Genomic DNA, 230,686 nt, shown 5'->3' with positions numbered 1-230,686 from the left:
ATAACAGGTCGTCATTTAATAGATTTTAATTCAGGATATTTTACCAATGCACCAACTACTAGAAATACGTTTTCTAACTCAAGAGAAAATAATAATGTGGTTTTAGGTTTACAAAACGAAAAAACACTTTCTACGGATATTAGTTACGTTTTTAGAAGTCCGATAATTACATCAAAAATAACTGCTTATTATACATCTATAAAAGATGCAACCGAGATTTCTTTTTATTTTGCAGATGGTGTTGGTGGAGATAATACTGCTTTTGTACAAGAAATTTTAAGCAAGATTAATAAAACTCATTTAGGGTTAGAGTTGGGGATTGAAGCGCAAATTACACCCACATTAAAATTAAAAGGAGCTGCATCAATTGGTCAGTTTACCTATGGCAATAACCCTAATTTATATTTAACAACAGAAGCAGATACAGAGTCTTTAGTTGCTGGTTTTGTAGATGGATTTAAAGATTTTGGTACAACAAATCTTAAAAATTACAAATTAGCTTCGGGACCACAAAATGCATATTCTGTTGGTTTTGAATATAGAGATCCTGATTATTGGTGGTTTGGAGCAACACTTAACTTTTTTGCAAACACATTTATAGATGTTTCTCCTTTAAATAGATCTCAAAATTTTTATACAGACGATGATGGATTGCCATTTTTAGAATATGATACAGATATTGCTAAAGAACTTTTAGTACAAGAAAAATTCAATAATTATTCTGTTGTAAATCTTGTTGGAGGAAAATCTTTTATAGTTAATAAACATTATATAAGTGTTTTTGCAACCGTAAATAACTTATTGAATAAAGAGTATAAATCTGGTGGGTTTGAGCAAGGGAGAAATGCTAATTACAGACAGTTGTTAGAAGATAAATCTTTAGATAAACCAGTTTTTGGTAATAAATATTGGTATGGTAGAGGTGCAACTTATTTTTTAAATGTAAGTATCTCTCTTTAATAAAAACGGAAAAAGAAAATGAAAAAGAATAGAATAATAAGTTTAACACTTGCTTTTATAACAAGTATTTTGTGCATTACATGTGTTGATGATGCAGATTTTGCAGTGCCAGAAGGTTTAGGGAATGAAGAAAATGAGGCTGTAAATAAAATTTTAGATAGTATTTCTGCCGGAACTCTTCAATTAAAAACAATACAACAAATAAAAGAATTATATATTATTGGCAACGATCCGTTAGAAGTTACGTCTAATATTGTTGTAAAAGGTTATGTTATTTCTTCGGATAAAACGGGTAATTTTTATAAAGAATTTTACATGCAAGATACTCCAGAAAATCCAAATTCAGGGATAAGAGTTTCTTTAAATCTAACCAATAGTTACAATAAATATAATCTTGGTAGAGAGATTTACGTTCGTCTTAAAGGCTTGTATGTTGGGGAAACAAATTCTGGAGATGGTATTGTTACAATAGGCGGAAAAGTTAGTGCTACAAACCTTTCGGAAATTGAAAATATAACTACAAATCAAATTCCGAATCATATTTTTAGAACAACTACAACAGAAGTTATTGTGCCAAAATTAATTGATTTTGCTGGGATTAATGACACACATATAGGAACTTTTATTTCCTTAGAAAATGTGTTTTTTGATGCTCAGCTAACGGGGAAATCATTTGTAGATCCAATAGAAGATTTTGATACACAACGTAAAATACAAACTTGTTTAGGTTTGGGGTATGATGAGTTGTTATTAGAAACAAGTTCTTTTTCTAGCTTCTCTAACGAGACTTTGCCTGAAAAAGCAGGAACCATAAATGCCATTGTTTCTAAAGATTTTACAGGAAGTTTTATGGTGTTGCAACTTAACGATAGTAAAGATATGGTTATGAATGATGCTAGGTGTGTGCCTTTACCGATAGAAGATTATACAACTATTTTATTAGAAGAAAATTTTGATAATGAATCTGGAGACATAGATGTTTTAAATTGGATAAATTATAGAGATATTGGTACAAAATCTTGGAGGTCTTACACAGATAGTTATTCGCAAAGTAAAGCGGCAAGAATTAATTCTATAAGTTCTGGTGATGACATTACGGTTACTTGGTTGATTACAAAAGAAATTGATCTAACAACCACATCGCAAGAGTTTTTGTCTTTTGAAACGTCTAATAGTTTTGCAAACGGAAGTAATTTAGAAGTTTTAATATCCACAGATTTTGATGGGAATGAAAACAACATAAATTCTGCAAGTTGGAATGTTTTACCTGCAAAAATTGTTTCTGACGGACAAGATTTTAGAGATTGGATTCATTCTACTTATATAGATTTATCAAATTATTCGAATACAGCTTACATCGCTTTTAAGTATACAGGTAACGGTGATGGTAATTTTGATGGAACTTATGAGTTAGATAATGTTATTATAAATGCAAAATAAAAATTATTGGAAATGTATATTTAAAAGAAAAAAGTTATGGAGGAAATTGTTTTAGAAAAAGAAATTGAGAGTGTAAGCAGTTTTATTTTAGAAGTAGAATTAAAAGAGCTATCTACTAATGGAGTTGTAAGGTTTGGTTCTAAAGAGGGGGGTTTTTGGAACGGGAAACAATTAACAATACCAGTTTCTGGTGTATATAAAATAGAGTGGGGTTTTTACAAAAATTCGGTAAGTACTTTTTATCAAAACTCTAAGACAGAATTGGTTTTGGTGTTAAATAATAGATTACATGCCCAAAAAGCCAAAATAACAAAAGGCACAAACTGCCCAAAAACATCAAATATTTGTAGTCAAAAACTTATGTTGACTTTAAATAAAAATGATAGATTATCTCTACATGCAGAAATCTTTAATGCTAAAAGTTTAAACATGAAAGATGTTTATTTAAAAGTATCTAAATCAGGTGTATAAGATAAAATAGATTTTAATTGTTAAGAATAGTATGTTGTTTGATTAAGATGTTATTTTTACTTTATGGATAAAATAGAACATATTGGTATTGCTGTAAAAGATTTAGAACAGTCTAATAAATTATTTGCTTCACTTTTAGGTAAAGAACATTATAAAATTGAAAAAGTAGCTTCAGAAAGTGTAAGAACATCTTTTTTTAAGACTGATTCGAGCAAGATAGAATTGTTAGAAGCTACAAGTGCAGAAAGTGTGATTGCGAAATTTATACAAAAAAAAAGATAAGGAGTTCATCATATTGCTTTTGCTGTAGCAGATATTAAATCAGAAGTAAAAAGACTTAAAAAAGAGGGTTTTACAGTTTTAAATAAAACCCCTAAAAAAGGTGCAGATAATAAGTTAGTTGTTTTTTTACATCCAAAAACGACTAATGGAGTTTTAATTGAATTATGTCAAGAAATAGAATAGTTAAAATACTGCTAACAGATACTGTTAACTGCAGACTAATTATTATCTTGCATGCTTTAAAACAATGCTAAATAATGGCAACTAAATTTGATTCTTATCAAAAACGAAGATTACTGTCTTCTTATTTTTCTGTAGTAATAAGTATTGCTATCGTTTTATTTATGGTAGGTTCTTTAGGATTAGTTTTATTAAAATCAACTTTAGTTGCTAATCGTGTAAAGGAAAAAGTGGCAATAACTTTGTTCTTAAAAGACAAAATTTCTAATAAAAATCGAAAAGATTTAGTAGCTTCTCTCCAAGAAGAAGAATTTACTAAAAAGGTTATTTACACAAGCAAAGAACAGGCAGCTAAAATATATAGTGAAGAAATTGGTGAAGATTTTTTAAGTTTTTTAGGTGAAAATCCATTAAAAAACGGAATAGATCTTTATTTAAAATCTGATTATGTTACTCCAGAAAAAATGGAAGAATTAGAAGCACGGTTTTTAAAAAATGCTTTTATTTCTGATGTTTCTTATGATAAACCTTTAATTAATTTACTAACCAAAAACATTAAAAAAATTAGCTTTTGGATGTTAATAATTAGCAGTTTTTTTGGCTTAGTATCTATGTTTTTAATTAATAGTTCTATAAGGTTGTCTATTTATTCTAAACGATTTAACATTAAAACCATGCAAATGGTTGGCGCTACAAAAGGCTTTATTAGAAGACCTTTTATATTGCAAAGTATTAAGTTAGGCTTTATCGGTGCTTTATTAGCGCTTATTGCTTTAGGTGCAGTTATTTATTATGTAGATAAATTTGCTCCTTCTTTATTACTTTTAGAAGATTATACTACATTAGCATATTTAGTGGGCGGAATCATAATTTCTGCTTTTGTGATAACATGGATAAGTACTTTTTTTGCTACCCAACGTTTCTTAAATTTACAAACAGAAGAACTTTATTATTAATATTATGGAAAAGGAAAACATACAACAGCCAACATTTTTATTTGGTAAAAGAAATTACATTATAATGATTGTAGGCCTTATTTTTATTACCCTAGGTTTTGTTTTTATGTCAGGTGGAGGTAGTGATAATCCAGAGGTTTTTAATAATGAAATTTACAATTGGCAACGTATTCGTTTAGCACCAACATTGGTAATTATAGGTTTAGGAATTGAAATTTATGCTATTTTAGCAAATCCAAAAAAATAATAATGGATATTTTAGAAGCAATAATATTAGGAATTATACAAGGGTTAACAGAGTTTTTACCAGTATCATCTAGTGGTCATTTAGAGTTAACAAAAGCTATTTTAGGAGACACTTCTGTACCAGAAGAAAGTTTAACTTTTACAGTAGTTCTACACTTTGCAACAGCATTAAGTACATTGGTTATTTTTAGAAAAGAAGTTGCAGAAATATTTAAAGGTTTGTTTCAGTTTAAATGGAATGACCAATTAAAGTTTTCTTTAAAAATTATACTTTCTATGATTCCAGCAGTTGCTGTTGGTTTACTTTTTGAAAAAGAATTAGAATCTTTTTTTGGAGGTAAAATATTATTAGTAGGTGTAATGTTATTGGTTACAGCAGCACTTTTATTATTAGCTGATAAAGCAAAAAATACAGATAAAGAAGTTTCTTTTTCTAACTCGATAATTATCGGGATTTCTCAAGCAATTGCAATGTTACCAGGTATTTCTAGATCAGGTGCAACAATTTCTACTTCTGTTTTATTAGGTATTGATAGAACAAGAGCTGCACGTTTTTCTTTTTTAATGGTTGTTCCGTTAATATTTGGTAAAATAGGAAAAGATTTATTAGGAGGAGATATTAGTTTTGAGTCTTCAGAAATTATACCAATTTCAGCTGGTTTTGTAGCTGCTTTTTTAGCTGGTTTATTAGCTTGTAAATGGATGATTGCTTTAGTTAAAAAAAGTAAATTATCTTACTTTTCTTTATATTGTGCAGTTGTAGGTCTTATTGCAATTGGGTATTCACTTTTAAGTTAATACCAGATTTATTCGCATACATATATGACAGAAGAAGACTTTAAAAATGGTCAAGTTTTATTGATTGATAAACCTCTAGAATGGACTTCTTTCCAGGCGGTTAATAAATTACGTTGGGAAATTAAACAACGTTTTAAAATAAAAAAGATTAAAGTAGGTCATGCAGGTACTTTAGACCCTTTAGCTACAGGTTTATTAATTATTTGTACAGGAAAACAGACTAAGAATATTAATGAATATCAAGGTCAAATAAAAGAATATACAGGCACATTTATTGTTGGCGCAACAACACCAAGTTACGATTTAGAAACAGAAATAGATAAAACGTTCCCTGTAGATCATATTACTGATAAATTACTTTATGAAACTACAAAGCAGTTTATTGGAGAAATTCAGCAAAAACCGCCTATTTTTTCAGCGATTAAAAAAGACGGAAAACGTTTGTATGAATTGGCTAGAAAAGGAGAAACTACAGAAATAAAGGCAAGAACAGTTACTGTTTCTACATTTGAAATAACTAAAATCAATCTACCAGAAGTAGAGTTTAGAATTGTTTGTAGTAAAGGAACTTATATCCGTTCTTTAGCTTATGATTATGGTTTAGCTTTAAATTCTGGAGCACATTTGTCTGTTTTAAGAAGAACTAAAATTGGTGATTTTTCAGTAGATAGTGCAGACTCAATAGATGGTTTTATCAAAAACTTAAAAGAAGAATAATCATTTTTTAAAAATCAGGAGCAACAGTAAAACTCATTAATTTATTGGTTGTTGGATGATTAAATTCGATAAATTCTGCATGTAAGTGTAATCGTTTTTCTTTTTCTCCATACAAATCATCGCCAATAATAGGTGAATTTAATCCATCTTTATGGGCAGCATGTACTCTTAATTGATGAGTCCTTCCTGTAATAGGATAAAAATGAACCCTTGTTTTTCCGTTTTCCTTTTTAATTACTTCCCAATGTGTTTCAGCGTTTTTTCCATAAACAAAATCGACCAATTGTTTAGGTCTATCATCTAAATCTACGCGTAAAGGAAGTTTTATTTCTCCGCTATTTTCAGATAGTTTTCCGTCTAATAAAGCAACATAGCGTTTTTTTATAGTTCTGTTTATAAACTGACTTTGTAAAACCTTATTTGCTTCTTTTGTTTTTGTAAGTAATAAAATTCCAGAAGTGGACATATCTAAACGATGTACAATTAAAGGTCCAGTTGCATTTGGGTATTTTTCTTTAATTCTAGTATAAACAGAGTCTGTAATATCCTTTCCAGGAACCGATAAAAATTCAGCGGGTTTGTTGATAGCAATTAAAACATCATCTTCATAAATAATCTCTAAATCTTGAATCTCTGCTAAATTTTCTAACAACAAATTTTCATCCATTTTAATGCCATCTAACATATGGCCTAAAATAGGCTTACATCTACTTTGACAAGCAGGATAAAAGTTTTTGTGTTTTCTAATTGCAGAGTTTGGCGAAATTCCCCACCAAAATTCTGCCATACAAATAGGTGTTAAATCATTTTTAAAGGCGTATTGTAGTAATTTAGGAGCAGAACATTCACCAGAACCCGCAGGCGGTTTTATTGCAGGATTATTAAAAATATCTAATAGGTTTTTACTTTCTTTTTTCTGATTTAAAAAAGCATAACTTTTAAATAGTGTTTCTTGTAGATAATTAGATTTTTCCTTTCGCCTTTTTTCTAAAGTAGCAATTTTAGTTTCAAAAAATTCTAATTCTTTTTTCTTTTTCGCAAGCTTATCATTATAATAAGCTACAAGTTCTTTGTAGAAAAACTGATTATTGAAACTTTCTTGTATTAATTCTTGATTTAAAAGATTAAATTCTTCTTTATTTAGAGTTGATAAACCAATTTTTTTTCTGTTTTTTCTATCAATTTTTTTAAGTTTTAATCGTTGTTTTTCTATGGCTAAATCTGCTTTTATTTCTTTTGAAATTTGTTGAAAGCATTTGTTTAGAGTTAAATATTTCTCATCTTTTTTTAAAGAGAATAATTCTTTATTTATTTGATTTATTTCATTTTCTCCATCTAAAAAAAAACTACCATTTTTTCTCATATTAAAAATTGGTGGAACAAATTTATTTGGTAAGCTATTGTCTGATAGTTTACCAGAAAATGAAGCTAAAAAACCAATCTTATTTTCCTGATTTTTAACAACTAATACTCCAAACATTTTTCCGATGGATAATTTTTCTTCATTTTTTAAAAGTCCAAAATTATGTAAAAAATCAGTTTGGTTTTCTAAGTATTCTTGCAGCTCTTTTACGGCTATATTTGCCAAAATATGTGGTTGGTAATAAAAAGGAAATGTAAACTTTTTTGGAAGTTCAATTCCAGAAATATCCGTTTTAAAATTTTGGAAATAATTCAAACTGAAAAATTTAGATATTAGAGACTAAAAGTAGCTCGTTGTAAACGGTCGTTAATAGATTTTCCTAAGCCATTATCAGGAAATCTTTCTGCAATAATTACATCTAAATCTAAATGATCTAATTCGTGTAAAGAATCATATAATTTTGATGCAGCTTCATGCATAGAGCCTTTTTCTGATAAAATAATTTCTGTTAAAGAATTATCGTTTAAAGAATTTGAAAAAGATAGTACTCCAATTTTTTTACCAAGATGGTGCTTAATTTCTATTGAAATATCATCAACCAAAAGAGTTTTTGTAGCAGGTGCATAATGTCTTGCCAACATTCCTGGAGCATCCGGGCTTTGTTCTTTCTTGTTTTTTATTAGAACTTTACCAATAACGGCTTCAATGTCCTCTAAAGCTAAAGCACCCAATCTGTAAATTATAGGTTCGTCATTTTCAAACCCAATTATGGTAGATTCAATTCCGTTTGTGCAAGAACCACCATCTAAAACCATTTCAATATCATTTTTAAAATAACGTTCTACATGTTCTGGTTTAGTTGGACTTATGCTACCAAATGGGTTTGCACTAGGTGCAGCTAAAGGAAAAGGCAACTGTTTTAATAATTCTAAAGTAAGAGGATGATTTGGCACACGGACAGCAACGGTGTCTTTACCTGCTGTAATTAAATCAGGAATTTTATCACTCTTTTTTAGAACCATTGTCATAGATCCTGGCCAAAATGCATTTGCTAAAAGTTTTGCCTTTTCAGGAATATGAATTACAATTTCTTCTAAAGAAGTAATAGAAGGTACATGTACAATCAAAGGATTGAAAAAAGGTCTTTTTTTTGTGGAAAAAATACTTTTTATAGCTTTTTCGCTAAAAATATTACCCGCTAAACCGTAAACTGTTTCAGTTGGTATTGCAACCAATTTTTCATCGGTTAATAGCGTTATTGCTTTTTGTATGTCTTTAGATATAATGCTCATAATTAGAGAGCAAAATTACACATAAAAATGAAGCTTTAACAAGCTATTTTATTTTTTTAAAATAGCTTGTTGTTAGTGTATTTTAAATCAAAATATTTTACGACTTATTTTTTCTATTAATATCAAACCAATAGTTGATTTTTAAGAAAATGCCTTTTTGAACAGGATCTATTGGAGATGTTGTTTTTACATCGGTATATGTTAAGAAGATGTCTGAAAGAGGCGCATATCTCCATTGTAATCTAGAAACTAATAAAAAACTTTCTGCCTGAGAACTGTATTGCATATCTGTATTAAAGAAAATGTTTTTGCTGAATGTAAAATTAAAAGTAGGACCCAAATACCACAATTTTCCTGAAGAATAAGGTTGTGGTAATTGAATATCATCATATTGTGCTTGTAATGAAACAGTAAAATAGGGTTGGTATCTATATTGAAATGTAACATCTGATGTAAATTTACTACCCAAGTAAAAATCTCCATATTTCATAGACCCCTCAGTCCAAAAATCTCTTCTTTTATCAGATCTAAAACTTGCTTTTAATTCGTTGGTATCATAATTACCAATAGGTAATGGTGTAGCCTCGTCTGATGTGCGAACAGGATCAAAAGGTTTTGTTAAATGTATATGGCTATTGGTACCAGAAATACCTAAAAGGGTTCCGTTGGTGAAATTAATGGTTCCTTCTGCCGTGTTATATGATTCCGTAAGTAGCATATTTTTTGAAGCTTTCCAGTAAGAATTATGGCTTAAACTTAATATAATAGTGTTTATAGCACTTGAACTAGGATACATTTTAAAATCACCATAAGGGTTGGCTCTTACCACATCGGTACGTTTTAAATATCCTAAATCAGCTTTAAATCCTTCATTTAAATACTGGCTATTAAAATTTAAGGTGTATTTACGTTTTTCTAACGTTATATCTGTACCAGCAGAAATAGCATTACTACTAATGCCAGGGGTAAATGATTTATGTAAAAATACCTGAGCATCAAAACTATTGTCTTTAGAATAAAATTTTAAATCGGTACCTACAATACGGTTGTATTTTGTTTTGGTCTGTGTTTCTTTGTAGTTGGTAGCTTGTCTATTTACAAAAAAGAAACCTATAGTAGATTTGTTAAAAATTCGTTGCTCTGCAGCTACAACTAGATTGTTGTTAGCAGAAATTTCTTCCTCTTCATCTCCGCCTGTTTGTACATTTAAGACACCTACTCTTAATTTGTTATTTACTTTACCTGTAAATTTTGCCCCAGCGTTAACAGGTACAATAATGGTATTACCATCTTTATCGGTATCTACACCCACACGTCTAGAGTAAAAAGGAAGTGCGTTACCAGAAAGCCCAAAACGGTTAAATAAATCGCCATTATCAATAAAAAACTGCCTAGTTTCGTCTTGTATTATTTCAAACTGAGTAACATTGTTTTGACTAGAAACAACATCTTCACTAGAAAAATCTGGATTTATAGTTAAGTCTAACATAAAACTATTTTGTACTGGAATTTTAGCATCAAAACCTGTTTTAAAATTAAAAGAATCTTCGTTGTTTACGTAATCTTTACTAAAGGAAGGTGTAATATAAGGTATTACAGAAATAGGACTTTTTGTTTGCTTTAAAGGTTTTTCAAAAATCATGTCACCAAAATAGCCCAAGTTTAGTTGGTCTTGATTTTGAGGTACCTTAAACCAAGAACTTTTGGTGTTAGATTGTGTGTCTGATCTCATAGTAGAAAATTTCCACTTTTTAACTCCTTCTGTAAATTTAAAGGCAGACATAGGAATTCTTATTTCAGAAATAAAATAATTATCGTGTATGGTAGATTCTCCAACCCATTTGGCGCTCCAATTTAAATCGAGTCCGCCAGAAATACCACCACCATAAATAATACCCTCTCGCAATACCCCAAATGGATTGATACCAAAAAGAAAAGCATTGGCACGATCGCTATAAGTATCAAACATTAAATTGATAACATCTGCGCCACTAATACTAAAATCTCTTTCAAAAGAAGGTGTTTTATAATCTTTGCCTGGTGCATAGGCTTTAATACCAATGTATAAGAACTCTTCGTTGTAAAGCATTCTTAGTTCTGTTTGATGTTCCGCTAGTTTATTGTCTGTAGGAAAGTATTCATTAAAATTACTAGAAGTAATGGCATTTTGCCACATAATCTCATCTAATACCCCATCAATTTTAAACTTGTCATTATCGACATATTTTACAGAAATACTTTTTTGAGCATATGAATATTTGCATGAAAAAGAGATAAGAAATAATACTGTTAGTCTAAAAAAGACAGCGGGTGAAACGAGGTTTTTTTTCACTTTTTTTTGAGTTTTTTAGCGAATGTAAACTGTAAATATTGCTTGAAAATAATTTGAAATGTTAAAGTTTTGTAAAAAAAAACGTATAACAATTTGCCTTAAATTAAGGGTTATTTTAGCATTTATTTGTGGTAATTTACTATAGTTTTAACTTGCTTTTTTTGATTAAATTCCAGCGGTTAGCAGTTTTTTACAAGCAGCATTTTTATTTTCTATTTTCCAAAAAATCTTAAATATTTTCTCTTGATTTTGTGGAGATGGATAAAATGATAATAGAATTTATAAAAATGATTCTTATAAAAGTGGGTAAAAAAATGATAAAGAAGAACTTGTTGGTTTTTTAAATTTCATCCATCAACAAAAACAATATTTTTTTGTCTTTTTCAGTTAATTGGTGTGATACTTCTTTTGAGTTAAAACGAAGTTTAAAAGAGTAAATGGCATTTTTTAAATTACTAGTATTATAACCAATATATTTTAATGCAAAAACAGGGTTGAAGTCTAAAGGTAGTTTTAAGTCTATTAATTTTTGCTCATCATACCAAATGCCATAACCACTTTTTGCGATGGCTTGCCAAGGGAATAAGGCGCTAGGATCTGTTTTTCTACCAGGAGCAATATCAGAATGTCCAACAATATTCTCTGCTGGTATTTTATATTTAGTCGTTAGTTTTTCTAGTAAAGAAACTAAACTATTAATCTGGGCATAGGAAAAAGGTTCTTTACCATCGTTGTCTAATTCAATACCAATAGAAGCACTGTTTATATCGGTGTTTTTACCCCAGCTTCCTCCACCAGCATGCCAACCGCGTACTAAGTCGTTTAACATTTGGGTAATGGTTCCGTCATCACAAATTACGTAATGAGAACTTACTTGTGTACGTTCTAGGGCAAAAGTTTTATAAGTTTGCTGACAACTATCTTGTGCTGTATGATGTATAACAATTAAATTTGGCTTTCTTAAATTAAAATTTTGGGATTTTATAACATCAGATATTTGGTAGTTAATAGTATCTGGTTCAATTGAAACAAGAGATTTACCTAATTTTTTAGCTTTCTTATTGTATTTTTTTTCAGAAATTTTATAAATATTTTTAGAACAAGAAATAAAAATAAAAAGGAGAATTAAAAGCTTAAAGTTTTTCATGTTATAAAGTTGAGAGGAGTACTTGGTGTTATATTTTATAATTTTTAATTCGCTAAAAATAACAAATCCATGTTAAACAGCATTTTTTTTAACTTTTATGATAAGAGTTAAAGTAAGTTTTATTTGAGTTAAGATGCATTTTTAGATTCTTCTAGTTTTGTAGTGAACATAAAAAAACAAAAAAATGAAAATTACAAAAATGAATTTATTGAAAAAGGTAGCCATTACCTTAACCGTTTTTAGTTTTGTTTTAATTTCTTGTAACAAAGGAAAAAAGGAAGTTACTGAAATAAAAGAAGAAATTGCAGAATTGGTTGATATTGATACTAGCGATATAGATGAGGTTAAAACCAGAACTTATAAAATGAAAGATGGTAGAACTATTATTTATGATATAAACGCAAGAGGTATTGTAGGTTTTGATGATTGGTCTAATTATGCAGCTTTACATTCTGATTTAGAAGTTTTAAAAAAGCAAAATTTTACTACTACAGAAGATGATATTAAAAACCTAAATTATAGAATTGCAAATTTGGCTAACACCATACCAGATTGGTTGAAAACTGAAGAAGTTATGGAAGATGTTGCCGATATTCAAAAGGAATATGGTGAGTTGATTGCTGAAGGAAATGCATCAGAAGATGAAATAAAAGAAAATTTAGAAGAGGTTTCAGAAAAATTTGACGATTTAAAAGAAGAATTAGGAGAAACTGTAGAAGAGTACACAGAAATGAATGCTGATGAAATTGAAGAATTTAAGGAAGATGTAAAAGAGTTTAATGAAGAGCTTGAAGAAGAGAAATAATTTTCAATTTATTGAGAGGAAAAAAAAGAGGTAGATTTAAAATCTACCTCTTTTTTTTATACCATGTGTTATTATAATTCGCTTTCAAAATTAGCAGAAGGACAAAATAATAAATCAGTAGGGTTGTCTATTTCATATAAATATTGATATCCTCTAGATTCTTTCCTACAAAAAGGTTCTATTAACCTTGCCATGTTTGTAAAACCTTCTAAAGTTAAAACACAGAAAAAAGTCTCGTTGTCTTTTGTTAAAATTCCTTCATCAGTTTTAAACAAACCTAAAATTAAATTGCAATTTCTAGGTTCTATAAAATCTACTTTAGATAAATCTAATTTTTGTTTTTTTAAAATAACAGTGTCAACTATTAAATCTCTAAACAGAATTGCTTCTGCTTTGTTAAAATTGTACAAACGAACAATATTTTGGTCGTGTCCGTCTATGTTTTCTATATAATCTAATTCCATACTTGTTTTTAATGTGCTTGTAACCAGTTTTCTCCAATTCCCATTTCTACATCCAACGGAACACTCATTTTAAAAGCATTTTCCATTTCGTGTTTAATAATTGGTTTAATAATTTCTAACTCATCTTTATGTGCGTCAAAAACCAATTCATCATGCACTTGCAATAACATTTTAGATTTAAAACCTTCTTTTACAAACCTGTTGTAAATGTTAATCATGGCTAATTTAATAATATCTGCGGCAGAACCTTGTATGGGCGCATTTACAGCATTTCGTTCTGCACCAGATCTTACCATCGCGTTTCTAGAATCTATATCTTTTAAATACCTACGTCTGTTTAAAACAGTTTCTACATAACCGTGTTCTCTAGCAAAATCTACTTGTGCAGACATGTATGCTTTTAATTTTGGATAGGTTTCGTAATAGGTATCAATTAGTTCTTTTGCTTCACCTCTAGATAAATCTGTTTGATTACTTAAACCAAAAGCAGAAACTCCATAAATAATTCCGAAGTTTACTGTTTTTGCATTACTTCTTTGTTCTCGAGTTACTTCATTCAAAGGAACATTAAACACTTTTGCAGCGGTAGAAGCATGAATATCTTCTCCGTTTTTAAAAGCATCAATCATGGTTTCTTCTTCGCTTAATGCAGCAATAATTCGCAATTCAATTTGACTATAATCCGCAGCTAATAAAACGTAATTTTCATCTCTTGGTACAAAAGACTTTCTTACTTCTCGTCCGCGTTCTGTTCTAATTGGTATGTTTTGTAAATTAGGGTTGTTAGAGCTTAAACGACCGGTTGCCGCAACAGCTTGCATATATTCTGTATGAATTCTTCCTGTTTTAGGATTCACTTCATTTGGCAAAGCATCAACATAGGTACTTTGTAATTTTTTATATTGACGATATTCTTGAATATCTCTAATAATTTTATGGTCTTTCGCTAAGAATGATAAAATATCTTCTCCGGTTTTATACTGACCCGTTTTTGTCTTTTTAGGTTTGTCTACCAACTTCATTTTTTCAAACAAAACAATACCTAATTGTTTTGGAGAAGCAATATTAAATTCTTCTCCAGCTTGTTCGTAAATGTTTTTTTCTAGTTGATTGATGTCATTCGTTAAGGCAACAGATAACTCTTTTAAGAAATCGATGTTTACGTTAATTCCTTCAATTTCCATAGCGGTTAAAACCGAAACCAAAGGCAATTCAATATCATTAAAAAGTTTGGTAACATTACCCGTTTCTAGTTCTTTGGTAAAATGTTCTTTTAACTGAAACGTAATATCTGCATCTTCTACTGCATATTCTGTTTGATCAGTAATTGGTACAACTCGCATAGAAAGTTGATTTTTTCCTTTTTTACCAATCAATTCTACAATAGAAACCGGTTGATAATTTAAATACGTTTCTGCCAATACATCCATATTATGACGCATATCTGGATTGATTAAATAATGCGCAATCATCGTATCAAACAATTTTCCTTTTACAGGCATGTTATAGTTTGATAAAACTTTGATATCGTATTTTAAATTATGCCCAATTTTTTCGATTTCACTTTCAAAAAAAGGTCTAAATTCTTCTAAAATTATAGTCGTTTCTTCTTGATTTTCTGGAAAAGAAACGTAATACCCTTTCCCTGCTTCAAAAGAAAATGCAATTCCTATTAACTCAACTTCTAAAGCTCTTAAACCTGTTGTTTCTGTATCAAAACAAACCGAACTTTGTTGCATCAACTTCTTTAATAATAGTTTTCTTGATAAAGGAGAATCTATGTGTTGATAAAAATGATCGGTATTTTTAATGCTTTTAAATCCTGATAAAATTTCTTCTTCAGAAACACTTCCGGTTCCTGGTGCTGCAAACAAATCAAACTGACCTTCTGTTTTTGGAGCCGCTTTTTTAGTTTCAACTTTTGTTTCTGTTTTAGCTTCAGCAGTTGTTGTTTCTGCTGTAGTAAAAGTGCGTAAAAAGTTGGTTAATAAATTTCTGAATTCTAAATCGTTAAAAATTTCCGATACTTTTTCTTTATCTGGCTGATCTAAAGTAAAATCTTCTGCATCAAAAGTTACAGGCACATCTAACATAATTGTTGCCAATTGTTTAGAAAGTAAGCCTAACTCTCTGTTTGCTTCAATTTTTTCTTTCATTTTACCTTTTAGCTCGTGTGTATTTGCTAAAAGGTTTTCCATAGAACCGTAAGCAGCTAAGAATTTTTTGGCTGTTTTTTCTCCAACGCCAGGTAAACCAGGAATATTATCTGCAGAATCTCCCATCATTCCAAGAAAATCAATTACTTGTTCTGGGTTTTCTACTCCAAATTTTTCTTTAACTTCATCAACTCCCCAAATATCATAACCACCGCCAAAACGAGGTTTATACATAAAAATATTTTCAGAAACCAATTGTGCAAAATCCTTATCTGGTGTTACCATATAAGTTTTATAACCTTCTTTTTCTGCTTGTTTAGAAAGTGTGCCAATAACATCATCTGCCTCAAACCCCTCTTTTACCATAATTGGTATGTGCATGGCTTTTAAAATCTCATAAATATAAGGCACAGCTAATTTAATAGCTTCTGGTGTTACATCTCTATTGGCTTTATAAGCTTCAAACATTTCTACTCTGTCTACACTTCCACCTTTATCAAAACAAACGGCTAAATGATCTGGTCTTTCACGTTTTATTACGTCTAAAAGAGAATTCATAAAACCCATTATTGCAGAAGTATCTAATCCTTTAGAATTGATTCTTGGGTTTTTTATAAAAGCGTAATATCCACGGAAAATTAATGCATAAGCATCAACTAAAAAAAGTCTTTTTTGATCTGCCATTTTATGGGTTTGATTATTAAAAAATGATGACAAATATAAGTCTAAAATTGGTTTTTTGTCTACTGAGTAAGGTACAAAACTTTAACAGCGTATTAAAATTCCATCAATATTTAAACAATTATCTTTGCCGATAAATTAAATCTATCTTATGCCACGTTGGTTGTTTCCGTTAATTATTTTAACGATTGTTGTTGTTTCAGTAGAGGTATATTCTTTTCAGGCTTTTAAAACAATTTCTAAAAGTAAAATTGTTCGTTATTTCTTTCTATTGATAAGTATTGCGGTCTACATTAATTTTTTTATAACGCTTTTAACCTATTCTAGAAGTGATGGGCAAACACCACAATTTCAAATGGCAGTTGGTTTATTACTTACCATTTCTATACCTAAATTGGTAATTATTATGTTGCTTTTTGGAGAAGATATTTATAGATGGATTCTAAAACTAATTTCTGCAATTTCCAGTGGAGAAACAAAACCACTTGTTGGTAGACGTAAATTTATATCGCAATTGGCTTTAGGCTTAGCTGCAATTCCGTTTGCATCTTTTATTTACGGAATTATACAAGGAAAGTATAATTATAAAGTGATAAAATATCAATTAAGTTTTAAAGATTTACCAGATGCTTTTGATGGTTATACAATTACGCAAATTTCTGATATTCATTCTGGAAGTTTTACCAATAAAGAAAAAATACAATATGGTGTTGATTTAATTAATCAGCAAAAATCTGACTTAATGTTATTTACTGGTGATATTGTAAATAATCAAGCATCGGAAATGGATAATTGGATTGATGTTTTTGATAAGTTAGAAGCCAAAGAAGGTAAATATTCTATTCTTGGAAATCATGATTATGGAGATTATATGGATTGGGAACATCCGCAAGATAAAATAGATAATTTTCAAAAAGTTAAAGACATTCATAAAAAAATTGGTTTCGATTTATTATGTAATGAAAACCGTTATTTAGAAAAAGACGGACAAAAAATTGCGTTGGTAGGGGTAGAAAATTGGGGAAAAGGATTTAACCAAGCAGGTGATTTGCAAAAAGCGTCCAAAGGTATAAAGCAAGATGATTTTAAAATCTTAATGTCTCACGATCCAAGTCATTGGGAACTGAAAGTAAAACAAGACGATTTTAATTATCATTTAACGTTAAGCGGCCACACACATGGCTTACAAATGGGAATCGAAATTCCGGGTTGGATTAAATGGAGTCCTTCTAAATTTGTGTATAAACAATGGGCAGGTTTGTACGAAGAATTTGGTAGATATGTAAATGTAAACAGAGGTTTTGGATATCATGCTTTTCCTGGTCGTGTTGGTATTTGGCCAGAAATTACGGTGATAGAATTGAAAAAAGGCTGATAATCAGTGTCTTTAAATGATTTTTATTATATTTGGTTATCAACAACAAATATTTTAAAAGTTCCTTTATTTAAAGATTTAATTTTATGGCAAAATTTGGAGAATTAATTGGTGTAGAAAAACCGGTCTTAATTGAGTTTTGTGCAAATTCTAATGCTGCCCAAAACAAAATTAATACATTAAGTAGTGTTGCTGCAACTTTAGGAAAAAACGCTAAGGTAATTAAGATAAATGTTAACGAGAATAAGGCTTTAATAGACGCTTTAGATGTGCAAAAAACTCCAACTTTTATGATTTATAAAAAAGGAGAAATGCAATGGAGACAAACAGGTTTACAGGATCATAAAACGTTAATAGGTTTGGTTTTAAATTATGTTTAATTTTAGAAGCTATTTCCTGCTTTCAGTTATATCTTTTTTATGAAAAATAAAAAAGGATGCCACTTCAATCAGGGCTAAATTTTTTTACAAACGATTTGTCTTCATAAGAATCAATCAATCTTTTTAAATTGCTTTAAAGACAAAACCTTTTTCAGAAAACTCTTTTAATACTTTAGGTAAAGCATATTTCATTCTTTCAGCAGCTTTAACGCTGTCATGAAAAACAACAATACTTCCGTTTTCTGTATTTTGTAAAACATTATCTAAGCATTTTTCTTTAGATATTTTAATGTCAAAATCTGCAGATAAAACATCCCACATAATAATTTTGTATCCTTTTTGTATGAGTTCTTTTGCTTGACTTTTTTTAATTCTTCCGTAAGGAGGTCTAAATAATTTTTGGTTGTTTTTAAATGCGTAACCAAACTGATTTATTGTTTTTTCACACATAAAAACATTGTCTATGTAGTTTGTGTTTTCTGTTTTCCAACCTTTTAAATGGTTATTTGTGTGGTTTCCTATAGCATGTCCATCAGAAATAATTTCTTTAAACAATTCTGGATGATTTTTTATGTTTTTTCCGATGCAAAAAAAAGTAGCTTTTGCGTTGTGTTTGTTTAATTCGGCTAAAATAAATTTGGTTATTTCTGGAGTTGGTCCATCATCAAAAGTTAAAAAAATCTCTTTTTTATCAGAAAAAAAATGCCACGTATAATCCGAGAAAAATCTCATAATTATACGTGGCATTTTAGCTAAATATGCTTTCATTTATAACAAACTATTCTTCGTCTGGCATTAAATGGTTAAATAATTTTACAACCTCTACAAAATCGTTTTGTAAAGTTTCTAAATATTCTTGATCAACTTCGCCTTGTTCTGCCTGACTTACAATATTTCTGTACATATATAAATTATTGTCTATTTCATTAAAAACAAGCTCTGTGTCTTCCATAGAAAATGTGCTTAACCAGATTAATTTTTCTTTAAATAGTTTAATTAATGTTGCAGACACTTCTCTAGCTTTTTTAGAATCTTTTAAGCGGTAATAAGCCTCTGGGTAACCAATAGATAAACTATAATGATCAAAATCTGCAATAGGCATTTTCTCTAAAGATAAATCTAAGTATTTTAAAGCTTTTGTAGTATCTCCTTCTTTGGCAAAGGCTTCAGATAAACGAAGTAAACTGTTACGCATAGAAATTGCATTTCTTTTTGTTTGTTCATCTAAATAAATTTTACCATCATTAATATTTCTCCAGTTCCATTTTGCAATATTAGCTGCCATTTTTTCTGGATCAATTCTACCCATATCAAATAGGTTCTTATCTCTCATAGAGGTTCTAATTGGTACAAACTTGTATGCCAAACCATCTAATTGTAAATATTCTTTTAACCAAATATATTCTTCATCGGCATTAGCTCCACCTGTAAAATAGATTGGTTTTTTCCAATTATTGTTAGCAATAATGTCTAACATTAAAATTCTATTTTTAAATAAAGCTCTATCATCAATAGTAATATCTATATAAGGTAAAATTTTATCAGCATCTTTTTGAGCTACAATTCCGTTTCTTAATACTGCTTCTTTATCAACCGGAATTCTAATTTTGTTTGTTGGATAAAATTTTTCTTTTAAACCATTTTCTGTTTCTACATATGTAGCATCGTTATCAGAAGCAATCCAACGCATAAAGTTGTCAATGGTTATAATAGAATCTTTAAAACGAGGATGATCCATAGAATAGGCAACGTCTAAAGTTCCGTATCTGTATTGATCGTGTTCTAGTTGAGATGGAATAGGGTCGGCATCATAGGTTTTTCTTTTCATTTGATCTATGTACCAATCTGTAGCAAATAAAGAAGTGTTTATTAATTTAACATCGGTTCTAATACCTTCTACTTCTTGCATGTACCAAAGCGGAAAAGTATCATTATCTCCAATGGTAAACATAATAGCATTTGGGTCGCAAGATTCTAGATAAGCTTGTGCATTTAAATGAGTTGTGTACCTGTTAGAACGATCGTGATCATCCCAGTTTTCTGAAGCCATTAAAGCAGGAACCGCAATTAATGAAATTGCAGAAACTACAAAAGCAATAATTTTCTTTTGACCAAAACGCTTTAAAAATTCATATAAAGCCAATACACCAAAACCAATCCAAATAGCAAAAATGTAAAAACTACCAACCACAGCATAGTCTCTTTCTCTTGGTTCAAAAGGTTTTGGGTTTGTATAAAAGATAATAGCAAAACCTGTAAATGCAAAGAATAAAAACAATGTAAAGAAGTTCTTTTTATCCCATTTAATTTGGTACAATAAGCCAAGAACTCCTAAAATTAAAGGTAAAAAGTAATATTTATTTCTTCCTTTATTTTCTAATACTTGGGTAGGTAATTCTTTTTGAGAACCCAATCTAGCTTCGTCAATTACAGTAATTCCACTTAACCAATTACCGTTTAAAATATCTAAATTACCTTGAATATCATTCTGTCTGCCAACAAAGTTCCACATAAAATAACGTCCGTACATATAGCCAAACTGATAGCTTAGCATAAACTTTATGTTTTCTGCAAACGTTGGTCTACGTTTACTGTTTTGTGGAATACCAGCAATGGATTTATACATTTGTTCTTTAGAAGGATCTACCATTCTAGGTATAAAACCTTTGTGCTTATCAGAATAATTAGGTACAACTCCTTCGTAATTATTTACAATTTCGTATTTACCATTTCTTTTTTCATACTTAGGTTTATCATCTTTATAAGGATTGCTAGCATCTTGTTCTCTAGAGTATGAGTTAGAGTAATAGGTGTCATAAAAAACATTAGCGTCTCCGTATTGTTCACGGTCATAATAAGCTAATAGTTCTCTTGCACTAGATGGGTCATTTTCGTTAATTGTTGTATTTGCATTGGCTCTAATTGGTAACATCATCCAAGAAGAAAAACCAATCATAATAAATAATACAGATAAGATTAAAGTATTTGTGTTTACTTTATTCTTTTTACGTGTATAATTTAAGCCAAAATAGAACAAGCCTATTAATATTAATGCAGCAATAATAGATCCTGAATTATAAGGCATACCAATAGAATTGATGAAAAATAATTCTGAAATACTAAAGAATGTTAGTGTATAAGGGAATAAAAATTTAAAAACAAATGCTAAAACCAATATAGAAATAACAGTTGCAATTGCTGTAGTTTTTATATTAATTGTTTTGTAAGTTTTAAAGAAGTATAACATTACAATTGCAGGAATTACTAATAAAGATAAAATATGCACACCAAAAGATAAACCAACTACAAAACTGATTAAAATTAGCCATTTGTTACCTCTAGCTGTATGTATTTCGCTTTCCCATTTTAAACCTAACCAAAATAAAATAGCCATTAAAAATGATGACATTGCATATACCTCTCCTTCTACAGCACTAAACCAAAAACTATCAGAAAAAGTGTAGGCTAAAGAACCTACAATAGAACTTCCTAAAATAGCAATATATTTGCCTTCGGATAATTCTCCTGTTTTTAAAGCTAACTTTTTTGCTAAATTAGTAATTGTCCAAAACATAAATAAAATAGTAAAAGCACTTGCTAAAGCAGACATAAAGTTAACCATTTTAGCAATCTGATCTAAATTAGACGTAAACATGGCAAAAAATGCACCTAACATTTGAAATAATGGTGCTCCTGGTGGATGACCAACTTCTAATTTAACAGATGTAGAAATATATTCTCCACAATCCCAAGCACTCACAGTTGGCTCTAATGTTAAAGAATAAGTTATTAAAGCAATTACAAAAGTAGTCCATCCTAAGATGATGTTCCATTTTTTAAAATTTTCAGACTTCATAGTTAGTTGATAATGTGTGGGCGAATTTACTAATAAATATGATTAAAAATTGTTGTTACTTGTTTTTATAGAAGATAAAATGCTCTTAAAACTTTGTTAAATAAAAAAAATATTAAAAAATGTTTGCAAGTTTAAAAGAATATATTAAATTTGCACCCGCATTAAAGCATTGGCCTATGGTGTAATTGGTAACACACCGGTTTTTGGTACCGACATTCAAGGTTCGAGTCCTTGTAGGCCAACAAAAAAGTCCTAACAAATTATATTTGTTAGGACTTTTTATTTGTTTCTTATATTTTTATAGAAAATTTAAGAATATGAATGAATGGATTTTTACTAATTCTAAAACACTGCAATTTATTTTTATATCTTGTTTAGGTGTTTATGTGATAATTATACTACTAACTAAAATTTTTGGAAAACGTAGTTTTTCTAAAATGTCTAGTTTTGATTTTGCTTGTACCATTGCTATTGGTTCTATAATAGCGTCTACATTATTGTCTAAATCGGTTTCTTTAATAGAAGGTGTTTTTGGTTTAACAATAGTTTATTTGTTACAAGGTATAACAGCTTATTTAAGAAGATTTCAGTTTTTTAGAAATATTGTTGATAATGATCCTTTATTTTTAATGAAAAATGAAGAGATTTTATGGAAAAATCTTGAAAAGGCAAAAGTTACAGAAGGAGATCTTAGGTCTAAATTAAGGGAGGCCAACGTAATTAAGTTATCAGAAGTGAAAGCGGTAATTTTTGAAACTACAGGGGATATATCTGTATTACATGCATCTGAAGAAGAAAAAATGGATGATTGGTTGGTTAAAGATGTTTTGGATAGATAAATTTTCTTTAAATAGAGATAACGTTAATATAAAAATCATTTAAGCTAAAGGAAGAAGATCTTGTGTTTTATTTTTGAGAGATAGAATATTAATCTTTAAAAATTAGAAAAATGAAAGTACAATCTTATTTAGCTTTTAACGGAAATTGCCAAAAAGCATTAAATTTCTATGGAGAATTATTTAATGCAACAGTAGAGAATAAAATAACTTATGAGGACAAAAAAATTGATGTTCCTCCTTCATATAGAAAAAAATTACAACACGCAGAATTAAAAGGAAAAGGTGTAGGTTTTATGGCTTATGATGCCGCTCCAGATACGCCAATAAACTCAGGGAATCAAGTTCACATGAGTGTTGATTTTAATGATAAACAAGAAGCAGCTTCTGTTTTTGAAGATTTATCTAATAACGGAATTATACACACGGAGTTTAAAGAAAAAGAATGGGGTTACTTCGGTAGATGTACGGATGAATTTGGTATAAACTGGATGGTAAATGCTAAGAAATAAAAAATAAAGAAGATCAAAAAAGAAGGATAACAAATTAATGTTATCCTTTTTTAGTTTTTATTGATTTAAAAGAAAATCTTTTAGATCTTGATAATTAGAGGCTTTAAAAGCTACTTTTTTATTATTTATTACTTTTTTAATTTGTGTTGGTATTTCTACTTTTATTGGTAGCGTTTCTTCTACTACGTCTAAAAATTTAACAGGATGTGCAGTCTCCAAGAAAATACCAAATTCATTTTCTTTTAAGCCATGTTTTTTTAAACCTAAATAACCAACAGCTCCATGCGGATCTGCAACATAACCAGAATTGTTATAAATTTCTTTCATGGTTTCTTTAGTGGCATCATCAGAAAAACTATACGAAGAAAAAGCATTTTTAAGAGTTTCTAAATCATTATTGAATAATTCTTGTATTCTGATAAAATTACTTGGGTTACCAACATCCATAGCGTTAGAAATAGTTGCTTTAGATGGTTTTGGTTTATAAACACCGTCTTTTAAATAATTAGGTACCGTATCATTTACATTTGTAGAAGCCACAAAATGTTTAATTGGTAAACCTAATTTTTGAGCCATAATTCCGGCACAAATATTTCCAAAATTCCCACTTGGTACAGAGAAAATTAAGTCTTTATTTTTTTTGTGTAATTCTTTATAGGCAAAGAAAAAGTAAAACATCTGTGGTAACCAACGCGCAACATTTATAGAGTTTGCAGACGTTAATGTTTTAGTAATTTCTTCATCTAAAAAAGCGGTTTTTACCATTTCTTGGCAATCATCAAAAACACCATCTACCTCTAACGCGGTAATATTTTGCCCTAAAGTTGTTAATTGTTTTTCTTGAATATCACTTACTTTACCAGAGGGATATAAAATAACCACATTTACTCCTTTTGCGCCTAAAAATCCGTTAGCAACTGCACCACCAGTATCTCCAGAAGTGGCAACTAAAACAGTTACTTCATCATTATTGTCTTTGTTAAAATACTCTAAGCATTTTGCCATAAACTTTGCGCCAACATCTTTAAAAGCCATTGTTGGTCCGTGAAACAATTCTAAGGAAGCAATATTATCATCAACTTTTACCAAAGGAAAATCGAAAGAAACAGTTTCTGCAACAATCTCTTTTAATGTTGAAGCCGGAATTTCATCACCAACAAATTGTTTAATGGCTTCGTAAGCAATTTCATGATTAGAGTAATCAGAAATGTTTTCTATAAAATCTTTTGAAAGTGGTTGAATGTTATCTGGAAAATAAATTCCTCTGTCTTTTGCTAAACCTTGAACAACTGCGTTTTTAAAAGTCGATTTTGGTGATTTATGATGTAAACTATAATAGTTCATTTTGTTATTTTTAATTAGTTCTCGATACAGTTTTTCGTTCCTTAAAAATCACTCGAATTGACAAGTGTATTGTCACATCCAGTCATTTTTCTTTTTAGAAAAATTGTATCAATATATTTTTATTTACTTTCAATTATTTTTATACCTTTTTTATTTACTTTAGAAATAAACATTTCAAAGTCAATTTCTGTGTTTTTGTAACTTTCCTCAATCATTTTGTACACATTTTCGGCATCTTCATCTCCTTTACAAAGTGCAAAAATTGTTGGTCCAGAACCACTAATTCCAGCACCTAAAGCTCCAGCTTTTAAAGCGCTATTTTTAACATCATCAAAAAATGGAATTAATTTTTTACGATGAGGCTCTACAATAATATCAACCAAAGAATTACTGATTAAATTATAGTTGTCTGAATATAAACCACTAATTAAACCTCCAACATTTGCCCATTGTGTAACTGCGTCTTTTAATGCAATTTCTGTAGGTAAAACATCTCTTGCATCTTTTGTTTTTACTTCTATTTGCGGATGAATTGCAACGACTCTTAACTCAGTTGGTACAGGAAGTTTTATGATTTCTAAAGGGCTATAACTTCTTACTAAAACAAAACCACCATAAACAGCAGCAGAAACATTGTCTGCAATTGGCGTTCCGCAAGCAACTTCTTCGCCAAACATTGCAAATTTTGTTAATTCTAATTCAGAATAAATATTACCCAATAATTGATTTGCGCCAAAAGCAGCACCGGCAGCACTTGCGGCAGAACTACCTAAACCACTTCCTGGAGAAAAACCTTTGTGAATTGTTAATTCAATTCCGAAATCTGCGTTTGCTTCATTCAATATTTTTTTAACAACCGCACTTGCTGCATTTTCATCAACATTATACGTTAAGTCTGCACCAGTTATATTTGTTATTTTAACGCCTTTTTCAGTTGTTTTTGTAAAAGTCATTTCATCTCCAATTGCATCAACAGCAAAACCAAGTGAATCGAATCCGCAAGAAACATTAGCAACAGTTGCGGGGGCAAAAATTTTTAAATAATTCATATTTTTTAGTTTGCAGTTTCAGTCTCAATTTCCGGCTAATTACTAACTGAAAACTGAGACTGAAAACTTTTTATTGATTTGCAATTCTAATTACATCAGCAAAAATACCAGAAGCAGTTACATCTGCACCAGCACCAGCACCTTTTATCAATAAAGGGTTCTCTGGGTACCTATCTGTAAAAAATAATACAATATTATCGCTACCCTCTAAATTATAAAAAGGATGGTCTGACGGAATGTGTTGTAGACCAACATTTGCTTTTCCGTCAACAAATTCTGCCACATATTTTAATCTACAATTTTTATCATTTGCTTCTTTAAATATATTTTGAAAATGAGCTTCATTTTTAGTTAAAGATGCATAAAAATCATCATTATTATCCGTATTTAAACTTTCTTCTGGTAAAAAGGCATTTTTATCAATGTCTTCTAATTCCATTTTATAACCACTTTCTCTTGCTAAAATTAAAATTTTTCTAGCAACATCAACTCCACTTAAGTCAATTTTTGGATCTGGTTCTGTGTAACCTTCTTTTTGAGCAGCTGCAACAACATCATGAAAAGTAGAACCTGCATTAAAATTGTTAAATACGAAGTTTAAACTACCAGATAAAACAGCTTGAATTTTATTGACTCTATCTCCAGAATTTATTAGGTTTTTTAATGTATCTATAATCGGTAAACCGGCACCAACATTTGTTTCGAATAAGAAAGAAGCATTGTATTTTCTAGAAACTTGCTTTAAGGTTTTATAGTTTTCAAAGTTAGAAGCACATGCAATTTTATTACAAGTAACTACAGAAATGCTGCTTCTTAAGTATTTTTCATAAATTTCAGAAACTTGCTGATTTGCCGTATTATCTACAAATACACTATTTATATGGTTGCTATGTTTTACTTTGCTGTGAAAACTTTCTAAAGTTGTTGGTTCTCCGTTTTCTAAAGATTCTTTCCAATTTTCTAGATCAATACCTTCGTTGTCGAAAAACATTTTTCTAGAATTAGCAATACCAATAACTCTAATGTTTAGTTTTAGGTTTTCTTTTAAAAACTCATTTTGTTGATGAATTTGTGCTAAAAATTGCTCACCAACATTACCAACACCAGTTACAAATAAGTTTAACTGTTTTGTTTTTTCTTCAAAAAATTGCTCATGTAAAGTATTTAAAGCTTTTTTTGCATCGTATTTATTAATTACTGCAGAAATATTTTTTTCTGATGAACCTTGCGCAATTGCTCTAACATTTACATTGTTTCTACCTAAGGCGCTAAACATTTGTCCGCTTAAACCTTGGTAATCTTTCATGCTTTCTCCAACTACAGCTATAATTGCTAAGTCGTTTTCTACAATAATTGGTTTTATCTTTTTGTTTTCTATTTCTCTGCTAAATGTTTCATCTAAAAGCTCTTTTGCTTTTGCAGAATCATTATCATAAACACCCACGCAGATAGAATGTTCTGATGATGCTTGCGTAATAAAAACAACATTAATTTTTGCAACAGAAAGTGTTTCAAATAAACGTTTTGAGAAACCAGGAATACCAATCATTCCACCACCTTCTAAAGTGATTAAACTAATATCTTCTATGTGAGAAATTCCTTTTACTTCGTTACTGTTTTCTGGGTCATTACAAATTAATGTACCAAAAATTTCTGGTTCGAAAGTGTTTTTGATTAAAATAGGGATTTCTTTTCTTAAAGCTGGCTGAATTGTTGGTGGATACAAAACTTTTGCCCCAAAATGAGACAACTCCATAGCTTCTTCATAAGAAATTTGAGAAATAGGATATGCTTGTTTTACAACTCTTGGGTTTGCTGTGTACATACCACTAACGTCTGTCCATATTTGTAATTCATCAGCATTTAAAGCAGCAGCGTAAATAGCGGCAGTAAAATCAGACCCACCTCTGCCTAGTGTAGTTGTTTCTTGTGATGAATTAGAAGAAATAAATCCACCTAAAATGGTAACTTGATGTTTGTTTTCGTTAAAAAATGAAGTAATATTTTTATTAGTTTCTTCAAATTTTACCTGTGCATTTAAATAATCATTATTAATAATTAAATCTCTACTGTCTTTATGTATAGCGTCAAAAATTTCACTTGCAGCATTTGCAATGATGTAAGAAGAAAGTCTTTCTCCAAAACTAGATACTTTTGCTAGCGTTTTGTATGATAACTCTTGTAATAAAAAAACACCTTCATAAACAGAAGATAAAGTTTTAAATAAAGAATTAACTTCGTTTAAAACTTCTTTTTTATTTTTGGTAATTAGTTTTTCTATTACTTCTAAATGAAGTTTTTTTATGTTTTCTAAAATTTCTTTAGAAGAGTTAATGTCTTTTAAAGCTTCATCAGCTCCTAATAAAAGATTATTAGTTGTTTTACCAAATGCAGAAACTACCACTGCTATTTTATAATTTTTAGAAGCAGATTCAATTATTGATAAGACTTTTTGTATATTTTCTGAGTTTGCGACAGATGAACCGCCAAATTTTAATACTTTCATTTTTAATGAATAGTTTTGTAATTTAATATTTTGTTGAGTTTGTTTCTTTGTTAGAAACAATAGTATGACCTAAGGTGATATAAATATAGTAGAACCCCTAAAGGGTAATAGTTGTAGTTGTGCGAATAATTGTGCGCATAGAAATACAAGCTACATTTGTAGTTGATGAAGAGTTAATATGTGTATTAGATAAAATCACGAAGCAAAAATAATAGTATTATTTAATTTTAGAGCTTTTAGTTGTGATTATTTGATATTTTTAACTGATTTATGTAAAATTGTTTAAAATAAGTTGTTTCAATTATTGATTTTATGTTGTTTGGCAGGTTTCTTTATTTTTTCTTTAATAATTAAAGCAATAGGTTTGTTTTGGATTTTACTTTCTAACCAAGACAAAATGTCTAAATATAAGAATGCTCTTTTCTCGTAAGGATGGTTTTCAAAGACTTTTAATTTTGCATGAATCTTCTTAAACTCGTTTTTAATTTCATGCGGAAAAACATCACTTAAATCTCTAATAGAAGTTAAAAATACTTTCTGAACGGCTTGTAAGTTTTCCATTTTTAATAAAAACTTATAAGTGTCTACAAATTGTCTTTCTAAATCGTAATCTAAACCACATTCATAATGCGCAATCAAATTTAGAATACGTGCAAAACATTGTAAGTCTTCTGCAGAACCAATGTTTTTAGATTTTATTATTTTTTGAAGGTAAAAAATACATTCCTTGTTTTTACCCATACCAAAGTACAAACAAGCAATTTTGTAATAAAGTAGAACTATAAAATGATTATCTAATCTGTTTTTATACTGCTCTATTTTGGTATTAATTTCATCAACTAAGTACTCGCCTTTATCAAAAGAACCTTCTAAAAAGTGTAAATGAAGTTTGTTGGTATATAAATACAGAAAAATTAATAATTCTGTATTTGTGTTCATTGTAACTTCTTTGTTTTCTATCTCTGCTTCAAAAATGGCTAACTCTTTTTTAAAAATAGTTGTTTTTTTAACTAGAAAAGAGGCTTCTAATAAATAGTTTTTAGATTTTAAATAAAAAACAGGATGTAAAAGAATTAATTTGGGTGAGTCAAATAAATCTACACATTTACGAGCATATTTATAACTCAATAAAAAATCTTGTACTAAGAAACTATGCCATAAGTGAGCTTTGTACAACCATAGTTTTTCTCTAAAACCTAAACTTTTAAAGTTATATTTAGGCATCCTATCATTAAAATATTTTTCTACAAACTTTAGTTCTTCTATGTTTTTTACGTACCCATTTTGTATTAAATGACTATAAAGTTGAAGAGATAAATTAGAAAGTTTACTAGCTATTACGTTTTGCTGACTTAGTTCTTTTGCTTCAATAGATAATTGATTTGCCCTGTTGCTTAAGCTTCTTGTAATGTATTGTGTTTCAATAACTTTTTCTAACTCCACAATGTCATAAGCAATGTTTTTTTCCTCATTATCTAAAGCCATGTGTTTGGCTTTTTCTAATAATTTTAAACTTTGTTTGTACAATCCTTTTTGATATAGAACAGTTGCAAAGTCTAATTGTTCTCTAACTTGAATTCTAAGGTTTTTATGCGCAGGGTTTAAGCGCAAGCTAATTAAAATTTGCTTGTATAAGTGTGCTTTTAAATTTGATAATTGTTGTTTAGAAACAATACCGCTTCCAATAATTACTTTTTCATCGTAACTTTTTAGTTTTTCTAAAAACTTAAATAGAGAGAAAAATTTAGCGTCAACATTACCACCTAATCTACCTACATATAGGTTAAATTGTCTTTTTTCAGATTTAGTTAAAGATTTGATTAAGACAAAAAGAGAATCATTTTGTTGATTGGCTGATGTAACACTTTTACTCATAAAATACTGATAATTAATTACTTGTATTTTCTTTGATGATATTAGAAATCGTATGGATTTGTAAAAATAACGAATTATTTTAATCCCTATATATACATTTGATTTTTAATTAGATAATCTTTACAAAAAGTATGCAAGATAACAAGGTACAAATTTTTGATACAACATTAAGAGATGGAGAGCAAGTTCCTGGGTGTAAGTTAGATACTAAACAGAAATTAGTAATTGCTGAGAGGTTAGATTTACTGGGAGTTAATGTTATAGAAGCTGGTTTTCCTGTTTCTAGTCCAGGTGATTTTAAGTCTGTAGAAGAAATTTCAAAAATTGTAAAAAACGCAACTGTTTGTGGTTTAACGAGAGCTGTAGAAAACGATATTAAAGTTGCTGCAGAGGCTTTAAAATATGCAAAGTATCCAAGAATTCATACTGGTATAGGTACTAGTGATTCTCATATAAAATTTAAATTTAACTCGTCTAGAGATAAAGTAATAGAACGTGCTGTAAAAGCGGTTTCTTATGCAAAATCTTTTGTAGAAGATGTAGAGTTTTATGCAGAAGATGCTGGTAGAACAGATAATGATTATTTAGCAAGAGTTTGTGAAGAGGTGATAAAAGCAGGTGCTACTGTTTTAAATATTCCAGATACAACAGGGTATTGTTTGCCAGAAGAATACGGAGCTAAAATGAAATATTTACGTGAAAACGTAAAAGGAATAGAAAATGTAATTCTTTCTTGTCACTGTCATAACGATTTAGGTATGGCAACTGCTAATTCTATAGCCGGTGTTATTAACGGGGCACGTCAAATAGAGTGTACTATTAATGGTATTGGTGAGAGAGCTGGTAATACTGCGTTAGAAGAAGTGGTAATGGTGTTAAAACAACATCCATATTTAAATTTAGAAACAAGTGTTAATACAAAACTATTGTACGATACAAGTATTATGGTTAGAGAAAGTATGGGGATGCCTGTGCAACCAAATAAGGCAATTGTAGGTGCAAATGCTTTTGCGCATAGTTCTGGAATTCATCAAGATGGAGTGATTAAAAATAGGGAAACTTATGAAATTATGGATCCTGAAGATGTTGGTGTTACAGAAAGTGCAATTGTTTTAACAGCAAGAAGTGGTAGAGCAGCTTTGGCTTATAGGTCTAAAAAGATTGGTTACGAGTTAACTAAAGTACAGTTAGATCTAGCTTATACAGCTTTTTTAAATACTGCTGATAAGCAAAAAGAAGTAAGAGATGAAGATATCCATGTTATAATGAAAGAAGTGAATAAATCTTCTAAAATTCTAATGGCATAGTAAATAATCATTTTTTATAGGTATTTATCAACTTTTTTTAAGAATGCTTAAAAAATAAATAATTATCTTTGATAAGATATTAACTTATTACAGATTAGAATGAAATACACAATTGCTGTTATACCTGGAGATGGAATTGGGCCTGAAGTAATCAATCAAGCAAAAAAAGCTTTGGATGCTGTTGCTGAGGCTTATGATCATATTTTTTTATATAAAGAAGCTTTAATGGGGGCTTGTGCAATTGAAGAAAAGGGAGACCCATTACCAGAAGAAACAATAGAAATTTGTAAAAATGCAGATGCTGTTTTATTTGGAGCAATTGGAGATTTAAAATATGATAATAATCCGGCTGCTAAAATAAGACCAGAACAAGGTCTTTTGCGTTTAAGGCAAGAGTTAGGTTTATTCTGTAATGTAAGACCTGTAAAGGTTTATGATAAGTTAATAAAAAACTCTCCTTTTAAAAAAGAAATTATCTCTGGTACTGATATTGTTATTTTTAGAGAATTAACAAGCGGAATTTATTTCGGACAAAAAGAGTTAAGTGAGGATGGTCAAACCGCATTTGACACTTGTACATATTCTGTAGAAGAAATATCTAGGGTTGCACATTTAGCATTTAAAGCAGCACAAGGTAGAAGGAAAAAAGTAACTTTAATTGATAAAGCAAATGTTTTAATAACTTCTCGTTTATGGAGAAAAACAGTTACAGAAATAGCAAAAGAATATAAAGATGTTTCTTTAGACTTTTTATATGTTAATAATGCAGCTGTGCAAATGCTTTTAAACCCAAAAGCATTTGATGTAATTTTAACAACTAACTTATTTGGAGATATTATTTCTGATGAAGCGAGTGTTTTTAGTGGTTCTGTAGGTTTGTTGGCCTCTTCTTCAATAGGAGAGAAAAATGCATTGTTTGAGCCTATTCACGGTTCATATCCAGAAGCAAAAGGTAAAGATATTGCAAATCCTTTAGCTTCTATCCTTTCTGTAGCAATGCTTTTAGAACATTTAGGTTTGCTTGAAGAAGCAGATGCAGTTGAAAGAGCAGTGGAGAAATCTTTAGATTTAGGGATAACAACAGAAGATATAAAAGGTAAAAATCAGTATTTTGCGTCTACCTCAAAAGTAGGGCATTTTATTGCGGATTATATTACGCATCAAGATGACAGTAATATGAATTTCACGAATATTCATATGGGGCAGAGTACAATTATATAAAATACTAAACCATATCTTATCTAGATATTTTAATTATAAAATGAATAAACAAATTTTAAATATTATTTCTATTGTCGATGTCATCGAAATTAATACGATGTGATAAGGAAGTGATATTTATAGTATAAATTTTTAAATAGAACCTTCCTGTTAAATGGAAGGTTTTTTTATGAATTTATTTTAGCACTTGAATGTCATAATTAAAAACACTTAAATACTTGTTTTTAAGGTGTTTAACCTGTTTTTTTAACACGTGGATTTAAAGGAAGATATTTGATTTTATTCAATAAAAATAGAGAAACATAGTAATTTAGTCAAACAATTGAAGAAAACATTAAATGAAACTAAATAAACACAGTAGCAGATTAACACAAGATGAATCTCAACCTGCATCACAAGCAATGCTGTATGCGGTAGGTTTAACTGATGAAGACATGCAAAAAGCGCAAGTAGGTATTGCGAGTACTGGTTATGATGGTAACCCTTGTAATATGCATTTAAATAATTTGGCAGCAGAGGTCAAAGTAGAAAGTAAAATTGCAGGTTTAGTCGGTTTAGGATTCAATACAATTGGGGTTTCAGATGGTATTTCTATGGGAACTTCTGGTATGAATTACTCATTAGCATCAAGAGATATTATTGCAGATTCTATAGAAACTGTAATGAATGCTCAAAGTTATGATGCTTTAGTTTCTGTCGTTGGTTGTGATAAAAATATGCCAGGAGCAGTAATTGCAATGTTGCGTTTAAATCGTCCATCAATTATGATGTATGGTGGTACAATTGCATCAGGAAATTATAAAGGAAAAAAATTAAATGTTGTTTCTGCTTTTGAAGCTTTAGGGCAAAAAGTAGCAGGAGAAATAGATGAAGAAGAATATAGAGAGATTATAAAAAGAGCAATTCCAGGAGCGGGAGCTTGTGGAGGAATGTATACTGCAAATACAATGGCTTCTGCTATTGAATGTATGGGTTTTTCATTGCCATATAACTCTTCTATTCCGGCAGAAAACCCTAATAAATTATCTGAAGCAGAAAGAACAGCTTTGGCAATTAAAAATTTATTAGAATTAGATTTAAAGCCATTAGATATTATTTCTAAAAAATCATTAGAAAATGCAATTGCAATTGTAAATGCTTTAGGAGGTTCTACAAATGCTGTGTTACACTTTTTAGCAATTGCACATGCAGCAGATATAGAATTTACTTTAGAAGATTTTCAAAAAGTTTCGGATAGAACACCGTTAATTGCAGATTTAAAACCATCTGGTAAATATTTAATGGAAGATGTTCATGGAATTGGAGGAACACCTGCAATCATGAAATATTTATTAGAAAATGGATATTTACATGGTGATTGTATGACTGTTACTGGTAAAACTTTAGCAGAAAATTTAGCAGATGTTGAAGCAATGGAATTTGAAGATCAAGATGTAATTTATCCAAAAGATAAAGCATTAAAATCATCAGGAAATATCCAAATAATATACGGAAACCTAGCTGTAGAAGGAGCTGTAGCAAAAATTTCTGGAAATGAAGGATTGCTTTTTGAAGGGAAAGCAGTTGTTTATGATGGAGAACAAGCAGCAAATACTGGGATTTCTAATGGAGAAGTAGAAAGAGGAGACGTAGTTGTTATTAGATATGTTGGGCCTAAAGGAGGACCAGGTATGCCAGAAATGTTAAAACCAACTTCATTAATTATGGGGGCAGGTTTAGGTAAATCTGTAGCTTTAATTACAGATGGTCGTTTTTCTGGAGGAACTCATGGTTTTGTAGTTGGTCATATTACACCAGAAGCACAATCTGGAGGTACAATCGGAATTATAGAAACTGGAGATAAAATTAGGATTAGTGCAGAAGATAATTCTATTAATGTTTTAATTTCTGATGAAGAATTAGCAGAAAGAAAATCTAAATGGGTTGCACCGGCATTAAAGCACAAAAAAGGAATTTTATACAAATACGCAAAATCAGTAGCATCTGCATCTAAAGGATGTATAACTGACGCTTAATAAAATATAAATATGGAAGCAAAAACCATAAAAAACAACAAAGAGACTACTAAGGTTACAGAACGTATTTCTGGTAGCGAGGCAATTGTAAGATGCTTAATTGAAGAGGATGCAAAAATAATTTATGGATATCCTGGTGGAGCAATCATGCCAGTTTATGATGAGTTATATAAATATCAAGATAAAATTCATCATGTTTTAACACGTCATGAACAAGGTGCAACGCATTCTGCACAAGGATTTGCAAGAATTTCTGGTAAAGTAGGAGTCGCAATTGCAACTTCAGGTCCAGGTGCCACCAATTTAATTACAGGTATTGCCGATGCACAAATAGATTCAACTCCAATGGTATGTATTACCGGTCAGGTTTTTTCTCATTTATTAGGAAGTGATGCTTTTCAAGAAACAGATATTGTAGGGATTTCTACACCAGTTACAAAATGGAATTGTCAAGTTACTAAAGCTTCGGATATTCCTGCGGCGATAGCAAAAGGATTTTATATCGCAAAAAGCGGAAGACCAGGTCCTGTTTTAATTGATATAACGAAGGATGCACAAATAGAAGAATTTGATTTTTCTTACGAAAAATGTACTAAAATAAGAAGTTATAATCCAGTTCCTAAAACGGAAATTTCTTCGATAGAAGAAGCTGCTAAACTAATTAATTCGGCTAAAAAGCCTTTAATTGTTTGGGGACAGGGAGTTATTTTAAGTGAAGCAGAAGAAGCTTTTAAAGCTGTTGTAGAAAAAGCAGGAATTCCTGCTGCTTGGACTATTTTAGGCGTATCTGCAATTCCTACTTCTCATCCTTTAAATGTTGGTATGGTTGGTATGCATGGTAATTATGCACCAAATGTTTTAACAAATGAATGTGATGTTTTAATAGCAATCGGTATGCGATTTGATGATCGTGTTACAGGTAGTTTATCAACTTACGCAAAACAAGCCAAAGTAATTCATTTTGAAATTGATCCTGCAGAAGTAGATAAAAATGTAAAAACAGATGTTGCTGTTTTAGGCGATGCAAAAGCAAGTTTAGAGTTGTTATTACCATTATTAGATGAAAATACACATCCAGAATGGCGTCAGAAATTTGCCGATTTATATGCTATTGAATATGAAAAAGTAATTAAAAACGATTTATATCCTACGAAAGAAGGAATTACAATGGGTGAGGTTTTAAAAGAAATCAATATTCAAAGTAAAGGAAATGCTGCAATTGTAAGTGATGTTGGTCAACATCAAATGATTGCTTGTAGATATGCAGAATTTAATAAATCAAAAAGTAATATTACTTCTGGTGGTTTAGGCACAATGGGCTTTGGTTTGCCAGCAGCAATAGGTGCAAAAATGGCAGCTCCAGATCGTGAAGTAGTTTCTATTTCTGGTGATGGAGGTTATCAAATGACGATTCAGGAACTAGGTACTATTTTTCAGCAAAAAGCAGCCGTAAAAGTAGTGGTTTTAAATAACGATTTCTTAGGAATGGTGCGTCAGTGGCAACAATTATTTTTTGACAAACGTTATGCATCCACAGAAATGGTAAACCCTAATTTTGTTGCCATTGCAGAAGGGTATTATATAAAGGCAAAAAAGGTTACAAAAAGAGAAGAATTAGCAGATGCTGTTGCAGAAATGATGGCAAGTAAAGAAGCGTATTTCTTAGAGGTTTGTGTAGAAAAAGAGGATAATGTATTTCCTATGATTCCTACAGGAGCGAGTGTTTCAGATATAAGACTAGAATAAGATGAATACAGAAAAACAACTTTATACAGTATCTATTTATACTGAAAATAATATTGGATTGTTGAACAGAATTTCGGCAATTTTCCAAAGAAGACATATAAATATAGAGAGTTTAAATATTTCGGCTTCAGAAATAGAGAATGTTTCTAAATTTATTATTGTGGTCAATATGATTGAAGAAGATGTAAAGAAAATCATTGGTCAGATAGAAAAACAAGTAGAGGTAATTAAAGCATATTACCACAATCTTGATGAGATTATTTATCAAATTTCAGGATTATTTAAAATTAAATCAGAATTGTTATTTGAAGAGCGTCAAATTCAGAATATCATTAAAGAAAGTAACGCTAGAATTGTTACTGTAAATAAAGATTTTTTTGTGCTTGAAAAATCAGGAAGAAAAGAAGAAATCGTAGCATTATATGATAAATTAAGTGTGTATGGTATTATGCAATATACGCGCTCTGGCTTAATTTCTGTTTCTAAAGAAGAAATGAAAATATCAACATTATTAGAATATTACAACAACTAAATAAATAAAAATGTCAAATTATTTTAACACATTAACATTAAGAGAAAAATTAGAACAATTAGGAAAGTGTCGTTTTATGGATGCTTCAGAATTTGAAGACGGAGTAGAGGCGTTGAAAGGGAAGAAAATTGTTATTGTAGGTTGTGGAGCACAGGGATTAAACCAAGGTTTAAATATGAGAGATTCTGGTTTAGATATTTCTTATACTTTAAGACAAGCGGCTATCGATCAAAAAAGACAGTCTTATATAAATGCAACTTCTAATGGTTTTACAGTTGGAACTTATGAAGAATTATTACCAACAGCAGATTTAGTAATCAATTTAACTCCAGATAAACAACATACAAAAGTTGTTGCAGCAGTAATGCCTTTAATGAAAAAAGGAGCAACATTGTCTTATTCTCATGGTTTCAATATCGTAGAAGAAGGAATGCAAATTCGTGAAGATTTAACTGTAATTATGGTGGCTCCAAAATCACCAGGATCTGAGGTTAGAGAAGAGTATAAAAGAGGATTTGGAGTGCCAACATTAACAGCGGTTCATCCAGAGAATGACCCAGAAGGTAAAGGTTGGTCACAAGCAAAAGCTTATGCTGTTGCTACAGGAGGTCATAAAGCAGGAGTCTTAGAATCTTCTTTTGTTGCTGAGGTAAAATCTGATTTAATGGGAGAGCAAACTATTTTATGTGGTTTGTTGCAAACAGGAGCAATTTTATCTTTTGATAAAATGGTAGAAGAAGGAATTGATGCAGGTTATGCAGCAAAATTAATTCAATATGGTTGGGAAACTGTAACTGAAGCTTTAAAACATGGAGGTATTACTAACATGATGGATAGGTTGTCTAATCCAGCAAAAGTTGAAGCTTTTAGAATATCAGAAGAATTAAAAGATATTATGCGTCCGTTGTTTCAAAAGCATATGGATGATATTATGACAGGCCATTTCTCTAAAACAATGATGGAAGATTGGGCTAATGATGATAAAAATTTATTAACTTGGAGAGCTGCAACAGGTGAAACAGCTTTTGAAAAACAAGAAATTACTACAGAAGAAATTTCTGAACAAGAGTATTTTGATCACGGAACTTTATTAGTTGCCTTTGTAAGAGCTGGTGTAGAATTAGCTTTTGAAGCAATGACCGATTCTGGTATTATTGCAGCTTCTGCTTATTATGAATCTTTACACGAAACACCATTAATTGCAAATACAATTGCAAGAATGAAGTTAGCAGAAATGAATCGTGTAATTTCTGATACTGCAGAATATGGTTGTTATTTATTTGATCATGCATGTAAACCATTGTTAACTGATTTTATGAAAACAGTTAAAACAGATATTATTGGTAAATCATTCAGTTCAGAAAATGGAGTGGATAACCAAGAGTTAATTAAAGTAAATGCTATTATTAGAAATCATCCAGTAGAGGTTGTAGGTGCAGAATTAAGAGCCTCTATGACGGCGATGAAGGTAATAAAGTCAGCTTAATATTACAAAATACATTTTCCCTCAAATTGGAACAAAAAACCTGTTAGATTTTTACAATCTGACAGGTTTTATTTTTACTTTTGATTGATGCAAACAGAACAAATTTATTTCCCGAGTTTAGAAAGTGTTAAAGCTGCTTCGGAAAACTTAAAAGAAGTTATTACTAAAACTCCACTTAATAAGAATTTTAGTCTTTCTAAAGAATTAGATGCAACAATTTTATTTAAAAGAGAAGACTTACAAATTGTTAGATCTTATAAGATTAGAGGTGCTTATAATAAAATGTCTTCTTTAAATTCGGATGAAAAACAAAAAGGGATTGTTTGTGCTAGTGCTGGTAACCATGCGCAAGGAGTTGCTTTATCTTGTAAATTATTAAAGATAAAAGGAACTATTTTTATGCCTTCTCCAACACCAAATCAAAAGATCAATCAAGTAAAAATGTTTGGTGAAGATTTTATTGAAGTTGTTATTGGTGGAGATACTTTTGATGATGCTTCTGATGCAGCAAAATTAGAATGTGATTCTAATAATAAAACATTTATTCATCCTTTTGATGATAAAAAAATAATTGAAGGGCAGGCTACAATTGGTTTAGAGATTTTAGAACAAACAGATAAGAAAATAGATTATGTTTTTGTGCCAATTGGTGGAGGTGGCTTGTCGTCAGGATTATCTTCTGTTTTTAAATATCTATCACCAGAAACAAAAATAATTGGAGTTGAGCCAGAAGGAGCACCTTCTATGAAAACATCAATTAAAAACAAAAAAAACACTGTTTTAGATACCATTGATTCTTTTGTTGACGGAGCTGCGGTTAAAAAAGTAGGAGACCTAAATTTTGCCATTTGTCAGCAAAATTTAACAGAAGTTATTACGGTTCCCGAGGGGAAAATTTGTCAAACAATTTTAGATTTATATAATAAAGATGCAATTGTTGTTGAGCCTGCTGGGGCATTAAGTATTGCTGCATTAGACTTTTTTTCGGATGAAATTAAAGGTAAAAATGTTGTTTGTGTAGTCAGTGGAAGTAATAATGATATAATTAGAACACCAGAAATAAAAGAAAGAGCTTTAGTTTATGCAAATTTAAAGCACTATTTTATCGTAAAATTTCCGCAAAGAGCCGGAGCATTAAAAGAGTTTGTTGTAGAAATTTTAGGTCCCGATGATGATATTACTCATTTTGAATATACAAAGAAAAACAATCGGGTAAATGGAGCTGCTATTGTTGGTTTAGAATTAAAGTCTTCTAAAGATTTAGAGCCTTTAATAGAAAGAATGAAAGACAATAATTTCTTTGGTGATTATTTAAATGATAAACCCGATCTTTTTCAATTTTTAGTGTAATTTTTCTAATTTTTAAACTTTTTAATTGTTGGTTACATTTTCTCTTAAATGAATAATAAAAAGAACTATACAGTTGTTTTATAGTGATTTATAAGATATGAGCGTTAATTAGAAGTTGTAACTCATCTTTAACAATAAACGTCTTCTTAAAACAGGGAAAACCACAAAACTAGCATCAGGATTTGCAGCAACAAATTCTGGGGTTACTCCATTTGCATTAGCTCCGAAACTGTTATCGCCAAAAAAGTTTGCTAAGCCATCAGAATTAAAAAGATTGGTAACTACCAAATTTGCTGATAAGTTTTTGTTGATTTTATAACCCGTACCAAAATTAAAAACACTGTAGCTTGCTAATTCAAATCCGTTAGCAACATTACCTTGTCTTTTGCCTAAATATTGCCATTTTAAGAATGCTGAAACTTTATTTTTTTGAAAATCAGTTCCTAGATTGAACATTAACTTTGGATTAAAAGGAAGGATATTTCCAGAATAGTCCATTACTGTATCATCAGAAGTATCTACACTGCCAGCAGCATCGTAAATTTTCCAATCTGTAGCTTTCGGATTTTGAAGAACTCCGTTGAAACTAAACTTCCAAAAATTGAAAGGCGTATAAACACTTTCCCACTCAAAGCCATAAGTATCAGAAGAGTTAAAAAGAATTGGAGTGTAAAAAATGCTATTATTTGAATCGTCAAATTCAAAATTTGCAATACCTACATCTTTTAATTTACTCCAAAAAGCAGTACCTGTAAAAGCAAATTGCTTGGCATTTAGTTTAAGACCAATTTCAGTTTGAATTACTTTTTGAATTGTTCCTTTTTGGTTAATAGGTACGTTAGAAAAATTGTTGAAATAATAGTTTAATTCAGGTGCTTTGTTACCTTTAGAAAATCTTCCGAAAATGGCGGTATTTTCATCAACTTTATAATTGATAGCAGCAGAATAAGACAAGTATTTATAGTTGTAATCAAAATTATCTTGCTCTCCTGTAGATGTTAAAACACCATTATCATAATCTGTAGCAGAATTACCATCTATACCTCCATTTTGTGAAAAAGGCGCAAAACGATCTTTACTACCTTTATGATTTATTGTTTCATAACGTACACCTAAATCTAAATGAATTTTATCAGAAATAGACCAACGATCATTTGCAAAACCTGCCAATTGTAATACTTTTGCTTCTGCATTTACAAAGAACAGTCCACCGTAATTACTTAATCCATTACTGTCTGAAAGTGCTAAAGTTGGTTGCCCTGGGTTTTCTAAAGTAACTGCCAACATTCTCGGACTTGGCTCATAAGTAACAAAGCCAAAAGTACCAGATGTAAAATGTGTTGTATTTGCATATCCTAAAGAAGAACCCAAATTAATGTCGTGGTTCTTTGTCTTTTTTCTAAGGATAAATTGATTCATAAACTCATCAGAATTATTGTCTTTGTACCAAGCAGAGGTTCCCATAATTGCATCATTTGGTAAAGAACCGCTGATGTATTGAAAAGGTTGGCCAGCAAGAGTTCCAGAATTATCTACTCTTGCAACTTCTGCACCAGATTGCGCATCATTAAAAACAATTTGTCCAACAGGAAACTGTGCTCCAGTTATAAAATAAGCCAATGGATTGCTTAAAGAAACAAATGCGTTACTAATAGAAGTTTGCCAATTTGCTTTTTTTGATGAAAATTTTAAGTTGTTTTTTAAAGACCAATTATTACCAAGTTCTGTTGAAAAATCAAAACCAAAAGCAATGTCTTTTGCGTGAACTCCTTGCGATGGATTAAAATCAATTTTACCATTATTGGCAAGGTTTCTTCCATCAGGAATTCTGCCATCAAAATCGGGCATTAATAAAGAAGTGTTTCTAAAATCTTGACCAAAAGTAGCTGTAGGATTGTCCCAATTTGTAGCTGCAACACCAGTGTAACGATTGGTGTAATCATCTAAAAATTTACCATAAAATTTAAAGCTTCCTTTATCTGTTTTTTTTATGATATTAAATTTTAATTGCCCTCCTTTACTGAATTTAAAATCAGTATCTCTTGCTCCATCATCTCTTCTGTAATGACCACCAATGTTAAAAAACCAATCGTTTCCAAAAGAGCCACTTAAAACAGCATCAATTCTTTCCATTGCATTATTGCTGCCATGAAAACCTCTAGAAGCTTGTATTTGACCACCAAATTCTTGCTGAATTCCTCTCGATTTAAAATTGTAAATTCCACCAGGTGCATTCATCGCTGTAATTGCAGAACTTCCACCACGAATCGCTTCAACTCTTTCTGTCATTAAATCTGTTCTCTGAAATAAATCTGGACTATAATAAGAGTGCTGAATTAAACTTACAGGCAAACCATCTTCTTGTAAAGAAACATAATACCAACCCATATCGTCTTCTGCAGAAGCAGAAATTCCTCTTGTATATACTTTGGTGTAAACTTCACCTGCAGAAGCATCTGTAAAGGTTCCAGAAATATTTTGTAATAAACTTGCAGTGCCTTGTGGGTAATTCTGTTGAATGTCTTTTTGATTTAAAACACTTATAGATGTACTAGACTCTAAATTTAATCTTGGGTCAAAAGTACCTGTAATTACCACAGATTCTAAGTTTAAAACATCAACTTCAACAGTAAAGTTTAAATTTAAATCTAGGTTTTTAACTTCTATTTCTTGTACTAATTTTTTGTAACCTAAAATTAAAATAGAAATCTTATAGTTTCCAGGTGTAATATTATTAAAGGTAAATTTTCCTGAAGCATCAGATGTTGTAGCCTTATCTGAAGGGTTTAGCAGAGTCGCAGCGTTTTCTATAGGTTCTTGATTGTTGTTTACAATTTTTCCAGAAATTTTTATTTGGGAATAAGACAAGAAACTAACGAATGAAAAGAATAAGAAAACAAATTTAATTTTTAGGTTACTCATTTAAGGTATTTTTAAGCGAAAATTACAAATATGATATTTTAGAACGATTATGATGTGTGTATTTATTCATTGAAAAATTTTGAACATTATATTTTGTTTGATTCTATTTTTGTAATTTTATAAGCATTAATAATTTATCTATTTTTTGTTTGATTTTTGGTCTTTAAATTTCATCAGAATAATTTGATAAAATATGCAAAAATAATAGAAAGAATGTAATTTTTTTTGGGATGTATTTTTTTTATTCTCTTAAAATTAAGACAGAATATGGAAGTGTTAGAACAACTTAAAATAGAACCCTATAAAGCAGACGGAATTGTATATCACGTAGATACCTGTTTGCCACTTATTGATGCTTTTGATCGAAAAAAGTTAAAATTTAAAGCTTTGGCTAGGCATTCTTATCCTGGAGATCGTTTAGATGATAACACACTTGGTTTAAATAGTATTGGGTATTGGGATGCCAATGAACCTCAAGATTGGGGTTTAGATTGGCATAGGAATGAAGGGATTGAGTTTCATTTTTTAGAATCTGGTTCTATGCCTTATTCGCAAGAAGATAAAGAGGTTTTGTTAACGCCAAACTACTTAACAATTACACGTCCTTGGGAAGCACATAAAGTTGGAAACCCAAATATTGGAATGGGGAAATTTTATTGGGTGATTTTAGACTTGGGGGTTCGTAGGCCTCATCAAGACTGGGTTTGGCCTGATTGGATAACTTTAACAGATGCAGATTTGTCTGAGTTAACAATGATTTTAAGGCACAATGAAAAGTCAATTTTAAAAGCAGATCAAAGAGTTAGGGCTTGTTTTAAAAGAATAAATACAGCCATTAATACAGATAATAATGGGGGTAATGCTTCTCGAATTCGTTTGCTGATTAATTACCTGTTAATCTTAATTTTAGATTTATTAAAAACAGAATATATTGTATTAAATGAGGCTTTAACAGATAGTTCTAGAAGTGTAGAGTTTTTTTTAAAAGAATTGGATAAAAATGTGTCAGAAAACTGGACTATAGAAAAAATGGCACAATCTGCAGGAGTTGGTCTTACAAGATTTACACATCATTGCAAGCAGCTTACAAATTTAACACCTATGAGATATCTTAGTATTAAGCGATTAGAAATGGCAAAAAAAATACTAGAAAAACAGCCAGAATTAACGGTTACAGAAATTGCATATATGTGTGGTTTTGCAACAAGTCAGTACTTTTCTACAGTGTTTAAAAAGCACGAAAAATGTTCACCAAATCAATATAAAGCTAGATTTTTAAAAGCTTAAAATACTGTATTTTAATTTTGTTTTTATTTGTTTAATTTTTTTCACTGAATAAAAATAAACATCTATTGATTTTTTATTTTCTAATTTTCCAAAAGAATATTTTTTACTCCTAAATTGTTTTGATAGAGAAGATAATCACTTTTTAAAAAGAAGTGATTGCTGTATCTTTATTGGTGTTATATGGATGAAAAATAAAAAACAAAGACGTAGAAAATGAGTAGAAAATTGAGGATGGGAATGATTGGTGGAGGAATTGGTTCTTTTATTGGTGATGTACACAGAAAAGCTGCAGCTATAGATGGAATGATCGATTTGGTTTGTGGTGCTTTTAGTAGTAATGCAGATAGATCAATTCAATCTGGTAAAGATTTATTTTTAGCAGAAAATAGATGTTATGCTAGTTTTAAAGAGATGATTTTAACAGAAAAACAACTACCTGAAGATGTTAAAATGGATTTTGTAGCTATTGTTACTCCAAATCATATGCATTTTGAGCCTGCAAAAATGGCCTTAGAAAATGGATTTCACGTGGTTTGCGATAAACCAATGACCTTAACTATAGAGCAGGCTTTAGAGTTAGAAGAAGTTCAAAAAAAATCGGGTAAGCTTTTTGCATTAACGCACAATTACACAGGTCATCCAATGGTAAAACAGGCAAGAGCGATGGTTGCTAATGGAGATTTGGGTGAAATTAGAAAAATTCAAGTTCAGTATTTACAAGGTTGGTTATCAACACCTGTAGAAAAAACAGGGCAAAAACAAGCTTCTTGGAGAACAGATCCTAAAAAATCTGGAATTGGAGGAGCTTTAGGTGATATTGGTACACACGCAGAAAATCTAGTAGAATATATTACCAGTTTAAAAATTAATGAAATTGCTGCTGATTTAGGGGTTTTTGGTGATGATAGAGTTCTAGATGATGATGGGAATTTGTTGTTAAGAATGGAAAATGGTGCAAAAGGAATAATGTCTATTTCTCAAATTGCTTTGGGCGAAGAAAATAATCTAGCTATTAAAGTTTATGGAAAAAAGGGGAGTTTGGAGTGGCATCAAGAAAACCCGAATGAATTAATAACACATTGGTTAGAAGAACCTGTAAAAATATTTACGCCAAATGGAAATGATTTATATCCAGAAGCTTTAAATGTTTCTAGAATTCCTGCTGGTCATCCCGAAGGATATTTAGAAGCTTTTGCAACGATTTACAAAAACTTTGCAACTCATGTTATGGTTGTAAATAATAATGAGATTATCGAAAAACCAGATTATCCAACAATAAAAGATGGTGTTAGAGGGATGAAATTTATTTATGCAGCTGTTTCTAGTGATGAAAATAATGCAGCTTGGACAACTTTATAAGATACAAAATGTTAAAATTTAAAAATCAAAATAATTTAAAATTAGCTATACTTTCAACTTTAATATTAGCAATAAGTTGTAGTGAAAGAGAAAAGATATATGTCGATAAAAAGTATGTAAAACCTAAAATTGTAAAAGAAGCTTCTTCAGATTTTCAATCACCAGAAGAAAGTTTAAATTCTTTTTATTTACCGGATGGTTATAAAATTGAGTTGGTAGCTAGTGAACCAATGATAGATGAACCGGTTACTATTGCATGGGATGGAGATGGTAAATTATATGTTGCAGAAATGAATACTTATATGCAAGATATAGATGGGACAGGTACAAAAAGATCTATAAGTAAAATTAAGCAGTTAATAGATACAGACGGAGATGGGAAAATGGATAAAAGCACCGTCTTTATAGATAGTCTTTTATTACCAAGAATGATTTTGCCCCTTGGAGATGGAGAGTTAGTTGTAAATGAAACCGATTCTTATGATTTATGGTTTTATAAGGATACCAATAAAGACGGAGTTGCAGATACTAAGAAAAGAGTGTATGGTCATGGTGCTAGAAGAGGGGGTAATTTAGAGCATCAGCAAAGCGGTTTATTATGGAATTTAGATAATTACGTATATACCACCTACAACCCTGTTCGATTTAAATTTAAAAAAGATACAGTAATCTCAGAAAAGATAAGCCATATGCCAAGAGGTCAATGGGGTTTAACGCAAGACGATATGGGAATTATGTATTACTCTACCGCAGGTGGAGAAAACCCTGCTTATGGTTTTGGACAACCTGCTCAATATGGAGATTTTAGTCATAAAGAAAGATTGAGAGAAGGATTTAATACAACATGGCCTATTGTTGGTACTCCAGATGTTCAAGGAGGTCTCAAAAGATTAAAAGAAGATGGTACATTAAATCACTTTACAGGTGTTGCTGGGCAAGAAATTTATAGAGGACATAAATTGCCAAGTAATGTTTATGGAGATTTATTTATTCCAGAACCTGTAGGGAGGTTTATAAGAAGAGCAAAAGTTACTAAAAAAGATGGACTAAAAGTTTTAAAGAATGCTTATTATCAAACAGAATTCTTAGGTTCTACCGATTTAAATTTTAGACCTGTTTGGTCGCAAACTGGTCCAGATGGTACTCTATATGTTGTAGATATGTATAGAGGGATTATTCAAGAAAGTAATTGGACAAGAGAAGGGAGTGCAATAAGACCGGTTATCGAACGTAAAAAATTAGATAAAAATATTGGTAAAGGAAGAATCTATAGAATTGTTCATGAGGATTTTACTCCTGATCAAAAACCAGCATTATTAGGTAAAAGTGCTAAAGAGTTAATTCCATTTTTAGGACATAGAAATGGATGGTATAGAAACACTGCTCAGAAGCTTATTATTTTAAAAGAAGATCTAACAATTATTCCAGATTTAAAAGAAGTAAGTAGAGATAATGAAGGCGGACTTTGGCAAAAATGGTTTGGAGATGATTCTAAAGATTATGGTTTAGAAAGGGTTCAAGCTTTATGGACGTTAGAAGGTTTAGGAGAAGTGGATAAAGAATTACTAAAAGAAAAATTTTCTGATAAAGATCCAAGAGTAAGAATAACTGCAATTAGATTGAGTGAGAGATTTATTAAAAATGGTGAAACGGATCTGTTAAAAGAATATGAAGTTTTGGCGGAAGATACTTCAATAGAAGTTGTCAATCAATTAGCCTTAAGTTTAAGGTATAGTGATGCTAAGCAATCATCATCCTTATTAAAAAAGATCCAAAAAAAATATGAGGATAATATATCAATAGCGCATTCTACAAAAGAAAGTTTAAAGGAAAATAATGAGATTTTAAATGCTTTAAAAGATAGAGTTAAAGATAACCCAAGTAAAAAGAGTGTTTTAAGAGGGTATGATATTTATAATCAATTGTGTATTACTTGTCATGGTGAAAACTTAAAAGGGCTGCCTAAAGAAGATGGATCATTAGTGGCTCCTACATTAATAGGTAGTAAGCGTGTAATGGGTGATAAAACAAAGTTAATTAAATTGGTTTTAAACGGTTTAATAGGTGAGGTTGACGGTGTTGATTATGGAGTAATGATGTCTTTAAAAGATAATGAAAATCAGTGGATAGCAGATGTGCTTAGTTATATTAGGGTAATGAATGGTAAAGATGCTGTAAGTAGTAGAGGGGATGTTAGAAAAACTAGACAAAAAAATAAAAGAAAAGATTATTGGACTTTAGAAGAATTAGAAAAATCTAAATAATTAATCAATCACTAAAGGATTAAAATTATGAAAAAAATAAAAGGACCCGCTGTGTTTTTAGCACAATTTGCTGGTGATAAAGCACCGTTTAATACTTTAGATGCATTGTGTAAATGGTTTGCTAGTTTAGGATATAAAGGTGTGCAACTTCCTGCTTGGGATAAAAGAGTAATAGATATTGATAAAGCAGCAGAAAGCAAAATATATTGCGATGAAATTAAGGGAATCGTAAATGCTCATGGCTTAGAAATTACAGAAATAGCATCGCATTTACAAGGGCAATTAGTAGCTGTAAACCCTGCATATGATAGTATGTTTGATGGTTTTGCTCCAGAAGAATGTAGAAATAATCCCAAAAAAAGAACAGAATGGGCGGTGCAGCAATTAAAAAATTGTGCAATTGCCAGTAAGAATTTTGGTTTAAATGCTCACGGAACTTTTTCGGGTTCGTTAATGTGGCATACAATGTATCCTTGGCCACAAGCTCCCACAGGATTGGTAGAAATGGGTTTTAAAGAATTGGCAAAACGTTGGGAGCCTATTTTAAATACTTTTGATGAAAATGGAGTTGATGTTTGTTATGAAATTCATCCAGGAGAAGATTTACATGATGGCGTTACTTTCGAACGTTTTTTAGAAGCGACAGGTAACCATAAAAGAGTAAATATTTTATACGACCCAAGTCATTTTGTATTGCAACAACTTGATTATTTAAAATACATCGATTACTATCATGAGTACATAAAAATGTTTCATGTAAAAGATGCGGAATTTAATCTTTCAGGTAAAAGCGGTGTTTATGGAGGATATCAAGATTGGCAAGATAGACCAGGTAGATTTAGATCTTTAGGTGATGGTCAAGTAGATTTTAAAAGTATCTTCTCTAAACTTACAAAATATAATTGCGATGTTTGGGCTGTTATGGAATGGGAGTGTTGTATAAAGTCACCAGAACAAGGAGCAAAAGAAGGCGCGTCTTTTATCAAAAGTAATATGATAGATATTACACAAAAGTCTTTTGATGATTTTGCAGGAGGATCAATAGATGAAAAACAATTAAAACATATTTTAGGTATTTAGTTATGGGAAATAAATTTTTTAAACTGATTATAGTTTTGTGTGTTGTTACCTTAACTTCTTGTTTTGGTCAAAATGAGAAATTAAAAGTTTTGATCATTGATGGGCAAAATAACCATTCTATTTGGCCAAAATCTACTATAATGATGAAGCAATATTTAGAAGAAACAGAACTGTTTACTGTTGATATTGCACGTACAAAGTTTTTATTTAAAAGCGCACAAAAAAAAGATTGGTTATCTTATGCAAATGTTCCCGTAGGTGTTGAGGGAAAACCTAAAACAGATCCAGATTTTAGTCCAGACTTTTTTAAATATGATGTAGTTATTTCAAACTTTGGCTTTCAAGCAGCTCCATGGCCAGCTGAAACTCAAGAACAATTTGAGAAATTTGTAAGAAAAGGCGGTGGTTTTGTAAGTGTTCATGCAGCTGATAACTGTTTTCCTAATTGGTTAGCTTATAACGAAATGATAGGAATAGGTGGTTGGGGAGGTAGAACCGAAGAACATGGTCCTTATTTATATGTTGATAAAAACAATAAGGTAAAAAAAGACACTACACCCGGTAAAGGTGGTACACATGGTAAAAAAGAGGAGTTTGTAGTAACTACTTATAATTCCAAACATCCAATAACAAAAGGTTTTCCAGAACAATGGATGCATGCAGCAGATGAATGTTATGCTTATTTAAGAGGGCCTGCTAAAAATGTAAAAATATTAGCAACTGCAGTATCAACTAAAAAACCTGCAGATTCAGGTCAAAAAGAACCTGTAGTAATGACGATTAAATATAAAAAAGGAAGGGTTTTTCACACCACTTTAGGGCATGATGAAATAAGTTTTTCATCTGTAGATTTAATTACATTACTTCAAAGAGGAACTGAGTGGGCTGCAACAGGAAAAGTTACGCAGAAGCTGCCTAAAGACTTTCCGGTAGTTGATAAGAGTTCTTCTAGAAAGTTTGTCTTTAAAAAGTAATTTATTTTGTAGCTCTATGTTAGTATAGCTTTAAGTGTACTTTGCTAAATGTTTAAAGATGTTTTGCAGAGTAGTTTAAAAGACTACTATTCTTTTTTTTTGATAAAGTTTTTCATGTAATTTATGATTGATTGGCGCAAAGGTTTTCGTTAATTTAGAGGGGAGAAGGGGGTTCTTACATTCTTTTTTGCTAATTTCGTTACATAAAATTATTTCAAATTTTGTATAAAATTTAAATATTTCAAATGAAAAATAAATTCAAAGAAATTCCAGACAAGTATAAAATTAAGGAATTAAAACATCAAAAGACATATTTAGTAAGTGGAGAATTAAAAGAATGGAAAGGAGAGTTTTCTGAAGTATATTCCTCTATTTCATCAACAGAAGAATATGAACCTACTTTGTTAGGTACAGTGCCTAATTTAACAGGAGAAGAGGCTATTGAAGCGTTAAATTCTGCTTATAGAGCTTATGATAAAGGACAGGGTTTATGGCCAACAATGAGAGTTGGAGATAGAATTGAATGTATGGAGGAGTTTGCAGAGCAAATGAAAACCAAACGAGAAGAAGTTGTTAAGCTTTTAATGTGGGAGATTGGTAAATCTTTACCAGATTCTGAGAAAGAATTTGATAGAACCGTAGAATATATTTACGATACTATTGAAGATTATAAACAAATGGACAGGGATTCTGCTAAGTTTGAAAAAAACAGTGGAGTTCATGCGCATATTAGACGCGGACCTTTAGGTGTTGTGTTGTGTTTAGGGCCTTATAATTATCCTTTAAATGAAACATTTGCGCTGTTGATTCCTGCTTTAATAATGGGTAATACAGCAATCTTTAAGCCAGCAAAACATGGGGTTTTATTATTATCTCCATTAATGGAAGCTTTTCAAAATAGTTTTCCAGAAGGAGTAGTAAATGTTATTTATGGTAGAGGGCGTGTATTAGCGACTCCTATTATGAAAACAGGTAAAATAGATGTATTGGCTTTAATAGGTAATAGTAAGTCGGCTAATGCAATACAGGCAAATCACCCTTTTAAAAATAGGTTACGTTTAGTTTTAGGTTTAGAAGCTAAAAATCCAGCAATTGTATTGCCAGATGCGGATTTAGATTTAGCTATAGATGAGTGTATTTCTGGAGCAACTTCTTTTAATGGACAACGATGTACAGCTTTAAAAATAATGTATGTTCATGAGCATATTGTAGATAAATTTAACAAGCGATTTGCAAAAAGAATTGATGCATTAAAATATGGAAACCCTTGGGAAGATGGAGTTAAATTAACACCTTTACCAGAACCTGGTAAGCCTGCATATATACAAGAGTTAATTGATGATGCTATTTCTAAAGGGGCAAAAGTAATTAATAAAAAAGGAGGAAAAACTACTGATAATTATATTTTTCCTGCAGTTTTATATCCTGTTTCTAAAGATATGAGAGTTTTTCAAGAAGAACAATTTGGTCCAGTAACTCCTGTTGTTTCATTTAAAAATATTCAAGAGCCTTTAGATGATATGGCAGAATCTAATTACGGGCAACAGGTAAGTGTTTTTGGTAGCGAAGTAAAAACGTTGGCGCCATTAATTGATACTTTGGTGAATTTAGTGTGTAGAGTAAATTTAAATAGTGCTGCACAACGTGGTCCAGATGTATATCCTTTTACAGGTAGAAAGGATTCTGCTGTTGCAACTTTAAGTGTACATGATGCTTTACGTTCATTTTCAATTAGAACATTTGTGGCTTCTAAGGATACAGAATATAATAACGCTATATTAGAAGAATTGTTAGATAAAAAAGCTTCTAATTTTATTAATACGGATTATATCTTATAAGTAATTGTAAGTTAGTGTTTTTAAAAAAAATAAAAACTCCTTTTTGGAGTTTTTTATTTTTTTAAATTTTAATGGTCATCATTGGTTTTAGAGAATTTTTAGATAGGTTTTTGGTAACACTTCCTGTAAAAAAATGTGCCAAACCACTTCTACCATGAGTGCCAATTGCAATTAAATCTGCATTTACTTCTTCAGAGAAATTTAAAATACCTTTTTCTACAGAAACATCGCTGTAAATATTTATTTTAGATTTAGGTAAGTTGTAGTCTTTTATAAAATCTTTTATTTGTTCTTTAGCTTTTACAGTTTCTTGAAAATTAGCAGGTGTATTTACTTTTAATAGGTGAATTTTACTATTAAAAGTATTAGAAAAATTAACAATTTTGCTAAATATTTCTTTATTATCTTCATTAAAGTTAGAAGCAAAAACTATTTTTTTTAATCTAAAATTTTCAGGATTCTTTTTTACAATAATCACAGGTTTTTTAGAATTTCTAACTATTTTCTCTGTGTTAGACCCAATGATTATTTCATCAAGGTTAGAATGACCTTTAGAGCCCATTATTATTAAATCAGCATCAATTTTATCAGCATACTTCTGTATACCTTCAAAAGGAGAGTTTAATTTTATAAAATATTTTACAGTAATATCTTCATAAAAAAATTCTTTTTTAAGAAGTAGTATCTTTTCTTTAACTTTTCGTAGATATAACATACTTTCTGGAATACTAAATTTACTACTAGTTCCCATGTCTACAACTCCTTTAGGTAATTCTATTAGGTGGATAAGATAAACTGTAGCATTTGTTTTTTCTGCAATTTTTGAAGCTATTATAGAAGCATATTCAGATGTTTTAGAAAAATCTATTGGCACTAAAATTCTTTTCATAATTGAGGGGTTTTAAAGTTGATTATAGATGCACTTAAATTTACAAAAAATAATTGACTTGAACTTAATTTGGTATATCCCAAACATTTAGTATATTTGCATCGAAATTTATAATAAATGGGGAAGGAAGGGGACTAGAGAGTCCCCTCTTTTTATACTTTATTTTAAGATTAAAATGGACCAAACCAAAGTAAGAGATTTAGTTGATGAAGCATTAGCGCTTAATGAATCGTTGTATTTGATAGACATAGTTATGTCAGAAAACAATAAAATTCAAATTACAGTTGATGGAGATAATGGAGTTCCTTTAAGTGAATGCATTAGAATTAGTAGAAGCGTGGATAATAGTTTTGATAGAGAAGAAGAAGATTTTTCTTTAGAAGTTTCTACTCCAGATATTGCACATCCACTAAAAGTAAAAAGACAATATATAAAAAACATTAACAGGATACTTAAAGTTAAAACTTCAGAAGAAGAATTTGAAGGAACTTTAGTAGAAGTAGATGAAGATAAAATTGTTTTAAGCTGGAAAACTAGAGAAGCTAAACCTATTGGTAAGGGAAAAGTTACTGTTCAAAAAACAGCAACTTTAGATTATAAAGATATTATAGAAGCAAAAGTGAAGATTGTATTTTAAGCAAAGATGTAATGGAGAATATAGCGTTAATTGATTCGTTTTCAGAATTTAAAGATAATAAGAGTATAGATAGAGTAACTTTAATGTCTATCTTAGAAGAGGTTTTTAGAGCTGCATTAAAACGTAAGTTTGGTTCTGATGATAATTTTGATATTATTATTAACCCAGATAAAGGGGATTTAGAAATTTGGAGAAATAGAGTTGTTGTAGCAGATGGTTTTTCTGAAGATGATAATGAAGAAATAGAATTAGCTGAAGCAAGATTAATTGAGCCAGATTTTGAGATTGGTGAAGATGTGTCTGAAGAGGTTAAATTGATAGATTTAGGAAGAAGAGCAATTTTAGCATTACGTCAAAATTTAATTTCTAAGATTTATGAGCACGATAGTACAAATATCTTTAAGCATTTTAAAGATTTAGAAGGAGATCTATATAGCGCAGAAGTTCATCACATTCGTCATAATGCAATTATTTTGTTAGATGATGAGGGTAATGAAATAGTATTACCAAAAAGTGAGCAAATACGTTCTGATTTTTTTAGAAAAGGAGATTCTGTAAGAGGGGTTATAAAAACTGTAGAATTAAGAGGTAATAAACCTGCAATAATTTTGTCTAGAACTGCTCCGGCATTTTTAAATAAATTATTTGAGCAAGAAATTCCAGAAGTTTTTGATGGTTTAATCACTGTTGAAGGCGTTGCAAGAATTCCTGGTGAAAAAGCAAAAGTAGCTGTAGATTCTTATGATGATAGAATCGATCCTGTAGGAGCTTGTGTGGGTGTTAAAGGATCAAGAATTCATGGTATAGTTCGTGAGTTAGGTAATGAAAACATAGATGTTATCAATTATACTAAGAACGAACAATTATTTATTTCTAGAGCGTTAAGTCCTGCAAAGGTTACTTCAATGGAAATAGAAATGTATGAAGAAGAAAAAAATGGTAAAAAAGGACGTGTAAGTGTACTTTTAAAACCAGAAGAAGTTTCTAAAGCTATTGGTAGAGGCGGTGTAAACATCCGTTTAGCTAGTGAGTTGACTGGTTATGAGATTGATGTTAAGAGAGAAGGTTTAGAAGAGGAAGATGTAGAATTAACAGAATTTATCGATGAAATCGAAGATTGGGTTATTACAGAATTCAAGAAAATTGGATTGGATACTGCAAGAAGCGTCTTAGAAACTAGTGTTGCTGAGTTGGTAAAAAGAACCGATTTAGAAGAAGAAACAATTATGGACGTTCAAAGAATTTTGAAAGAAGAATTCGAGGACTAAATATAGTATAGGAATAAAGTAAAAAGTATATTTTTACAATTATAAAGTTAAAAAGAATATATGTCTGTAGGCAAAACAATGAGGCTTAATAAAGTTTTAAGAGAATTAAATATTTCTCTTGATAGAGCAGTCGAATATTTAGCAGGTAAAGGTCACGAAATAGAATCGAGACCAACCACTAAAATTACGGGTGACGTCTATCAAGTTTTACTCGATGGTTTCGAAAAAGATGCTAATAAGAAGGCTGCATCTAAAGAAGTTGGAGAGGAAAAACGTAAGGAGAAAGAAGCTATTCGTTTAGAACATGAAGCTAAGTTAGAGAAGAAAAGAGCGGAAGAAGTTAAGAAAGAAGAAGAGGTTTTAAAGGCCAAAGCAGATAAGTTAGAATTTAAAACTGTTGGTAAAATAGATATTGACGCTGTCGGTAAAAAACCAGAGGTTAAAACAGAAGAAGCTAAGGAAGTAGTCAAAGAAGAGGTAGTTAAGGAAGAACCAAAAGTTGCTCCAGAAACTCCTGTTGTAAATGAACCTGTTGCAGAAAAACCTGTTATAGAAAAGCCAAAAGCTCCAAAGAAGGTTTCTGAAATAGAAAAAGAAGTTTCTAAAGTGGTAGAAAGACCTAGAGGAACAACTAAAGAAGTAGCTAAAACAGAAGAAAAACCGGCTGAGGTTACTGCAGAAAATGCAGAAGCAATTAAAACTCAGTATAAGAAATTGGATGGTCCAAACTTTACTGGTAAAAAAATTGATTTAAAGCAATTTGAAAGACCTAAAAAGAAAAAGCCAGAACCTAAAAAAGATGCTAATACTTCTTCAGACGCTAGAAAAAAACGTAAACGTATTAGTAAACCAGGTACATCTACTTCACCTAATAACCGAAGATCTCCAGGTCAAGGTAATAATAGACCAGGTCAAGCAGGTAATAATAGAGGAGGTTTCAAAGGAAAAGGAAGAGGGAATCAAAGACCTGCAGCTGTTAAAAAGGAAGAGCCAACTGAGGCAGATATCCAAAAACAAGTAAGAGAAACTTTAGAAAAATTACAAGGAAAATCTTCTAGAGGTAAAGGTGCTAAATACCGTAGAAATAAAAGAGAAGCTCATAGAGAGCATACAGAAGCTGAGTTAGAAGCTCAAGCTTTAGACAATAAAATCTTAAAGGTAACAGAGTTTGTTACCGTAAGTGAGGTTGCAACAATGATGGAAGTTCCTGTAACAAACATTATTTCATCTTGTATGATGTTAGGGATGATGGTGACAATGAATCAGCGTTTAGATGCAGAAACATTAGTTATAGTTGCAGAAGAATTTAATTATAAAGTAGAGTTTATTGGTGCTGAGGTAGAAGAGTCTATTGAAGAAGTAGTTGATAAACCAGAAGATTTGATTAATCGTGCGCCAATTATTACGGTAATGGGTCACGTAGATCATGGTAAAACATCTTTATTAGATTATATTAGAAAGGCTAATATTGTAGATGGAGAAAGCGGAGGAATTACACAACATATTGGAGCTTACTCTGTAAATGTTGGTGATGAAAAAATAGCTTTCTTAGATACACCTGGTCACGAAGCCTTTACAGCAATGCGTGCGCGTGGAGCTCAGGTAACGGATTTAGTTATTATTGTTGCGGCAGCGGATGATGATGTAATGCCACAAACAAAAGAGGCTATTTCTCATGCACAAGCAGCAGGAGTACCAATTATATTTGCAATTAATAAAATTGATAAACCTAACGCGAATCCTGACAATGTAAAAACTCAATTATCTTCAATGAATTTATTAATTGAAGAATGGGGAGGGAATATTCAATCACAAGATATTTCTGCTAAAACAGGAGAAGGGATTGAGGAGTTATTGGAGAAAGTTTTATTAGAGGCTGAGATTTTAGAATTGAAAGCTAATCCTAATAAAAATGCAGTTGGTACAGTTGTAGAAGCACAATTAGACAAAGGTAGAGGTTATGTTACTACAATTTTAGTACAAGCCGGAACTTTAAAAATTGGAGATTACATTCTTGCAGGTAAAAACAGTGGTAAAGTAAAAGCCATGTTTGATGATAAAGGAAGAAAACTTAAAGAAGCAGGACCATCAACTCCAGTATCAATCTTAGGTTTAGATGGAGCTCCACAAGCAGGAGATAAATTTAATGTATTTGAAGATGAAAGAGAAGCAAAACAAATAGCTTCAAAAAGATCTCAGTTACAACGTGAACAATCTGTAAGAACTCAGAAAACATTAACATTAGATGAAATTGGACGTAGAATTGCGTTAGGTGACTTTAAGGAATTAAATATCATTTTAAAAGGAGATGTAGATGGTTCTGTAGAAGCATTAACAGATTCTTTCCAAAAATTATCAACAGAAGAAATTCAAGTTAATATCTTACATAAAGGTGTTGGAGCAATTACAGAAAGTGATGTTTTATTAGCTACAGCTTCAGATGCAATTATTGTTGGGTTTAATGTACGACCTCAAGGAAATGCAAGAGCAGTAGCAGATAGAGAAGAAGTAGATATTAGAACATACTCTATTATTTATGATGCTATTAATGATCTTAAAGATGCTATGGAGGGTATGTTATCTCCAGAAATGAAAGAAGAAGTTACTGGTAATGTAGAAATCAGAGAGATTTATAAAATATCTAAAGTAGGTAACATTGCAGGTTGTATGGTAATGTCTGGTAAGATTCTTAGAGATTCTAAAATTAGAATTATTAGAGACGGAATTGTAGTTCATGATGGAACTTTAACAGCGTTAAAGCGTTTTAAAGATGATGTTAAAGAAGTTACAAAAGGTTTCGATTGTGGTATTCAGATTAAGAACTATAATGATATTGAACAAGGAGATGTAATTGAAGCTTATACTGAAGTAGCAGTGAAGAAAAGATTAAAATAATATAATAATTATATAAAAAAATGCCGCAGATTGCGGCATTTTTTGTTTTTAATTGTTTTTGTTATTTACCCATAGGAATTACAATAATACCAGAAAATTTTTCTTTAAAAAGAATTAAGTCTTTATCTGCCTCTAGTTTTGTTTTATAATTTCCTACTTGAACCTTCCATTCAGGAGCTTTATATACCAAGTTAGATTCTGTATTAGGAAACTCTAATTTAAACTGTTCACTATATTTTCTAGCTCGTTCTTCTCGCCCATTATAAATTTGAATTTTATAGCCAAAACCGTATGTTTTATTAAATTTTCTTTTTTTAGAAATTAGGTTTTTAATCTCCTGAGAGCTGTTATCTTCATTTTGTGAAAAAGATTTGTTGCTTAGGCTAAACAAAATAAGTGTTAATGGTAGCACTAATAATTTATTTTTCATGTTGTTAAATGTTTTTACAAAAATAAGAAGTAATGGTAAATATGTTGTTAAATCATCTTATTTAGAATAGATATAAATTGTTATTTAACGTTCCTTTAGTTTTTTTAATTTTGGTAAGATGTGCTATTTTTGTCTGAACAAAAAAAATGACTTTTATCATTTTATATTAGGTATTTTTAAACAAAGTTTAAATATGAAAAGTGTAGGATTGCACAATAGACTAAACACATTATTTATAAAGAGTATTACTTTACTTTTTATTTTTGCATTTAGTATATCTGCTTACTCTCAAGATGTAGATGAAGCCCGTCAAAAAGAAGGTAAAAAATTATTTAAATCTTTATGTGCTTCTTGTCATAAGTTAGATAAAAAACTTATCGGTCCAGCCTTAAGCGGTGTGGAAGAAAGAAGAGAAAATGATTGGTTAAAAGCGTGGATTAAAAACAATGCTGAGTTAAGGGCTACAGGTGATGCTCATGCAAATGCTATATTTGAAGAGTATAATGGTTCTAATATGACCGCTTTTCCTCAGTTGTCAGATAAGAATATCGATGATATCTTGTATTACACTACTATAGGGGAAATTAAAAAAGCTGCTTCTGTGGCGGAAGGTTCTACTGTAGATGTTTCTGGTTCTGGTGGTGGAGGAGCACCTGGGTGGTTAATTTATGTTTTAGCTGCTGCAATTATTGTTGCTTTTTTAATGATTGCTAGTTTATTAAAACAAGTAAATGAATTAAAAGGAAATACTTCGCCTGGAGAGACTTCTAATTTAAAAAGAGATTTACATGAGTTGTGGGGTGGTTTAAAGCAAAATACTTTTTTGAAAGTACTTTCAACTATATTTTTGTTATTGATTGGGGCATATTTTGTTTTTGGAACAATATTTAAAGTAGGTGTAGATGAAGGTTATCAGCCAATTCAGCCAATAGCTTTCTCTCATAAGATTCATGCTGGTGACAATAAGATAGAATGTCAATATTGTCATTCATCTGCAAAGCATAGTAAGACTTCGGGGATTCCTTCTGTTAACGTTTGTATGAATTGTCATAAAAATATTTCTGAAGTTTCTGATGATACAGTGGTAGAGTTAGAAGATGGACTTGTTCTTGGTAAAGCAGAATTAGATCTTGAAATTGCAAAAATTTATACTGCTGCTGGTTGGGATGCTGATAATTTAGAATATACAGGAGAAACTTCTCCTATAAAATGGACTAGAGTTCATAATTTACCAGACTTTGTTTACTATAATCATGCACAACACGTAACTGTTGGAGGTATAGAGTGTCAAAAATGTCATGGTCCTGTAGAGGAAATGGATGAATTATATCAATACTCTCCTTTAACAATGGGTTGGTGTATTGACTGTCATAAAGAAACTAAAGTGAATTTAAAAGGTAATGATTATTACGCTAAAATTCATGAAGATCTGGCGAAGAAATATAATGTAGATCAGGTTACCATAGCACAATTAGGTGGTAAAGAATGTGGTAAATGTCACTATTAATTAAAGAAGAAAGATAGTTTGGTTTTGGTGAAAACTAAAGCTAGAAACTAACAACTAATAACTAAATATAAATGGCTTCAAACAAAAAATACTGGAAAAGTGTTGAGGAACTAAAAGATAGTTCTATTGTTGAAACGTTAAGTAAAAACGAATTTGTTGAAGAGATTCCTACAGATCAGTTTTTAGGTGATAAGGAAACATTAGAAAATTCTTCTACTTCTCGTAGAGACTTTTTAAAATATGTTGGTTTTACTACTGCTGCAGCTTCCTTAGCTGCTTGTGAAGGGCCAGTTAGAAAATCGATTCCTTATGTTGTTAAACCTGATGATGTGACTCTTGGAGTTGCAGATTGGTATGCAACTTCTGTAGCGGATGGATATGATTTTGCAAATGTATTAGTAAAGACACGTGAAGGTCGTCCTATTCAAATTATGCCTAATAAAGAGGCAAACGGAACAACTAGTGCTAGGGTGCAAGCTTCTGTTTTATCTCTATATGATGAAGAATTGCGTTTAAAAGAGCCAACTAAGGCAGGTAAAGCAATTTCTTGGGCAGATGCAGATAAAGAGATTGGAGTAAAATTAAACGAATTAAAAGAGGGGGATAAAACAGTTGTATTGTTAACAGGTACAATGGCGAGTCCGTCAACGGATAAAATTATTTCAGATTTTATAGTAGCTAATCCAAATATTAAGCATGTTGTTTATGACGCTGTTTCAGAATCTGGAGCTGCAGACGCAATGTTAGCAATGTATGGTAAGCGTGTTTTGCCAAATTACCATTTAGATAAAGCTAAAACGATCGTTTCTTTTGGAGCGGATTTTTTAGGGGATTTTCACGGTGGGTTTGAGAAACAATTTATAGCTGGTAGGAAACCAGAAACTGGTCACATGTCTTATCATGTGCAGTTTGAAAGTAATATGTCTTTAACAGGAGCAAATTCTGATAAAAGAGTGGTTTTAAAACCTTCTGATCAGGTTTTTGCGTTGTTAAACTTATATAATGCAATAACGGATTCAAATGTTTCTTCTAAAGTAACGCCTGTTGATGCAGATATAAAAAAGATGGCATCTGAATTAAAAAAGGCAGGTTCTAAAGGAGTTGTCTTAACGGGTTTAAATGATGTAAATGCTCAGTTAATCTCTTTAGAAATTAATAAAGCATTAAATAGCGAAATTATTGATGTAAATAATACATTAAATGTTCGCCAAGGAAATGATGGAGAAGTTGCTCAATTAATTTCAGATATGAAATCTGGTGAAGTTGTAGGTTTAATTTCTTATAATGTAGATCCAGTTTATACTTTAGCTAGTTCATCAGATTTTGTTGAAGGATTAAAAAAGTTACAATTATCAGTAGCTTTATCAACAGAGAATAATGAAACTGTTGATGTTTCTAATTATGCATTGCCAACTCCACATTTTTTAGAATCTTGGGGAGATACTCAGTTTGATGAAGTTACTTATGGTTTAATGCAACCAACAATTCAGCCTTTATTTAATACACGTCAAATTCAAGATACCTTATTAAAATGGTCTGGAGACAGTACAAAATATTATGATTATTTAAAATCATATGCAACGACTTCTGTTTTAGGAGGGAGTTCTTGGAATACAGCTTTACATAATGGATTCTTTAAAAAAGAAGTAATTGAAGTTGTTGAAAGTACAGAATCTACTGTTTTAATAAATGAGGTTGCTTCTAAATTAGCAACTTCTGCGAAGAAAGCTTCGGGGTTTGAATTGAATTTTTATACAAAAGCAGGTTTAGGAGACGGTAAGCAAGCAAATAATCCTTGGTTACAAGAATTTCCAGACCCAATTACAAGAGCTTCTTGGGATAATTACTTAACAATGTCTATTGCAGATGCAAGAGAGTTAGGTTTTTCAAATCCAGTAAAAGACAATGGGGCTATTGATGGTGATTTCGCTAAAGTTTCTGTAAACGGAAAACAAGTTACAATACCTGTAATGATTCAACCAGGTCAAGCTAAAGGTTCTATAGGTTTAGCATTAGGTTTTGGTAGAACTTTTGGTCTGAAAGAGGAAATGAAGGTTGGGGTTAATGGTTATCCACTATATACTAACGGTAATAATATACAATACGGAGTTACTATAGAAAAAGTATCAGGGACACATAAATTTGCATGTACACAAGTACAAAAAACAATTGCTGGTCGTCATGATATTTTAAAAGTTACTTCTTTAAAAGAATACAAAACAGTTGATCCTAAAGATCATCACCATGGTTGGAATAAACCTTCAATGGTTTCTTATGATCATAATGAAGTTGAGGCTAACACAATAGATTTATGGGATGAGCACAATAGAGAAATTGGACACCATTTTAATTTATCTATAGATTTAACTTCTTGTACGGGTTGTGGTGCTTGTGTTGTAGCATGTCATGCAGAAAATAATGTGCCAGTTGTAGGTAAAAATGAAGTTAGGGTTGGTAGAGATATGCATTGGTTGCGTATTGATAGATATTATTCTTCTATAGTAGAAACTAGAGAAGATGCTAAAGAATTAGGATTAAGCAGAGGGGATACATATAAAGCTTTAGAAACTGAAGCGGAAAATCCTGAGGTTACTTTTCAACCAATGATGTGTCAACACTGTAATCATGCTCCTTGTGAGACTGTTTGTCCTGTTGCTGCTACATCACATGGTCGTCAAGGTCAAAATCAAATGGCATATAACAGATGTGTTGGTACAAGATACTGTGCAAACAACTGTCCATATAGAGTTCGTCGTTTTAACTGGTTTAATTATGCAAATAATAACGAGTTTGACTTTAATATGAATAACGATTACGGTAAAATGGTGTTAAACCCAGATGTAGTTGTTCGTTCTAGAGGAGTTATGGAAAAATGTTCTATGTGTATTCAAATGACACAAGCAACAATTTTAAAAGCGAAGAAAGAAGGTAGAGCTATAAATACAGATGAATTTGAAACAGCTTGTTCATCGGCTTGTACAACAGGTGCTATGGTTTTTGGAGATATTAATAATAAAGAAGACAAAGTAGCATCATTAGTAGAAGATAAAAGAGCTTATGGCGTTTTAGATTACTTACAGACAAAGCCAAATGTAATCTATCAGGTTAAAGTAAAAAACACTAACGAAGGGTAACAAGAAGAAAGTTATAATGTTTTACATTGTACTTTAAAACAAATAAAGATTAAAACTAAGTAATAAAAATATGTCTCATTACGAAGCACCCATAAGGGAACCTTTAGTATTAGGTGATAAAAGTTATCACGATATTACCGAAGACATTGCAAAACCTATAGAAGGTAAGGCAAACAAAAATTGGCACATAGCATTTTATATTTCTTTAGCAGCAATGCTTTGGGGGTTTGGATGTATTTTTTACACAGTAGGAACCGGAATTGGAGTTTGGGGATTGAGCAAGAACATTGGATGGGCTTGGGATATTACTAACTTTGTATGGTGGGTAGGTATTGGTCATGCCGGAACACTTATTTCTGCGGTACTTTTATTATTCCGTCAAAAATGGAGAATGGCAATTAACCGTTCTGCAGAGGCAATGACTATTTTTGCAGTATTCCAAGCGGGATTGTTTCCAATAATTCATATGGGACGTCCATGGAATGGATATTGGGTATTACCAATTCCAAATCAATTTGGATCGTTATGGGTAAACTTTAACTCTCCGTTATTATGGGATGTATTTGCAATTTCAACTTATTTATCTGTGTCATTAGTTTTTTGGTGGACAGGTTTATTACCAGATTTTGCAATGATTAGAGATAGAGCAGTGAAGCCTTTCCAAAAGAAAATATATGCTTTATTATCATTTGGTTGGTCTGGTAGAGCAAAAGATTGGCAACGTTTTGAAGAAGTATCTTTAGTGCTTGCAGGTTTAGCAACACCACTGGTGCTTTCTGTACACACAATTGTATCTATGGACTTTGCTACATCTATTAATCCAGGTTGGCACTCAACAATTTTTCCTCCTTATTTCGTAGCTGGAGCAATCTTTTCAGGTTTTGCTATGGTACAAACTTTATTAGGAGTAATGAGAAAAGTTACAAACTTAGAAGACTATATTACACGTATGCATGTTGAATATATGAATATTGTAATTATCTTAACAGGTGGAATTGTAGCGGTAGCCTATGCAACAGAGTTTTTTATTGCTTGGTATACAGGTTCGCCTTACGAAAACTATACTTACTTATCTGTAGGTGCGGAAACAGGACCTTATTCTTGGGCATTTTGGTCATTATTAATATTTAATATTTTTACACCACAATTACTTTGGATAAAGAAAATTAGAAGAAGTTTTATATGGACTTTTGTTATTTCTATTGCAATTAATATAGGTATGTGGTTTGAGCGTTTTGATATTATTGCGATTGTATTAAGTAAAGGTCACTTACCATCTACATGGTGGCGTTTTGAACCAACTTTTGTTGATGTTGGTATTTTTGTAGGAACAATTGGATTTTTCTTTGTGTTATTCTTATTATATGCAAGAACATTCCCTGTTATTGCACAAGCAGAAGTAAAAACAATTTTAAAATCTTCTGGGGAGTTTTACAAAAAGAGAAGAGAACAAGGTATACCAACTAAACCTGCAATTAATGTTGCAAGTACAGAAGGTGAATTAGATAAATCAGATAAAGAATAATTATGGAATCATCAAAAGTTATTCACGCATTATATAATGATGACGAAATTGTGTTAGATGCAGTTAAAACTGTAAAAGCGCATGGCCATCATATAGAAGAAGTATTTTGTCCTTTTCCTGTACACGGTTTAGATAAGGCAATGGGATTAGCACCAACAAAATTAGCAATTACTGCTTTCTTTTACGGAATTACAGGTTTGTCATTTGCTATTTGGATGACTAATTACATGATGATTCAAGATTGGCCTCAAGATATTGGAGGTAAACCTAATTTTTCTTGGTTTACTAATATGCCAGCATTTGTACCAATTATGTTTGAATTGACAGTGTTTTTTGCGGCTCATTTAATGGTTATTACTTTTTATATGAGAAGTAGAATATGGCCTTTTAAAGAAGCTGAAAATCCTGATCCAAGAACTACAGATGATATTTTCCTTATGGAAATTCCAGTAAATAATAATGAAGCAGTTATTACTGATTTGCTTGCAAAAACAGGAGCTGTAGAAATTAATGTTGTTGATAAGCACTAATATATAGATAATGAAGAATTTTAAATTAATTATTGCTTTAGTTATATTTACAAGTATTATATCTTGTAGTGATAAAAGAACGCCGCAATTTCAATACATGCCAGACATGTATGTTTCTGTAGCTTATGATCCTAATGGAGCAGATGGGTTAAATGAAGCTCCTGTAAATATTAAACCTGTTGCAGGAACAATTCCTAGAGGAGGACACCCTGCTTATGATATTCCTGATACAAATGAAGGTTATGAATTATCAAAGACAAAGACAAACCCTTTAGAAGCTTCTGAAGCTAATTTAGAAAAAGGGAAAGCTATGTATGATATTTATTGTATTAGTTGTCATGGTAAAACAGGTGATGGTAATGGAGTTTTATCTCAAAGGGAAAAATTTTCTGGTATACCTAATTATAAGGATAGAGAAATTACAGCAGGAAGTATTTATCATGTTATAATGCACGGTAAGAACTTAATGGGTTCACATGCGTCTCAATTGACATATGACGAACGTTGGCAAATAGTACAGTACGTAGAAAAATTACGTACAGATTTAGCAAAATAATTAGAAAAAGATAGAATACGAAAGATATGTATCAATTTTCAGGTAAATTAAAAATGTTCTCAATTGCACTTATTATTATCGGTGCAATAGGAATAACATTAAGTTTCTTTAATGCTCCTTCTACAATAGAAGAGGCTAAAGAGATTATAGCTCTTCAAGCTTCTCATGATGAAGGGCATAGTAATTCTCATGATGAAGTTTCCTCTGAAGCACATCATAGTGATAAAGCAGAGGCACATGGTTCTGTAAGTTCACATGATGCAAAAGAATCTCATGGTGAACATCACGATGCTGCACATGATGAACATGTCTTCCATCAACTACAAAATAAACCTTGGTCAGCTTTTTATGTATCATTATTTTTCTTTTTAGGAATATCTTTGGTAGTATTAGCCTTTTATGCGGCACAAAGAGTTGCGCAAGCAGGTTGGTCTGTAGTTCTTTTTAGAGTAATGGAGGCAATTACTGCTAATTTAGTACCAACTTCTATAATTATGTTATTGATAGTTATTTCAGCAGTATTACACTGGAATCATATGTTTCCTTGGATGGCAGAAGGAATCTTCGATAAGACAAGTGCAAACTACGACCCTATTGTAGATGGTAAATCTTGGTGGATGAATGTACCTGGTTGGGCTATTAGAAGTGTTATTTATTTACTTTTATGGAATGCATATAGATGGTTTATTCGTAGAAACTCAATTAAAGAAGATACAGCAAATGATGGGTTTAAAACATATAAGTTAAATTACAATGTTTCTGTAGGTTTCATATTTGTTTTCATGATAACTGAAACTTTAATGTCTTGGGATTGGATTATGGGGTTAGACCCACACTGGTTCTCTACATTATTCGCTTGGTATATATTGGCTACTTTTTTAGTATGTGCTTTAACGGTTATTGCTTTTGTAACAATTTATTTACGTGCTAAAGGTGCTTTACCAGCAGTAAATGATAGTCATATACATGATTTAGCTAAGTTCATGTTTGGTTTCTCAGTTTTTTGGACATATTTATGGTTTGCTCAATTTATGTTAATTTGGTATGCAGATATACCAGAAGAAACTACTTATTTTGTAGCGAGGTTTAATGAGTATAAATTGCCATTTTTGGCAATGGTTGGTATGAACTTTATTTTCCCTGTTCTATTATTATTAAATAGTGATTTTAAAAGTATGACTTGGTTCGTAATAATTGGTGGTGTTGTAATATTAGCAGGGCATTATATAGATGTTTTTGTAATGATTATGCCAGCAACAGTGGGTGCCCAATGGTCATTTGGTATTGCAGAAATTAGTTCACTATTATTCTTTTTAGGTATATTTATTTTTGCAACATTTAGTGCTTTTGCTCGAGCAAGTGCTATACCATTAGCAAATCCTTTCTTAAAAGAGAGTGAGCATTATCATTATTACAATATTGAACATAGAGGTGAAGGTTCAGGAGATCATCATTAATAAATAATTTGAATTAAAATAATTAAGAAAAGATAACTATGCTAGCTTTATTTTATATTTTTATTGCTGTCGCAATCGGTATAAGTTTTTGGCAAATTACCAGAATTTTAAACTTTAGAAGTGTAATTGCTACTGATGAAGACAACAAAATTCAAGGTAAAAATGCTATATATTTTATGGTGTTTTTATATGCTATGATGATTTACTGTTTAATATTTTTAAACGTAATTATGTTACCAGAATCAGCTTCTTATGAAGGTGAACATGATGATAACCTTTTTGATATTACTTTTTGGTTAATTGGTATTGTACAGTTTTTAATGCAGTTTTTAATTTTCTTTTTCACCTTTAAGTATAAGGGTAATAAAGAAAGAAGAGCTAAATTTTATTCAGATAGTCATAAGTTAGAAGCTATATGGACAATAACACCAGCAGTAGTTCTTGTACTTTTAATTGGTTATGGTTTATGGCAATGGAATCATATTATGGATTTATCAGAATCTGAAGATCCAATTACTATCGAAGTTTATGCTCAGCAATTTAGATGGGATGCACGTTACGCAGGAGAAGATAATACATTAGGTCTTGGAAATGTGAATTATATAAAGGGAATGAATACTATGGGTGTTGATATGTCTGATGAAAATTCTCAAGATGATAAGCAAGTAATCGAATTATATTTACCTAAAGGAAGAAAAATTCATTTTAAATTCCGTTCTCAAGATGTTTTACATTCTGCTTATATGCCTCACTTTAGAGCACAAATGAACTGTGTTCCAGGTATGGTTACTCAATTTGGATTTACTCCAAAGTATACTACAGAAGAAATGAGAGCACAACCTGAAGTTATTGAAAAGACTAAAGGAATTAACAAAATAAGACAAAAAGCAGGAGAAGATCCTTATATTTTTGATTATTTGTTATTATGTAACAAAATTTGTGGAGCATCTCACTACAATATGCAAATGAAAATTACAGTTGTTGAGCAAGATGTATATGACAAATGGATTGCAGAACAACCGACATTATCATCAGTTATTAAATAATAAATTTTAATTTAAAGATTCTACAAATAAGTAATATTATGTCAGAACATCATCATAAAGAAACTTTTGTAACAAAGTATATTTTTACACATGATCATAAAATGATTTCTAAGCAGTTTTTAGTAACTGGTATTTTTATGGGAATTATTGGTGTGTTTATGTCTATGTTATTTCGTGTTCAAATTGCATGGCCAGAACAATCATTTTCTATTATTGAAGCTTTTTTAGGAGATCATCAAACTGATGGAGTAATGGATCCTGATATGTATTTAGCATTAGTTACTATACATGGTACAATAATGGTATTCTTTGTACTTACTGCTGGTTTAAGTGGTACTTTTTCTAACTTATTAATTCCATTACAAATTGGTGCAAGAGATATGGCTTCTGGTTTTTTAAACATGTTGTCATATTGGATGTTTTTTGTTTCATCTATAATTATGGTAATTTCATTGTTCGTTGAAGCAGGACCCGCAGCAGCTGGTTGGACAATATATCCACCATTAAGTGCTTTACCTCAAGCGATACCAGGATCTGGATTAGGTATGACATTATGGTTAGTTTCTATGGCTATATTTATTGCTCAATCACTAATAGGTTCTTTAAATTATATTGTTACTATTCTTAACTTGAGAACAAAAGGGATGAGTATGACAAGATTACCGTTAACAATGTGGGCTTTATTTATTACAGCTGTAATTGGTGTAGTTTCATTCCCGGTATTATTGTCGGCAGCTTTATTACTTATTTTTGATAGAAGTTTTGGTACATCTTTTTTCTTATCAGACATTTTTATATCAGGAGAAGTACTGCATTATCAAGGAGGTTCTCCAGTTTTATTTGAACATTTATTTTGGTTCTTAGGTCATCCAGAAGTATATATTGTATTGTTACCAGCGTTAGGTATTACATCAGAAATTATTTCTACCAATGCAAGAAAACCAATTTTTGGTTATAGAGCTATGATTGGTTCTATCATGGCAATTGCATTCTTATCAACAATAGTTTGGGGTCATCATATGTTTGTATCAGGAATGAACCCTTTCTTAGGATCTGTATTTACTTTTACAACTTTGTTAATTGCAATACCATCAGCAGTTAAAGCTTTTAATTATATTACAACATTATGGAAAGGTAATTTGCAATTAAATCCTGCTATGTTATTTTCAATAGGATTAGTATCTACATTTGTAACAGGTGGTTTAACAGGACTGGTATTAGGTGATTCTGCTTTAGATATTAATATTCATGATACTTATTTTGTAGTAGCTCACTTCCACTTAGTAATGGGTGTTTCTGCTATATTTGGTATGTATGCTGGTGTTTATCATTGGTTTCCTAAAATGTATGGTAGAATGATGAATAAAACAATGGGTTATTGGCATTTCTGGTTAAGTATTATTTGTGCTTATGGAGTTTTTTGGCCAATGCACTTTATTGGTTTAGCAGGTTTACCAAGAAGATATTATACAAATACTAATTTCCCTATGTTTGATGATTTATCAGATATTAATGTGGTAATAACTTTATTTGCTTTAGTTGGAGGTTTTGCACAGATTATATTTTTAGCTAATTTCTTTATATCTATATATAGAGGAAAGAAAGCAACACAAAACCCATGGAAGGCAAATACATTAGAATGGACAACTCCAATAGAACATATACATGGTAACTGGCCTGGTAAAATTCCAGAGGTTCACAGATGGCCTTATGATTACAGTAAGCGAGTAGATCCAAAAGATGATGATAGTGATTATCTACACGGGCAAGATTATGTTTTACAAACAACACCTTTGTTAGATGGAGAAGAACCTTCTTAAAATACATCAGATATATCAAAAAAACCTTTCCTTATAGAAAGGTTTTTTTGATATATCTAACTAATTCTTTATATATTAGTTAAAATAAAATAACTATAAATTTGACAGAATCAACATTTAAATTTTTATTTTCTTTTATAAAGTTTAGTTTATTAATACTTTTATTGTTAAACTCACTTACTTCAAATGGACAATCAACTATAACTACTATTTATGGTGATAATGGAGGTTTTACAGTCTCTAGTACTTCATCTAGGATAAATTATAATGATTCAAATAATCTCCTAGGTTTTACTGTAGATGGTGTGACATACTCAACAGGGGTTAATGATCCTATTTTAACATCAAATAATATAACATTTATAGAAGGTGACTTTTTTGCATTTCCAATTCCTGCAAATATAAGTTATAATACATCAGAACTAGTTGGTATTGGTTCTTATTGGGGTGGTGTTTTACAGAATAATAGTTCTACAGATTATATTAAAAATTTTGATCCTATTGTGCCTTCTAGTTTTGTTAGAGATGGTAATAATGGACTAGAATTAACTACAAATTTTTTTAATATTAAATCTCAAACTATTACATATGATGCTCTTGTAATTAATCAATCTCAAACTATTAATGATGATATGCCAGATATTATTGCTACTCAAACAGGAGCACCTGGCGCAACCGATACTTTTAAATTTATTGATAGTGATGGTGATATCGTAGGTAATGCTGTTAAAGTAGAATTCGGAGGTGTTGATATTGTAGGCGGAACATATTGGACAATATATAGAATTGATTCTTCAGATGGAACTATACAGAATCTCTTTGCAACTAATTCGCAAAGAGACTTAAGGCTTATTTCGTTTAAATTAAGTGATTTTGGGATTACAAATAGTAATTTTACTGATGTAAATAATTTTGTACACATAACATCAGGTAATACAGATATTGCTTTTACAGCATTTAATTCCGAAGCTTTAGAAATAGATTTACCAGCTGTAGATTTAGAAGTAACAAGTTCTAACATTACGGCAGATGATTTCTGTAACCCCACTAATGCTAGTTTTACAACTACAATAACTAATAATTCTATAAATTTATCAAAAGATTTTGATGTAAATTTAGATATAACAGGTGTTACCGTGGATAGTAGTAGTTCTAGTTTTACAGCTTCTAATTCATCTATATTTTCTGCAAGTTACAACGAATTAGAAAATAAGTGGATAATAAGTGAATTGCAAGCAGGAGAGAGTGTAACCTTAACTGTTAATACATCAATTAATTCGTTTGATTATCCTATTGGTTTTACAACAACTGTGAATAATCTTTTTCAACCAGACAGTGATTTAACAAATAATGCACTCACAATTTCTGAATATGGAGAAGATTATGATTGTGATGGAATAAAAGATGAAGACGATTTAGATGATGATAATGATGGAATTTTGGATTCAGTTGAAGGAACATTAGACGATGATAACGATGGAATCTCAAATTATTTAGATCTAGATTCTGATGGTGATGGTTGTCCAGATGCATTAGAAGGTGGCGGAACAGTAGGGGAATCAGATTTAGATGGCGATTTTAAAATTATAGGAAATGTAAATGATGATGGAATACCTACATTAGCAGAGGCAGGTGCTGGTTCTGGTCAAAGTATAGGAGACAGTCAAGATGTTAATATAAAGGCGTGTGATACTACAGATACTGACTTAGATGGTATTATAGATTTGGTAGATTTAGATGATGACAATGATGGTATTTTAGATATTGTAGAAGGAACAGATGATACAGATAATGATGGGGTTATTAATAGTTTAGATGCTGATAGTGATGGAGATGGTTGCCCTGATGCATTAGAAGGAAGTGCTAATTTTACTTTATCTGATGTTGATGTAAATAATAGGTTGACGGGTGAAGTTGATGAGTATGGAATACCTCTTTTAGCAGAAGAGGGACAAGAGATAGGTGATAGTCAAGATAATGCTGTACAAGATGCAAATTGTAGCTTGTTACCAGTAATTATAAGTCAAATATATCAAACAACAAATGGTAATGCAATAGAGTTGACAAATATTGGTACTAGTACGGTTTCTAATATAAGGCTGTCGATGTTTAAAGATACGGCTTCTCCTACAGGTGTTTTACCTACTGCAAGTATAGTCGTGTCTACCTTAGAAGCTGGAAGTTCAGTTGTTATCAAGTCAGAAGAAACTTTATCAGGAGTAACGTTGGTTAATAGTCCATTAGAAGTAATAAATGCTGATGTAACAGATTTAAGTGATGGAGATGATATTATAATTCTTTCCACAACAACAGATACATTTGCATGGGAAAATAGATATGATGTTGTTAGTGATATTGATAATACAACATCATTAGTGCGTATTGACGAAAGAACTCAGGCAAATACGACTTATACTTCTTCAGAATGGATTAGCTTTATAGATGATTCTATTCCAGTTTTAGGAGATTCAAACCCTATACCATCAATAATAAGACATGCTAATTCTCCTCTTATTTCGGAGGTTAGAAATCCAGATTTTGATGCTAATAATGGTCTTGGATTACATAGAATAAATCCTACAATAAGAACTATATCTGGTTGGAGTAACGGTTTTCCAGATAAATCTAGAAGTGTAATTATTGATGATTCTTATGTACATTCAGATGGTAGTTTAAAAGCAAGAGTGTTAAATGTAAAAGGAGACAATATTTTAAGCATAGAAAATAATGCTTTAATAGTTTTAAATAGTATAAATATAAATATAGATGCGCAAATTAGAATTATAGGTACAGGTCAGTTTATACAAGTACATGAAGATGAAACTCAGGTAACAGGAAGTGGAAAATTACTAATAAGCCAAAAGAGTGAGCATACAAATGTGTATAGATACAATTATTGGTCTTCACCAGTTTTGGAGTTTGTTGGAGCAAATACCTATTCCGTTTCTAGTGTGATGAAAGATACTAGTGGAGATTTAACAATAAATTCTACAATAGCAGATATTGATTTTATTGAAGGTTATGACGGAGCTCCTGGTACACCAATACAAATAGCTAGTTATTGGATTTGGACTTACTTTAATGGGTTTACAAGAGATGATTGGTTGCAAGTAAAAGAGTCTTATGATATAACTAAAGGTTTAGGTTACATTATGAAGAGCACAGGTGTTAATCCACAATATTTTACATTCTCAGGTAGTCCTATCGATGGAGATGTATCTCTAAATATAGCTGGTAATACTAGCAGCCTTGTAGGTAACCCATATCCTGGTACATTAGATGGTAACGCTTTTATATTAGGTAATGAAGGTACAATTGATGGTACACTTTATTTTTGGGAACATAGTGGGGAAGAGTCTACAGATCTTGGTCATTGGAGATATGGTTATGAAGGAGGTTATGCTCAATTAACTTTTAATATGGGAGTTGCAGCGAATAGTGTTATTGAGGGGACTAGTGGGTTAACAGAATCGTATACTTATACAACTCCATCAAGATATATAGCTGTTGGTCAGGGTTTTTATATTTCATCAGATTCAGATGGAGGTTCTTTGCATTTTAAAAATATACAAAGAGGCTACCAAGAAACAGAACCTTACTTTTTTAAGGGAGAAAATAAAACGACTATTAGTCTACCAATTTTAAAATTAGGAATGGATTTTACCAATGAAAATTATATAAAAATTCATAGACAGATAGGGATCTCTTTTAAAGAAAATCATTCTTTTGACTTTGATTATGGATATGAGAGTGAGATGATAGACATCGGATCTACTGATATGTATTGGGACTTTGAAGAAATCAATGATAAAAAATTAGTTATAGCAGGTATTGAAGATATAAAAGAGGATTTACAAATACCAATAACTATTCTAGTTGATTCTGATGAACCTATTTTTGTAAGAATAGATGAACAAGAAAATATTAGTAATAATATTTATTTATTAGATATTTTAGAAGGAAATACTCAACAATTAAAAACAGATGATATTGTTAAATTAGAATTATCAAAAGGAGTTTATCAAAATAGGTTTTTCATTGTTTTTAAAGAAAGTAAATCATTAAGTATTAATGATGAAAATATAGATTCAAATTTAAATGTCTTTATGGATGATAAATCTAATGAAATATCAATAATAAATAGTGATAATTTATTAATTGAAGACGTTGGTGTTTTTAATATATTAGGTCAAAATATTAAGACCTGGAATTTAAATATTTCAGATAGTGAAATATTGCTAGATGCAAATCAGTTATCTACTTCAGTATATATTATAAAAGTAAAAACAAGTAAAGGTATTATAACATCTAAAGTTTTAAAAAACTAGTCAGTTTTACACTTTATTAAAACCTTTCCTCTTTAGGAAAGGTTTTTTTTCTATGTAACAAATCTTACAAAAGGCTAGAATAAAATATTTTATATTTGTGGTTATGAACGAAAACTTAAACCCTGATAATAGCAATTTATCAAGCGCAGATTTAGATGTAGAAAAGGTATTACGCCCCCTTTCTTTTGATGATTTTACTGGGCAAGATCAAGCAATTGATAATTTAAAAGTTTTTGTTGAGGCAGCAAATCAGAGAGGAGAAGCATTAGATCATACCTTATTTCATGGGCCTCCGGGTTTGGGTAAAACTACATTGGCTCATATTTTAGCAAACGAATTACAAGTTGGTATTAAAGTAACTTCTGGTCCTGTTTTAGATAAACCAGGTGATTTAGCTGGTCTACTTACAAATCTCGATGAAAGAGATGTTTTATTTATAGACGAAATTCATCGATTGAGTCCTATTGTAGAAGAATATCTATACTCTGCAATGGAAGATTATAAAATTGATATTATGATTGAGTCTGGCCCAAATGCTAGAACTGTTCAAATCAATTTAGAACCTTTTACTTTAATCGGTGCAACCACACGTTCTGGTTTATTAACCGCACCAATGCGAGCAAGGTTTGGTATTAGTAGTCGTTTGCATTATTATAAAACAGAATTATTAACAACAATTATACAAAGAAGTGCACATATTTTAAATGTACCTATCTCTATGGAAGCGGCTATAGAAATTGCAGGTAGAAGTAGAGGAACACCACGAATTGCAAATGCTTTGTTAAGAAGAGTTAGAGATTTTGCTCAGATAAAAGGTGATGGAAATATTACTATTGAGATTGCAAGATATGCCTTAAAAGCTTTAAATGTAGATGCTCATGGTTTAGATGAAATGGATAATAAAATCTTATCAACCATTATAGATAAATTTAAAGGCGGACCTGTAGGGCTAAGTACAATTGCTACTGCTGTTTCTGAAAATACAGAAACCATAGAAGAAGTTTATGAACCTTTTTTAATTCAGCAAGGTTTTATAATGAGAACTCCTAGAGGAAGAGAAGTAACAGATTTAGCCTACAAACATTTAGGAAGAATAAAAGGTAAAAACCAAGGAGAATTGTTTTAATTAATGAATATTAAAAAAATAATACCAATATTAGAGTGGTTACCAAACTATAATATATCCTTCTTTAAAGGAGATTTAGTTGCGGGTTTAACGGTTGGTATTATTTTAATACCTCAAGGTATTGCTTATGCATTAATTGCAGGTTTACCACCAATTTATGGGTTGTATTGTGCATTAGTGCCACAAGTTATGTATGCCATTTTTGGTTCTTCTAGACAAGTGGCTGTTGGGCCTGTTGCTATGGATTCTTTAATTGTAGCTACAGGTGTATCAACATTGGCTTTAGCAGGTTCTGATAGTTATATATCTATTGCAATATTATTGGCGTTAATGGTTGGAGCAATTCAATTTATAATGGGGATTTTTAGCTTAGGTTTTATTGTAAATTTTTTATCAAAACCGGTAATAACAGGTTTTACATCCGCAGTAGCGTTAATTATTGGTTTTAATCAATTTAGAAATTTATTCGGAGTTGATTTTGTACAAAGTGATCAATTACAATATGTAGTAGAAGATATTTGTATTCAGTTTTCTAGCCTAAATTATAATACAACTATTATAGGTTTAATATCGGTTGTTGCCATAATTATTTTTAGAAAAATTAATAAAAAAATACCAAATGCCTTAATAGTAGTTGTTGCAGGTATTTTAATAATGAAATATTTTGGAGAATCATTTAAAGATGTTTCTATCGTAAAAGATATTCCATCAGGTTTACCTGTATTTGGTTTGCCTGAGTTTGATTTAGATTTAATAAGAGAACTTTTTCCGATTGCATTTACATTGGTTATGGTTGGTTATTTAGAAACCATTTCTATCGGTAAATCTTTAGAAGCAAAGCAGGATGAATATAGAATAAGACCAAATCAAGAATTAATAGCTTTAGGAATTGGTAATATGGTTGGTTCACTTTTTAAAGCGTATCCAACAACATCTAGTTTTTCTAGATCTGCAATTAATCAAGAAAGTGGCGCAAAAACCGGAATGTCAGCTTTAATTTCTGTGTTAATGGTGGTTTTAACTTTATTGTTTTTAACACCTTTATTTTATCATTTACCAAAAACAGTATTAGCAGCAATTATTATAGTTGCCGTTTTTAACTTAGTAAATTTTAAAGAAGCAGCTTTTCTGTGGAAAGCAAATCACTTAGATTTTTGGTTGATGTTAGCTACTTTTATAGCGACATTGCTACTTGGAATTGAGTTTGGTATTATGGTTGGTGTTGGCCTATCTTTAATTGTTTTAATTTATAGAACATCTAGACCTTATGTAACAGAATTAGGAAAAGTACCCGATTCTGATTTCTATAGAAATAAAAACCGTTTTGAAGAAGTAATATTAGATGATGAGATTTTAGTTTTTAGGTTTGATGCTCAAATATTTTATGCCAATTCTAGTTATTTTAGAGATAAGTTAGATGAAATGGTAATCCAAAAAGGAAAAGCATTAAAATTGATTGTATTAGATGCAGAAAGTATTAATAGAGTTGATAGTACTGGTGTAGAAATGCTAAAAGAGCGAATAAAGTTTTATCAAAAAAAAGAAATCCTATTTTACTTTGCAGGAGTAAAAGGCCCGGTAAGAGATGATTTTTTTAGAAGTGGTATTTTAGATATTATAGGAATCAATCATTTTTTTATGAAATCTAATCAAGCGGTTCTGTTTTATAAAACTGGTGATAGAAAAGAACAAGAAAAGTATGCTAAATACATACATCAAGCATACAAATAAAATTAATAATTATGATAATAGAACAAATTTACACAGGCTGTTTAGCACAAGGAGCTTATTACATAGAAAGTAAAGGAGAAGTTGCAATTATAGATCCTTTAAGAGAAGTACAAGATTATATTAACAGAGCAGAAAAAAATAATGCAAAAGTTAAATATATTTTCGAAACGCATTTTCATGCAGATTTTGTAAGCGGACACGTAACTTTAGCAGAAAAAACAGGGGCAAAAATTGTTTACGGACCAACGGCAAAAACAAATTTTGATTCAATTATAGTAGAAGATAATCAAGTTTTTAAAGTAGGTGATATTACAATTACAGTTTTGCATACACCTGGGCATACAATGGAAAGTTCTTGTTATTTATTAAAAGATGAAAACGGAAAAGACCATGCTCTTTTTAGTGGAGATACATTGTTTTTAGGAGATGTTGGTCGTCCAGATTTAGCACAAAAAGGGGATATTACAGAAAAAGATTTAGCAGGTTTTCTGTTTGATAGTTTAAGAACTAAAGTAATGCCTTTAGCAGATGATGTAATTGTATATCCTGCACATGGAGCTGGTTCTGCTTGTGGTAAAAACTTAAGTAAAGAAACTGTGGGTACAATTGGTAATCAAAAAGAAACCAATTATGCATTAAGAGCAGATATGACCAAAGAGGAATTTATTAAAGAAGTAACAGACGGATTATTACCTCCGCCAGCTTATTTTCCTCTGAATGTTAAATTGAATAAAGAAGGGTATAAAAATATAGATGATATTATTAAAGCATCAGCAAAACCATTATCTGTAAAAGATTTTGAAATGATTGCGAATGAAACGGATGCAATTGTTTTAGATGTTCGTCATCAAACGGAGTTTATAAAAGGGTTTATTCCACAATCTATTTTTATTGGTATCGATGGTGGATTTGCACCTTGGGTTGGTGCTTTAATTAAAGACATTAATCAGCCAATTTTATTAGTTGCACCAGAAGGAAGAGAAGAAGATACCATTACACGTTTATCTAGAGTTGGTTTTGATAATGTTTTAGGTTATTTAGAGGGTAGTTTTGCTTCTTGGCAAAAAGCTAATAAAGAAATTGATACTCTAGAGTCTGTTTCTGCAGATACTTTAGAAGAAAAAATAAACGAAAAAGCAGTTGTTTTTGATGTAAGAAAACCAGGTGAATTTTCTAGCGAACATATTGTGGTTGCAGAAAGTACTCCTTTAGATTTTTTAAATGATCATATTACTGAGTTTCCTAAAAAAGGAGATTTTTACATACATTGTGCAGGTGGTTACAGATCTGTAATTGCTGCATCAATATTAAAGTCAAGAGGATTTCATAATGTAATTGATGTTGCAGGTGGTTATTCTGCGATAAGAAATACGACTATAGAAAGAACGGCAGCTGTTTGTCCGTCAACATTAAAATAGAAAATATGATAAAAAATATTTTATGCCTTTTTTTGATGGGTTTTTTCTTTATCAATTGTAATGCTCAAGAAACGGTAAAAACAATTTCTACCAAAGAATTAAAAGTATTATTATCTAAAGAAAAGATTCAATTATTGGATGTTAGAACACCTATAGAAACAAAATTAGGAGCTATAGATTCTGCTTTATTTATTAATTATTTTAATAATGATTTTACAGAACAAGCTGTTAATAAATTAGATAAAGAAAAACCTATTTATGTATATTGTAGATCTGGAAAAAGAAGTGCGAAAGCAACAAAACTATTAAAAGAAAAAGGTTTTGATGTTTACGATGTTTTAGGTGGATATAATCAATGGAAAAAAGAAAATTAGAAAGAATATAAATTAGAAAGAATAATAAAAAAAGCGTGTAAAAACTCTACTAAAAAAGGGTGTTTGCGCGCTTTTTTTATTATTTTAGTTTGATGAAAAAACTACTTATTGTTATTTTTCTTGTAGCTAATTTAAGCTTTTCTCAAGAAAAACTCCCTTTTATTGATTATGATTCAATTATTTTAAAAGCTTCTAATGAAGAAAGCACCGAAAAAAAACTAGAATTAATTAATAAAATACACAAAAATGATTCTGCTTATAATTCTTTACTTGTCTCAAAATCATACTATTTACTAACTTTAAGTAAGTATAAAGAAGCTTTAGAGGTTGCAAACGAAGGTCTTAGCAATATTACCTCTAATTCTAAATCAGATTTTTACACTAATAAAGGTGTAGCTCTTATCAATTTAGGAGAAAATGATAAAGCTTTAGAAAACTACAATGAAGCTCTTAAAATGTATCCGAAAAATTATTTATTATGGTATAATAAAGGCTATGTTTTAGAAATCAAAGGAGAATTAAATAAGGCAGTAGAAGCTTATAAAAAGGCAATTACTTTAAACCCTACCTACAAAAAACCACATTTACAAATAGGTAATATTTTTTATAAACAAGAGCGTTTAACCCAAGCGTTAATGTGTTTTAATATGTATTTACTTTTAGAGCCAGATGCAGAGGGAGCTTTTGCAACGTTACAATCTTTAAATAATGTTGTACAATCTAAAAATGCTAGCAAAAGAGACGCAACTATTAAGTTAAACGATGCAGATGATTCTTTTGAAGATATAGATTTGGTTTTAAACAGTAAGATTGCTATGAATGCAAACTACCAAACTGGTAATCCTATAAATATTGCATTGGCAAGACAAAATCATGCAATGATTGAGCAGTTAAAAGATTTTAAAGGAAAAGGTAGTTTTTGGGATAAAACGTACATTCCGCTATATAACTGGATTGCTGAAAATAATAAGTTTGATGATTTTATTTACACATTAACTTATTCCATAGAAAATAAAGATTTCAAAAAAATTGTTGACAAGAAAGAAAAAGAAATTGTTGCTTTTTTAGCAGAATTAAAACAAAAATGGGCAGAAATTACAGCTGTAAATACAATTGTTTTTAATGGTAAAAAACAAGAAGTAACCTATGAGTATTCAGAAAATTATGTAGATGCAATAGGTAAATTTAAAGATGATGAACCTATAGGTTTTTGGCAATTTTATAACGAAAACGGAATGCTAACAGCAGAAGGGAATTTTAATAATTCTGGAGAAAAAATTGGTAAATGGACCTGGTATAGCGGTTTAAATCAAATAAAAGAAACAGCATATTATAAAAACGGCTTGTTAGATGGTAAAAACGAAATGTTTTATAAGAACAACAAAAAATATGTAAATGCCATTTATAAAAATGATTCATTAAATGGTAAATATGAATATTTTAATGATAAAGGAGCTTTAGAACAAAGAAAGTATTTTAAATCTGGTGAATTAGAAGGGGATTATAAATCTTATTTTAAGGTGGGAGAAAAACTAATTGAGTTTGAAATTCCGTATAAAAAAGGAGAAATAGATGGTGAAGTTTTAGAATATTATGCAACAGGTAATTTGTATGCAAAATCGTATTATGTTGCAGGTAAAAAGTTTGGTATAGAGACAGTTTACCACAATAATAAGCAAATATCATCAGAAATTAATTATCAAAATGGTGAGTTAAACGGAACTTATAAATCGTTTCATATCAACGGAAAGCTAAAAGAAATCGGACAAAGTTTAGAAGGTTTTTATAACGGACCATGGAAAACGTATTATGTAGACGGAACTTTAGAAAGTGAGTTCAATTATGATAAAGGAGAATTTGATGGTTTGTACAAATATTATGATACAGATGGCAAGTTATTTTATGAATATGTTTATAGAAAAGGAGAAATAATTGCTTACACTTTTTATAATAAAGATGCTACTATTTTAAAAGAAGGAAAGAAAAAAGGAGGCGAGTTTTATTACCAAGGTTTTTCGCCGAAAGGAAATATAACAGCCGAAGGTTTGTATGATATTTCTGGAGGAAAAAGTGGAGAATGGAAGTTTTATGATAATAATGGAGTCTTAACCAATAAAGGGGTTTTTAAAGAAAATAAAACGATGGGTGAGTATTTTACCTATTTTAAAAATGGTGAAATAGATAATATTACAACCTATAAAAATGATGTTATAGATGGTTATTATGTAGGTTATCATATCAACGGACAAATGGCAACACAAGGTTGGTATAAAGAAGGAAATGCACATGGAGAATGGAGGTATTATAATATTGATGGCAACTTACACACTATAAGTTTTTATCATAAAGGGAAATTACATGGTACACAAAAATATTATAGTGTAGATGGTAAATTAAAATCTACCATTCTTTTTAATTTTGATGATATTATTTTTGAAGATTTTTATGATAAAGAAGGAAACTTGTTTGAAAAAATAGATTATGTTTCTAAAAAGGAGGAATACAAATTGTATGTAAAACATTTTAATGGAAAAATAGATACAGAAGTTACGTATGTAAATCAAGTAAAACATGGTAGTTATAAGGTTTTCTATTATAATGGAAATAAGAAAATTGAAGGAAGTTACCTGAATGGAGAACAAAATGGGCGTTGGACTTGGTATTACGAAAATGGAGATGTAGAGAGTGCAGCCAATTTTTCTAGAGGAAATACAGAAGGTAAAGTAATAAATTACCACGAAAATGGTAAAATACAAGGCGACTATTATTTTGAAAATGATTTAGAAGTTGGTACAAGCATTACGTATTATAATACAGGAATAAAATCTGCTGAAATTAAATATTACCAAGGCAAAATTCATGGTAAGAAAACTATTTATGATGAAACAGGAAAAGTACAATTAATCCGTTTTTACAATCATGGAGAAATTATAGGATATAGTTATTTAGGCAAAAATGGAACAGAAATTGATATGATTCCACTTGAAAGAGAAACAGGTAATATTAAAGCATTTTTTGATAACGGAAAACCGTCTGTAATAACAGAATATAAATTCGGTTCTTTAGTAAATTCTTTCAAATCCTATAATTATAATGGTAATTTAGAAAACGATACACCTTATCTAAATGGTAAATATCATGGTGTAGATAAAGAGTATTTTCTTAACGGTAAGTTAAAAAAAGAAACCAATTATAGTCATGGTAAGAAGCAAGGAAAACAAATTGTATATTTAGAATCTGGAAAAAAGAAAGAAGAAAAAATGTTTGTAAATGATATACAACATGGTATGTCGTTTTTTTATGATGATGAAGGGAAATTAAAAACCAGAAAGGAGTATTTTAATGAGAAAATATATAAGATTGAAAATTTATAAATCAGGTTTAATTTGCAGCTTTTTATTAATAATTACAAGTTTAAATGCTCAGTTTTCTCCTGAATTTTTAAAATATAGTAAAGAATATCCAGAAGCAGCTAGAGTTCAGTTAAATCAAGAAACAATTGTTACGATAGAAATAGGAGAGGACGGATTAGATATTAATCAAGAATTTTTAGAAGAAGAATTGTATTTAAATGAATCTGCTACCTATAATTCTAAAAACACACTTAATTTTTCATCATTTTTTGAGTTAAATGAAATTGAAGCATCTTCCCTTTCTTATCAGAATAATAATTACGTAGAAACTACCGTAGATAAATTTACAGAAAAAGACGAGTTAAATCAATCTTTTCATGATGATACAAAGTTGTTAAATTTCGTATACCCGAATTTAAAAAAAGGATCAAAATCTAGATTAAAATATTCTCAAAAAATTAAGAATCCTCGTTTTTTAATTCCTTTTTATTTTGGTGATTATTATCCAATCATTAAAAATAAAGTTGTCATTATTGCAGATAAAGATGTTAATTTAGAATTCAAAAAATTTAATATTTCTGATGATAAAATTAAATTTACCAAAGAAGAAAAGCGAAAAAAAATAATTTATACTTGGGAGTTAAATGATCAGAAAGAATTTGAATACGAAGAAAATACACCAAGTTTTAAAACAATTCTGCCACATATAGTACCAATAATTACTTCTTACAAAACAAAATCAGAAACTAAAAATCTATTAGGTTCAGTTTCCGATTTATATGGTTGGTATTATTCTTTGGTAAAAGATGTTAATACAGAAGCGCCAACTAAAGATTTGGTAAGTTTGGTAAATGAAATTACTGCGGACAAAGAAACTGAATTAGAAAAAGTAAAAGCGATTTATTATTGGGCTCAAAAAAACATAAAATACATTGCTTTTGAGTATGCTTTAGGCGGTTTTATACCAAGAGAATCTAATGATGTTTTCAGAAAAAAATACGGAGACTGTAAAGACAATTCGAGCATTTTATATAAAATGTTAGAAATTGCTGGCGTAAAAGGTAATTTAACTTGGATTGGTACAAGAAGTATTCCTTATACTTATGAAGAAGTACCAACACCGGTTGTAGACAATCATATGATTTTATCTTACGAAAATAATGGTAAAACCTACTATTTAGATGCAACTGGTAGATATATAAAATTTGGTACACCAACATCTTTTATACAAGGTAAAGAAGCGTTGGTTTCTTACGGTGAAGAATTTAAGGTTAAAAAAGTGCCTATTATAGAGGCAAAAGAAAATGCAATTATAGACACAACAACCATAAAATTAGAAAACGGAAGTGTAATAGGTAGCTCTAAAACAATGGTTTCTGGTTACCCTAAAATTGATTTATTTCAAGATTTAGAAAACGAAAATACACAAACCAAATTGATAGAACTTTACAACCGAAGGTTTAATAAAGGAAATAATAAGTTTTTGGTAAGTAGTGTAAAAGAAGTTAATAAATACGATTATGACAATCCTTTTGTAGTTGATTATAATTTTGAAATTAAAAGTTATTTTAAAGAGTTGGGAGATGAAATTTATGTAAACTTAAACTTAAACAAAGATTTATCGAATTATAAAACGGATAAAAAACGAGTGCATGCAATAGAATTCGATTATAAAAGACTTTACAATTACACTACAAAATTAGAAATTCCTACAGGTTATAAAGTAGATTATTTACCAGAACCGGTAACCATTTCTAATGAGTTTTTAACGTGTAGTATAGATTATGTTGTTAAAAATAATGAAGTAATTTACAATCAAAAAATTGCATTAAATTTTTTAACTTTAAGCTTAGAACAACAGCAAGAAGTAAATAGCCAGATAAAAAAAATAGAAAGAAATTATAAAGAAATTGTAGTTTTAAAGAAAGTATAAAAGAGAATTATGAAATTAAAAATTAGTTTACTAACGGCATTATTATTTGCTTTTCACATAGTGTTTTCGCAAGAGAATCCTTTTTTTAAAGGATATGATTGGGCAGCAAACCCAAATTATAAAATAGCAGAAGAAACTGCAGAAGATATGGTTGCTTTAAAAGAAAAAGCAGTTACAGAATTTTATTTTGAAGAAGACGATTTAATAGAATATTTTTTAGAGCATAAAATTTTATGGTTAAATTCTGATGATGCTATCGAAGAATATAACAAGATTTATTTACCATTTTCCTCTACTGCAGAATTAGAGGTAAATAAAGCAAGAGTAATTACACCAGAAGGTGAATTAATAGATTTAGATGAATCTAAGATATTAACGGCAGCAGATGAAGAAACAGGAAGACAATACAAGTATTTTGCTTTAGAAGGGATTACAAAAGGGAGTTTTATAGAGTATTTATATGTAGTAAAAAGACAACCTGCTTACATGGGTAAAAAAGTGTATTTACAAGATGAATACAATATAGAAAAAGCAGAATTCGATTTGTTTTCTCCAGAAAATTTAGTGTTTAAGTTTAAAAGTTTTAACGGTTTACCTGAAGTAAAAGAGGATACGTTAACAAGAGGTAAATTACATTGGAAAATACATTTAGATAAAGTAGAAAAACTAGAAACCGAATACCAAGCACCTTATAATGCTTCTAGAAATTTTGTGGTTTATAAGATTGATAGAAATAAAGCGGGTAATGTTTCTGATATTGTTTCTTATAGTAAAGTAGCTCAAAATTTATATTCATTTTATTTTCCAGAATATTCTAAAAAGGAAGTAGAATTGATAAACGATTTTATAAAAGAATTAGAGTTAAGTAAAAAAGCTGACGAAGAAACAATTATTAGAAAAGTAGATGCATACATAAAAACAAACTTATATTCACAAGATGTTTACAGTGACGATTTAGAAAATTTAGAACTTATTCTAACCAATAAAGTTGCTAATGAAAGTGGTGTTTTAAAACTATATATAGCGGTTTTAAAAACACTAAATATCAATCCAGAAATAGTTTTAACAAGTGATAGAAACGAACTTAGATTCGACCCAGAGTTTGAAGCAAATAACTTTCTAACAGACTTTTTACTGTATTTTCCTGATTATGAAAAATTTTTATCACCCAATGCATCAGGTACAAGATATGGTTTTCCGATGCCATTTGTAACCGATAATTACGGTTTATTTATAAAAGAAGTAGTTGTTGGAGATTACAAATCTGCTGTAGGTAAAATTAAATATATAGAACCAGTAACTGTTGATAAAACAGTTGATATTATGAAAATAACTGTAGATTTTGATGAAGACAATCTTACAGAAAACACCGTGCATTTAGACAGATCTTTTAGCGGATATTATGCAATGAATATTCAGCCATTTATGCATTTAATACAAGATAAGGATGATTTGGTTGATAGTTTTATAGAATCGATTACTAGCGAAGCAGAAACAACAAATAGAGAGTTAATAAATGATGATTCAGATTTATTTGGCGTAAAACCTTTAAAAGTAATAGCAGATTTTACTACAGAAGCTTTTGTTGAAAAAGCAGGTAGAAAATACTTGTTTAAATTAGGAGATATTATTGGAGAACAATCGCAATTATATCAAGAAAAAGTAAGAGTGTTGCCTTTAGAAGAACAGTTTCATAGAAGTTATTTCAGAACTTTAACAATCAACATTCCAGAAGGCTATAAAGTAACCAATTTAGAAGACATTAATATTGATAATTCTTTTTCTAAAGAAGACAAAAAACTGTTTTCTTTTAAATCTTCTTATCAATTAGAAGGAAATAAATTAATAGTAACTGCAGATGAACATTATGCAGAAAATAAAATTGATGTTGCTGTTTACGAAGAATACAGAACAGTAATTAATAGTGCTGCAGATTTTAATAAAATAGTATTGTTATTAGAACCTAAATAAACTGTGTGATTTAAATTAAAAGAGGGTATTACATATGTAATACCCTCTTTTAATTATCTTTATTTTATTAAGCAGTTGGCGGATAACAAAGTAATATTTTAGAAGCAATTTTAGAATTAAAAGTAATTTCTGAAATTGCTGCAGAGATAAAGATTTCATCACCTTGTTTGTAATCATATTCTTCCCCGTTGCAAGTTATCGTTCCGTTTCCAGAATAAATAACAGCTACATAAAAGCAAGAGTTTCCTTTTATAGTATGTGTACCATCTAAAAGTAATTCGTTTAATCCAAAGCAATTTGTATGCTTTTCGTTGAACAACGTTTTTAATGTAAACTCGTCAGAACTATCAATAACTTCTGGCGCTATTTTCCATTCTCCTAAAGCTTCTTCCATTGTAAAAGTATCATAATGGAAACATTCTAGCATTTTTTCTTCACCAACACCTTGATGAATTAATTCTGGACCAATTTTTAAACCAGCAGGAGTCGTTTTTTCAACACGCATGGTATAATCTGTCGGCTCTTGTACTTCCATTAAAAAACAACCTGCACCAATTGCATGCGGTACACCACCATAAATCATAAAAGCATCACCTGGTTTAACTTCAATTTTATGCAAACAATCAAGCATACCTTGTATATCTTGATTATCAAAATGTGTTTTCCAAATATCTTTGGTTACATGTTTTTTAAAGCCCATGTAAACAACTGGCTTTTCACCATTTATTTCGCGAGTATTTAAAACATACCAAGATTCTGTTTTACCAAATTCTGAGTTAAATACGGTTCTTGCATATTCTTTATCAGGATGCACTTGTACGGTTAAACGCTCCATAGAATCTAACATTTTAATCAGTACTCCTGTTGTACCATATTTTTTGGCTAATTTTTTGCCTAAATATAATTCTAAGTTAGAATCGATTAATTCTTTCAACGGAATAATTCCGTCTGTTGTTTCCATAAGAGATAAGCCTTCGTTTGCTGGTCTTCCGTTTCCTCTAGCAGTAATGGTAGACATGATCCATTGTTCTGGCATACTTCCGTCTACTTCTGGAGTAATTTTTTTCCAATTATCAATTAATGCACCACCTTCATAAGTTCTCCAAACTCTGTTAGAAAGTTGTTTTAATGGAAAATGTGCGTGTTTTTCTAAATTTGTGCTCATGTTTTATGAATATATATAAAAGTAAGAAAAGCTTTTTTTGTTATTTAATGAAATCGATAAAACCAGTTATGGCAACATAAAGCATATAGCAATTAAAAATAAAAGTTGCGCCTAATGCAATGTTCATCCAAAGACCAATTTTATGATCTTTCATTATCTCCTTTTTGTTTAAAAGAATAATTAAAAACAAAGTAATTAAAGGCATTACAAAAGGACTAAGTGCTTGAGAAGCTATTAAAATCCACACTGGTTTTCCTCCTAAAAAAGGAACAATTAAACCAGATAAAGCAACTAAAACAACTATTGCTTTATATAGAGGCTTTGTCATGTTACGAGATGTATTTGTATAATCTGCAATTAACCAAGGAAACAATAATAAGTTCGGGAAAATTGAAGATAATCCTGCACCAATAATACCTAAAGTAAATAAAGTAAGTGCAAAATCTCCTGCCCAAGGACCTAAAGCAGCCATTAAATCGGTTGCATCATTAACAGGTGTTCCTTTAAAATAAAGTGTACCAGTTGCACTAATCATAATTGCAAGACTTATTAAAAAAGTCATTACCATTGCAGACATTGCATCTTTATTTTCTTTTTTTAAGTCTTTTAAACCCCAATTTTCTTCTTGCACCAAAATACTACGAGAAGCCAAACAAACTCCTGCCATGGTTGTACCAACAATTCCTGCAATGATTAATCCATTATTATCACCAGTAGGTAGAGTCGGAAAAAAATCGATAATAGATTTACCAGATTCTTTTAAAACCATAAAGCTTGTAAAAATAAATGCTAATGCCATAAAACCAACCATAATACTCATGGCTTTTATAAAGTTTTCATGTTTACCTGTCCAAAAAAGACCAATTAAAAGAGCTATAAAAAAAGTAGCAATTGCAGGTTTATTTAAAAAAGAGATAGAAGTTTTTACAGAAATCCATTCCATACTAACTTCTGCTACAACACCCATAACACCAATAACAGACGAAATAATAGAAACGGCGAGTGCGGTTATTATAAACAGCGTAATAGGTTTACCAAATGTTGTTTTAAAAGTATACATAAGTGTATTACCAGACAAAATGGTAAGTTTACTAATAGAAATTAGTAAAAAATAGGTAAAGAAACACGAAAGTAAAAGTGCCCAAGAAAGACTTAAGCCAAATTTAGCACCAGAAACTACCATAGAAGTTACACTACCTGTACCTACTACGTAACCTATAATAAAAAATGCAGGTCCGAAGTCTTTAATTTTTTGTTTTGTTTTTTCTAAAAAAGAAATGCTACTTGTAGCCATAGTTAATTGTTGTTTATAAGGAATTGAATGTTGTTTGTAAAAGAAGAGAATCATACTGCTAAATAGATTTTTCTTCTCTGTATTTGTAAATATAAAACTGATATTTTACATCAAAAAAGTGATTAAATATCAGTAGTTAGCTAAAGTAGTTTTTTAATGGTTAATTATCAATACAAATTATTGGTTTAACAAAAAAGGAATAAAAATTTATTTGATTGTAATTTTAATTTGAAGAAAAGTATTTATCTATAAAATTCTGATAACTAAATTTAAAGATAATTAGCTTTATAGAAATAAAAAAGAGAGCAGTTTTGCTCTCTTTTTTATGAAAATCAGACGAAATAAACTTGCAATCATCTTAGTTTAAGTTCAAAATTGAACCATTATTCCTATAGATTGTTTGTTAACAATTGGTTTTTATTTTTTTGTATTCGGTTTAATTTCAAAGTTACTGTTTAGATGATATTTCCAATCATCGGTAAATTCCAGGTAGTATTTTCCGTCAGTCGTTGTCAAAATCAATCCCTCAACACTTGCGATATAAAACTCATTCCAATTTTGTATAAAATCTACTGTCTTTATTTTTACGATTGGGTCATTCCAATCCAGCCAAGTATAGAGAAATTCAAATTTTGATAATTCGCTATTCGCTAGCCAATTCATTATTTCTGATTCGTTGTTTTCGTAGTCAAAAAAGAATTGATAATAATTTTCCGTTTTATTCCAGTCGATAGTAGAGTGATTAATTTCCCAGTTTTCTCCTTTATTACTAATTCCTAATTCGGTTAAGAACTTGCTAAATCCACCATCTTTTCCATTGATTTCTATTGACTCAATAAAAGTCAGATATTTGTGTAAAAAATGATTTTTATTAGTTAAAATTCCCATTGCGTTCTTAACTTGTTGATAACGTTAAGTATAAGAAATCGTAGGGCAGTTAAAAAGCACTATCGTTTCGGTTTATTACTTAGCTAAATATAAATATTTTGCTTTTACCTTTTTTCTACTATAAACGCCAAATTTTATATTTAGCGGACTTCGTAAATATTCACAGAACTTTCGGTTTAGCACAAACGCCCTATGTTTTTTATACAGTGTTAGCCACAGTTATTTAAATATGGAGTATCCAATTCCTATTCCTAACCAAGGTTGATATTTAAATACCCAATTTTGACCAATTGAAGATACTGGTAAATCCATTCCTAATAGAACGCTCAATCCAAGTTTTCCGTAACCATATTGGTATCCAACTCCAGAACTAATACTTAAAATATTATCTCCATCATTAATTCCGTCTGTATTTTTCTTTTTAAGTTCTAATTTATTAAGACCTAAAAAGCCATAAAAATTTTGAGTATTTGTCAATTTCGGATCTCTTCCTTTCTTATAAGAATACTTCTCCCAACTTTTTCCATATGTGACAGCAACATTAACATCAGTTTCTATGTTATTTGTAAAACTTGCTAAACTGTCTGATTGACTTGTAAGATAGACTTTTAAGGGAATTGTAATAGCACTTATCTTCCAAGACTTTCTAGTGATTTTAACTCCTTCAGTTACGTCAATATATAATCTTCTTTTTTTAGTTCCGTTGTATTTTTTGAAATCGTCAGCAACTCCTTCTCTAGGTGTAATTATAAGTTTATTTTCTTTCTGTTCTAAATCAACAAAAATTGAAGAATAATTGAATTTAGAATTAATTTTTTTAAATGAAAAAGCTTTATCGATGTCTGTATACTCCTTTGATTTTTTAGTAGCATTTTTTCCGTCAAACGTATATAAAATCTCCTCTTTATCTTGTTCTTCTTCTAATATAATAGGAACCTTGTTATTTTTAGAAGTTCCGTCAGTTTTTAAATAAATCCTGTAATTACCTTTTATTTCTTCTTGTGCAAATGCCTTAATACAAGAAAAAATTATAAGAGTTATTAGTATTTTAGTTTTCATATCTATTTTGTATTGGTTAGTTATAAATAGCAAAGTACTGTAGTTTATGTTAAATTAAAATACCCATTATTAGGTATTTTTCTAATTGTGGCTAACGTTCTCATGATATGACGTCGTTTTAATGACTTATATCATTAGTTATCAAACTTATATTTTATTTTAAGGATAAGCAATACCTATAAATAGGTATTTTTATTTGTTGCAATCTCTGAGGTCTAAGCAAAAAAAATCTCAAGCTTAAACTTGAGATTTTTATATTATTTTAAATAAAGGTTATTTGATTTTGTCAAATTCTTCAATAAGTTCTTCAGCAATAATTTTTATGGCTTTTTGGTTTGGGTGGCTATTTCTAAAAGATTCTGCGTATTTAGAGTCGTTAATAATATCTACAGATTGAATTAAATGATAATCAGATTGTTTATTAAATTCTTTAAACATTTGGTATTGTTCCCAGTTTTTAGGGTTTCCGCCTGCTGTAAAAGGTGTGTTTACAAAAATGAATACATTTTCTGCTTTAATGGAATTAAAGTAATCTTTTAAATACTCTTTATCGTTTAAATTATCTTTAGGAAAGTTGTAAGCTGTTGTACCAGGATAAAATCGTCCTGTAAATGTTAATGCTAAATATTGTATACTTTCTTTAAAAAATAATGCAGAAGCAGAATTTGTAATAATATTTTTTACATCAATCTTGTTGGTTTTATTACTCTTTTCTGAGGTATTATTTATCGGTTTTTGTGTTATTGGCGGTAAGTTTTGAGTGCGAGAAATAATATCACTAATATTATAGAAGTAAATAATAAATTTAGGATTTAATTTGCTAATAGAATCTAAAATAATTTTATGATCTATTAATTCTGAAGAAGATTTTGTTAAATCAACAAAATTATATCCTCTATATTTAAAATAGTTTCTAAACAATATAGGATAACTTTCTTTGGCATAACCAGTACTTGCATAACTATCGCCAAGGAAATAAACAGTTTCTTTTATATCATTATCAATTGACGAGGTGCTTGCAGAAAAAGTATTATTAGTAACTCTAAGTATATTATCTTTTGATGAAAGATGAGCAATCAATTCAAAAGAAAGAATAAAAGAAAAGAGTATTAATAAAGTATTTAATATAATTTTTTTCATCGCTTTTAGAATTGAAAATAAATAAATTCTGATTTGGTACTAGAAAAAGCAGCAGCAATAAATGCGCCTATCATTAAAGGATATAATAATTTATTATATTTTGGAAATTGTATTAAAATATCAACAATTACACCAATTAATAAGATCCAAAGAAACCCAAGGTAATTATCGAAAGTAAAATTTATTTTCTGAATATATTTAAAAGCGTCTCCGATTGTATCTGACCTGAAGAAAATCCAAGCAAAGGAAATCAAGACATAAGTTGATAAAACTCCAAAAAGTTGTCTTAGTTTGTCTAAATTAAATGTATCGAATTTAAAAGGGCCTAAATATTTTCTGTTGTTATCGGATAAAAATATAGGTATAAATAATAGCGAATGCAATAATCCCCAAACTATAAATGTCCAATTTGCTCCATGCCAAAAACCAGAAACTAAAAAGATGATTGAAATGTTTAATAAAGATCTATATTTTCCTTTTCTAGACCCACCTAAAGGGATGTATAAATAATCTCTAAACCAAGTGTTTAAAGAAATGTGCCAACGCCTCCAAAACTCTCCGATATTTCTAGAAAAATAAGGGAAATTGAAGTTTTCCATTAAGTTGAAACCAAAAAGCATTGCTGTTCCTCGGGCAATTTTAGAATATCCACCAAAATCGCCATAAATCTGAAATGAGAAGAATAAAGCACCGAGTATTAATGTTCCTCCTGATACATTTTCGTAATTATTAAAAATATCATTTACAGTAGGAGCAAGTGTATCTGCAATAAATATTTTAAGAAAAAATCCATAAATTATTAACCGAATTCCGTCTACAAATTCTGTTTTATCAAATTTTCTTTTGTTTAAAATCTGCGGAAGAAGATTGGTTGCTCTTTCAATAGGACCCGCAACTAATTGAGGGAAAAAGCTAACAAATGCAGCAAACGCAATAAAATCTTTAGTAGGTTCTAGTTTTCTTTTGTAAACATCAATAGAATAACTTAATGTTTGAAATGTATAAAAACTAATACCAACAGGTAAAATAATGTTTAAAGAACTGGCTTTTATATTCATTCCTAAAAATGTAAAAGCAGCAGTAAAATTGTCTATAAAGAAATTATAATATTTAAAAAAGCCTAAAAAACCAAGGTTTACAATAATACTAATCCATAATAATATTTTTCTTTTAGATTCTTTTTTTTGATTTAAAAGACCTCTACCTATGGAATAATCGACTAACGTACTAAAAAGAATTAGCGATAAAAATTTCCAATCCCACCAGCCATAAAAAAGATAACTAGCAACTACAATTAGAAAGTTCTGCAGTTTTAGATTTTTATTAGTTACAAACCAATAAAGAATAAAAACCACAGGCAAGAAAATTGCAAAGTCAATGGAGTTAAAAAGCATTATTTTTTGCGTAAAAATAAGAAAATTAACTTTTTAAGAAAGCTGTTTTTATAAACTTAGTTAATTATCGTTGATAATAAATACAAAACCCCAAGTTTAAAGCTTGGGATTTATTTTTTTAATCAAATTACTGAAAGAGAATTAACTTAACCTAATTATTTATTTATCAGCTTCTTCTAAAGTTATTTTACGTTCTACTGAGTTAAAAGGTCCTGGTATAAGATTACCTTCAGCATCAACCAATTTTAATTTTATAGTAACTTCTCCCATTTCTAAACCATTAATAACATGAGGAATCCATTCTGTCATGGTAAATTCTTCATCATTAATAATAGCTATAACTTTATTTCCAGTTTCCGATAATTCGGTATTTAAAACAAAGAAATCTAAAAGGATACTTTCTGTATCTTTACCTGCATATGTACCTTTTGGTCTACTATATATTAATGTGGGTGCATCGATATCAATACCTAAACTATCCGTAGCAGTTTTTCCAACAACTAATTTTCTAACAACCATAGAATTATCATTTTTAACAGACTCATGATAAGATCGACTTAAAAAAGCTACTAAATGATGAGTACCAATTGGTATTTCCTTTTTTATGTTTGATTCATAATGAGCAGAATAAGGTTGATTGTCTAATATAAAATGGATGTGTTGTCCTTTATTAGAATTAGCTAGCTTTTCTGTGTTAGGACTATTTGTTTGATCACCAAGTGTGTAGTTTTCTAGTTGAAAATTAAAACTAAAATCATCACCTTCATTAAAATTAATAGTTTTTGGTGTGTCTAGGTTCAATTTAGCATCCGAATAAGATGGAGAATCTGTTAGTGGTATTAAAGAAATTTTCGGTTTTTTGCTAATAGAATCAGTTTGAGTGTTGATTTCTTTTGGTGTTTCTTTTTTACTTTTTTTACAACTTATTAGAAATGTTACAGACAAAATAAGTGCGATAAATTTTAAAAATTTCATAATTATTATGTTTTTTTGATTTCCGATAAGTTAAGAAATGTAATAAGAGTATGCACGTGTATAAGATATACTTAACTTATAGTGGTAATAAGATATGTTTATAAAAATGAAAAAATCCCAAGTATAAAGCTTGGGATTTTAAATATTTTAGAGAGTTATTTTTTTAAAATTTTAAAGTTACACCAACTAAAAAGTTTGTAGTTGCTTGTGGGTAGTAACCAGCATAATCTAAAGTAGTAGTTTCACCAGCTACAGACCAAGTATCATCATAAGTACCATAGTAACCTCTGTCTACATATTCTGTATTAAAAATGTTATTTACTAGAGCAGAAAATACAATCGATTTAAAAATTTTGTTAGGTGTTATTTGATAAACAATATTTAAATCAGAAGTAAAAAAGCTATCTAAAACATCATTTTCAGAAACTTTGCTACCTAAATTGCTCATAAATTGCTTGCCAACAAATTTAGATAACAAAGAAAATTGCAGGTTTTCTATTGGTTTAAAAATAAACATGTTTCCTGCAATAATATCCGGAGAAAAAGATAAATCTGTATTTCCTAAATTCTGTAATGTTCCATCTACTTGAGAATAGAAATCTCTGTTTTTATTAGAACTAAAAGCAGCATTGGGTTTTATAGAAAATTGATCAGAAATAGTAATATCTGCATCAATTTCTAAACCTAAACGGTAACTATCTCCAGAAGTAGCTCTAACTGGTGCACCAACATCATCTAAAGCCCCAGTTAATACCAACTGATTTTTATAATTCATATAATAAACATTGGTGTTTAGTTTAAAGTTTTGAGATTTTAAACGCCAACCAAATTCAAAATCATTTAAAGTTTCGTGTGTTGTTACTCCGCCTTCAAAATCATTTCTATTAGGTTCTCTATTTGCAACAGCAAAAGAAGTGTATAAATTATTATCATCATTAATTTTATAGGTTAAACCTACTTTTGGATTAAAGAAATTAAACTGAGCATCAACATCAATATCTATAATATCAGAGGTAATTCCTTGAGTTTGATAATTTACAAATCTACCTTGTACATCTGCATAACCAGATAAATTTTCGCTAATATCAAAAGTAGCTTTTGTAAAGATTGAAAAGTCTGTTTTTTTAGCATCAGAAAAATAATAACGATCTCTTATACTTACGTTATCTGCCAAATCAGAACCCCAAATAACTTCACCAAAATGATCTCCTGTATAATTAGAATATGAGATACCAGAAATTAAATTCAGTTTATCCGTTTTGTAATTGGTGTTAAAATTTACTACATAAAAATCGTTTTCTAACCAACGTCTTACAATAACATCAGAACCATCAACAATTAAATTATTAAAATCTGTTGCATCTTCTTCTGCTTTATATTGTTCAAAAAAACCAGATCCTTTTGTGTAGTTTAAGCCTAAATTTGTAGACCAATTATTGTTTAACTTTTGATTCCAATGTAATTGATAATGGTTTTGTTCATAATCATCAACTTCGTTATCATAAGTATACGGATTTTGTCTTCTGTCTTCTCCCAATTCATCAGCGGTTAAACCGTACCAAGCTTGATATGTTTTTTCTTTTCCGCCAAAAGTAACCGCTTTTATTAAAGTATTTTCATCCGTATAACTTCCTTGTAAATAGTATGATTTTATATCAGAGCTTGCTCTATCAACATAACCATCCGAAGAAATTTTTGACAAACGACCCGCAATTTCTATATGATCATTAATTTTACCTGTAGTAAATTTTACTGTATGTTTTCTAGTGTTATAAGAACCAAAAGAGTTCGAAATTTCTCCACCAGCTTCTTCGGCAACAGCGTCTGTTAAAATATTTAAACTTGCACCAAAAGCACCAGAACCGTTTGTAGAAGTACCAACACCACGTTGCAATTGTAAATTTTCTGTAGACGAAGCAAAATCACCTAAATTTACCCAAAAAGAACCATGACTTTCTGCATCGTTATACGGAATTCCGTTTACAGTAACGTTAATTCGTTCTCCATTAGAACCACGCACGCTCATGTACGTGTAACCAACGCCAGCACCAGCATCTGATGACGAAACAACAGAAGGCATGTAGTTTAGTAAAATAGGAATATCTTGACCTAAATTACGTTTAGCAATTTCTTTTTTGGATAAATTAGAAAATGTAACAGGTACATCTGTATTTACTCTCACTGCAGAAACCAAAACTTCTTCTAAAACTGTTGAATTTGGGAAAAGAGTAAACTCAATTTCATCATTTTTAGTTAATAAAATTTCTTTTAAAATAGTTTTATAACCGATAAAGGATATCTGAATTGTGTATTCTCCTTTTAAAAGATCTATCTTAAAATTTCCATCAAAATCGGTAGAAGTTCCTTTGTTATTTTCTTTTACCAAAATAGTTGCTCCTGGTAAAGATTCATTGTTTTTATCTACCACTTTTCCTTTAAGTGTAAATGTTTGGGCGTTTGCAAGTAAGCTTACAAACAAGAATAAAAAAAATGATATTTTTTTCATTTTAAAAAATTTAAAACGAATAAAAAGAGGTAATTATTCTTGTGATTAATATTGAATAATTAATTGTCTTTTCAGAAAAAAAAAGCAAAATAATCCTTTTAAGGTTATTCTATTTTCTCTTGAATTGACTTTTATAAGTCCCTAAACAGCATTACCTGTTCTAGGTTCATTGGGTATGATCTCAGCCTTTTAAAGCACCCCTTTATGAGAACGCTGCAAAATTAAGTGCTAAAAATGTATTATGAAATAGAAATGTGATTTATTTTCAAGTAACATAATTTAGTTTCTATTTAGCATATGGTGTATTAACTACTTCAATAAAGCACATTTATAGTATGGAGATTCAATAAATTTGAAATTCATTTAAAAAAGTGTTCTTTTTTTATTGTCTTCAATAAAGTACATTTTTCTTAATAAATATTAATTAATGAAAACATTACAGAAAGTAGTATTAATAATTTGTTTAATACTAAGCTTATCAGCTAGATCTCAAGAAAAAGAAAGTGGATTAGAAAATTTTGTAGAATACTTTACATTTTATCCTAATAAAAATAATGTAGCACAAGATTCTACATTGTATTTATCTAAGATTATAACTGCACCTATTTTAAGTTACTCTCCTGAAACTAGTTTAGGTTTTGGTGTTGGAGCAAAATATTTATTTAAATTTAAAGGTAGTGGAGAAGAAACAAGAACTTCTAATATGCCAGTTTCCTTATTGTATACATTAAATAGCCAATTTTTTATTTACTCTGGTTTCGAGATTTTTACAAATCAAGAAAAATGGGTGATTTCTGGAAATATTATTTTTCAGAATTATCCGAGGTTATATTATGGTATTGGGCAAAATACTCCAGAAACAAATGAAGAAATTTATGATACCAATCAATTTCTATTTGAACCAATTCTATTAAAACAAGCATTTACCCGTTATTTATTTTTAGGAGGTGGAGTACGTTACAATAAAATATATAATACTAAAGTAGAATTGAACAAGTTGCTAGACGTTAATAGACCTTCTGGTTATAACGGATCTACTTCTGTAGGTTTTGAACTGGCTGCTTTGTATGATAGTCGAGATAATATTTTAAATGCTTCTAAAGGCTGGTATTTAGAACTTACAAAAGGTTTTTATGGAACTGCGTTAGATGGCACAAATCAATTTAAATTAACGAGGTTTGATTTACGTCATTATTTAAAAATATCTCAGAAAAATGATGATGTTTTAGCATTTCAAGCCATTGGTCATTTTGCAAATGGTGATACTCCTTTGTCTGAATTGGCTCTTTTTGGAAACGAAGAAATTATGAGAGGTTATATCGAGGGTAGATATATAGAAGAGAATCTGTTAGCTGCACAAGTAGAATATAGAAAGACGTTTAAAGATAGTCGAATTGGAATGGTTGCTTTTTTAGGAGCGGGAGATGTATTTAACAAGTCTAAGGATATAAGCTTAAACGATATAAAGATAAATTATGGTTTAGGACTACGTTTTATGCTTGATAAGAAAGAAAAATTAAATATTAGATTTGATTTTGGTTCGGGTAATAAGTCCGATGGAAACTTTTATGTGAATATAGCTGAAGCTTTTTAAATTTGATATATTAATCCAATCCTGGTTTTTTTCGTAATTTCTTTTTAAGAGAAATTTGTTTATTTTTCTCAATATTTTTTAAAATTGAAGATCTACTTGGTTTAGTTGATCTTCTTTTTTTTTGTTTCACTAAATTGTTTTTTAGTAATTCTAAAAAACGTTTAATAGACAGTTCTTTATTTCTGTGTTGAGAACGAGATTCATCACAGAAAAGAATCAATAAATTATTTTTTGTTAATTTAGAAGCAAGTTTTAGTTTTAGTAATTGTTTTTCTTCATCAGATAAAGAAAAAGAGTTTTCTAAATCGAAAGTCAATTCAATTTTAGAAGAGGTTTTGTTTACATGTTGTCCGCCAGCACCAGAGCTTCTAATGGCTTTAAAATTTAATTCTTTTATAATTTCGGAAATATTCATGTTGATTTTTTAAACTTTGTTTAATAAGATAAAGAATTTGAAAAAGAATGTAAATTATTTTTATTAGTAATTATTTTATTAATTGCATCTGTAGCTTTTTTTAAACGAGTTTCTCTGTCTCCTTTTAGCAAAATATAAGGTCGGTTATTATTTTTTAAAGCTTTTTTAAAGGCATTAAACATTTCTAAACGTTGTTCTGGTTTATCTCGTAAATCATCTTCTTCCCAAGGTGTATCAATATACGTTAATAGGTACAAATCGTATTGATTCTCGCTAGCAGCTTCATTTAATTTTTCATCTACAAAACCTCCATAAAATTCTTGAGAATATACTTTGGTTTCTAATAAATCGGTATCGCAAATTAAAATTTTATCTGCTCGTTTAGATAATTTGTTTTCTAATTTCATTTGCCCAATTGCAATTGGAATTAAATCTTCTGCTTCACAGGTTTTTCGTTCGTTATTCCATTTTTTCTGTAAATATTCTCGAGCAAACTCTGGTACCCAAACAGTGTTATAATAGCGTGCAGGTTGTCTAGAGAGTGTTGTTTTACCAGAAGATTCAGGGCCAAATAAAACAACTTTCACGAGGTTTATTGGGTCTTGTTTAAGTTTCTTTTCCATGCTAAATAACCAGATACTGCTATAAATGTAAATATTAAATATTGAATACTAGTAAAAGTAAAACCTTTGTAGAAGTATAAAGGTGTAGAAATTATATCGCCAATAATCCAATAAATCCAATTTTCTATTTTTCGTTTTGCCATTAACCACATTCCAACAAAGAAAATTGCTGTTGTAAGAGTATCTACATAAGCAGTCCAATTTGTCCACTTATCAAAATAAGTATAAACACCATAAACAAATATTAGGGTTGCAATAAAAATAAGAATACTTAGTTTTTTTTCTTTTAAAGTTGTTCTAGAAATTGGAGTTTCATTTTCTCCATCGCTTTTATACGTCCAAACATACCAACCATAAACACTCATAATAAAATAGTAGGCATTAATCATCATATCGCCTAAAAGTTCCCATTTTAAAAGTAAATACACAAAAATTAAGGTACTTACCATTCCTGTAGGGAAAACCCAAACTTTATTTTTTTTAGAATACCAAACGGATAAAAACCCAAAAATTATTGCAATTGCCTCTAAAATAATATCTATTGTTTCGTAGGTTTTATAATGTCCAAAAAGGGAATCAAAAATATCTGTCATAGAATCTTATTTTTTTAAATCTAAAAAGAAGGAATCATCATTTTCAAAAGCAGTTCCAATTACCACTATGTCTGCACCAGAATTAAAGGCATTTTCTAATTGTTTTTTAGAACGAATTCCACCACCAATAATTAAAGGAATATTTAAAGAACCAGATACTTCTTTAATAATTTTTTGGTTTACAGCTTCTATAGCTCCAGAACCAGCTTCTATGTAGATAAGATTTTTACCAGAAAATTGTCCTGCTAGAGCAGTGTTTAGAATCAGTTCTAAATTATCTTGTTGTATTGGTTTTGTATTGCTTACTCTTTGTGTTGCTGTTTCTTTTTTTCCATCAACTAAAATATAACCAGTTGGTAATATTTCTAAATTGGAATTTTTTAAAAAAGGAACTGATTTTATTTGTTGTTCAATTAAATATTCTGGATTTCTACCCGATAGTAAACTTAAAAATAGAATTCCGTCTGCTTTTTCTGAAATCTGAGAAACATCCCCAGGAAATAAAACTATGGGTAAATGTGTGATTTTTTTAATTTCTGAAACTACATTTTCTGTTTGGTTATCTACATCTGTGCTTCCGCCAATAAAAATATGTGTTGCAATAGATTGGTGAACTTTTTCAAAGAAAATAGCAATATTTTCTAAATCTATTTTTTCTGGATCTATAAGAACAGCCAATAACTTTTTGCCTTCTTTTTTTGCTAATAAAATGTTCTGGTAAATATTCACAATTGCGAAAATAAGAAGTTCTCTATACATTTTTCTTTATTCTTTAGAAAAACACTCGATATAACAATACCTTGCAACTTTGTAACTTATTTAGTAAGCAAACACACAAGTAAAATCTTCAAATTCAAAAAACTGAATATTATAGGATGATGTTTGATTATTATATCTAATTTCTCCAGTTGTTTTTTTATCAGAAAATTTAAAATCTTCTATGTAAATATTTTCTAAAAAGCGTAATTTTTTCTTTCCGTAAATTTTATACAAACTTTCTTTTCCTCCCCAAACAATAGTTAGTTTACTAATTAAAGCATCATGATTTGCTATGGTTTTATATTCTTCTACTGGGGTAAATTTATGTGCTATTTTTAAAATTTTATCACGTTGCATTTCTATATCTATACCAACCTGTAAATCATCAGAAATTATTAAACCAGAAAAAGTAAAAGAATGTGTAATAGAAATGTGTTTGCCATCTTTTAAATGTGGTTTTCCAAATTCATCATACACCAAGTCATTATCAGAATAACCAACTTCTTTTAATAAATGACGCACACTTAAAAAACCTCTTTGATGTAAATCAGATTTCATTCCGTTTAAACGCTCTTGATTCTTAGTTGCTAGTAAAACGTTCTTATTTAATTCGTTAAAGGATTCTGTAATTTTCCAGATTAGAACTTTGGTACTTTTATTAACCGTTAAACTTTTATAAAGAGGCATACTTTTTTAAAATCTATGTTGTAACTTTGCAATCGCAAAAATTAGAATATAAATATACATAATATGAGCACAACAACAGCTTACGTACCGTTTAAAGTTAGAGATATTTCTTTAGCAGACTGGGGAAGAAAAGAAATTACATTAGCAGAAGCAGAAATGCCAGGTTTAATGTCGTTAAGAGAAGAGTACAAGAATGAGCAACCTTTAAAAGGAGCTAGAATTGCTGGATGTTTACATATGACGATTCAAACTGCAGTTTTAATTGAAACTTTACAAGCTTTAGGTGCTGAGGTAACTTGGAGTTCTTGTAATATATTTTCTACACAAGACCAAGCTGCTGCTGCAATTGCTGCTGCCGGAACAGCTGTTTATGCTTGGAAAGGATTGTCTGAAGAAGAATTTGATTGGTGTATTGAGCAAACCTTATTCTTTGGAGAAGATAAAAAACCATTAAACTTAATTTTAGATGATGGTGGAGATTTAACAAACATGGTTTTAGATAAATATCCAGAATTAGCTGCAGGAATCAACGGTTTATCAGAAGAAACTACAACAGGAGTACATAGGTTATATGAGCGTGTTAAAAATGCAACATTACCAATGCCTGCAATTAACGTAAACGATTCTGTTACAAAATCTAAATTCGATAACAAATATGGTTGTAAAGAATCTGCAGTAGATGCAATTCGTAGAGCAACAGATATTATGTTAGCAGGTAAAAGAGTAACTGTTTGTGGTTACGGAGATGTTGGTAAAGGTACAGCAGCGTCATTTAAAGGAGCAGGTTCTATTGTAACGGTTACTGAGATTGACCCAATTTGTGCTTTACAAGCCGCAATGGATGGTTTTGAAGTGAAGAAATTAGAAACTGTTGTTGGTAATTCTGATATTATTATTACAACAACGGGTAATAAAGATATTATTCAAGGGCGTCATTTCGAAGCAATGAAAGACAAAGTTATCGTGTGTAACATTGGGCATTTTGATAATGAAATTGACATGGCGTGGTTAAACGGAAATCATGGAGATACAAAAGATACTATTAAGCCACAAGTTGATAAATACAACATTGATGGTAAAGATATTATTGTATTAGCAGAAGGACGTTTAGTAAACTTAGGTTGTGCAACAGGTCACCCAAGTTTTGTAATGAGTAACTCATTTACAAACCAAACTTTGGCACAAATAGAACTTTGGAATAACAAAGAAGCTTACGGAAACGATGTGTATATGCTACCAAAACATTTAGATGAAAAAGTAGCAAAATTACACTTAGCAAAAATAGGAGTGGAGCTTACAGAATTACGCTCTGATCAAGCAGAATATATTGGTGTAACTGTAGAAGGTCCTTTTAAACCAGAACACTACAGATACTAAAAAAAGTTGTTTCCTTTAGTGTAATCTAAAGGTTATTTCAGAATTTATAAAACAGAAAACTCTTTCATTAATTTGAAAGAGTTTTTTTATTTGGGCGTTTTAACAGGCTTTACACTATATCTTTTTTGAGAAAAACAAAAAAGGATGTCGTTTCAATCCTTAACGCAAAATCATTGATTCATAAAAAACCTCTTAAGGAAATAAGAGGCTTTTTTAATTTTAAAATTGTTTTGTTAAATTTATTTATCCGCAGAAAACTGAACCGTATTTTTTGTAAGATTACTATTCGTTTTATTACTTTCTTTCGGAACAATATTTTTCTTTATTTTGATAAAAGCAGGATATAAAATTCCTACAAAGAATAAAATTCCACACAATATCAAAATATTATTTGTTTCTGTAAAAGTATTACCGGCTGTTAATATTCCTAAAATTAATAAAACAGAAATAGGTAACGAAAGCGCTAAAATTGATAAGGCGAAATTAGTGTCAAACGTTTTTTCTACAGTTGCTTCTTTTTTCTCTTTTAAATGGATTGCAGAAATATGTGCAAAAGGCCAAAAGCTAGCGGAACTTAATCCAAAGGCAATCATTACTAAAATATCTTTTTTGATTGATACATCTGCAAAAGATATTATTGCTGCAATTAATAATAATGTAAAAGAAGCTCTTAAAAGCAATAAAGAAAACAATTGAAAAAATTGTTGTTTCTTAATCTTAACAGCTAATCCTATAAAAAGTAAAACTAATGGCGTCATTATAAAACTTAATCTACTTAACGTCATCGATAAGAAATTAGGTATTTTATCTAATGTAATGCCAAAAGAAACTAATATTAAGGCAACTATTATAAACATATTTACAGGCTCATATAACAAAGCTTTTAAAAGACCTATTAATTTTGATTTTAATGAGTTTGCTTCAAAATCTGCATTTTTGTAATGCCATTTTAATGCAACTAAATAAAGCAGAAAGAGAACAAAAAACTTGTTTCCTAAATCTGCCATTGCAGCTTTTGCTAAAGAGTCATCACCTAAAAACTCTAAAATAAAAGGGAAACAAGACAAACCAGGTGCTAAAGAGGGTATTAACAATTTAGCGCTCCTTCCTTTGCCAGAATTTCCATCAATTCCAATCAGTTTTAATAATAATGGCGTAACAGCAAATAATATTACATTAAAAGCTAAAGCTAAGATGGGAAACAGAATTAAGTTACCATCAACTTTTACTTTTAATAAAGCAATAAATATTGTAGCGGGTAAAGCAAGCGAAAGAATTATTTTTTTTAATCCATTTGTTTCATCTCCTGTAGAAATTTTCTTTTTTAAGATAATTCCTATTAAAATAAAAAGTATAAACGAAATTGATTTTTCTAATGCTCCATCCATAAACTAGACAAATATTTCAGACATGGCATTGGTAAAAGTCTTCATCTCATCCATAGTACCAATACTTACTCTACACCAGTTTTTATCCCAAAATTTAAACGATTTTACAGCTACATTTTTAGCGTAAATTTTCTTTAAAAATGCTCTTCCTTCCATAGGAATTTCAAAAATGATAAAATTTGTTTCTGAAGGTAAGTAAGAGAAATTATTTTCTTTTAAATATTTCATTGTGTATAATCTAGCGTCTGCAATTTTAGATTTACAAGAGTCTAAAAAGTCTTGATTTTCTAAACTTGTAGTTGCTGCAGCAATTGATGGTCCAGTAATTCCCATTCCACCACGAGTAATTTCGCTAATAATGTCTAAAGTTTCTTTTTTACCGATAGCATAACCAATTCTTAAACCAGCCATACCGTGTATTTTAGAAAAAGTTCTTGCAACAATTACGTTTTTACCTTCTGCAACTAAAGTGTTCATAGAATCTCTTAATCCGTTGTCAGATAATTCTAAATAAGCTTCATCTACAAAAACAGGTACTTTTTCTGAAACTCTACTACAAAAATCTCTTAATTTTTTTGCATCAGTTATAGATCCTGTTGGGTTATTAGGGTTACAAATGTATACAAGTTTTGTGTTTTCATCAACACCTGCTTCCATTGCATCTAAATCGTGTTGAGAATCATCTAATAATTTATATGATTTCCAGTTACCTCCAACAGATTTTGCCACTACAATTAAAGACATATAACTAGGGTCTGCACTAATTACATTACCACCTTCTTGAAAGAAAACCATTGCTACTTTTTCTAATAAATCAGAAGAACCAGGTCCCATTAAAATTTGATCAGTATTAATACCTTCGTTTTCAGCTATTTTTTCTTTTAATGTTCCTAAAGTTTTCCAAGCATATCTATTTCCACCAAAAACTTCCTCTTGAAAAGCTTTTGCAGATTTTGGAGGCGGACCATAAGGGTTTTCGTTAGATCTTAATATAGTTAAAGCGCTCTCTTCTTTTACAATAGGAGGCGTAAATTCATTAAAATAATTATTAGAACTATATAAAAAAGTTCTACCTTCTTTTTGAGCTGCAAGTACGTTGCTGCTCCAGATTTCATGAGGTACTAGAGCCATTGCACCTATTGTCAATGTACCTTTTTTCAACCACTCACGTCTACTAAGATTTGTTGTTTTCATTTTGAGATAAATTATAAGAATTAATTTCCACTAAATTAGAAAACTATTTGTTTTTTATAGTATGAAAAATTCAATAATACTTAGGTTTAATTATGTTTTTGATAATTAAACTAGGTAAAATTTAATTATTTTTATTGGTGTTTTGTGAAAAATAAATAATTTTTAGTGATATCGTATTTTAATTTGACTTTTATTTTTAAATCTAAAACCTCTTTTTACGAAAAGCTTCACTGTTTTTTTTGATTAATATATTTTATTTGGAAGAGTTATGTTTGTATAGTGTTTTACTTAGTTATTTTAGGTATTTATAAACAGGGAAAAAAATATAATCTCATAAAAAAATGCAATTACTTTTTTAAAGAATTTAGAGAATGTTTTTTAATTTCTAATTAAACTAAAATGACCAGTTCTTTTTTTTATTTCATCTTTATAATTAATTAGTATAATATTAAACCAATAATCATTTGATGGTATTAATTTTCCATTATATGTTCCATCCCAACCAATATCATTTATTGTAAATTTAGAAATTAGTTTACCAAATCTATTATAAATACTAATTATACCACTTTTATAATAACTATTATCTAGTCCTTTAATTTGCCAATAGTCATTTTTTCCATCACCATTTGGTGTGAAGTATTTAGGAAAACTAATTAATGAAATTTCAAAATTGAGAGAACCACATCCTTTCAAATCATCAATCTCTAAAAAATAATTACCACCTTCTAAATTTTCAAAATTAGCATTACTTTGATAGTTGTATATTATATTAGATGTTGAATCTAAAAGCCTAAAGACATAATTTCCCAAACCTAAATTAGAGTTATTAATTTTAATATAATTATTGTCTGAATCATCTTTAACTTCAATATCATTAATATTTATTGTAGATAATGATGATTCGTTAATAAATATTTGTTTTTCTTCAGAGTTACAGCCGTAAATAGACGTTGCAATTACATTATAAGTTCCTCCTTTTGTTATATCTATATAAGGATTTGTACTAATAGTTTGGTTATTTTCGTTTTTCCAAATATATGTATAATTTCCATTGGGATTTTCTACCGAAATTGGTAATGATGTGTTTTCTGACATACAAATAGTAGCTTCATCAACTAAATTGAAATTAGGTTTTCCTCTAACAATAAAATCAATTGTTGTTTCTTCAGAACAAACATCATAAACGGGGTTTTCTAACCGAACAGTAATTGTTTGTGACGTTGTGTAAAAAGGGTTTGGTAAAGGACTTGGTAAGGAGTTATTATTCTCATCAAAATAGGTGACAATTAAACCTGTTTGAGTGCCTAAAATTGTATTTTGAATGTTTGATGTATCAAAACCAACAATACCATCAAAATCATCATCACATTCTTCTTGTGGTAAAATAGGATTTGCAATTGGTACAGTATTTACCATAAAATTGATTGTAGTTTCGTCATAACATTTACCATCTAAATCTTTAGAGTTTGTGTTTTCTACTCTAACAGTAATATTTTGAGTTTTTGTTATAAAAGGATTTGGTAAGGGGCTTGATAATTGTGAGTTGTTTTCATCAAAATAAGTAACAGTAACATCTGTTTGACTACCTATAATTGTATTTTGAATTGTAGATGTATCAAAAGAATAAAATCTATCTCTATCATTGTCACATTCTGGGTCGATTGTAACAGGATTAGCTATTGGTGCTTTTTCTACATTCAATGAAATATGAGCACCTAAACCTAAGCAGTCGTTATCAAATTTACTATCTACTCTTATAAAAATGTTTTGTTGATTTGGGTAGCCTATATTTTGATAATTTGTTATATCAGTTATTGCATTTTCTTCAGCTAAAGCATCATCTTCATTTCTATAATAATTGATAATTAATTGTTGACCAGTTGGAAAAATATTTTCAATATCTGAAGTTACTGAACTAAAATCAAAAGTAGCAATGCCATCAGCTGTATTTGTGCCATCATCACAGTGATAAAATGAATTTAATAATGTTGACGGGATTTGAGTTGTAGAAACAAATAGATTTACTTCACTTACTCTATAACATCCGTTTGAGTTTTCTACTCTAGCCCAAACTTTATCTACACTTACAATTTCGTTTTTATAGGTTGTAACATCAGTTATTGAAACTCCGTTATTTTCAGCATCTATTTTTTCTTCATAAAAAGTGATGGTATAATCATCAGAATTTGTAATAATTTCTTCTTTTACTTCATTTAAGTTGAAAAAACTAAATCCGTTAATATCGGAATTGTCACATTGTTTAAGTTCTACAATTGTATTTACATTAGGTAATTCAATTACTTCTATGTTAAAAAGTGTTTGCCCAGATTTATCAGTATCTGAAAAATGCTCTGCCTTTATATAAATTGTTTCTTTTTGTGAAGTATTTTTATGTTTTTTTGGATTAGTAATAGTATCTGTTAATGCTGAATCTCTGTAGTATGATATTTGGTAATCTGATAAAGGTTCATTAATCAAAATTTCATTTTCTCTTTCTGTTAGGTCGAACTCAATAAGGCTATCAGAATCAGATCCTACAGAAGTATTATCACACAAAGATAAATTTGAAATATTATCATTTATAGTTTTACCTAACCTGATACCACAACTTTCATTAAATTTAGTTATAGTACCATCTCTTCCATTTACATCTCTTGCATTAATAATATGTCCAAAGTTTATATAGTCAACAGTAGAATCCGTATAAAACCATATATTCCTACTTATATAATAATTATCATTACTATCTTTAAAAAAACCACTTATTCTATCTGAAGGAAAAACTCTTTCATCATTTATTCCATTACTTATTATACGATCTAAATTTCCATCTTTATCATATACTGCAATAAAATAATCGCTTGTATTTAGAGATATGTTTTGATTGTTACCATCAGCACTTAAAAACTCTGCATTAGCAACATTACTATTGAATGCTCTTAATGTACCAACTACAGCAATTTCTTCATCGGCTTTTATAACTTTGTAACCGGTTCCAGAATATGTATGGGCTGCACCTTTTATCCATTCACAAATACCATCAGTATTAATTTTTGCAATAAAAAAAGTACCAACATTTTCAGAAGTAGTGGATCCATCTGCGTTTTCAAAAATTTGATTTACATTTTTTCTCCAACGATCATTTGATCCTGTTATATAAGAATTTCCTTGTTCATCTACAGTTGTAGACCAAGCTTGTACTCCATTAATTTCAGAATCATTTAAAAGACTTTTTACTTTCCATAAAAATTGTCCATCTTTATCAAATTTAATTAAAAATGTTTTAGTTGGATTACCGCTCCAATTAATAATATTTGGATTATTTATTTTTCCAGCAGAATATATTTCTGCATTCGAACTACAATATCCAGTTACATAAATATTATTATTTTTATCACTTCCAATATCTATTAAAAATTCACTATTTGACCCGCTAGTTTTAATAGCTGTATACCATAGTAATTCACCATTGGGATTAATTTTTATTATACCCCTATTTGGATAATTAAAATTATTACCCATAACTTCAAAGTTTTGTAAATTATCAGTAATAGCTCCATTTAAATAAAAATTAAAGGTATTGTTAAAGTAAATATTAACATCTCCACTCAATAAAATATTATCTTCATTATCTATATTTATTTTTTTACTATAAACATTATTAATAATAATGTGCCACAAAATTTCACCATTTTCATTAAGCTTAACTATGAAACCACCATATAAGGAATTGGTTGAGTTTTTTAAAGTTAACTCTGTGCCCTGAGAATCAAAAAAAGTACCATCAATTGAATGCCCAATAACATATATATTTCCTTGTTTATCTTCGGTAGATCCAAACATTACATCTCTATATGAATTACTGTTTTTTTCAGTATATACAATCCATTTAAGATTTCCATTATAATCGTGCTTTGTTAAATAACTTCCATCTTTATCCTTTAGATTGTTGTAAATATTATTGTCATTTGAGCCGAAGGTTTGTTTATTGTATTGCCCCGTCGTTAAGAAACCACCATTCACCTCTTTTAAATCTGTTGTTTCAGGGTCGTGATATCCAGGAAATTCATTATTATTATATTGTCCATTATATATGTCAATTCCGTTATTAATTAGTGTCCAACAATCGTTATTGTTCTGAGCATTTAAAGGAAAATAAAAAAGGGAACAAAAAAATATTAAAATTAAACGCTTTTTCATAGCACACAAAAGTATTAAATTTTACCCCAACCAACCATCTCTATCTAAGCTTCTATACTGTATTGCTTCTGCAATCTGATTAGGAGAAATATCTTTAGAATTAGCTAAATCGGCAATGGTTCTAGATACTTTTAAAATTCGATCATAAGCTCTTGCAGAAAGGTTCAGTTTTTCCATAGCAGTTTTTAAGAGTGTTTTGCTTTCTTCGGATAATTTACAAAACTCACGAATCTGTTTTACATTCATTTGTGCATTATAATGTACGTTATCAAGATTTTTAAAACGTATAGATTGTAGATCTCTAGCCAATGTAACTCGCTTTCTAATTTCTACCGAAGATTCTCCTTTTCTTTCTTCTGATAATTTTGAAAAAGGAACAGGAGTAACTTCTATATGAATGTCGATTCTGTCTAATAACGGGCCAGAAATTTTACTTAAATAGCGTTGCATTTCTTGAGGAGAAGAGGTCATAGGTGAGTTAGGATCATTAAAAAATCCACTCGGGCTCGGATTCATACTGGCAACCAACATAAAACTACTCGGGTAAGTAACGGAAAATTTTGCTCTAGATATGGTAACTTCTCTATCTTCTAATGGTTGACGCATTACTTCTAAAACTTCTCTTTTAAATTCTGGCAATTCATCTAAAAATAAAACTCCGTTGTGAGATAAAGAAATTTCTCCTGGTCTTGGGTATTGTCCTCCGCCAACAAGAGCAACATTAGAAATTGTATGATGTGGGCTTCTAAAAGGACGTTGATATAGTAAGCCCTCATTTTTAGTTTTTCCAACCACAGAATGAATTTTTGTGGTTTCTAAAGCTTCATGTAAAGTCATTGGTGGTAAAATTGACGGTAATCTTTTTGCTAACATTGTTTTACCTGACCCCGGAGGGCCAATTAAAATAATATTATGACCACCAGCAGCAGCAATTTCCATACAGCGCTTTATAGATTCTTGTCCTTTTACATCAGAAAAATCAAATTCTGGGAAATCGATGTTTTTATAGAATTCTGCTCTTGTGTCTACAATTGTGGGTTTAATTTTTTCATCATCATTAAAATGATTGATAACTTCCATTATATTTTCTACACCTAAAACTTCAAGATTATCAACAATAGCAGCTTCTTTGGCATTTTCTTTTGGTAGAATTAAATATTTAAAACCTTCTTCTCTTGCTTTTATTGCAATTGGTAAAGCACCCCTTATGGGTTGCAAACTTCCATCTAAAGAAAGTTCTCCCATAATTATATATTCATGAATATTCTCTGAGTTTATTTGATTAGATGCTGCTAAAATTCCTATGGCTAAAGTTAAATCATAAGAAGCTCCTTCTTTTCTAATATCGGCAGGAGCCATATTAATAATAATTTTCTTACCAGGAAGTTTATAATTGTTATTATTTAAAGCTGCGGATATCCTGTAAGAACTTTCTCTAACAGCATTGTCTGGTAAGCCAACTAAATGGTAACCAATTCCTTTATCTATATTTACTTCTACAGTTATTGTAGTTGCCTCAATACCAAAAACGGCAGATCCATAAACTTTAACAAGCATTCTTTTTTCTTTAAAGATAAAGAAAATTAATGAACATTAGGTTTTGGTTGCTTAAAGTTGATAGGATCCCATCTAGTAAGATCATATTTTTGTAAAAAGCCTTTTAATAGATTTTCATCTCTATAAGTTTTGTAATCATCGTATATAAAACGAGTAGATTTAGTAGTAAGGTTTGTGTTTGTAATGTTAAATTCTCCGCTATCAATATCTTCAAAAGAAACAGTAGTAAATTTGTAGTTTTCTTTTAGTTGAAGGTTTTTCTTAATAGAACTATATGAAGGGTTTTTGTTAGTTTTAGATTGAAAATCAACAGTATAAATACTAATAGGAGAAAAAGATTTGTTGGTAGTTTTTTGTTGAGAAAAACAAAAACTACCAACAAATAATATTATAAATAAAGTAGTATATTTTTTCATAATTACAGTATTTCTTGTATAAAGGTACTGTAATTAATTGAAAAATAAAACTTTAAGCAGAATTTCTACTCGCGTTAATATTACCAAATAAAGAACGCATTACCATTTTTTCATAAACTTCTATTTCTTCAGAAGATCCTTCAGTTTTTTGAAGTTCTTGAATTTTCTTTAGAGCATATTGTTGTATTGTTAATAAAGGTAATACAATTTGTTCTCTAATTTCTATGGATGCTTTACCTACAGGGAAGTTTTCCATTAACTCTTCTTCTCCAGTAAGTTTTAAAAGTAATCTTTTAGTAGTTTGGTATTCTTTAAAAATTAGTTTCCAAAATTCTCCAAATTCAGGGTCTTCTGCCATATAAGAAGTTAATCCAAAGAAAGATTTGGTTAAACTCATCATACTGTTTTCTAAAAGGGTTCTAAAGAAATCTGATGAATGGTAAAACTCAACAACTTCATCAAACTTACCTGCGTCTTCATATTTTTTTAAAGCAGTACCAACACCAAAGAAACCAGGTACATTTTGTTTTAACTGACTCCAACTACCAACAAAAGGAATTGCTCTTAATGCAGAAAAGTCTAGAGTATCAGAATTAGAACGTTTACTAGGTCTACTACCTATATTTGTCTTCGCATAGTATTTTAAAGTACTCATTTTTTCTAAGTACGGTAAAAACTGAGGATGATTTTTAAAGTCTACATAAGTTTGGTAACTAGTAGATGCCATGTCATTTATTAATTCTCTATGGCTTTCATTTAATTGATCTTTAGTAAAAACATCATTTTTTATACCAGAACTTATTAATTGCTCTAAGTTATATTGAGAAGAGTTTTGTGTACCGAAGTTAGAGCTAATCGTCTGACCTTGTATAGTTAATTGTATTTCTTTGTCTTCTATAGTTGGTCCTAAAGAAGCGTAAAATTGATGTGTTTTTCCTCCTCCACGAGCAGGTGGTCCTCCACGTCCATCAAAGAAAACAACTTCAATATCAAATTCTCTAGAAATTCTAGTTAAAGCTTCTTTTGCTTTAAAGATACCCCAATTTGCCATTAAATAACCACCATCTTTTGTTCCATCAGAAAAACCTAACATAATAGTTTGTTTGTCTTTTCTTCTAGTTAAGTGGTATCTATAGGTTTTATTAGAATATAGAGTACGCATAACTTCTTCCGCATTTTCTAAATCTTCTACGGTTTCAAAAAGAGGAATTACATCTACAGGTAATTCATTTTCGAAACCACATAAGTTTAACATTGCAAATGTTTCCATTACATTTAATGCAGTTTGGTTGTTACTAATTATGTAACGATTTGCACCTCTTTCTCCATTTCTTTGCTGAATTTCTTTTAAAGCATAAATAGATTCTATTGTTTTTACAGAAGTTTCGTCTGTTAAAACATTAGGGTCAATATTACCTTTTACAACAGATAAAATATCTACTTGTTCTTTTTCTGAAAGGTTTAAGTAGTTTTCTGGGAAAGTAGTATCGCCAATTTCATGTAAATCTTTTACAATTTGTATAAATGCTTGGTGATGTACTCTACTATCTTGTCTAATATCTAAAGTAGCAAAATGGAAACCAAAGATTCTTACTTTATTTATAAAATCATTTAATTCTTCTACAAATAAAGATTGATGTTCGTTTACAATAATTTCTCTTGCAGCATACAATTCATCCAAAAGTATTTTTTGAGAAAAATTAACTTTTGTATAACTTCTAACTACATGTTTGTATAATCTTTTCTCTAATCTTACCAAAATATCTTGTACACCATCAAAAGTAAAACGTCTTTTTAAACGTCTTACATCTCTATAATAGTTTCTTAAGATAGTTTGACGCAATCTTTCTGCAACATCTAAAGTAATTTTAGTTGTTACAAATGGGTTACCATCTCTATCTCCACCAGGCCAAAAACCAAGTTCTATAATTTCATTATCGATTGGTTCTCCATCATAAATATGATGTTGAATATAGTTGTATATCTTTGGTACAGAATGATAAAAAACATGCTCTAAATACCAAATTAAACTTACAGCTTCATCAAAAGGTGTTGGTTTTTCTTTTTTATAGAAAGGTGTTTTACCTAATTGAGCTAATAATTTTCTAATTAAAAGTAAATCGTCATTTTGTATAGCTTCATCTAAATCTGTAATGATACCTAATACTGTTCCTGGATAAAATTGTGTTGGATGCGCAGTTAAAACAATACGAACTTTAAAGTCTTCTAAATGCTTTTTTAATTCATCCATTTTGTTACTTAAAGAAGAAACCTCTTTAGAATTTCTTAGAGTACCTATCCCGTCCATATTATTTACTACCGGAAAGGCAGCATCTTCAACAGCATCAAACAATACTACTTGGCGTTCTATAAATTGGATAAAACGAAAAAGTAAATCTGTTTTTTCTTTTTCTGTAAGAGTTTCTTGATATTTTTTAAAAAAGTGATCTACAATTTCTGTAGGATTCTTTTCTAAATCAAAACCTGCTTTACAAACTTTATGAAGTAGTGGTAATAAAACCCCAGTGTCATCAATGGTATCAAAAGGAAGAGTTGTGAAAATACTGTTGTAAATTTGATATTTAGACAGTACATTTTCATTAAATCTTTCTAACTTAGGTAAATTGTTCATAGTGTTAATGATTTTACGGAAATAAAATTACAAAAAAGGCAAAGGATAAAACCTACCTTTTTAAGAATAATTTCTTATTTATTTACGAAAACGATATAAATATCGTTAATTTTTAGGAATATGTTATTTTTTAAATTCATCTATTGGTTTTATCTCTGTTTAAATATAGTAGTTTTATTTAATTTGTAATAAAAGTGTTTTACAAATTTAAAGATTCTAACTTTTCAACTAATTTTTGATCAGAAGGTCTTGCTGCATTTGCATTGATTATATTTCCTTTTGGGTCGATTAAAATGAAGCGAGGAATTCCTTTAATCATATAATCTTCAACAAACTTAGATTCCCAATTATTATCAGCAAATAATTGTATTCCTTTTAATTCTTTGTCAACAATCATTTTTTGCCATTTTTCATGGTCTTTTATTTTATCAATAGAAATACTCATAAACTCTATATTTTTATTATGGTATTCTTTTTCTAACTTTTTTAAAGACGGAACTTCTGCAATACATGGTCCGCACCAAGTTGCCCAAACATCAATATATAAATATTTTCCTTTTAAATCTTTTAAAGAAGTTGTTCCGCCAGCATTGTTTTCATAGTCAGTAAATGTAGGAGAAGGGCTACCTTCTGCTAAAGCTTTTAATTTATTATAAGAAGTAGTTATTATTTTGTTGTTTTCTTCGTTTGTAGAATTTTCAGAAAAAAGTGTGTAGTACTCTTCTAAATCGTTGGTGTAAGTAATTCCGTATTTAGCATTATCGTATAATAATTTATTTTTGATTTTACTATTTTCAATTTTAGAAACTGTTTTTAAATAAGAAATATCGTACGGAATGGAATCTTTTTTAGATATTATATTTGATTCCTCACTTATTTTATTGCTAACTAAACCTCTATAGCTTGTAGAAAAAATAAAATCATTTTCGTTATCTAAATCGATATTTTTTAATTCGTCTAAGAAATTTTCAGAAGCTTTAAAACTTCTATCTTTAGAATAATATCCATGATAAAGAGGGTATTGGTTTAAAGTAGATAAATAGGTGTAGTTAATGTTTTTAAGTTCAAGATTTTTAAACCCTTTTGGTATGCTAGTTGTTTTAGTTAACAAATCTTCTTCGGCAGTTTTTATTTTTAAGATATGTGCTTTAAAATTTTCTTCATCTTTTAAAAACATTTCTTTTCGATCACCAGTTGCAGCTGTTGAAACTTGTTGTTTGTCAAATAAATATTGATTAATAAGACTCTCGCTACCAGAAAACTGTATAGTAGAATCTTTCTTTTGTGCATTATATTCAATATTTAAACCAGCTCCTTTAGAGAGGTAAAGATCTATATAAGCCTTGTCGTTACGTAAAGCATAAAAATTGCTAGTAGTTTTTATGGTATCTATAAAATTTCCGTCTTCTGTTAGGATTATTTCTGAAGCTTTATCCATTGTAAATTGATTATAAATGGTAACTGTTTTAGAATTAGCATTTTCAATTTTACCAGAAATAACAGCATAATCTACTGTTTTTTCTATTTCTGGTTTACAAGATACTATAGAAATAAATGCAATTAATAGTAATAGTTTTTTCATGATTGAGAGATTTTAGGGTTTTACTGAAATTTTTAGAAGTGTCTTATTTGATTCTTTTTTATAAAAACGATTGTCTTTTCGGTGATTAATGATCCAAATAATTTCATCATTATTAGAACAAAGCAACCAAATATTTTCTTTTTCTAAAAGTGAAAATTTTTCGTCTTTAAAATATTTACTTAACTTCTTTTTACCTGTCATACCAGAAGGGTAAAAGAAATCGCCATTTTTCCATTTTCTAATTTTTAGCGGAAAATCTAAACTTTGTTTATCAACGTAAATAGTTTGTTTGTCTTCTGCATATTTTTTTCTTACTTCCTCAATTTTTAAATGAATAGGGTTTGTAATTGCTATTTCATTTTCTTCAATAATAAAAGTTTTATCTTTAGAAATCTTCTTTTCTTGTTTGCTTAAAACTAAGTAATTTCTGTCTTTTAATAAAACATGTGTTTTAGAATAAATTCGTTTACCAGATTGAGCGGAAAGTAAGTTGTAAACATCATTCCATTCTGTAAAATTATAAGCTGTTAAAAGTTGGTATAAATATGCTTTTGGGTTTGATGTTTTTTCTAATTCTTTAATATCTAATTTTAAAAAACTCTTTTCTTTAGCTATTATTTTTGATGAAACATCACTAATTTTATCTTCTATAATTTGCTGACTTTCCTTTAAATGTTCTGTAGTTTTAGAAAAAGTTTCTAATAAACTAGGATTTATTTCTTTTAAAACCGGGATAATAAGATGTCTAACTTTGTTTCTTGTGTATTTTGTAGATGCGTTACTTTTATCTTCTCTCCAATCAATATTATTTTCTTTTGCAAACGTTTTAATTTCTTCTCTAGAAAATGGTAATAAAGGGCGAACAATGTTTCCGTTAATTTCCGGGATTCCGGTTAAACCGTCTAAACCAGTTCCTCTTGTTAGATTAATTAAAAAAGTTTCTAAATTATCATCTGCATGATGTGCTGTTAATAGATAATCAAAATCATGTTCTTCTATCAGCTCGTTAAACCAATTATAACGTAAGTTTCTAGCCGCTATTTGTGTAGATTGTTTATTGTTTTTTGCAAACTGAATGGTATTAAACTGAGTTGTAAAAACAGGAATGTTGAGGTTTTTACCTAAGTTTTTTACAAAATATTCATCTAAATTACTTTCTGTTGCTCTTAAATTAAAATTGCAATGTGCTAAAGAAACATCAAAATTTAATTTTGATAAAAGGTGTGTTAAAGCAACAGAATCTACTCCGCCAGAAATAGCAATTAGTAGTTTCTTATCCTTTAAAAAAGGAAGGTTATTTATAATGTAGTTTGATAGTTTCTGAAGCATTTTTGAGTTAAATAAGAAGATTAAACTTGTTTTTTTAACCACTTTCTAATCTCTTTCCTTAAAGAAACTTCTGGTTTTGGTAATGGAATTGTTTTACCAAACTGCTTACTTCTATTAAATTTAGAAAACGTAATTTTTAGTTGTTTCCACTCTGTAGGATATAACTCTAAAAATTGATTGAACATATTTTGTTCGTTTGGTTTTTCATCTAAACTTTCTAAAACTTTTTTAAATTTTTCTTCTTGGTCAATTATCATTTAGTAAATATAAATTGGTTTTTTTATTCTTTTATAGCTTTGTAAAAAACTTGTTGCAATTTTGGTCTAATATTTAGGTTGTAAATGTTTCTATGATTTCTATTCGGATAAACTCTGTTTGATAAGAAAATAAAAATCAAATCATTTTTAGGATCTGCCCAAACAAAAGTTCCTGTAAAACCACTATGGCCAAAACTTTCTGCACTAACTTCTGGAGCAGGATAAGATTTTTTGATAGATAATTTAGCATTGTTTATAGAAGGTTTGTCAAATCCAAGACCTCTTCTGTTATCATTTTCTGGATATTGAATTTTAGTAAATTCTCTTAAAGTGTTTTCAGAAACGTATCTTTTACCATCATAAATACCGTAATTAGCATACATCTGCATCACTTTTGCTAAATCTAAAGCTGTACCAAATAAACCGGCGTTACCAGAAATTCCGCCTAAAAGTGCTGCATTTTCATCATGAACCCAATTTTGCGTTAGTGCTTTTCTAAAAAGAGAATCTACTTCTGTGGGTACAATAAGGTTCTTAAAATTTTTGGTTTTTGGTCTGTAGCCTAAAGTGCTTGATGTTAATGGCAAGTAAAAATTTTCTTGTAAATAATCTGTGTAATTTTCTCCTGTAATTTGTGTTATTAAATCAGGATAAATTAAAAAGCTTAAACCAGAATATTTGTACTTTTTTATATCAGAAACTTTAGATCTATTAATTTGTCTAAACATTTTATTTTTAAATCTGTTTTTAACAAAAAGATCATCGTAAGCTTCATTTTTATACTTTTTACTTGTTTTATTTTTAATAAAACGTTTTTTTATTTTTCCGTTTTTCTTTAAAACTCCACTTAAAAAAACGATGTAAGGATTTAATCCTGCTTGGTGAGCTAAAATTTCCCTTATAGTTAAGTCTTTCTTGTCTTTTTTACCTTGCCAAGGTTTCCAATAATTGCTAAAAGGTTTGTCTAAATCTAATTTTCCTTCGCTATGTAATTTCATTAGAGCTGGTAAAGGACCTATAATTTTTGTTACTGAAGCCAAATCGTAAATATCATCTAAATTTACTTTTTGTAAACTATCATAAGTATGATATCCGTAGGCTTTATCAAAAATAATTTTATGATTTTTTGCTACTAAGAGTCTGGCTCCAGGAAAAGCTTCTTTTTGTATTCCTAAATTTATTATTGAATCTACTTGAGAATAAATGTAAAGAGAATCCATATTTACTTCTGATGGATTCCCGTACGTAAGTTTTTGGTTTTGAGCGTTTGTAAAGCTAGAAATAAATGTAATTAAGAGTAAACTTAATGTTTGTTTAAACGATAACATGTTTTAAATGTTTTTGAAGGATTTAGGTTTTTGTAAAGAAAAGCCTAATTTAGCAAGAATTTAGCAAAACATACTTCATTGCTTTCGCTTTTAACAAACATTCTTCGTATTCTTTTTCTGCAACTGATTGTGCAGTAATTGCTCCACCAACCGAATAAGAAATGTATTTTCTTTCTTCGTTATATAAAATACTTCTAATAATTACGTTAAAATCGAAATCATTTTCTGGTGTAAAATAGCCGATTGTACCAGAATATAAGCCGCGTTTTGTATCTTCTAAGTTTTCTATAATTCTCATTGCAGACACTTTAGGAGCTCCCGTCATGCTTCCCATTGGGAAAGTGCTTTGCAAAATATCTATAGGGTGTGTATCTTTTTCAACATCAGAAACTACTGTGGAAATTAATTGATGCACTTGTTTAAAAGAATATACTTTGCATAATTCTTCTACTTTTACGCTTCCTATTTTTGCAGTTTTAGATAAATCGTTTCTTACCAAATCTACAATCATTACATTTTCTGCTCGTTCTTTTTCATCGCGAACCAAATCATTGGCAATTTGTTCATCATCAAATTTACTAACCAGTCTTTTAGCAGTACCTTTTATGGGTTGAGAAATAATTTTTAAACCTTCTTTTTTAATATATCTTTCTGGCGATGCACACAAGGCATATTTATCATCAATTTTTAAAAAAGAGGCAAAAGGAGGTTCGGAAATTTTATTTAAATGTTTGTAAACTTCAACAGGATTTATGGTTGTGTTTTCCGCATAGAACTCTTGGCAATAATTAGTTTCATAGATATCTCCTTGCTGTATATGTTCTAATATTTTATTGATTTTAGCATGATATTCGTCTTTATGAACTCTCAGCTTTATTTTTATTTCTGAACTTTCTTTTTCTATATTATTTTTTTCTTCAAAGTTTTTAATCTCTTTAAAATCATCATCAATTTCATCATCAACCATTCTTAAATACTTAAATTCAACAGAATTATTATTGATAAAAATTAATTTTTTGGGTTGAAAAAAATACAAATCGGCAAAGTTTAATCCATCAAAATTATTAGAAGTAAGTTGCTCTACATCATTTTTAACATCATAAGTAATGTAACCAAAAATATAATCTTTTGTAATAGATTGGTATTCTTTTAACTTCTTAAAAGCATTGTAATAATCGGTTTTTATAGAAGTAAAATCATCTGCCGCTAAAGCACAATTAAAGCTGCTGTATTTTTGGTTGTAGTTGTTAGAGTCTAACCAAATTACAGTTTCAAATTGTTGAGACCAAGACAATAAGTTTTGTTTGAATTGATAGATATTTTTAACAGAAAAAGTACGAAGTGTTCTTTGCATATAGAAAACAAAATTACAAATCTTATTTGTTAGAAAGTGGTATTTTTAAACTGATTCCTGTTTGTAAATCTGGCGAGTTATTTAAATACAAATCTTCCTTTATATAAAGGCTAAAACTATAATTTTTTCTTCCGTAAGTATAAATCCAGCTCCAAGCAGATTGATATTCGTACAATTTTTCGAAACCATTTTGCCAACCAGAATGTATTTCTTGCCAAAGGCCAACCAATTGGTAGTAAGAGGCTTCTTCTTTTTTACTAAAACGAGTTTGAATTTGATAATTTACAGCTATAGAATGGTAATTTTTCCTTTTTGTGTATTTCGTATATTCAAACATTGCTTCTAAACTTCCAAGAAATTTATTGTTACCAAAATTGACTAAATTTTCTTTAAAATCAATCATGTTTTTTCTTAAAATGCTAGAACCAAAAGCACTTCTAATTTCAGATTCATTTTTCAAAGTCCATTCTTTAGTAATGTTTCCAGAAATACCAATATCTATTGACGGATTATATTTAGAAGTATTTAAACCTAAATGAGAACCAAAATTTACAAAAATATTTTTCTTTTTTAGGTTGATAAAATTAGGATAATAAAAATGATTCAACTCAATTCCTGCAAAAATAAACTGTCCGTCACGCAAAGACATTTTATTGCCATTTCTATCTTGGTAATTAACATTTACTTGATTAAAACCATAATATTTTCTACCAAAAGGATCTTCTCCGCCAGCAATATTACTATGAAACCATTCTAGAAATTCATCACCTGTAAATATAGAAAAAGGATATTTTCCTTTAGAAACTAAATAGGAGCGAAGTGTAATTCCTAATTCATGATTTTTACTAATTTGAGTATTATAATCTATTCTTAAGTTTTTAAAAACTGCATCAATAATAATACTTTCGTAATTGGCAGGTGTGGTTTCTTGGTCTTTATAAAAATGTCTGTCATACCAAATTATATTACTCATTTCTTGTCTTGTAGATGCGTCTTTTGGAAGATACATTTCTACAAAAGGATGAAAAGTGTTTGCGCTAGCATAAGAAATATTTAGAGTTAATTTGTCTGGCGGACGAATTTTAAAATTCTGATTTATTCTAGAAGAAAACATCCCAAAATGATGAATTGGTAATAAGCTAGGTTTATCTATTCCGTTTTTTAATGAAATAGAATCTTGCTTTTGTCCCAAAGAAAAAAGAGAGACAAACAGTAATAAAAAGAAGAAGTTCTTTTTTAGCATTTTGTAAAAATAGGCTAAAGTTTATAAAGAAAAAAGCAACCTAATCAGGTTGCTTTTTTTGTATTTATAATAAAATTCTAAATTGTTAGAATTGTAAATTATGCATTTAAAGGTTTTCCGTCCCAAGCAGCTTTTGCAGCTTCTTTTACTGCTTCTGAATAAGTTGGGTGACCATGACAAATTCTTGCCAAATCCTCTGCAGATGCTCTATATTCCATAGCAACAGCAGCTTCCATAATTAAATCTGCAACACGTGCACCAACCATATGAACTCCTAAAATTTCATCGGTATTTTTATCAGCTAAAACTTTTACAAAACCATCAATATCTCCACTAGCTCTAGACCTTCCTAAAGCTCTCATAGAAAATTTACCAGATTTGTAATCTATTTTTGCATCTTTTAGTTCTTGCTCTGTTTTACCAACAGCAGCAACTTCTGGCCAAGTATAAACAATACCAGGAATTAAATTATAATCGATGTGTGGTTTTTCTCCAGCTAAATATTCTGCAACAACAACACCTTCTTCTTCCGCTTTATGAGCTAACATTGCACCTTTAACTACATCTCCAATTGCGTAAATATTAGATACATTTGTTTGTAAATGATCATTTACAGAAACTTGTCCGCGTTCGTTAACCTCAACACCAACTTTTTCTAAACCTAAACCTTCAGTATATGCCTTTCTACCAACGGCAACTAAACAATAATCTCCAGTAAAAGTAACTTCTTCTCCTTTTTTATTGTTTGCTTTAACAACTACTTCGTCACCATTTCTTTCAACAGAAGTAACACCAGTACTAACATTAAACTTAATACCTTGTTTCTTTAAAACTTTAGTTAATTCTTTAGAAACATCTGCATCCATAGTTGGTGTAATTTTAGGCGCATATTCTACTACAGTAACATCTGCACCTAAACGTTTGTAAACAGAACCTAACTCTAAACCAATAACTCCACCACCAATTACAATTAAATGTTTTGGTACTTCTTTTAATTCTAAAGCTTCTGTAGAAGTGATAACACGTTCTTTGTCTAAAGAAATAAAAGGCAATGTAGAAGGTTTAGAACCTGTTGCTATAATAATATTTGTTCCTTCAATAATTTCTTCAGAACCATCGTTTTTAGAAACTTTTACGTGTGTTGCATCTTCAAAAGACCCCATACCTTCATAAACATCAATTTTGTTTTTGTCCATTAAGTATTTAATTCCGCCAGTTGTCGTTTCTACAACTTTAGCTTTTCTTTCTACCATTTTTCCAAAATCGAACGTTGGTTTTTCTATAGAAATTCCGTGTTCTTCAAAATGATTTACAGCATCATAGTAATGATGAGAAGAGTCTAATAATGCTTTAGAAGGAATACATCCAACATTTAAACAAGTTCCTCCTAAAGTTGAGTATTTTTCAATAATTGCTACTTTTTTACCTAATTGAGATGCTCTAACTGCAGAAATGTATCCTCCAGGACCAGATCCAATTACAATAATATCGTATTTCATGATTGCGTTTTTTTGCGTAAAGTGTAACCTTTCGGTTCGTTTTTTATATTGATAGACAAAAATAAGGATATTTTCATAGAATAAAGTAAGAAATGAGTAGTTTTACTGATGAGAATTTCTTAAAATTTAACGAATTGTATTTTAATGAGAATCTGTAAAATTTTAATAAAAAACTAATTGATAAAACAAAGCATCTTAATTATAGGCTACGTTTGGGTTGAGCCAAATTCTTCTGCAGCAGGAAGCAGAATGTTGCAGTTAATTGAACAGTTCTTGCAACAAGGTTTTAAAATAATATTTGCTTCTCCTGCTCAAAAAAGTGATAAAGCATCTAGTTTAGATTTGTTAGGAATTGATGAAGTTTCAATAGAGTTAAATAATGCTTCTTTTGATGATTTTATAAAAGAACTACAACCAACAATTGTGATGTTTGATCGTTTTATGATGGAAGAACAATTTGGTTGGCGAGTCGCAGAAAATTGCCCAAATGCTTTAAGGGTTTTAGATACAGAAGATTTACATTTTTTACGAAAAACGCGTCATCAGCAATTAAAAAAAGGAGAAGCATTTACAAATGAAGTTTTGTTAAAATCTGTGGATACAAAAAGAGAAATTGCATCCATTTTACGTTGCGATTTATCTTTAATAATATCTACGTACGAAATGGATTTATTAAAATCTGTTTTTAAGATTGATGATAGTTTACTTTATTATTTGCCTTTTTTGTTGGATAAAATTGACACTCATCAAATAGAAAAATGGAAATCATTTGAAGAAAGAAGTAATTTTATTTTTATTGGCAACTTTTTTCATAAACCAAATGTAGATGCAATTTTAACTTTAAAAAAAGAAATTTGGTCATCAATCAGGCAGCAATTACCAAAGGCAGAGTTACATATTTATGGTGCATATACAAATCAGCAAATAAATCAATTACACAATAAAAAGGAGGGATTTATTGTAAAAGGCTTTGCAGAAGATGCAAAAGGTGTTGTTAAAAACTCGAGGGTTGTTTTAGCTCCTTTACGTTTTGGAGCAGGAATTAAAGGGAAATTAACCGAAGCTATGATTTGCGGAACACCAAGTGTAACTACAGAAATTGGAGCAGAGGGAATGCATTATAATTTACCTTGGAATGGGTTTGTGGAAAGTAATTTTACAGAGTTTTCTAACAAAGCAATTCAATTATTTTCTGATGAAAACATTTGGGAAAGTTCTCAAAAAAACGGAATAAAAATTATCAATCAAATTTATGATAAAGAAAAATTGAGTACGCCTTTTATCAACGAAATAAATGAGATTCAACAAAATTTAGAAAAACATAGAACTCAGAATTTTTTAGGAAGTATGTTACAGCATCAAACATTACAAGCTACAAAATTTATGAGTAAATGGATTGAAGAAAAGAATAAATAATTGTCTTCTAGTGTTTTATTACATTAAAGTTACCCCAGCATCAATATATGGTTTTAATATAGGGTCGCTGATTTCTAAATCTGTAATAGCAATGTCAATTCCTTTAAGGCTACATACGTCATAATTAAGTCTAAGATTTAATTTATTAGAAGTAGATAAATAAACGTTGTGTTCCGATGAGCTAATCATTTGTTTTTTTACCAACGTAACCTCGTAACTTTCTCCTGTAATCCCTTGTTCTAAGCTAAAACCACTTACTCCAATAAAACAAAGATTGGCTGTTATGTTTGCTAAAAACTGAATTACATCAATACCAGTTGTAACCATTGCATTTCTTTGTATTTTTCCTCCAATAAATATAGTTTCAATAGTTGGGTGTTCTGCAAGTTGCATTGCAATTGGTAAACTATATGTATAAATAGTAGCTTTTAAATTTTTTGGAAATAATTTAGCGAGCATCAAGTTTGTAGTACCACCACTCATTATAATCACCATCCCGTCTTTAACTAAAGTAATTGCTTTTCTGGCAATGGCAACTTTTTCTTCTCTTTTATAGATTACATCTTCATTGTAGTGATAAAGCTTTTGCATTGTAGAGATTGCTCCTCCATGTATTTTAGTAAGCAAACCTTTCTTGTCTAGTTCTTTTATATCTCTTCTAATTGTATCTTCAGATACATTTAGTTTTTCAGCTAAAAAACTAGAGCTAACTTGTCTATTAATGCTTACTTCATCTACTACTTTTTGTAGTCTATCTTTTTTTCTCATTTAAGTTCTCTTTTTTTCAAAAATAAGATTTTATTAAGGATTTATGCAAATAACTTTTTGTTTAAAATAATAGATTGCAATTTTTTACAGTTTTTTTTGGTTAAAATGTAATATTTTGGTTTTAATTAAATGATTTTGTTTAATTTTTGATGTGATTTGTGATAAATGTTTGAAATGACACGGTGTTAAGTATTGTTTTTTTGCTGTATTTTTGCTTTTTATTTAAAATAAAGACGCAAATAAATGTCAACTACTTGCGTGTTTTTATTTTTTATTTTATATTTACCATGAATTATACTAAGTTCTAGTCAGGTTAAAGTGTTTTTTGTTATTGATGTACTATGGCTGTAACTTTTATTTGTCGTAATTAATTAGTTGAGTTATGTGCCAATAAAAGTTTAAAAAAGAGAATTTTGATAATATGTAATTAAATAATCGTTAAATCCCCCAACTTTACATTAATGTATTGTTTTTAATTGTTTTTTGATTTAAATTTTTTGATAGGAAGTGATAAATAGCCCGTTTTCACTTCCTATCTTTAATTAATGCTCTTCTAAAAAGATAAATGTACTTGCAAAAATTAAGCGTTTAAAAAATGAATTCAACAATAATTCTATTAATTATAGCATCTTATTTTGGAGTGTTAATGTTAATATCTCATTTTACTTCAAAAAATACAAGTGATGACTCTTTTTACACAGGAGATAGAAAATCTCCATGGCAAGTAGTTGCTTTTGGTATGATTGGCGCTGTAATGTCTGGTGTAACCTTTGTGTCTATACCGGGTATGGTTAGTAATAATTATTTTTATTACTTGCAGTTTGTTTTTGGTAATGTTGTTGGCTATATTTTTATAACCTACGTTTTAATACCCATTTATTACAGTTTAAAATTAGTATCAATTTATAGCTACTTAGAAACTAGATTTGGTGCTAAGACATATAAAACAGGGTCTTTATTCTTTTTGATATCTCAATCTTTTGGGGCTGCTTTAAGGTTGTTATTAGCAGCAAAAATTTTACAATATGCAGTTTTTGATGGTTTTCATATTCCCTTTTATTTAACGGTAATTATCATATTAATTTTAATATGGTTGTATACTAATAAATCAGGAATTAAAACAATCGTTTGGACAGATACCTTACAAACCTTTTTTTTGTTGATGGCTGCAATTGTATCTATAATTATAATTAAAAACTCATTAGATTTAAGTTTTTCAGAAACTGTAATATCTATTACAGAACATAAATATTTTAAAATATTTAATTGGGATTTTAATTCGGGTAGTAATTTCTTTAAACAGTTTATTTCTGGCGTTTTAATAGCAGTTGCCATGGTTGGTTTAGATCAAAATATGATGCAAAAAACACTAACTTGTAAAAGCAAAAAAGAGGCACAACGTAATATTTTAACATTCAGTCTATTTTTAGCATTAGCACAATTTCTTTTCTTAGGGTTGGGAGTAATGCTTTACTTGTATGCAGAAAAATTTGGAATCCAATTAGATATAGAAAATGGTCAATTTATTAATACAGACAATTTGTTTCCAATGCTTTCCCTTGGTAGTTTTGGTACTGTAGCTGCTATCAGTTTTATTTTAGGAATTACAGCAGCATCATTTTCTAGTGTAGATTCTTCATTAACAGCTTTAACTACATCATTTACACATGATTTTTTAGATATAAATCATAAAAATTCAAAAGAAAAAAAACGACTTAAAAATTATGTTTTACTTGGGTTTTCTGTGATAATATTTATTATTATAATGTTATTTTCTGGAAGTAAAGGAGATGTAATAACAACAATTTTTAAAGTTGCAGGTTATACTTATGGACCTTTATTAGGTCTCTATTTAATCGGAATTTTTACAAAAATCAAAATAAAAGATGCAGCCGTACCATATGTCTGTGTTTTAATGCCATTATTAACTTACTATATAAATTATATAGTTAAAGACAAGTTTTCATTTGATTTAGGTTTTATGAATATATTATTAAATGCTTGTCTAACAATACTATGTTTAATCCTTATACGAAACAAAGATGATTAACAAATTAACTACAGAACAAGCATCAGATTATAACAACTTAGAGCAAATGAGCACAACTGAGTTGCTTACAAATATGAATAAAGAGGATAAATCAGTTCCTTTAGCAATTGAAAAGGCAATTCCTTCTATAAATACGTTGGTAGATGTAATTCATGAAAAAATGAGTAAGGGTGGACGTTTATTTTATATTGGAGCAGGAACAAGTGGACGATTAGGTGTGCTTGATGCTTCGGAGTGCCCGCCAACTTATGGTGTTTCTGATGATTGGATTATCGGACTGATTGCAGGTGGAGATATTGCGCTTAGAAAAGCGGTGGAAAATGCAGAAGATGATACAGATTTAGCGTGGAAAAATTTACAAGAATATAATGTTTCGGATAAAGATGTTTTAATCGGTATTGCAGCTTCTGGTACAACTCCTTATGTAATAGGTGGTTTGCAAAAAGCAAAAGAACATAATATTGTTACCGGTTGTATAACATGTAATCAAAAATCTCCACTTTCATTAGAAGCAGATTATTCAATAGAATTAGTAGTTGGTCCAGAGTTTGTTACTGGTAGTACAAGAATGAAAGCGGGTACGGCACAAAAGCTAGCTTTAAATATGATTTCTACAACAGTTATGATAAAATTGGGTAGAGTAAAAGGAAATAAAATGGTAGATATGCAACTATCTAATAAAAAGTTGGTTTCTAGAGGTGTAAAAATGATAATGGATGAACTTCTTATTGAAGAAAAATTAGCAAAAAAGCTGTTACAAAAACACAAAAGTGTTAGAAAATCTTTAGAAGCTTATAAAGAAGAATTAGAAGAGTTAAATCTATAAAGATGGAAATGAAAGGAAGACTAAAAGCATTAGATGTTCTAAGAGGAATAACAATTGCTTCTATGATTTTGGTAAATACACCAGGTAGTTGGTCTTACGTATATTGGCCTTTATTACATGCAAAATGGCATGGTTTTACACCAACAGATACAGTTTTTCCTTTTTTCTTATTTATTGTAGGTGTTTCTATTCATTTTGCTTTTAAAAACTTTAAAAAAGAAGATAGTAAGAAAGGATTAAAAAAGATTATTAAAAGAACATTCATGATTTTTTCTATTGGATTGTTTTTAAATCTTTTTCCAAAATTTAATTTTGAAACTGTTAGGTATTTTGGAGTTTTACAAAGGATAGCAATTGCTTATGGATTTGGAGCTGCTTTATGTTTGTTTTTTAATAAGCGAGCATTAATTTATATTATAACCTTAATTTTATTAACATATTGGGCAATTTTATATTTTTTTGTTGCAGAAAATCCTTTTGCTCCAGAAACAAATTTAGTTGGTAAAATAGATTTGTATTTATTTGGACCTAAACATGTGTGGAAAGGTTTGGGTTTTCCTTTTGATCCAGAAGGATTATTATCAACATTACCATCAATAGCAACAGTATTAATTGGTGCTTTAACAGGTGGCTTTTTAAGTGAAACTACAGAAAAAAGTATTAAAATAAAAAAACTTTTGGTTTATGGATTAGTACTTGTTATACTCGGGTATATTTGGGGTTTAATTTTTCCAATAAACAAATCTTTATGGACAAGTAGTTTTGTTTGTTTTGCAGCAGGTTGGGCAATGTTAATATTGGCTTTTTTAATATGGATTATTGATATTAAAAAATATACCAAATGGTCTCTGCCATTTATACATTTTGGTACAAATCCGTTATTTATTTTTGTGTTTTCTGGTTTGTATGTAAAAACAATGATTTATCTAGTAAAATTTACAAATACAGAAGGTAAAACAATAAGTGGTTTAAGTTACATATATCAAAATATATTTGTTCCGATTGCAGGAAATATGAATGGGTCGCTACTTTTTGCAATTGCTCATATTATCTTTTTTTGGAGCTTGGTATATGTATTGTTTAGAAATAAAATATTTATAAAAATTTAATTTTTCAGAAAATGAAAAGAATAATACCGGTAGTATTTCTACTTTCAATTTTAATTGGTTGTAATAAAAATGAAGCTGTAAAAGCACCTTCAGAAAATATTGCTAAAAAAAAATGGGTAGATAGTATTTATAATAATATGACGCTTAGAGAAAAAGTAGGTCAATTATTTATGATTGCAGCATATTCTAATAAAGATAAAAAACATACAGATTCTATTCAGAAATTAATTAAAAATTATGGAATTGGTGGCTTGGTCTTTTTTCAGGGAGGTCCAATAAGGCAAGCAAATCAAACAAATTTATATCAATCAACATCAAAAGTACCTTTATTGATTGGAATGGATGCAGAATGGGGATTAAACATGCGCTTAGATAGTACTGCAAGATTCCCTTATAACATGACGCTAGGTGCAGTTAAAAATAACGATTTAATAAGAAAAATTGGAGAAAAAATAGGAGAGCATTGCAATCGTTTGGGAGTTCATATCAATTTTGCTCCGGTAGTTGATATTAATACAAACTCTAAAAATCCAATAATTGGAGTACGTTCTTTTGCTGAGGATAAATATAATGTAACCGATAAAGCTTTGGCTTTTACTGAAGGAATGCAAAGTAAGAATGTATTGGCATCTGCAAAACATTTTCCTGGTCATGGAGATACAGATAAAGATTCTCATAAAACATTACCTACAGTTTTGCTTTCTAAAGAAAGAATAGATTCGGTAGAAATGTATCCATACAAACAATTGTTTAAAAATAATATGGCTGGTGTTATGGTTGCGCACTTAAATGTGCCGAGTTTAGAAAAAGAAGAAGGTGTTCCGTCGTCTTTGTCTCATCATATTGTTACAGATATTTTAAAAGGTCAATTAAATTTTAAAGGCCTTGTTTTTACGGATGCTTTAAATATGAAAGGAGCCGCTAATTATAAAGAAAAAGGAGAAATTGATTTGGTAGCTTTTAAGGCTGGAAATGACATTTTATTGATGGGAGAAAATGTTTCTAAAGGAATGAATAAAATTATAGAAGCTTATAATAAAAAAGAAATAACAGAAGAACGATTAATGCATTCGGTAAAAAAGATTCTTGCAGCAAAATTTGATGTTGGTTTAAATAATTTTACCCCAATAGAAACAACAAATCTTATTAGCGATTTAAATGATGATGAAAGTAACTCTTTAAATAATGAGATTTTTACTAACGCGATAACAGTTTTAAAAAACAAGAATAATATTTTACCTATTGGTAATGACGAAAATAAAAAGGTAGCTTTAGTGAGTTTGGGTGACGGAGATTCTTCTACTTTTTTAAATTCGTTAAGATCTCATATAAATATTGATGAATTTTCTGACCTAAAACAGATTGATAAACTTAACATGTATGATGAAATTATCATTAGTTATCATCGTTTAAATAGTAGAATAACAGCTAAAATTTCTAATGATGATAAAATTCTGATAGAAAAAATTGCAAAAAATAATAATGTAATTTTAAATGTATTTGCAAGTCAATATAGTTTAGAAAACTTATCATTTAGTGATATTGAAGCGGCTATTATTTCTTATGAAAACTCAGAAATAGCTCAAAAAGTATCATCAGAAATTATGATAGGTAACAAGAATTCTAAAGGTAAATTATCAGCTTCTCTAAATGGTAAATTTGTTGCAGGATCTGGAATTAAAATATTAAAATAAAAGGTTTAAAAGGTTAATCTTTATGAAAAAAAGTATCATACTATTATTGGCTATAGCTTCAATTTGTTGTAGTTCTAAAAGTGATAAGGAGCAAAAAGAGGAGAAATCTAACTTATTAGAAAATAAGGTTGAATCTAAAATTATTGTTGCAGCAAATCGAACAGAAAAATATTTACCAATGCTAAAAGGTAAAAGTGTTGGTGTTGTTGCAAATCAAACAAGTGTTATTTTTAAAGAAGAAAAAAATACTCATTTAGTAGATTCTTTACTAGCATTAAATATAAATGTGACAAAAGTTTTTGCACCCGAACATGGTTTTAGAGGAAAAGCTGATGCGGGAGAACATATAGAAGATGGTATTGATAAAACAACAGGTTTGCCTATAATTTCTTTGTATGGTAGTAATAGAAAGCCGTCTCATGAGCATTTAAAAGGAATAGAAGTAATGCTGTTTGATATACAAGATGTCGGAGTCCGATTTTACACTTATATCTCAACATTGCATTATGTTATGGAGGTTTGTGCAGAATTAAATATTCCGTTAATTGTTTTGGATAGACCTAATCCTAACGGACATTATATTGATGGTCCAATTTTAGAGGAAGAAGTAAAAAGTTTTGTAGGTATGCATCCTGTTCCAACGGTTTACGGAATGACAATTGGTGAATATGGAAAAATGATTAACGGAGAAAAATGGTTAGAAAATGGTGTTAAATGTAATTTAACAGTTATTCCGTTAGAAAATTATACACATCAATCAGAATACGATTTATCAATAATTCCATCACCAAATTTACCAAACACCAAATCGATTAATTTATATCCAAGTTTGTGTTTTTTTGAAGGAACAAATGTAAGTGCCGGTAGAGGTACAGAAATGCAGTTTCAAATATTTGGTTCTCCTTTTCTTTCTAAAGATTTTTTCAAATTTAGTTTTATTCCTAAACCTAACTTTGGATCAAAACATCCAAAACATGATGGAGAATTATGTTATGGTACAGATTTAAGAAATAATGAGAAATTGAGTAGTTTAAATTTAAAATGGCTAATAGAGTCTTATCATCAGACAGAAAATAAAGCAAAGTTTTTTAATTCTTTTTTTTCAAAATTGGCAGGAACAAAAAAACTACAGAAGCAAATAGAAGAAGGGATGTCTACAAAAGAAATAAAAGAAATTTGGCAAGGTGGTTTAGATAGTTTTAAGAAAGTTCGTAATAAATACATTATATATTAATCGGTTTTTATAAAATAAAAATAAAATGTTAAAGAGTAGTATAGATAAAGCGACGGGATTTGAGAAGCGTTTTGAAAACATCGGAACGGTAGTTTATTCAGACTCCACATCGGCCTCCCAGTCTATTGCTAAAGAAATAGCAAGTTTAATAAAGGTAAAACAAAGTCAAAAACAACCATGTAATTCACGTTGCCATAAATAACCTGCAACTTTAGATACTTTATTTAATTCTTCTGTTACTTGTAAAGGAAGATTTAGTGTTTTCATAATATTTAAGTAAATTTGATGTAACAAAGATATTAGTGATTTTAACGATTAAAAATATTTAAAATCCGTATTTTTGTATCTAATTTAAACATTATACCTTTTTGGCATTTTCTAAAAACATAGCATTAGGAGACCCTTCTTCTAACTTTCAAAATTTTATAGATTTAAAATTAAAGTTGTTATGTTGTAGATATTGGTTATTAAATTTATGGGATTGCCATGATATGGTTTTTCCGTTTTGGAGAATATATTGGAATCGAAATGAAGGTGGAGAACTGATTCATTTAGACGAAGTTTACAAAATGACGCCTGATACTTTATATATAATACCACCTTTTACTTCTTTTACTTCTCGTTTTACAAAAAATCATACTTACGAATCTGGCATACATGTTTCTGGAAGACATTTAACAAGTGATTATGATGAAAACGATTATTTAGATTCATCTTTAATTCACTTTTTTATTCATTTTAACTTAGGTGTCCCTTTTGATAATGTGTATCCTGGTATTTTAAAAATAGAAGTAACTGATTATTTAAAAGATCGATTAGAATATTTAACAGGAAGATTAAAAATAGAAAACACAGATTTTAAATTGACCTTCAATTTAAAGCTACAGGCATTTATTAAAGAAGCGCTTACCACTATTGGTCCAGAACTTTGGAAAGCGATAAATATTGATCAACGTATTTTAAAAGTAATCCGTTATATAGAAACCAATATCAATAAAAAGTTAAGTAATGCCGAAATTGCTGCTGTGGTAAATATGGCGCCTAATTCTTTTGCCCGTTTATTTAAAGATGAAATGCATATTACCGTTCATAATTTTATCCAGAATAGAAAAATAGCTAGGTCTTGCGAACTTTTTGAACACACCAACAAAACAATAGAAGATGTTGCCTTTCATTTAGGGTTTTCCGACAGATACCACTTCTCTAGAGTGTTTAAATTAATTACAGGGTTAACTCCCGGTAACTATAAATCTGGAAAATATACATAAATTGTAAAAATTACTCCTTATAGAAAATAGTTATAAACTATCTATACAAGGGTTTAAACACCATTTGTTTTTAGCATTTTTACATCAATGTTTAAATTATACATATTATTGATTATTATGGATAAAATTTTTAGCTGATTCTATTTTTAAGTTTGTGTATTGGCTTTAGCAACCAATATGTAACAAGAGATATTTAATAATATTTCTTATCTAAATAAACAATTAACTAAAAAACTATTTTATGCAGCAATTCAATCAATTTATAAATGGAAAATTTGTAAAATCCACTTCTACAGATGTAATCGAAATTTTAAATCCTTGTACAGAAGAGGTTTTATCTTTAATGCCTATTGGCAGTGTTGAGGATGCAAATCTAGCATTAGATGCAGCACAAGCTTCACAACACGGATGGAAGTCTCTTCCGGCAATTCAAAGAGCCAACTACTTAAATAAAATGGCCGATATTATTCGTGATAACAGAATATTTTTAGCAGAAACTTTAGCAGCAGAACAAGCAAAAGTAATGAGCTTAGCACAAATAGAAATTGATGTTACAGCAGATTACTTTGATTATTACGCTGGTTTTGCAAGAAGAATTGAAGGAGAAATTATACAAAGTGATCGTAGCAAAGAACACATCTTTTTACACAAAGCACCTATTGGTGTAGCTGTTGGTATTTTACCTTGGAACTTCCCTTTCTTTGTAATGGCAAGAAAAGTAGCAGGTTCTTTAATTACAGGTAACACTTGTGTTATAAACCCAAGTTCTATAGCGCCTAATACTGTTATGGAGTTTGCTAAATTAATAGAAGTTATAAAACTACCTGCAGGTGTATTAAATTACGTTTGTGGCAAAGGTAGCATTGTAGGTAATGCACTTTCTAAAAGTCCAATTACTGGTATTATTAGCTTAACAGGTAGTGTTGGTGCTGGTCAAATGGTAATGCAAGCAGCTTCAGAAAATATTACAAAAGTATCATTAGAATTAGGTGGTAAAGCGCCTGCAATTGTATGTGCAGATGCGAATCTAGAATTAGCAGTTAACGCTGTTGTTACTTCTAGAATTACCTTTAGCGGCCAAGTATGTAACTGTGCAGAACGTCTTTATGTAGAAGAATCTATCCATGATCAATTTTTAGACATGGTCGCAGAAAAGATGAAATCGGTAAAAGTAGAAGATGCTTTTTCTGAAAACAACCCAGATATGAGTGCCTTAGTGTCTAAAGCGCAATTAGATAAAGTTTCTGAAATGGTAGAATATGCCAAAAAAGAAGGTGCAGAAGTTATCGTTGGTGGATCAAGAACTCCTGGGTTTGATAAAGGATATTTTTACCAACCAACCTTAATAACAAACGTAAAACAAGAGATGCAAATTATACAAGAAGAAGTATTTGGTCCTGTTTTACCAGTGATGAAATTTAGCACTCTTGATGAAGCAATTGCTTTAGCAAATGACTGTGAATTTGGATTAACATCATCTATCTTCTCAGAAAACTTTAATAAAGTAATGCATGCTGCAGAAGAACTACAATATGGAGAAACATATATAAACAGAGAACATTTTGAAGCTATACAAGGTTTTCACGCTGGATGGAAAAAATCTGGTATAGGTGGTGCTGATGGTAAGCACGGTATGGAAGAGTATTTACAAACTAAAGTTGTGTACGCACAATACAGATAGTAGTAATTTCATTTTTATAAAAAGCACTTTTAATCTTTTAAGATACTAATAAATTATTAGTATCTTTTGAGAGTGCTTTTTAAACAAAAAAATACTTTTTTATGAGTGAAACAAAAAAAATACCCGTAGTATCTAAAGAGGTACTTATTCCTTTTATAATTATTACCTCATTATTTTCTTTATGGGGTTTTGCTAACGATATTACAAACCCAATGGTAGCAGCTTTTGGTACTGTTATGGAGATATCTACAGCAAAAGCAGCATTGGTACAATTAGCTTTTTATGGAGGTTATGCTACAATGGCAATACCAGCAGCTTTATTTGTTAGAAAATACAGTTATAAAAAAGGAATATTATTAGGTTTATCATTATATGCAATTGGAGCTCTATTGTTTTTTCCAGCGGCTCAGTTTGAAGTTTTTGGATTCTTTTTAGGCTCTTTATATATTTTAACTTTTGGATTGGCTTTTTTAGAAACAACTGCAAATCCATACATTCTTTCTATGGGTGATGAAAGAACAGCAACACAACGTTTAAATTTAGCACAAGCCTTTAATCCTATTGGGTCTTTGTTTGGAATGTTTGTAGCATCAAAATTTATTTTAGTTGCCTTAGATTCCGATAAAAGAAATGAAGCTGGAGAGTTAATTTTTAACACTTTAAGCGAGGCACAAAAAGCAATTATTAGAACGCACGATTTATCAATAATTCGAAACCCTTATGTAATTCTTGGGTTTGTTGTAATTGCAATGCTGGTTTTAATAGCACTTACTAAAATGCCAAAAAGAGATACAACTAAAACTTATTCTAGTGCTGCAGATTCTTTTAAAAGGTTATTTAAAAACGGAAAATACAAAGAAGGTGTTTTAGCTCAATTATTTTATGTAGCAGCACAAATTATGTGTTGGACATTTATTATTCAATATGCAGGGAATTTAGGTATTCCAAAAGCGACAGCACAAAACTATAATATTGTGGCCATGTCTATCTTTTTAGGAAGTAGATTTATTAGTACTTTTTTGATGAAATATGTAAATGCAAAAAAGTTATTAATGATTTTTGCGCTTTGTGCAATGGTTACAATTGCTGGTGTTATTTTAATTGAAGGAACACTAGGTTTATACTTATTAGTAGCAACTTCTGCCTTTATGTCTTTAATGTTTCCTACCATTTACGGTATTGCATTAGATGGTTTAAGCGAAGAAGATTCTGCTCTTGGTGCAGCTGGTTTAGTTATGGCAATTGTTGGTGGTGCATTAATGCCAATTTTACAAGGTTTAATGATAGATATGGAAAAAATTGGTCCTTTTTCTGGCGTTAATTTTTCTTTTATTCTTCCCTTTATTTGTTTTTGCTTTATTGCTTTTTATGGATATAGAACTTTGAAAATCTACAAATAAAATGACGAAACACTATTTTGCTTTAGACTTAAAAGATGATAAAAAACTTATTGAAGAATATAAAAAATATCATCAAGAAATTTGGCCAGAAATCACTGAAAGCATCATAGATTCTGGGATCATCAATTTAGAAATATTTAATACTGGCAATCGTTTATTTATGATCATGGAAGTTGATAACTCTTTTTCTTTTGAAAAGAAAGACAAACTCGACAAAGACAATATTAAAGTACAAGAATGGGAAACTTTAATGTGGAAATATCAACAAGCACTTCCGACTGCTAAAGAAGGTGAAAAGTGGGTTTTGATGGAAAAAATATATCAGTTAAAAGCATAGAAGAATTATAACATGGAAATAAAAATAAATCCTAAATATCCTTCCGTAACAGATTTAAGGAAAAGAGCGAAGGTTAAAATGCCAAAATTTGCTTTTGAATATTTAGATGGAGGTTGTAACGAAGATATTAATTTAGATAAAAACCGTACAGATCTTCAGAAGATAGAATTAATGCCACAGTATTTATCAAAATTTGATAAATCTGATTTAAGAACAGAGTTATTTGGGCATACATACGATGCTCCTTTTGGTATAGCACCTGTGGGCTTACAAGGCTTAATGTGGCCAAATTCTCCAGAAATTTTAGCAAAAGCAGCCTTTGATCACAATGTACCATTTATTTTAAGTACCGTTACCACTTCTAGTATAGAACGTATCGCAGAAATAACTGAAGGAAAATCTTGGTTTCAATTATATCACCCAGCAGAAGAAAAAGTTAAAAGAGATTTATTAGACAGAGCTGCTAACGCAGGAACTGATGTTTTAGTAATTTTAGCAGATGTACCTACATTTGGTTATAGACCAAGAGATGTTAGAAATGGTTTAGCAATGCCACCATCTATGAGTTTAAAAACTATTATTGAAGTTTTAAAAAAGCCTGATTGGGCAATTAAAACGTTAATTCATGGTCAACCTGCTTTTAAAACTTTAGAACCTTACATGCCTAAAGGATTAAATATGAAAAAATTAGGCGAATTTATGGATGTAACTTTTTCTGGACGTTTAAACGAAGACAGAATAGCATCAATAAGAGACCAATGGAAAGGAAAATTAGTAATTAAAGGTGTTGTAAATAAAATGGACGCAGAAAAGGCCATTAAATTAGGTGTTGATGGATTAATTGTATCTAATCACGGAGGAAGACAATTAGATGCAGGACAATCTTCTATTGTACCAATGACACATTTGTCAAAAAAATATAAAGACGACATCAAAATAATGGTAGATTCTGGTTTGCGTGGTGGGCCGGATATTGCCAGAGCAATGGCAAATGGAGCAGAATTTACATTTATGGGACGTAGTTTTATGTATGGTGTTGGTGCGTTAGGTAGAGAAGGTGGTAATCATACAATTTCTTTGATGAAGCGTGAATTTCAGCAAGTTATGGAACAACTTTGTTGTGAAAGAGTAAAAGACTTGCCTTTACATTTAATAAAATAGACTATTAACATCCTAGTTTAAAAACTAGGATGCTAATAGTTAACTTTAAAGAACATTAATATTTTTGTATTAATGTTCTTTATTTAATTGTAATCGTTTCTAAATGAACCGGAACAATCACTTTTGATTTTGGTGATGCCAACTTAACTTCTTCTAAAAAAGGGTTGATTTTTTTCTCGATAGCACTTTCTTGAGAAAATCCGTAAGGCACTCTAAAATTATCCCAATGTGTTGGTATTACTATTTTAGGAAAATTTGTTAACTTCATTAATCGCTCTGTATATTTATAAATTTCTAATCTAGAAAAATTAACGCCTGGTAAAATAATATCTGGCTTTAAACCATCTACTTCTCTTTCTAAAAAATTCATAGATCCTGCAGTTAAAACTTTATGATTTTTAAAACGAATTAAAAACATTAAAGATTTTCCTTCTATAAAATCTTCTAATTTTAATGGCAATTCTATTTCATCAGTATGCATTCTAGAATCGTAATAATGTTTATCATTTAATGCAGAATGAATTGATGGAATTACTCTTACAGAAAACTCTTCAAACTGATAATCTTCTCCACCTCTTACTCTAAGTAATTGCTTTTCTGGAATTCCGTACGCTTTTAAAATTTTACAACTTGTTTCTGTAGCAATTACCATTGCACCCGTTTTTTTTGCGATGTAAGGAACGTCTGCCAAATGATCTAAATGCGAATGATGTACCAAAATAAAATCGACCTTTTTAGTCAATATTTTATTGATTGTTACAGTATCTGATACATAAATATCTGATGGATAATAATTTTTACGAGTATCGTCTTTACTGTTTGATGGACTATCGCCTAATTTTAATCTAGAGATGTATGGATCAACTAAAATATTTAAATCTCCTTCTGTCATTTCCCAACCTGCACCACCAAAATATTTTAATTTTAATTCTTGTGCTTTACTATTCTGAGAAAAATTAAAAACAAATATCAATAAGAAAAATGATTTTAATATTGAACTCGTTTTTGATGTTTTATTATTTATTTTCATGTGTTATTTCTTATAATTAATCATAAACTTCTACAATTAATTCTATTTCTACAGCTTGTGCTCTTGGCAAAGAAGCCATACCGATTGCAGCTCTGGCGTGTTTTCCTTTTTCTCCAAAAACATCAACCATTAAATCTGAAAATCCATTAATAACTTTTGGTTGTTCTACAAAATTAGGATCTGAGTTTACCATCCCTAAAACCTTAACAATACGTTTTACTTTGTTTAAATCTCCTAACATATGTTTTAAAACTGCTAGTTGATTAATTGCAGTTAATCTTGCAGCAGCATAACCTTCATCAATCGTAATGTCTTGTCCTAATTTTCCAGTTATTTCAGTTCCATCAACACGTTTTGGTCCTTTACCTGCTAAAAAAATAAGATTCCCAGTTCTAACTCCGTTTACATAATTTGCAACAGGTTGCGGCGGACTTGGCAACACAATATTTAATTCTTTTAATTTTGCTTCTGGGTTGTAATCTTTATCTGGAGTTTCTTTTGGTGATTGTTTTGCACAACCAACCATTAAAAGAGCAACAAAAAGTAACTTTATAATTTTACTCATAATTTTAATATTTAATTTCTTTTCTGTTTTATAAATTTTTAAACACTAGATTATTCTGCTGGTATAAAATCTGCTGCTTTCCATAACGGATTACTTTTGTAATAATTTCCGTTTGTAACTACCGCAGAAACAGTTCTTATATTAGAAATATCTTCTAAAGGGTTTCTATCTAAAATTGCAATATCTCCTTCTTTACCTATTTCTAAAGTTCCGGTTTTATCACCTAACCCCATTGCTGTTGCCGGAATAATAGTCGCTGTTTTTATTGCTTCTAAAGGAGTTAATCCTCCATATTCTTGATACGTCTCCAACTCTAAATACAAACCAAAAACAGGCACAATATTATCTGTTCCTGCAACAATTGGCACTCCTGCTTTATAAAATTGACCCAAAATCCCCATTGCTTTTATATAATCTGCTTTGGCAGTTTCAGCACGTTTTACAGATAAACCTGTTCTAAATCTTTTACCTTCAAATAACTCATATGCAATTCTATCAGAAAATGGTTCTATACTTTCTAACACAGATCCTTTTGTCATACCTCTTGCAACATCTAAAGCTATTGTAGGGTCTAAAACTGTTTTATGTTTTAACAGAAATGCAATCGCATCATCTATTTGTTTTTGAGAAATATCATTTTTACTGATATAATAACTCCCTAATTCTTTTACTGTTTTATTAGGAAACAAAACAGTTAAGATTCTAGAACGGTGACTTAACATATCCATTCCGGCTTCAATAGCTCCACGCGCATTACCAATTGCATTTGGTACATGACCTGTAATAGACATACCTCTTTTGTGTCCTTCTTCTGCTAATACTTTTGTTAATTCTTCACTTACAGACGAATAAATTTTTATCTGTTTATATCCATTAGAAAAATACAAATTAGCAACTTCTTTTGCTTCTTGTTCTGTTCTTGCTCTTACCACTCCGTTACCTTGTATTCCTGCTCCGTCAGTCATTCCTGCTAATAAAATATCTGGACCAATAGCGCCTTCTTTTGCAATAGCATCTCTAAACGATGTCGCAAATTCAAGCTCATTTCCATTATCACGAATTGTAGTAATTCCACCTGCTAAATAAGCTGGCGCCCAATCTACTTGATTAGAATGTGCATGCATATCCCACAAACCAGGAATTAATGTTTTGCCTTTTACATCAACAATTTCTGCTCCTTCAGGAATTTCTACTTCAGAACGTTTTCCTATTTTAGAAATAGTTCCGTCTGTAATAATTAAAGTCATATCTTCTTTTGCAACATTGCTTAGTCCATCAACAATATTTCCTCCAACAAATGCTTTTACTTTTGATTGAGTACCTTTTAAATCTTTGGTGAATTTTGATAATGCAGCCATTTCTTCTTCAACATTTCCTTGAACAAAAAATGGTTTTGCTTCTTCATATCCTTTTTTAATATACTCGCGTATTTGCGTATTTGCTTTTACAAGCGCTACTAAATTGTTAGATTCATCTACCCAAATAGTTCTTCCTCCCCAATTAATCCCATCTACAACATATCTTTTTAAAGGCACTTTTTCGCCTTTAATTGTTACTATATCCTCTTGGATAAAATTCATTGTAATTTCTCCTCTTGGTAAAATAGGAATACTTCCTGTACCCCCTTGTTGAAAGTAATAATGATATAACATCATTTCTATCCCCGCAGGAATATTACTATGTACTGGAAAAAAATCTTTGGTTTCTGTCTTTACAAAATCTCTATTTTTTTCCCAAATAGAAATACCCTCAGAAGTTTTTTTAACTTCTAAATTAACAATAGTATCATTGCTTGTTAAACGTCTATTTAAGTAAAAAGAAGGTTTTAAATTCTTATCTAAATGCAATTCTGCTTCTACTCCTGTAATTCTACCTCTTTCATTTTCTCCTTGAAGTGATTTTACAATAATAGAATCTTTAGTGGATGTAATTGAATACGATTCTTCACCAATTAAAGATTGCCTTCTATATACTAAAAAAGACCCTTCATCTTGTATGTTTTCCCATTTTGAAGGAGCTGTTGAACAACCTGTTACTAAAAGTAATACCGCTAATTTTAGCAAATAACTTGCTTTATTTAGCTTGAATTTGTTTTTATCTATCATTTTAAAATTTTTAATATTATAAGTCTCTATTTTGATTAAAATCAAGGGAATTTTGGTGTGAATCTATTAAAGTAAAATAGATTTAATTCATCTGAATTACTTTCTATAATATCTAGTTTTTTATCTCCATTTAAATCTGAAGTTAAAATATCGTATGTACTAAACTTTTGATCATTCAATTGTATTTTCTGCCAAGTTGAGGCATTCTTAGAATTGATAAAAACATTGTTTGGTGCTGCTACATTACCAACAATAATATCTATTTCTCCATCGCCATTTAAATCGCCAATAGATAAAGAATATGATTTATCAGAACTATCATCAAATACTACTTTACGATCATAAGTTCCGTTTTTACTTCCAAAATAAATAACATTAGGCTCGCCAATATTTGCAGTAACTATATCCATAAAGCCATCTTTATCAAGATCTATAACCGCAACAGATCTTGTAACATCTTTACCTGTACCGTAAGCTATTTTTTTGGTAAATTTTAAGTTTCCGTCATTAAAGTATACGTAATTTGGTTGATCATCTCTATTTGCTAAAATCAAATCTAAATTTCCATCACCATTCATATCAGCAACCTCAACATCAATTGTAGAATCTTTTTTACTACCAAAACCTATCACTTTTGTAAAAACACCTTTACCGTTATTTAAACAAATTTCATTTTCACTCCCTCTGTTAGTTATTAAAATATCGACATCTCCATCATTGTCTAAATCTGCAACCACAATGTTTCTTGTATGTCCGTATTTATCACCAAAAGAAGCTCCTTTAGTAAAGTTTCCTTTTCCGTCGTTTATAAAAATAAAATTTGGCGCCATATCATTACCAACCGCAATATCCAAATCTCCATCTCCATCAAAATCTGCTAACTCTGTAGAATAACTCGTTTCTTGTTCTGTGCCTAAATTTTTAGAAACGGTAAAAATACCGCGTCCGTTATTTACAAAAACTCGGTTTTGACCTGGCCAATGCCTACCATTTGCCTGTACAATATCCATATCGCCATCATTATCAATATCACCAATTCCCATAGAAGCTGTTCGTTCTTTATGGATTCCTAAAATGGTTCTATTACTATTAAAAAAGTTGGATTTCTGAGAATGAACAGAAAGCATACAAGTTGAAAAAAATGCTATAAAAAGATACTTCTTCATTTTATGATTATTTGTTTAAATCTATTTTTAATTGATTATGATTTTAAGGTTTCTTTAAAATATCTTAACCAATTGAGTCCTAATATTTTTTCGATATCGCCTGTACTATATCCTCTTTTATCTAATATTTTTGCTACTTGTAAATAACGATCTGGTTTATCTAATTCGGGAATCCAAGGTGGCCATTGTACTTTATAAGATGGTTTAAATCTTGTTAATCTAGGTTCGTACCAATTTTCTCTGGTTGCGCCAGTTGCTTGTAAACCCTGAATTGCAAAGTCTGCAGCAACACCAACATGATCTATTCCAGCAATTTTAACTGCATGATCTATGTGATCTACATAGGTTTCTATGGTTGTTTTTGTTCCTAATTCTGGACCAATCATATAACCTAAACAAATTACACCCATAATTCCACCTTTGTCTGCCATGGCTTTTATTTGACTGTCTGGCTTAGCTCTTGGATGATTTTTATATAAAGACTCACACATTGTATGATTAAAACAAGCTCCGGTTTTACTAAATTTAATTCCGTCGTTGGTAGTTTCTTTTCCGCAATGCGATAAATCAATTATAATTCCGAGTTCGTTCATACGCTCTACCGCTTCTATTCCAAAGTCTGACAAACCGCAATCTGTACGTTCTGTACTTCCATCACCTAACAAATTTCTTTGATTATAGGTTAATTGAATCCAACGTGTACCTGCATTGTATAAAGTATCTAAATTTTTAATAGATTTCTCCATCATTGTGGCATTTTGAAATCCGTATAAAACAGCAGTTTTGTTTTCTTTTTTTGCTCGGATAAAATCGTTTGCAGTGGTTGCTTTTATTAAAACATCTGAATTGTTTTTTATACGATTATCCCATTCTGCAATGTTGTTTAAAGCTGATTTTAAATTTCCGGAAAGCAAAGAAGTACTAAAACCAGAATAACCAGATTTTGCTAAAGCATCAAAAGAATCTTGATTCCATCCTTTAGGGATAACAAGTCCGTCAATAACCATTGCTTTTTTGTACAATTCTTCTATTTTATTGTCAGAAATATTTGACAATAAACCATTTGACAGATTGTGATTAGCATCTACATTTAATGACTCTAATATCGAATTAAAAGCACCTAGTGTTTGCTTTGGAAAAAATGCGCCTAATGACAATAGTTTTACTAAATTTCTACGAGTTTGTTCCAAAATATGTTCTTTTAAATTACTTAAATAATATGTAAAAACTTGTGTACACACATTGAAAAAAGACATCAAATTTTATCAATGCATGTAACAAGTATTTATTTTACAGGCTACTAATTGTACCCTAGATTTTGTTCTATATTCGGGTTCACATCTGTTTCATCCTGAGGTATTGGTAATATATTTGTATCATCTGCATAAGGAATATAACAAGTACTAGATGTACATTCTGTTCTTACAATATCTTGCTTTCTACGCATTAAATCCCATAATCTTTGTCCTTCAAAACAAAGTTCTAATCTTCTTTCTAGAAAAATAGCATCTAATAAATCATCACCAGTACTTGTTGTGCTTGTTGCTGTTGGCAATGCTCTTGTACGAATTACATCTAAATCTTCTTGAGCTCCTGTAATATTAGTTCCTATTTGCGCTCTTGCTTCTGCTCTAATTAAATAGATTTCTGCAAGACGTACAACTTTTACATTATCATAACCTAAAACATCAGAATATTTATTAACTCTATACGGAGCGTAATCTCCTGCTAAATTTGTATCTTCTACAAAAACACCCATTCTTACATCTTCTGCATCATATAAAGAAACTACATCATTAGATGGCAAATAATCTCCATAACCACCTTCTGCTGCAGAAAGGTATAAACCTGCAATACCATTACCACCAACATTATCAGATTCTGTCATAGAAATCTCAAAAATAGATTCTGAGGTATTATCGTTATTCCATAAGGTTAAATAATTTTCATTATCAACCAAACTATAACCTGCATTAATTACATCTGTTGCCATTGCTTCTGCATTTACCCAATCTTCTTTGTATAAGTAAACTCTAGATAATAATGCTTTAACTGATGTTGCTGATAGTGTATTAGAATTAGAAGTTCTAGATGTATCATTCATTAAAGATAATGCCGTAGTCATATCTGAAATTATTTGATTATATACTTCTTCAACCGTATTTCTTGCTGGTTCTAATGTTGGATCGAACTTTAAAATTAACGGTACACCTGCATGACTTGCATCTGTTGTGTAAGTATAATGCTGTGCAAAAAGTTTTACCAAATCAAAATAAATTAAACCCCTTAAAGCATGTGCCTCTCCTAAAATATGGTCTTTACTATCTTGAGATGCTTCTGTAACTTCTACATCAGAATTAATGATATTATTTAGAGCATTGTTTGCAAAATACATTCCTGTCCATAAAGCACTAGCCTGACCGTCTGATACGTTTTGTACATGCTCTGCATAATCTACAATTCTATTTGCTGATAAATTTTGTTTTACATCATCCGCTAAAACATCCGGAATCATAAACATATATCTACCGTAATAATATGCGCCTTGCATTTCATCATACACACCAGTAATAGATGTTTCTAAATCTTCTAAGTTTGTAATAGCTTCTTCATTTGCTACTGAAGATTGAGGAGTAAGTTCTAAAAATGATTCTGAACATGATAAGAAAAACCCTACCATAATCAATAGTAATATTTTATTATATTTTTTCATGAGTGTTTTTTTATAGTTTAATATCTAATCCTACAGAAATAGTTTTCATAGCTGGTGTTAATCCATTATAACTACCACTTATAGACTGTTCTGGATCTATATACAAATCTTTATCTTTAGTAAAAGTTAATAAATTTGTACCTCTTACATATAATCTAGCCGAATTAAGATTTAAAAAAGAAATTACTTTTTTAGGAAAATCATATGCAGCTGTTACATCTTTTAAACGGATAAAACTACCATCATACAACCATCTTGTAACATTCGCTTGGTTACTACCAGATTGTCCTCCCCATTGAAACCTAGGAAATAAAGCATCTGTTTTACCTTCTACCCATCTGTTTTCGAACACATAAGTGGCCGTACTTCTTGGTGTTAATCTACCATCACCTAAACTACCACGTGCTCTACTATCAAATAAATAATTACCAGAAGAATACATAAAGTTTGCATTTAAACTAAACCCTTTGTAAGAAAAAGAAGTATTAAAACCACCATAAAAATCTGGTGTTGCAGATTTACCAGATAAATAACGTTCTGCATCTCCAATATCATTGGTTATTGTAGTTTCGCTAGCATCTGTATAATATTGTACATCTCCGTTTGTTTGATCTACACCTGCCCAACCATACATATAAAAAGACTGAAAATCTTCACCGACTTGTCTTCTAAAAGCTCCGTCTGTGTAATCTTCATCTAAATCTGTAATTTCATTTTTTATGAATGTGGTATTAAAACCAACACTCCATCTAAAATCATTCTTGTTTATAATGTTTGCATTTAAAGTAATTTCTAAACCTTTATTAGACATAGAACCAAAGTTTTGCGTAAGTTCTGTAAAACCAGTAGTTGGAGAAATAGGAACATCTAAAATAAGATCTGATGAAAGTCTATCAAAATACTCTACAGTACCGTTAATTTTACCAAATAAACCAAAATCTAAACCAACATTAAAGTTCTCTTGAGTTTCCCAAGTAAGATCTGGGTTTGCCAATTGCTGAGGAGTCCCTCCTGGAGAACCATCGTAATCATCTCCGTAACCATACAATCCTAAAGATGCAAAATTACCAATAGCTGCATTACCTGTTAAACCGTAAGATGTTCTTAATTTTAATAGATCGATAAAAGAAATATCATTAATAAAATCCTCTTTAAACATATTCCAGCTTGCTCCTACTGAATAGAAAGTTCCATACCTGTTATCTGCTCCAAACCTTGAAGACCCATCATGTCTTAAACTACCAGAAAGAAAATACTTATTATCATAATTGTAATTTCCTCTTAAAAAAGTTGAATTAAAAGTGTATTCTGTTTTTGTTCCAGAAACCGCATATTCCGCTGCTGCTGTACTTAATGTTTTAACTACATCGTTAGGAAAATCTGAACCTGAAGCAGAAAATGATTCACGCGTTGTTTGTTGTGCTTCATAACCTGCTAAAAAGTTTAAATTATGATTTTCATTTAAAGTTAAACTATAATCTAACGTTTGTGTACCTACCCATGTTTTACTAGTTGTATTTGCTTCGTAAGCATAACCGTTTGTATCATAACCAGTACCGTAACGTCTGTTGTAATAAATAGACTCGTTAATACTTAAAATATCAAAATTCCATTGAGATCTAAACACTAAATTTTCTAAAGGAGTAATTGTTAATGCTAAATTATCAATGATTCTATTTGTTTTTGTTTCCCAATTATCTTCTCCACTTAAACTACCAACAGGGTTACTACCAATTGGAAAATAAGCAAGATGATCTGCATTGTATTGCCCTTCATCATCATAAATAGGAATTAATGGCGATAATTCTAAAGTACTCTTAAAAGGATTGTTCCAAGAACCTGCATCTGGTGCTGTTGTAGATGTAATATCTGCAATTGAAATATTATTAGAAATCGTAATATAATCACTTGCTTTATATTCTAAATTAGTTCTACCACTAAATCTAGAAAAATCGTATCCTATTATATAACTTCCTTGTTCCATAAAACCACCAGACATAAAGTATTTTACTTTATCTGTAGCTCCTCTTACGCTTAGATCATAACTTTGAGTAATACCTGTTCTTGTAATAGCATCTAACCAATTTGTATCTGTAGCTTCACCCGTAGAAGGATCTATTTGTTGCGTATAATAGTTATCTAATTGTGTTTGCGCTTCTGCTTCTGTAAGACCCAAATTTACATATCCTTCAATATATAATTCTTTATATTGAGCTGCATTTAAAGGTTTTAAAATGTTTTTAGAAGCTTGTGAATTAAAACCTGTAAGTGTTTTTAACTCTATAGTTGCTTTACCGGTTTTACCTTGTTTTGTCGAGATTAAAATAACACCATTTGCTCCTCTAGACCCATAAATTGCTGTAGAAGCTGCATCTTTTAAAACACTAATACTTTCTATGTCATTAGGGTTAATAGACGCCATTACGTTAGAACTTGCACCATCATTATCATTTGTAGACTGGCTACCTGCCTGAATAGGAATACCATCTATAACATATAAAGGCTCACTAGACGCATTAATAGAACCAATACCTCTAATTCTAATTTCTGTATTTGCTCCTGGCGCTCCATCAAGTGCACTTGCTTGTATCCCTGCTATTCCACCTCTAAGCGATTGCTCAAAAGAAGAGGTTGGTGCTTGTTGTAAATCTGCACTTTTAACAATTGCAACAGAACCGGTTAACTCTTCTTTTTTTTGAGAACCATAACCTACAATAACAACCTCATCTAAAGCAGCTGTACTTTCTTCCATTTTAATATCTATAACAGATTTATCTCCAACTGCTACAGTTTGTTTTAACATACCAATGTAAGAGAATTCTAAAACAGATTCTTTTGTTACTTTAATAGAGTATTTACCGTCAAAATCTGTTTCTGTACCTGTAGATGTACCTTTTATTCTAACGCTTACACCTGGTAAAGCATAACCTTCTGCTTCTGTAACAGTACCAGTAACTACTTTTTCTTGAGCTATTTGACTAATTACTAATGAAACTGTTGGTTTTGGTTGTATTTTTTTAACAATTACTTGTTTACCATCAACCTTATAAGTTAAATTAGTTTTAGAAAAGGCTTTGTCTAAAACCTTAATAATATTAGCTTCATTAAGTTTTATTGATACTTTTCTATTTGTATTTAAAACATCATCTTTATAAAAGAACATGTAATCGCTTGAACCTTGAATTTCTTTAAAAAATTCTTCAATTGATATCTCTTTTACATCAATATTTATTTTCGTTTGCCCCATCAACGGATTTACATTACCTGCTGTGATTCCTAAACTAATTAATAATAGAAATATTCTCATAAGTATTAAAATTCCTGTGCGTGAGTTTTTTTTCATATTTTTGTTTTTGATAATTAAATTTTGCTGTTCTCTACAGCAATGTGATTAAAATAAGCCAGAAGATGTTGGCGCATCTTCTGGTCTTTTTAGTAATTCAAATAATAGTTTCACTTCATAAATTATTTCTGTTTAATTAATAGTTATCTTATTTGCTTCAATAATATATTTCATATTTGTACTTGCGCTAATGTTTTTAACCACTTTATCTATATTTTCATTTAAATCTAAATAACCAGAAAACTTTTCTTTGGCTAACTCTTCATTTTTAATATCTATTTTTAAATTGTAGTATCTAGCAATACGATTCATTACATAATGCAAATCATTATTTTTAAAGATTAAAAATCCATCTCTCCAAGAAAAATAATTATTTACATTCACTTTTTCTGATATTATACTCTTACTCTCTTTATTATAAGTCGCCTTTGTGCCTGGTGTAATTTTAATTTTATCTGAATAATGATGTAATTCTGGATCATTATGATAATTAATTTGTACACTTCCACTTTTTAACACTGTATTAATTACCCCTTCTTCAGGATAACTTGTTACTCCAAATACAGTTCCCAAAACTTTAACCTCCTGATCTTTAGACATCACAATAAAAGGATGATTTTTATCGTGAGCAACATCAAAAATTGCCTCTCCTTCTAAATATAATTCTCTTCTATCCCCATTAAAAGCTACAGGATATATTAGTTTAGAACCAGAATTTAACCAGACAATCGTTCCGTCTGAAAGATTTATTTTAGATCTTTTACCATAAGGGATTATCAAAGTGTTATATGCAATTTTACTATTTCTAGTAGTTTCTTGTTCTATCTCAGTATCACCACCGATTGTTAATTTATTACCAGTTTTAGAATAATTAATATTACTATCTTTCTTATCTATTTTTAAGTTCTCTCCATCACCTAAAACTAATACAACTTCATTTGCTTTACTAAAATCTATAGGTTTTGATGCATTTACAAAATCTGTTATTGAATTAGTTGGTTGGTTTTGATAATACAAAAAACCACCTATTAAAAAAACAAGTGAAAAAGCTAGACTCATTGCTAAACCTTTATTTCTTCTACTTCTTCTATAGCTAAGGTTATCAACAGAATTAAAAATCTTACTCTTTAAAGCTGTTTTCTCCAACTCTGTAATTGGTAAAATTTTAACTTTATTAGACTTATTAATTTTCATTTTTTATTTGTGTTCTCTTTTATTAATTTTTAAAAAGCTTTGGTTGAATATGATATAACTAATAGCACATCTTTAGTTTATTATAGACATAAAATTTATTTTTTTACAAGAAACAACAGGTTAATTCTAAGAACAAAACAGTAAAATTTAATTTTCTTAATGCTTTAATTGCTCTGTATACAGATGTTCTAGCAGACTCTACAGAAACCCCTATTATCATAGAAATTTCTTCGTAAGATTTTTCTTGATCAAACTTTAAAATCAAGACTTCTCTTTGTTTATCACTTAAAGTTTCCATTGCTTTTTTTAATCTCGTATTTCTTTCGAAAATATGCTCTTCTTTTATGATCTCTTTTTCACAAGAATCTGAATGCTTTTTATTCATAGCATCTATTTCGTAATCAAAATCATCTAAAGAAACAGAAGTATTTTTTTTATGATATTTTTTATTAATCTTTCTTTTTAAAGATTTAAAAAGATAATACTTAACATTATCAGTTTTAGAAAGGCTATTTCTATATTTATATAAATCCACAAACAAATCGTGAATACAATCCATAACATACCCTCTATCTTTAGAGTGATACATTCCGTAAGAAAATAATATATTTACATACCTATCATAAAGCTCTCCTAAAGCTATTTTTTTCCCTTTCTTTAATTCTTTCCAAATTAAAGCATCAGATTTCTCTTTAGGAAAAATATCACTTTCGCTCGTTTCTACTACTTGATCTATTGCAGAGGTATTAAGATTATTTTTTGCTACTAAAGCCAATGCGAGCTCTCCATATTCTTGCATAAATTTCTACTTTATATTCTTACTCTATTAAAAGGGTTGTAAGGGCAACACAATATATTAAGTAAACCTTTTTAGTTTTATAGACTAAATTATCATATAATTATTAAAAAAGATGATTTAAAGAAAAAAATTAAATAAAAATATTATTTACATAAAAAAAAAGCACTAAAATTACCATATCACAACTTATACCTCAATATACAAAACAATAAAAAGCTTATATTTATTCAAAAATTAAAATGAAATATAAATAGACAGAACAGTAATTACTATAATTATTTTTTGCTACTTATAAGTAATAAAAAAACCTATAAGATAAACATCTTATAGGTTTTTTTATTAAATCTTGTAACAATTTGTAAGTTTTATTTCAGCAGAAAGGAAGGGATTCGAACCCTCGATACCGTTGCCAGTATACTACCTTTCCAGGGTAGCTCTTTCGACCACTCAGACACCTTTCTAAATATACAAAGCTATCAGACCGTCTGGTGCTTCTACTTGTATTATTTTATTTTCTCTATCTACTTTTTTAATAAAATCATCAACCATAGGGATAAAAATTTCAGTTCCATCTCTGTCGATTTCAAAAAGTGGTTGTGCCGCTTTATCATTAATATGTACAATTGTACCTACTTTACCAAAATTGGCATCAACAACTGTAAACCCAATTACTTCGTGATAATAAAATTTATCACCTGTTAATTTAGGCAACATCGTATTCGGTAAATAAATTTCACATTTTAAAATAGAATCAGCCTCTTCTTCAGAATAAATATCTTCAAACTGAACACGTAACTGATTCCCTTTGTGCAATGAACTTTTTTCAATAAAAAATGGAACCAAGTTTGTGCCAAATTCGACATAAACTGATTCCATTTCTGTGTACAACTCAGGTTCGTCTGTATCTAATTTGATAACAACTTCCCCTTTAAAACTATATTTTGTTACGATTTTGCCTAAATAAAAACAATCTTCTTTACGCATAGTCGTATAAATTTATAATTTATTCTGCTGCTTTGTCTTCTGCTCCTTCTTCAGCAGCAACTTCTAATGCTTCTACCTCGTCACTTGCATCACCAGCCTCTTCAGTTTCTGGAGTTGCAGCAGCAATTCTTGCTTCGTTAACTGCTTTTTCTGCTGCAAATGCTTTTGCTTTTGCATCAGCTTCCGCTTTAGTTAAACCTTCTTCTTTTGCAGAAATTTTTGCATTTTTCTCTTCTAACCAAACTGTAAATTTTGCATCTGCTTGTTCTTGAGTTAAAGCTCCTTTTCTAACACCACCAACTAAATGGTTTTTTAACATTGCACCTTTATAAGACAAAATATTTTTTGCAGTATCTGTAGGTTGCGCTCCGTTTTGTAACCATTCTACAGCTTTATCAACGTTTAAATCGATAATTGCAGGGTTAACATTAGGATTGTAAGTACCAATTTTTTCTAAGTATTTACCATCTCTTTTTGCACGAGCATCAGCAGCAACGATCCAATAGAATGGCTTACCTTTTTTACCGTGTCTTTGTAATCTAATCTTTACAGACATAATTTGTTAATTTTTTAAGGTTCTCGACCTTGATTATTAATAATCTTACTATCTCGTAGTAAGTGGGCGCAAAAATACAAAATTATTTTAAAGTAACTAACTCTTTTGTTTATCAATAATTTACTTATTTAAATAAACTTTTAAGATGTTAAATAATAATTGCTTAACATAGAAACTTCTCTGAACATCTATTTTTAACCACTAAACTAGTTTATTATGTACAACACTACCAGACCAAATAATGAAGGTTTTAAAGATTTCGATCTTTTTTCTGAAATAAATAATTTAAAAATATTTTTTAATGAAGAAAACATACAAGAGATAAGCGTAAAAAAAAATGATTATATCTACCTACCTCCAAATAAAGAAAATTATATCTATGAAATTATTCAAGGTGCTGTAAAACTTGGTGGATATTCTGATGATGGAGAAAGTTTTGTTTATGAAGTTTTACCACATACAGAGTTTTTTGGTAATTTTAAATATCTAAATGGTCAATTTCAAGAATACTCTAAAGCAATAATAGATAGTAAAATTAGATTATATAATTTAGATTTTTTTAAAACAACTGTACTAATTAACCCTTTTATTTCTAACTGGTTTATTTCTTATCTAATAAAAAGATGGTGTGCTGCAGAAGTAAAATTAAAAAATATCAAAGAAAAACATCTCGAAGAAAGAATAATTTCTCTTCAGAATCACTACAGCGTTCCTATAGAAGATACCAATGGAAAATCTCATATTTTATTTAATTTATTAACTAAACAAGATATGGGTGACCTTATTGGGGTCACCCGTCAAACTGTTTCTTCTATATTACAGAAAGAAAAACAATTAATCTTTTAAAATTCCAGGAAATAAAACACCATCTTTACTATTAAAGTTAAGGTTAAGTAATTCACTTATAATTGGAGCTATATCTTCTAGTCCTAATTTTGATATTACTTTACCTTCAGAAATCCCTGCTCCCCATGTAATAAAACCAGTTTCTATTTGGTGAAAATCTGGAAAATAGCCGTGTGTACCTCCACTTCTTTTTGTTAAAACATCTCCAGAAAAACCTCCAGACATTGCAACACCTGGTATCGGGTTTAAAGCCAATACAACATTAGGGTCTGCACCAATACTTGTTAATTCTTCTTTCTCTACAATACGAAAAAGTTTTTTAACTGAATTTGGAAGGCTATTTAACTTTTCTCTAATTTTAGAAAGTGTTATTTTATCATTTTTATCTTTTAAATGTAAAAAAGCAGAAGCTCCTTGCGTATGAAAAGTAGCTTTCCAATCTCCTCTATTATTTTTTGACTCCATTAAGTTTTCTTCTACTAACCATATATTAGGATTTAAAGCTGAATGTATATCTACAAAACCATGATCTCCTGTAATTATAAAAGTTGTCTTATCTAAAATATTAGATTTTTCTGCTGCTTCTATAATTTTACCTATTGCTCTATCTACTGCTGCAATTGCTGTATGAACCTTTTTACCATTTCTACCTTGTTCATGCTGAAAATGATCTGTAGCAATTAAATGCACTGTCATTAAATTAGGTTTATACTTCGCTAAAACATAAGCTGCCATTTCCCCAGTTCTGTCTTCTCTAGTTAAATTATCTCCATTAAAAGTATCTTCATTCATTTCACCTAAAACAGCTGTCTCCATTTCTTCTAAAAGTCCTTTTGGTGTTTCATGATCTCTCATTGGTTCTATTCTACCATAATCTCTATCTAAAGTCCAAACTTCTGGAATATTATAATCTATTGCAGCTTCTACAGAAACTGGCCAAATAAAACTAGCACTTGTCTTCCCTACTTTCCTTACCGCATCCCAAAGCGTTTCTGTTTGTATCAAACTTCTTTCCCAATACCATTTTCCTGTTTGCCCTTTTTCTTCAAACGGACTATTATAATATATTCCGTGAGTTGCAGGAAAAGCTCCAGTAATAAGCGTTGTATGTGAAGGATAAGTTACTGAAGGAAAAATACCTCTTACCCCATTTGCACTTACCCCTTCTTTTGCCATATTTTTAAGGTTAGGTGCTGGCCATTTTGATTCTTGATAAAAATTAGGACGGAATCCGTCTATAGAAATTAAAATAACATGTTCTGATTTTGATTGCTCTTGAGCTATAGCATTCTGAATAGCAAGAATTAAAACTATTGTTATTAAATATAAATTTTTCATTTTTTCTCTTATTTAATTATAAATGTTGTGGTTACTGGTAAATGATCACTAATTTCTCTCATTTTTTTTGGTAAAAAAAGTTGAGGTACTGACGCAGAATTTTCTTTATATTCTTTATACATATTGGTATTCATCAATATATAATCTAACCTACGTTTAGGGTCATCTGAAGTGTGTGTCATTACTGTTCTTGGTAATGGATCTATAAATTTTTCTCTATTTCTTTTTTCATTTAGAAATAAATTAATTTCTTCACTACCTAATAAACTATTAAAATCGCCAACTACTAAAATATTTTTACTCTTGTCTTCTTTTAAGAATCTTTTAAACTGTTGTTTTAAAAAATTAATCTGACCTTTTCTCATTGCTATATTTCTTTCTCCTCTACCTGCTTTTAAATGAACACCAGTAAGTAAAAAATTATAATCTGGAGTAGGATACACTTCTAAAGACCACATTCTGGTGTTTAAAGTATTTTGTGTTTCTAATTGTCCTTCTTCATTTTTATACTCTAAAAGTGGCGTTGTTACATTGCCATAACCATAAATAACACCTAACGGAAACTTACTCATAACAACTACATTCATATACCAACCATGACTAGGTACATCTGCAAAATATTTATATCCCATATTTTGCAATTTTTCATCAGCAATACTTCTTAAAAATTTTGCACTTTCGAATTCTTGCAAAACAACAACATCTGCATCTATTTTTTTTAAAGCAATTGCTAAATTAGCTACTTTATCACCCATTAAAGAATCTGGTGTATTTTCTCTTTTAGAATCTATATAAGGGTCATCAAAAGAATCTACAAAATGCTCTACATTCCAAGAAAGAACTTTAAAACTATTTTCTTTAGAATAAACATATCCCGAAGGTATTACCTCTCCATTGTTTTTAGCGATATAACTTTCTTTAGAAAAGGAAACATCTTTTTCTATTAAGTTTTTAGAACTAACACATCCTATTAAAGTTAAAAATAGAATACTATAAATACTGTTTTTCATAATTTATATTATTTAAAAAGGGGCTTGATAGAGAAGTATCAAACCCCAAATAAAAAATTAAACAAACTCTTTTTTAATTAAACGAATATCTTACACCAAACTGCAATCTCCAAGGAGTTCCGTTTATTGGTTCTGTACCAGCACCTGTTTGTATGTTGTATTGGTAACTGTTTGTTGCTTGATCAAATCCGTTAATATTCATAAAACTTCTATCTCCAAAATCATGACTGCGTCCCCATTCTTTATTTAATAAGTTCATAAAGTTAAAAACGTCTGCAGATAACTCTAAAGCATGTTTAGGGTTTAAAAAACTAAACTTTTTTACAAGACGAAGATCTACTGTTGCACTAAAAGGATTTTTTCCTCCGTTTCTTTCTGCAAAACCACCATAACTTTCTTTTAAATAATCTTTAAATCCTTGAGAAGTTTGTGGATCATTTAATACTTGATTATAACTATCCTTAATATAATCTGGTGTACTAGCGTCATTTGGGTTAAAAATATATGCAATTTCATTACTTAAATTAAAATCTCCATTAGCACTTCTATTTCCTCCAGACTCTAGAGAATACCTTGTACCTCCAGTACCTACAATAGTTGCTCCTAACGTAAACCCTTTATAAGTTGGTGTTGCTCCATTTACCACAATTTTAGTATCAAAATGATTATCCGAATAACCATAATTTAAATCTCTAGGATCTCCTTTAACAGGAAGAAAAGTAGATGTATTAGCAACACAACAGTTGTATGATGAATTATCTTTAGAACGATTTATAGTAAAACTAGCATTTACATAACCATCCTTTCCTATTTTAGCAGAACCATCTACTACTAAGGCTAGATTGTCTAAAATACCATCAGACGTTAAAACTAAAGTTCTACCTACTAAGTCAGAAACTCTAGACTCTGTCCAATCTGTGTAACCATTTTCAGTAATAGTATTAGCAGGCACAAAAACCTCTCTACCTTGTGGTGTTACAAAATAAGGTTCTGCAACTAAATTAGCTTCTTGGTATACGTAATTATTTTTAGTATGACTAAAAATTGCATTTACTCCTAAACTATATCTATCTCCAAAAAAGTGAGTATAATTTACATTTGCTTTATAAATTGTAGGTACTTCGAAATCTGGACTTACAGCATTAATCGTTGAGAAAGGAGTTACACCTTCTGGAACACCAGGTACAGTACTTGGGTCATTTCTATACCCTCCAAAATCTGGTGTTGGTACATTTGCACCTGTAACATCAATAGCTCCTAATAAAGTTCCACTATTCTGAATATTATTAACTTGTGCATAATAATGCGGTTGAGAAGTAAAGACACCTCCACCAATTTTTAAAATATCAGTATCATTTCCTTCAATATTCCAAGTTAATTGAACTCTTGGTTGAATATTATCAAAATCTTCTGGTTTTACATCGGTACGAATTCCTAATTCTTGATCCACTAAAGAATTATATTCTGCATCATCTAAAAAAGCTGTTGCATCATAACGGATACCTGCCGCAAGATTTAAATTAGGATTTACATTAAATTCTACCTGAGCAAAAAGTGATAAATCTAAAACAGTTTGTTTCACTAAAGAAGAGCCTTGTAAAGGTACTTCTCTTGCATATCTAGAAGCATTTAAATTTTCGAAATCATCTAGAGAATCAAAGAAAAAACGACCATTTTGCTCATTAGATAGTTGCGTTTCTAAATAGGTAATTAAATTATCTGTACCAAACGTAAAATTAAACTTACCAGAATTAACATATGTTGTATTTGATATCTGCAATTGATTTTCTAAATTAGTTTCTGGCGAATAACGTTGACCTCCTAATTGTACACTTCTACTACTGCTATTCCCATTTGGCAAAACAGATTCTACCTGTACAATTGCTCTTGGTATATTTTGTGATGGCAATTCTGAATTAGGAGCATAAATACGTTCTGCATGCTGATATTGCACCTTAAATTCATTAGTTACACTCGATGAAAAAGCTGAACGTAGCGACAGAAACATACTATTTTCTTGAGATTCAAAATCAGAATAAGATTCGGCAACTTCTATATTAGAATTATCACTTACACTTAAAGGATTGTCCCATTTATTATATAGATTTCTAAACGTTAATCTATGCTTATCGTTAATTTGCCAATCTAATCTAAAAAATAAATTATTAGCTTCTGTTACTCTATCAAACTGCCCTACTTGTTGAGAATCGCTCAAGCCATATTTATCTCTACCGATTTGTAAAAAACGATTTAAACTTTCTTCTGAAATTTGTAAATTATTTGCATCATTATCACTTTGTATATTTGCAATAAATTGAGGATCTCCTGCATCTTGTCTTTCATAAACTAAGAAAAAATGTAACTTATCTTTAATTATCGGACCTCCTAAACTAAAACCAGATTGAGAGTTATAGAAATCTGCTTCTCTATCTTGTCCTTGAATTGTATATTGACTTTGAAGATTATCTGCTCTATGATAAAAGAAAGCACTACCCTCAAATTCATTAGTACCCGACTTTGTTACAGAAGTAATAGAACCACCACCTTGACGACCTTGGCTTACATCGTAATCATTCGTAGAAACCTCAAACTCTCTAATAGCTTCTTGAGAAATTGTATAAGGACCTCTACCTACTTCTCCTGCTGTTAATGTATTTCTAAAATTAACACCATCAATAGTTACATTTGTAGAGGTTCTTCTTTGTCCTCCTAAATTTAGACTTCCTGCTCCTTGTAATGGAGACAAACTTGTAAGTCTGGTAAAATTTCTTCCTTCTGATGGTAAGTTTTTAATTTGACTTTCTCCAATTTTTGTAGAAGCTCCTATTTGTTGAATACGTTTTGCTAAACCATTAGAAGAAATAACAATTTCATCTAAAGAAGTTGCAGATTCTTGTAAAACAAAATCAACTGTTAAGGCATCATTTAAGTTTAATAAATAACCTTTGTTAACCACTTCTGCAAAACCTAAATACTTTGCAGTTACAGAATAAGGACCTCCTAAAGGTAATTGTTGAATTTTGTAACTCCCTGTTTCACTAGTTGTAGCTCCAGAGCTAAATCCAGTGGATGTATTTTTAACAATTATAGTAGCACCCATTAAAGGCTCTCCACTTTTGTCTGTTATTACTCCTTTTATTGAAGCATTTGTTGCTTGCCCAAAAGATTGATGAATGCTTAAAAAGAATAATCCAAAAGTAATCATCATACTAATGGTTAAACGAATTTTTACTACCGATAGTTTCATAAGATAATTTAGTTTTAATAAGCATCAAAACTAGACCTGGAGAGATAATAACTAATGTTAAGTATTAACATTGATTTAGATTTAATATTAATTTAAAAGTTTCTTAATATTGAAAAGTGATTCTATCTATTAGAATTTGTGATAAAAACGCTTCTAAATCCTTTACAATTGAAGAGAAACTTACGACAATCTTTTTGTTAGAATTTTACTCAAAAAAAAACTTAAGAATCTCTTAAAATAGTAAATGAGTCAAAAATCAAATCTTTTGCATCAATCAAGAGCATGAAATTTCTATAGTTTTGAGATGTCAACAGATGTGAAACAATACACATCTTAAAATAATCTATTGAAATTTAAAATGAAAACGATATTATGAAGTACACAGAAAAAATTTCGAACAAATTAAACGAATTATTAGAAAAAAATTATGATGCCGAAAAAGGTTACCTTAATTCTGCTGAAAATGTAGATAGTACTACATTAAAAATTTTCTTTAAAAGAAGAGCCTCTGAAAGAAGTCAATTTGCAAAAGATTTAAGAACTGAAATCTTATCTTATGGGCAAATACCAGAAGATAATGGTTCTTTTAAAGGTACAATGCACAGAAATTGGATGTCTTTAAAATCTTTATTTAGCTCTAATGATGAAGAAGCAATTTTAGAAGAAGCAATTAGAGGAGAGAAAGCGAGTTTTAATGAATATGAAGAAATCTTAAAAGAAGATTCTTTTGCTCCATCTACTAGAAATATGTTAGAACAACAAAAACAAAAAATACAAGCTGCTATTAACACATTAATGGTAGAAGAAGAATTATCATAAAATAGTTGTAATTAAGTATAGTTAATTAATTTAAAGTCAATCCTTAAATGGATTGGCTTTTTTTATGTTGATAAATCATATTAAATTATCAATATAATAATCTCCTGTTTTTGTACTTTTAACTTTCTAAATTCATCAACAAAAAGCCTTTTATGTACTTAATTTTTGATACTGAAACTACCGGTTTACCAAAAAGCTGGAATGCACCAATTACCGATACCGACAATTGGCCAAGATGTATACAAATTGCATGGCAACTACATGATGCAATGGGAAATGTATTAGAACACAACGATTTTTTAATACAACCAGAAAATTTTAATATTCCTTACGATGCAGAAAGAATTCACGGAATTTCTACAGAATTAGCCGAAGAACAAGGAATAAAATTAGACAAAGGTTTAGAACTGTTTAATGAAGCGCTAAAAAAAACCAAGTTTATTGTTGGACAAAATGTTGGTTTTGATATTAATATTATGGGTTGTGAATTCCATAGATTAGGTGTAGAAAACAACTTAACTACTTTGCCACTTTTAGATACTTGTACAGAAAAAACAGCTACAATGTGTCAAATTCCTGGAGGTCGTGGTGGTAAATTTAAACTGCCAACCTTAACAGAATTACACAATCATTTATTTGGCGTTGGTTTTGGTGAAGCACACAATGCAACTGCCGATGTTGAGGCAACAACTCGTTGTTTTTTAGAGTTAATTCGTTTAAGAGAATTTACACAAGAGCAGTTAGATGTTGATGAAAATTATTTTAAAAAATTCTCTGAAGCAAATCCTAAACCAATTCAGGTAATTGGTTTAAAACACATCAACCTTAAACAAGAAAGCGATAAAATTCGCAAACGTTTAGAAAAATTAAAAGGTACTGCAGAAACAAAATCTACATCAGAAGGTTTAGCAGAATTAGAAAACGTACAATTTTCACATTTACACAATCACACGCAATATTCTGTTTTACAAAGTACCATGCAACTGGGTAATATTGTAAAAGCTGCGGCAAAGTACAATATGCCAGCAGTTGCAATGACAGATACTGCGAATATGATGGGTGCTTTCCATTTTGTAAATGCAGTTTTAAGTCATAATAAAAATGCAGAAACTCCCATGAAACCAATTATTGGTTGTGAGTTTAATATTTGTGAAGATCATAAAAATAAATCACAAAAAGACAACGGTTATCAAGTTGTTTTATTGGCAAAAAATAAAAATGGATATCACAATTTAGCAAAAATGTCTTCTGCAGCTTTTGTTGATGGTTTTTATTATGTACCAAGAATTGATAAAGCATTAGTAGAAAAGTACAAAGAAGATATTATTGTTTTAACGGGTAATTTATATGGTGAAGTTCCTAGTAAAATTCTAAATTTAGGAGAAAAACAAGCCGAAGATGCTTTGATTTGGTGGAAAGAACAATTTAACGACGATTTGTATATCGAGTTGATGCGTCATGATCAGGAAGACGAAAAAATTGTAAACGAAACTTTATTAAAATTTTCTAAGAAGCATGATGTAAAAATTATTGCCACCAACAATACTTTTTATTTAGAGAAAAAAGATGCAAATGCGCACGATATTTTATTGTGTGTAAAAGACGGAGAAAAACAAGCTACTCCTATTGGTAAAGGGCGTGGTTATAGATATGGTTTGCCAAACCAAGAGTATTATTTTAAGTCTACGGACGAAATGAAAATGCTCTTTGCAGACTTACCAGAAGCCATTAGTAACATACAAGAAATTGTAGATAAAATAGAAATATTTACCCTTGCAAGAGACGTTTTATTACCCGCTTTTGATATTGGTGATGAATTTAAAGATCCGGAAGATGAAAAAGATAATGGAAAACGTGGAGAGAATAACTTTCTAAAACACTTAACTTTTGAAGGTGCTAAAAAACGGTATGGAGAAATTACAGAATCGATTAAAGAACGTTTAGATTTTGAATTAGAAGTTATTGAAAAAACAGGATACCCTGGATATTTCTTAATTGTAGAAGATTTTATTAGAGCAGCAAGAAAAATGGATGTTGCCGTAGGTCCTGGGCGGGGTTCTGCAGCAGGTTCTGTAGTTGCCTATTGTCTTTGGATTACAAATATAGATCCTATTAAATACGATTTACTTTTTGAGCGTTTCTTAAATCCAGAACGTGTATCGATGCCCGATATTGATATTGATTTTGATGATGAAGGACGTGGACGTGTAATGGATTATGTAATTGATAAATATGGTGCCAACCAAGTTGCACAAATTATTACTTACGGAACCATGGCGGCAAAATCTTCAATTAGAGATACTGCCAGAGTTTTAGATTTACCGCTTTTTGAAGCCGATAGAATTGCCAAGTTAATTCCGGGAATTAAACTGAAAAATATTTTTGGAGATGATGCTAAAAGTAAAGGTAAAGTTGATGGTTTACGTGCGGAAGAAAAGCAGCTTGTAGAAGAATTAAAAAACATGTCTTACGGAACCGATTTGGTTTCTGAAACCATTAATAAGGCAACAATATTAGAAGGTTCTGTTAGAAATACAGGAATTCACGCTTGTGGTGTAATTATTACTCCCGGAGATATTACCAATTATGTTCCGGTTTCTTTAGCAAAAGATTCCGACATGTATGTTACCCAATTTGACAATTCTGTGGTAGAAACTGCTGGTTTGTTAAAAATGGATTTCTTGGGATTAAAAACGCTGACTTTAATTAAAGACACCGTTAAAATTGTTAAAGCAAGGCATGGAATTACTTTAGATCCGGAGAATTTTTCTTTAGAAGATGTAAAAACGTATGAGTTATTCCAAAGAGGAGAAACCGTAGGTGTTTTTCAATATGAATCTCCCGGAATGCAGAAACATATGCGTTCTTTAAAACCAACCGTTTTTGCTGATTTAATTGCAATGAATGCATTGTATCGTCCTGGACCAATGGAATATATTCCGTCTTTTATTAATAGAAAACACGGAACAGAAGATATTGAGTACGATTTACCTGCCATGGAGGAATACTTGGCAGAAACATACGGAATTACAGTTTACCAAGAGCAAGTAATGCTTTTATCGCAAAAATTGGCAGATTTCACCAAAGGTGAAGCCGATGTTTTACGTAAAGCGATGGGTAAAAAACAGATTGCGGTTCTTGATAAAATGAAACCAAAATTTGTAGAACAGGCTGCTGCAAATGGTCATGATGCTGATAAATTAGAGAAAATCTGGAAAGATTGGGAAGCCTTTGCAAGTTATGCATTTAACAAATCTCACTCTACTTGTTATGCTTGGATCGCTTATCAAACAGCTTATTTAAAAGCCCATTATCCGGCAGAATATATGGCTTCTGTACTTTCCAATAATATGAATGATATTAAATCGGTATCATTTTTTATGGAAGAATGTAAACGAATGGGACTAGAAGTTTTAGGTCCTGATTTAAACGAATCTTTCTTAAAATTTTCTGTAAATAAAGAAGGAGCTGTTCGTTTTGGAATGGCTGCTGTTAAAGGTGTTGGTGCTGGTGCGGTTAGAGCAATTATTAAAGAACGAGAAGAAAATGGACATTACAAATCTATTTTTGATTTAGCAAAACGTGTAGATTTAAGAGCTGCAAATAAAAAATCTTTTGATAGTTTAATTAAAGCCGGTGCTTTCGACTCCTTTACAGATACACACAGAGCTCAATATTTTGAAACCGATGAAAAAGGACAAACTTTTTTAGAGCGTGCTATGAAATTTGGTAGTAAATATCAAGAAAACGAAAACTCTGCACAGGTTTCTATGTTTGGAGAAGCTTCTACGGTACAGTTTCCAGAACCTGATATTCCACAATGTGAAACTTGGGGAACCATGGAACTTTTATCACAAGAAAAAGAAGTAATCGGAATTTATATTTCAGCACATCCTTTAGATGATTTTAAAAATGAAATGATTTTTTGCAACGCTGCTTTAAAACACTTTAAAGATGATTTATCAAAATATGTAGGTATGAATTTAACTTTTGCTGGTATTGTTACAGATGTGCAACATCGTGTTTCTAAAGCAGGTAAAGGTTGGGCAATGTTTACAATGGAAGATTATGGTGATAGTCACGAATTTAGAATTTTTGGTGAAGATTATCTAAGAATGAAACATTTTTTATCTTTGAATTCTTTCTTATTTGTAAGAGCGACCATTCAACCTGGTTGGACAAATAAAGAAGGTGTAACTGGTGAACCTCGCTTAAAATTTACAGATTTTAAATTGTTACACGATATTATGGATGAACTTTGTAAAAAAGTAACCATCAAGATTCCTTTACAAGAAATTACTACAGAAACTATTTTAAATTTAGAATCGATCTTAAAAAAGAGTCCTGGTAAACAAAATCTTCATTTTACAGTTTGGGATGCAAAAGAAAAAATTGAAATAAGTTTACCGAGTAGAAATACAAAAGTGAATATTTCTAACGAATTATTAGCAACTTTAGAACGTCAACAGATTGATTTTAAATTAAATTAATATCTATGAAAAAACTCTATACTATAACTATAGTTTGTTTACTAGTCTTGTTTACTTCTTGTGCACCTTCAATTAAAATAACTGACTATAAACCAAACTTATATAAAACAAATAAAAAAAAGCAAGATTCTATATTTGTTCCAAACCCAATTAGAGTTAGTACATTCTCTACAGAAGGAAATTACCCTTACATTCATATTAATGGATTTAAATCTTATGAAATAACAAAATCTAAAATTGTAAAAAATAAAGATTCTCTTTTTGCAAATGAACTTAAATTTTATGCGACCTATTCTTCTTTTTATTCTAGAGCTGTTATGTATCAACAATTTGGAAACTGGAATAAGAATATATTTATACGAGGAGACAAAAAACCCTTTCTTATTTGGGAAAAGGTGAAATTATTTCCTGACAAGAATGATTTTTATTATGTTATAGCCGGTGGTTATGAATGTACAACTTGTAAACCTTCTTTAAAAACCATTTATTCTTCTGTTATTGTTTTAGATGAAAATAAAAACGATTGTTTAACAGATGAAAATCCTGCGTTAAAAAAAGAAATTTTAAACTTTTTTTCTGAAGGAATTAGAAACCTAACAAATAGCAATGAATTTTATGATAAGTTTTGGAGTTTAGTTCTTAATAAGAAAAAATCATAATTTTTATTTTGATTAATTTACATAAAATTTAACAATAAAGAGTAAAATTAATATGTGCATAAAAAGATTAATTACTACTTTTGTTTAATATTTTTTAAAATACATGAAACAAAATAAAATTGGAGTTTGGGTAAGTTGGAACGAGAATATAACTTATAACTACAAATCTCTTTATACTATTTCTACTGAAGAAGAATTGCAAGAAGTTGTAAAAAAATCAGAAAAAATAAGGATTTTTGGTAATAAACAATCTTCGTCTAATATTGCTTCTGGTACAGCAACTTTAATTGATATTAAAGATTATAACAAAATCTTATCTTACAACGATTCAGAAAAAACAATTACCGTTCAACCTGGTATTATTTTAGGTGATTTAATAGAAGCTGTAGAAGCAAAAGGCTGGTGTATTCCTTGTTTGCCAGATATAAATACGATTACCATTGGTGGTGCTTTAGCAACTGGAACACACGGTACAAGTGGAAAATTATTATCCGAATATATTACAAAATGTGATCTTATTTTAGCGGATGGTTCTATAAAAGAAGTAACTGATAAAGACGATTTAATTGATGCAGTTAGAGTTTCTTTGGGTGTTTTAGGTGTATTTTCAACAATAACTTTTCAATGCGAGCCAATTTATACTTTACATGTAAAAGAAGGTCCAGAAAGTGATGATGAATGGTTACCAAAAATTAAAGAACGTTTAAAAAAGCACGATTTTTTAAGAATTTTATGGATTCCTCATACAGATAAAGGTTATGTTATTACTGGTGATAAAATAGATCCTAATACAAAAATAAAAGAAAACTTAGGTTCGTCATTTTTAAAACATCGAAGAAAAGCTTCTAAAATACTATATAAGTACACGCACATTTTTCCTTGGTTTACCTCAATTGCAAACAAAATTTTATATCAAGGTTTTTTTAGCGGAACCAAAGAACACAAAGGTTCTTTATACCAAGCAACGGTTACAAAATCTAGAGGTTCTACTTTAGAATTGGCAGAATGGACGATTGGTTTAGAAGATTTTCCTAAAGTTTTTGAAGAACTAAAAACAGAAATCAATAAATGGTCTAACAAATCTTTTATTCATATTCCTATGGATGTTCGTTTTGTATATAGTGACAATTCTTGGTTAAGTTACGCTTACAAAAAAGACACTGTTACCATGGGTTGTGTTTCTAGAAATGCAGCTACTGCAGATACTTACGAAGCTTTTAAAAGTATTGAAAGAATCTTTTTAAAATACGGAGGGAAACCACATTGGGCAAAACGTTTTAAAGCTAAAGATGCAGAACTTTCTAAAGTGTATGACAAATGGGAAGACTTTAAACTTTTAAGAAGAAAAATGGATCCAACTAATAAATTTTTGAATCTGTATTTAACAGAATTATTCAACGAAAAAACAAACAATTAATGGCATTACCTAAGGGATTTTTATTCGATTTTGATGGCGTAATAGTAGATAGTAAAGAAAGTCATAATTCAGCTTGGGCTTCTGCTTTTAAAGAGTTGTTTAATACAGAAATTGCTCCTTTCCCTAAAGAACTTTCAGGGAAATCTCCATTAATTATAGCTAGATATTTCTGTAGTGTTATTAGTAAAGAAAATAGAACTAATGATTTATACAATTTAAAAGATGAACATTTAGACAAATACTTTACAGTACCTAAATTATTACCAGGAATTAGAGAAATTACTCAATTTTTATCCGAAAAAAAAATACCTTACGGAATTGCAAGTAATGCTACAAAACAGTTTCTAAAAAACAGTATTCGCCATCTAGATTTAAACTTTACAACTGTTTTTGGATTACAAGATTACGTTAAACCAAAACCAGCTCCGGAAGCTTACATTTCATTAGCAAAAGCATTAAATTTTAAAGAAGAAGACTTTAAAGATCTTTGGGTTTTTGAAGATAGTTTAACAGGTACAAATGCAGCAAGACTAGCAGGAATGCAACCTATAGGAATTACAACATGCTATAGTAAAGAAGAATTAAAAGCTGTAGGAAGTGTACTTACTTTCCAAACAGTTTTAGAAGCTTATCAATATTTAACTACTAAATAATCTATAATTTTAAGCGGAAGTTACTTCTCTAAAAAGTGTTTCTAAATTCTTATTTTCTGTATTTAAAGTTAGAATTTTTAAACCGTTTTCTTGTGCAAAATCAAAAATTACAGGTCTCATATCCTCTTCACTTTCAAAAGTGATGTACCAAGTATTATCGTAATTATTTTTATAAGAAACTATATTTGGCAACCTGTTTACAAACTGTTCTTCAATCTTATAATCAAAAGTAACAATGATGGTTTGTTGATTGTTTTCTTTTAATTCAGAAAGTTTTTTATCAACTAAAAGTTCTCCTTTTTTTATGATGATTACTCGATCGCAAACCGCTTCTACTTCTTGCATAATATGCGTAGAAAAAAGTACTGTTTTATCTTTACCTAACTCTTTAATTAATTCTCTAATTTCTACCAATTGATTAGGATCTAAACCAGTTGTTGGTTCATCTAAAATTAAAACAGATGGATTGTGTAAAATTGCAGCAGCCAAACCAACTCTTTGCTGATATCCTTTAGATAGTTGATTGATTTTCTTATGAGCCTCGGCAGTTAAACCTACTTTTTCTATACAAGATTCAATCTTGCTTTTATCAATCTTAAAAATAGCTGCTCTAAATTGCAAATACTCACGAACAAACATATCTTTATACAAAGGATTATGTTCTGGCAAATAACCTATTATTTTTTGAGCCTCTATTGGCTTTTGTAATACATTAATTTCATCAACAAAAACGTCACCTGCATTTGGTTTTATAAAACCTGTTAAAATTTTCATCATTGTAGATTTTCCTGCTCCATTTGGACCTAGAAATCCAATAACCTGACCTTTATTCGCATAAAATGAAATCTCATTCAATGCTTTTTGAGTTTTATAAGTTTTAGAAACTGAGCTTACTTTTATAGACATTTTACAAATGTAATAGGATTTACATTGATAACGAAAATATGCTGATATTAGTTTCTTAAATTAATTATTTTACAAAAAAAATGGCTCTAAAAAGAGCCATTTTAAAATATCATGTAAACAAATTTTTATAATTGATAACGAACTCTAAGACTAATAAATCTTGGTAAAATAAAAGTTTCGTTAATAGAAAAAGCAAGATTACTTGTGTTTACAGAAGCTGTAGAACCCGTAGCTAAAAGGTTACTACCCACTAACTCATATTCCCACTTAGCATCTTTATCTTTTCTATATGCAAATGTTGCATCTAAAATTTTATAAGAATTGGCAACAACTCCATCTTGTTTTACTTCGTTATAAGAAAAATCTGAACGAATTGTTAAAGAGTTCCATACATAAGCATCAAAACTTACAGAAGGTGCATTTGTAACACCTTTTACAATAGCATCTCTAGAACTGTTATCTTGGTCTGACAATCTTAAACTATACCCTAAAGAAAGGTTTGGTGCTTTTGTAAAATTAGTACTTACACTTGCTGTATAACTTTGAGAAAATAACTCATTTGTATTTTCTAAAGAGTTTATAAATTGATATGTTTTACTTAAACTATAGTTAGCACCTAAAGATGTTTTAATTTTGTTAAATGTTTTACCAACTCTACCAGAAGCAGTAAGACTCTCATTATCAAAAGGAGAATTTAAAGAAGTACTACTAGATACTACAGAACCATCTTCGTAAATTACATTAGAGTTAATTTGATCTATGGTTTTCTTATAATTAATTCTTGCAAATACATTTGTATAATTAAACAAGTTAAAACTAGAATAATTTAAATTTACATTGTGGAATTGGGCATTATCTAACTCGCTATTTCCGTAGTAAAAAGAACTGTAACTGTTTGCAACAATACCTCTTGCTAACTGATTAACATCTGTAAAATTAACTTCTTGTTTGTATGAAAATCTTAAAGATTCACTTTGTTTAAACTGTGCAATAATAGCCAATTCTGGAAATATTTTCTGAAATTGATCTTTATATATTTCTGTTTCGTATTGCGTATTTTTAACATTGTAGTTATGTAAAGTTACCCCCGGAGTAAAAGTAAAAATACCTGCTTTTAAACGATATCTTAATCCTGCATAAATATCAGAAAAACCATATTCTGTATCATTAGTTGTTTGTGGATCATCATTACCAGGAATAGTTGGTGTTGGTGTATGTTCACTTCCGTTATCTAAGATTTGAAAAAATCTAGAATCGAAATTTTGTTTACTTTGAATTGTACCAACCACAAAGTTTAAATTACTTTTATCATTTAAAATATTATAGTAATCTAATTTTACATCTAATTGATTAGATTTTACACGTCTATCTTGCTCTAAAGTATAAAATAAATTACTTCTATCTAAACCTAACGTTTCTGCTGTATCATCAAAACCATCATTATCATCTAAATCATTATTATCTGGGTCATTATCTAAAGCAGCTACATAAAAAGGGTCTTCATCTTGCAATAAATGTTGTGCTTCTAATGCAAAGATATTTTTTTCATTTGCTGTATAGAAATAACTAAAATTTTGATTGATTTTATAAGGTGTTGCTCTTTCGTCTTCAGAAATATTATTTAACACATTAGACTCAACTTCATCTGTTCTAAATTCGTTAGAAAAACGACCAATTAAATCATAATTAAATTGTTTTTTGACATTTTGTTTATATCCTGCACTAAATTTAAACAAACCTGTATTACTTGTTTGGTCTGTTGTACTAACTTTATTTTCATCTGGTATAGCTTCATCTACATAATCGATAATTGATGAGTTTTTTTGTCCGTTACTATTACTAGAAAAAATTAAAAACCCACTTAAATCTAATTTTTTATTAGGTGAATAACTAAAATTCAAAGCTGTTAACTTCGTTTCAATTCTATTGGCATTTCTTGCATTTGCAGTTAAAAAACCAATACCAGCACTTGCCAAACTTAAATTTGTTCCGTTTGATGGACTTTGACTTCTAAAACCTCCACTAAAACTTCTAATATCACCTCTATCTAAAACTACTTCTCCAATATTATTTACATCACCAATTACATTAATAGTATATTTTGGTGAGTAATAAAATAATTTTGGTTGTAATAAATACAGTGCTTCATCTGGTGCACTTCCTGCTCCTGCAGTAATTTCTCCAAACCAAAAATTCTTTTTACCTTCTTTTAGTTTAATGTTAATAGCAACTCTATCTTCATTATTTTGCACACCACTTAGTTGACTTACATCTGCATAATTTCTTAAAACTTCAATTTTATCTAAAGCATTAGAAGGTATATTTTTAGTTGCTAGTTTTGTATCTCCGTCAAAGAAATCTTTACCGTCAATCATTATTTTTTCTACTACATTACCTTCTACTTCGATTTCTCCATCATCATTAATTTCTACACCAGGTAATTTTTTAATAACATCTTCTAATTTTCTTTCTGTACCGTTCTGAAAAGAATCTGCGTTGTAAACAATTGTATCTCCTTTTACAGTAACAGGCATTTTAGAAACAATATTTATTCCATCTAAAGCATTATCATAAGCTAGCATAACGTTAGTATTTATATCTTCTGATTTTGTTTCTATGGTAAAATCTGCAGATTTCATCCCTACATAGCTTATTTTTAAAATAATAGTAGCATTTTTTTCTACATTTAATTTATAATAACCGTTAGCATCTGTAAAACCATAAGAAGACATTTTATTAGTAGCCTTATTAATGGCTAATACGTTCGCCATTTCTAGTACATCACCAATACTATCTTTAACAACACCTGTTAACTTAACCTGCGCAGTAGCACAAAGTGAAACCATAAAAATGGTTAGTATTAATATTTTTTTCATTAGTTAGAATTAATTTATATTTAAATTGGTTTGTTGTTTGTTAGAAACGTCCACCGCCACCACGGTTACCACCTCTACCTCTATTCTGAAAGTTTTGTCTTAATTCTTCCATTTTTTTAGTAACAGTTTCAGTGTATTTTTCTCTAGTAATTTTTTTCCCTTTTGTAGGAGCTTCAATACTTGCTTTTTCTGATGGATTTAATACAATTTCTGTACATAAAATTGTTGTAGTACCTTCGTTAATTTCTAAGATTAAACCTGGTAACCCCCAATATTCTCCTGGACCATTACTTACTGGTATTTGTGGTGTATACCAAGCTGTAACTAAAGTTTGTTTTACTTCTTTTTCCTTTTCTTCTTCCTTTTTATCTTCATTACCACCTGGTCTTCTAAAGTTAGAAAAGTCTAAAGGGTTAGCATCTTTAAGTAAAGTTGCTTTATAACATAAATAATTTCCTATTTGTTTTGTTTCTGCTCCTAATTCCCAAGCAGGTTGCTCCATTTCATCAGAAATTAAAAACTTTTTACCAAAAAACTCTGTAGACTCTAAAGCTACTTTATCTTTAGTATTTTTATATTTGATACCTCCACTAGAAAAGCCACCAAATCCTCGTCCTCTTCCTCCACCACCTGTAGTTGGTGCTTCTAATTTTGCGTCTTCTTTATAAAGTGAAGAAGCTTTATCAAAATCTAAAATAAATGTTTTCTCTAATTGAGATTTCATTCTTTCTTGAATTTGCTTCTTTCTTGCTTCAGACAACTGCTCTCCTCCTCTTGCAAAGTTATTTAAGTCTATACTTGTTTTAGACATGTAAGTAGCTTTACCTTGAAAGTCTTGTTGAGCAAATGTAACAAAAGAAGCAAATGCTAAAATAAATGTAAAAATTGATTTCATGTGTTCTGTTTATATTTTAATAAATAATGATTGATATTACCTAAGACTTTGATAAAACAGAATAGTTTAATCTAGATTACTATTTTTTTTAACCTTGTATGGTAATACTTATTCCTTTACCGTCTTTACTTTTAAATCGTTCCATCATTTCTTTCTCCTTTTTTACTTTTATTTCATCAAATTCTTCTTGATTTACAAGTTTTCCTTTTTCTGGTTCATCAATCTTAATTTCTTCAGAAGGATTAATAATAATTTCTGTACAAACCATAGTTGTTGTTCCGTCGTTTATTTCTAAAATTAAACCAGGCAAACCGTAATAAGTACTCGGACCATTACTAATTGGTACTTGAGTTGTGTACCAAGCGGTTGTATTAATAGTTACTTTTTTCTTAACACTTGTTGGTGTACCATCTACAAAAGAAAAACTATTTTTTTCTATTTCTTTAGAAATAGTAGCCTTATAACACGTATAATTACCAATATGTTTTGTTTCTGAAGTTAACTGCCAATCGTAGCTAGGTAAAGAATCTTTTATCAAAAACCCTTTTCCCATAATGTTTGTTTTATTTACAAACCTTTTTTCTTTAACATCTTTATAATAAATATCTGTACTATTACCTCCAAACATTTTAATTCCTCCTTTTTTAGGCTGCGGAACATTTAATTTTGCCTCTTGTTTGTATGTAGAAGTAGATTTATCGAATTCCAAAATAAATGTCTTTTGATTCATTTTACGCATTCTCTCCTCAATTTCTTTCTTTTGAGTATCAGACATTTTACTATCCTCACCAAATGAAATACCAGATTTTTTATTTGTTTTATAAATTGCTTTTCCTGTAAATTCTTGTGCATTTATAAAAACACATAAACATAAAGTTAATACTGTAAGTAGTTTAGTTTTCATCTTTAATTTTATTTGCTAGTTTATTAATATAATTTACTCCTTTTTTCATTCTTACAATTAAGCTATCTACATCTTTAGCTTTACTAGTAGATTTAAAACTATAATCGTATTTTACCTTTGCATCTTTTTTAGATTTTTCTTTCGTTTTTAATTTTATTTCAAAAGAAATTTCACTTTCCGGATCATTATCTTTAAATGCACTTTTTATATCATCCCAATTAATGGTTTGTAATTCTTCCGGAGAATCTACACTAACACTTACAGAATTTGTATTGATATAATTTAGGTTTACATCTTGTGTTTGAGAAAAAATAAATGATGATATAAAAAGGCAAATTACTAAAACTATCTTATTCATAAGGTTTGATTTTAAATACATTACAAAAATGACATTTATTTAAGTACAACTTAGTTAACGAGTGTTAACGAATGTTAACCAACTGATTTTATAATTTTTACTAAGTATCTTTGACTTATGAATACCAAAAAATATAAATGGATTTTCTACTTAATAACTGCTACAATTATTACAACAATTGCAGTACAATTCTATTGGAATTATAATAATTATAAAGAGAATAAAGTTAGAATTTCTAATGAAATACAGTTAAGTTTAGACAATGCTATAGAAGAATACTATGCCAAATTAGCCAAAGATGAGGTTACTACAATTATCGATTACAATAGAATTAAAGGTAAATCTAACTCTAGTAAAAAAATTAAATATGATTCTATTTTTAAAAATTCTAGAAATTTTCAAAAAATAAAATCTCTTATAAAAAAAGATACTTCTGTAAAACCAGAATTTAAAATCACAAATATTTCAATTACTACAGATGATAAAAATGATGCAAAAAAAACTGATTCAATTCTTAAAGATTTAACTAAAGAAATTAATACAAAGGATATAAAAAGTGTTCAAGTTTTTAAAAATAATACATTTAATAGAAAAGATGAATTAAAATATTTTATGGGGCAAAAAGCTTCTGATAGCTTAAAATTAATCGATAATTTAAAACCAATTGTCATTTCAATAACCTCTAGTTTTATAGAATATGATCAATTAGATTCTTTAATTACAAATCAGTTACAACAAAAAGAAATACCTATTAAGTATACTTTTCAACATTTTAAAAATGATTCAATTTTTTATACTTCCAAAGATTCTTTATTTGCTAAAAAATCAGTAAAAAGTGTTTCGTCTAAATCTACTTATTTAAAAAAAGGTGAAGTATTTAAATTACTTTTTAACAACCCTAACTTAGAAGCTTTAAAAAGAAGTTCTTTTGGTATTTTATTATCACTTTTACTTTCTGTATTAATTATTTCTTGTTTGTTTTATTTATTAAAAATCATCAATCAACAAAAAGATTTAGCCGCCATAAAAAACGATTTAATCAGTAATATTACTCACGAATTTAAAACACCGATTGCCACAGTTTCTACCGCTATAGAAGCCATTGAAAATTTTAATGTTTTAGACGATAAAGAAAAGACCAAAAAATACCTTTCTATGTCATCTATTCAATTAAAAAAATTGCATCAAATGGTCGAAAAATTATTAGAAACCGCAACTTTAGATAGCGAACAATTAATCTTAAAAAAAGAAACTATTGACATTGTAGATCTTATAGAAAAATTGGTAAATAAGCATAAACTATTGGCTAATAAAAAAGAACTCAACTTTTCTACCAACTTACAACCTGTTTATGTAAATGTTGATGTTTTTCATTTTGAAAATGTTGTTTCTAACCTAATTGATAACGCTATAAAATATGGAGGAAATCAAATAGAAATTAATATCAACTCTATTTTAAATTCAACAGAGATTTCTATTGCAGACAATGGTAACGGCATTGATAAAAACTTGCAAGAAAAGATTTTTGACAAGTTTTATAGAGTACCTAAAGGAAATACCCACAATGTAAAAGGTTTTGGAATTGGATTGTATTATTGTAAAAAAATTATTGAAAAACACAGCGGCAACATCACACTTTTATCAGATAAAAATAAAACAATTTTTAAAATAAATATTCCTAATGAATAAGATAAAAATACTTTTAGCAGAAGACGAAGCTAGTTTAGGAATGATTGTAAAAGAAAGTTTAGAAACTAGAAGTTTTATTGTTTTTCATGCAGAAAATGGTGAAGAAGCTTTAGAAATTTATGAAAAAGAAAACGTAGATATTTTAGTTTTAGATGTAATGATGCCTTTAAAAGATGGTTTTACATTAGCTAAAGAAATTCGATTAGAAAACAAACAAATTCCTATTATTTTTTTAACAGCAAAATCGCAAACTTCTGATGTTTTAGAGGGTTTTAGTCATGGTGGAAATGATTACCTTAAAAAGCCTTTTTCTATGGAAGAGTTAATTGTAAGAATTAAATCTTTACTAAGTAGAACTGAGATAAAAACAAATACAGATGCCATCAAAATTGGAGAATATTTATTTAATTATACTAAACAGACATTACTCTTTTTAGAAGAAAAAGAACAATTAACCAGTAGGGAGGCAGAACTTTTATTGCATTTACATCAAAAGAAAAACGAGGTTTTAGACAGAACTTTTATCTTGAATAAATTATGGGGAAATGATGATTTTTTTAATGCAAGAAGTATGGATGTTTTTATAAGTAAACTAAGAAAAAAACTAAAAAACGACACTAATATTAAAATTATAAATGTAAGAGGTTTTGGTTATAAGTTAATTTGTTAGTTCTTTTTATTCAAAAAAAATTAACAAATAAAAATAATTCCTCTTACTAAAAAAACACACAAACAACTAATAATCAGAATAAAAAACCATTAAACATTCTTTCTCTTTAAGTAAATATTTTGTAACTTTCATCAACTTTAAAAAAATTTATTTACTTTTTTGTAACAAAATGTGATATTCTAACGTATAATAAATTGAGCGATTATATGAATCCTTTAAAAAGTTATAGAGAATTAGATGAGACAACTTAAAATTACCAAGCAGGTTACTAATAGAGAAACTGCATCGTTAGATAAATATTTACAGGAAATAGGAAAAGTAGACTTAATTACTGCAGATGAAGAAGTAGAATTGGCTCAACTTATTAAGGCGGGAGATCAAAGAGCATTAGAGAAATTAACGAAAGCCAATTTAAGATTTGTTGTATCGGTTGCTAAGCAATATCAAAACCAAGGTTTAACATTACCAGATTTAATTAATGAAGGTAATTTAGGCTTAATTAAAGCGGCTAAACGTTTTGATGAAACTAGAGGTTTTAAATTTATATCCTACGCTGTTTGGTGGATTCGTCAATCTATTTTACAAGCTTTAGCAGAACAATCTCGTATTGTACGTTTACCGTTAAACAAAATTGGTTCTATCAATAAAATCAACAAAATGTATGCTTTCTTAGAGCAAGAAAACGAAAGACCTCCAAGTCCGGAAGAAATTGCTAAGAAATTAGATATGACTGTTAATGACGTAAAAGAATCTATGAAAAATTCTGGCCGTCACGTATCTATGGATGCTCCTTTAATTGAAGGTGAAAACTCTAATTTATATGATGTATTAAACTCTGGTGAATCTCCAAATCCAGATAGAGTTTTATTACACGAATCTTTAAGAATAGAAATTAATAGAGCTTTAGAAACGCTTACACCAAGAGAAGCAGATGTAGTAAAATTATACTTTGGTTTAGGTGAACACCAACCAATGACATTAGAAGAAATTGGAGAAACTTTTGATTTAACTCGTGAACGTGTTCGTCAAATTAAAGAAAAAGCAATTAGAAGGTTAAAACATACTTCTAGATCTAAAATCTTAATGACATATTTAGGATAAAATAGTAAATTGTTTTAAATATCAATCTTACTTTAAAATATAAAAACTCTCGAATTTATTTTCGAGAGTTTTTTGTTTGTTGTCTTTATTAATTAAGAGCATCATTTAAACAATACTATTTATAGAAGCTTTTACTAACTTAAAATATTTTATTGCAGTTACAGTAACTTTTATACAGTATTAATAACACTCAAAAGACATAAAAAAGTAAGAAGCCATCAATAACATTGATGGCTTCTTACTTTATAAAAATCTTAATTTATTAAACAAACATTCTTAGTTTATTATCAGTTTGTTTGTATCATAATCTCTGTAATCGTTAGAAATTTTAACAAAATACAATCCAGTTTTTAATCCATCTCTTTGCAACTCAATTCTATTATTACCTATTTCTGTATTCACTTCAAACTTTCTTATTCTAGCTCCTGTTAAAGAATATACTTCAATTTGCGTTGTTGTATTTATCTCTGAATAAAAACTAATTTCTGATGTAGAACTCATTGGATTCGGATATATAATTGATTTATTCTCAGCAATCACTTCATCATCATTTACACTAAGAACACTATCTGTAAACTCTATATCACTTAAATTTAATTCTCTTGATACCGTGTTTACTCCATCCGAAGACAATGTAAAAACAATATTTACAGCATCATCTAAATCAATATCAGTTACGGTAGTAGAAACAAAATGTTCTAAAGGAATTGCAAAATGTGTTTCATTCTCGTTTAAAGTAATTGTTGTTCTAAATTGATTTGCCCACTCACCAATACCTTCTTTTACAATAGTAATTTCTACATCTCCTGTTCCGTTAGCATCAAATTCTAAAACATCGTAGTCTGATAAATCGATTGAAGTAAATCTTGGTGTAAAAGATCTAAAGGCAGAAACATACTCACTTGTTGTAGCTTTTAAAGCAATGTTTCTTTCTACTCTATAACCACTTCCTGTATAAATTTCATCATTTTGTGTTATAGTAAATTCTGTAACAGTTGTTCCTTCTGGAGAATCATCTTTTCCCCAAACTCCATCAGACATAAATAAATCATCTGGTGTTAAATCATATTCATTCTCTATTCTAAACCCTATATCAAAAATATTTCCTGTTTCAATTACTAAATTTTCTATATAGTTACCCGTTAATTCAATAGTTTCATTAAAATATTCTGTTTCCGAAGTTTCTGTTCTTTTAAATCCTGCATCAATTACTGCACTTGTACCTCTTCTAACATTTATTAACTCTAACTCTAATGCTCCATTTTTATATTCTCCTCTCTTAACAAATAAAGGTGGTGGTGTAGAAGTTGAGTATTCTGAAATTGGTTTTTGTATATCAAATAATGTTAATGCTTCTTGTCCTAAAGCTAATAAATCATCTACACTGCTAGCCCAAATTTGAAAATTATAATAAGTAGCTCCTGCCTCATATTTATCAATATTCCAATGACTATCTATTACAAAATTTTCTTCATCATTAATTAACCTTCCAGAAAAACTTAAAACAAACTCTTTTGACCCATTACTATTTTCTATTATTGATTTGATAAAATGTACTCCTTCACCTTCTCCTTCTTCCTCATCATCTTGCCATAATTCTATCGTAGAAACAGACAATAATTTAGCTCCTAATAGTCTATCACAAATAAACTTTGTGTGTTCATAAACTCCGTTTTCTGTTTTTGTAGCTAATATTACAGCAACAGTTTCTGAGTCTTTAATATAATCTACTGAATATAATTCTGTAGCATTTGTAATATCGATTAAATCTAATGGTGAAGATTCTATGGTTTCTGTTTCAGAAATCACACCTAATGGAATTAGGTCTTTTAAATCAAAACTTGAAGTTTTAGCTGATGTTTTCTTATAATCTTTAGTTTTAATAACTTTTTTAGCAGTTTGTTTATCAAACTTATAGTTTTCTTTAATTCTTAAATAATTTCTTTGATTAATTTTTTGAGAAAGACGGTCGTTACTTTCTAATCCTCCATCACTACCACTAGATACTTCTGGAGTAATAACAGGACATGATGCAACACCAGAACAAGCAGGATCATCACAATCTACTAATCCATCTCCATCATCATCTATACCATTTACACAATCTTCTTGTGGTACAGGTGCAGTAGGACATCTTGCTCCATCATTAGAACTACTAGACGGACCAAAAGCAAAAAGATTAGAATCCATTGTACTTGTAGACGTTAGGTCTTGTACATTTTGTATTACATAGACTGTTCCTGTTTGGTTTGCAGATACATAAAAACGTCCAGAAGAATCAAAATAAACAGCTCCGTAATGATAATTTAAACCAGCTAAAATTGGTACAACTCCTAAATCTGTTATCTCACTTGTTTCAGAATCAATTCTATATAATTTATTTGTACTGTACTCTACTGTATATAAATGACCATCTAAAGCGTTAAACGCCCAATCATGAATCTTAAGTCTTGTTGATAAAGTTTCTTCACTTAAAACTTCTTTATAAGTATCTGAATCTGGGTTTAAGTCAATTTTATAAAACGTGGTAGTACTACCCGCAATTGCATAATAAATACCATTAAGGTTTACATCTCCTACATATCTATTTGTTGTAGACAATGCATCAATATAAAAAGTTTCTACCTGAAAATCTTTACCTATTCTAACGATACCTTTAGTATCTCTTAGAGATCCCCAAATATAACCGTCTACAGAATTGTAACCAACAGCATTTATATTATCTGCTGTAATATTTTCTGCTACTAAATAAGAGCTTCCAGAAGCTAGATCTAATGCATAAACATCGTTTCTTTGAAATAAATATGCATTGTAATCACAATCAAATGGCTCATCCTGAGCATAGATTGATAAACTTAAAATTAAACATAAAACTAAGAATAATTTTGTTTTGAGGGGATGTAATTTTGTTACCATTTTTTCTATTTTTTAGTAAAGATAATTTCTTAACTTCTCTAAAGATAACAAAATAAGACAACTAACACAAAAGTATAGATGAAATGTAATCTTAAAATGATAAATATTTAACAAAAAACTCTCTCTTTAAAAAGAGAGAGCTTTTTTATGATATTAATAAGTGTGTTAACCTCTAATCTACATTATCATGTAAAAATGAATTATTAGATTTTAAGTTTATGTCATCAGTATCTTTTTGCATAGATGTTTTACTATTACTAATAGGTGAATTGGTATTTAAATCTACACCTAATCTTTTATATGCAGGTTGACGCTCAATTTCATCTATATTTTTGCTCATCTGATCATTGAACTTATAGTTGAAACCTTTCATCTTTCTACGTCTCTCTTCTGCTCTTCTTTGCAACTCATTAATTGTTAAATCTAATGGAGAAACTTCTTCACTACTTATGTCAACGTCATTATATGATTCAACAGTTTTTGTTTTTAATTCAAATTTAATCTCATCTTGCTCTTCTTTATCATCAATAATAACAGAACTCTTACCAATGGTAGGTTTTGCATCAAACTCCTCTAAAACATAACGCTTTTCTACAGATTTTTTTTCGAACGTAATTTCTTCCACTCCAGAAACCTCTATCTCATTTACATTTATTTTAGGTGTTTCTTGTACAGATTTTACTTGTCTCTTAGAAGTTAATGGTAAATCAAAAAATAATTGTTCTTGTACTTCTTTTGGTTCTTCTTCAATTATTTCTTCTATTACAGGTGTTACATCTTTAATAATAAAATCATCTTCAGACACAACATCTAAAGTAATTTCTTCTGTTACAACTGATGTATTTGTAACCTCATCATTTGTTCTTTGTGATAAATTTGTTTTAGGCTTGACTTCTTCTTCCTCTAAAACATGTACAACTTTTTGTGTTACTTCTTTAGTAATAGGTTCATTTATAACTGGCGCATTTGTTATAGTTTTCTCCCCAAAATCATAAGTAGCTTTTTGTTCATCTTCTAAAGTATGTACAATTTTCTTTACTTCTGTATTTGTTATAGTACTTTGCTGATCTGCAGCAAAACCTGTTGCTACAATGGTTACAGCGATTGCTTCACCAATACTTTCGTCCTCACCAATACCCATAATAATATTAGCATCGTAACCTGCTTCATCTTGAATATAATCATTAATTTCTCCGATTTCATCAAGTGTAACCTCATTAGTACCAGATACAATTAATAATAATACATTTTTAGCTCCTGTAATTTTATTGTCATTTAATAACGGAGAATCTAATGCTTTTACAATAGCAGTTTTTGCTCTAGAAGTACCTTCTTCCTTAGCTGATCCCATAATTGCAGTTCCACTATTAGAAAGTACTGTTTTTGCATCATGTAGGTCAATATTTTGCTTATAGTGATGAGTTATAACTTCTGCAATTCCACGAGAAGCAGTCGATAAAACTTCATCTGCTTTAGAAAAACCTGCTTTAAAACCAAGGTTTCCATAAACCTCTCTAAGTTTGTTATTATTTATTACGATTAAAGAATCTACATTTTGGCGCAGTTGATCGATTCCTATTTGAGCTTGAGTAGTACGTCTTCTTCCTTCGAACTGAAAAGGCATTGTAACAATACCCACAGTAAGAATCTCCATATCTTTTGCAATTTTAGCAATTATTGGTGCTGCTCCTGTACCAGTTCCACCTCCCATACCAGCAGTTATAAATACCATTTTTGTTTGGGTATTTAACATCTGCTGAATCTCTTGCATACTTTCTTTGGCTGCCTTTGCTCCAATCTCTGGATTTGCACCTGCTCCTAAACCTGATGTTAAATTAACACCTAATTGAATTTTGTTGGGAATAGGACTATTTTCTAAAGCTTGAGCATCTGTATTACAAATTACAAAATCTACTCCTTTAATCTGTTGTGTAAACATGTGGTTTACTGCATTGCTACCTCCACCACCAACACCTATTACTTTAATAGTATTAGATTGTGTTTTAGGCATGTCAAATGAAATGTTATCAAATTCTGCGCTCATAATAACGTATCTATTGTTTAATGTTTCTATAATTTATTTTTTACTTTTTCTTTTACTCTGCATTATCTAAAAAGTCTTTTAAGGACTCTGTAAATTTTTCTAAAAAAGACTTTCTCTTTTTTGTTTTTAGTTTTGGCTTTTCTACTTTAATAGGTTCTTGTTCAACTTCAGGCACTTTTACTTCTTCCTCTACCACATCTTCTACAACAATTTCTTCCTCTTCAACAAGCTCTACTTCTTTGTCATTTTTTTCTAAACCTTCCATTAACAAACCTACAGCGGTTGCATAAGCAGGACTAGACAAAGCTTCATCAGAATCTCCTGCTAAATGTTCATTCGGATAACCAATTCTTGCATCCATACCTGTAATATATTCTACCAATTGGCGTAAATGCTTTAATTGTGCTCCTCCACCAGTTAATACAATACCCGCAATTAGTTTTCCTTTTGCCGTTTCATGCCCGTAATTTTTTATTTCTAAATAAACATGTTCAATAATTTCTTGTACTCTTGCATGTATAATTTTTGATAAATTTTTAAGCGTAATCTCTTTTGGTTCCCTTCCTCTTAAACCTGGTATAGAAACAATTTCTGTTTCTTTATTTTCTCCTGGCCATGCAGAACCAAATTTTATTTTTAATAATTCGGCTTGTTTTTCTATAATTGAACAACCTTCTTTAATATCATCTGTAATTACATTTCCTCCGAAAGGAATTACAGCTGTATGTCTAATAATTCCATCTTTAAAAATGGCTAAATCCGTTGTACCACCACCTATATCAATTAAAGCAACTCCTGCTTCTTTTTCTTCTTGACTTAAAACTGCTGATGCTGATGCAAGTGGCTCTAATGTAATTTCACTTAACCCTAAACCTGCACTTTTTACACAACGTCCAATATTTCTTATTGATGAAACTTGCCCAACAACTACATGAAAATTAGCCTCTAAACGACCACCATACATACCTATTGGTTCTTTAATATCGGCCTGAGAATCTACTTTATATTCTTGTGGTAAAACATGAATAATTTCTTCTCCTGGTAACATCACCAATTTATGAACCTGATTTACAAGATCTTCAATATCAGAATCATCAATTACTTCATCTGCATGATTTCTTGTTATATAATCACTATGATGTAAACTTCTAATATGTTGCCCCGCAATACCAACAACTACTTCATCAATTTTTAAACCAGAAACACTTTCTGCCTCATCAACTGCCTGTTGTATAGATTGAATGGTTTGTGTAATGTTACTAACAACACCTCGTTTAACTCCTAAGCTTTTTGCTTTACCTATACCAACAACCTCAATTTTATCGTATTCATTTTTACGACCAATCATGGCAACAATTTTGGTTGTACCAATATCTAAACCAACTGCTATTTTATTGTTCTCCATTTTTGATTTATTTTGTACACACAACTTGGTTGTGATATTTTACATTAATTCTCTTATAATCTTTAATCGTTTTATCTTCAAATACTGTGTTATAAAACGCTTTCAACTTTTTTATTTTAACATCTGTTTCTGTTAACTTACCAAAATCAATTTTATAATCTCCGCTTCTTACAGAAAACTGATATTCTCCGTTGTTTTTTCTTTCGATACCAACAACTTCTTCTTTTAAAAATTTATCTTTAGAAACTGTAGATAATAAGGGTAATATTTCATTAGTTTCTATTTCATTTTTAACACCACCCACCAACATAACTCTTGCAGAAAAATTATCTGATAAAGGAAAACTTACGCCATCTTTGTCAATATAATAAGAATCATTATTATTAATAATTCTAGCTATTGGAGTACGTTGTTTTATGGTAGATTTTAAGACTCCGTTAATGGTTAAAAAGACAGCTGCATTTTTAACAAACGGATTCTTTGAGACTTTCTTCTCTAAATCATGTAAATTTATGATAGATTTGGCTTGATTTTTAACTGTTGAATCATTTTGTATCAACAATTTATTAACCATATCATGAGTTAAAAAATTATTATCTCCTTCTTTAAATTCTACTACAATTTCTTTTACTTTTTTATTATAATTTCTTCTTGAAGAAAAACTATATAAAAAGCTTAAACTCCCTATCAATAAAAGGAATAATATATATTTTGAAACCTTTTTAAACTTCATATATTACAGTTTTTAAAAGTTCTTCTGTTACTTCATTAATCATTACTCCAATATCTCCTGCACCCAACATTACTACAACGTTTGCAGATGATTTTTTAATATCTTTTACTAAATTATTTTTTTTTGTTATTTTTTTCTTCTTATTATCGATTTTACTCAACAACCATTCTGAATGTACTCCTGTAATTGGTTGCTCTCTTGCTGGGTAAATATCCAACAACAATACCTCTTCAAACTTGGATAACGAATCTGCAAAACTATCAATAAAATCTCTAGTTCTACTATATAAATGAGGTTGAAATACAACTAATATTTCTTTATCAGGATACATTTCTCTAACAGAAGCTTCTACAGCATTAATTTCTGTTGGATGATGTGCATAATCATCAATTAAAACAAAATTTTCTGTCCTAATTTTGTACGAAAATCTGCGTTTTACGCCTTTAAAAGTTGCTAAACTTTCTTTAATTTTTTCTAATGATATCCCATAAATATCTGCGAGTGCTAAAGCAGCCATCGCGTTCATTACATTATGACGACCTGGTAAAAGGAATTCAATATTTTTAATTTCTGATGAAGGTGTTTTTACATCAAAAGTGTATTTTCCATTTTCAATTTTTAAATTGTATGCTTTATAATCTGCATCTTCTTCAATCGCGTATGTTAACCCTTTTAAAAACAAACCTTTTGCAACAACTAACGTATTAGAAACTTTGTTCGAGAAATCTAAAAACGATTCATTTAAAGCATCTGCATTTCCATAAATATCTAAATGATCTGCATCCATAGAAGTTACACAAGCAATATTAGGGCTCAATTTTAAGAAAGACCTATCAAACTCATCAGCTTCTACCACACTTACTTTATCTTCTCCTAAAATTAAATTTGAATTGTAATTTTCTGCAATTCCACCTAAAAAAGAAGTTGCATTCACTTCTGCCATAATATGGCCTAAAATAGCAGATGTTGTTGTTTTACCATGTGTACCTGCAACTGCTAAGCAAAAAGTATTTTCTGTTATTTTACCTAAAATTTCCGACCTTTTTAAAACCGTAAAATTATTATCTAAAAAATAATTTAATTCTGTATTATCTTTTGGAATTGCTGGTGTATAAACCACCAATGTATTTTCTTTTTCTAAAAAAGAAATTGGTACATTTTTTAAAGCATCTTCAAAATGAATTTGAGCACCCAGCCCCTCTAAACCTTGAGTAATCTGAGTTGAAGTTTTATCATAACCAGCCACATTTTTTCCATTAGAAACAAAGTAACGAGCAATTGCACTCATTCCTATGCCTCCAATTCCGACAAAATAGACGTTATGTATCTTCTTTAAATTCACTTTTTTAATAATTTTTCTACTTCATTAACAATATCTGTTGTTGCTCCTGGCAATGCTAATTCGTTAATATTTTCTGATAATTGCTCTTGTTTACCAGTATCTTTTAATAATGTTTCAAAAACTATAGAAAATGTTTCTAACTCTGTTTCTCTTAATAAAATTGCACCATGTTTATTGGCAATTGATTTTGCATTTTTTGTCTGATGATCTTCTGCTACATTAGGAGAAGGGATAAAAATTACTGGTTTACCTACAATACATAATTCTGATACAGAACTTGCCCCAGCTCTAGAAATAATAATATCTGCAGCTGCATAAGCCAAATCCATTCTATTTAAAAACTGATGTACTTGTACATTTTCTAACTCATTATATTTTTTATATTCTTCAAAATAGAATTTACCACATTGCCAAATAATTTCTACTTCTTGATCTTTAAAGAACTCTAAATTATTTTTTACTAATTGATTTATTTTTCTAGCTCCTAAACTTCCGCCTAAAACTAAAATCGTTTTTCTTTTTTTATCAAGTTTAAAAAACTCTTTTCCTTCATCTACTTTAGAGTGTATTGATAATATATCTTGACGAACAGGGTTACCTGTTTTAACAATTTTATCAACCGGAAAAAAACGCTCTAAATTGTCATAAGCAACACAGATTTTGTGTGCTTTTTTAGCCAACAATTTATTTGTAATTCCTGGAAAAGAATTCTGTTCTTGTATTAATGTCGGAATTCCTTTTCTATTCGCCATTATTAAAGTTGGCCCACTTGCAAAACCACCTGTACCAATTGCTACATCTGGCTTAAATTTTTTTATAATTTTAGAAGCATTCGATAAACTATTTATAAATTTAAAAGGAAATGATAAATTATCAACGGTTAATTTCCTTTGAATTCCAGAGATCCACAAACCTTTAATTTCATATCCCGCCTGCGGAACTTTTTCCATTTCCATCTTATCTTTTGCTCCAACAAACAAAAAATTAGCATCTGGATAACGTACTTTAATCTCGTTAGCAATTGCTATTGCAGGATAAATATGCCCACCAGTTCCTCCTCCAGAAATTAGTATGTTAATCGACTGTTTCATGAAGTATGTTTAAAGGGTTATCATCTAAAATATCTTCTTCAGTCTCTTCTCTAGAGGCACTTACACTTAAGATCATTCCTAAAGCAAAACAAGTCATCCAAATAGAAGTACCACCACTACTAATTAAAGGTAAAGTTTGCCCCGTTACCGGAAATAAATTTGTAGCAACTGCCATATTTATCGTTGCTTGAAAAACAATAGGCACACCTACTCCTAACACTAGTAGCATACCAAAAATTGTAGTTGTTTTTCTAATAACCACAAAAATTCTAAACAACAATAAAAAATAAATGGATACAATTACTGCTGCACCAACCAAACCATACTCTTCTACAATAATTGCATAAATAAAATCTGATGTTGATTGTGGTAAAAAGTTTTTTTGCACACTTTTACCTGGCCCAAGACCTAATGTTCCTCCTTTTGCAATTGCTATTTTTGCTTTTTCAACTTGATAAGAATCTTCTCCACCATCTTCAAAAAAACTATCTATTCTACTCTCCCAAGTTTGCACCCTATTTGGCATTGCATCCGGAAAAGCTTTTGCTACTAATATAAAAATTGCAAGCACTAAAACACCTGCTCCTAAAATAATACCGATTTGTTTTAAAGGATATCCACCAATGAAAGCGACTATCAGAATCATCATAAAAATGATTGCTGTCGTAGAAAAGTTTGCAGGTAAAATCAAAATTAAAACAACTGTTACAGGCAACCATAATTGCAATAAACTTTCTTTAAATTTTATTTTATTTTCCTTATTTTTAGCCAAATACCTAGCCACATAAACCATTAGCACCAAACCTGCCAATGTAGATGTTTGAAAACCTAAACCACCTATTCTAATCCATCTACTTGCGTTTGCTCCTCCAATAGTTGTCCCTTGAGCTAAAGTAAAAATCAACAATACAATAATAACCGGCAACATCAATACAGAACCTCCAGAAAAATACCTGTAAGGTATTTTATGTACCCCATAAATAATAGCAAACCCCATAATTAAATGGAAAATATGTTTTGCTAAATAACCCAATGTAGAACCAGAACCCACAACATATACCAAGTTGGTACTTGCACTATAAACAGGCATAAATGAGAATATTGACAAAATAGCAAATATTGCCCAAATTGTCTTATCTCCTTTTATATGTTGAAAAATGGTTTTCATTAATTTATAATTACGCTAATTTTAATTATTCCGTTACTCTAAAAACATTATAGGCTTCTTACTGCATTTTTAAACTGACGCCCTCTATCTTCGTAGCTTTCAAACAAATCGAAACTTGCACAAGCAGGCGATAATAAAACAGCCTCTCCTTTTTCTGCTAATTTTTGAGATACTTTTACAGCTTCTTCTGCACCAGCAGTTTCTACTATAATATCTACAACATTTTCAAAAACATTTTTAATTTTATCATTATCAATACCTAAACAAACAATTGCCTTTACCTTTTCTCTTACTAATGGTAATAAATCGTTATAATCATTCCCTTTATCTACACCTCCTACAATCCAAATTGTGGTTTTATCCATACATTCTAAGGCATAAAAAGTTGCATTTACGTTAGTTGCTTTAGAATCATTAATATATTCTACTTCTCTAATTTTTGCTACATTTTCTAATCTATGCTCTACGCCTTCAAAGTCTTCTAGACTTTCTTTAATTGTTTGCCTTCTTACTTTTAATAGTTGAGAGGCCATTGTCGCAGCCATAGCGTTTTTAGTATTATGTTTTCCTTTTAATGATAAAGCTGATATTGGCATTTTAATGTTGTCGTTATTTATATTAATTATAATATTATTGTTTTCTAAAAATGCTCCGTTTTCTAATTTTCTTTCAACAGAAAACGGAACTATTTTTGCTTTTGTTTTATTATTTTTCAACCAATTATTAATTGCATCATCATCTGCATCAACAATTAAAAAATCGGTTTCTCTTTGATTCTTTGTTATTCTAAATTTTGACTCTATATATTTATTAAAATCATACTCATATCGATCTAAATGATCTGGTGTAATATTGGTTATTATTGCAATATGTGGTCCAAATTTTTCAATTCCATCTAACTGAAAACTACTTAATTCTAACACATAATTATCATATTGTTTTTCTGCAACCTGTTTTGCAAAACTGTCACCAATATTTCCTGCTATTCCAACATTTAAACCTCCACTTTTTAAAATGTGATGAGTTAATAATGTTGTTGTTGTTTTTCCGTTTGAACCTGTAATACCAACAACAGTTGCTTTTGTATATTCTTGCGCAAATTCAATTTCTGAAACCACAGGAATTCCCTTTTCTTTTAGCTCTTTAATTAAAGCTACTTTATCTGGAATTCCAGGACTTTTCATCACAACATCAGCATTAAAAATTTTGCTTTCTGTATGATTCTTTTCCTCAAAATTTATTTCATTATTTAAAAGAACTTCTTTATATTTTTTTGATATTTCTCCTTTATCAGAAACAAATACATCGTAACCTTTCTGCTTTCCTAAAATTGCAGTTCCTACTCCACTTTCTCCTCCACCAAGAATTACTAATCGTTTCATTTATCTTAACTTCAAAGTAACAATTGTAAATACTGCTAATAGAATTCCAATAATCCAAAAACGGACTACAATCTTACTTTCGTGATAATCTAATTTTTGATAATGATGATGTAACGGAGACATTTTAAAAATCCTTCTTCCCGCACCAAACTTCTTCTTTGTATATTTAAACCAAGAAACTTGCATTATTACCGATAGGTTTTCCACCACAAATACTCCTGCTAAAATTGGCAATAACAATTCTTTTCTTATTGCAATTGCAATGACTGCTATAATCCCTCCAATTGTTAGACTACCTGTATCTCCCATAAAAACCTGAGCAGGAAAAGTATTGTACCAAAGAAAACCTATTAATGCACCAGCAAATGCCAGAATAAAAACAGTCATTTCTCCTGAATTTGGGATATACATTACATCTAAATAATCTGCGAAAATGATGTTACCAGAAACCCATGCAAATATTGCTAGTGTTACTACCATAATTGCGGAGGTACCTGCTGCTAAACCATCAATACCATCTGTTAAATTTGCTCCGTTTGAAATCCCTGTTACAATAAAAACAGTAACAAGAATAAAAACAATCCAACCATATTTTTCATATCCTTCTCCTAAAAAACTTAATGCTTTAGAATATTCTAATTCGTTATTCTTAAAAAAAGGGATTGTTGTTTTTGTTGATTTATGAGCATCACCAAAAACTATTTTTCGCCCATTATCATTAACAATTTGTTGTTCTTTAGGCAACTGATCTTTCATAGTAACTCCATCATTAAAATATAACATAGAACCAACTATGATACCTAAACCAACCTGACCTAAAACTTTAAACTTCCCTTTTAAGCCTTCTTTATCCTTCTTAAATACTTTTATATAATCATCTACAAAACCGATAAGTCCCATCCAAACAGTAGTTATCAAAAGAATAACAATATAAATATTGTCTAATTTTGCTAATAAAATAACTGGTATTAGCGTTGATAATATGATAATAATCCCACCCATTGTTGGTGTACCAGATTTTTGCTTTTGTCCATCTAAACCTAAATCTCTAACAGTTTCCCCAACTTGTTGTTTTCTTAAAAAATCGATGATTCTTTTCCCATAAATTGTCGATATCAATAAAGACAAAATAAAAGCAGCTCCAGCTCTAAACGTAATAAACTGAAACAATCCTGCTCCTGGAAAATGAGATTGACTTTCTATATATTCAATTAAATAGTATAACATTATTAACTTCTTTTTAATTGATTAAAACAATTGTTTACTTCTTCCATATCATCAAAATGAGTTCTTACTCCGTTTATTTCTTGATAGTTTTCATGACCTTTTCCTGCAATTAAAATGATATCTCCAGCCTCGGAAAACTTACATGCTGTTTTTATTGCTTGTCTCCTATCTAAAATTGATAGTGTTTTTTTATAATTTTCTGCTGCAACACCAACCTCCATTTCATCAATAATTGTTTGCGAATCTTCTGTTCTTGGATTGTCTGACGTAAAAATGGCTTGATTACTTAAATGAGAAGCAATACGTGCCATTTTAGGTCTTTTTGTTTTATCTCTATCTCCACCACAACCAACAACCGAAATTAATTTTTCGTTACCTGTTCTAATATCATTAATAGTTTCTAATACATTTTTTAAAGCATCTGGTGTATGCGCATAATCTACAATTGCAGTAATTCCGTCTTCTGATATTGTATATTGAAAACGACCGCTAACACTTTCTAACTCACTAATAATTGTTAAAACTTCTAGTTTTTCTAATCCCAATAACTCAGCAGTTGCTATAATTGCTGTTAGATTATAAATATTAAAAACACCAATTAATTTGGTCCAAACTTCAGTTGAATCAATATTTATTAAAGTACCAGAAAGTTGTTTTTCTAAAATTTTTGCTTTAAAATCTGCTAATGTTTTTAAAGCATAAGTTTTCTTTTTTGCTTTTGTATTTTGCAACATAAAAGCGCCATTTTTATCATCAATATTTGTTAACGCAAAAGCTGATTTTGGTAACCCATCAAAAAATGATTTTTTAATATTTCTATATTCTGCAAATGTTTTATGATAATCTAAATGGTCGTGAGAAAGATTGGTAAAAATTCCTCCAGCAAAAGTTAACCCTTCAGTTCTTTTTTGATGAATTCCATGAGAACTTACTTCCATAAAACAATAATCTACACCGGCATCAATCATTCTATCCAAATAACTATTTATAGTTACAGAATCTGGAGTTGTGTGTGTTGCTTTAAATTCAGTTTCATCTACCAAGATTTTAACTGTTGATAAAAGCCCTACTTTATAACCTGCTTTTTTAAATAATTGATATAATAAAGATGCTATTGTTGTTTTTCCGTTTGTACCTGTTACACCAATTAATGGTAATTTATTTGATGGATTATCATAAAAATTAGAAGCCATTATTGCCAAAGCAACATTTGCATCACTAACTTCTATATAAGTAACTCCTTCTTTCTTATTAACCGGAAAAACTTCACAGACAATTACTATTGCTCCAAGATTTATTGCCTTATTAATATATAAATGACCATCAACCGTAACTCCTTTTTGAGCAACAAAAACGTCATTATTTTCAATTTTCCTAGAATCAAAAACAATCGCATTTACATCAATATTTGTATCACCAAATACTTGATTAATTGAAACCTTATATAATATGTCTTTTAAATTTTTCAATCTACGACAGCTTTAAAATAATTGTTCTTCCTTTTATCAATTTTTCTCCTTTTCTAAGTGATTGAGACTTTACTTTCCCAATTCCCTGTACTTTTACTTTTAATCCTATATTTTCTAACAGAGACAAAGCATCCATACCAGACATTCCTCTTACATCAGGTATTTCTTGATATTCTTTATGCAATTTTTTATCAAAATCTCGATATTCATTTTCAATAGCAGCGAATTGAATTTTATCTCCATCTACCGATTTATTATCAATAGGATTTGTAGTATAAATCTTCTGTGCTATTTCTTTAAACACTGGTCCCGCAACGGTTGCTCCGTAATATCCTTTTTCTTTTTTAGGATTATGAATAATAACAACACAAGAATATTTTGGCTCATCTGCAGGAAAAAAACCAGCAAAAGAAGCCGTATAGTGTTTATTAGAATAATAACCACCTTCCCATTCGCCATTTTTATTTTTAGTTCTTGGGATGTACTTTTTAGCAGTACCTGTTTTACCTGCCATCGAAAAATTTGATGAGTATATATTTTTTGCAGTTCCTTTAATTACTACATTTTCTAATATTTTTCGTAACTTTTTTAAAGTTTCATCAGAAGCAATCTTAGAATTTACAACTTCAGTTTCAAAAACCTTTTCTGTTTTATCTTCTTTTCTTAACTCTTTTATAAATCTTGGTTTTACCATTATACCATTATTAGCTACAGCATTATAAAACATTAATGTTTGCATTGGTGTAATAGAAATTCCATACCCCCAAGACATCCATTCTAAAGAAAGATTATTCCAGTTTTTTTTATCTTCAGGATTTGGAATATAAGGTTTCCCTTCTCCTTTTATCTGAAAACCGATAGACTCCGTAAAACCATATTCTTTAATTTTATCGTAATATTTTTGAGGATTATTATCGTAATGTTCTTTTATTATCTTTACAATCCCAACATTAGAAGAAACTTCTAAAACTCTTGCTGCTGATATTTTACCATAACCACCTCTATGAGAATCTTCTACTTTTTTTCCATTTACATAAAATCTTCCCTTTTCTGTGTCAACCACAGTAGAAGTATCAATTACCTTGTCTTCTAAAGCAACCATTAAACTTGCTAACTTAAAAGTAGAACCAGGCTCATGACTCTCCCAAACCGCATAATTTCTTTTCTCGTAATAAGTTCCCTTAGAGGTTCTTCCTAAATTAGAAATTGCCCTAACCTCACCAGTTGCAACTTCCATAACAACAGCACAACCATGTTCTGCTTCAAAATACTCTAACTTATCTAACAAAGCATGATGAGCAATGTCTTGAATATTTACATCTAAAGTTGTTATAATATCAAAACCATCAACAGGTTCTTTTTCATTTACATCGTTTATAGGTTTCCATTGATTTTTAGCTATTTTCTGCTTCCATCTAACTCCATTTTCTCCTTTTAAAAAATCCGAAAAAGCTCCTTCTACACCAGCTTCTCCTCTATAATCATTATACCCAATTGTACGCTCTGCTATTTTACCAATAGGATGTGCACGAACCGTTTTTTGTTCCGCAATAAAACCCCCTTTATAAACCCCTTTATTAAAAATCGGAAACTGTTTCATCTTCAAATAATCAGTATATCCAATATTTCTAGCGATAAAGAAATAGCGTTTTCTTTTATTTTTAGCATCTCTTAATCTAGATTGGTAATAAGAAACAGAACGACCCAACATTTTAGATAATTCCTTAGAAAGACCTGCTATATTTTCCTCAAAAAGTTTTTGATCAACCGTTACCAAATCCATGTAAATATTAAATCTAGACATAGATGTTGCTAATAAATTACCATCTGCAGCATAAACATTTCCTTTATTTGCAAAAATGGTATCTTTTCTAATAGTAAGATCAGTAGAAAGCTTTCTATACTTATCTCCTTCTATATTTTGTATAGCAAAAACCCTAAATATAATAGCTATTAAAAAAAGTGACATAAAAGCAGCCACCAAGAAAAATTTTGTAAGTATGCTTTTTTTATGAGTTGCCAATTTTATTAATCTTTAATAGTTACTTTTATTTTTTTTGGAGGAGACTCCAACGGCTTTAAACCTCTTGATTTTGCTTTTTCCCTGATACTAGATTCCATTTTCATTCTCATTAAAATAGTACCAGTATCTACATATTCTGCTCTTAACTCTCTTTTTCTCTTATTTAATTCTGAGATTTTAATCACTTTCTTATCCGCTTTATGCGCACTTGATATCATTATTAACAACAACGCAACCACAAAAACGATAATTCGCCAATTCTTAAAAGAAGACTCATCCGTAAGAAAACTTCCTCTAAGAAAGTCATACACCCCTTTCTTTACTTTAGACATCCTATTTTTTTAATGTAGCTATCCTTAATTTAGCACTTCTGGCTCTATTATTCACTTTTATTTCTTCTGCTGTAGGCACAATCAATCCACCTACTTTCTTTAAAGGTTCATTACTATTCCCAAAAACATCTTTTTCTGGCTCTCCACTAAACAAACCTGTTCTAATAAATCTTTTCACCAATCTATCTTCTAAAGAATGATAAGAAATAACACTCAACCTTCCTTCTTCTGTTAATAAATTTGGAATCTGCTCTAAAAACTCTCTTAAAACATCCAACTCTTCATTTACCTCTATTCTAATCGCCTGAAATATTTGTGCAATTATTTTATGCCCTTTTGCTTTTGGCAAATACCTCTGTAATACTTTTCTTAACTCAAGACTTGTATTAATCTTCTCTTTTGCTCTTTCTTCAACAATTGTTTTTGCTATATTTCTTGAGTTCCTTAACTCTCCATACAAAAACAATATTTCCGCTAATTTCTCTTCAGTATAATTATTGATTATTTCTTTTGCTGATGTTTTAGATTTTTGATTCATTCTCATATCTAACTCACCGTCGAAACGAGTAGAAAAACCTCTTCCCGCTTCATCAAACTGATGAGAAGAAACCCCTAAATCTGCCAAAACTCCATCTACCTTTCTAACTCCATGAAATCTTAAAAAACGAGATATGTATCTAAAATTTTCAGGAATTAATACAAAACGGGCATCATCCATTACATTATCTTGCGCATCTGGATCTTGATCAAAACCAAACAACTTTCCATTTTCACCAAGTCTACTCAAAATCTCTCTTGAATGACCTCCACCACCAAACGTAACATCCACATAAACACCATCCTCTTTAATAGCTAAAGCGTCTACACTTTCTTTTAATAAAACCGGATTATGATAACTCATCAATTATATCTGTATTTCCCATTACTTCTTCAGCTAAATCTGCAAAATCATCAGCAGCCTCATTTATCGCTTTTTCGTACTTTTCTTTATCCCAAACCTCAATAATATTTACAGAAGAAGCCATTACAACCTCTTTTTTTATCCCTGCAAAAGCAAACAAATCTTTTGGAATTAAAATTCTTCCCGCCGCATCTAATTCAACTATTTTTACACCAGCTGTAAACCTCCTTATAAAGTCGTTGTTCTTTTTATTAAACCTATTTAGCTTGTTAATCTTCTGCATCATCAACACCCACTCCTTCATAGGATACAATTCTAAACATGGCTGAAAAACCGCTCTTTTTATAACAAAACCTTCTTGTAAGACAGATGACAGCTGCTTTTTAAAGGCCGATGAAAACATCATCCTTCCCTTAGCATCTGATTTACAATCATATGTCCCAATTAAATTTATCACTTCTGAACTCGTTTATCGAAATCAAAAATATATAAAATTTACCACTTTTTACCACTTTTTACCACTTTGTTAATAACTATTCCTTTTACAGGTAAACTTTTAAGTCTAAAAACTTCATTAATTAAAAATAATAGTCAATCTTTAAAACAATATGTATTTCACAAAAAAGAATTACATTTGCTTTCATATAATTGAAAAAAATTAATGACTGACAAGTTAACAACTGAAGGGAAATTTACATATGCAGAAGCTGGAGAAGGGCCTTCTATCATTATTTTACACGGATTAATGGGAGCTTTGAGTAATTTTGATTCTACATTTGAGCACTTCTCAAAGAATGGATACCAAGTTCTAATTCCAGAATTACCTTTATATACATTACCTCTACTAAAAACCAATGTTAAAAACTTAGCTAATTTCTTAAATGAATTCATGGAATTTAAAGAAATACAAAATGCTGTTTTATTAGGTAACTCTTTAGGGGGACATATTGCTTTATATTTTACCAAACATTATCCAGAAAAAGTAAAAGCACTGGTATTAACCGGGAGTTCTGGTTTGTATGAAAATGCAATGGGTGATAGTTTTCCTAAAAGAGGAAACTATGAGTTTATAGAGCAAAAAGCAAGAGAAGTATTTTACGACCCTGCAATTGCTACCAAAGAATTAGTAGATGATGTTTACAATACTGTAAACGACAGAATAAAAGCATTAAAAACAATATCTATTGCTAAAAGTGCAATTAGACATAATATGGCTAACGATTTGCCTGACATGAAACACCCTACATGTTTAATTTGGGGAAAACAAGACAGCGTTACACCACCAGAAGCAGCAGAAGATTTTCATAAACTTTTATCGAACTCAGATTTATTTTGGATTGATAAATGTGGACACGCAGCAATGATGGAGAGACCAGAAGACTTTAACAAGGTACTTCATGATTGGTTTATTTCTAGAAAAATATAAATCTCTACCTTATGAAAATAAAATCGGCAGAATTTATAATGAGCAATAGTAATGTTACGAAAGCTCCAAAAGATAGAATGCCAGAATATGCATTTATAGGACGCTCTAATGTTGGTAAATCTTCATTAATTAATATGTTAATGGAGCGTAAAGATCTAGCAAAAACATCTGGTAAGCCTGGTAAAACACAATTAATCAATCATTTTAAAATAAATGATGAATGGTTTTTAGTAGATTTACCTGGTTATGGTTATGCTCAAATTTCTAAAAAGAAAAGAACTATTTTTCAATACTTTATAGAAAACTACTTTAAAGAAAGAGAACAACTAGTTTGTACTTTTGTTTTAATTGATTCTAGACACGATCCTCAAAAAATAGATTTAGAATTTATGCAGTTTTTAGGAGAAAACCAAATTCCGTTTTGTATTGTTTTTACAAAAGCAGACAAATTAGGCAGCTCTAAATTAAACAAACAAATTACTTCTTACAAAAAGAAACTTTTAAACACTTGGGAATCTTTACCAATGTCTTTTATAACATCTTCTTCTAACGGACTTGGACGTAAAGAGTTTTTAGACTTTATTGACGGTGTTAATCAAGATGTTACAAAAGATTTTAAATAATCTTTATAACTTACACCAAAACTAAAGATTGATTTCCGAATGCATTCTACCAAAGAAAATTTACAAATTTTATTTGAAGACAATCATATTGTTATTATAAATAAACGTGCTGGTGATATTACACAAGGTGATAAAACAGGAGATAAACCTTTAAGTCATGTTGTAAAAGAATACATTAAAGACAAATACAACAAACCCGGAAATGTATACTTAGGAGTTGTACATAGACTAGACAGACCAACCTCTGGAATTATCATTTTTGCAAAAACATCTAAATCTTTAGAAAGACTTAATAAGATGTTACGAGACAAAACAATACATAAAACTTATTGGGCTGTTGTAAAAAATCACCCAAAGAAAGAAAAAGATACTTTAATAAATTTCTTAAAAAAGAATCCTAAAAACAATAAATCTACTGCTTATTCTAAAGAAATTAAAGACTCTAAAAAAGCAGTACTACATTATAAAGTAATTAAAAAACTAGATAATTACTCTTTATTAGAAATTGATTTAGAAACTGGTAGACATCATCAAATTAGAACTCAATTATCTAATATTGGTTGCCCTATAAAAGGAGATTTAAAATACGGTTTTAACAGAAGCAACAAAGATGGAAGCATCCATTTACATGCTAGAAAAATAGAATTTATCCATCCCGTTTCTAAAGAAACCATTAAAGTAACTGCTCCCACCCCAAAAGAAGTAATTTGGAATGCTTGCTTTTAAAACTATTCTTCTGGTTTAAAAATCAAAACATTTTCACTTTTTAATATTTCTGATTGATTTATTTTCATCTTAACAAATTCTCCATCTAAATATTTTTGAGCTTGGTCTTTATAATATTCACTAAAGACAACTCCAGATTGCCCTGTTGGTAAAATAGCTACACTATTTTCTACATCAGAAAAATCTATTATTCTTCTGGTTGATGGACCTGCAGTTACTTTATAATAACCAGTACTATCAATTTTAAAAATCTGATTATTTATCACTTCATTTCCACCAATCGTTTTAAAAGGACCAACGTTAAAAAACTTTCTTAACAAACCTCCTGCTTTACCAATTGCATGTTCGTGTTCTACAGAAAGAACTCTATTCCACGTCCAATCTCCAATATTTTCTCCAAGTTGATTTTGTAAAAAAGAAATCGATTTTACAAAAGACATTTGAATAATATCACTCCTTTTTTCTACTTTATCTTTTGTGTCAATATTATCCCACCAAACAGAATACGGTCTATTTATTTGATTTGGCAATACTTCATCTTGTAATTGCGTATTGATAAATAAATTAAAACTACTTCCTAATTCATCTTTATAAGTCGCATTTAAAAATTCATATAAAAAACGATTATAGATTGTTGGACCAACAGCAGTTTTTAAATATTCTCCATCCCAAGTTTTAAGTACTGAAAAGGCCTTTTTTTCAGATGGAGAAAGCATTGATTTATCAATATTAGTTAATAAATCTTTAATTAATTTAGTAACTGTTGATGATTTTACATCATAAATCATTTCCGCAACATCTTCTTGGGTAAAATCATCTTTTTCATCTAATAATTCCACAATTCTTTTTGCTCTATCTTGGGGTTGATAATATCCTGGATATAATTTACCTCTCACAGAATCTACTTGATTATTGGCAGAATACACATAATTCCAACTAGGATTTATTGCTTGTGGATTTTCTTCAAAAGGTAAATATTCTAAAATTTCATCTTTTCCAGTAACTCCATTTAAATACGTTTTAGGTGATAAACTATCTCTTAGTTGATACAATTTAGCGGATGAAAACCACGCTACATTATCTTTTGCATCACCATACATAACATTTAAACCTGGCGCATGAATTTTTGCTACAGAATTTTTAAAATCATTTATGGATGTTGAATGAGAAATACCATAACAAGCATCTAAAACCTTATTTGGCAATTGCGTATAAATCCAGTTCATAGCAATCGGTCTTTCATCTATAATGTGCTCTATCAAACCATTCATAACTGGCCCATGTTTGCTAACTTTTACTTGATAAGAGATATCTTTTCCATTTTTTACACGAATCGTTTTATTTCTAATCTCATATTTTTTATAACCGTCTTTAGTTTTATATTCTAAAGGGTCTTCAAGATTATTTTCTTCAACATAAAAATTTAAATCATCATTTGCTAACATTGTTAATCCGTATGCATAATCTCTATTATGACCTAACAAAGGGAAAGGCATTAAAGCAATATTAAACCCATAAATTTCAAAATCGGGTGCTTTTATATGATTTTGATACCAAACCGAAGGTTGAGAATATGTAATATGAGGATCGTTTGCAAAAATCACTTTTCCGTTCTTTGTTTTCTCTGGAGCAATAACCCAAGAATTACTTCCTATAAAAGGAGAAATTGGTAAATCATCCATAATAGAAGCCACAGTTTTAGAAATTGTAGCATCTATTTTCTTAGGAACACTTGTTTTATTTATGGTTAAATAATCGCTATTTAAATTTAATAATTCGTTTAGATAAGAATCACCTAATTTTTCTTTTACCTCTGTTAACAAAGGGTCTGTTTTATGAGCAACTGCAAAACTAAAAGACATATAACCAAACACATTATACACATCTTTTATAGTATATTTTTCTTTTTCTACACCAACTAAAGTAAATTCTAACGGTGTTTTCCCTTCTTCTATAAATTGATTTACACCGTCTAAATAGGCTTGTGTTAACATATAAGCTTCAGAAGTTTTATCTAAATTTGCAATTGTACTATTAGCAGCTTCTTCAATACCCAATCCCCCAAAAAACTTATCTACTCTTACCAAATCTTTGCCAAAAATTTCTGACAACCTTCCTGCTGCAATTCTACGCATTAATTCCATTTGCCATAATCTATCTTGCGCATGCACATAACCTAAAGCAACATAAGCATCTTTTTGATTTTGTGCGTTTATATGTGGCACCCCAATATCATCAAAATAAACAGTAACATAATCCGAAATATTTTTTAAATCTAACTCTCCAGAATATTTAGGTTGGTATGTTTTTGAGTACAACCACACAGAAACAAATACTAACAAAATAAGAATTAATAAAATTTTAAAAAAACGTCTTAAAAACTTCATAAAATTGATTTTTATCAAAGATAACAGAATTATTATTTACGGATAACTACAAAGAAAATGAAAGTAAGTTCGTATTTTTGAAAAGCAAAATTTTTTATATGAAAAAAATTCAAATGGTTGACTTGCAAAGTCAATATCAAAAAATAAAAGAAGAGGTAAACACCTCTATAGAACAAGTTTTAAATACTTCTGCATATATAAACGGACCTTTAGTACACGAGTTTCAAGCAGATTTAGAAAAATATTTAAGCGTAAAGCACGTAATACCTTGTGCCAACGGTACAGATGCTTTGCAGATTGCAATGATGGGTTTAGGCTTAGAACAAGGTGATGAAGTTATTACTGCAGATTTTACTTTTGCGGCAACCGTAGAAGTTATTGGTTTATTAAAATTAACTCCAGTTTTGGTTGATGTAGATGTAGAAACTTTTAATATTGATATAGAAGCTTTAAAAAGATCAATTACTCCTAAAACAAAAGCAATTGTTCCTGTACATTTATTCGGACAAGTTGCCAATATGGAAGCTGTTTTAGAAATCGCCAAACGACATAATCTTTTTGTGATTGAAGATAATGCCCAAGCAATTGGAGCTAATTATACTTTTAAAGACGGAACAATTAAAAAAGCTGGAACTATCGGAAACGTGGGTACAACTTCTTTTTTCCCTTCTAAAAATTTAGGTTGTTATGGAGATGGTGGTGCTATTTTCACAAATGACGATGATTTAGCGCATATAATTAGAGGAATTGTAAATCATGGAATGTATAAGCGTTATTACCATGATGTTGTTGGTGTTAACTCTCGTTTAGATGCTATACAAGCAGGAGTTTTAAAAACAAAATTACCTTTATTAGATGCTTATTGCGATGCGAGAAGAGCTGCGGCTGATTTTTATTCTAATGCTTTTGCTGATAATAAAAACATTATTACACCAAAAACAGCAGACAGCACAACACATGTTTTTCATCAATATACCTTACAAATTACAAATGGTAAAAGAGATGAATTACACAAGCATTTATTGGACCAAGGAATACCAAATGCTATTTATTATCCTGTTGCATTACATTCTCAAAAAGCTTACGCAGATACACGTTATAATGAAAGTGACTTCCCTGTAACAAACGAGCTAATAAAAACAGTAATCTCTTTACCAATGCATACAGAATTAGATGAAGAGCAATTAACATTTATTACAAAAACTATTTTAGAATTTGTAAATTAAAAAAATCATGAAAAAAATACTAGTAACCGGAGGATTAGGTTTTATCGGTTCTCACACAGTTGTAGAATTACAAAATGCAGGTTTTGAAGTAGTAATTATTGATGATCTATCTAACACAACAATTAGTGTTTTAGATAAAATTACAGAAATTACTGGTACAAAACCAGACTTTCATCAAATTGATTTAAGAGTTAAAAGTGATGTAAAAAACTTTTTCGAAAACAATAAAGTAGACGGAATTATTCATTTTGCGGCCTTTAAAGCTGTGGGAGAAAGCATGCACAAACCTTTAGATTATTACGAAAATAATTTAGGTTCTTTAGTCTATTTATTGCAAGAAATGAGAGATAGAAAGTTAGATAACTTTATATTTTCTTCTTCTTGTACTGTATACGGACAAGCTGATGAGTTACCAATTACAGAAAAAGCACCTGTTAAAGCTGCTGAATCTGTTTATGGAAACACAAAACAAATTGGTGAAGAAATTTTAAATGATGCTAGCAAAGCTCACGGTTTAAACATTATTGCTTTAAGATATTTTAATCCAATTGGTGCGCATCCAACTATAAAAATTGGAGAACTGCCTTTAGGTGTCCCTCAAAATTTGATCCCATATATTACACAAACTGCTGCTGGTATGCGAGATGAATTATCTGTTTTTGGAGATGATTATGAAACTCCAGACGGAACAGCTGTTAGAGATTACATACATGTAGTAGATTTAGCCAAAGCGCATATTGCTGCTTTACAAAGGTTAATCAACAAGAATAATAAAAAAGGATTTGAGTATTTTAATATAGGTACAGGTAAAGGTAGTTCTGTTTTAGAAGTGATTAAAGCTTTTGAAAAAGCTTCTGGAAAATCTTTAAATTACAAAATCGTTGCAAGAAGAGAAGGTGATATTACAGCTGCTTACGCGGATACTACAATTGCAAACGAAGAATTAAATTGGAAAACAGAAAAAACACTAGAAGAAGCTTTAGGTTCTTCTTGGAAATGGCAATTACAACAATAAGTAATTATTTTTTTTATTTTATAAGTTCAATATTTATCAAAAACCACTCAAAACTGATATAAAAGACATTGTTTTTGAGTGATTTTTATTACTTTTTAATCTATTTCATCCTTTTTTTAGTTTTTATATGACAATTATATCTTACTTGAAGTATCATATTATTAAAACTAACATAAAATGTTTTTGATATTCATGTTTCTTAAACCTTATTTTGGGTTTTAACAGTTATAAATTGACAACCCTTTAGATTCACTCTAACTTTGTTGCCGATTTATTAATGATACTAGAAAACATGAAACTGATTAAAATTAAAAGAAAAACACGTTCAGAACAACGTCACACACCAAAAATGGGATCTTTAGAAACTAAAGTAACTTACATTAAAAAAACATTATTCAATGTTATTCCTATAGAAACGGTACACAAATATAGAGAAACTTATTACGGAGAAATCAAAGATTGTGAGGATTGTCTCCTTTCAAAATAAAACCTAAAAACCTAAACTAAGTTTAGGTTTTTTTTTGCCTTTTATTTAAATTTAACAATCAGTATTTAACCTCATTAATTAATTTGAGTATTTTTAAAAAATCAAACTCAAATCAAATGAAAAAAGTATTACTCGCATTTTTAATAACAACTTCTTTTTTAAGTTGTAAAGATTCACCCAAAGAAAAAACACCAGAACTTAGTATCAACTACAAAAAAATAGAACTAGACAATGGTTTAGATGTTGTTTTTCATGTTGATAAGTCAGACCCCGTGGTGGCTGTAGAATTAATGGTACACGTTGGTTCTGCAAGAGAAATTGAAGGCAGAACTGGTTTTGCTCACTTATTTGAGCATTTATTATTCTTAGAATCAGAAAATTTAGGCAAAGGTGGATTGGATAAAATGAGTGCAAGAATTGGAGGTTCTGGCGCAAACGGATCTACTTCTAGAGACAGAACAAATTATTTACAAACGGTACCAAAAGATGGTTTAGAAAAAATGATTTGGGCAGAAGCCGACAAATTAGGTTGGTTTATAAACACAGTTACAGACCCTGTTTTAGCAAAAGAAAAAGAAGTTGTTAAAAACGAAAAAAGGCAACGAGTAGACAATTCTCCTTATGGCCATAATCAATATGTAATTGGTAAAAATTTATACCCAAAAGATCACCCTTATAATTGGCAAGTTATTGGTTCTTTAGAAGATTTACAAAACGCAACTTTAGACGATGTTAAAACATTTTTTAAGAAATGGTACGTACCAAACAATGCTACTTTAGTGTTATCTGGAGATATTGATATAGCACAAGCTACAAAATGGGTACATAAATATTTTGATGAAATCCCTAAAGGAGAAGAAATCCCTGCTTTAAATAAAAGACCAGGAAAAGTAGACCAAATTAAGTCTTTATATTACGAAGATAATTTTGCCAGAGTTCCGCAATTAACAATGGTTTGGCCAACGGTAGAACAATATCATCCAGATTCTTACGCATTAGAAGTTTTAGCTCAATACTTAACTGACGGAAAATCTGCACCTTTTAATCAAGTTTTAATTGATGATTTAAAATTGACTTCTCGTACAGGAATGTTTAGCAGAAGCTCTGAATTAGCAGGAGAAACTCAAATTTCTATTAGAGCTTTTAACAATGTTAAATTAGATGATGTAAAAGCCGGAATAGAAAAAGCTTTTACAAAATTTGAGACAGAAGGAATTTCTGAAAAAGATTTAAACAGAATTAAAGCCGGACAAGAAACTCGTTTTTACAGCAGCTTATCTAGTGTTTTAGGTAAAGGGACTCGTTTAGCATCTTACAATACTTATACAGGAAATCCAGGTTTTGTAACGCAAGATATTAATAATACACTGGCAGTAACCACTGCAGATGTAATGCGTGTTTATAACAAATATATTAAAGATAAAAACTATGTTGCTACTAGTTTTGTTCCTAAAAGCTCTTCTGAATTAGCTTTAACAGGTGCTGTTTTAGCAGATGTGGTTGAAGAACAAATTGTAACAGGCGCAGAAGAAAAATTCGACCCTAAAATTGCTGCTAATTATGAGAAAACGCCTTCTACTTTTGACAGAAGTATAGAACCTCCCTACGGAGAAACACCTTCTTTAGCTGTACCAGAAGTTTATAAAAGTAGTTTAGAAAATGGTTTAAAAATATTTGGAATAGAAAATGACGAAGTTCCTTTGGTTCGTTTTAACATTACTATTGATGGTGGACAACTATTGGATTCTATGGATAAATTGGGGGTTGCAAACTTAACTGCAGATTTGTTAAATAAAGGAACCAAAAACAAAACAGTAAAAGAATTAGAAGAAGCTATTCAGAATTTAGGCGCTTCTATTTATGTATATTCTGATACTGAAAACATTACTTTAAGCGGAACGACTTTAGCTAAAAACTATGATAAAACTTTATCTTTAGCTCAAGAAATTTTATTAGAACCAAGATTTGATGAAAACGAATTCGACTTACTAAAAACAGCAACCATTGCTAGTTTACGTCAGCAAGAAGCAAATCCTAATTCTGTAGCGAGAAATGCTTACAATGAACTAATTTACAGAAAAGACAACATCCGTTCTAAAAATATTTTAGGAACTTTAGCATCTGTAGAAAAAATAACAATTGACGATTTAAAAGCATATTACAACAATTACATTTCTCCTTCTGTTTCTAAAATGTTGGTTGTCGGTGATATTTCTGAAGAAAAAGTGATAGCCTCTTTAGCATCATTAAACACAAAATGGACTGCTAAAGAAGTTACAATACCCGTTTATAAAACTCCAGATACACCAACAAAACCAGTTGTTTATTTTTATGATATTCCTAATGCAAAACAATCTGTTTTACAATTTGGCGCACCTGCATTAGCGGCTACAGATAAAGATTTTTATGCAGCTTCTGTAATGAATTATATTCTTGGCGGTGGTGGTTTTGCTTCTCGTTTAACGCAAGAATTAAGAGAAGGAAAAGGCTATACTTACGGAATCCGATCTGGTTTTTCTGGCACAAAAGCAAAAGGTGCTTTTACGATTTCTAGTGGAGTAAGAAGTAACGTAACTTTAGAATCTGCACAATTGGTAAAGCAAATTTTAGAAGAATATCCTACTACTTTTTCTGACAAAGATTTAGAAACTACCAAAAGCTTTTTAATTAAAAGTAACGCAAGAGCTTTTGAAACTTCTAGAGCAAAACTTAATATGTTATCTAATATTAGTGATTATGGTTGGAGTGCAGACTATGTAAAAGACCAAGAAAATACGGTGAATAACATGACTAAAGAACAAATTTCTGCATTGGCTAATAAATATGTAAACCCAAATAAAATGATTTGGTTGGTTGTGGGTGATGCAGAAACACAACTAGAAAGAATGAAAGAATTAAGTTACGGAGAACCAATTTTATTAAATAAAAGACAAGAAAAAATTAAGAATTAAACTTTTAAATAATATTGATAAAAAGTCCTAATTTCTTATTTGAAATTAGGACTTTTACTTTTACAAAATACCCAAGTAATGAACTATAGAAAAGCAACTGAAAAAGACCTTACTGCAATTGTAAAAATGATGGCTGACGATGTACTTGGTAAAAAAAAAGAAAAATTTCAATCTCCATTACCAATTGAATATGTAAAAGCTTTTCAAAATATAAATGAAGATAAAAACCAAGAACTGATTGTTTTAGAAAATGAAAAACTAGAAGTAATTGGTACTTTGCAAATATCTTACATACAATACATTTCTTACCTTGGCGGGATGAGAGCTCAGATAGAAAATGTTTTTATTAGAGCAGATCAAAGAGGGCTCGGAATCGGAAAAAAAGTATTTAAATGGGCAATCAACAGAGCAAAAGAAAAAAATGCACACTTAGTACAATTAACCTCTAATAAAGAAAGACCGAGATCTATTAAATTTTACGAAAACTTAGGTTTTAAAGCTACGCACGAAGGCATGAAATTACATTTTTAAGAACAAGCCATTTCTTATCAAAAACTATAACACAAAAAAACGAACTTTTTCAAGTTCGTTTTTTAATATATAAATATTTCATTAAAATCTATTCCACCAATGCAGCGCCAGAAGCGGCAACAGATCTATCAATTTTACGCATTAAACCTTGTAATACTTTACCTGGCCCAACTTCAATAAATTCAGTTCCTCCATCAGCAATCATAGCTTGTACACATTGCGTCCATTTTACTGGTGCTGTTAATTGCGCTATTAAGTTTTCTTTAATTTCATCAGGATTTGTAACTGCTTTTGCAACTACATTTTGATACACTGCACACGTTGGTTCACTAAATTTAGTTGCCTCTATTGCAGCAGCCAACTCTTCTCTTGCAGGCTCCATCATTGGCGAATGAAATGCACCACCAACTGGTAATAATAAAGCTCTTCTTGCTCCTTTTTCTGTTAAAACTTCACAGGCTTTTTCTACAGCTTCAATTTCTCCTGAAATTACTAATTGACCCGGACAATTATAATTTGCCGCCACTACTACTCCATCAATTTCTGCACACGTTTCTTCAACAATTTCATCTGCTAAACCTAAAACGGCAGCCATTGTACTTGGTGCAGCTTCACATGCTTTTTGCATTGCCAGAGCACGTTTAGAAACTAATGTTAATCCGTCTTCAAAAGATAAAACTCCGTTTGCAACCAAAGCAGATAATTCTCCTAAAGAGTGTCCTGCAACCATTTCTGGTTGAAAAGAATCTCCTAATACTTTTGCTAAAATTACAGAATGTAAAAAAATTGCAGGTTGCGTAACCTTTGTTTCTTTTAACTGTTCTGCAGTTCCTTCAAACATAATATCTGTTATAGAAAAACCTAAAATCTTGTTTGCTTTTTCAAAGTATTCTTGCGCTAATGCAGACTTTTCGTATAAATCCAATCCCATTCCTGTAAATTGTGCTCCTTGACCTGGAAAAATATATGCTTTCATATAATCTATATTTTTGTAACTTTTTATTCGTTTAAATCTCGGCAAAAATACTATTTTTTATTGGAAGCTATTTCCTGCTTTCAGCACTCGCTTTTTTTATTCAGAAAAAGAATAAAAAAGAGCTCAAATAAATGCTTCAATCAGGGCTAAACCTATCAATTAATACATTGCTTTTTATCACTAATAGAATATTTACTAATTTCGCTTTATGGAATTAAAAAACAAACTACTTGCTAACAGAATTTATTTAATTTTAGCAGCATTGTTTATAGCTTCTTTGGTTACCTCTAACTTAATTTTTCAGAAGTTTTTTTATTGGTATCCTTTTCATATCGAAATTTTTGATGTTAAACTATTCGAAGTTTCTGTAGGTTTACTGCCTTACCCAATTACATTTTTAATCACCGATATTTTATCAGAAATCTACGGAAAGAAAAAAGCAAATGATGTGGTTATTGCCGGTATTTTTGCTTCGTTTTTCTCTTTATTAATTATATACATTTCTAAAGAAGTGCCAGCAACTTCTTGGTCTCAAGTACAAGACGATACTTTTCTTAACGTTTTTGGCTCAGCTCCGTTAGCTGTTTTTGCCTCTATGCTAGCCTATTTATTTGCACAATTTATAGATATTAGAGTCTATCATTTTTGGAAGAATTATACCAAAGGAAAACATCTTTGGTTGCGTAATAACTTTTCTACTTTTTCTTCTCAATTTATAGACACACTTACCGTTTTAGTATTGTTGTGTTCTTTTAATATTATAGAATGGAACAAATTTTTAGGCCTTTTAATAAGTGGTGTCATTTTTAAAGTAATTATTGCTGCTTTAGACACGCCTATTCTTTATTTAATTGTTTTTGCTTTCAAAAAAAGATTCAATTTAAAAGCAGGAGAAGAATTAACAGATTAATTTCTCATTTTTTGTAATCAATCGAAAAAGGTTTCGTCTAAAAAATCAGAAATTATAAAAAATGAAGAAAATACTTTTATTATTTGTTGCTGTTTTCACTTTATCAAATGTAAATGCACAAACCTCAATATTTAACGATTTACTACAAAAACACGTTACCAAAGACGGAGTAGTTGATTATAAATCGTTACAAAAAGACGAAGCAAAACTAGATGAATTTTTAGCTTATTTAGAAAACACTTTACCAGATAATTCTTGGTCTACTAACAAAAAAAAAGCTTTTTGGATTAATGCTTACAATGCATATACCATCAAAATAATTTTAGACAATTATCCTTTAAAAAGTATTACAGATATTAATATAAATGGCAAAACTGCTTGGAAAACTCCATTTGCAAAAGTTGCTGGCAAAACTTATACTTTAGATCAAATTGAGCATGAAGTTTTATTTAAAAACTTTTTTGACCCAAGAATTCATGTTGGTGTAAATTGTGCTTCTGGTTCTTGCCCTAAATTGGCAAATTTTGCTTTTACAGAAAATAACATCGATACAGAATTAACACGCTTAATGACCTTATTTGTAAACGATACTTCTAGAAATAAAATATCAGAAAAGAAAATTCAAATATCTTCAATCTTCGATTGGTTTAAAGTTCATTTTACAAAAAACGGAACTGTCATCGACTTTTTAAATCAGTATTCAGAAACTAAAATTGGTCCAAAAGCTAAAATCAGTTATCTAAAATACGATTGGACTTTAAACGGTAAATAATTTCTTTATCTTTCCGTTTTAATCTAAAATAACAAAAAATGTCTAAAACATATTACGATGCTACCGATTTAAGAAAATTCGGAAAAATAACAGAATGGAACGAAGAATTAGGTAACAAATTTTTTGATTATTATGGTAAAGTATTTGAAGAAGGCGCATTAACTGCTCGCGAAAAAAGCTTAATTGCTTTGGCAGTTGCACATACAGAACAATGCCCGTATTGTATAGACGCTTACACTAAAGACGGCTTACAACGTGGTATTACAAAAGAAGAAATGATGGAAGCTGTGCACGTTGGTGCTGCTATTAAAAGTGGCGCAACCTTGGTACACAGTGTTCAAATGATGAATAAAGTTAATAAATTAGAAATGTAAGTAGATAATTATCTTACTTGTTTATTCTTCTAAAAAGAAGAAGTTACTTTTTGATTAATAAAAAACCAAACCATACTTTTTTTCGTAAATAATACAAAGAAATTAAAATAAATACTGAAACAAGTTTAGCATATATGGCTACAAAATCTTTAAAAGCAAGAAATAACGATATTGCAAACACCTCTCGTCAAATGGAAATTCTATCAAACGGAATTTTTGCAGACGGAGAATTACCAACTTTTGCTGAAAAAATTAAAGAAACAAATCAGTTTCCTTTGCGTCCTAAGAAATTAGAAATTTTGCAAATTAATTTAGGTTACATGTGTAACCAAGTTTGCGAACATTGCCACGTAGACGCAGGCCCAGACAGAAAAGAAATTATGACTGTAGAAACTATGCAGCAATGTTTAGAAGTCATAAAAAATACAGGAGCACATACTTTAGATTTAACAGGTGGCGCGCCAGAAATGAATCCTAATTTTAGGTGGTTTGTAGAAGAAGCTTCTAAAGCCGGAATTAAAGATTTTATTGTTCGTTCTAACTTAACCATTATTAGAGCCAATAAAAAATATTATGATTTACCTGATTTTTTTAAAAAACACAACGTACACGTTATTTCCTCAATGCCACATTGGACGCGTGGAAAAACGGATAAACAACGTGGAAATGGTGTTTTTGATAAATCGATAAAAGCTTTACAAGAACTAAATGCTGTGGGCTATGGTTTAGAAAATTCTGACTTAAAGTTAGATTTGGTATACAATCCTTCAGGTGCATTTTTACCAGGAGATCAAATGGCTTTAGAAAACGATTTTAAAAAAGCTTTAAAATCAGATTTTGACATTGATTTTCACAGTTTATTTGCCATTACAAACTTGCCAATCAGTCGTTTTTTAGATTACTTAATTGCCTCAGAAAATTACGAAGATTACATGTATTCTTTAGTAGAAGCATACAACCCTATTGCGGTAGAAAACGTAATGTGTACAAACACACTTTCTATAAGTTGGGACGGTTGGTTGTATGATTGTGATTTTAATCAGATGTTAAATTTAAAAGTTAACTCTAAAGTAAAACACATTTCTGAATACAACGAAGACTTATTACAAAACAGAAATATTATTATCAATCAACATTGTTATGGTTGTACTGCTGGCGCTGGAAGTAGTTGTCAAGGTGTAGTCGCATAAAACAGTAAAAAAAGACATTAAACTTTTAAAAAATAAGGATTATAAAAAAGTATAAATTCACACTAATAAATACTTTTTTATAATCTTTTTTTAATTTTCAATAAATTATATTATTCACAAATTAAATAGTATATTTTTATTAAAAAATTATTGATTTTCTCAAAAACTCATTTTTACAATAATTTTTACCAATATTTCCTCTATTTTTTTGTACTTTGTACACATGTTGATTTTATCATCAATACAAACCAAACTTTTTAGACAAAAACCATACTGAATGAAAAAACTTTTCATGTGGATGTTCTTGCTCTTTACTGGCATTAGCATTTCGCAAACTAAAATTACGGGTACAATAACTGACAAAAAAACAGGAGAAAAACTACCATACGTCAGTATCTCTTCTACAACCAAAAACGGAACAACTTCCGACATTAATGGAACCTACTCCATAATTGTATCCTCAAAAAACAAATTTCTTACTTTTACTTATCTAGGCTACCAAACTCAAAGAGTAGCTATTAATAATCAAACAATAATTAATATTCAACTTGCAGAAGAGGCAACCAGTTTAAATGAAGTTGTAGTAACTGCTTTGGGTGTAAATAGGCAAACCAAAGAATTGGGTTACGTAGTACAAGAAATAAAATCAAAAGACTTAACAGAAGTAAAAACACCTAATTTCTTAGACAATTTATCAGGTAAACTAGCTGGAGTTTCAATTTCTCAAGGTGCAACTGGGGTGGGTTCTTCATCAAAAATAACCATTCGTGGTGAGGCTTCTTTTTCTAACAACAATCCACTTTTTGTAGTAGACGGAACTCCAATTAACAACAACACCGTTTTTAATTTTAGTAACGAGGCAGCAGCTGGTTTTCAAGAAATAGATTTTGGTAACGGTGGTATGGAAGTAAATGCAGATGATATTGCTTCGGTAACTGTTTTAAAAGGGCCAAGTGCTGCCGCTTTGTACGGAACAAGAGCTTCTAACGGAGTGATTGTTATTAAAACCAAAGACGGAGACAAGAAAAAAGGATTAGGAATTAGCATTAACTCTTCAATTACTTTTGACAATGCTTTTCGTTTGCCAGAATTTCAAAATGAATACGGACAAGGAAACGCAGGTAATTTTAAATTCGTAGATGGTTTGGGTAGCGGAACCAACGATTTAATTTCTTATTCTTGGGGACCAAAATTAGATGACGATAATTATATTGCTCAGTTTGATAGTCCTGTAACTTTGCCAGACGGAACGGTAGTTCGTGGTGGAGATACTTCTTTATACAGTGGTTTATCTATTACACCTACTTTATTTAAATCTAACCCAGATAATTTAAAAGATTTTTACAGAACAGGTATTACAACTATCAATAACATTTCTATTACTGATAGTTTTGATAGAGGTTCTTACCGCTTGTCTTTAACCAATTTAGATAGCGAATCTATAATTCCGGGTGTAAATTTAGACAGAAAAACAGCTGCTTTTAAATTGAATTTCAATCCAATTGAAAAAACAAAAATTACGGCTTCTATCAATTATGTAAATTCTGGTAGTGATAACAGGCCGTCTAATGGTTACGGAAGTGAAAATGCCAATTATGCTTTGGTTGCTTGGGGACCAAGATCTTTAAATATTGATAGTTTAAGAGATTATTGGCAACCTGGTTTAGAAGGCGTACAACAGTATTCTTTTAATTATACTTATTTTGACAATCCGTTTTTTACACTTTACGAAAACACCAATTCTTTTAATAGAGATCGTGTATATGGTAATGTTGCCATCAACCATCAATTTACAGAAAACTTAAGTATTACGTTACGTTCTGGAATGGATTATTCATCAGAAAAAAGAAAGTTTAAACGTAATTTTAGTTCTAACCGATTTAGTAACGGAGCCTATGCAGAACACGATGTTTTTTACAGAGAAGTAAACACAGATTTCTTAGTAAATTACAACAAAGAATTTGGAGATGTTACTTTTGATGTTTCTTTTGGAGGAAACAGATTAGACCAAACTGCTTCTACAAAACAATTGCAAACTACTAGTTTAGCACAACCAGGTATTTTTAGTTTAAACAATGCTGCTTCTCCTATTGAGGCTTTTCAGTTCGATTCTAAAAAACGAATTAACTCTTTATACGGAATTGCAAAATTTGGTTACAAAAACTATTTATATTTAGATATTACCGGTAGAAACGATTGGTCTAGCTCTTTAGCAACTCCTTTTTCTGTAGACGGAACATCGTTCTTTTACCCATCACTTTCTACAAGTTTTATTTTATCAAATTATACAGAATTACCAGAAGTATTTTCTTTTGCAAAGTTAAGAGCCAGTGTTGCTCAAGTTGGTAATGATACAGATCCATATCAAACTTCAGGTGCTTTTGTATCGCAAACAACTTACAACAGTCAACCTACATTTAGCAACCAAGATTTTATCCCAAATGCCAACTTAAAACCAGAATCTACTACCTCTTATGAAATTGGTGCAGATGTCCGTTTCTTTAAAGATCGATTAAATGTAGACTTTACCTATTACAATGCAACCACAGTAGATCAAATTATTTCGTTACCAATTGCCATTTCTTCAGGATACAATCAACAAGTAATTAATGGAGGAAAAGTAAATACCAAAGGTTTCGAAATTATTTTAGGAGGAACACCAATTAGAACTGAAAACTTTAAATGGAATACAACATTTAATTTTGCCTCTAACAAATCTGTAATAAAAGATTTACCACAAGAAGAAGGTAGATTAACTTTAGCTTATAGTAGAATTTATGACAGTGCTAACCAAACGGTTTGGTTTCAGGCAGAAGAAGGCGGACAAGTTGGTGATATTTACGGAACCGGTTATCAAAAAAATGAAAGCGGTCAGTTTTTAATTGATGATACTGGTAATTATATTGCCAGTGATGAATTGATTAAAATTGGAAATTACAATCCTCATTTCACCTTAGGATGGAATAATAGTTTCTCTTACAAAAACTGGAATGCGAGTTTCTTATTTGATTGGAGACAAGGTGGCGAAATTGTATCTAGAACTCGTGCTTTAGGAAACGTTGGCGGACAATTAGCAGAAACTTTATACAGACCAACCGAAGGAATTATTGCAGATGGAGTAAATGTAAATACTGGAGCACAAAATACGGTTGCCATTACTGCAGAGAGTTATTACAGACAATATTACGACAGAAATCACGAAGAAAACAATGTATATGATGCTTCTTATTTAAAATTACGTCAGTTTTCTATTGGTTATACTTTAGAGTTAGATGAAGGTTTCTTAGGATTAAAAGATCCCTCAACCATGAACTTTTCTTTTATCGGAAACAACTTGTTTGTAATTACAGAAAACCCACACTTTGATCCGGAACAATTATCTGTGCAAGGAAACGGTTTTGTAAGCGGTGTAGAAGATATGAGTTATGCTACAAGTAGAAGTTTGGGTTTTAAAGTTAGTTTCGATTTTTAAAAAAAGACATCATGAAAAAAATTATATATACACTCGCAATTTTTGCTTTTACATTGGCAAGTTGCACCAAAGATTTCGAAGAATTAAACACCAATATTAACGAACCTGTTGCCGTACAACCAAGTTTATTATTAAGACAAGTGATTTACGATTTTGGAGAAAACATGAGTTATGAAGGTTTTGTAGCTGGAGATTTATTAGCACAACACAGAACCGCTTTAGATTTTAATTTATTTGATAGACACGATTTAAAAAGTCCGCAATTGGGAGGAAATCCTTGGGAAATATTTTACACCAATTTACGTGATAATGAAATTATTTTAAAACAAGCACAAGAAACTACAGCCTATGCTGTTTACGAAGGTCCTGCTTTAATTTTAAAAGCATACATGGCCGCAGGTTTAACAGATTTGTTTGGTGATGTACCCTATTTTGAAGCATTTAATGGAATTGACGGAACAGTAACGCCTGCATACGATTTGCAAGAAGATATTTATTTGAGTGAAAACGGAATTCTAGACAATTTAGACAAAGGGATTGCAGCAATTAATGCATACACAAGTTCTATTGCTTTAGAAGGTGATATTTTATACAATGGAAATTTAGATAGCTGGATTCTGTTTGCAAATTCATTAAAAATAAAATATCTAATTCGTATTTCCGATAAAGTAGATGTTGCTAATCAATTACAAACGTTATTTACAGAAGGAAATTACATCAAAAACAACTCACAAAATGCAATTTTTGATTTTACAAATACAGAGCCAAATAGCTTTAGATTGTCTCAATTAAGAGTTGGGGATTTTAACAACTTTGTCCTTTCGGAAACTATGGAAGAAATTCTAAAGGAATTAAATGACACCAGAATAGAAACTATGTTTAGACCTTTTTCTAATTCTAGTTCAAATGAATTTAATGGTTTAATTAACGGAATTGACGCTTCTTCTACGTCGATTGCTTTGGCAGATTATTCTTTAGCAGGAATTATTTTTAGAGAAGATTCTTCTACTTTAGATGCTAATTTTATAACCGCTTGGGAAACTAGCTTTTTATTAGCAGAAGCCGCACAAAAAGGATTAATTTCTACGGATGCAGAAACTTTATACAATACCGGAGTGGCACAAGCTTTTGAATACTGGAATACTACTTTACCAACGGATTACCTAACCGTAAACGCAAACTTTAACGATGCTACTAAAACTCCTTTAGAGCAAATTATTACACAAAAATGGATTGCTTCTGTAATTAATGGTTACGAGGGTTGGATAGAATACAGAAGAACAGGATACCCTGCATTAAAGGCTATTTCCGCAAGTTTAAACAACGGGGTAATTCCCGTAAGAATGCCTTACCCAGCAGAAGCGGCTTCTTTAAATTCAGAAAATTATGCAGTCGCAGACGAAGCAACAAACGGAAATAGTTTGGATGTAAAAGTTTGGTGGAACAACTAAAAAAACAAAGAAAATAAAAGTATGGAAGTTATAAATTGGCAATGGATTTTAGTTATTTGTTCAAGCTTAACAATGTTTTTTTTGTCGCCTTTGGCAAAAACAACAGATCAGTTTTTTAAAGCAGTAAATAAGAAAAAAGCGCCAAATACCTTAGTATTAACAGGGAGTTTAATTATCTCTTGGATTTTTGCAAAAAGTATTACTAATGCAGCCGATTTAGGATTGGCCTATGGCCTGGTAGGTGGTGTTGCTTACGCGGGTTATTATGTTTCTTTTGCAGTTGCAGGTATCATTATTTATCAACTAAGAACCAAAGGTGGTTTTAAAAGTATTCACGAATTTCTTGTATATAAGTTCGGAAAAAAAGCCATGGCAGTTTTTTCTATTTTAATTGCTTTTAGACTTTTTAATGAAGTTTGGAGTAATACCATGGTAATTGGTAATTATTTTGGAGAACAAGGAAGTGCACCTTATTATTCATCTATTTTAATATTTACTTTTTTAACCTTAGCCTACGCCATAAAAGGAGGATTGAGTAGTTCTATTTTTACAGATGTTATTCAAATGGTGTTATTTTCTATTTTATTAGTCATTATTTTAGCAACCATTTTTACAACTAAAGATTTTTCATCAGAACAAATGATGTCTTCTGGAACGTGGAGCTTTGAACTCGGTTTAAATTTATTATTTGCAGCCGTAATTCAATCTTTTAGTTATCCTTTTCACGATCCAGTTTTAACAGATAGAGGTTTTATATCTTCACCAAAAGTGACCAAACATAGTTTTTTATGGGCAAGTGTTTTAGGTGCAATTTGTATTATATTATTCAGTTTAATTGGTGTGTATGCACAAACAAAAGGAATAAAAGCACATGCAGCAGTAGAAGTTGGTAAGGCTTTAGGTGTCGTTATTTTATTAGTGATTAATTTTATTATGATTACTTCTGCGGCATCCACCTTAGATTCTACTTTTTCATCATTTTCTAAACTAATCGCAGTAGATTTAAACTTAGGTAAAAAAGTATCTTTTGGTAGAATTACCATGATTACTGTGGCAGTTTTAGGAACCATTCCGGTATTTCTAAATGCCGAAATTTTATCAGCAACCACCATTTCTGGTACCATGGTAATTGGTTTGACACCAATGTTTATTTTTTGGAAAATAAAAGTGCCAAGAATTAGCTTTTATTTAAGTGTTTTCTGTGGTTTAGTATTCGGTTTCTTACTTATTTTTGGTCTTTTTCCGGAAGCTTTAATTTTTACAACCGGAAAATATTCTGCTTTATTATGGTCTAATTTTTGGGGTGTAATAAGCTGTACTATTTTATATTTTATTCCTAAATGGATCGGAAAACAACAGAATTAAGTAAATTATCTAACAAAGTACTACTTTTTGGTGGAGTTTACAGCAATTTACAAGCTTTAGAAGCTTTAAAACAAATTGCTGAAAAAGAAAATATTGCACCAGAAAATTGTATTTGCACTGGCGATATTATCGGATATTGTGCGCAACCAGAAGAAAGTGTGCAATTATTAAAGTTATGGGGAGCAAGAAGTATTGCTGGTAATGTAGAAATTCAGTTAAGAGAAAATGCAGAAGATTGTGGTTGCGATTTTAGAGAAGGTTCTCGTTGCGATAATTTTTCTCAAATGTGGTATCCGTATGCGCAAAGTAAATTATCAGAAAATAGTTTAGAGTTTCTAAAAACATTACCAAATAATATCAGTTTTGAGTTTGCTAAAAAGAGATTTTCCGTAGTACATGGTTCTTATTTTAATGTATCAGAATTTATTTATAAATCTACTAATTGGTCTGTAAAAGAACCTAATTTTAAAGCTGCAAATGCAGATGTTATTATTGCTGGCCATTGCGGTTTGCCTTTTAATCATCAACAAGAAAATAAACTTTGGTTAAACCCTGGTGTTATTGGAATGCCCGCTAATGATGGTAATCCTTCAGTTTGGTACGTTATTTTAGAAGATGTTAATAGTAATTTTAGGTTTACCCATAAATCTTTAGATTACAATTACAAATTAACTAGTAAACTAATGCAAAATGGGTTATTACCAGAAGAATATTCTAGAACCATAATTACTGGTATTTGGGACAATACAGAAATATTGCCTCCTATAGAAACAGGTTTACAAGGGTTTGGAATTCAATTATAAATTACACAAAATGAAAAAAATATTCATACTTTTTTTATTGATAAATGCTACAGTTTCAGCACAAAAAAACTTAGATAAATTACTAAGTAAATGGAATCATAAAAATGTACCTTATATCTCTGTAGAAACATTGGCTATGCCTAAAAACAAGCCTATTTTATTAGATGCAAGAGAGTTAGAAGAATATAATGTAAGTCATTTAAAAAATGCTATTTATGTAGGTTACAATCATTTTGATGTAAACAAAACTATTGATTTATTACCTAAAGATAAAAATGCTAAAATTGTTGTGTATTGTTCATTAGGAATTAGGTCTGAAACGGTTGCAAATAAATTAATTAAACAAGGTTATACAAATGTTTATAATTTATATGGAGGAATTTTTGAGTGGAAAAATAATGATTTTCAAGTAATGGATACCATAGGTAACACGACAGAGAAAGTGCACGCTTTTAATAAAAGCTGGGGCAAATGGTTAAAAAAAGGAGAAAAAGTCTACGATAAATAGTATTCAGTAGTAGTTCGCTGTACTTACTATTGTGTTTAAATAACATCTATACTCTATTCTTTCTCCTCAAAATTTATTTCATCAATGGAAAAAAAATTGAAAAGTAAAAACTTACTCTTAATATTTACAAGAAACCCAGAGTTAGGTAAGGCCAAAACACGTTTGGCTAAAACTGTTGGCGATGTAACTGCTTTAGAAATTTATAAATTTTTACTACAAAAAACCAAAGAAGTTTCTTCTAAAGTTTCTTCGGATAAAGCAGTGTATTATTCTGTAAAAGTTAGAGAAAATGATATTTGGGATGCAACAATTTATCAAAAACACCAACAAGTTGGAGAAGATTTAGGGGTTAGAATGTTAAATGCTTTTAAAAACAGTTTCGATACTGGTTATAAAAAAGTACTAATCATTGGTAGCGATTTGTATGATTTAACATCAGAAGATATAGAAAATGCTTTTCAACAATTAAACACAAATGATGTTGTTATTGGCCCTGCAGAAGATGGTGGTTATTACCTTTTAGGCATGAATGCTTTGCAAGAAAAAATATTTAAAAATAAAGATTGGGGAACAGAAACAGTTAGAAAAGATACTTTAGATGATTTACAAGATAAAAAAGTATTTTTGTTAGAAGAATTAAATGATGTAGATGTTTTTGAAGATATAAAACATCATCCGGCATTTCAACATTTTATAAATAGATGAAAAAACAACAATTACAAGAAACAATCGATTTTTTAAAATCAAACGGAATTATAAATCCAGCAATAGGAATTGTTTTAGGAACAGGTTTAGGTAAATTGGTAAACGAAATTTCTATTGAAAAAGAAATTGCTTATTCAGATATTCCTCACTTTCCACAAGCCACAGTAGAGTTTCATTCTGGCAAATTAATCTACGGGGAATTGTCTGGCAAAAAAGTAGTTGTAATGTCTGGTCGTTTTCACTTATACGAAGGCTACAATGCGTGGGAAGTTACTTACGGAATTAGAACCATGCATGGTTTAGGTATTAAAAATCTATTAATTTCTAATGCTGCTGGTGCAATTAATTTAGATTACAAAAAAGGTGATTTAATGTTGATTGAAGACCACATCAATTTACAAGGAAGTTCTCCTTTAGCCTTTAACGGCGCTAATAGTTTTGGTAATATTTTTGCGGATATGTTAGAACCATATTCTAAAGAACTAAATACTAAAATTTGTAAAATTGCAAAAGAACAAGGTATATTATTACACCAAGGCGTATATACAAGTGTTCTTGGTCCGCAATTAGAAACTAGAGCAGAATACAGAATGCTTCAAATTTTAGAAACTGATGCTGTAGGTATGAGTACTGTGCCAGAAGTTATTGTAGCTAAACAACTAGATTTACCTTGTGCTGCTATTTCTGTATTAACAGACGAGTGTGACCCTAAAAATTTACAACCTGTAGACATTGCAGAAATCATTGCTATTGCAGGTGAAGCAGAACCTAAAATGATTACGCTTTTTAAGGAAGTAATAAAAGCGGTTTAATATAATTACCTAACGGAACAATCTTAATTACATATAATCAGGATTGTTCTGTTTAGTTAATTGTCTCTTTTTTAGCTTTCTACATATTCTATAATTACATCTTTCCAAAGTAAATAACCTTTTCCGTTTAAATGCAACCCATCATAAGATAAACTCATATTTAATTGATTATTGGCTGTTTTAAAAGTATCAAAAAGGTTTATATAAATTAAAGAGTTCTTATTTGCCAACATTTCTATTTCTTTATTTATTGCTATAATAATATTGTTATCCCTATTAAGACTATTTTTAGTAGGTAATATACTTTGAAGATATAAAGTAGTTTCTGGCATTTTAGTAATTAATATGTTTATTAACTTTTCATAATCAGAAGTAATTTGATGTATGCTTCTTCTATTTCCTAAATCATTTGTACCAATCATTAAAAATATTTTTTGAGGTTTTGCAGCAATTATTTCATCCAATCTATTAAATACACCTTCTATAACATCACCACTAATTCCTCTATTTTTTATATTTAACTGCATAAAAAATTCATTCCAATTACAAAACTCCGTAATACTATCTCCTAAAAAAACAATACTATCTTCTTGATATGGCATACTCTCAAAAATATTTTTTCTTGCTTGATAATGCCAATTACTATATCCTTCTTGTTTTGAAATATTTTTCAATAAAGCAAACCTATTTTTTAAATATCCAATTCCTCCTTTTTTATTAATAATAAATATTACAAAAACAATTACTAAGAGATTCAAAATAATTAAAACTATCAATATTTTATCCATTTCTAGAGTATTTATAATTTTACAAACATTAAAACAATATAGTTAAAAACCCTCTTTTTTAGCTTAATAAATTCCTTTCATTTAAAATCAGTTTTTAAGACTAAAAAAGAACCTTTATCTTTATATCTTCTTATGAACTCTACTGTAATTTACATAAAAAACATGGTTTGCCCGCGTTGTATAGACGCGGTTAAAGAGATTTGTAATGATTTACACATTACAGTAAAACAATTGCAATTGGGTAAATTAGAAAGTAATGCTAAAATAGATGACGCTTTAAAATCAAAGCTAAGTAAGCGTTTAGAAGAAAAAGGATTTGCATTGCTTTTAGAAAAAAACCAAAAAATAATTACCCAGATTAAATCTTTAATTGTAAATCAAATCCATCATACAAAAGAACCTTTAACCATTAATTTTTCTGATTATATTTCTAAAGAATTACAGCATGATTATGCTTATCTCAGTAGACTTTTTTCTTCTATAGAAGGTATTACCATAGAGCGTTTTATTTTAAAACAAAAAATAGAACATGTAAAAGAACTTTTGTTTTATAAAGAATACACATTGTCGGAAATTGCTTTTCAAATGAACTACAGCAGTGTAGCACATCTTTCTAATCAGTTTAAAAAAGAAACCGGTTTGTCACCTACTCAATTCAAAAAAAAGAACGGCCCAAATCATCAATCTTTAGACAGTATTTAGTAACATCATAATTGTATAACAAATCTTCATAATTTTGTAATATCTAAGCAGATTTACCTATTTACCTTTGCATGATTAAAAGATTTTACCTCATGAAAGAACAGTATAAAATAACAGGCATGACTTGCGCTTCTTGTGCAATGAGCATAGAATCTCATTTAAAACCACAAAACGGAATTACAGAAGTTGCTGTAAACTACCCAAATAAATCCGTAGCTATTACTTATAATAAAGACCTTATTTCTTTAAAGGAAATCGCTAAAAAAGTAAAAGAAATTGGCTTTACATTGCTGATTGGTTCTCCTGAAAAGACTAAAACAGAATTTGAAAACGTTGAGAAAAAACGCTTAAAAACACTTACCTATAAATTGATTTTTGCAGCTGTTTTTGCAATTCCTGTTTTTATCTTATCTATGTTTTTAAAGGATCTAATTCCTTATCAAAATTATGTTTTGTTAATACTTTCGCTTCCGGTACTTTTTTATAGTGGTGCAGAATTTTACAGCATTGCTTGGAAAAGGCTGCAACAATTATCTACCAATATGGATACATTAGTGGCTTTAAGCACAGGTATTGCTTTTTTATTTAGTGTGTTTAATACGGTAAATCCCAATTATTTTTTAAGCAAAGGCTTATCTCCACACGTGTATTACGAGTCTGCGGTAATCATTATCACCTTAATTTTATTAGGTCGTTTTTTTGAAGAAAAAGCAAAGAGCAAAACCTCATCTGCTATTAAAAAATTGATGGGTTTACAACCTAAAAAAGTAACTGCCATTAGAAACGGAGAAGAAAAAATAATTTCTTATGATGATATTTTAATTGGAGAACTCATCATTTTAAAACCAGGAGATAAAATACCTGTAGACGGAAAAGTAAAAAAAGGCACTTCTTTTATTGATGAAAGCATGATTTCTGGTGAACCCATTCCTGTTGAAAAAACAAAAGGAAGCAAGGTATTTGCAGGCACCATCAACCAAAAGGGATCTTTAAGGATTATAGCTAACAAAATTGGTAACGACACTTTACTTTCTCAAATTATCAAACTAGTAGAAGAAGCGCAATCTACAAAACCTGCAATACAGAAAATGGCAGATAAAATTGCAGGCATATTTGTTCCGGTTGTCATCTCTCTTGCCGTTATTACCTTTATTATTTGGTATGTATTAGCACCAGAACTCATCTTAACCTATGGATTATTAACACCTATTACCGTTTTAATTATTGCTTGCCCTTGTGCTTTGGGTTTGGCTACACCAACCGCATTAATGGTTGGGATTGGTAAAGGGGCACAACAAGGTATTTTAATTAAAGATGCACAAGCTTTAGAAACAGCTTATAAAATTGATACCTTAATTCTTGATAAAACAGGTACTATTACCCAAGGAAAACCAAAAGTTACCGATGTAATTTGGGAGGATAATTCTGCATCTACCACACTAGAACAAATTATACTAGCAATAGAAGCACAATCCGAACATCCAATTGCAGCAGCAATTGTGCAAGATTTAAAACAAAAAAACACAGAAAACATTATTACTATTGATGCTTTTAAAAGTAGCACTGGTTTAGGTGCCGAAGCAATGTATAATGATACTTTTTATAAAATAGGAAATGAAAGTTTCATGCTTAAAAATAACATTACCATTCCTGATGATTTATCTAAAAAAGCAAACTACTTAAAAGAAGAAGCCAAAACCGTTGTTTACATTAGTAAAGCCGAAAAAGTAGTCGGTATTATGGCAGTTGCAGACAGTATAAAAGAAACCTCTATTATTGCTATTGATAAATTAACACAAATGGGCGTACAGATTTACATGCTTACAGGTGATAACGAACAAACTGCTAAAGCAATCGCCCAAAAAGTGGGCATACAAAATTTTAAAGCAAATGTTCTACCTTCAGAAAAAGGGGTTTTTGTAAAAGAATTACAAGAAAAAGGCAAAGTAGTTGCCATGGCTGGCGATGGTATAAACGATTCACACGCCTTGGCACAAGCAGATGTAGGTATTGCCATGGCAAGCGGAACGGATATTGCCATGGATAGTGCGGGCATTACTTTAATGCATTCAGATTTAAAACAAATCTCCAAAGCCATTCAATTATCTAAAGCCACGCTAAAAACCATCAAACAAAATTTATTTTGGGCTTTTATTTACAATATGATTGCCATACCTATTGCTGCCGGAATTTTGTACCCAATAAATGGTTTTTTATTAAACCCAATGATTGCGGGTGCAGCCATGTCTTTGAGTTCGATTTCTGTACTTGCCAATAGTTTACGTTTAAAAAACATAACAATTAATTAAATACATAAAAATTATGACAACTGTAAAATACAAAACAAACATCCATTGTGGTAGCTGTATTAAATCTGTAACACCTGTTTTAAATAATTTAGACAAGGTAGATTTATGGAAGGTAGATTTAGAGCATCCTGATAAAATCTTAGAAGTTACTTTAGATGATGAAAATACAGAAGAAATAGTAACAGCAGTTAAAGGTGCGGGGTTCGAAATTGAAGCATTGTAATTATTAAAATTAATTTACGACTATCTTTTAAAAAATATAAAAGCTAAATGCTATTATAAACAAATACAATAAGCATCTCTTAAAAACTAACTTCTTGTATTTGTAAATTTGTAAGTATATGAACAAATATTTAGACATCGTAAAAGATGCATATTTTGGTTATTGGAACTACTTAAAACAATCTGTTTTAATGGAATTAAATTGGGAAAATTATTTCTACGGATTAATTCTAATTTCTTTAATTGTTTGGGCTTTAGAAGCTATTTTTCCTTGGCGAAAAAACCAGTCTTTGGTTAGAAAAGATTTTTGGCTAGATACTTTTTATATGTTTTTTAATTTCTTTTTATTAAACTTGATTGTATTGATTGCATTGTCTAATTCTGCCGCAGAATTCTTTAATGATGTACTAGGTATTGTGGGATTGTCTATTGATAATTTTCAATTATTAAAAATTAATAAACTACCTTTTTTTGCGCGTATTCTTATCTTTTTTATCGTCATCGATTTTGTACAATGGTGGACACACAGATTGTTACATACTTTTGAATTTCTATGGAATTTTCATAAAGTGCATCACTCGGTAAAAGAAATGGGTTTTGCCGCACACTTACGTTATCATTGGATGGAGCCTGTAGTTTATAATTCTTTAAAATACATTCCGCTAGCAATTATTGGTGGTTTTTCTGCACAAGATGTGGCTATGGTTCATTTTTTCAACATCTTTATTGGACACTTAAATCACGCAAATATCAATTGGGATTATGGTTTTTTAAAATACATTTTAAACAACCCAAAAATGCACATTTGGCATCATGTAAAAGTATTGCCAGAAGACCGAAAAAATGGTGTGAATTTTGGAATTACCTTAAGTATTTGGGATTATATATTTAAAACCAATTACATACCCCATTCTGGTAGAGATATAGAACTTGGTTTTGAAGGTGATGAAAAATTTCCAAAAGGTTTTTTACAGCAAGAAATATATCCTTTAGGTAGAAAAGATTGATTTTTAAAAGTCTCAGAAACTCATCAGTTTACTTATTTCTACCGGTTTCATTAGGGTATAATTTGGGCAGTTCATCACTTTGTACAAATTCTTTAGTATCTATATTTAAACCGGTTATTCTCCCTTTAAAAGCTGCACCTGTATCCACATTCCAAACATTTGCAATATTCATTGGGTTCGGTTCATTATAATTGGTTGTTGGAGTATGACCAATATAAATTTCTTTATAATGTTGTATTCTTTTGGGATAAAAAACAGAGTCTTTTCCAATATTTTTGTCCATAGAAACCAACATTTCCCACAAAGATCTGTCTAAATAAAAATACTCTTGATATCGTTCTCTTTTTACGCCATGCAAAGAGGTAAAACCTGCATGTAAAAACAATCTGTTTTCTTCATCTATAAAATACAATGTCAAGTTTTCTAAGAACGTAAGATGTTCTTGCTTTTCTTTTTCAGAAAAACCTGCATAACTCTCCATTGTTTCTTTACCTCCATGTAAATACCAAGAAGGATTTACATCATTGCTATCTTTTAACCAATTTAAACACCAAACATCATGATTTCCTTTGATAAAAACACAGTCAAAATTTTGTGATAACTTAATTAACAATCGAATTACATGCGATGATTCACTCCAACCATCTACATAATCTCCCATAAAAATGAGCTTATCACCCTCTTGTAATTCTAATTTATTTAAAACTTGAAGTAACGCTTTTAAGCCTCCATGAATATCTCCAATTGCAAAAGTTCTCATCATACTTTTTTTTTGATTTATTAGAAAATAATCTTAATTTAAAAATATTGACTCAGTCCAAAGACCAAACCACCTTTTGATGCGCCCAATTTATCTACAATTCTAAAACCGTAATCAATCCTAAACGTAGCATTGTATATTTTTTTACTGATAAAACGTAATCCAATACCAGAATAAACCTTTAAGTTCTCTCTTTTAAGAAAATCATTCAGTTCCCCTCCAGGGTTTCTCCAAGTACCTGCATCAACAAAAAAGTTAGACTGTATTACCAACCAGTTTTTATCATAAACAGTTTTTCTATATTCAGAATTTAAAACAGCAACCGCAGTACCTCTATCTACCAAAATACCAACACCTCGTATATTAACATTATTATCGATGGCAAATGGTGCAAACGGAGAGTCTTCATTAGAAGCAAAACCAACTCGCAACCTGTTGGCAAACGTACCCGTATTTTTTATGGTCTTGTAAAAAAAGAAATCATTCCAAGCGATTAAAAAATCTTTTTGAAAAGGATTTTTTGACGTTACAAACTGGGTATATAAAATACTTTTAAAACCATCTATATATTGGTAAAAGTAATTTAGATCATCATAAGAATAAACTAATTTAACCAACATTTTATCTAAGTCTAAATTTTGAGGAATAGACGGAGATGTGAATCCTGTTAGATATTTATATTTTTCATTAAAAAAATTTACACCAAAATTCAATTGATTTTTAAGGTTTATTTGATACAACCCTAAAACCTCGAAAGAAATGTTATTATATAAATAATTTGCCGTCCTTTCTCTAAAATAAAGAGGTTCATTGCTTTTCCAATTCTGATGCGTTAAAGACAAACCCCATTTCTTAGAAAACAAATTAGGTGCTTTAAAATTGATGCCGTAAGAATCGAATCCGTTATTTTGATAAAATCCACCAAAGACAATATTTCTTCCTAAAAAGTTATAATCATACAGCCCTAATTTATATGAAAACTGTTGATTAGTAGTCGTCCATAAATTAACTTCTGGTAAAATTGTAAAGTTTTCTTCTACATGAATAAAAACATTGTAATTATTTTGATGCGAATGATAAACTTGATAATAAGCATGACTAACCCCTGCCAATCTTTTTAAAGTAATGATGTCTTTTTCTAGTGCTAAAGAATCTAAAACTTGACCTTTTTGGGTTAAAATGAGACTTTTTATAAAACTAACTTTTGTTTTTTTAAGTCCTTTAATTTTTACATCTACAATTGTTTTTTCTTGCGAAAATAGTAGTGATGAAAATGCTAAAAAAATAAAAAACAAAAGGTTTTTAAAACTCACTATTCTGATAAAAATGTTTCTTGTATAAATAAATTAACCCAATTATCGCTACTCAACCCTAAAATAGCAATATCATACTCATCACTAAAAATTAATGTTGGTGGCGTATCTGTATGTATATAAGAGATTACGTTAGCATCATTGTAATATTGAAAAGTTTTATCTGTAGTAAAGGTTGCAGAAAGCACTTCGCTATCACTATTGGTTAGTATCTCTAAATATTTTTCACTTGTAGTTGCTGTACCATCTGTCCACGTAAATTGTGGCATTAATGTTTGTGGATATGTTATGGTTACTTCTGTAGACCATTCTGTTGGACTAGTTTGACTTTTAATTCTAACTGGTTCTGATTTATATAAAACATCACCAATAATATAAGTAACAATACACCAACCCTCATTATCATCATCCTCTCTTAAATAACGTCTTAACTTACCACCATATACAGCAGCGTCTGATAAATCTTTTCTTCTATAATTAGAAAAATCTGTTTCATCTACATCTGCATTATCGGTTTCGTAATATCTATATGCAGATGCACCAACTAAAGGATAATAATACACATAAGTTAAGCTATTATCAGAACTATTACTTGCTGCAAAAGCAATGGATTCCTCTATCGTTTTATCTGAATTTTCGTCTAAATATTCTTGCAGATTTTTAGGAATAAAAGTCTCTTCAATAACAAAATTAACCCAATTATCATCGCTAACAGCCATCATAGTAAATTGGTATTCTGTATCTTCTACAAGATCATCTTCTGGCAAATCATCCTCATTTATATTAAAAACGACATTAGAAGTATCGTAATACTGAAAAAAAGTATCTTCTGTGCAAGTTCCAGAAACAAAGGTATCATCTTCTGTTTCAGAAATTACTTGAAAATAAATTGTAGTATCTGTAATACCATAATCTGACCAAGTAAAATTTGGTGTTAAAGTTTCTGGGTATGCAATAGCCACCTCATCCGTCCAACCTGTTTGACTTGATGCATTTTTTAAACGAATTGTGTTTGATTTATGCAATTCTCCATCTAACATATAGGTTACTAAACACCAATTATCGTCTTCATCTTCTCTATAAAACATGCCTAATTTATCACCAAAAACATCAGAATTTGTTAAAACTTTTCTTCTGTAATTAGAAAAATCGGTTTCATCTACATTTAAACTGTCTGCCTCATAATATCTAATATCTGTAGCCCCTTCTTCTGGGTAATAAAAAATGTAGCATTCTGTAGAACTAATACTTGCAGCACAAGCAACAACGTCTCCAAAATTACCATCGGATGTAGATTCTATATATTCTTGTAAGTTTCTTGGTACTGTTATATCATTATCTTCTGCACAAGAAAATAGTAAGATTGAAATAAAAAAAGTGGTTAAAAAGGCTTTAATCTTCATTTATAATATTAAATTTTAAACGTAATAACTGGCAAGGTAGAATGATTTGTAACATCTTCTGCTATACTACCTGCAAAAATATGCGATAATCCTGTTCTACCATGTGTAATTACAGAAATTAAATCTGCACCAACAGCATTAGAAAAATTTAAAATCCCTTTTTCTATAGATTTATCGCACACATAGTTAACATTAATTAATCTATCTGTATTGCCTTCTGCTTTCATTAAAAAACTACTTGCCATTTTTTCCATTTCTGTAGTTGTTTTAAAATTTTCATTTGGCAAATTAACGTAAAGAACTTGTTTTCTTGCATTTAAAAAATCTAATGTTTTTAACATGTTCTTATAAGCAGGAATACTTTCTTCTGAGAAATCGGTAGCTACAACGATATCAGAAAAATCAATATTAGACATTTCATTTTTTATCACTAAAACAGGTGTATCTGAATATCTAACTACTTTTTCTGTATTAGAACCTATAAAAAAATCTTTTATACCACTTGTTCCGTGAGATCCCATTACAATTAAATCTGCCTGTACTTCTTCTGAAATACTATTTATTTCACTAAAAATTTTATAGTTTTTTATAATCGGAATCACTTTTACATCTTCTAAATAATCTTTCTTTAAAAAATCTTTAAACTTTTTTTCTGCTAACTTTAAATAGAAAACGGCTTTTTCATGCTGATAAAATTCACTTTCTGTTAAGAACATATCTTGCATATCTAACATATGCAATCCAAACAAAGTAGCATTGTGTTTTTTAGCTAATAAAGCAGCTGTTTTAAGTGCGTATTCAGAATGATTAGAGAAATCTATAGGTACAATTATATTTTTCATAATTTATATTTTAAATTTTTACTCTCAAATTTACCTTTAAAATCTCTTATTAAATAGAATATTTATCATATTTAAAAGATATGCTATTGTTTGTATAGTTTTCTAATTAACTCTTCTGCAGGCTTATTCTGCGGAGTAAATCTATTATCATTTATACCCCCAACTTTATCGTGTCTATGAAACCATTTCCAAACAAAACCGCCAGCAAACCAATCTTCTTTCCAAAATTGGTTGTGTATGGCTTGCAAACCATTTACTTGCGCTTGTAAATTTATACTACCCTCAATTCTGTTTGCATCCCAAGGTTCTTTGCCTGTATAATCTACACTTCTGTAACCAAATTCTGTAAACATAATTGGTTTGTTGTATTTTTTTTGAATACTTTTTATTTCTTCTTTATGAGGCTTCCAGCCTATTTCTAAATCTGCTACCGTTGGCGATTTCTCTTTACTTAAAGGAAAATATGCATCAATACCAATAAAATCGATTTCAGTCCAAAAGGGAACACGTTTATACTCGTCCCAATTGGCTGCGTAAGTTAGTTTTCCTTTATAAATTGATTTAATTTGAGTAATTAAATCTTGCCAATATTTTGGGCGATTCATTACAAATTCTTCTAACTCTGTACCAATACAAAAAATATCTGCATTAATTTCTTTGGCTGCTTTTGCATACGCCAAAATAAACTCTGAATAAGATTTTTCTAAAATTTGCCATTTTTCTTCAGAATCCATTACTATATCTCCCGTAAAATAACCACGGCCAACCCAAAGTTGTGGTTTTACCATAATTTTTACATCATTCTTTTGGAACTCTTTTGCATATTGCAACAAACCACTCCTGGTTTCTCCAAACCATTGTCTGCTTGTATTGTGTTGTACTTCTGGCAATGCTAAGTCTCTTATAAAACCAAAAGGCATCAATGCAACATAATTGCTTTGTGCCCTTAAAACTGAATTTGTATGTGTTGTATCAATTTTATCTCTTGACGCAACAAAACTTAATCCGTTAATTTTTTTGGTTTGACTTTTACATGATAGCTGTAAAAATAGAATTGCTAATAAGAGGAATTTTTGTGTTTTCATAATTCCTCTAAAAATATTCTTTTTCTAAAATAAAGCTCTTAAACCAATGTTAAAACTTTGTCCTAAACCAGTATCGTTACCTCGTACAAATTTACTATACAAAACTTCTAAATTTATAGTTTCATTTAGCTGATATTTTCCTCCAAAACCTAAGGATGTAAAATCTTGTTCAAAATCTCCTAAACGCTGGTAATGTTGCAAAAATCCTAAGATAGTAGATTTATCTGTTGGAAAATAACTCATAAAAACACCAGGTGCTAATACATAAGTTTTATTTGCAAAACTGTCTTCATTACCAAAATTATATTCTGTATTTAGTTCTGTAAATAATTGCCAATTTCCGCTTGGAAAAGTGTAATCATAGAAAAAACGGTTTTGAAATATATAGGCTGTTTGATCTAAATAAACTCCATTTGCATCAGACTCATCAGAAATAACAGGGATATGAAATGCAGATTGAACAGAGAAATTACCCACACTTTCTATGGGTTGCCATTTTAAAGCAGGTGCAAAAGAAGACAAACCATTTCTTGAGTTTACATCATCATTAAAACCAAAAACAGCAGTAGCATTTTTATCATTAATAACATTAGACCTATATTCTAATAACAAACCTACATTTAATCGATTATTATCAGAAATTCCTGTAAAAATATCTAAAGTTGATGTAAAATAAGTTTCTCTTGCCTTGTCTGATTTTACCCCGTTGTAAGTTCCTTTAGTTTCTGTATATAAGTTGTTAAAAAACTTAACGTCCCACTGGCCTTTATCCAGTAATTTGGAAGGTGTGTAGGTTTGAATATTACTTTTATCTGTATCTTCTTCTTGTGCTAAAGATTGTAAACTAAATGCTAAAAGTGCTGTAATTATAATTTTAAATTGATTTTGTTGCATATTATTGGTTGATTATGTTTTAATTACAACATCAGTCTAAAGAATTTAAAACAACTTACAAAATTTTTAAAGCCACTATTTAAAACCATTCTAAACTGATTTTATTTTTAAGTTCTTAACTTTAGCTACGACTTAACCCCTAAGAATTAATCATCCTATGAAGCACATTGTAATAATCGGTAACGGAATATCTGGTGTTACTGCAGCAAGACATATCAGAAAAAATTCTGATAATAAAATAACGATTGTTTCTGCAGAAACAAAATATTTCTTTTCTAGAACAGCCCTCATGTATGTATATATGGGACATATGAAGTTTGAACATACACAACCTTATGAAAATTGGTTTTGGAAAAAAAACAACATTGAACTAAGAGAAGGTTTGGTCAGTAATGTAAATACTGACAAGAAAGAATTAGCGTTTAAAGATTCTTCTAAACTTTCTTACGACCAATTGATTATTGCAACAGGTTCTAAACCCAATAAATTTGGATGGCCAGGTCAAGATTTAGAAGGTACATTGGGTATGTATCATAAACAAGATCTAGAAAAACTAGAAAAATATGCACCTAATAAAGAGACTTGTAAAAGAGCTGTAATTATAGGTGGTGGATTAATAGGAATTGAGTTGGCAGAAATGTTGAGAAGTAGAAAAATTCCGGTTACTTTTCTAGTAAGAGAAAATAGCTTCTGGAATGGGGTTTTACCTGCCCAAGAGTCTGAAATGATTAACAAACATATCAAGGAACATCACATAGATTTACGCTTAAGCACCAATTTAAAAGAGATTAAATCTGATAAAAACGGACGTGTAAAATCGATTGTTATCCAAGAAACAGGAGAAGAAATTCCTTGTAATGTCGTTGGTTTAACTGCTGGTGTAACACCAAATATCGACTTTTTAAAAGATTCTGGAATTGAATTAGGTCGTGGTGTAAAAGTGAATCGTTTTTTAGAAACCAATGTAAAAGATATTTTTGCTATTGGAGATTGCGCAGAGCAACATGAAGCGATAGGACAGCGTAGAAATATTGAAGCGGTTTGGTACACAGGTAGAATGATGGGAGAAACACTTGCTCAAACAATTTGCGGTAACAAAACGGCATACAAACCTGGTCATTGGTTTAATTCTGCTAAATTTTTAGACATAGAATATCAAACATACGGATGGGTTTTTAGCGAAAGAAGTAAACAAGATAATGAAGCCTATTTTCAATGGCAACATCCAACAGATCATAAATGTATTACTATTTCTTTTGATAAAAACACCAACAAGTTTTTAGGCATCAATACTTTCGGAATTAGAATGCGTCATGAGATTTTTGACAAATGGTTAACCGAAAATCAATCTATAGAACATGTATTAGAATTTTTAGCCGATGCAAATTTTGACCCTGAGTTTTTTAAATTACATGAGGCTGAAATTTTAGCCAAATTCAATAAAGAGAATAATACAAACATCACTTTAAAAAAGAAAAGTTGGAAACGAATTTTTAGTCACTAATTAAATGACATAATCATCAAAAAAATCCAATTTTAACTCATAACACCTTATACT

At 29.9% G+C, this 230,686-nt stretch carries 174 protein-coding genes, 2 tRNA genes, 1 pseudogene and 1 riboswitch (1 of these 178 running past the window's edge); of the genes and pseudogenes, 92 read left to right on the top strand and 85 right to left on the bottom strand.

What is annotated here, in order from left to right:
- From ACJJVY_RS13555 to truB, 8 genes and pseudogenes are all read left to right on the top strand, one after another.
- On the top strand, nt 1–960 hold the 3' end of the coding sequence (locus ACJJVY_RS13555; protein WP_405609747.1) for a carboxypeptidase-like regulatory domain-containing protein. It extends 1,794 nt beyond the left edge of the window; 960 of the gene's 2,754 nt are visible here — the last part of the coding sequence; the start codon falls outside the window, past its left edge; it ends in the stop codon at nt 958–960.
- Nucleotides 961–978: 18 nt separating this feature from the next.
- Nucleotides 979–2,400 (top strand): DUF5689 domain-containing protein, encoded by a 1,422-nt coding sequence (locus tag ACJJVY_RS13550; protein WP_405609743.1) that lies wholly within the window; start codon nt 979–981, stop codon nt 2,398–2,400.
- A gap of 36 nt (nt 2,401–2,436) precedes the next feature.
- The gene (locus ACJJVY_RS13545) at nt 2,437–2,871 is read left to right on the top strand and encodes a hypothetical protein (protein WP_405609740.1); all 435 of its coding nucleotides are present in this window, start codon (nt 2,437–2,439) and stop codon (nt 2,869–2,871) included.
- A 63-nt stretch (nt 2,872–2,934) separates the two neighbouring features.
- A pseudogene (mce, locus tag ACJJVY_RS13540) lies at nt 2,935–3,336 on the top strand (methylmalonyl-CoA epimerase).
- A gap of 74 nt (nt 3,337–3,410) precedes the next feature.
- Nucleotides 3,411–4,289 (top strand): cell division protein FtsX, encoded by an 879-nt coding sequence (locus tag ACJJVY_RS13535; RefSeq protein ID WP_405609737.1) that lies wholly within the window; start codon nt 3,411–3,413, stop codon nt 4,287–4,289.
- Nucleotides 4,290–4,293: 4 nt separating this feature from the next.
- Nucleotides 4,294–4,536: a DUF3098 domain-containing protein gene (locus ACJJVY_RS13530; RefSeq protein WP_405609734.1), complete on the top strand. Its 243-nt coding sequence runs from the start codon at nt 4,294–4,296 to the stop codon at nt 4,534–4,536.
- A 2-nt stretch (nt 4,537–4,538) separates the two neighbouring features.
- Nucleotides 4,539–5,333, top strand: a complete 795-nt coding sequence (locus ACJJVY_RS13525) for an undecaprenyl-diphosphate phosphatase (protein WP_405609731.1) — start codon at nt 4,539–4,541, stop codon at nt 5,331–5,333.
- 24 nt (nt 5,334–5,357) lie between these two features.
- Complete coding sequence (truB, locus tag ACJJVY_RS13520; protein WP_405609728.1) at nt 5,358–6,050, top strand: tRNA pseudouridine(55) synthase TruB; 693 nt, start codon at nt 5,358–5,360, stop codon at nt 6,048–6,050.
- Nucleotides 6,051–6,057: 7 nt separating this feature from the next.
- On the opposite strand, the gene ACJJVY_RS13515 is transcribed toward truB, so the two are convergent.
- The 4 genes from ACJJVY_RS13515 to ACJJVY_RS13500 form a co-directional block, all read right to left on the bottom strand.
- A complete protein-coding gene (locus ACJJVY_RS13515) occupies nt 6,058–7,728 on the bottom strand; it encodes an RluA family pseudouridine synthase (RefSeq protein WP_405609725.1) in 1,671 nt (556 codons plus the stop codon).
- Between the two features lie 17 nt (nt 7,729–7,745).
- Nucleotides 7,746–8,705, bottom strand: coding sequence for an L-threonylcarbamoyladenylate synthase (locus ACJJVY_RS13510; protein WP_405609722.1), 960 nt, complete (start codon nt 8,703–8,705; stop codon nt 7,746–7,748).
- A 97-nt stretch (nt 8,706–8,802) separates the two neighbouring features.
- Nucleotides 8,803–11,037: a DUF5916 domain-containing protein gene (locus tag ACJJVY_RS13505; protein ID WP_405609719.1), complete on the bottom strand. Its 2,235-nt coding sequence runs from the start codon at nt 11,035–11,037 to the stop codon at nt 8,803–8,805.
- A gap of 340 nt (nt 11,038–11,377) precedes the next feature.
- Nucleotides 11,378–12,184 carry an N-acetylmuramoyl-L-alanine amidase gene (locus tag ACJJVY_RS13500; protein ID WP_405609716.1) on the bottom strand — a complete coding sequence of 269 codons (807 nt, stop codon included), beginning with the start codon at nt 12,182–12,184 and terminating at the stop codon, nt 11,378–11,380.
- A 184-nt stretch (nt 12,185–12,368) separates the two neighbouring features.
- On the opposite strand from ACJJVY_RS13500, the gene ACJJVY_RS13495 reads away from it, so the two are divergent.
- Nucleotides 12,369–12,989: a hypothetical protein gene (locus ACJJVY_RS13495; protein ID WP_405609713.1), complete on the top strand. Its 621-nt coding sequence runs from the start codon at nt 12,369–12,371 to the stop codon at nt 12,987–12,989.
- Between the two features lie 71 nt (nt 12,990–13,060).
- On the opposite strand, the gene ACJJVY_RS13490 is transcribed toward ACJJVY_RS13495, so the two are convergent.
- Together ACJJVY_RS13490 and polA are read right to left on the bottom strand one after the other, a co-directional pair.
- Entirely contained in the window at nt 13,061–13,453 is a 393-nt protein-coding gene (locus ACJJVY_RS13490) for a hypothetical protein (protein ID WP_405609710.1), read from the bottom strand.
- Between the two features lie 8 nt (nt 13,454–13,461).
- The gene (polA, locus tag ACJJVY_RS13485; protein WP_405609707.1) at nt 13,462–16,293 is read right to left on the bottom strand and encodes a DNA polymerase I; all 2,832 of its coding nucleotides are present in this window, start codon (nt 16,291–16,293) and stop codon (nt 13,462–13,464) included.
- A 148-nt stretch (nt 16,294–16,441) separates the two neighbouring features.
- On the opposite strand from polA, the gene ACJJVY_RS13480 reads away from it, so the two are divergent.
- Both ACJJVY_RS13480 and ACJJVY_RS13475 read left to right on the top strand, forming a co-directional pair.
- The gene (locus tag ACJJVY_RS13480; RefSeq protein ID WP_405609704.1) at nt 16,442–17,665 is read left to right on the top strand and encodes a metallophosphoesterase; all 1,224 of its coding nucleotides are present in this window, start codon (nt 16,442–16,444) and stop codon (nt 17,663–17,665) included.
- Between the two features lie 86 nt (nt 17,666–17,751).
- Nucleotides 17,752–18,045 carry a thioredoxin family protein gene (locus ACJJVY_RS13475; protein WP_405609701.1) on the top strand — a complete coding sequence of 98 codons (294 nt, stop codon included), beginning with the start codon at nt 17,752–17,754 and terminating at the stop codon, nt 18,043–18,045.
- A 123-nt stretch (nt 18,046–18,168) separates the two neighbouring features.
- On the opposite strand, the gene ACJJVY_RS13470 is transcribed toward ACJJVY_RS13475, so the two are convergent.
- A complete protein-coding gene (locus tag ACJJVY_RS13470; RefSeq protein WP_405609698.1) occupies nt 18,169–18,777 on the bottom strand; it encodes a polysaccharide deacetylase family protein in 609 nt (202 codons plus the stop codon).
- A 46-nt stretch (nt 18,778–18,823) separates the two neighbouring features.
- Nucleotides 18,824–21,901 (bottom strand): DUF2723 domain-containing protein, encoded by a 3,078-nt coding sequence (locus ACJJVY_RS13465; protein ID WP_405609695.1) that lies wholly within the window; start codon nt 21,899–21,901, stop codon nt 18,824–18,826.
- A 170-nt stretch (nt 21,902–22,071) separates the two neighbouring features.
- Between ACJJVY_RS13465 and ACJJVY_RS13460 the strand changes: the two genes are divergently transcribed.
- The 3 genes from ACJJVY_RS13460 to ACJJVY_RS13450 all read left to right on the top strand — a co-directional run bounded on the left by ACJJVY_RS13460 (nt 22,072) and on the right by ACJJVY_RS13450 (nt 23,249).
- Nucleotides 22,072–22,143 (top strand) — tRNA-Gln (locus ACJJVY_RS13460).
- Between the two features lie 75 nt (nt 22,144–22,218).
- Nucleotides 22,219–22,740: a DUF421 domain-containing protein gene (locus ACJJVY_RS13455; RefSeq protein ID WP_405609692.1), complete on the top strand. Its 522-nt coding sequence runs from the start codon at nt 22,219–22,221 to the stop codon at nt 22,738–22,740.
- Between the two features lie 110 nt (nt 22,741–22,850).
- Nucleotides 22,851–23,249 (top strand): VOC family protein, encoded by a 399-nt coding sequence (locus ACJJVY_RS13450; protein WP_405609689.1) that lies wholly within the window; start codon nt 22,851–22,853, stop codon nt 23,247–23,249.
- A 57-nt stretch (nt 23,250–23,306) separates the two neighbouring features.
- Here the strand turns inward: ACJJVY_RS13450 and thrC are convergent, their stop codons facing one another.
- The 4 genes from thrC to ACJJVY_RS13430 form a co-directional block, all read right to left on the bottom strand.
- Nucleotides 23,307–24,593 (bottom strand): threonine synthase, encoded by a 1,287-nt coding sequence (gene thrC / locus ACJJVY_RS13445; RefSeq protein WP_405609687.1) that lies wholly within the window; start codon nt 24,591–24,593, stop codon nt 23,307–23,309.
- Between the two features lie 119 nt (nt 24,594–24,712).
- Nucleotides 24,713–25,642 carry a homoserine kinase gene (locus ACJJVY_RS13440; protein ID WP_405609684.1) on the bottom strand — a complete coding sequence of 310 codons (930 nt, stop codon included), beginning with the start codon at nt 25,640–25,642 and terminating at the stop codon, nt 24,713–24,715.
- Nucleotides 25,643–25,712: 70 nt separating this feature from the next.
- Nucleotides 25,713–28,148, bottom strand: coding sequence for a bifunctional aspartate kinase/homoserine dehydrogenase I (gene thrA / locus ACJJVY_RS13435; RefSeq protein ID WP_405609681.1), 2,436 nt, complete (start codon nt 28,146–28,148; stop codon nt 25,713–25,715).
- Between the two features lie 297 nt (nt 28,149–28,445).
- Nucleotides 28,446–30,023 (bottom strand): hypothetical protein, encoded by a 1,578-nt coding sequence (locus tag ACJJVY_RS13430; protein ID WP_405609678.1) that lies wholly within the window; start codon nt 30,021–30,023, stop codon nt 28,446–28,448.
- A gap of 131 nt (nt 30,024–30,154) precedes the next feature.
- Between ACJJVY_RS13430 and ACJJVY_RS13425 the strand changes: the two genes are divergently transcribed.
- The 7 genes from ACJJVY_RS13425 (at nt 30,155) to ilvA (ending at nt 39,680) form a co-directional block, all read left to right on the top strand.
- Entirely contained in the window at nt 30,155–31,330 is a 1,176-nt protein-coding gene (locus tag ACJJVY_RS13425) for a 2-isopropylmalate synthase (RefSeq protein WP_405609675.1), read from the top strand.
- 99 nt (nt 31,331–31,429) lie between these two features.
- Nucleotides 31,430–32,551 (top strand): 3-isopropylmalate dehydrogenase, encoded by a 1,122-nt coding sequence (gene leuB / locus ACJJVY_RS13420; RefSeq protein WP_405609672.1) that lies wholly within the window; start codon nt 31,430–31,432, stop codon nt 32,549–32,551.
- 338 nt (nt 32,552–32,889) lie between these two features.
- Nucleotides 32,890–34,566, top strand: coding sequence for a dihydroxy-acid dehydratase (ilvD, locus tag ACJJVY_RS13415; RefSeq protein WP_405609669.1), 1,677 nt, complete (start codon nt 32,890–32,892; stop codon nt 34,564–34,566).
- A 12-nt stretch (nt 34,567–34,578) separates the two neighbouring features.
- Complete coding sequence (gene ilvB, locus ACJJVY_RS13410) at nt 34,579–36,312, top strand: biosynthetic-type acetolactate synthase large subunit (RefSeq protein ID WP_405609666.1); 1,734 nt, start codon at nt 34,579–34,581, stop codon at nt 36,310–36,312.
- Between the two features lies 1 nt (nt 36,313).
- Nucleotides 36,314–36,844, top strand: a complete 531-nt coding sequence (gene ilvN, locus ACJJVY_RS13405) for an acetolactate synthase small subunit (protein WP_405609663.1) — start codon at nt 36,314–36,316, stop codon at nt 36,842–36,844.
- Nucleotides 36,845–36,854: 10 nt separating this feature from the next.
- Nucleotides 36,855–38,330, top strand: coding sequence for a ketol-acid reductoisomerase (gene ilvC, locus ACJJVY_RS13400; protein ID WP_405609660.1), 1,476 nt, complete (start codon nt 36,855–36,857; stop codon nt 38,328–38,330).
- Between the two features lie 87 nt (nt 38,331–38,417).
- Nucleotides 38,418–39,680, top strand: a complete 1,263-nt coding sequence (gene ilvA, locus ACJJVY_RS13395; protein WP_405609657.1) for a threonine ammonia-lyase IlvA — start codon at nt 38,418–38,420, stop codon at nt 39,678–39,680.
- A gap of 108 nt (nt 39,681–39,788) precedes the next feature.
- Here the strand turns inward: ilvA and ACJJVY_RS13390 are convergent, their stop codons facing one another.
- Nucleotides 39,789–42,602, bottom strand: a complete 2,814-nt coding sequence (locus tag ACJJVY_RS13390; RefSeq protein WP_405609654.1) for a TonB-dependent receptor — start codon at nt 42,600–42,602, stop codon at nt 39,789–39,791.
- A 267-nt stretch (nt 42,603–42,869) separates the two neighbouring features.
- Between ACJJVY_RS13390 and ACJJVY_RS13385 the strand changes: the two genes are divergently transcribed.
- The 6 genes from ACJJVY_RS13385 to ACJJVY_RS13360 all read left to right on the top strand — a co-directional run bounded on the left by ACJJVY_RS13385 (nt 42,870) and on the right by ACJJVY_RS13360 (nt 51,404).
- Complete coding sequence (locus tag ACJJVY_RS13385; protein WP_405609651.1) at nt 42,870–43,889, top strand: helix-turn-helix transcriptional regulator; 1,020 nt, start codon at nt 42,870–42,872, stop codon at nt 43,887–43,889.
- A 213-nt stretch (nt 43,890–44,102) separates the two neighbouring features.
- Entirely contained in the window at nt 44,103–45,248 is a 1,146-nt protein-coding gene (locus ACJJVY_RS13380; RefSeq protein WP_405609648.1) for a Gfo/Idh/MocA family protein, read from the top strand.
- Between the two features lie 8 nt (nt 45,249–45,256).
- Complete coding sequence (locus ACJJVY_RS13375) at nt 45,257–47,512, top strand: cytochrome C (RefSeq protein WP_405609645.1); 2,256 nt, start codon at nt 45,257–45,259, stop codon at nt 47,510–47,512.
- Nucleotides 47,513–47,539: 27 nt separating this feature from the next.
- Complete coding sequence (locus ACJJVY_RS13370; protein WP_405609642.1) at nt 47,540–48,592, top strand: sugar phosphate isomerase/epimerase family protein; 1,053 nt, start codon at nt 47,540–47,542, stop codon at nt 48,590–48,592.
- 2 nt (nt 48,593–48,594) lie between these two features.
- Nucleotides 48,595–49,566, top strand: a complete 972-nt coding sequence (locus tag ACJJVY_RS13365; RefSeq protein ID WP_405609639.1) for a ThuA domain-containing protein — start codon at nt 48,595–48,597, stop codon at nt 49,564–49,566.
- Nucleotides 49,567–49,811: 245 nt separating this feature from the next.
- Nucleotides 49,812–51,404, top strand: a complete 1,593-nt coding sequence (locus tag ACJJVY_RS13360) for an NADP-dependent glyceraldehyde-3-phosphate dehydrogenase (protein ID WP_405609636.1) — start codon at nt 49,812–49,814, stop codon at nt 51,402–51,404.
- A 61-nt stretch (nt 51,405–51,465) separates the two neighbouring features.
- Here ACJJVY_RS13360 and ACJJVY_RS13355 read toward each other — a convergent pair whose 3' ends face one another.
- A complete protein-coding gene (locus tag ACJJVY_RS13355; protein WP_405609633.1) occupies nt 51,466–52,293 on the bottom strand; it encodes a universal stress protein in 828 nt (275 codons plus the stop codon).
- A gap of 175 nt (nt 52,294–52,468) precedes the next feature.
- Here ACJJVY_RS13355 and rimP point away from each other — a divergent pair, with 175 nt between their 5' ends.
- From rimP to infB, 3 genes are read left to right on the top strand one after another with little or no spacing between them, the layout of a single operon-like run.
- Nucleotides 52,469–52,930: a ribosome assembly cofactor RimP gene (gene rimP / locus ACJJVY_RS13350; protein WP_405609630.1), complete on the top strand. Its 462-nt coding sequence runs from the start codon at nt 52,469–52,471 to the stop codon at nt 52,928–52,930.
- 11 nt (nt 52,931–52,941) lie between these two features.
- Nucleotides 52,942–54,198: a transcription termination factor NusA gene (gene nusA, locus ACJJVY_RS13345; protein WP_405609627.1), complete on the top strand. Its 1,257-nt coding sequence runs from the start codon at nt 52,942–52,944 to the stop codon at nt 54,196–54,198.
- 60 nt (nt 54,199–54,258) lie between these two features.
- A complete protein-coding gene (gene infB / locus ACJJVY_RS13340; protein ID WP_405609624.1) occupies nt 54,259–57,093 on the top strand; it encodes a translation initiation factor IF-2 in 2,835 nt (944 codons plus the stop codon).
- A gap of 61 nt (nt 57,094–57,154) precedes the next feature.
- Here the strand turns inward: infB and ACJJVY_RS13335 are convergent, their stop codons facing one another.
- Nucleotides 57,155–57,523: an SPOR domain-containing protein gene (locus ACJJVY_RS13335; protein ID WP_405609621.1), complete on the bottom strand. Its 369-nt coding sequence runs from the start codon at nt 57,521–57,523 to the stop codon at nt 57,155–57,157.
- A gap of 193 nt (nt 57,524–57,716) precedes the next feature.
- Here ACJJVY_RS13335 and ACJJVY_RS13330 point away from each other — a divergent pair, with 193 nt between their 5' ends.
- From ACJJVY_RS13330 to ACJJVY_RS13255, 16 genes are all read left to right on the top strand, one after another.
- Nucleotides 57,717–59,030: a c-type cytochrome gene (locus ACJJVY_RS13330; RefSeq protein ID WP_405609618.1), complete on the top strand. Its 1,314-nt coding sequence runs from the start codon at nt 57,717–57,719 to the stop codon at nt 59,028–59,030.
- Between the two features lie 71 nt (nt 59,031–59,101).
- Nucleotides 59,102–62,164, top strand: a complete 3,063-nt coding sequence (locus ACJJVY_RS13325) for a TAT-variant-translocated molybdopterin oxidoreductase (protein ID WP_405609615.1) — start codon at nt 59,102–59,104, stop codon at nt 62,162–62,164.
- A gap of 70 nt (nt 62,165–62,234) precedes the next feature.
- Complete coding sequence (nrfD, locus tag ACJJVY_RS13320; protein ID WP_405609612.1) at nt 62,235–63,689, top strand: NrfD/PsrC family molybdoenzyme membrane anchor subunit; 1,455 nt, start codon at nt 62,235–62,237, stop codon at nt 63,687–63,689.
- A 2-nt stretch (nt 63,690–63,691) separates the two neighbouring features.
- Nucleotides 63,692–64,219: a DUF3341 domain-containing protein gene (locus tag ACJJVY_RS13315; RefSeq protein WP_405609609.1), complete on the top strand. Its 528-nt coding sequence runs from the start codon at nt 63,692–63,694 to the stop codon at nt 64,217–64,219.
- A 10-nt stretch (nt 64,220–64,229) separates the two neighbouring features.
- Nucleotides 64,230–64,775 carry a c-type cytochrome gene (locus ACJJVY_RS13310; RefSeq protein WP_405609606.1) on the top strand — a complete coding sequence of 182 codons (546 nt, stop codon included), beginning with the start codon at nt 64,230–64,232 and terminating at the stop codon, nt 64,773–64,775.
- A 26-nt stretch (nt 64,776–64,801) separates the two neighbouring features.
- Nucleotides 64,802–66,232, top strand: coding sequence for a quinol:cytochrome C oxidoreductase (locus tag ACJJVY_RS13305; protein WP_405609603.1), 1,431 nt, complete (start codon nt 64,802–64,804; stop codon nt 66,230–66,232).
- 38 nt (nt 66,233–66,270) lie between these two features.
- Nucleotides 66,271–67,278 carry a cytochrome c oxidase subunit II gene (locus ACJJVY_RS13300; RefSeq protein WP_405609600.1) on the top strand — a complete coding sequence of 336 codons (1,008 nt, stop codon included), beginning with the start codon at nt 66,271–66,273 and terminating at the stop codon, nt 67,276–67,278.
- A gap of 38 nt (nt 67,279–67,316) precedes the next feature.
- On the top strand, nt 67,317–69,098 hold the full coding sequence (locus tag ACJJVY_RS13295) for a cbb3-type cytochrome c oxidase subunit I (protein WP_405609597.1): 1,782 nt from the start codon (nt 67,317–67,319) through the stop codon (nt 69,096–69,098).
- A gap of 101 nt (nt 69,099–69,199) precedes the next feature.
- The gene (locus tag ACJJVY_RS13290) at nt 69,200–73,426 is read left to right on the top strand and encodes a T9SS type A sorting domain-containing protein (protein WP_405609594.1); all 4,227 of its coding nucleotides are present in this window, start codon (nt 69,200–69,202) and stop codon (nt 73,424–73,426) included.
- Between the two features lie 103 nt (nt 73,427–73,529).
- Nucleotides 73,530–74,552, top strand: a complete 1,023-nt coding sequence (ruvB, locus tag ACJJVY_RS13285) for a Holliday junction branch migration DNA helicase RuvB (protein WP_405609591.1) — start codon at nt 73,530–73,532, stop codon at nt 74,550–74,552.
- Between the two features lie 3 nt (nt 74,553–74,555).
- On the top strand, nt 74,556–76,283 hold the full coding sequence (locus ACJJVY_RS13280; RefSeq protein ID WP_405609588.1) for a SulP family inorganic anion transporter: 1,728 nt from the start codon (nt 74,556–74,558) through the stop codon (nt 76,281–76,283).
- Between the two features lie 11 nt (nt 76,284–76,294).
- Nucleotides 76,295–77,701, top strand: coding sequence for a rhodanese-like domain-containing protein (locus tag ACJJVY_RS13275; protein ID WP_405609585.1), 1,407 nt, complete (start codon nt 76,295–76,297; stop codon nt 77,699–77,701).
- Nucleotides 77,702–77,706: 5 nt separating this feature from the next.
- Entirely contained in the window at nt 77,707–78,075 is a 369-nt protein-coding gene (locus tag ACJJVY_RS13270; RefSeq protein ID WP_405609582.1) for a rhodanese-like domain-containing protein, read from the top strand.
- Between the two features lie 92 nt (nt 78,076–78,167).
- Complete coding sequence (locus tag ACJJVY_RS13265) at nt 78,168–81,449, top strand: tetratricopeptide repeat protein (RefSeq protein ID WP_405609579.1); 3,282 nt, start codon at nt 78,168–78,170, stop codon at nt 81,447–81,449.
- Nucleotides 81,418–83,361: a DUF3857 domain-containing protein gene (locus ACJJVY_RS13260; RefSeq protein ID WP_405609576.1), complete on the top strand. Its 1,944-nt coding sequence runs from the start codon at nt 81,418–81,420 to the stop codon at nt 83,359–83,361. Before ACJJVY_RS13265 ends, ACJJVY_RS13260 begins: the two co-directional genes overlap by 32 nt.
- Before the next feature lie 9 nt (nt 83,362–83,370).
- Entirely contained in the window at nt 83,371–85,332 is a 1,962-nt protein-coding gene (locus ACJJVY_RS13255; RefSeq protein WP_405609573.1) for a DUF3857 domain-containing protein, read from the top strand.
- Nucleotides 85,333–85,399: 67 nt separating this feature from the next.
- On the opposite strand, the gene ACJJVY_RS13250 is transcribed toward ACJJVY_RS13255, so the two are convergent.
- The 8 genes from ACJJVY_RS13250 to ACJJVY_RS13215 form a co-directional block, all read right to left on the bottom strand.
- The gene (locus ACJJVY_RS13250) at nt 85,400–86,497 is read right to left on the bottom strand and encodes a type I phosphomannose isomerase catalytic subunit (RefSeq protein ID WP_405609570.1); all 1,098 of its coding nucleotides are present in this window, start codon (nt 86,495–86,497) and stop codon (nt 85,400–85,402) included.
- A 40-nt stretch (nt 86,498–86,537) separates the two neighbouring features.
- Nucleotides 86,538–87,845, bottom strand: a complete 1,308-nt coding sequence (locus tag ACJJVY_RS13245) for an NRAMP family divalent metal transporter (RefSeq protein ID WP_405609567.1) — start codon at nt 87,843–87,845, stop codon at nt 86,538–86,540.
- Nucleotides 87,846–88,208: 363 nt separating this feature from the next.
- Nucleotides 88,209–88,679, bottom strand: coding sequence for a hypothetical protein (locus tag ACJJVY_RS13240; RefSeq protein WP_405609564.1), 471 nt, complete (start codon nt 88,677–88,679; stop codon nt 88,209–88,211).
- 219 nt (nt 88,680–88,898) lie between these two features.
- Nucleotides 88,899–89,738 carry a hypothetical protein gene (locus ACJJVY_RS13235; protein WP_405609561.1) on the bottom strand — a complete coding sequence of 280 codons (840 nt, stop codon included), beginning with the start codon at nt 89,736–89,738 and terminating at the stop codon, nt 88,899–88,901.
- Between the two features lie 273 nt (nt 89,739–90,011).
- Nucleotides 90,012–90,878, bottom strand: coding sequence for a hypothetical protein (locus tag ACJJVY_RS13230; RefSeq protein ID WP_405609558.1), 867 nt, complete (start codon nt 90,876–90,878; stop codon nt 90,012–90,014).
- A 5-nt stretch (nt 90,879–90,883) separates the two neighbouring features.
- Nucleotides 90,884–92,272: an MBOAT family O-acyltransferase gene (locus ACJJVY_RS13225; RefSeq protein ID WP_405609555.1), complete on the bottom strand. Its 1,389-nt coding sequence runs from the start codon at nt 92,270–92,272 to the stop codon at nt 90,884–90,886.
- Between the two features lie 159 nt (nt 92,273–92,431).
- Nucleotides 92,432–93,247, bottom strand: a complete 816-nt coding sequence (locus ACJJVY_RS13220; protein ID WP_405609552.1) for a hypothetical protein — start codon at nt 93,245–93,247, stop codon at nt 92,432–92,434.
- A 163-nt stretch (nt 93,248–93,410) separates the two neighbouring features.
- The gene (locus tag ACJJVY_RS13215) at nt 93,411–95,753 is read right to left on the bottom strand and encodes a TonB-dependent receptor (protein ID WP_405609549.1); all 2,343 of its coding nucleotides are present in this window, start codon (nt 95,751–95,753) and stop codon (nt 93,411–93,413) included.
- Nucleotides 95,754–95,873: 120 nt separating this feature from the next.
- A riboswitch (TPP riboswitch) is annotated at nt 95,874–95,965 on the bottom strand.
- 215 nt (nt 95,966–96,180) lie between these two features.
- Between ACJJVY_RS13215 and ACJJVY_RS13210 the strand changes: the two genes are divergently transcribed.
- Nucleotides 96,181–97,347, top strand: a complete 1,167-nt coding sequence (locus ACJJVY_RS13210; RefSeq protein ID WP_405609546.1) for a BamA/TamA family outer membrane protein — start codon at nt 96,181–96,183, stop codon at nt 97,345–97,347.
- Between the two features lie 10 nt (nt 97,348–97,357).
- Here the strand turns inward: ACJJVY_RS13210 and arfB are convergent, their stop codons facing one another.
- From arfB to ACJJVY_RS13185, 5 genes are read right to left on the bottom strand one after another with little or no spacing between them, the layout of a single operon-like run.
- On the bottom strand, nt 97,358–97,762 hold the full coding sequence (gene arfB, locus ACJJVY_RS13205) for an alternative ribosome rescue aminoacyl-tRNA hydrolase ArfB (RefSeq protein WP_405609543.1): 405 nt from the start codon (nt 97,760–97,762) through the stop codon (nt 97,358–97,360).
- Nucleotides 97,763–97,782: 20 nt separating this feature from the next.
- Complete coding sequence (locus tag ACJJVY_RS13200) at nt 97,783–98,385, bottom strand: AAA family ATPase (RefSeq protein WP_405609540.1); 603 nt, start codon at nt 98,383–98,385, stop codon at nt 97,783–97,785.
- Nucleotides 98,355–98,978, bottom strand: coding sequence for a nicotinamide riboside transporter PnuC (pnuC, locus tag ACJJVY_RS13195; protein WP_405609537.1), 624 nt, complete (start codon nt 98,976–98,978; stop codon nt 98,355–98,357). Before pnuC ends, ACJJVY_RS13200 begins: the two co-directional genes overlap by 31 nt.
- A 6-nt stretch (nt 98,979–98,984) precedes the next feature.
- Nucleotides 98,985–99,737: a geranylgeranylglyceryl/heptaprenylglyceryl phosphate synthase gene (locus tag ACJJVY_RS13190; RefSeq protein WP_405609534.1), complete on the bottom strand. Its 753-nt coding sequence runs from the start codon at nt 99,735–99,737 to the stop codon at nt 98,985–98,987.
- Nucleotides 99,738–99,797: 60 nt separating this feature from the next.
- Nucleotides 99,798–100,424, bottom strand: a complete 627-nt coding sequence (locus ACJJVY_RS13185; RefSeq protein ID WP_405609531.1) for a 4'-phosphopantetheinyl transferase family protein — start codon at nt 100,422–100,424, stop codon at nt 99,798–99,800.
- 63 nt (nt 100,425–100,487) lie between these two features.
- Here ACJJVY_RS13185 and ahcY point away from each other — a divergent pair, with 63 nt between their 5' ends.
- Complete coding sequence (gene ahcY, locus ACJJVY_RS13180) at nt 100,488–101,801, top strand: adenosylhomocysteinase (protein ID WP_405609528.1); 1,314 nt, start codon at nt 100,488–100,490, stop codon at nt 101,799–101,801.
- Between the two features lie 239 nt (nt 101,802–102,040).
- Here the strand turns inward: ahcY and ACJJVY_RS13175 are convergent, their stop codons facing one another.
- The 13 genes from ACJJVY_RS13175 to lpdA all read right to left on the bottom strand — a co-directional run bounded on the left by ACJJVY_RS13175 (nt 102,041) and on the right by lpdA (nt 121,783).
- Complete coding sequence (locus tag ACJJVY_RS13175) at nt 102,041–103,189, bottom strand: permease (RefSeq protein ID WP_405609525.1); 1,149 nt, start codon at nt 103,187–103,189, stop codon at nt 102,041–102,043.
- A 3-nt stretch (nt 103,190–103,192) separates the two neighbouring features.
- Nucleotides 103,193–104,383, bottom strand: coding sequence for a pyridoxal phosphate-dependent aminotransferase (locus tag ACJJVY_RS13170; RefSeq protein ID WP_405609522.1), 1,191 nt, complete (start codon nt 104,381–104,383; stop codon nt 103,193–103,195).
- Between the two features lie 378 nt (nt 104,384–104,761).
- Nucleotides 104,762–108,586, bottom strand: coding sequence for a T9SS type B sorting domain-containing protein (locus ACJJVY_RS13165; protein WP_405609519.1), 3,825 nt, complete (start codon nt 108,584–108,586; stop codon nt 104,762–104,764).
- A gap of 21 nt (nt 108,587–108,607) precedes the next feature.
- The gene (locus ACJJVY_RS13160) at nt 108,608–110,143 is read right to left on the bottom strand and encodes a YifB family Mg chelatase-like AAA ATPase (RefSeq protein WP_405609515.1); all 1,536 of its coding nucleotides are present in this window, start codon (nt 110,141–110,143) and stop codon (nt 108,608–108,610) included.
- Nucleotides 110,144–110,169: 26 nt separating this feature from the next.
- Nucleotides 110,170–110,559 (bottom strand): hypothetical protein, encoded by a 390-nt coding sequence (locus ACJJVY_RS13155; RefSeq protein WP_405609512.1) that lies wholly within the window; start codon nt 110,557–110,559, stop codon nt 110,170–110,172.
- A gap of 52 nt (nt 110,560–110,611) precedes the next feature.
- Complete coding sequence (locus ACJJVY_RS13150; protein ID WP_405609509.1) at nt 110,612–113,191, bottom strand: phosphoenolpyruvate carboxylase; 2,580 nt, start codon at nt 113,189–113,191, stop codon at nt 110,612–110,614.
- A 199-nt stretch (nt 113,192–113,390) separates the two neighbouring features.
- Entirely contained in the window at nt 113,391–114,773 is a 1,383-nt protein-coding gene (locus tag ACJJVY_RS13145) for a TlpA family protein disulfide reductase (RefSeq protein ID WP_405609506.1), read from the bottom strand.
- Between the two features lie 12 nt (nt 114,774–114,785).
- A complete protein-coding gene (gene tilS, locus ACJJVY_RS13140; RefSeq protein WP_405609503.1) occupies nt 114,786–116,102 on the bottom strand; it encodes a tRNA lysidine(34) synthetase TilS in 1,317 nt (438 codons plus the stop codon).
- Between the two features lie 20 nt (nt 116,103–116,122).
- On the bottom strand, nt 116,123–116,359 hold the full coding sequence (locus ACJJVY_RS13135; RefSeq protein WP_405609500.1) for a hypothetical protein: 237 nt from the start codon (nt 116,357–116,359) through the stop codon (nt 116,123–116,125).
- Between the two features lie 23 nt (nt 116,360–116,382).
- Complete coding sequence (locus tag ACJJVY_RS13130; RefSeq protein ID WP_405609497.1) at nt 116,383–117,687, bottom strand: serine hydrolase domain-containing protein; 1,305 nt, start codon at nt 117,685–117,687, stop codon at nt 116,383–116,385.
- A gap of 49 nt (nt 117,688–117,736) precedes the next feature.
- Nucleotides 117,737–119,041 (bottom strand): anthranilate synthase component I family protein, encoded by a 1,305-nt coding sequence (locus tag ACJJVY_RS13125; protein WP_405609494.1) that lies wholly within the window; start codon nt 119,039–119,041, stop codon nt 117,737–117,739.
- A gap of 22 nt (nt 119,042–119,063) precedes the next feature.
- On the bottom strand, nt 119,064–120,284 hold the full coding sequence (locus tag ACJJVY_RS13120) for a hypothetical protein (RefSeq protein ID WP_405609491.1): 1,221 nt from the start codon (nt 120,282–120,284) through the stop codon (nt 119,064–119,066).
- Between the two features lie 98 nt (nt 120,285–120,382).
- On the bottom strand, nt 120,383–121,783 hold the full coding sequence (gene lpdA / locus ACJJVY_RS13115; RefSeq protein ID WP_405609488.1) for a dihydrolipoyl dehydrogenase: 1,401 nt from the start codon (nt 121,781–121,783) through the stop codon (nt 120,383–120,385).
- Between the two features lie 177 nt (nt 121,784–121,960).
- Here lpdA and ACJJVY_RS13110 point away from each other — a divergent pair, with 177 nt between their 5' ends.
- Nucleotides 121,961–123,199: a glycosyltransferase gene (locus ACJJVY_RS13110; protein WP_405609485.1), complete on the top strand. Its 1,239-nt coding sequence runs from the start codon at nt 121,961–121,963 to the stop codon at nt 123,197–123,199.
- 18 nt (nt 123,200–123,217) lie between these two features.
- On the opposite strand, the gene ACJJVY_RS13105 is transcribed toward ACJJVY_RS13110, so the two are convergent.
- Nucleotides 123,218–123,967: a DeoR/GlpR family DNA-binding transcription regulator gene (locus ACJJVY_RS13105; RefSeq protein ID WP_405609482.1), complete on the bottom strand. Its 750-nt coding sequence runs from the start codon at nt 123,965–123,967 to the stop codon at nt 123,218–123,220.
- A 595-nt stretch (nt 123,968–124,562) separates the two neighbouring features.
- Here ACJJVY_RS13105 and ACJJVY_RS13100 point away from each other — a divergent pair.
- From ACJJVY_RS13100 to ACJJVY_RS13055, 10 genes are all read left to right on the top strand, one after another.
- Complete coding sequence (locus ACJJVY_RS13100) at nt 124,563–126,017, top strand: sodium:solute symporter (protein WP_405609479.1); 1,455 nt, start codon at nt 124,563–124,565, stop codon at nt 126,015–126,017.
- Nucleotides 126,010–126,843 carry an N-acetylmuramic acid 6-phosphate etherase gene (gene murQ, locus ACJJVY_RS13095; RefSeq protein ID WP_405609476.1) on the top strand — a complete coding sequence of 278 codons (834 nt, stop codon included), beginning with the start codon at nt 126,010–126,012 and terminating at the stop codon, nt 126,841–126,843. The genes ACJJVY_RS13100 and murQ overlap by 8 nt, the downstream gene beginning before the upstream one ends.
- A gap of 2 nt (nt 126,844–126,845) precedes the next feature.
- The gene (locus tag ACJJVY_RS13090) at nt 126,846–127,952 is read left to right on the top strand and encodes an acyltransferase family protein (RefSeq protein ID WP_405609473.1); all 1,107 of its coding nucleotides are present in this window, start codon (nt 126,846–126,848) and stop codon (nt 127,950–127,952) included.
- Nucleotides 127,953–127,963: 11 nt separating this feature from the next.
- Nucleotides 127,964–129,646, top strand: a complete 1,683-nt coding sequence (locus tag ACJJVY_RS13085; protein ID WP_405609470.1) for a glycoside hydrolase family 3 protein — start codon at nt 127,964–127,966, stop codon at nt 129,644–129,646.
- 22 nt (nt 129,647–129,668) lie between these two features.
- Entirely contained in the window at nt 129,669–130,880 is a 1,212-nt protein-coding gene (locus ACJJVY_RS13080; RefSeq protein ID WP_405609467.1) for an exo-beta-N-acetylmuramidase NamZ domain-containing protein, read from the top strand.
- 368 nt (nt 130,881–131,248) lie between these two features.
- Nucleotides 131,249–132,148 carry a helix-turn-helix domain-containing protein gene (locus ACJJVY_RS13075; RefSeq protein WP_405609464.1) on the top strand — a complete coding sequence of 300 codons (900 nt, stop codon included), beginning with the start codon at nt 131,249–131,251 and terminating at the stop codon, nt 132,146–132,148.
- Between the two features lie 241 nt (nt 132,149–132,389).
- Nucleotides 132,390–133,829 carry an aldehyde dehydrogenase gene (aldA, locus tag ACJJVY_RS13070; protein WP_405609461.1) on the top strand — a complete coding sequence of 480 codons (1,440 nt, stop codon included), beginning with the start codon at nt 132,390–132,392 and terminating at the stop codon, nt 133,827–133,829.
- Nucleotides 133,830–133,930: 101 nt separating this feature from the next.
- The gene (gene fucP / locus ACJJVY_RS13065; RefSeq protein WP_405609458.1) at nt 133,931–135,229 is read left to right on the top strand and encodes an L-fucose:H+ symporter permease; all 1,299 of its coding nucleotides are present in this window, start codon (nt 133,931–133,933) and stop codon (nt 135,227–135,229) included.
- 1 nt (nt 135,230) lies between these two features.
- Nucleotides 135,231–135,566 carry an L-rhamnose mutarotase gene (locus ACJJVY_RS13060; RefSeq protein ID WP_405609455.1) on the top strand — a complete coding sequence of 112 codons (336 nt, stop codon included), beginning with the start codon at nt 135,231–135,233 and terminating at the stop codon, nt 135,564–135,566.
- A 12-nt stretch (nt 135,567–135,578) separates the two neighbouring features.
- Nucleotides 135,579–136,727: an alpha-hydroxy-acid oxidizing protein gene (locus tag ACJJVY_RS13055; RefSeq protein ID WP_405609452.1), complete on the top strand. Its 1,149-nt coding sequence runs from the start codon at nt 135,579–135,581 to the stop codon at nt 136,725–136,727.
- 79 nt (nt 136,728–136,806) lie between these two features.
- On the opposite strand, the gene ACJJVY_RS13050 is transcribed toward ACJJVY_RS13055, so the two are convergent.
- The 12 genes from ACJJVY_RS13050 to ACJJVY_RS12995 form a co-directional block, all read right to left on the bottom strand.
- Nucleotides 136,807–137,757: an MBL fold metallo-hydrolase gene (locus ACJJVY_RS13050; protein WP_405609449.1), complete on the bottom strand. Its 951-nt coding sequence runs from the start codon at nt 137,755–137,757 to the stop codon at nt 136,807–136,809.
- A gap of 16 nt (nt 137,758–137,773) precedes the next feature.
- Nucleotides 137,774–138,322: a RidA family protein gene (locus tag ACJJVY_RS13045; RefSeq protein ID WP_405609446.1), complete on the bottom strand. Its 549-nt coding sequence runs from the start codon at nt 138,320–138,322 to the stop codon at nt 137,774–137,776.
- 50 nt (nt 138,323–138,372) lie between these two features.
- Nucleotides 138,373–140,427 (bottom strand): amidohydrolase family protein, encoded by a 2,055-nt coding sequence (locus ACJJVY_RS13040; RefSeq protein ID WP_405609443.1) that lies wholly within the window; start codon nt 140,425–140,427, stop codon nt 138,373–138,375.
- A gap of 41 nt (nt 140,428–140,468) precedes the next feature.
- A complete protein-coding gene (locus ACJJVY_RS13035; protein WP_405609440.1) occupies nt 140,469–141,593 on the bottom strand; it encodes an FG-GAP repeat domain-containing protein in 1,125 nt (374 codons plus the stop codon).
- 35 nt (nt 141,594–141,628) lie between these two features.
- Nucleotides 141,629–142,783, bottom strand: coding sequence for a dipeptidase (locus ACJJVY_RS13030; protein ID WP_405609437.1), 1,155 nt, complete (start codon nt 142,781–142,783; stop codon nt 141,629–141,631).
- A 110-nt stretch (nt 142,784–142,893) separates the two neighbouring features.
- A complete protein-coding gene (locus ACJJVY_RS13025; RefSeq protein WP_405609434.1) occupies nt 142,894–144,306 on the bottom strand; it encodes a RagB/SusD family nutrient uptake outer membrane protein in 1,413 nt (470 codons plus the stop codon).
- Between the two features lie 10 nt (nt 144,307–144,316).
- Complete coding sequence (locus ACJJVY_RS13020; RefSeq protein ID WP_405609432.1) at nt 144,317–147,649, bottom strand: TonB-dependent receptor; 3,333 nt, start codon at nt 147,647–147,649, stop codon at nt 144,317–144,319.
- A 132-nt stretch (nt 147,650–147,781) separates the two neighbouring features.
- Nucleotides 147,782–148,843 (bottom strand): FecR family protein, encoded by a 1,062-nt coding sequence (locus ACJJVY_RS13015; RefSeq protein ID WP_405609429.1) that lies wholly within the window; start codon nt 148,841–148,843, stop codon nt 147,782–147,784.
- A gap of 103 nt (nt 148,844–148,946) precedes the next feature.
- Nucleotides 148,947–149,642, bottom strand: coding sequence for an RNA polymerase sigma factor (locus ACJJVY_RS13010; protein WP_405609426.1), 696 nt, complete (start codon nt 149,640–149,642; stop codon nt 148,947–148,949).
- A gap of 374 nt (nt 149,643–150,016) precedes the next feature.
- Nucleotides 150,017–150,103 (bottom strand) — tRNA-Ser (locus ACJJVY_RS13005).
- On the bottom strand, nt 150,102–150,626 hold the full coding sequence (gene rimM / locus ACJJVY_RS13000) for a ribosome maturation factor RimM (protein ID WP_405609423.1): 525 nt from the start codon (nt 150,624–150,626) through the stop codon (nt 150,102–150,104). The genes ACJJVY_RS13005 and rimM overlap by 2 nt, the downstream gene beginning before the upstream one ends.
- A gap of 19 nt (nt 150,627–150,645) precedes the next feature.
- Complete coding sequence (locus tag ACJJVY_RS12995; protein ID WP_405609420.1) at nt 150,646–151,182, bottom strand: 30S ribosomal protein S16; 537 nt, start codon at nt 151,180–151,182, stop codon at nt 150,646–150,648.
- Between the two features lie 216 nt (nt 151,183–151,398).
- On the opposite strand from ACJJVY_RS12995, the gene ACJJVY_RS12990 reads away from it, so the two are divergent.
- Complete coding sequence (locus ACJJVY_RS12990) at nt 151,399–152,028, top strand: Crp/Fnr family transcriptional regulator (protein ID WP_405609417.1); 630 nt, start codon at nt 151,399–151,401, stop codon at nt 152,026–152,028.
- Here ACJJVY_RS12990 and ACJJVY_RS12985 read toward each other — a convergent pair.
- The 3 genes from ACJJVY_RS12985 to ACJJVY_RS12975 form a co-directional block, all read right to left on the bottom strand.
- The gene (locus ACJJVY_RS12985; protein WP_405609414.1) at nt 152,017–153,366 is read right to left on the bottom strand and encodes an alkaline phosphatase family protein; all 1,350 of its coding nucleotides are present in this window, start codon (nt 153,364–153,366) and stop codon (nt 152,017–152,019) included. The two genes, ACJJVY_RS12990 and ACJJVY_RS12985, sit on opposite strands and share 12 nt — an antisense overlap.
- An 8-nt stretch (nt 153,367–153,374) precedes the next feature.
- Nucleotides 153,375–154,376, bottom strand: a complete 1,002-nt coding sequence (locus ACJJVY_RS12980) for an endonuclease/exonuclease/phosphatase family protein (RefSeq protein ID WP_405609411.1) — start codon at nt 154,374–154,376, stop codon at nt 153,375–153,377.
- A gap of 73 nt (nt 154,377–154,449) precedes the next feature.
- The gene (locus tag ACJJVY_RS12975; RefSeq protein WP_405609408.1) at nt 154,450–157,623 is read right to left on the bottom strand and encodes a carboxypeptidase regulatory-like domain-containing protein; all 3,174 of its coding nucleotides are present in this window, start codon (nt 157,621–157,623) and stop codon (nt 154,450–154,452) included.
- 372 nt (nt 157,624–157,995) lie between these two features.
- Between ACJJVY_RS12975 and ACJJVY_RS12970 the strand changes: the two genes are divergently transcribed.
- The 5 genes from ACJJVY_RS12970 (at nt 157,996) to ACJJVY_RS12950 (ending at nt 165,661) form a co-directional block, all read left to right on the top strand.
- A complete protein-coding gene (locus ACJJVY_RS12970) occupies nt 157,996–158,442 on the top strand; it encodes a PA2169 family four-helix-bundle protein (RefSeq protein ID WP_405609405.1) in 447 nt (148 codons plus the stop codon).
- A gap of 152 nt (nt 158,443–158,594) precedes the next feature.
- Entirely contained in the window at nt 158,595–162,932 is a 4,338-nt protein-coding gene (gene dnaE, locus ACJJVY_RS12965) for a DNA polymerase III subunit alpha (RefSeq protein ID WP_405609402.1), read from the top strand.
- A 5-nt stretch (nt 162,933–162,937) separates the two neighbouring features.
- Nucleotides 162,938–163,591, top strand: a complete 654-nt coding sequence (locus tag ACJJVY_RS12960; RefSeq protein ID WP_405609399.1) for a hypothetical protein — start codon at nt 162,938–162,940, stop codon at nt 163,589–163,591.
- A gap of 103 nt (nt 163,592–163,694) precedes the next feature.
- Complete coding sequence (locus ACJJVY_RS12955) at nt 163,695–165,008, top strand: D-arabinono-1,4-lactone oxidase (RefSeq protein ID WP_405609396.1); 1,314 nt, start codon at nt 163,695–163,697, stop codon at nt 165,006–165,008.
- Nucleotides 165,008–165,661: an HAD family hydrolase gene (locus tag ACJJVY_RS12950; RefSeq protein ID WP_405609393.1), complete on the top strand. Its 654-nt coding sequence runs from the start codon at nt 165,008–165,010 to the stop codon at nt 165,659–165,661. The genes ACJJVY_RS12955 and ACJJVY_RS12950 overlap by 1 nt, the downstream gene beginning before the upstream one ends.
- A 9-nt stretch (nt 165,662–165,670) precedes the next feature.
- On the opposite strand, the gene gldA is transcribed toward ACJJVY_RS12950, so the two are convergent.
- From gldA to ACJJVY_RS12925, 5 genes are all read right to left on the bottom strand, one after another.
- Entirely contained in the window at nt 165,671–166,567 is an 897-nt protein-coding gene (gene gldA, locus ACJJVY_RS12945) for a gliding motility-associated ABC transporter ATP-binding subunit GldA (RefSeq protein WP_405609390.1), read from the bottom strand.
- A 125-nt stretch (nt 166,568–166,692) separates the two neighbouring features.
- Nucleotides 166,693–169,443 (bottom strand): carboxypeptidase-like regulatory domain-containing protein, encoded by a 2,751-nt coding sequence (locus ACJJVY_RS12940; RefSeq protein ID WP_405609387.1) that lies wholly within the window; start codon nt 169,441–169,443, stop codon nt 166,693–166,695.
- Nucleotides 169,444–169,483: 40 nt separating this feature from the next.
- On the bottom strand, nt 169,484–170,338 hold the full coding sequence (locus ACJJVY_RS12935) for a GLPGLI family protein (RefSeq protein WP_405609384.1): 855 nt from the start codon (nt 170,336–170,338) through the stop codon (nt 169,484–169,486).
- A gap of 88 nt (nt 170,339–170,426) precedes the next feature.
- Nucleotides 170,427–171,242 (bottom strand): GLPGLI family protein, encoded by an 816-nt coding sequence (locus ACJJVY_RS12930; protein ID WP_405609381.1) that lies wholly within the window; start codon nt 171,240–171,242, stop codon nt 170,427–170,429.
- Entirely contained in the window at nt 171,232–171,600 is a 369-nt protein-coding gene (locus ACJJVY_RS12925; RefSeq protein ID WP_405609378.1) for a hypothetical protein, read from the bottom strand. Before ACJJVY_RS12925 ends, ACJJVY_RS12930 begins: the two co-directional genes overlap by 11 nt.
- Before the next feature lie 117 nt (nt 171,601–171,717).
- On the opposite strand from ACJJVY_RS12925, the gene ACJJVY_RS12920 reads away from it, so the two are divergent.
- From ACJJVY_RS12920 to ACJJVY_RS12910, 3 genes are all read left to right on the top strand, one after another.
- Entirely contained in the window at nt 171,718–173,289 is a 1,572-nt protein-coding gene (locus tag ACJJVY_RS12920; protein WP_405609375.1) for a sensor histidine kinase, read from the top strand.
- Nucleotides 173,282–173,959: a response regulator transcription factor gene (locus tag ACJJVY_RS12915; protein ID WP_405609372.1), complete on the top strand. Its 678-nt coding sequence runs from the start codon at nt 173,282–173,284 to the stop codon at nt 173,957–173,959. The genes ACJJVY_RS12920 and ACJJVY_RS12915 overlap by 8 nt, the downstream gene beginning before the upstream one ends.
- 237 nt (nt 173,960–174,196) lie before the next feature.
- Nucleotides 174,197–175,060 (top strand): RNA polymerase sigma factor RpoD/SigA, encoded by an 864-nt coding sequence (locus tag ACJJVY_RS12910; RefSeq protein ID WP_237588515.1) that lies wholly within the window; start codon nt 174,197–174,199, stop codon nt 175,058–175,060.
- 276 nt (nt 175,061–175,336) lie between these two features.
- On the opposite strand, the gene ACJJVY_RS12905 is transcribed toward ACJJVY_RS12910, so the two are convergent.
- The 14 genes from ACJJVY_RS12905 to mraZ form a co-directional block, all read right to left on the bottom strand.
- Nucleotides 175,337–177,976, bottom strand: coding sequence for a DUF6923 family protein (locus ACJJVY_RS12905; RefSeq protein WP_405609368.1), 2,640 nt, complete (start codon nt 177,974–177,976; stop codon nt 175,337–175,339).
- Nucleotides 177,977–178,148: 172 nt separating this feature from the next.
- The gene (gene ftsZ / locus ACJJVY_RS12900; RefSeq protein WP_405609365.1) at nt 178,149–180,020 is read right to left on the bottom strand and encodes a cell division protein FtsZ; all 1,872 of its coding nucleotides are present in this window, start codon (nt 180,018–180,020) and stop codon (nt 178,149–178,151) included.
- A gap of 52 nt (nt 180,021–180,072) precedes the next feature.
- Nucleotides 180,073–181,425: a cell division protein FtsA gene (gene ftsA / locus ACJJVY_RS12895; protein ID WP_405609362.1), complete on the bottom strand. Its 1,353-nt coding sequence runs from the start codon at nt 181,423–181,425 to the stop codon at nt 180,073–180,075.
- A 7-nt stretch (nt 181,426–181,432) separates the two neighbouring features.
- Nucleotides 181,433–182,158 (bottom strand): cell division protein FtsQ/DivIB, encoded by a 726-nt coding sequence (locus tag ACJJVY_RS12890; RefSeq protein ID WP_405609359.1) that lies wholly within the window; start codon nt 182,156–182,158, stop codon nt 181,433–181,435.
- Nucleotides 182,148–183,500 carry a UDP-N-acetylmuramate--L-alanine ligase gene (murC, locus tag ACJJVY_RS12885; RefSeq protein WP_405609356.1) on the bottom strand — a complete coding sequence of 451 codons (1,353 nt, stop codon included), beginning with the start codon at nt 183,498–183,500 and terminating at the stop codon, nt 182,148–182,150. Before murC ends, ACJJVY_RS12890 begins: the two co-directional genes overlap by 11 nt.
- Complete coding sequence (gene murG, locus ACJJVY_RS12880; RefSeq protein ID WP_405609353.1) at nt 183,497–184,591, bottom strand: undecaprenyldiphospho-muramoylpentapeptide beta-N-acetylglucosaminyltransferase; 1,095 nt, start codon at nt 184,589–184,591, stop codon at nt 183,497–183,499. Before murG ends, murC begins: the two co-directional genes overlap by 4 nt.
- Nucleotides 184,575–185,759, bottom strand: a complete 1,185-nt coding sequence (locus ACJJVY_RS12875; protein ID WP_405609350.1) for an FtsW/RodA/SpoVE family cell cycle protein — start codon at nt 185,757–185,759, stop codon at nt 184,575–184,577. Before ACJJVY_RS12875 ends, murG begins: the two co-directional genes overlap by 17 nt.
- Before the next feature lie 47 nt (nt 185,760–185,806).
- Nucleotides 185,807–187,141, bottom strand: a complete 1,335-nt coding sequence (gene murD, locus ACJJVY_RS12870) for a UDP-N-acetylmuramoyl-L-alanine--D-glutamate ligase (protein ID WP_405609347.1) — start codon at nt 187,139–187,141, stop codon at nt 185,807–185,809.
- On the bottom strand, nt 187,142–188,368 hold the full coding sequence (gene mraY / locus ACJJVY_RS12865) for a phospho-N-acetylmuramoyl-pentapeptide-transferase (protein ID WP_405609344.1): 1,227 nt from the start codon (nt 188,366–188,368) through the stop codon (nt 187,142–187,144).
- A gap of 2 nt (nt 188,369–188,370) precedes the next feature.
- Nucleotides 188,371–189,837, bottom strand: a complete 1,467-nt coding sequence (locus ACJJVY_RS12860; RefSeq protein ID WP_405609341.1) for a UDP-N-acetylmuramoyl-L-alanyl-D-glutamate--2,6-diaminopimelate ligase — start codon at nt 189,835–189,837, stop codon at nt 188,371–188,373.
- Between the two features lies 1 nt (nt 189,838).
- Nucleotides 189,839–191,806 (bottom strand): penicillin-binding protein, encoded by a 1,968-nt coding sequence (locus ACJJVY_RS12855; RefSeq protein WP_405611665.1) that lies wholly within the window; start codon nt 191,804–191,806, stop codon nt 189,839–189,841.
- A gap of 59 nt (nt 191,807–191,865) precedes the next feature.
- Nucleotides 191,866–192,192: an FtsL-like putative cell division protein gene (locus tag ACJJVY_RS12850; protein ID WP_405609339.1), complete on the bottom strand. Its 327-nt coding sequence runs from the start codon at nt 192,190–192,192 to the stop codon at nt 191,866–191,868.
- Between the two features lies 1 nt (nt 192,193).
- Complete coding sequence (gene rsmH / locus ACJJVY_RS12845; RefSeq protein WP_405609337.1) at nt 192,194–193,093, bottom strand: 16S rRNA (cytosine(1402)-N(4))-methyltransferase RsmH; 900 nt, start codon at nt 193,091–193,093, stop codon at nt 192,194–192,196.
- On the bottom strand, nt 193,080–193,550 hold the full coding sequence (gene mraZ / locus ACJJVY_RS12840) for a division/cell wall cluster transcriptional repressor MraZ (RefSeq protein WP_405609334.1): 471 nt from the start codon (nt 193,548–193,550) through the stop codon (nt 193,080–193,082). The genes rsmH and mraZ overlap by 14 nt, the downstream gene beginning before the upstream one ends.
- 204 nt (nt 193,551–193,754) lie before the next feature.
- Between mraZ and ACJJVY_RS12835 the strand changes: the two genes are divergently transcribed.
- From ACJJVY_RS12835 to ACJJVY_RS12825, 3 genes are read left to right on the top strand one after another with little or no spacing between them, the layout of a single operon-like run.
- Nucleotides 193,755–194,519 (top strand): alpha/beta fold hydrolase, encoded by a 765-nt coding sequence (locus ACJJVY_RS12835; RefSeq protein ID WP_405609331.1) that lies wholly within the window; start codon nt 193,755–193,757, stop codon nt 194,517–194,519.
- Between the two features lie 11 nt (nt 194,520–194,530).
- On the top strand, nt 194,531–195,142 hold the full coding sequence (gene yihA / locus ACJJVY_RS12830) for a ribosome biogenesis GTP-binding protein YihA/YsxC (RefSeq protein ID WP_405609328.1): 612 nt from the start codon (nt 194,531–194,533) through the stop codon (nt 195,140–195,142).
- Between the two features lie 39 nt (nt 195,143–195,181).
- Entirely contained in the window at nt 195,182–195,868 is a 687-nt protein-coding gene (locus ACJJVY_RS12825) for an RluA family pseudouridine synthase (protein ID WP_405609325.1), read from the top strand.
- Between the two features lie 2 nt (nt 195,869–195,870).
- On the opposite strand, the gene ACJJVY_RS12820 is transcribed toward ACJJVY_RS12825, so the two are convergent.
- Nucleotides 195,871–198,255, bottom strand: coding sequence for a penicillin acylase family protein (locus tag ACJJVY_RS12820; RefSeq protein WP_405609322.1), 2,385 nt, complete (start codon nt 198,253–198,255; stop codon nt 195,871–195,873).
- Nucleotides 198,256–198,353: 98 nt separating this feature from the next.
- Here ACJJVY_RS12820 and ACJJVY_RS12815 point away from each other — a divergent pair, with 98 nt between their 5' ends.
- From ACJJVY_RS12815 to ACJJVY_RS12795, 5 genes are all read left to right on the top strand, one after another.
- The gene (locus ACJJVY_RS12815; protein WP_405609319.1) at nt 198,354–199,481 is read left to right on the top strand and encodes a DegT/DnrJ/EryC1/StrS family aminotransferase; all 1,128 of its coding nucleotides are present in this window, start codon (nt 198,354–198,356) and stop codon (nt 199,479–199,481) included.
- Between the two features lie 7 nt (nt 199,482–199,488).
- Entirely contained in the window at nt 199,489–200,496 is a 1,008-nt protein-coding gene (galE, locus tag ACJJVY_RS12810; RefSeq protein ID WP_405609316.1) for a UDP-glucose 4-epimerase GalE, read from the top strand.
- Between the two features lie 292 nt (nt 200,497–200,788).
- Nucleotides 200,789–200,983 (top strand): hypothetical protein, encoded by a 195-nt coding sequence (locus ACJJVY_RS12805; RefSeq protein WP_405609313.1) that lies wholly within the window; start codon nt 200,789–200,791, stop codon nt 200,981–200,983.
- 116 nt (nt 200,984–201,099) lie between these two features.
- Nucleotides 201,100–203,934, top strand: a complete 2,835-nt coding sequence (locus tag ACJJVY_RS12800) for a M16 family metallopeptidase (RefSeq protein ID WP_405609310.1) — start codon at nt 201,100–201,102, stop codon at nt 203,932–203,934.
- A 78-nt stretch (nt 203,935–204,012) separates the two neighbouring features.
- The gene (locus ACJJVY_RS12795; RefSeq protein WP_405609307.1) at nt 204,013–204,465 is read left to right on the top strand and encodes a GNAT family N-acetyltransferase; all 453 of its coding nucleotides are present in this window, start codon (nt 204,013–204,015) and stop codon (nt 204,463–204,465) included.
- 88 nt (nt 204,466–204,553) lie between these two features.
- On the opposite strand, the gene fabD is transcribed toward ACJJVY_RS12795, so the two are convergent.
- Nucleotides 204,554–205,441, bottom strand: coding sequence for an ACP S-malonyltransferase (fabD, locus tag ACJJVY_RS12790; RefSeq protein ID WP_405609304.1), 888 nt, complete (start codon nt 205,439–205,441; stop codon nt 204,554–204,556).
- 208 nt (nt 205,442–205,649) lie between these two features.
- On the opposite strand from fabD, the gene ACJJVY_RS12785 reads away from it, so the two are divergent.
- The 11 genes from ACJJVY_RS12785 (at nt 205,650) to ACJJVY_RS12735 (ending at nt 217,803) form a co-directional block, all read left to right on the top strand.
- On the top strand, nt 205,650–206,351 hold the full coding sequence (locus ACJJVY_RS12785) for a queuosine precursor transporter (protein WP_405609301.1): 702 nt from the start codon (nt 205,650–205,652) through the stop codon (nt 206,349–206,351).
- Nucleotides 206,352–206,412: 61 nt separating this feature from the next.
- Nucleotides 206,413–207,123 carry a DUF547 domain-containing protein gene (locus ACJJVY_RS12780; RefSeq protein WP_405609298.1) on the top strand — a complete coding sequence of 237 codons (711 nt, stop codon included), beginning with the start codon at nt 206,413–206,415 and terminating at the stop codon, nt 207,121–207,123.
- A 38-nt stretch (nt 207,124–207,161) separates the two neighbouring features.
- Nucleotides 207,162–207,497, top strand: coding sequence for an arsenosugar biosynthesis-associated peroxidase-like protein (locus ACJJVY_RS12775; protein WP_405609295.1), 336 nt, complete (start codon nt 207,162–207,164; stop codon nt 207,495–207,497).
- Nucleotides 207,498–207,631: 134 nt separating this feature from the next.
- A complete protein-coding gene (gene arsS / locus ACJJVY_RS12770; RefSeq protein ID WP_405609292.1) occupies nt 207,632–208,687 on the top strand; it encodes an arsenosugar biosynthesis radical SAM (seleno)protein ArsS in 1,056 nt (351 codons plus the stop codon).
- A gap of 277 nt (nt 208,688–208,964) precedes the next feature.
- A complete protein-coding gene (locus ACJJVY_RS12765) occupies nt 208,965–212,159 on the top strand; it encodes a SusC/RagA family TonB-linked outer membrane protein (protein ID WP_405609289.1) in 3,195 nt (1,064 codons plus the stop codon).
- Between the two features lie 11 nt (nt 212,160–212,170).
- The gene (locus ACJJVY_RS12760; protein ID WP_405609286.1) at nt 212,171–213,610 is read left to right on the top strand and encodes a SusD/RagB family nutrient-binding outer membrane lipoprotein; all 1,440 of its coding nucleotides are present in this window, start codon (nt 212,171–212,173) and stop codon (nt 213,608–213,610) included.
- 21 nt (nt 213,611–213,631) lie between these two features.
- On the top strand, nt 213,632–214,975 hold the full coding sequence (locus ACJJVY_RS12755; RefSeq protein ID WP_405609283.1) for a sodium:solute symporter family transporter: 1,344 nt from the start codon (nt 213,632–213,634) through the stop codon (nt 214,973–214,975).
- Nucleotides 214,951–215,778: a metallophosphoesterase family protein gene (locus ACJJVY_RS12750; protein ID WP_405609280.1), complete on the top strand. Its 828-nt coding sequence runs from the start codon at nt 214,951–214,953 to the stop codon at nt 215,776–215,778. Before ACJJVY_RS12755 ends, ACJJVY_RS12750 begins: the two co-directional genes overlap by 25 nt.
- A 10-nt stretch (nt 215,779–215,788) precedes the next feature.
- A complete protein-coding gene (locus ACJJVY_RS12745) occupies nt 215,789–216,286 on the top strand; it encodes a rhodanese-like domain-containing protein (protein WP_405609277.1) in 498 nt (165 codons plus the stop codon).
- Nucleotides 216,287–216,370: 84 nt separating this feature from the next.
- Nucleotides 216,371–216,991: a TIGR04282 family arsenosugar biosynthesis glycosyltransferase gene (locus ACJJVY_RS12740; RefSeq protein ID WP_405609274.1), complete on the top strand. Its 621-nt coding sequence runs from the start codon at nt 216,371–216,373 to the stop codon at nt 216,989–216,991.
- Nucleotides 216,988–217,803 carry a purine-nucleoside phosphorylase gene (locus ACJJVY_RS12735; protein WP_405609271.1) on the top strand — a complete coding sequence of 272 codons (816 nt, stop codon included), beginning with the start codon at nt 216,988–216,990 and terminating at the stop codon, nt 217,801–217,803. The genes ACJJVY_RS12740 and ACJJVY_RS12735 overlap by 4 nt, the downstream gene beginning before the upstream one ends.
- A 71-nt stretch (nt 217,804–217,874) precedes the next feature.
- Here the strand turns inward: ACJJVY_RS12735 and ACJJVY_RS12730 are convergent, their stop codons facing one another.
- On the bottom strand, nt 217,875–218,591 hold the full coding sequence (locus ACJJVY_RS12730) for a GDSL-type esterase/lipase family protein (RefSeq protein WP_405609268.1): 717 nt from the start codon (nt 218,589–218,591) through the stop codon (nt 217,875–217,877).
- 132 nt (nt 218,592–218,723) lie between these two features.
- Here ACJJVY_RS12730 and ACJJVY_RS12725 point away from each other — a divergent pair, with 132 nt between their 5' ends.
- The 4 genes from ACJJVY_RS12725 (at nt 218,724) to ACJJVY_RS12710 (ending at nt 222,831) form a co-directional block, all read left to right on the top strand.
- Nucleotides 218,724–219,293, top strand: coding sequence for a helix-turn-helix domain-containing protein (locus ACJJVY_RS12725; protein WP_405609265.1), 570 nt, complete (start codon nt 218,724–218,726; stop codon nt 219,291–219,293).
- A 92-nt stretch (nt 219,294–219,385) separates the two neighbouring features.
- Complete coding sequence (locus tag ACJJVY_RS12720; RefSeq protein ID WP_405609262.1) at nt 219,386–221,602, top strand: heavy metal translocating P-type ATPase; 2,217 nt, start codon at nt 219,386–219,388, stop codon at nt 221,600–221,602.
- 13 nt (nt 221,603–221,615) lie between these two features.
- The gene (locus ACJJVY_RS12715; RefSeq protein ID WP_405609259.1) at nt 221,616–221,825 is read left to right on the top strand and encodes a heavy-metal-associated domain-containing protein; all 210 of its coding nucleotides are present in this window, start codon (nt 221,616–221,618) and stop codon (nt 221,823–221,825) included.
- Nucleotides 221,826–221,943: 118 nt separating this feature from the next.
- Complete coding sequence (locus ACJJVY_RS12710; protein WP_405609256.1) at nt 221,944–222,831, top strand: sterol desaturase family protein; 888 nt, start codon at nt 221,944–221,946, stop codon at nt 222,829–222,831.
- 28 nt (nt 222,832–222,859) lie between these two features.
- Here the strand turns inward: ACJJVY_RS12710 and ACJJVY_RS12705 are convergent, their stop codons facing one another.
- From ACJJVY_RS12705 to ACJJVY_RS12680, 6 genes are all read right to left on the bottom strand, one after another.
- Entirely contained in the window at nt 222,860–223,594 is a 735-nt protein-coding gene (locus ACJJVY_RS12705) for a metallophosphoesterase family protein (protein ID WP_405609253.1), read from the bottom strand.
- 35 nt (nt 223,595–223,629) lie between these two features.
- On the bottom strand, nt 223,630–224,886 hold the full coding sequence (locus tag ACJJVY_RS12700) for an outer membrane protein assembly factor (protein WP_405609250.1): 1,257 nt from the start codon (nt 224,884–224,886) through the stop codon (nt 223,630–223,632).
- Between the two features lie 17 nt (nt 224,887–224,903).
- Entirely contained in the window at nt 224,904–226,307 is a 1,404-nt protein-coding gene (locus ACJJVY_RS12695) for a hypothetical protein (RefSeq protein WP_405609247.1), read from the bottom strand.
- Between the two features lie 8 nt (nt 226,308–226,315).
- Nucleotides 226,316–227,149, bottom strand: a complete 834-nt coding sequence (locus ACJJVY_RS12690) for a universal stress protein (protein WP_405609244.1) — start codon at nt 227,147–227,149, stop codon at nt 226,316–226,318.
- Nucleotides 227,150–227,232: 83 nt separating this feature from the next.
- Nucleotides 227,233–228,234 (bottom strand): glycoside hydrolase family 113, encoded by a 1,002-nt coding sequence (locus ACJJVY_RS12685; RefSeq protein WP_405609241.1) that lies wholly within the window; start codon nt 228,232–228,234, stop codon nt 227,233–227,235.
- Between the two features lie 24 nt (nt 228,235–228,258).
- A complete protein-coding gene (locus ACJJVY_RS12680) occupies nt 228,259–229,128 on the bottom strand; it encodes a hypothetical protein (protein WP_405609238.1) in 870 nt (289 codons plus the stop codon).
- Between the two features lie 157 nt (nt 229,129–229,285).
- Here ACJJVY_RS12680 and ACJJVY_RS12675 point away from each other — a divergent pair, with 157 nt between their 5' ends.
- Nucleotides 229,286–230,632: an NAD(P)/FAD-dependent oxidoreductase gene (locus ACJJVY_RS12675; protein ID WP_405609235.1), complete on the top strand. Its 1,347-nt coding sequence runs from the start codon at nt 229,286–229,288 to the stop codon at nt 230,630–230,632.
- Nucleotides 230,633–230,686 lie beyond the last annotated feature (54 nt).

Source organism: Polaribacter sp. Asnod1-A03, assembly GCF_045063585.1.
Lineage (GTDB): Bacteria > Bacteroidota > Bacteroidia > Flavobacteriales > Flavobacteriaceae > Polaribacter.
The sequence above is the reverse complement of the archived record's forward strand: the minus strand, read 5'-3'. Positions and strand labels throughout refer to the sequence as shown.

What these genes read in the sequence shown, in the direction of transcription:
- ACJJVY_RS13550 (WP_405609743.1), top strand. Translation starts at nt 979, where the DNA reads ATGAAAAAGAATAGAATAATAAGTTTAACACTTGCTTTTATAACAAGT.
- ACJJVY_RS13545 (WP_405609740.1), top strand. Translation starts at nt 2,437, where the DNA reads ATGGAGGAAATTGTTTTAGAAAAAGAAATTGAGAGTGTAAGCAGTTTT.
- ACJJVY_RS13535 (WP_405609737.1), top strand. Translation starts at nt 3,411, where the DNA reads ATGGCAACTAAATTTGATTCTTATCAAAAACGAAGATTACTGTCTTCT.
- ACJJVY_RS13530 (WP_405609734.1), top strand. Translation starts at nt 4,294, where the DNA reads ATGGAAAAGGAAAACATACAACAGCCAACATTTTTATTTGGTAAAAGA.
- ACJJVY_RS13525 (WP_405609731.1), top strand. Translation starts at nt 4,539, where the DNA reads ATGGATATTTTAGAAGCAATAATATTAGGAATTATACAAGGGTTAACA.
- truB (WP_405609728.1), top strand. Translation starts at nt 5,358, where the DNA reads ATGACAGAAGAAGACTTTAAAAATGGTCAAGTTTTATTGATTGATAAA.
- ACJJVY_RS13510 (WP_405609722.1), bottom strand. Translation starts at nt 8,705, where the DNA reads ATGAGCATTATATCTAAAGACATACAAAAAGCAATAACGCTATTAACC.
- ACJJVY_RS13500 (WP_405609716.1), bottom strand. Translation starts at nt 12,184, where the DNA reads ATGAAAAACTTTAAGCTTTTAATTCTCCTTTTTATTTTTATTTCTTGT.
- ACJJVY_RS13495 (WP_405609713.1), top strand. Translation starts at nt 12,369, where the DNA reads ATGAAAATTACAAAAATGAATTTATTGAAAAAGGTAGCCATTACCTTA.
- ACJJVY_RS13490 (WP_405609710.1), bottom strand. Translation starts at nt 13,453, where the DNA reads ATGGAATTAGATTATATAGAAAACATAGACGGACACGACCAAAATATT.
- polA (WP_405609707.1), bottom strand. Translation starts at nt 16,293, where the DNA reads ATGGCAGATCAAAAAAGACTTTTTTTAGTTGATGCTTATGCATTAATT.
- ACJJVY_RS13480 (WP_405609704.1), top strand. Translation starts at nt 16,442, where the DNA reads ATGCCACGTTGGTTGTTTCCGTTAATTATTTTAACGATTGTTGTTGTT.
- ACJJVY_RS13475 (WP_405609701.1), top strand. Translation starts at nt 17,752, where the DNA reads ATGGCAAAATTTGGAGAATTAATTGGTGTAGAAAAACCGGTCTTAATT.
- ACJJVY_RS13470 (WP_405609698.1), bottom strand. Translation starts at nt 18,777, where the DNA reads ATGAGATTTTTCTCGGATTATACGTGGCATTTTTTTTCTGATAAAAAA.
- ACJJVY_RS13465 (WP_405609695.1), bottom strand. Translation starts at nt 21,901, where the DNA reads ATGAAGTCTGAAAATTTTAAAAAATGGAACATCATCTTAGGATGGACT.
- ACJJVY_RS13455 (WP_405609692.1), top strand. Translation starts at nt 22,219, where the DNA reads ATGAATGAATGGATTTTTACTAATTCTAAAACACTGCAATTTATTTTT.
- ACJJVY_RS13450 (WP_405609689.1), top strand. Translation starts at nt 22,851, where the DNA reads ATGAAAGTACAATCTTATTTAGCTTTTAACGGAAATTGCCAAAAAGCA.
- thrC (WP_405609687.1), bottom strand. Translation starts at nt 24,593, where the DNA reads ATGAACTATTATAGTTTACATCATAAATCACCAAAATCGACTTTTAAA.
- ACJJVY_RS13440 (WP_405609684.1), bottom strand. Translation starts at nt 25,642, where the DNA reads ATGAATTATTTAAAAATTTTTGCCCCCGCAACTGTTGCTAATGTTTCT.
- thrA (WP_405609681.1), bottom strand. Translation starts at nt 28,148, where the DNA reads ATGAAAGTATTAAAATTTGGCGGTTCATCTGTCGCAAACTCAGAAAAT.
- ACJJVY_RS13430 (WP_405609678.1), bottom strand. Translation starts at nt 30,023, where the DNA reads ATGAGTAAAAGTGTTACATCAGCCAATCAACAAAATGATTCTCTTTTT.
- ACJJVY_RS13425 (WP_405609675.1), top strand. Translation starts at nt 30,155, where the DNA reads ATGCAAGATAACAAGGTACAAATTTTTGATACAACATTAAGAGATGGA.
- leuB (WP_405609672.1), top strand. Translation starts at nt 31,430, where the DNA reads ATGAAATACACAATTGCTGTTATACCTGGAGATGGAATTGGGCCTGAA.
- ilvD (WP_405609669.1), top strand. Translation starts at nt 32,890, where the DNA reads ATGAAACTAAATAAACACAGTAGCAGATTAACACAAGATGAATCTCAA.
- ilvB (WP_405609666.1), top strand. Translation starts at nt 34,579, where the DNA reads ATGGAAGCAAAAACCATAAAAAACAACAAAGAGACTACTAAGGTTACA.
- ilvN (WP_405609663.1), top strand. Translation starts at nt 36,314, where the DNA reads ATGAATACAGAAAAACAACTTTATACAGTATCTATTTATACTGAAAAT.
- ilvC (WP_405609660.1), top strand. Translation starts at nt 36,855, where the DNA reads ATGTCAAATTATTTTAACACATTAACATTAAGAGAAAAATTAGAACAA.
- ilvA (WP_405609657.1), top strand. Translation starts at nt 38,418, where the DNA reads ATGCAAACAGAACAAATTTATTTCCCGAGTTTAGAAAGTGTTAAAGCT.
- ACJJVY_RS13390 (WP_405609654.1), bottom strand. Translation starts at nt 42,602, where the DNA reads ATGAGTAACCTAAAAATTAAATTTGTTTTCTTATTCTTTTCATTCGTT.
- ACJJVY_RS13385 (WP_405609651.1), top strand. Translation starts at nt 42,870, where the DNA reads ATGGAAGTGTTAGAACAACTTAAAATAGAACCCTATAAAGCAGACGGA.
- ACJJVY_RS13380 (WP_405609648.1), top strand. Translation starts at nt 44,103, where the DNA reads ATGAGTAGAAAATTGAGGATGGGAATGATTGGTGGAGGAATTGGTTCT.
- ACJJVY_RS13375 (WP_405609645.1), top strand. Translation starts at nt 45,257, where the DNA reads ATGTTAAAATTTAAAAATCAAAATAATTTAAAATTAGCTATACTTTCA.
- ACJJVY_RS13370 (WP_405609642.1), top strand. Translation starts at nt 47,540, where the DNA reads ATGAAAAAAATAAAAGGACCCGCTGTGTTTTTAGCACAATTTGCTGGT.
- ACJJVY_RS13365 (WP_405609639.1), top strand. Translation starts at nt 48,595, where the DNA reads ATGGGAAATAAATTTTTTAAACTGATTATAGTTTTGTGTGTTGTTACC.
- ACJJVY_RS13360 (WP_405609636.1), top strand. Translation starts at nt 49,812, where the DNA reads ATGAAAAATAAATTCAAAGAAATTCCAGACAAGTATAAAATTAAGGAA.
- ACJJVY_RS13355 (WP_405609633.1), bottom strand. Translation starts at nt 52,293, where the DNA reads ATGAAAAGAATTTTAGTGCCAATAGATTTTTCTAAAACATCTGAATAT.
- rimP (WP_405609630.1), top strand. Translation starts at nt 52,469, where the DNA reads ATGGACCAAACCAAAGTAAGAGATTTAGTTGATGAAGCATTAGCGCTT.
- nusA (WP_405609627.1), top strand. Translation starts at nt 52,942, where the DNA reads ATGGAGAATATAGCGTTAATTGATTCGTTTTCAGAATTTAAAGATAAT.
- infB (WP_405609624.1), top strand. Translation starts at nt 54,259, where the DNA reads ATGTCTGTAGGCAAAACAATGAGGCTTAATAAAGTTTTAAGAGAATTA.
- ACJJVY_RS13335 (WP_405609621.1), bottom strand. Translation starts at nt 57,523, where the DNA reads ATGAAAAATAAATTATTAGTGCTACCATTAACACTTATTTTGTTTAGC.
- ACJJVY_RS13330 (WP_405609618.1), top strand. Translation starts at nt 57,717, where the DNA reads ATGAAAAGTGTAGGATTGCACAATAGACTAAACACATTATTTATAAAG.
- ACJJVY_RS13325 (WP_405609615.1), top strand. Translation starts at nt 59,102, where the DNA reads ATGGCTTCAAACAAAAAATACTGGAAAAGTGTTGAGGAACTAAAAGAT.
- nrfD (WP_405609612.1), top strand. Translation starts at nt 62,235, where the DNA reads ATGTCTCATTACGAAGCACCCATAAGGGAACCTTTAGTATTAGGTGAT.
- ACJJVY_RS13315 (WP_405609609.1), top strand. Translation starts at nt 63,692, where the DNA reads ATGGAATCATCAAAAGTTATTCACGCATTATATAATGATGACGAAATT.
- ACJJVY_RS13310 (WP_405609606.1), top strand. Translation starts at nt 64,230, where the DNA reads ATGAAGAATTTTAAATTAATTATTGCTTTAGTTATATTTACAAGTATT.
- ACJJVY_RS13305 (WP_405609603.1), top strand. Translation starts at nt 64,802, where the DNA reads ATGTATCAATTTTCAGGTAAATTAAAAATGTTCTCAATTGCACTTATT.
- ACJJVY_RS13300 (WP_405609600.1), top strand. Translation starts at nt 66,271, where the DNA reads ATGCTAGCTTTATTTTATATTTTTATTGCTGTCGCAATCGGTATAAGT.
- ACJJVY_RS13295 (WP_405609597.1), top strand. Translation starts at nt 67,317, where the DNA reads ATGTCAGAACATCATCATAAAGAAACTTTTGTAACAAAGTATATTTTT.
- ruvB (WP_405609591.1), top strand. Translation starts at nt 73,530, where the DNA reads ATGAACGAAAACTTAAACCCTGATAATAGCAATTTATCAAGCGCAGAT.
- ACJJVY_RS13280 (WP_405609588.1), top strand. Translation starts at nt 74,556, where the DNA reads ATGAATATTAAAAAAATAATACCAATATTAGAGTGGTTACCAAACTAT.
- ACJJVY_RS13275 (WP_405609585.1), top strand. Translation starts at nt 76,295, where the DNA reads ATGATAATAGAACAAATTTACACAGGCTGTTTAGCACAAGGAGCTTAT.
- ACJJVY_RS13270 (WP_405609582.1), top strand. Translation starts at nt 77,707, where the DNA reads ATGATAAAAAATATTTTATGCCTTTTTTTGATGGGTTTTTTCTTTATC.
- ACJJVY_RS13265 (WP_405609579.1), top strand. Translation starts at nt 78,168, where the DNA reads ATGAAAAAACTACTTATTGTTATTTTTCTTGTAGCTAATTTAAGCTTT.
- ACJJVY_RS13260 (WP_405609576.1), top strand. Translation starts at nt 81,418, where the DNA reads ATGAGAAAATATATAAGATTGAAAATTTATAAATCAGGTTTAATTTGC.
- ACJJVY_RS13255 (WP_405609573.1), top strand. Translation starts at nt 83,371, where the DNA reads ATGAAATTAAAAATTAGTTTACTAACGGCATTATTATTTGCTTTTCAC.
- ACJJVY_RS13250 (WP_405609570.1), bottom strand. Translation starts at nt 86,497, where the DNA reads ATGAGCACAAATTTAGAAAAACACGCACATTTTCCATTAAAACAACTT.
- ACJJVY_RS13245 (WP_405609567.1), bottom strand. Translation starts at nt 87,845, where the DNA reads ATGATTCTCTTCTTTTACAAACAACATTCAATTCCTTATAAACAACAA.
- ACJJVY_RS13240 (WP_405609564.1), bottom strand. Translation starts at nt 88,679, where the DNA reads ATGGGAATTTTAACTAATAAAAATCATTTTTTACACAAATATCTGACT.
- ACJJVY_RS13235 (WP_405609561.1), bottom strand. Translation starts at nt 89,738, where the DNA reads ATGAAAACTAAAATACTAATAACTCTTATAATTTTTTCTTGTATTAAG.
- ACJJVY_RS13230 (WP_405609558.1), bottom strand. Translation starts at nt 90,878, where the DNA reads ATGAAAAAAATTATATTAAATACTTTATTAATACTCTTTTCTTTTATT.
- ACJJVY_RS13225 (WP_405609555.1), bottom strand. Translation starts at nt 92,272, where the DNA reads ATGCTTTTTAACTCCATTGACTTTGCAATTTTCTTGCCTGTGGTTTTT.
- ACJJVY_RS13220 (WP_405609552.1), bottom strand. Translation starts at nt 93,247, where the DNA reads ATGAAATTTTTAAAATTTATCGCACTTATTTTGTCTGTAACATTTCTA.
- ACJJVY_RS13215 (WP_405609549.1), bottom strand. Translation starts at nt 95,753, where the DNA reads ATGAAAAAAATATCATTTTTTTTATTCTTGTTTGTAAGCTTACTTGCA.
- ACJJVY_RS13210 (WP_405609546.1), top strand. Translation starts at nt 96,181, where the DNA reads ATGAAAACATTACAGAAAGTAGTATTAATAATTTGTTTAATACTAAGC.
- arfB (WP_405609543.1), bottom strand. Translation starts at nt 97,762, where the DNA reads ATGAATATTTCCGAAATTATAAAAGAATTAAATTTTAAAGCCATTAGA.
- ACJJVY_RS13200 (WP_405609540.1), bottom strand. Translation starts at nt 98,385, where the DNA reads ATGGAAAAGAAACTTAAACAAGACCCAATAAACCTCGTGAAAGTTGTT.
- pnuC (WP_405609537.1), bottom strand. Translation starts at nt 98,978, where the DNA reads ATGACAGATATTTTTGATTCCCTTTTTGGACATTATAAAACCTACGAA.
- ACJJVY_RS13190 (WP_405609534.1), bottom strand. Translation starts at nt 99,737, where the DNA reads ATGTATAGAGAACTTCTTATTTTCGCAATTGTGAATATTTACCAGAAC.
- ACJJVY_RS13185 (WP_405609531.1), bottom strand. Translation starts at nt 100,424, where the DNA reads ATGCCTCTTTATAAAAGTTTAACGGTTAATAAAAGTACCAAAGTTCTA.
- ahcY (WP_405609528.1), top strand. Translation starts at nt 100,488, where the DNA reads ATGAGCACAACAACAGCTTACGTACCGTTTAAAGTTAGAGATATTTCT.
- ACJJVY_RS13175 (WP_405609525.1), bottom strand. Translation starts at nt 103,189, where the DNA reads ATGGATGGAGCATTAGAAAAATCAATTTCGTTTATACTTTTTATTTTA.
- ACJJVY_RS13170 (WP_405609522.1), bottom strand. Translation starts at nt 104,383, where the DNA reads ATGAAAACAACAAATCTTAGTAGACGTGAGTGGTTGAAAAAAGGTACA.
- ACJJVY_RS13165 (WP_405609519.1), bottom strand. Translation starts at nt 108,586, where the DNA reads ATGAAAAAGCGTTTAATTTTAATATTTTTTTGTTCCCTTTTTTATTTT.
- ACJJVY_RS13160 (WP_405609515.1), bottom strand. Translation starts at nt 110,143, where the DNA reads ATGCTTGTTAAAGTTTATGGATCTGCCGTTTTTGGTATTGAGGCAACT.
- ACJJVY_RS13155 (WP_405609512.1), bottom strand. Translation starts at nt 110,559, where the DNA reads ATGAAAAAATATACTACTTTATTTATAATATTATTTGTTGGTAGTTTT.
- ACJJVY_RS13150 (WP_405609509.1), bottom strand. Translation starts at nt 113,191, where the DNA reads ATGAACAATTTACCTAAGTTAGAAAGATTTAATGAAAATGTACTGTCT.
- ACJJVY_RS13145 (WP_405609506.1), bottom strand. Translation starts at nt 114,773, where the DNA reads ATGAAAAAACTATTACTATTAATTGCATTTATTTCTATAGTATCTTGT.
- tilS (WP_405609503.1), bottom strand. Translation starts at nt 116,102, where the DNA reads ATGCTTCAGAAACTATCAAACTACATTATAAATAACCTTCCTTTTTTA.
- ACJJVY_RS13135 (WP_405609500.1), bottom strand. Translation starts at nt 116,359, where the DNA reads ATGATAATTGACCAAGAAGAAAAATTTAAAAAAGTTTTAGAAAGTTTA.
- ACJJVY_RS13130 (WP_405609497.1), bottom strand. Translation starts at nt 117,687, where the DNA reads ATGTTATCGTTTAAACAAACATTAAGTTTACTCTTAATTACATTTATT.
- ACJJVY_RS13125 (WP_405609494.1), bottom strand. Translation starts at nt 119,041, where the DNA reads ATGCAAAGAACACTTCGTACTTTTTCTGTTAAAAATATCTATCAATTC.
- ACJJVY_RS13120 (WP_405609491.1), bottom strand. Translation starts at nt 120,284, where the DNA reads ATGCTAAAAAAGAACTTCTTCTTTTTATTACTGTTTGTCTCTCTTTTT.
- lpdA (WP_405609488.1), bottom strand. Translation starts at nt 121,783, where the DNA reads ATGAAATACGATATTATTGTAATTGGATCTGGTCCTGGAGGATACATT.
- ACJJVY_RS13105 (WP_405609482.1), bottom strand. Translation starts at nt 123,967, where the DNA reads ATGAGAAAAAAAGATAGACTACAAAAAGTAGTAGATGAAGTAAGCATT.
- ACJJVY_RS13100 (WP_405609479.1), top strand. Translation starts at nt 124,563, where the DNA reads ATGAATTCAACAATAATTCTATTAATTATAGCATCTTATTTTGGAGTG.
- murQ (WP_405609476.1), top strand. Translation starts at nt 126,010, where the DNA reads ATGATTAACAAATTAACTACAGAACAAGCATCAGATTATAACAACTTA.
- ACJJVY_RS13090 (WP_405609473.1), top strand. Translation starts at nt 126,846, where the DNA reads ATGGAAATGAAAGGAAGACTAAAAGCATTAGATGTTCTAAGAGGAATA.
- ACJJVY_RS13085 (WP_405609470.1), top strand. Translation starts at nt 127,964, where the DNA reads ATGAAAAGAATAATACCGGTAGTATTTCTACTTTCAATTTTAATTGGT.
- ACJJVY_RS13080 (WP_405609467.1), top strand. Translation starts at nt 129,669, where the DNA reads ATGAAAAAAAGTATCATACTATTATTGGCTATAGCTTCAATTTGTTGT.
- aldA (WP_405609461.1), top strand. Translation starts at nt 132,390, where the DNA reads ATGCAGCAATTCAATCAATTTATAAATGGAAAATTTGTAAAATCCACT.
- fucP (WP_405609458.1), top strand. Translation starts at nt 133,931, where the DNA reads ATGAGTGAAACAAAAAAAATACCCGTAGTATCTAAAGAGGTACTTATT.
- ACJJVY_RS13060 (WP_405609455.1), top strand. Translation starts at nt 135,231, where the DNA reads ATGACGAAACACTATTTTGCTTTAGACTTAAAAGATGATAAAAAACTT.
- ACJJVY_RS13055 (WP_405609452.1), top strand. Translation starts at nt 135,579, where the DNA reads ATGGAAATAAAAATAAATCCTAAATATCCTTCCGTAACAGATTTAAGG.
- ACJJVY_RS13050 (WP_405609449.1), bottom strand. Translation starts at nt 137,757, where the DNA reads ATGAAAATAAATAATAAAACATCAAAAACGAGTTCAATATTAAAATCA.
- ACJJVY_RS13045 (WP_405609446.1), bottom strand. Translation starts at nt 138,322, where the DNA reads ATGAGTAAAATTATAAAGTTACTTTTTGTTGCTCTTTTAATGGTTGGT.
- ACJJVY_RS13040 (WP_405609443.1), bottom strand. Translation starts at nt 140,427, where the DNA reads ATGATAGATAAAAACAAATTCAAGCTAAATAAAGCAAGTTATTTGCTA.
- ACJJVY_RS13035 (WP_405609440.1), bottom strand. Translation starts at nt 141,593, where the DNA reads ATGAAGAAGTATCTTTTTATAGCATTTTTTTCAACTTGTATGCTTTCT.
- ACJJVY_RS13025 (WP_405609434.1), bottom strand. Translation starts at nt 144,306, where the DNA reads ATGAAAAAATATAATAAAATATTACTATTGATTATGGTAGGGTTTTTC.
- ACJJVY_RS13020 (WP_405609432.1), bottom strand. Translation starts at nt 147,649, where the DNA reads ATGAAAAAAAACTCACGCACAGGAATTTTAATACTTATGAGAATATTT.
- ACJJVY_RS13015 (WP_405609429.1), bottom strand. Translation starts at nt 148,843, where the DNA reads ATGAAAATTAATAAGTCTAATAAAGTTAAAATTTTACCAATTACAGAG.
- ACJJVY_RS13010 (WP_405609426.1), bottom strand. Translation starts at nt 149,642, where the DNA reads ATGCAAGAATATGGAGAGCTCGCATTGGCTTTAGTAGCAAAAAATAAT.
- rimM (WP_405609423.1), bottom strand. Translation starts at nt 150,626, where the DNA reads ATGCGTAAAGAAGATTGTTTTTATTTAGGCAAAATCGTAACAAAATAT.
- ACJJVY_RS12995 (WP_405609420.1), bottom strand. Translation starts at nt 151,182, where the DNA reads ATGTCTGTAAAGATTAGATTACAAAGACACGGTAAAAAAGGTAAGCCA.
- ACJJVY_RS12990 (WP_405609417.1), top strand. Translation starts at nt 151,399, where the DNA reads ATGTACAACACTACCAGACCAAATAATGAAGGTTTTAAAGATTTCGAT.
- ACJJVY_RS12985 (WP_405609414.1), bottom strand. Translation starts at nt 153,366, where the DNA reads ATGAAAAATTTATATTTAATAACAATAGTTTTAATTCTTGCTATTCAG.
- ACJJVY_RS12980 (WP_405609411.1), bottom strand. Translation starts at nt 154,376, where the DNA reads ATGAAAAACAGTATTTATAGTATTCTATTTTTAACTTTAATAGGATGT.
- ACJJVY_RS12975 (WP_405609408.1), bottom strand. Translation starts at nt 157,623, where the DNA reads ATGAAACTATCGGTAGTAAAAATTCGTTTAACCATTAGTATGATGATT.
- ACJJVY_RS12970 (WP_405609405.1), top strand. Translation starts at nt 157,996, where the DNA reads ATGAAGTACACAGAAAAAATTTCGAACAAATTAAACGAATTATTAGAA.
- dnaE (WP_405609402.1), top strand. Translation starts at nt 158,595, where the DNA reads ATGTACTTAATTTTTGATACTGAAACTACCGGTTTACCAAAAAGCTGG.
- ACJJVY_RS12960 (WP_405609399.1), top strand. Translation starts at nt 162,938, where the DNA reads ATGAAAAAACTCTATACTATAACTATAGTTTGTTTACTAGTCTTGTTT.
- ACJJVY_RS12955 (WP_405609396.1), top strand. Translation starts at nt 163,695, where the DNA reads ATGAAACAAAATAAAATTGGAGTTTGGGTAAGTTGGAACGAGAATATA.
- ACJJVY_RS12950 (WP_405609393.1), top strand. Translation starts at nt 165,008, where the DNA reads ATGGCATTACCTAAGGGATTTTTATTCGATTTTGATGGCGTAATAGTA.
- gldA (WP_405609390.1), bottom strand. Translation starts at nt 166,567, where the DNA reads ATGTCTATAAAAGTAAGCTCAGTTTCTAAAACTTATAAAACTCAAAAA.
- ACJJVY_RS12940 (WP_405609387.1), bottom strand. Translation starts at nt 169,443, where the DNA reads ATGAAAAAAATATTAATACTAACCATTTTTATGGTTTCACTTTGTGCT.
- ACJJVY_RS12935 (WP_405609384.1), bottom strand. Translation starts at nt 170,338, where the DNA reads ATGAAATCAATTTTTACATTTATTTTAGCATTTGCTTCTTTTGTTACA.
- ACJJVY_RS12930 (WP_405609381.1), bottom strand. Translation starts at nt 171,242, where the DNA reads ATGAAAACTAAACTACTTACAGTATTAACTTTATGTTTATGTGTTTTT.
- ACJJVY_RS12925 (WP_405609378.1), bottom strand. Translation starts at nt 171,600, where the DNA reads ATGAATAAGATAGTTTTAGTAATTTGCCTTTTTATATCATCATTTATT.
- ACJJVY_RS12920 (WP_405609375.1), top strand. Translation starts at nt 171,718, where the DNA reads ATGAATACCAAAAAATATAAATGGATTTTCTACTTAATAACTGCTACA.
- ACJJVY_RS12915 (WP_405609372.1), top strand. Translation starts at nt 173,282, where the DNA reads ATGAATAAGATAAAAATACTTTTAGCAGAAGACGAAGCTAGTTTAGGA.
- ACJJVY_RS12910 (WP_237588515.1), top strand. Translation starts at nt 174,197, where the DNA reads ATGAGACAACTTAAAATTACCAAGCAGGTTACTAATAGAGAAACTGCA.
- ACJJVY_RS12905 (WP_405609368.1), bottom strand. Translation starts at nt 177,976, where the DNA reads ATGGTAACAAAATTACATCCCCTCAAAACAAAATTATTCTTAGTTTTA.
- ftsZ (WP_405609365.1), bottom strand. Translation starts at nt 180,020, where the DNA reads ATGAGCGCAGAATTTGATAACATTTCATTTGACATGCCTAAAACACAA.
- ftsA (WP_405609362.1), bottom strand. Translation starts at nt 181,425, where the DNA reads ATGGAGAACAATAAAATAGCAGTTGGTTTAGATATTGGTACAACCAAA.
- ACJJVY_RS12890 (WP_405609359.1), bottom strand. Translation starts at nt 182,158, where the DNA reads ATGAAGTTTAAAAAGGTTTCAAAATATATATTATTCCTTTTATTGATA.
- murG (WP_405609353.1), bottom strand. Translation starts at nt 184,591, where the DNA reads ATGAAACAGTCGATTAACATACTAATTTCTGGAGGAGGAACTGGTGGG.
- ACJJVY_RS12875 (WP_405609350.1), bottom strand. Translation starts at nt 185,759, where the DNA reads ATGAAAACCATTTTTCAACATATAAAAGGAGATAAGACAATTTGGGCA.
- murD (WP_405609347.1), bottom strand. Translation starts at nt 187,141, where the DNA reads ATGAAACGATTAGTAATTCTTGGTGGAGGAGAAAGTGGAGTAGGAACT.
- mraY (WP_405609344.1), bottom strand. Translation starts at nt 188,368, where the DNA reads ATGTTATACTATTTAATTGAATATATAGAAAGTCAATCTCATTTTCCA.
- ACJJVY_RS12855 (WP_405611665.1), bottom strand. Translation starts at nt 191,806, where the DNA reads ATGTCACTTTTTTTAATAGCTATTATATTTAGGGTTTTTGCTATACAA.
- ACJJVY_RS12850 (WP_405609339.1), bottom strand. Translation starts at nt 192,192, where the DNA reads ATGTCTAAAGTAAAGAAAGGGGTGTATGACTTTCTTAGAGGAAGTTTT.
- rsmH (WP_405609337.1), bottom strand. Translation starts at nt 193,093, where the DNA reads ATGAGTTATCATAATCCGGTTTTATTAAAAGAAAGTGTAGACGCTTTA.
- ACJJVY_RS12835 (WP_405609331.1), top strand. Translation starts at nt 193,755, where the DNA reads ATGACTGACAAGTTAACAACTGAAGGGAAATTTACATATGCAGAAGCT.
- yihA (WP_405609328.1), top strand. Translation starts at nt 194,531, where the DNA reads ATGAAAATAAAATCGGCAGAATTTATAATGAGCAATAGTAATGTTACG.
- ACJJVY_RS12825 (WP_405609325.1), top strand. Translation starts at nt 195,182, where the DNA reads ATGCATTCTACCAAAGAAAATTTACAAATTTTATTTGAAGACAATCAT.
- ACJJVY_RS12820 (WP_405609322.1), bottom strand. Translation starts at nt 198,255, where the DNA reads ATGAAGTTTTTAAGACGTTTTTTTAAAATTTTATTAATTCTTATTTTG.
- ACJJVY_RS12815 (WP_405609319.1), top strand. Translation starts at nt 198,354, where the DNA reads ATGAAAAAAATTCAAATGGTTGACTTGCAAAGTCAATATCAAAAAATA.
- galE (WP_405609316.1), top strand. Translation starts at nt 199,489, where the DNA reads ATGAAAAAAATACTAGTAACCGGAGGATTAGGTTTTATCGGTTCTCAC.
- ACJJVY_RS12805 (WP_405609313.1), top strand. Translation starts at nt 200,789, where the DNA reads ATGAAACTGATTAAAATTAAAAGAAAAACACGTTCAGAACAACGTCAC.
- ACJJVY_RS12800 (WP_405609310.1), top strand. Translation starts at nt 201,100, where the DNA reads ATGAAAAAAGTATTACTCGCATTTTTAATAACAACTTCTTTTTTAAGT.
- ACJJVY_RS12795 (WP_405609307.1), top strand. Translation starts at nt 204,013, where the DNA reads ATGAACTATAGAAAAGCAACTGAAAAAGACCTTACTGCAATTGTAAAA.
- fabD (WP_405609304.1), bottom strand. Translation starts at nt 205,441, where the DNA reads ATGAAAGCATATATTTTTCCAGGTCAAGGAGCACAATTTACAGGAATG.
- ACJJVY_RS12785 (WP_405609301.1), top strand. Translation starts at nt 205,650, where the DNA reads ATGGAATTAAAAAACAAACTACTTGCTAACAGAATTTATTTAATTTTA.
- ACJJVY_RS12780 (WP_405609298.1), top strand. Translation starts at nt 206,413, where the DNA reads ATGAAGAAAATACTTTTATTATTTGTTGCTGTTTTCACTTTATCAAAT.
- ACJJVY_RS12775 (WP_405609295.1), top strand. Translation starts at nt 207,162, where the DNA reads ATGTCTAAAACATATTACGATGCTACCGATTTAAGAAAATTCGGAAAA.
- arsS (WP_405609292.1), top strand. Translation starts at nt 207,632, where the DNA reads ATGGCTACAAAATCTTTAAAAGCAAGAAATAACGATATTGCAAACACC.
- ACJJVY_RS12765 (WP_405609289.1), top strand. Translation starts at nt 208,965, where the DNA reads ATGAAAAAACTTTTCATGTGGATGTTCTTGCTCTTTACTGGCATTAGC.
- ACJJVY_RS12760 (WP_405609286.1), top strand. Translation starts at nt 212,171, where the DNA reads ATGAAAAAAATTATATATACACTCGCAATTTTTGCTTTTACATTGGCA.
- ACJJVY_RS12755 (WP_405609283.1), top strand. Translation starts at nt 213,632, where the DNA reads ATGGAAGTTATAAATTGGCAATGGATTTTAGTTATTTGTTCAAGCTTA.
- ACJJVY_RS12750 (WP_405609280.1), top strand. Translation starts at nt 214,951, where the DNA reads ATGGATCGGAAAACAACAGAATTAAGTAAATTATCTAACAAAGTACTA.
- ACJJVY_RS12745 (WP_405609277.1), top strand. Translation starts at nt 215,789, where the DNA reads ATGAAAAAAATATTCATACTTTTTTTATTGATAAATGCTACAGTTTCA.
- ACJJVY_RS12740 (WP_405609274.1), top strand. Translation starts at nt 216,371, where the DNA reads ATGGAAAAAAAATTGAAAAGTAAAAACTTACTCTTAATATTTACAAGA.
- ACJJVY_RS12735 (WP_405609271.1), top strand. Translation starts at nt 216,988, where the DNA reads ATGAAAAAACAACAATTACAAGAAACAATCGATTTTTTAAAATCAAAC.
- ACJJVY_RS12730 (WP_405609268.1), bottom strand. Translation starts at nt 218,591, where the DNA reads ATGGATAAAATATTGATAGTTTTAATTATTTTGAATCTCTTAGTAATT.
- ACJJVY_RS12725 (WP_405609265.1), top strand. Translation starts at nt 218,724, where the DNA reads ATGAACTCTACTGTAATTTACATAAAAAACATGGTTTGCCCGCGTTGT.
- ACJJVY_RS12720 (WP_405609262.1), top strand. Translation starts at nt 219,386, where the DNA reads ATGAAAGAACAGTATAAAATAACAGGCATGACTTGCGCTTCTTGTGCA.
- ACJJVY_RS12715 (WP_405609259.1), top strand. Translation starts at nt 221,616, where the DNA reads ATGACAACTGTAAAATACAAAACAAACATCCATTGTGGTAGCTGTATT.
- ACJJVY_RS12710 (WP_405609256.1), top strand. Translation starts at nt 221,944, where the DNA reads ATGAACAAATATTTAGACATCGTAAAAGATGCATATTTTGGTTATTGG.
- ACJJVY_RS12705 (WP_405609253.1), bottom strand. Translation starts at nt 223,594, where the DNA reads ATGATGAGAACTTTTGCAATTGGAGATATTCATGGAGGCTTAAAAGCG.
- ACJJVY_RS12695 (WP_405609247.1), bottom strand. Translation starts at nt 226,307, where the DNA reads ATGAAGATTAAAGCCTTTTTAACCACTTTTTTTATTTCAATCTTACTA.
- ACJJVY_RS12690 (WP_405609244.1), bottom strand. Translation starts at nt 227,149, where the DNA reads ATGAAAAATATAATTGTACCTATAGATTTCTCTAATCATTCTGAATAC.
- ACJJVY_RS12685 (WP_405609241.1), bottom strand. Translation starts at nt 228,234, where the DNA reads ATGAAAACACAAAAATTCCTCTTATTAGCAATTCTATTTTTACAGCTA.
- ACJJVY_RS12680 (WP_405609238.1), bottom strand. Translation starts at nt 229,128, where the DNA reads ATGCAACAAAATCAATTTAAAATTATAATTACAGCACTTTTAGCATTT.
- ACJJVY_RS12675 (WP_405609235.1), top strand. Translation starts at nt 229,286, where the DNA reads ATGAAGCACATTGTAATAATCGGTAACGGAATATCTGGTGTTACTGCA.